Annotated in this window: 184 protein-coding genes, 3 pseudogenes, 3 riboswitches and 1 other annotated feature (1 of these 191 cut by a window edge); of the genes and pseudogenes, 115 read left to right on the top strand and 72 right to left on the bottom strand. The window is 32.6% G+C overall.

What is annotated here, in order from left to right:
• From recF to dnaA, 4 genes are all read right to left on the bottom strand, one after another.
• On the bottom strand, positions 1 to 851 hold the 5' portion of the coding sequence (gene recF / locus BTM19_RS04380) for a DNA replication/repair protein RecF (RefSeq protein ID WP_029378707.1). Its footprint begins 265 nt before the window's first position; only the first 851 of its 1,116 coding nucleotides appear in the window; the start codon lies at positions 849 to 851; the stop codon falls past the left edge of the window.
• Positions 848 to 1,081 carry a S4 domain-containing protein YaaA gene (yaaA, locus tag BTM19_RS04375; RefSeq protein WP_171031830.1) on the bottom strand — a complete coding sequence of 78 codons (234 nt, stop codon included), beginning with the start codon at positions 1,079 to 1,081 and terminating at the stop codon, positions 848 to 850. The genes recF and yaaA overlap by 4 nt, the downstream gene beginning before the upstream one ends.
• Positions 1,082 to 1,736: 655 nt before the next feature.
• Positions 1,737 to 2,870 carry a DNA polymerase III subunit beta gene (dnaN, locus tag BTM19_RS04370; protein ID WP_026113537.1) on the bottom strand — a complete coding sequence of 378 codons (1,134 nt, stop codon included), beginning with the start codon at positions 2,868 to 2,870 and terminating at the stop codon, positions 1,737 to 1,739.
• 242 nt (positions 2,871 to 3,112) lie between these two features.
• Positions 3,113 to 4,480 (bottom strand): chromosomal replication initiator protein DnaA, encoded by a 1,368-nt coding sequence (gene dnaA, locus BTM19_RS04365; protein WP_029378709.1) that lies wholly within the window; start codon positions 4,478 to 4,480, stop codon positions 3,113 to 3,115.
• A gap of 732 nt (positions 4,481 to 5,212) precedes the next feature.
• Here dnaA and rpmH point away from each other — a divergent pair.
• From rpmH to BTM19_RS04315, 10 genes are all read left to right on the top strand, one after another.
• On the top strand, positions 5,213 to 5,350 hold the full coding sequence (rpmH, locus tag BTM19_RS04360; RefSeq protein ID WP_000240855.1) for a 50S ribosomal protein L34: 138 nt from the start codon (positions 5,213 to 5,215) through the stop codon (positions 5,348 to 5,350).
• A gap of 158 nt (positions 5,351 to 5,508) precedes the next feature.
• Positions 5,509 to 5,853 carry a ribonuclease P protein component gene (gene rnpA, locus BTM19_RS04355; protein ID WP_029378710.1) on the top strand — a complete coding sequence of 115 codons (345 nt, stop codon included), beginning with the start codon at positions 5,509 to 5,511 and terminating at the stop codon, positions 5,851 to 5,853.
• 173 nt (positions 5,854 to 6,026) lie between these two features.
• Positions 6,027 to 7,406: a tRNA uridine-5-carboxymethylaminomethyl(34) synthesis GTPase MnmE gene (gene mnmE, locus BTM19_RS04350; RefSeq protein ID WP_029378711.1), complete on the top strand. Its 1,380-nt coding sequence runs from the start codon at positions 6,027 to 6,029 to the stop codon at positions 7,404 to 7,406.
• Between the two features lie 15 nt (positions 7,407 to 7,421).
• Positions 7,422 to 9,299, top strand: coding sequence for a tRNA uridine-5-carboxymethylaminomethyl(34) synthesis enzyme MnmG (gene mnmG / locus BTM19_RS04345; protein WP_029378712.1), 1,878 nt, complete (start codon positions 7,422 to 7,424; stop codon positions 9,297 to 9,299).
• A gap of 1 nt (position 9,300) precedes the next feature.
• Positions 9,301 to 10,020 carry a 16S rRNA (guanine(527)-N(7))-methyltransferase RsmG gene (rsmG, locus tag BTM19_RS04340; RefSeq protein ID WP_099265740.1) on the top strand — a complete coding sequence of 240 codons (720 nt, stop codon included), beginning with the start codon at positions 9,301 to 9,303 and terminating at the stop codon, positions 10,018 to 10,020.
• Positions 10,021 to 10,066: 46 nt separating this feature from the next.
• Positions 10,067 to 10,903 carry a ParB/RepB/Spo0J family partition protein gene (locus BTM19_RS04335; RefSeq protein WP_029378714.1) on the top strand — a complete coding sequence of 279 codons (837 nt, stop codon included), beginning with the start codon at positions 10,067 to 10,069 and terminating at the stop codon, positions 10,901 to 10,903.
• A gap of 414 nt (positions 10,904 to 11,317) precedes the next feature.
• Positions 11,318 to 12,775 (top strand): carbon starvation CstA family protein, encoded by a 1,458-nt coding sequence (locus tag BTM19_RS04330; protein ID WP_029378715.1) that lies wholly within the window; start codon positions 11,318 to 11,320, stop codon positions 12,773 to 12,775.
• 252 nt (positions 12,776 to 13,027) lie between these two features.
• The gene (gene glpT, locus BTM19_RS04325) at positions 13,028 to 14,377 is read left to right on the top strand and encodes a glycerol-3-phosphate transporter (RefSeq protein ID WP_037557259.1); all 1,350 of its coding nucleotides are present in this window, start codon (positions 13,028 to 13,030) and stop codon (positions 14,375 to 14,377) included.
• A gap of 317 nt (positions 14,378 to 14,694) precedes the next feature.
• A complete protein-coding gene (locus BTM19_RS04320; RefSeq protein ID WP_029378716.1) occupies positions 14,695 to 15,255 on the top strand; it encodes a helix-turn-helix domain-containing protein in 561 nt (186 codons plus the stop codon).
• Between the two features lie 226 nt (positions 15,256 to 15,481).
• Positions 15,482 to 17,209: a solute:sodium symporter family transporter gene (locus BTM19_RS04315; RefSeq protein WP_029378717.1), complete on the top strand. Its 1,728-nt coding sequence runs from the start codon at positions 15,482 to 15,484 to the stop codon at positions 17,207 to 17,209.
• Between the two features lie 178 nt (positions 17,210 to 17,387).
• On the opposite strand, the gene BTM19_RS04310 is transcribed toward BTM19_RS04315, so the two are convergent.
• Both BTM19_RS04310 and BTM19_RS04305 read right to left on the bottom strand, forming a co-directional pair.
• Positions 17,388 to 18,095, bottom strand: a complete 708-nt coding sequence (locus BTM19_RS04310; protein WP_029378718.1) for a peroxiredoxin — start codon at positions 18,093 to 18,095, stop codon at positions 17,388 to 17,390.
• 65 nt (positions 18,096 to 18,160) lie between these two features.
• Entirely contained in the window at positions 18,161 to 18,514 is a 354-nt protein-coding gene (locus BTM19_RS04305) for a hypothetical protein (RefSeq protein WP_029378719.1), read from the bottom strand.
• A gap of 661 nt (positions 18,515 to 19,175) precedes the next feature.
• On the opposite strand from BTM19_RS04305, the gene BTM19_RS04300 reads away from it, so the two are divergent.
• Positions 19,176 to 19,937: a MerR family transcriptional regulator gene (locus tag BTM19_RS04300; RefSeq protein ID WP_029378720.1), complete on the top strand. Its 762-nt coding sequence runs from the start codon at positions 19,176 to 19,178 to the stop codon at positions 19,935 to 19,937.
• 81 nt (positions 19,938 to 20,018) lie between these two features.
• Here BTM19_RS04300 and BTM19_RS04295 read toward each other — a convergent pair whose 3' ends face one another.
• From BTM19_RS04295 to BTM19_RS04285, 3 genes are read right to left on the bottom strand one after another with little or no spacing between them, the layout of a single operon-like run.
• The gene (locus tag BTM19_RS04295) at positions 20,019 to 20,168 is read right to left on the bottom strand and encodes a FeoB-associated Cys-rich membrane protein (protein ID WP_080661273.1); all 150 of its coding nucleotides are present in this window, start codon (positions 20,166 to 20,168) and stop codon (positions 20,019 to 20,021) included.
• A 12-nt stretch (positions 20,169 to 20,180) separates the two neighbouring features.
• A complete protein-coding gene (gene feoB, locus BTM19_RS04290) occupies positions 20,181 to 22,175 on the bottom strand; it encodes a ferrous iron transport protein B (protein WP_038679473.1) in 1,995 nt (664 codons plus the stop codon).
• Positions 22,168 to 22,404: a FeoA family protein gene (locus tag BTM19_RS04285; protein WP_029378722.1), complete on the bottom strand. Its 237-nt coding sequence runs from the start codon at positions 22,402 to 22,404 to the stop codon at positions 22,168 to 22,170. The genes feoB and BTM19_RS04285 overlap by 8 nt, the downstream gene beginning before the upstream one ends.
• A 398-nt stretch (positions 22,405 to 22,802) precedes the next feature.
• Here BTM19_RS04285 and BTM19_RS04280 point away from each other — a divergent pair, with 398 nt between their 5' ends.
• Together BTM19_RS04280 and BTM19_RS04275 are read left to right on the top strand one after the other, a co-directional pair.
• Positions 22,803 to 23,099 (top strand): hypothetical protein, encoded by a 297-nt coding sequence (locus tag BTM19_RS04280; RefSeq protein ID WP_029378723.1) that lies wholly within the window; start codon positions 22,803 to 22,805, stop codon positions 23,097 to 23,099.
• A 251-nt stretch (positions 23,100 to 23,350) separates the two neighbouring features.
• Positions 23,351 to 24,250 (top strand): ABC transporter substrate-binding protein, encoded by a 900-nt coding sequence (locus BTM19_RS04275; protein WP_029378724.1) that lies wholly within the window; start codon positions 23,351 to 23,353, stop codon positions 24,248 to 24,250.
• 65 nt (positions 24,251 to 24,315) lie between these two features.
• Here the strand turns inward: BTM19_RS04275 and BTM19_RS04270 are convergent, their stop codons facing one another.
• Complete coding sequence (locus BTM19_RS04270; protein WP_058625790.1) at positions 24,316 to 25,149, bottom strand: aldo/keto reductase; 834 nt, start codon at positions 25,147 to 25,149, stop codon at positions 24,316 to 24,318.
• 217 nt (positions 25,150 to 25,366) lie between these two features.
• Here BTM19_RS04270 and BTM19_RS04265 point away from each other — a divergent pair, with 217 nt between their 5' ends.
• The 5 genes from BTM19_RS04265 to BTM19_RS04245 all read left to right on the top strand — a co-directional run bounded on the left by BTM19_RS04265 (position 25,367) and on the right by BTM19_RS04245 (position 35,691).
• On the top strand, positions 25,367 to 26,788 hold the full coding sequence (locus BTM19_RS04265) for an APC family permease (protein ID WP_029378726.1): 1,422 nt from the start codon (positions 25,367 to 25,369) through the stop codon (positions 26,786 to 26,788).
• A gap of 361 nt (positions 26,789 to 27,149) precedes the next feature.
• Positions 27,150 to 27,896, top strand: a complete 747-nt coding sequence (locus tag BTM19_RS04260) for an SDR family NAD(P)-dependent oxidoreductase (RefSeq protein WP_029378727.1) — start codon at positions 27,150 to 27,152, stop codon at positions 27,894 to 27,896.
• A 253-nt stretch (positions 27,897 to 28,149) separates the two neighbouring features.
• The gene (locus BTM19_RS04255) at positions 28,150 to 32,526 is read left to right on the top strand and encodes a non-ribosomal peptide synthetase (RefSeq protein WP_029378728.1); all 4,377 of its coding nucleotides are present in this window, start codon (positions 28,150 to 28,152) and stop codon (positions 32,524 to 32,526) included.
• Positions 32,527 to 33,147: 621 nt separating this feature from the next.
• Positions 33,148 to 35,067, top strand: a complete 1,920-nt coding sequence (locus BTM19_RS04250; protein ID WP_029378729.1) for a hypothetical protein — start codon at positions 33,148 to 33,150, stop codon at positions 35,065 to 35,067.
• Between the two features lie 105 nt (positions 35,068 to 35,172).
• Entirely contained in the window at positions 35,173 to 35,691 is a 519-nt protein-coding gene (locus BTM19_RS04245; RefSeq protein ID WP_029378730.1) for a hypothetical protein, read from the top strand.
• Positions 35,692 to 36,091: 400 nt separating this feature from the next.
• Here BTM19_RS04245 and BTM19_RS04240 read toward each other — a convergent pair whose 3' ends face one another.
• Together BTM19_RS04240 and BTM19_RS04235 are read right to left on the bottom strand one after the other, a co-directional pair.
• Entirely contained in the window at positions 36,092 to 38,281 is a 2,190-nt protein-coding gene (locus BTM19_RS04240; RefSeq protein WP_029378731.1) for a bifunctional glycosyltransferase family 2 protein/CDP-glycerol:glycerophosphate glycerophosphotransferase, read from the bottom strand.
• Positions 38,282 to 38,382: 101 nt separating this feature from the next.
• A complete protein-coding gene (locus tag BTM19_RS04235) occupies positions 38,383 to 41,571 on the bottom strand; it encodes a CDP-glycerol--glycerophosphate glycerophosphotransferase (protein ID WP_029378732.1) in 3,189 nt (1,062 codons plus the stop codon).
• Between the two features lie 103 nt (positions 41,572 to 41,674).
• Here BTM19_RS04235 and BTM19_RS04230 point away from each other — a divergent pair, with 103 nt between their 5' ends.
• The gene (locus BTM19_RS04230) at positions 41,675 to 43,117 is read left to right on the top strand and encodes a glycosyltransferase family 2 protein (protein WP_029378733.1); all 1,443 of its coding nucleotides are present in this window, start codon (positions 41,675 to 41,677) and stop codon (positions 43,115 to 43,117) included.
• A 218-nt stretch (positions 43,118 to 43,335) separates the two neighbouring features.
• Positions 43,336 to 45,363 carry an acyltransferase family protein gene (locus tag BTM19_RS04225; RefSeq protein WP_099265739.1) on the top strand — a complete coding sequence of 676 codons (2,028 nt, stop codon included), beginning with the start codon at positions 43,336 to 43,338 and terminating at the stop codon, positions 45,361 to 45,363.
• A gap of 487 nt (positions 45,364 to 45,850) precedes the next feature.
• On the opposite strand, the gene BTM19_RS04215 is transcribed toward BTM19_RS04225, so the two are convergent.
• The 3 genes from BTM19_RS04215 to cidR form a co-directional block, all read right to left on the bottom strand.
• Positions 45,851 to 46,225, bottom strand: a complete 375-nt coding sequence (locus BTM19_RS04215; RefSeq protein WP_029378736.1) for a hypothetical protein — start codon at positions 46,223 to 46,225, stop codon at positions 45,851 to 45,853.
• Positions 46,222 to 46,758, bottom strand: coding sequence for an acyl-CoA thioesterase (locus tag BTM19_RS04210; RefSeq protein WP_029378737.1), 537 nt, complete (start codon positions 46,756 to 46,758; stop codon positions 46,222 to 46,224). Before BTM19_RS04210 ends, BTM19_RS04215 begins: the two co-directional genes overlap by 4 nt.
• Positions 46,759 to 46,870: 112 nt before the next feature.
• Entirely contained in the window at positions 46,871 to 47,758 is an 888-nt protein-coding gene (cidR, locus tag BTM19_RS04205; RefSeq protein WP_029378738.1) for a cidABC operon transcriptional activator CidR, read from the bottom strand.
• A 210-nt stretch (positions 47,759 to 47,968) separates the two neighbouring features.
• Here cidR and BTM19_RS04200 point away from each other — a divergent pair, with 210 nt between their 5' ends.
• The 6 genes from BTM19_RS04200 (at position 47,969) to BTM19_RS13035 (ending at position 54,522) form a co-directional block, all read left to right on the top strand.
• Positions 47,969 to 48,769 carry a Cof-type HAD-IIB family hydrolase gene (locus tag BTM19_RS04200; protein WP_038679487.1) on the top strand — a complete coding sequence of 267 codons (801 nt, stop codon included), beginning with the start codon at positions 47,969 to 47,971 and terminating at the stop codon, positions 48,767 to 48,769.
• Between the two features lie 163 nt (positions 48,770 to 48,932).
• Positions 48,933 to 50,312, top strand: a complete 1,380-nt coding sequence (locus tag BTM19_RS04195; protein ID WP_099265738.1) for an MFS transporter — start codon at positions 48,933 to 48,935, stop codon at positions 50,310 to 50,312.
• 303 nt (positions 50,313 to 50,615) lie between these two features.
• The gene (locus BTM19_RS04190; RefSeq protein ID WP_038679489.1) at positions 50,616 to 51,686 is read left to right on the top strand and encodes an acyltransferase; all 1,071 of its coding nucleotides are present in this window, start codon (positions 50,616 to 50,618) and stop codon (positions 51,684 to 51,686) included.
• Positions 51,687 to 51,983: 297 nt separating this feature from the next.
• The gene (locus BTM19_RS04185) at positions 51,984 to 52,721 is read left to right on the top strand and encodes a metal ABC transporter ATP-binding protein (protein ID WP_029378747.1); all 738 of its coding nucleotides are present in this window, start codon (positions 51,984 to 51,986) and stop codon (positions 52,719 to 52,721) included.
• On the top strand, positions 52,714 to 53,553 hold the full coding sequence (locus tag BTM19_RS13040) for a metal ABC transporter permease (RefSeq protein WP_029378748.1): 840 nt from the start codon (positions 52,714 to 52,716) through the stop codon (positions 53,551 to 53,553). Before BTM19_RS04185 ends, BTM19_RS13040 begins: the two co-directional genes overlap by 8 nt.
• Before the next feature lie 15 nt (positions 53,554 to 53,568).
• The gene (locus BTM19_RS13035) at positions 53,569 to 54,522 is read left to right on the top strand and encodes a metal ABC transporter substrate-binding protein (protein WP_103262208.1); all 954 of its coding nucleotides are present in this window, start codon (positions 53,569 to 53,571) and stop codon (positions 54,520 to 54,522) included.
• A 456-nt stretch (positions 54,523 to 54,978) separates the two neighbouring features.
• On the opposite strand, the gene mgtE is transcribed toward BTM19_RS13035, so the two are convergent.
• Positions 54,979 to 56,364 (bottom strand): magnesium transporter, encoded by a 1,386-nt coding sequence (mgtE, locus tag BTM19_RS04175; RefSeq protein WP_029378750.1) that lies wholly within the window; start codon positions 56,362 to 56,364, stop codon positions 54,979 to 54,981.
• 995 nt (positions 56,365 to 57,359) lie between these two features.
• On the opposite strand from mgtE, the gene fadX reads away from it, so the two are divergent.
• The 5 genes from fadX (at position 57,360) to BTM19_RS04150 (ending at position 65,267) form a co-directional block, all read left to right on the top strand.
• Positions 57,360 to 58,934 carry a fatty acid degradation protein FadX gene (fadX, locus tag BTM19_RS04170; protein WP_029378751.1) on the top strand — a complete coding sequence of 525 codons (1,575 nt, stop codon included), beginning with the start codon at positions 57,360 to 57,362 and terminating at the stop codon, positions 58,932 to 58,934.
• A gap of 17 nt (positions 58,935 to 58,951) precedes the next feature.
• Positions 58,952 to 60,478 (top strand): long-chain-fatty-acid--CoA ligase FadD, encoded by a 1,527-nt coding sequence (gene fadD, locus BTM19_RS04165; protein ID WP_029378752.1) that lies wholly within the window; start codon positions 58,952 to 58,954, stop codon positions 60,476 to 60,478.
• A gap of 62 nt (positions 60,479 to 60,540) precedes the next feature.
• The gene (gene fadE, locus BTM19_RS04160) at positions 60,541 to 61,749 is read left to right on the top strand and encodes an acyl-CoA dehydrogenase FadE (RefSeq protein ID WP_029378753.1); all 1,209 of its coding nucleotides are present in this window, start codon (positions 60,541 to 60,543) and stop codon (positions 61,747 to 61,749) included.
• A gap of 42 nt (positions 61,750 to 61,791) precedes the next feature.
• Complete coding sequence (fadB, locus tag BTM19_RS04155; protein WP_029378754.1) at positions 61,792 to 64,050, top strand: 3-hydroxyacyl-CoA dehydrogenase/crotonase FadB; 2,259 nt, start codon at positions 61,792 to 61,794, stop codon at positions 64,048 to 64,050.
• A 32-nt stretch (positions 64,051 to 64,082) separates the two neighbouring features.
• On the top strand, positions 64,083 to 65,267 hold the full coding sequence (locus BTM19_RS04150) for a thiolase family protein (protein WP_038679492.1): 1,185 nt from the start codon (positions 64,083 to 64,085) through the stop codon (positions 65,265 to 65,267).
• A gap of 96 nt (positions 65,268 to 65,363) precedes the next feature.
• Here the strand turns inward: BTM19_RS04150 and BTM19_RS04145 are convergent, their stop codons facing one another.
• The 10 genes from BTM19_RS04145 to BTM19_RS04100 all read right to left on the bottom strand — a co-directional run bounded on the left by BTM19_RS04145 (position 65,364) and on the right by BTM19_RS04100 (position 77,480).
• A complete protein-coding gene (locus BTM19_RS04145; RefSeq protein WP_029378756.1) occupies positions 65,364 to 65,834 on the bottom strand; it encodes a DUF4188 domain-containing protein in 471 nt (156 codons plus the stop codon).
• Complete coding sequence (locus tag BTM19_RS04140) at positions 65,821 to 66,297, bottom strand: DUF3021 domain-containing protein (protein ID WP_029378757.1); 477 nt, start codon at positions 66,295 to 66,297, stop codon at positions 65,821 to 65,823. Before BTM19_RS04140 ends, BTM19_RS04145 begins: the two co-directional genes overlap by 14 nt.
• Entirely contained in the window at positions 66,294 to 66,734 is a 441-nt protein-coding gene (locus BTM19_RS04135; protein WP_038679494.1) for a LytTR family DNA-binding domain-containing protein, read from the bottom strand. Before BTM19_RS04135 ends, BTM19_RS04140 begins: the two co-directional genes overlap by 4 nt.
• 185 nt (positions 66,735 to 66,919) lie before the next feature.
• A complete protein-coding gene (locus tag BTM19_RS04130; protein WP_038679496.1) occupies positions 66,920 to 67,987 on the bottom strand; it encodes a WD40/YVTN/BNR-like repeat-containing protein in 1,068 nt (355 codons plus the stop codon).
• 132 nt (positions 67,988 to 68,119) lie between these two features.
• The gene (locus BTM19_RS04125; protein WP_029378760.1) at positions 68,120 to 69,976 is read right to left on the bottom strand and encodes a diflavin oxidoreductase; all 1,857 of its coding nucleotides are present in this window, start codon (positions 69,974 to 69,976) and stop codon (positions 68,120 to 68,122) included.
• Between the two features lie 428 nt (positions 69,977 to 70,404).
• The gene (locus BTM19_RS04120; protein ID WP_029378761.1) at positions 70,405 to 71,145 is read right to left on the bottom strand and encodes a cyclase family protein; all 741 of its coding nucleotides are present in this window, start codon (positions 71,143 to 71,145) and stop codon (positions 70,405 to 70,407) included.
• A 24-nt stretch (positions 71,146 to 71,169) separates the two neighbouring features.
• Positions 71,170 to 73,416 carry a 5-methyltetrahydropteroyltriglutamate--homocysteine S-methyltransferase gene (gene metE, locus BTM19_RS04115; protein WP_029378762.1) on the bottom strand — a complete coding sequence of 749 codons (2,247 nt, stop codon included), beginning with the start codon at positions 73,414 to 73,416 and terminating at the stop codon, positions 71,170 to 71,172.
• Positions 73,410 to 75,251, bottom strand: coding sequence for a bifunctional homocysteine S-methyltransferase/methylenetetrahydrofolate reductase (locus BTM19_RS04110; protein WP_029378763.1), 1,842 nt, complete (start codon positions 75,249 to 75,251; stop codon positions 73,410 to 73,412). The genes metE and BTM19_RS04110 overlap by 7 nt, the downstream gene beginning before the upstream one ends.
• Positions 75,205 to 76,380, bottom strand: a complete 1,176-nt coding sequence (gene metC / locus BTM19_RS04105; RefSeq protein WP_029378764.1) for a cystathionine beta-lyase MetC — start codon at positions 76,378 to 76,380, stop codon at positions 75,205 to 75,207. The genes BTM19_RS04110 and metC overlap by 47 nt, the downstream gene beginning before the upstream one ends.
• Positions 76,377 to 77,480, bottom strand: coding sequence for a PLP-dependent transferase (locus BTM19_RS04100; RefSeq protein WP_029378765.1), 1,104 nt, complete (start codon positions 77,478 to 77,480; stop codon positions 76,377 to 76,379). The genes metC and BTM19_RS04100 overlap by 4 nt, the downstream gene beginning before the upstream one ends.
• Before the next feature lie 62 nt (positions 77,481 to 77,542).
• Positions 77,543 to 77,921: a binding site (T-box leader), on the bottom strand.
• 188 nt (positions 77,922 to 78,109) lie between these two features.
• Here BTM19_RS04100 and BTM19_RS04095 point away from each other — a divergent pair.
• From BTM19_RS04095 to add, 12 genes are all read left to right on the top strand, one after another.
• Positions 78,110 to 78,949, top strand: a complete 840-nt coding sequence (locus BTM19_RS04095) for a ParB/RepB/Spo0J family partition protein (RefSeq protein WP_029378766.1) — start codon at positions 78,110 to 78,112, stop codon at positions 78,947 to 78,949.
• A gap of 606 nt (positions 78,950 to 79,555) precedes the next feature.
• Complete coding sequence (locus BTM19_RS04090) at positions 79,556 to 80,284, top strand: phosphoadenylyl-sulfate reductase (RefSeq protein ID WP_029378767.1); 729 nt, start codon at positions 79,556 to 79,558, stop codon at positions 80,282 to 80,284.
• 186 nt (positions 80,285 to 80,470) lie between these two features.
• Positions 80,471 to 82,297: an assimilatory sulfite reductase (NADPH) flavoprotein subunit gene (locus tag BTM19_RS04085; protein WP_029378768.1), complete on the top strand. Its 1,827-nt coding sequence runs from the start codon at positions 80,471 to 80,473 to the stop codon at positions 82,295 to 82,297.
• A gap of 15 nt (positions 82,298 to 82,312) precedes the next feature.
• Entirely contained in the window at positions 82,313 to 84,022 is a 1,710-nt protein-coding gene (locus tag BTM19_RS04080; protein WP_029378769.1) for an NADPH-dependent assimilatory sulfite reductase hemoprotein subunit, read from the top strand.
• 22 nt (positions 84,023 to 84,044) lie between these two features.
• Positions 84,045 to 84,818, top strand: coding sequence for a uroporphyrinogen-III C-methyltransferase (gene cobA / locus BTM19_RS04075; RefSeq protein ID WP_029378770.1), 774 nt, complete (start codon positions 84,045 to 84,047; stop codon positions 84,816 to 84,818).
• Positions 84,819 to 84,863: 45 nt separating this feature from the next.
• Positions 84,864 to 85,604 carry a sirohydrochlorin chelatase gene (locus BTM19_RS04070; RefSeq protein WP_029378771.1) on the top strand — a complete coding sequence of 247 codons (741 nt, stop codon included), beginning with the start codon at positions 84,864 to 84,866 and terminating at the stop codon, positions 85,602 to 85,604.
• A 25-nt stretch (positions 85,605 to 85,629) separates the two neighbouring features.
• A complete protein-coding gene (locus BTM19_RS04065; RefSeq protein WP_029378772.1) occupies positions 85,630 to 86,241 on the top strand; it encodes an NAD(P)-binding protein in 612 nt (203 codons plus the stop codon).
• Positions 86,242 to 86,261: 20 nt separating this feature from the next.
• On the top strand, positions 86,262 to 87,173 hold the full coding sequence (locus tag BTM19_RS04060; protein ID WP_029378773.1) for a sulfite exporter TauE/SafE family protein: 912 nt from the start codon (positions 86,262 to 86,264) through the stop codon (positions 87,171 to 87,173).
• 16 nt (positions 87,174 to 87,189) lie between these two features.
• Positions 87,190 to 88,368 (top strand): sulfate adenylyltransferase, encoded by a 1,179-nt coding sequence (gene sat / locus BTM19_RS04055; RefSeq protein ID WP_029378774.1) that lies wholly within the window; start codon positions 87,190 to 87,192, stop codon positions 88,366 to 88,368.
• Positions 88,369 to 88,386: 18 nt separating this feature from the next.
• Positions 88,387 to 88,986 carry an adenylyl-sulfate kinase gene (cysC, locus tag BTM19_RS04050; protein WP_029378775.1) on the top strand — a complete coding sequence of 200 codons (600 nt, stop codon included), beginning with the start codon at positions 88,387 to 88,389 and terminating at the stop codon, positions 88,984 to 88,986.
• Between the two features lie 128 nt (positions 88,987 to 89,114).
• Entirely contained in the window at positions 89,115 to 89,315 is a 201-nt protein-coding gene (locus BTM19_RS04045; RefSeq protein ID WP_029378776.1) for a hypothetical protein, read from the top strand.
• Positions 89,316 to 89,604: 289 nt separating this feature from the next.
• Positions 89,605 to 90,585: an adenosine deaminase gene (gene add / locus BTM19_RS04040; protein ID WP_038679500.1), complete on the top strand. Its 981-nt coding sequence runs from the start codon at positions 89,605 to 89,607 to the stop codon at positions 90,583 to 90,585.
• Positions 90,586 to 90,736: 151 nt separating this feature from the next.
• Here the strand turns inward: add and BTM19_RS04035 are convergent, their stop codons facing one another.
• Positions 90,737 to 91,345 carry a class I SAM-dependent methyltransferase gene (locus BTM19_RS04035; RefSeq protein WP_038679502.1) on the bottom strand — a complete coding sequence of 203 codons (609 nt, stop codon included), beginning with the start codon at positions 91,343 to 91,345 and terminating at the stop codon, positions 90,737 to 90,739.
• Between the two features lie 324 nt (positions 91,346 to 91,669).
• On the opposite strand from BTM19_RS04035, the gene BTM19_RS04030 reads away from it, so the two are divergent.
• Positions 91,670 to 92,854: an FtsW/RodA/SpoVE family cell cycle protein gene (locus BTM19_RS04030; RefSeq protein ID WP_029378779.1), complete on the top strand. Its 1,185-nt coding sequence runs from the start codon at positions 91,670 to 91,672 to the stop codon at positions 92,852 to 92,854.
• Entirely contained in the window at positions 92,851 to 93,432 is a 582-nt protein-coding gene (locus BTM19_RS04025) for a phosphatase PAP2 family protein (protein WP_029378780.1), read from the top strand. The genes BTM19_RS04030 and BTM19_RS04025 overlap by 4 nt, the downstream gene beginning before the upstream one ends.
• Before the next feature lie 137 nt (positions 93,433 to 93,569).
• Here the strand turns inward: BTM19_RS04025 and BTM19_RS04020 are convergent, their stop codons facing one another.
• On the bottom strand, positions 93,570 to 94,355 hold the full coding sequence (locus tag BTM19_RS04020; protein ID WP_029378781.1) for a VLRF1 family aeRF1-type release factor: 786 nt from the start codon (positions 94,353 to 94,355) through the stop codon (positions 93,570 to 93,572).
• Between the two features lie 192 nt (positions 94,356 to 94,547).
• Between BTM19_RS04020 and glcP the strand changes: the two genes are divergently transcribed.
• Positions 94,548 to 95,909 (top strand): glucose transporter GlcP, encoded by a 1,362-nt coding sequence (gene glcP, locus BTM19_RS04015; protein ID WP_029378782.1) that lies wholly within the window; start codon positions 94,548 to 94,550, stop codon positions 95,907 to 95,909.
• Positions 95,910 to 96,063: 154 nt separating this feature from the next.
• On the opposite strand, the gene BTM19_RS04010 is transcribed toward glcP, so the two are convergent.
• The 3 genes from BTM19_RS04010 to BTM19_RS04000 all read right to left on the bottom strand — a co-directional run bounded on the left by BTM19_RS04010 (position 96,064) and on the right by BTM19_RS04000 (position 97,589).
• Positions 96,064 to 96,423, bottom strand: a complete 360-nt coding sequence (locus BTM19_RS04010) for a DUF1304 domain-containing protein (protein ID WP_029378783.1) — start codon at positions 96,421 to 96,423, stop codon at positions 96,064 to 96,066.
• Between the two features lie 251 nt (positions 96,424 to 96,674).
• On the bottom strand, positions 96,675 to 97,100 hold the full coding sequence (locus tag BTM19_RS04005; protein ID WP_029378784.1) for a MaoC family dehydratase: 426 nt from the start codon (positions 97,098 to 97,100) through the stop codon (positions 96,675 to 96,677).
• Positions 97,101 to 97,211: 111 nt separating this feature from the next.
• Complete coding sequence (locus BTM19_RS04000) at positions 97,212 to 97,589, bottom strand: winged helix-turn-helix transcriptional regulator (RefSeq protein WP_029378785.1); 378 nt, start codon at positions 97,587 to 97,589, stop codon at positions 97,212 to 97,214.
• Between the two features lie 120 nt (positions 97,590 to 97,709).
• Between BTM19_RS04000 and BTM19_RS03995 the strand changes: the two genes are divergently transcribed.
• Together BTM19_RS03995 and BTM19_RS03990 are read left to right on the top strand one after the other, a co-directional pair.
• A complete protein-coding gene (locus tag BTM19_RS03995; RefSeq protein ID WP_038679505.1) occupies positions 97,710 to 98,891 on the top strand; it encodes an MFS transporter in 1,182 nt (393 codons plus the stop codon).
• 188 nt (positions 98,892 to 99,079) lie between these two features.
• Positions 99,080 to 100,276 carry an amidohydrolase gene (locus tag BTM19_RS03990; protein ID WP_029378787.1) on the top strand — a complete coding sequence of 399 codons (1,197 nt, stop codon included), beginning with the start codon at positions 99,080 to 99,082 and terminating at the stop codon, positions 100,274 to 100,276.
• A gap of 153 nt (positions 100,277 to 100,429) precedes the next feature.
• Here BTM19_RS03990 and BTM19_RS03985 read toward each other — a convergent pair whose 3' ends face one another.
• A complete protein-coding gene (locus BTM19_RS03985; RefSeq protein WP_069796738.1) occupies positions 100,430 to 101,851 on the bottom strand; it encodes an MDR family MFS transporter in 1,422 nt (473 codons plus the stop codon).
• 523 nt (positions 101,852 to 102,374) lie between these two features.
• Between BTM19_RS03985 and mbcS the strand changes: the two genes are divergently transcribed.
• Positions 102,375 to 103,946 (top strand): acyl-CoA synthetase MbcS, encoded by a 1,572-nt coding sequence (gene mbcS / locus BTM19_RS03980; protein WP_038679507.1) that lies wholly within the window; start codon positions 102,375 to 102,377, stop codon positions 103,944 to 103,946.
• 540 nt (positions 103,947 to 104,486) lie between these two features.
• Here mbcS and BTM19_RS03970 read toward each other — a convergent pair.
• The 3 genes from BTM19_RS03970 to BTM19_RS03960 all read right to left on the bottom strand — a co-directional run bounded on the left by BTM19_RS03970 (position 104,487) and on the right by BTM19_RS03960 (position 107,857).
• Positions 104,487 to 105,098: a YIP1 family protein gene (locus BTM19_RS03970; RefSeq protein WP_038679508.1), complete on the bottom strand. Its 612-nt coding sequence runs from the start codon at positions 105,096 to 105,098 to the stop codon at positions 104,487 to 104,489.
• 580 nt (positions 105,099 to 105,678) lie between these two features.
• On the bottom strand, positions 105,679 to 107,106 hold the full coding sequence (locus tag BTM19_RS03965) for an aldehyde dehydrogenase family protein (RefSeq protein WP_029378792.1): 1,428 nt from the start codon (positions 107,104 to 107,106) through the stop codon (positions 105,679 to 105,681).
• A gap of 166 nt (positions 107,107 to 107,272) precedes the next feature.
• Positions 107,273 to 107,857: a TetR/AcrR family transcriptional regulator gene (locus BTM19_RS03960; protein ID WP_029378793.1), complete on the bottom strand. Its 585-nt coding sequence runs from the start codon at positions 107,855 to 107,857 to the stop codon at positions 107,273 to 107,275.
• A 114-nt stretch (positions 107,858 to 107,971) separates the two neighbouring features.
• Between BTM19_RS03960 and BTM19_RS03955 the strand changes: the two genes are divergently transcribed.
• The gene (locus BTM19_RS03955; protein ID WP_029378794.1) at positions 107,972 to 109,477 is read left to right on the top strand and encodes a CoA transferase; all 1,506 of its coding nucleotides are present in this window, start codon (positions 107,972 to 107,974) and stop codon (positions 109,475 to 109,477) included.
• 133 nt (positions 109,478 to 109,610) lie between these two features.
• Here BTM19_RS03955 and BTM19_RS03950 read toward each other — a convergent pair whose 3' ends face one another.
• Both BTM19_RS03950 and BTM19_RS03945 read right to left on the bottom strand, forming a co-directional pair.
• A complete protein-coding gene (locus BTM19_RS03950) occupies positions 109,611 to 111,098 on the bottom strand; it encodes an MFS transporter (protein ID WP_038679510.1) in 1,488 nt (495 codons plus the stop codon).
• Between the two features lie 95 nt (positions 111,099 to 111,193).
• Entirely contained in the window at positions 111,194 to 112,015 is an 822-nt protein-coding gene (locus BTM19_RS03945) for a MerR family transcriptional regulator (protein WP_029378796.1), read from the bottom strand.
• 255 nt (positions 112,016 to 112,270) lie between these two features.
• Here BTM19_RS03945 and bioB point away from each other — a divergent pair, with 255 nt between their 5' ends.
• Entirely contained in the window at positions 112,271 to 113,239 is a 969-nt protein-coding gene (gene bioB / locus BTM19_RS03940; protein WP_037557266.1) for a biotin synthase BioB, read from the top strand.
• A gap of 277 nt (positions 113,240 to 113,516) precedes the next feature.
• Here the strand turns inward: bioB and BTM19_RS03935 are convergent, their stop codons facing one another.
• Positions 113,517 to 114,947, bottom strand: a complete 1,431-nt coding sequence (locus BTM19_RS03935) for a YfcC family protein (RefSeq protein ID WP_029378797.1) — start codon at positions 114,945 to 114,947, stop codon at positions 113,517 to 113,519.
• 372 nt (positions 114,948 to 115,319) lie between these two features.
• Here BTM19_RS03935 and BTM19_RS03930 point away from each other — a divergent pair, with 372 nt between their 5' ends.
• From BTM19_RS03930 to BTM19_RS03890, 9 genes are all read left to right on the top strand, one after another.
• The gene (locus BTM19_RS03930) at positions 115,320 to 116,435 is read left to right on the top strand and encodes an efflux RND transporter periplasmic adaptor subunit (protein ID WP_058625799.1); all 1,116 of its coding nucleotides are present in this window, start codon (positions 115,320 to 115,322) and stop codon (positions 116,433 to 116,435) included.
• Complete coding sequence (locus BTM19_RS03925; RefSeq protein WP_038679513.1) at positions 116,432 to 117,112, top strand: ABC transporter ATP-binding protein; 681 nt, start codon at positions 116,432 to 116,434, stop codon at positions 117,110 to 117,112. Before BTM19_RS03930 ends, BTM19_RS03925 begins: the two co-directional genes overlap by 4 nt.
• Positions 117,109 to 118,284, top strand: coding sequence for an ABC transporter permease (locus BTM19_RS03920; RefSeq protein WP_058625800.1), 1,176 nt, complete (start codon positions 117,109 to 117,111; stop codon positions 118,282 to 118,284). Before BTM19_RS03925 ends, BTM19_RS03920 begins: the two co-directional genes overlap by 4 nt.
• A 131-nt stretch (positions 118,285 to 118,415) precedes the next feature.
• Positions 118,416 to 118,517, top strand: coding sequence for a type I toxin-antitoxin system Fst family toxin (locus tag BTM19_RS03915; RefSeq protein ID WP_002495781.1), 102 nt, complete (start codon positions 118,416 to 118,418; stop codon positions 118,515 to 118,517).
• 267 nt (positions 118,518 to 118,784) lie between these two features.
• On the top strand, positions 118,785 to 119,003 hold the full coding sequence (locus BTM19_RS03910; RefSeq protein WP_038679516.1) for a hypothetical protein: 219 nt from the start codon (positions 118,785 to 118,787) through the stop codon (positions 119,001 to 119,003).
• A gap of 769 nt (positions 119,004 to 119,772) precedes the next feature.
• Positions 119,773 to 120,276: a DUF805 domain-containing protein gene (locus tag BTM19_RS03905; protein WP_029378801.1), complete on the top strand. Its 504-nt coding sequence runs from the start codon at positions 119,773 to 119,775 to the stop codon at positions 120,274 to 120,276.
• A gap of 513 nt (positions 120,277 to 120,789) precedes the next feature.
• Positions 120,790 to 121,944, top strand: coding sequence for an iron-containing alcohol dehydrogenase (locus tag BTM19_RS03900; RefSeq protein ID WP_058625801.1), 1,155 nt, complete (start codon positions 120,790 to 120,792; stop codon positions 121,942 to 121,944).
• Positions 121,945 to 122,254: 310 nt separating this feature from the next.
• A riboswitch (TPP riboswitch) is annotated at positions 122,255 to 122,355 on the top strand.
• A 105-nt stretch (positions 122,356 to 122,460) separates the two neighbouring features.
• The gene (thiC, locus tag BTM19_RS03895) at positions 122,461 to 124,197 is read left to right on the top strand and encodes a phosphomethylpyrimidine synthase ThiC (protein WP_058625802.1); all 1,737 of its coding nucleotides are present in this window, start codon (positions 122,461 to 122,463) and stop codon (positions 124,195 to 124,197) included.
• Between the two features lie 342 nt (positions 124,198 to 124,539).
• Positions 124,540 to 125,580, top strand: coding sequence for an NAD(P)-dependent alcohol dehydrogenase (locus BTM19_RS03890; RefSeq protein WP_029378804.1), 1,041 nt, complete (start codon positions 124,540 to 124,542; stop codon positions 125,578 to 125,580).
• 702 nt (positions 125,581 to 126,282) lie between these two features.
• Here BTM19_RS03890 and BTM19_RS03885 read toward each other — a convergent pair.
• Both BTM19_RS03885 and BTM19_RS03880 read right to left on the bottom strand, forming a co-directional pair.
• Positions 126,283 to 127,176: a 2-hydroxy-3-oxopropionate reductase gene (locus tag BTM19_RS03885; protein ID WP_080704798.1), complete on the bottom strand. Its 894-nt coding sequence runs from the start codon at positions 127,174 to 127,176 to the stop codon at positions 126,283 to 126,285.
• A 73-nt stretch (positions 127,177 to 127,249) separates the two neighbouring features.
• The gene (locus BTM19_RS03880; RefSeq protein ID WP_058625803.1) at positions 127,250 to 128,074 is read right to left on the bottom strand and encodes a sugar phosphate isomerase/epimerase family protein; all 825 of its coding nucleotides are present in this window, start codon (positions 128,072 to 128,074) and stop codon (positions 127,250 to 127,252) included.
• A gap of 287 nt (positions 128,075 to 128,361) precedes the next feature.
• Between BTM19_RS03880 and BTM19_RS03875 the strand changes: the two genes are divergently transcribed.
• Complete coding sequence (locus BTM19_RS03875) at positions 128,362 to 129,723, top strand: gluconate:H+ symporter (RefSeq protein WP_038679524.1); 1,362 nt, start codon at positions 128,362 to 128,364, stop codon at positions 129,721 to 129,723.
• 220 nt (positions 129,724 to 129,943) lie between these two features.
• Here BTM19_RS03875 and melB read toward each other — a convergent pair whose 3' ends face one another.
• The 3 genes from melB to BTM19_RS03860 all read right to left on the bottom strand — a co-directional run bounded on the left by melB (position 129,944) and on the right by BTM19_RS03860 (position 133,821).
• Positions 129,944 to 131,314: a melibiose:sodium transporter MelB gene (melB, locus tag BTM19_RS03870; RefSeq protein ID WP_038679526.1), complete on the bottom strand. Its 1,371-nt coding sequence runs from the start codon at positions 131,312 to 131,314 to the stop codon at positions 129,944 to 129,946.
• Between the two features lie 151 nt (positions 131,315 to 131,465).
• A complete protein-coding gene (gene melA / locus BTM19_RS03865) occupies positions 131,466 to 132,764 on the bottom strand; it encodes an alpha-glucosidase/alpha-galactosidase (RefSeq protein WP_038679528.1) in 1,299 nt (432 codons plus the stop codon).
• 172 nt (positions 132,765 to 132,936) lie between these two features.
• Entirely contained in the window at positions 132,937 to 133,821 is an 885-nt protein-coding gene (locus BTM19_RS03860; protein WP_029378808.1) for an AraC family transcriptional regulator, read from the bottom strand.
• A gap of 520 nt (positions 133,822 to 134,341) precedes the next feature.
• Here BTM19_RS03860 and BTM19_RS03855 point away from each other — a divergent pair.
• From BTM19_RS03855 to ychF, 6 genes are all read left to right on the top strand, one after another.
• The gene (locus BTM19_RS03855) at positions 134,342 to 135,871 is read left to right on the top strand and encodes an NADH dehydrogenase subunit 5 (RefSeq protein WP_029378809.1); all 1,530 of its coding nucleotides are present in this window, start codon (positions 134,342 to 134,344) and stop codon (positions 135,869 to 135,871) included.
• Position 135,872: 1 nt separating this feature from the next.
• Complete coding sequence (locus BTM19_RS03850) at positions 135,873 to 138,521, top strand: DUF2309 domain-containing protein (RefSeq protein ID WP_058625804.1); 2,649 nt, start codon at positions 135,873 to 135,875, stop codon at positions 138,519 to 138,521.
• A gap of 165 nt (positions 138,522 to 138,686) precedes the next feature.
• Positions 138,687 to 139,064: a Na-translocating system protein MpsC family protein gene (locus tag BTM19_RS03845; RefSeq protein WP_029378811.1), complete on the top strand. Its 378-nt coding sequence runs from the start codon at positions 138,687 to 138,689 to the stop codon at positions 139,062 to 139,064.
• Positions 139,065 to 140,093: 1,029 nt separating this feature from the next.
• On the top strand, positions 140,094 to 140,978 hold the full coding sequence (locus BTM19_RS03840; RefSeq protein ID WP_029378812.1) for a mechanosensitive ion channel family protein: 885 nt from the start codon (positions 140,094 to 140,096) through the stop codon (positions 140,976 to 140,978).
• Positions 140,979 to 140,999: 21 nt separating this feature from the next.
• The gene (locus tag BTM19_RS03835; RefSeq protein ID WP_029378813.1) at positions 141,000 to 141,215 is read left to right on the top strand and encodes a DUF951 domain-containing protein; all 216 of its coding nucleotides are present in this window, start codon (positions 141,000 to 141,002) and stop codon (positions 141,213 to 141,215) included.
• Complete coding sequence (gene ychF / locus BTM19_RS03830; protein WP_029378814.1) at positions 141,215 to 142,312, top strand: redox-regulated ATPase YchF; 1,098 nt, start codon at positions 141,215 to 141,217, stop codon at positions 142,310 to 142,312. The genes BTM19_RS03835 and ychF overlap by 1 nt, the downstream gene beginning before the upstream one ends.
• Positions 142,313 to 142,462: 150 nt before the next feature.
• Here ychF and BTM19_RS03825 read toward each other — a convergent pair whose 3' ends face one another.
• Positions 142,463 to 143,269: a GH25 family lysozyme gene (locus tag BTM19_RS03825; protein ID WP_029378815.1), complete on the bottom strand. Its 807-nt coding sequence runs from the start codon at positions 143,267 to 143,269 to the stop codon at positions 142,463 to 142,465.
• Between the two features lie 428 nt (positions 143,270 to 143,697).
• Here BTM19_RS03825 and rpsF point away from each other — a divergent pair, with 428 nt between their 5' ends.
• The 7 genes from rpsF to BTM19_RS03790 all read left to right on the top strand — a co-directional run bounded on the left by rpsF (position 143,698) and on the right by BTM19_RS03790 (position 164,614).
• Entirely contained in the window at positions 143,698 to 144,003 is a 306-nt protein-coding gene (gene rpsF / locus BTM19_RS03820; protein ID WP_017723387.1) for a 30S ribosomal protein S6, read from the top strand.
• Between the two features lie 18 nt (positions 144,004 to 144,021).
• The gene (gene ssb / locus BTM19_RS03815; RefSeq protein WP_029378816.1) at positions 144,022 to 144,537 is read left to right on the top strand and encodes a single-stranded DNA-binding protein; all 516 of its coding nucleotides are present in this window, start codon (positions 144,022 to 144,024) and stop codon (positions 144,535 to 144,537) included.
• A 507-nt stretch (positions 144,538 to 145,044) separates the two neighbouring features.
• Complete coding sequence (locus tag BTM19_RS03810; RefSeq protein ID WP_099265737.1) at positions 145,045 to 161,841, top strand: non-ribosomal peptide synthetase; 16,797 nt, start codon at positions 145,045 to 145,047, stop codon at positions 161,839 to 161,841.
• Between the two features lie 77 nt (positions 161,842 to 161,918).
• Entirely contained in the window at positions 161,919 to 162,551 is a 633-nt protein-coding gene (locus tag BTM19_RS03805; protein ID WP_051664362.1) for a 4'-phosphopantetheinyl transferase family protein, read from the top strand.
• Between the two features lie 11 nt (positions 162,552 to 162,562).
• Positions 162,563 to 163,258: a thioesterase II family protein gene (locus BTM19_RS03800; protein WP_029378819.1), complete on the top strand. Its 696-nt coding sequence runs from the start codon at positions 162,563 to 162,565 to the stop codon at positions 163,256 to 163,258.
• 240 nt (positions 163,259 to 163,498) lie between these two features.
• On the top strand, positions 163,499 to 163,741 hold the full coding sequence (rpsR, locus tag BTM19_RS03795) for a 30S ribosomal protein S18 (protein WP_002484306.1): 243 nt from the start codon (positions 163,499 to 163,501) through the stop codon (positions 163,739 to 163,741).
• A 630-nt stretch (positions 163,742 to 164,371) separates the two neighbouring features.
• Entirely contained in the window at positions 164,372 to 164,614 is a 243-nt protein-coding gene (locus BTM19_RS03790) for a hypothetical protein (RefSeq protein WP_029378820.1), read from the top strand.
• 159 nt (positions 164,615 to 164,773) lie between these two features.
• On the opposite strand, the gene BTM19_RS03785 is transcribed toward BTM19_RS03790, so the two are convergent.
• Together BTM19_RS03785 and cstR are read right to left on the bottom strand one after the other, a co-directional pair.
• Positions 164,774 to 165,529, bottom strand: coding sequence for a sulfite exporter TauE/SafE family protein (locus tag BTM19_RS03785; RefSeq protein WP_029378821.1), 756 nt, complete (start codon positions 165,527 to 165,529; stop codon positions 164,774 to 164,776).
• A complete protein-coding gene (cstR, locus tag BTM19_RS03780) occupies positions 165,529 to 165,789 on the bottom strand; it encodes a persulfide-sensing transcriptional repressor CstR (RefSeq protein ID WP_019468539.1) in 261 nt (86 codons plus the stop codon). Before cstR ends, BTM19_RS03785 begins: the two co-directional genes overlap by 1 nt.
• A gap of 137 nt (positions 165,790 to 165,926) precedes the next feature.
• On the opposite strand from cstR, the gene BTM19_RS03775 reads away from it, so the two are divergent.
• From BTM19_RS03775 to BTM19_RS03750, 6 genes and pseudogenes are all read left to right on the top strand, one after another.
• Positions 165,927 to 166,994 carry a DsrE/DsrF/DrsH-like family protein gene (locus tag BTM19_RS03775; RefSeq protein ID WP_029378822.1) on the top strand — a complete coding sequence of 356 codons (1,068 nt, stop codon included), beginning with the start codon at positions 165,927 to 165,929 and terminating at the stop codon, positions 166,992 to 166,994.
• A 30-nt stretch (positions 166,995 to 167,024) separates the two neighbouring features.
• Entirely contained in the window at positions 167,025 to 168,359 is a 1,335-nt protein-coding gene (cstB, locus tag BTM19_RS03770; protein ID WP_029378823.1) for a persulfide dioxygenase-sulfurtransferase CstB, read from the top strand.
• A gap of 16 nt (positions 168,360 to 168,375) precedes the next feature.
• A pseudogene (locus BTM19_RS03765) lies at positions 168,376 to 168,608 on the top strand (pyridine nucleotide-disulfide oxidoreductase); the annotation flags it as partial.
• Positions 168,596 to 169,188 (top strand): annotated as a pseudogene (locus BTM19_RS03760) (AAA family ATPase); the annotation flags it as partial. The pseudogenes BTM19_RS03765 and BTM19_RS03760, both read left to right, overlap by 13 nt.
• A 323-nt stretch (positions 169,189 to 169,511) precedes the next feature.
• Positions 169,512 to 169,700: a hypothetical protein gene (locus BTM19_RS03755; protein ID WP_029378825.1), complete on the top strand. Its 189-nt coding sequence runs from the start codon at positions 169,512 to 169,514 to the stop codon at positions 169,698 to 169,700.
• 323 nt (positions 169,701 to 170,023) lie between these two features.
• Entirely contained in the window at positions 170,024 to 171,331 is a 1,308-nt protein-coding gene (locus BTM19_RS03750) for a peptidoglycan recognition protein family protein (protein ID WP_058626010.1), read from the top strand.
• A gap of 144 nt (positions 171,332 to 171,475) precedes the next feature.
• Here the strand turns inward: BTM19_RS03750 and BTM19_RS03745 are convergent, their stop codons facing one another.
• A complete protein-coding gene (locus tag BTM19_RS03745; RefSeq protein WP_058626011.1) occupies positions 171,476 to 171,979 on the bottom strand; it encodes a hypothetical protein in 504 nt (167 codons plus the stop codon).
• A gap of 220 nt (positions 171,980 to 172,199) precedes the next feature.
• The gene (locus tag BTM19_RS03740; RefSeq protein WP_029378828.1) at positions 172,200 to 173,066 is read right to left on the bottom strand and encodes a LysR family transcriptional regulator; all 867 of its coding nucleotides are present in this window, start codon (positions 173,064 to 173,066) and stop codon (positions 172,200 to 172,202) included.
• Positions 173,067 to 173,209: 143 nt separating this feature from the next.
• On the opposite strand from BTM19_RS03740, the gene BTM19_RS03735 reads away from it, so the two are divergent.
• Genes BTM19_RS03735 through BTM19_RS03720 form a run of 4 tightly spaced genes read left to right on the top strand, consistent with a single transcriptional unit; the run spans position 173,210 to position 177,388 of the window.
• Entirely contained in the window at positions 173,210 to 174,364 is a 1,155-nt protein-coding gene (locus tag BTM19_RS03735; protein ID WP_029378829.1) for a PrpF domain-containing protein, read from the top strand.
• 4 nt (positions 174,365 to 174,368) lie between these two features.
• On the top strand, positions 174,369 to 175,367 hold the full coding sequence (locus tag BTM19_RS03730; RefSeq protein WP_042363423.1) for a Bug family tripartite tricarboxylate transporter substrate binding protein: 999 nt from the start codon (positions 174,369 to 174,371) through the stop codon (positions 175,365 to 175,367).
• A 20-nt stretch (positions 175,368 to 175,387) separates the two neighbouring features.
• Positions 175,388 to 175,873, top strand: coding sequence for a tripartite tricarboxylate transporter TctB family protein (locus tag BTM19_RS03725; RefSeq protein WP_029378831.1), 486 nt, complete (start codon positions 175,388 to 175,390; stop codon positions 175,871 to 175,873).
• An 18-nt stretch (positions 175,874 to 175,891) separates the two neighbouring features.
• A complete protein-coding gene (locus BTM19_RS03720; protein WP_029378832.1) occupies positions 175,892 to 177,388 on the top strand; it encodes a tripartite tricarboxylate transporter permease in 1,497 nt (498 codons plus the stop codon).
• Positions 177,389 to 177,568: 180 nt separating this feature from the next.
• On the opposite strand, the gene BTM19_RS03715 is transcribed toward BTM19_RS03720, so the two are convergent.
• Entirely contained in the window at positions 177,569 to 178,873 is a 1,305-nt protein-coding gene (locus BTM19_RS03715; protein WP_029378833.1) for a TrkH family potassium uptake protein, read from the bottom strand.
• 151 nt (positions 178,874 to 179,024) lie between these two features.
• Positions 179,025 to 179,765, bottom strand: a complete 741-nt coding sequence (locus BTM19_RS03710) for a poly-gamma-glutamate hydrolase family protein (RefSeq protein ID WP_037557271.1) — start codon at positions 179,763 to 179,765, stop codon at positions 179,025 to 179,027.
• Between the two features lie 263 nt (positions 179,766 to 180,028).
• On the opposite strand from BTM19_RS03710, the gene BTM19_RS03705 reads away from it, so the two are divergent.
• The 3 genes from BTM19_RS03705 (at position 180,029) to merA (ending at position 182,399) form a co-directional block, all read left to right on the top strand.
• Positions 180,029 to 180,433, top strand: coding sequence for an SRPBCC domain-containing protein (locus BTM19_RS03705; protein ID WP_029378834.1), 405 nt, complete (start codon positions 180,029 to 180,031; stop codon positions 180,431 to 180,433).
• A gap of 222 nt (positions 180,434 to 180,655) precedes the next feature.
• Positions 180,656 to 181,090, top strand: coding sequence for a redox-sensitive transcriptional regulator HypR (gene hypR, locus BTM19_RS03700; RefSeq protein WP_029378835.1), 435 nt, complete (start codon positions 180,656 to 180,658; stop codon positions 181,088 to 181,090).
• The gene (merA, locus tag BTM19_RS03695; RefSeq protein ID WP_099265736.1) at positions 181,077 to 182,399 is read left to right on the top strand and encodes a hypothiocyanous acid reductase MerA; all 1,323 of its coding nucleotides are present in this window, start codon (positions 181,077 to 181,079) and stop codon (positions 182,397 to 182,399) included. Before hypR ends, merA begins: the two co-directional genes overlap by 14 nt.
• 386 nt (positions 182,400 to 182,785) lie before the next feature.
• Here merA and BTM19_RS03690 read toward each other — a convergent pair whose 3' ends face one another.
• On the bottom strand, positions 182,786 to 182,965 hold the full coding sequence (locus BTM19_RS03690; RefSeq protein ID WP_029378837.1) for a hypothetical protein: 180 nt from the start codon (positions 182,963 to 182,965) through the stop codon (positions 182,786 to 182,788).
• 258 nt (positions 182,966 to 183,223) lie between these two features.
• Here BTM19_RS03690 and BTM19_RS03685 point away from each other — a divergent pair, with 258 nt between their 5' ends.
• A complete protein-coding gene (locus BTM19_RS03685) occupies positions 183,224 to 183,649 on the top strand; it encodes a GNAT family N-acetyltransferase (RefSeq protein ID WP_225489324.1) in 426 nt (141 codons plus the stop codon).
• Positions 183,650 to 183,690: 41 nt separating this feature from the next.
• On the opposite strand, the gene BTM19_RS03680 is transcribed toward BTM19_RS03685, so the two are convergent.
• Complete coding sequence (locus BTM19_RS03680) at positions 183,691 to 183,915, bottom strand: hypothetical protein (protein WP_029378839.1); 225 nt, start codon at positions 183,913 to 183,915, stop codon at positions 183,691 to 183,693.
• 289 nt (positions 183,916 to 184,204) lie between these two features.
• A riboswitch (guanidine-I (ykkC/yxkD leader) is annotated at positions 184,205 to 184,303 on the top strand.
• Positions 184,304 to 184,353: 50 nt separating this feature from the next.
• Here BTM19_RS03680 and BTM19_RS03675 point away from each other — a divergent pair.
• The 4 genes from BTM19_RS03675 to BTM19_RS03660 all read left to right on the top strand — a co-directional run bounded on the left by BTM19_RS03675 (position 184,354) and on the right by BTM19_RS03660 (position 187,588).
• Positions 184,354 to 184,680: a DMT family transporter gene (locus BTM19_RS03675; protein WP_029378840.1), complete on the top strand. Its 327-nt coding sequence runs from the start codon at positions 184,354 to 184,356 to the stop codon at positions 184,678 to 184,680.
• A complete protein-coding gene (locus tag BTM19_RS03670) occupies positions 184,680 to 184,994 on the top strand; it encodes a DMT family transporter (protein ID WP_058625896.1) in 315 nt (104 codons plus the stop codon). The genes BTM19_RS03675 and BTM19_RS03670 overlap by 1 nt, the downstream gene beginning before the upstream one ends.
• A 315-nt stretch (positions 184,995 to 185,309) precedes the next feature.
• Positions 185,310 to 185,936, top strand: coding sequence for a LysE family translocator (locus tag BTM19_RS03665; protein ID WP_058625897.1), 627 nt, complete (start codon positions 185,310 to 185,312; stop codon positions 185,934 to 185,936).
• A gap of 311 nt (positions 185,937 to 186,247) precedes the next feature.
• The gene (locus BTM19_RS03660) at positions 186,248 to 187,588 is read left to right on the top strand and encodes a PepSY-associated TM helix domain-containing protein (protein WP_029378843.1); all 1,341 of its coding nucleotides are present in this window, start codon (positions 186,248 to 186,250) and stop codon (positions 187,586 to 187,588) included.
• Between the two features lie 107 nt (positions 187,589 to 187,695).
• On the opposite strand, the gene BTM19_RS03655 is transcribed toward BTM19_RS03660, so the two are convergent.
• Positions 187,696 to 188,031, bottom strand: a complete 336-nt coding sequence (locus BTM19_RS03655; RefSeq protein WP_017723363.1) for a DUF4889 domain-containing protein — start codon at positions 188,029 to 188,031, stop codon at positions 187,696 to 187,698.
• A gap of 156 nt (positions 188,032 to 188,187) precedes the next feature.
• A complete protein-coding gene (locus BTM19_RS03650; protein ID WP_029378844.1) occupies positions 188,188 to 188,553 on the bottom strand; it encodes a DUF4870 domain-containing protein in 366 nt (121 codons plus the stop codon).
• A gap of 123 nt (positions 188,554 to 188,676) precedes the next feature.
• Here BTM19_RS03650 and BTM19_RS03645 point away from each other — a divergent pair, with 123 nt between their 5' ends.
• Complete coding sequence (locus tag BTM19_RS03645) at positions 188,677 to 189,255, top strand: histidine phosphatase family protein (RefSeq protein WP_029378845.1); 579 nt, start codon at positions 188,677 to 188,679, stop codon at positions 189,253 to 189,255.
• Between the two features lie 41 nt (positions 189,256 to 189,296).
• Here the strand turns inward: BTM19_RS03645 and BTM19_RS03640 are convergent, their stop codons facing one another.
• From BTM19_RS03640 to BTM19_RS03620, 5 genes are all read right to left on the bottom strand, one after another.
• Complete coding sequence (locus BTM19_RS03640; RefSeq protein WP_017723360.1) at positions 189,297 to 189,512, bottom strand: hypothetical protein; 216 nt, start codon at positions 189,510 to 189,512, stop codon at positions 189,297 to 189,299.
• Positions 189,513 to 189,819: 307 nt separating this feature from the next.
• Positions 189,820 to 190,440, bottom strand: coding sequence for an NDxxF motif lipoprotein (locus BTM19_RS03635; RefSeq protein ID WP_029378846.1), 621 nt, complete (start codon positions 190,438 to 190,440; stop codon positions 189,820 to 189,822).
• Positions 190,441 to 190,994: 554 nt separating this feature from the next.
• Positions 190,995 to 192,518, bottom strand: a complete 1,524-nt coding sequence (gene ahpF, locus BTM19_RS03630; protein WP_042363407.1) for an alkyl hydroperoxide reductase subunit F — start codon at positions 192,516 to 192,518, stop codon at positions 190,995 to 190,997.
• 16 nt (positions 192,519 to 192,534) lie between these two features.
• The gene (gene ahpC / locus BTM19_RS03625; RefSeq protein WP_017723357.1) at positions 192,535 to 193,104 is read right to left on the bottom strand and encodes an alkyl hydroperoxide reductase subunit C; all 570 of its coding nucleotides are present in this window, start codon (positions 193,102 to 193,104) and stop codon (positions 192,535 to 192,537) included.
• A 785-nt stretch (positions 193,105 to 193,889) separates the two neighbouring features.
• Positions 193,890 to 195,884: a catalase gene (locus BTM19_RS03620; RefSeq protein ID WP_099265735.1), complete on the bottom strand. Its 1,995-nt coding sequence runs from the start codon at positions 195,882 to 195,884 to the stop codon at positions 193,890 to 193,892.
• 300 nt (positions 195,885 to 196,184) lie between these two features.
• On the opposite strand from BTM19_RS03620, the gene nfsA reads away from it, so the two are divergent.
• From nfsA to BTM19_RS13105, 6 genes are all read left to right on the top strand, one after another.
• Positions 196,185 to 196,940: an oxygen-insensitive NADPH nitroreductase gene (gene nfsA / locus BTM19_RS03615; protein WP_029378849.1), complete on the top strand. Its 756-nt coding sequence runs from the start codon at positions 196,185 to 196,187 to the stop codon at positions 196,938 to 196,940.
• An 80-nt stretch (positions 196,941 to 197,020) separates the two neighbouring features.
• Positions 197,021 to 197,596 carry a hypothetical protein gene (locus BTM19_RS03610; protein ID WP_037557299.1) on the top strand — a complete coding sequence of 192 codons (576 nt, stop codon included), beginning with the start codon at positions 197,021 to 197,023 and terminating at the stop codon, positions 197,594 to 197,596.
• 273 nt (positions 197,597 to 197,869) lie between these two features.
• The gene (locus BTM19_RS03605) at positions 197,870 to 198,904 is read left to right on the top strand and encodes a PTS sugar transporter subunit IIC (protein ID WP_069796759.1); all 1,035 of its coding nucleotides are present in this window, start codon (positions 197,870 to 197,872) and stop codon (positions 198,902 to 198,904) included.
• Positions 198,905 to 198,916: 12 nt separating this feature from the next.
• Positions 198,917 to 199,594, top strand: coding sequence for an L-serine ammonia-lyase, iron-sulfur-dependent subunit beta (sdaAB, locus tag BTM19_RS03600; protein ID WP_069796762.1), 678 nt, complete (start codon positions 198,917 to 198,919; stop codon positions 199,592 to 199,594).
• A gap of 12 nt (positions 199,595 to 199,606) precedes the next feature.
• Complete coding sequence (gene sdaAA / locus BTM19_RS03595; RefSeq protein ID WP_038679574.1) at positions 199,607 to 200,497, top strand: L-serine ammonia-lyase, iron-sulfur-dependent, subunit alpha; 891 nt, start codon at positions 199,607 to 199,609, stop codon at positions 200,495 to 200,497.
• Positions 200,498 to 200,593: 96 nt separating this feature from the next.
• Entirely contained in the window at positions 200,594 to 200,773 is a 180-nt protein-coding gene (locus BTM19_RS13105; RefSeq protein ID WP_081225234.1) for a hypothetical protein, read from the top strand.
• A 112-nt stretch (positions 200,774 to 200,885) separates the two neighbouring features.
• On the opposite strand, the gene BTM19_RS03585 is transcribed toward BTM19_RS13105, so the two are convergent.
• The 4 genes from BTM19_RS03585 to BTM19_RS03570 form a co-directional block, all read right to left on the bottom strand.
• Positions 200,886 to 202,265, bottom strand: a complete 1,380-nt coding sequence (locus BTM19_RS03585; protein ID WP_029378851.1) for an L-cystine transporter — start codon at positions 202,263 to 202,265, stop codon at positions 200,886 to 200,888.
• Between the two features lie 350 nt (positions 202,266 to 202,615).
• The gene (locus BTM19_RS03580; protein WP_069796764.1) at positions 202,616 to 203,674 is read right to left on the bottom strand and encodes a hypothetical protein; all 1,059 of its coding nucleotides are present in this window, start codon (positions 203,672 to 203,674) and stop codon (positions 202,616 to 202,618) included.
• Between the two features lie 120 nt (positions 203,675 to 203,794).
• Positions 203,795 to 204,460: a hypothetical protein gene (locus tag BTM19_RS03575; protein ID WP_029378853.1), complete on the bottom strand. Its 666-nt coding sequence runs from the start codon at positions 204,458 to 204,460 to the stop codon at positions 203,795 to 203,797.
• Between the two features lie 273 nt (positions 204,461 to 204,733).
• Entirely contained in the window at positions 204,734 to 205,147 is a 414-nt protein-coding gene (locus BTM19_RS03570) for a general stress protein (RefSeq protein WP_029378854.1), read from the bottom strand.
• 227 nt (positions 205,148 to 205,374) lie between these two features.
• A riboswitch (purine riboswitch) is annotated at positions 205,375 to 205,477 on the top strand.
• Positions 205,478 to 205,729: 252 nt separating this feature from the next.
• On the opposite strand from BTM19_RS03570, the gene xpt reads away from it, so the two are divergent.
• The 5 genes from xpt to BTM19_RS03545 all read left to right on the top strand — a co-directional run bounded on the left by xpt (position 205,730) and on the right by BTM19_RS03545 (position 211,595).
• Positions 205,730 to 206,311, top strand: coding sequence for a xanthine phosphoribosyltransferase (gene xpt / locus BTM19_RS03565; protein WP_029378855.1), 582 nt, complete (start codon positions 205,730 to 205,732; stop codon positions 206,309 to 206,311).
• Positions 206,308 to 207,576, top strand: a complete 1,269-nt coding sequence (pbuX, locus tag BTM19_RS03560) for a xanthine permease PbuX (RefSeq protein WP_038679582.1) — start codon at positions 206,308 to 206,310, stop codon at positions 207,574 to 207,576. Before xpt ends, pbuX begins: the two co-directional genes overlap by 4 nt.
• Positions 207,577 to 207,614: 38 nt before the next feature.
• Positions 207,615 to 209,081, top strand: coding sequence for an IMP dehydrogenase (gene guaB, locus BTM19_RS03555; protein WP_099265734.1), 1,467 nt, complete (start codon positions 207,615 to 207,617; stop codon positions 209,079 to 209,081).
• A gap of 21 nt (positions 209,082 to 209,102) precedes the next feature.
• Entirely contained in the window at positions 209,103 to 210,644 is a 1,542-nt protein-coding gene (gene guaA, locus BTM19_RS03550) for a glutamine-hydrolyzing GMP synthase (RefSeq protein ID WP_029378858.1), read from the top strand.
• Positions 210,645 to 211,031: 387 nt separating this feature from the next.
• Positions 211,032 to 211,595 carry an LPXTG cell wall anchor domain-containing protein gene (locus BTM19_RS03545; protein ID WP_058625857.1) on the top strand — a complete coding sequence of 188 codons (564 nt, stop codon included), beginning with the start codon at positions 211,032 to 211,034 and terminating at the stop codon, positions 211,593 to 211,595.
• 105 nt (positions 211,596 to 211,700) lie between these two features.
• Here BTM19_RS03545 and BTM19_RS03540 read toward each other — a convergent pair whose 3' ends face one another.
• Both BTM19_RS03540 and BTM19_RS03535 read right to left on the bottom strand, forming a co-directional pair.
• Positions 211,701 to 212,039 (bottom strand): hypothetical protein, encoded by a 339-nt coding sequence (locus BTM19_RS03540; protein ID WP_058625858.1) that lies wholly within the window; start codon positions 212,037 to 212,039, stop codon positions 211,701 to 211,703.
• A 284-nt stretch (positions 212,040 to 212,323) separates the two neighbouring features.
• Positions 212,324 to 212,530 carry a hypothetical protein gene (locus tag BTM19_RS03535; RefSeq protein WP_029378882.1) on the bottom strand — a complete coding sequence of 69 codons (207 nt, stop codon included), beginning with the start codon at positions 212,528 to 212,530 and terminating at the stop codon, positions 212,324 to 212,326.
• A 397-nt stretch (positions 212,531 to 212,927) separates the two neighbouring features.
• Here BTM19_RS03535 and BTM19_RS03530 point away from each other — a divergent pair, with 397 nt between their 5' ends.
• From BTM19_RS03530 to BTM19_RS03520, 3 genes are all read left to right on the top strand, one after another.
• Positions 212,928 to 213,194: a hypothetical protein gene (locus tag BTM19_RS03530; protein ID WP_029378883.1), complete on the top strand. Its 267-nt coding sequence runs from the start codon at positions 212,928 to 212,930 to the stop codon at positions 213,192 to 213,194.
• A gap of 41 nt (positions 213,195 to 213,235) precedes the next feature.
• Complete coding sequence (locus BTM19_RS03525; protein WP_029378884.1) at positions 213,236 to 213,580, top strand: DUF4260 domain-containing protein; 345 nt, start codon at positions 213,236 to 213,238, stop codon at positions 213,578 to 213,580.
• A gap of 412 nt (positions 213,581 to 213,992) precedes the next feature.
• Positions 213,993 to 214,304: a hypothetical protein gene (locus BTM19_RS03520; protein ID WP_029378885.1), complete on the top strand. Its 312-nt coding sequence runs from the start codon at positions 213,993 to 213,995 to the stop codon at positions 214,302 to 214,304.
• Between the two features lie 179 nt (positions 214,305 to 214,483).
• Here the strand turns inward: BTM19_RS03520 and BTM19_RS13030 are convergent, their stop codons facing one another.
• Both BTM19_RS13030 and BTM19_RS03515 read right to left on the bottom strand, forming a co-directional pair.
• A complete protein-coding gene (locus BTM19_RS13030) occupies positions 214,484 to 214,648 on the bottom strand; it encodes a hypothetical protein (protein WP_167330414.1) in 165 nt (54 codons plus the stop codon).
• Between the two features lie 95 nt (positions 214,649 to 214,743).
• Complete coding sequence (locus BTM19_RS03515; RefSeq protein ID WP_029378886.1) at positions 214,744 to 214,950, bottom strand: hypothetical protein; 207 nt, start codon at positions 214,948 to 214,950, stop codon at positions 214,744 to 214,746.
• 542 nt (positions 214,951 to 215,492) lie between these two features.
• On the opposite strand from BTM19_RS03515, the gene BTM19_RS03510 reads away from it, so the two are divergent.
• The 3 genes from BTM19_RS03510 to cspD all read left to right on the top strand — a co-directional run bounded on the left by BTM19_RS03510 (position 215,493) and on the right by cspD (position 218,135).
• A complete protein-coding gene (locus BTM19_RS03510) occupies positions 215,493 to 216,767 on the top strand; it encodes a dicarboxylate/amino acid:cation symporter (protein WP_029378887.1) in 1,275 nt (424 codons plus the stop codon).
• A gap of 404 nt (positions 216,768 to 217,171) precedes the next feature.
• Positions 217,172 to 217,366 carry a hypothetical protein gene (locus BTM19_RS03505; protein ID WP_029378889.1) on the top strand — a complete coding sequence of 65 codons (195 nt, stop codon included), beginning with the start codon at positions 217,172 to 217,174 and terminating at the stop codon, positions 217,364 to 217,366.
• 568 nt (positions 217,367 to 217,934) lie between these two features.
• The gene (cspD, locus tag BTM19_RS03495) at positions 217,935 to 218,135 is read left to right on the top strand and encodes a cold-shock protein CspD (RefSeq protein WP_011303913.1); all 201 of its coding nucleotides are present in this window, start codon (positions 217,935 to 217,937) and stop codon (positions 218,133 to 218,135) included.
• A 258-nt stretch (positions 218,136 to 218,393) separates the two neighbouring features.
• On the opposite strand, the gene BTM19_RS03490 is transcribed toward cspD, so the two are convergent.
• Positions 218,394 to 219,833 (bottom strand): MDR family MFS transporter, encoded by a 1,440-nt coding sequence (locus tag BTM19_RS03490; protein WP_069796776.1) that lies wholly within the window; start codon positions 219,831 to 219,833, stop codon positions 218,394 to 218,396.
• 378 nt (positions 219,834 to 220,211) lie between these two features.
• Here BTM19_RS03490 and BTM19_RS03485 point away from each other — a divergent pair, with 378 nt between their 5' ends.
• A complete protein-coding gene (locus BTM19_RS03485; RefSeq protein WP_306822985.1) occupies positions 220,212 to 220,727 on the top strand; it encodes a GrpB family protein in 516 nt (171 codons plus the stop codon).
• 168 nt (positions 220,728 to 220,895) lie between these two features.
• Here the strand turns inward: BTM19_RS03485 and BTM19_RS03480 are convergent, their stop codons facing one another.
• Entirely contained in the window at positions 220,896 to 222,515 is a 1,620-nt protein-coding gene (locus tag BTM19_RS03480; RefSeq protein ID WP_081225235.1) for a PucR family transcriptional regulator, read from the bottom strand.
• A gap of 316 nt (positions 222,516 to 222,831) precedes the next feature.
• Between BTM19_RS03480 and allW the strand changes: the two genes are divergently transcribed.
• Positions 222,832 to 224,322: an allantoin permease gene (gene allW / locus BTM19_RS03475; RefSeq protein ID WP_099265733.1), complete on the top strand. Its 1,491-nt coding sequence runs from the start codon at positions 222,832 to 222,834 to the stop codon at positions 224,320 to 224,322.
• Positions 224,312 to 225,673 (top strand): allantoinase AllB, encoded by a 1,362-nt coding sequence (allB, locus tag BTM19_RS03470; RefSeq protein WP_029378894.1) that lies wholly within the window; start codon positions 224,312 to 224,314, stop codon positions 225,671 to 225,673. Before allW ends, allB begins: the two co-directional genes overlap by 11 nt.
• A 57-nt stretch (positions 225,674 to 225,730) precedes the next feature.
• Here allB and BTM19_RS03465 read toward each other — a convergent pair whose 3' ends face one another.
• Together BTM19_RS03465 and BTM19_RS03460 are read right to left on the bottom strand one after the other, a co-directional pair.
• Positions 225,731 to 226,057: a PH domain-containing protein gene (locus BTM19_RS03465; RefSeq protein WP_069796780.1), complete on the bottom strand. Its 327-nt coding sequence runs from the start codon at positions 226,055 to 226,057 to the stop codon at positions 225,731 to 225,733.
• 22 nt (positions 226,058 to 226,079) lie between these two features.
• A complete protein-coding gene (locus BTM19_RS03460; protein ID WP_029378896.1) occupies positions 226,080 to 227,561 on the bottom strand; it encodes a catalase in 1,482 nt (493 codons plus the stop codon).
• A gap of 583 nt (positions 227,562 to 228,144) precedes the next feature.
• Between BTM19_RS03460 and BTM19_RS03455 the strand changes: the two genes are divergently transcribed.
• Together BTM19_RS03455 and isaB are read left to right on the top strand one after the other, a co-directional pair.
• Positions 228,145 to 228,765 (top strand): M15 family metallopeptidase, encoded by a 621-nt coding sequence (locus BTM19_RS03455; protein ID WP_099265732.1) that lies wholly within the window; start codon positions 228,145 to 228,147, stop codon positions 228,763 to 228,765.
• 187 nt (positions 228,766 to 228,952) lie between these two features.
• On the top strand, positions 228,953 to 229,597 hold the full coding sequence (gene isaB / locus BTM19_RS03450; RefSeq protein ID WP_099265731.1) for an immunodominant staphylococcal antigen IsaB family protein: 645 nt from the start codon (positions 228,953 to 228,955) through the stop codon (positions 229,595 to 229,597).
• A 134-nt stretch (positions 229,598 to 229,731) separates the two neighbouring features.
• Here isaB and BTM19_RS13225 read toward each other — a convergent pair.
• Positions 229,732 to 230,686: pseudogene (locus tag BTM19_RS13225) on the bottom strand (IS1182 family transposase); the annotation flags it as partial.

Here is a 230,686-nt window from a genome sequence, read left to right as displayed (position 1 = left end):
CCATACGTTTGAGCGTCCATACCATTTACATTAAAACCTAAATCATCTCTGTGAGGGCCATATAAACATACGCCTCTATCTTTCTCACGTTCCATATTGTCATTAAGTAAAGTTAAGACTCCCTCTAGTCGTTCCGTCTCACTTTGTTCTTCATCTGCCAATTTAATACTTGGCAAGTACTCTAACGACAATGTTTCACGTTCATTGGTAATACCAGAATGGATAGGTTTAGCTAGTGATTCAAGTTCTTTAATAAAATGTTCACGTCTTTGTGTAATTTTGAGCGCATACTCTGCAAATTGTTGATTTAAGACTTCTAGCATTGTACTATCCGTCTTTTGACCATATTGCAGTTGCTTCAAATAATTATTTTTTTGTTTTAAAATCCTCTGATATTGTGATAAATCATTTAAATATACCGCAGATATTTGGCCGAGTTCCATATCTATAAATCTGCGTCTAACTTGTGGCGATCCTTTGACAATGTTTAAATCTTCAGGCGCAAACAATACGACATTTAAATGACCTATATATTGTGTCAGTCTACTTTGCTCTAAGTGATTGATTTTAACTTGCTTACCTTTTTTGGTAATATACATCGTTAAAGGCATGTCACCATATCTATAACTAAGTTCACCCTCTATTTTAGCATAATCGCTATTAAAACGTATCAGTTCTTTGTCATTAGAAGTTCTATGGCTTTTTGCTAATGCTAAGGTATATATTGATTCAAGTAAGTTTGTCTTCCCTTGAGCATTTTCACCAATCAAAATATTTACGTCAGGATGACAATTTAAACTGATTGACTCATAATTTCGATAATGCTCGAGTTGGAGTTTCTTTAATTTCATTCTTCACCTTGATGTAAAATCAAAAATGAACCGACTTCTGGTATAACAATATTATCTCGATGATTTAATTTTTTACCACGACGTGTTTCACGTTCGTCATTAATCATGACGTCAAAATCTTGTAAGAACCATTTTGCTTGTCCGCCGGATTCGATAATACCTTCTGTCTTTAGAAATTGTCCTAAAGTAATATCCCCATCAACGATTACCTCTTCAACCAAATCAATCACTCCATTTCTTTTAAGCTCACTTATATATTATACCTTTTTTTACAAAAAATTTCATGTAAAATACAGTGAGTAAGCGATTTCTTCCAACTTATTTTAACTATTTTTTAATATTTAGTTTCAAAGTTATTTATAATAGCTCTTTACTAGTAATATTATATCAAAAATTAATCATTAATAATCCATTTCCTTAAAATTAATATCAATCCATTCATAAATCATTATTTAAAAACAAATTAAAAGTATTGCTATAAAATCCAAAATTTTTATATGCTTAACTAAAATTTGCGTTTTAAGCTATTTTTCAGCGTATTTTTTGAGTTACGATGTTTTGGTCCACTAATGTCTAATTTTTGCTTATATTGCCCCTCTATACGCCTCTAATCATTAAAATTTATTTCACCATTCGTACTCTACTCACTTTTTTAGCATTATCTCTTTCTTGTATACACGTTTTTATGTGTCACATTACTTTTAATCTGTTGAAATTCCATAAAAAAAAGGAACGGACAGAAACCAATATACAAATTGATTTCATAGTCTCGCTCCTGCAAAGTTGATCAGTCAGTAAATAATATTTTTTTAATATATAATAGTTAACTATTATATGCTACTTAATTTAGTTGCTATGACTTACTTATTAACCCTTCACACTAACTTAGTATGTTCTAATTGGTAAAATAAGTTGTGTAACTGAGTCATCATCTTTTGGTTTTAAAATAAATGGTTTCATAGTTCCGAAAAATTCTATTTCTACCTCATCGTTATCAATGGCTTTAAGTGCATCCATCATATATTTTGAGTTGAAAGAAATTTTTAAGTTACCACCATCTACATTACTTGCTTTAACTTCTTCATTCACTGTACCAATCTCTGGAGATGTTGAAGATAATTCTACTAATTCATTACCTGTGCTTAATTTTATTACATTATTTCCGCCTTCACGTGCTAATAATGATGCACGATCAATTGCGTGGTAAAATTCACCGTTATCGATGCCTAATTTAATTTCGTAATTTTCCGGGAATAAACGAGATGTATCAGGATAGTGACCTTCTAATAAACGTGAGATAAAGTTTACGTTACCCACTTTGAAAAGTACTTGATTAGATGCAAAGAAAATGTCGATATCATCTTCATTGTCAGACATAATTTTATTTAATTCAGATAATGCCTTACCTGGAATGATGACATTTTTATTTTCAGAATCGTCTTCTAAAGCTACTTTCCTTACAGCCAAGCGGTGTGAATCTGTAGCTGTGCATATTAATTCATTATCTTGTATAAGCCAGTTAACACCTGTTAGTACTGGGCGTGTTTCTGAGGTGGACACTGCGAAATTCGTTTGTGCTATCACGTTTTTAAGTACTTTAACTGATAATTGAATTGCATCATCACGAGAAACTTGTGGTAATAAAGGATATTGATCAGGATCTAAACCACTTAAGTTAAATTCAGAATGACCAGATGTTATTAATGTTTGGAATTGTTCGTTGGTAGATAATTTAACTTCTTTACCTGGTAATTTTTTAATAATATCTACAAAGAAACGACCAGGAAGTACTACTGAGCCAGTTTCTGCAATTTCAATAATAGTTTCACCATCAACTTGTTTAGGAATAGTGATTTCTATTGATATTTCTGAATCAGATCCAGTAAGTATTACTTCGTTATTTTTAACTTCAATTTTTATACCAGTTAAGATTGGTAATGTTGTTCTTGGTGAGATGGCTTTTAATGTGTCGTTTAATTGATTAATAAAATAATCTCTTCTAATTGTAAATTCCATCATAGTAAACTCCTTCCAGTCGTTTATATATTAAATTATATAGGTTTTAAAACAGTAGTAATAGTAGTAGGGCTTGTGGATTAGGGGATAACTCAAATTTAAGTGATAAGGTCGTCCTTTAGAGACTGTGGATAACTTGTGCACACTGTGTATGACTTTTGCACATTATCCACAATTCACAAAAATAGTTACATCTCGTTATTCCTCAAATAAACTACAATAAAACTGTTATAATACAGATTGTTTTACTGATTTCTTATTTCTTTTTCTAAATTTTCAACTTCTTGTTTAAAAGTTGGATCATTTTGTATATCTTTTACGATTTTTTCATGCGCATGAATAACAGTCGTATGGTCACGTCCACCAAATTCTTCACCAATTTTAGGAAGTGAAAAATCTGTTAGCTCACGAGAAAGATACATTGCAATTTGTCTAGGATAAGCAATTGATTTTGTGCGTTTTTTGGCACTAAAGTCTTCAATTTTCACACTATAGTATTGGCCGACAATTTTTTGAATATCTTGTATAGTGATCTTTTTGGATCTAGGCGCTTGGATAATATCTTTCAACGCTGCGGCTGTTAATTCAGTTGTAATAGGTTGACCTTGTAATTTCGAAAATGCTAATACACGAGTTAATGCACCCTCAAGTTCACGAATGTTTGACTGAATCTGATTTGCGATATAGGTAAGTGCTTCAGTCGGAATATCTAAGTTTTCTTCGCCAATTTTTTTCTGTAAAATGGCCATCCTTGTTTCATAATCAGGAGGTGTAATGTCAACAATGAGTCCCCATTCAAAACGTGAACGTAGTCGATCTTCAAGTTTAGCAATTTCTTTAGGAGGTCTATCACTAGAAATAACAATTTGTTTATTTGCTTGATGCAATTCATTAAACGTATGGAAGAATTCTTCCTGAGTTTGTTCTTTATTTTGAATAAATTGAATATCATCAATGAGAAGTACATCAATATTACGATATTTTTCTCTAAAACGTTCAGTCTTATTATCTCGAATAGATTTAATAAATTCATTAGTAAATTTTTCACTTGAAGTATAAATAACCTTAGCATCAGGATTATTTGCTAATACATAATGTCCAATTGCGTGCATCAAATGGGTTTTACCTAAACCCACGCCACCATATATAAATAACGGATTATATGCTTGTGCGGGTGCTTCAGCAACAGCAAGACTTGCTGCATGAGGAAACCTGTTGCCAGGTCCAATAACAAATGTTTCGAATGTATTATGAGTATTGAACTGTTCTCCGCCAATAACAGCTTCATCTACACCAGGTGTATATTCTTTTTTGAATTGTTCTGCCTCATTAGTTTCTTTATTTTTACTCGGTTTTAAGTTTTCCAATTCATCTTCAGTATAGAAAACAGGCATAATTTCATGACCAATCGCTTCGTATAAGGCACTTTGAACAATTTCAACGTAATTCGATTTTAACCAATTAGCTACAAAAGGATCATCTATAACTACAATGGCTTCATTGTTCTGTAGTTGATAAAGTTTTGTATCTTTAAGAAAAGTTTGATAGCTAGGATAACTAACTTTTTCTTGAGCTAAGGTTAGAACTCTTTCCCAAATTTCTTTTTCTGACATAATAACTAACTCCAACTTTCGTAAATTTTAAAAGTTATACACAAAAGTAACAAGTGTAATTAAAAAGAATCACAGCCTGTTGATAATTATCCACAACTTACTAACAATCGGTGGATAACTAATTTAGCACTATGATTTATACACAGACTTTTACTATATAATTTAATAAACTAAACCCTGTATCTATCAATATCTACACGACTTATCCACACAATTATACTTTTTAACAGTAACCTCTGTCAAATAGGTGTGAATATGTTGTTAAACCATGTGAAATCCTGTGAATAACATATAATTTATCCACAAATATGTAATGTTCTACTGTGTATAAGTGGATAACTTTAAGGAGTATTAAGTATAGCAAATTTTTAGCATAATGTGGCGTGGGAAATAATTTATAAAACATGTATGAAAAATGTATATAAGGAATTATTTATAAAAGGTTATGTTCAAAAAGAGGAGTATGATACAATTTAACGACAATATTGAGTGATAGTTGCTACGTTTCTTCAATATAAATAGTTAAAGAAATAGTATTATTGCTCTGCAACCATTTTAGAAGCTCTGCTTAAATTGATACTTGCTTTATAAAATATATTTTGTTATATTGTAGTAGTTGCTTGAATTATGACTAGAAATTAATAACAGTTAAATCAAGACTTAAGGCAGAAACGTATATTAATTTATCTATTATAATAGTATAGAACCGAATAAAGATGGAGGTGTTTTTGCATGGTAAAACGTACTTATCAACCAAATAAACGTAAACATAGTAAAGTTCATGGTTTCAGAAAACGCATGAGCACAAAAAATGGTCGTAAAGTCTTGGCGCGTCGTCGTCGTAAAGGCCGTAAAGTATTATCAGCATAAGATCACTGACTCATCAGTGGTCTTTTTTTTGGTTTTAATTTAGCAAAATGATTAGTGAGAATGCTGATTTTAGTTGTTGTTTTAGGACAATGATAGATATAGATATAACATATATAGTTGTAAATATATGTAATGAATAGATAAGTGAGTGATGTTTGGTGGAGAAAGCGTACCGAATTAAAAAGAATAGTGATTTTCAATTCATTTATAAAAAAGGGAAATCAGTAGCTAATAAGCAGTTTGTGGTATACACAAAAGCTAATAAAAATCTGGAACATTTTCGATTAGGTATTAGTGTTTCTAAAAAGTTGGGAAATGCGGTTGTTAGAAATCGAATTAAGAGAGCTATTAGAGAAAATTTTAAAGTTCATAAGGAAGATATTATACCAATAGAAATTGTTGTAATTGCAAGGCAACCAGCAAAACATATGAATACTTTACAAATACAAGCTAGTTTGGAACATGTCTTGAAAATAGCAAAAGTTTTTAACAAGCGTATTTAAGTAGGGTAGGGGAGGCTGAAATAAGACGTAAGTGAGCCTAACCTCAGACAAACCTCAGACTTACTTGTGTGTATTTTTAAAGTTTTCGAAACAATATGTTCGCATTTTAATGGGAAAGTCTTTAAAATATTATAATGATAAAAAATGAGATTAAAAAGGAGGCGAGATGGATGATGGATTTAGATACGATAACGAGTATATCCACGCCAATGGGTGAAGGTGCGATAGGTATCGTGCGTTTATCTGGTGTTGGTTCAGTAGAAATTGCAGATAAGTTATTTAAAGGTAAAGAAAAACTTGAAGATGTGGCATCTCATACTATTAATTATGGTCATATAATTGATCCTGAATCAAATGAAGTAGTAGAAGAAGTTATGGTTAGTGTATTAAGAGCGCCTAAAACTTTTACAAGAGAAGATATTGTTGAAATAAACTGTCATGGCGGTATTTTGACAATAAATAGGATATTAGAACTAACAATGACACATGGTGCTCGTATGGCAGAACCGGGTGAATATACAAAGCGTGCGTTTTTAAATGGTCGTATTGATTTATCTCAAGCTGAAGCAGTTATGGATTTTATTCGTTCTAAGACCGATCGTGCATCTAAAGTTGCAATGAATCAAATAGAAGGTCGTTTAAGTGATATGATCAAACGACAGCGACAATCCATTCTCGAAATCCTCGCACAAGTTGAAGTTAACATAGATTATCCAGAATATGATGATGTAGAAGATGCTACAACAGAAGTCTTATTGGATAAATCTAATAAAATTAAAACTGAAATTAATAAATTACTTGATACAGGTACGCAAGGTAAGATTATGAGAGAAGGCTTAGCTACAGTAATAGTTGGTAAACCAAATGTTGGTAAATCATCTATGCTCAATAATCTTATTCAAGATAATAAGGCTATAGTGACTGAAGTACCCGGAACAACAAGAGATACATTAGAGGAATACGTTAATGTAAGAGGCGTACCATTAAGACTTGTAGATACAGCTGGTATACGTGAGACAGAAGATATTGTAGAGCGCATCGGCGTAGAGCGTTCTAGAAAAGCACTTGGCGAAGCAGATTTAATCTTATTTGTACTTAATTATAATGAGCGATTAACTGAAGAAGACCGCAAATTATATGAAGTTATTAAAAATGAAGATGCCATTGTCATCGTAAATAAGATGGATTTGGATAAACAATTAGATTTAGATGAAGTTAAAGAAATGATTGGTGATATGCCATTGATACAAACGTCTATGTTAAAGCAAGAAGGTATCGATCAATTAGAGATTCAAATCAGAGATTTATTCTTTGGTGGCGATGTTCAAAACCAAGATATGACTTATGTATCCAATTCAAGACATATCTCATTACTGAAACAGGCAAGAAATACAATTCAAGATGCTATAGACGCAGCAGAAACAGGCATACCAATGGATATGATTCAGATAGACTTAACTAGAACTTGGGAAATTTTAGGTGAAATTATCGGAGAATCCGCAAGTGATGAATTGATTGATCAGTTATTTAGTCAATTCTGCTTAGGAAAATAATAAGGAGGAAAAATTATGGCTCAAGAATATGATGTAATAGTAATAGGAGCCGGGCATGCTGGTATTGAAGCAGGACTTGCTTCAGCGAGACGTGGTGCAAAAACGTTAATGTTAACAATTAACCTAGATAACATCGCGTTTATGCCATGTAACCCATCAGTTGGTGGCCCAGCCAAAGGTATTGTTGTACGTGAAATTGACGCATTAGGCGGTCAAATGGCTAAGACAATTGATAAAACACACATTCAAATGCGCATGTTAAATACTGGTAAAGGACCAGCAGTTAGAGCTTTACGTGCTCAAGCTGATAAAGTGTTATACCAACAAGAAATGAAGAAAGTAATTGAAGATGAAGACAACCTTGATATTATGCAAGGTATGGTAGACGATTTAATCATTGAAGATAATGTGATTAAAGGTGTACGTACTAATATTGGAACAGAATACTGGGCAGAGGCAGTAATCATCACAACAGGTACGTTCTTACGCGGAGAGATTATACTAGGAAACATGAAGTATTCTAGTGGTCCGAACCATCAATTACCGTCTGTTTCACTTGCTGATAACTTAAGAGGTCTTGGATTTGATGTAGTTAGATTCAAAACAGGAACACCACCACGTGTTAATGCAAAAACAATTGATTACTCTAAAACAGAAATTCAACCAGGCGATGATGTTGGTAGAGCATTCAGTTTTGAAACAACAGAGTATATTTTAGATCAATTACCATGTTGGTTAACATATACGAATGGCGATACACACCAAGTAATTGATGATAATTTACATTTATCAGCTATGTACTCAGGTATGATTAAAGGTACTGGTCCAAGATACTGTCCTTCAATTGAAGATAAGTTTGTTCGTTTCAATGATAAACCACGTCACCAGTTATTCTTAGAACCAGAGGGTAGAAATACAAATGAAGTTTATGTTCAAGGTCTATCAACAAGTTTACCAGAACATGTACAACGTCAGATGTTAGAAACAATTCCTGGTTTAGAAAAAGCAGACATGATGCGCGCAGGTTACGCAATCGAATACGATGCACTAGTACCTACACAGTTATGGCCAACGCTTGAAACTAAGAAAATTAAAAACTTATATACAGCTGGTCAAATTAATGGGACTTCTGGTTATGAAGAAGCGGCCGGCCAAGGTATTATGGCAGGTATTAATGCAGCAGCTAGAGTTCAAGGTAAAGAAGAAGTCATTTTAAGTCGCTCTGATGCTTATATCGGCGTGCTTATAGACGATCTTATTACTAAAGGTACGAACGAACCTTATCGTTTATTAACTTCTCGTGCAGAATATCGTTTATTATTAAGACATGACAACGCTGATTTGCGTTTAACAGACTTAGGTTACGAGTTAGGTATGATTTCTGAAGAACGTTATGCACGCTTCAATGAAAAACGAGACATGATTACAGCAGAACAAGAACGACTACAAGGTATTCGTGTTAAACCAAATGAACGCGTACAAGCAATTATAGAAGCACAAGGTGGTTCACGCCTAAAAGATGGTATATTAGCTTTAGAATTACTACGCCGTCCAGAAATGACTTATGATTTAATACTTGAAATCTTGGATGAAACACATCAATTACCTTCAGATGTTGAAGAACAAGTTGAAATCCAAACAAAATATGAAGGTTATATTAATAAGTCATTACAACAAGTTGAAAAAGTTAAACGTATGGAAGAGAAGAAAATTCCAGAGGATTTAGACTATAGCAAAGTAGATAGTTTAGCTACGGAAGCAAGAGAAAAATTAGCAGAAGTGAAGCCTTTAAATATTGCACAAGCTTCTCGTATTTCTGGTGTGAATCCAGCCGATATTTCAATCTTACTTGTATTTCTTGAACAAGGTAAAATTCAAAGGGTGAATAATTAAAATGAGTGTAACATGGTTAACTAAGCAACTCAGTACACATGGAATTGAACTTTCAGATAAACAACAACAACAGTTTCAAACGTATTATCAAATGCTTGTAGAGTGGAATGAAAAAATGAATCTGACAAGTATTACAGATGAACATGAAGTATATTTGAAACATTTTTATGATTCAATTGCGGCTAGTTTTTATACGGATTTAACTAAAGAATTAACAATATGTGACATAGGTGCTGGTGCTGGTTTTCCTAGCATTCCTTTAAAAATTATTTTTCCCAATTTAAAAGTTACGATTGTAGATTCATTGAATAAGCGGATACATTTTTTAAACCAATTAGCAGATGCTTTAGATATAGAGAATGTTAGTTTTGTACATGATCGTGCTGAAACATATGGTAAGGGAGACTACAGGGAGTCTTATGATATTGTGACTGCACGTGCAGTTGCAAGACTTTCAGTATTAAGCGAATTGTGTATTCCATTAGTTAAAAAAGGCGGACAATTTATTGCTTTAAAATCTTCTAAAGGTGAAGAAGAATTGAAAGAAGCAAGTTTTGGTATAGGTGTCCTAGGTGGTAAAGTTGTGGATACCATTTCATACGAATTGCCTGAAAACGCAGGTGAAAGACAGATGATTATCGTTGATAAGAGAAGTCAAACACCTAAGAAATATCCAAGAAAACCGGGAACGCCGAATAAGTCACCGTTACTTGAAAAATAGAAATAATTCAATTCAATACAATTAATTTAGAGGGAGCGCATAATAAATGAAGAAACCTTTTTCTAAATTATTTGGTTTAAAGAACAAAGATGACATTGTTGGTTATATTGAAGAGGATCATAATAACGTTGAATCTATTCATACCGAACGCATTGTGCCAAACCGTTATCAACCGAGACAAGTATTTGAGCCAAATAAGATTAAAGAACTCGCAGAATCTATAGAAGAACATGGTTTGCTACAACCGATTGTAGTACGTCCAATTGAAGAAGATATGTTTGAAATTATCGCTGGTGAGCGTAGATTTAGAGCTTTACAAACACTTAATAAAACACATGCTGATGTGATTATTAGATATTTAGACGATGAAGAAACAGCAGTAGTAGCTTTAATTGAAAATATTCAACGTGAAAATCTATCTGTCATAGAAGAAGCGGAAGCATATAAGAAATTATTAGATATTGGCGATACTACGCAGAGTGAATTGGCTAAAAGTGTTGGTAAAAGCCAAAGTTTTATAGCAAATAAATTAAGACTATTGAAACTAGATCCTAAAGTGATAGGACGTCTACGTGAAGGTAAGATTACAGAACGTCATGCACGTGCGATGTTAAGCTTATCAGAAGAAGATCAAGTTGACTTGGTTGAAACAGTGATTAGCCAAAAACTAAATGTTAAACAGACAGAAGCACGAGTTAAACAAAAACTTGGCCCTGAAAAAGTTAAAGCCCGTAGATTTGAGTTTGAAAAAGACTTAACTGATGCTCGTGAAGCAGTTGGTCAAAGCTTAGAGTCTATTGAAAAAAGTGGTATTAAATTCGAACACCAAGCTAAAGATCACGATGATTACTATGAAATTAAAATTAAATTATATAAATATTAGTGTTATAAAGGTCGAGACATCTATTTGTCTCGATCTCAGGCTGTCGACAAAGTCTCCGACTTTGTTGGCAGTTTTTTTTGTGCGTGCTTTCCTTTGGAACTAATACCTTAGCCTGTAGTCTTCGGTTAGTGATCTTCCCGTAGGAGACGTCCCAAATCACCGCCAATATTAAACTCAAGATCTTATAGATTGTTTTTATATTAATAGGTGACATGGCTATCTGTTGTCTGATTTACAGTAAAGCATTTTACAATAATCGAAAAACAAGTGTATAGGGATTGTGCTTTATATAATAATATTACCAATTTCTATGAAACAAACTAGAATAAAATATTAACGAAACATTGTGGAAAATTACTATTTGTGATTAAATTAAGAAAACGCTTTCACGTTATCTTAAGGGGGAATGGTAACATGATTACATTTATAGTTTCTATTATTATACTTATTATTGGGTATTTTACTTATGGGAAATATATCGATAAAATGTTCGGAACAAAAGAAGAGCGACCTACGCCTGCTTATCATCAAAGGGATAATGTAGATTATTTACCTATGAAAACATCATCTAATTCACTCATCCAATTATTAAATATTGCAGGAGTTGGTCCTATATTTGGTCCAATTATGGGGGCTTTATACGGGCCAGTAGCATTTATTTGGATTGTTTTTGGCTGTATATTTGCAGGTGCTGTGCATGATTATTTAACTGGAATGATTTCTATAAGAAACAAAGGAGCACATTTACCTGAACTTGCAGGTAAATTTTTGGGACAAGTTATGAAACATTTCGTTAATATATTTTCAATCTTATTATTGTTGTTAACGGGTACAGTTTTTGTAACAAGTCCAGCCTTACTTTTACATAATTTAATGGATGGTCGTATTGCTCTAGGTATAATCATATTTGTTATTTTTGTATATTATATACTTTCTACAATTTTACCAATAGATAAAATAATTGGTCGTATATATCCAATATTTGGTGCCTTACTTTTAGTAAGTGCGGTAGGTATTGGTTTCCGTCTCATTCAAACAGGCGCTCCTATACCTGAGTTAAATTTAAAGAATATGCATCCTGATGGCGCGTCTATTTTTCCATTATTATTCTTTACTATCACTTGTGGTGCCTTATCTGGTTTTCATGCGACACAGACACCTATTATTTCTAGAACAACGAATAAGGAAAAGAATGCTCGTTTCATTTTTTACGGTATGATGATTGCAGAAGGTATTATTGCAATGATATGGGCTGCAGCTGGAATGAGTCTATTTAATGGCTATAATGGCTTAAATGATGTCTTAGCGCGTGGTGAAGCAGCGCTAGTAGTTAGTCAAGCTTCGCATCTATTATTAGGTTCTGTCTTCGGTACAATTGCTGTATTAGGCGTTATCATATTACCGATAACAAGTGGTGATACATCCTTCCGTAGTGCAAGAATGATTATTGCAGATTATTTAAATTATGGTCAACGTAGTATTGTAAAAAGAATTATAGTTGCTGCGCCATTATTTATTATAAGTTTTGGGTTAACACAAGTTGACTTCACAGTTTTATGGCGTTATTTTTCATGGGCTAACCAGACAACTGCTGTAGTGGCATTATGGGTAGGTGCCATGTATCTATTAATTGCGAAAAAGAATTTCTGGGTTGCAGCTATACCAGCTGTATTTATGACTTGGAATATATTCACCTATATTTTAAGCCAAAAAATTGGTTTAGGTTTAGACCTTAATTTGAGCTATATACTCGCATTCGTATTGACGATATTATGGGTTGCTTACTTTGGTTATCAATATAAGAAGATTACTACCGGTGCTCAATTTGAATTAGATCATCCTATTCCACATCAACGACAACAGGTAATGTAATATTATTAATATAGAGTTTTCAGTTTATCAAAAACGATAATAACAAAATAATATAATTATTAATAGAAAAAGCGAGCATATGAATTTTTAATTTATCATTCTCGTTTTTTCTAATATATAACGATTTATAAATAATAACCTATTTTATGAAAAATCTGCAAAACGCCTTGCTATATTTCACTTTTAAATATAATATAATAATGATATTTTATAAATCATATATCGAAAGTATATTAAGTCAGGAGTGATTCAATGCTTCAATTTTTGAAACCGGCAAAACATATAGAACCTTTGCCTAAGGAGCAAGTGGATGATACATATAAGAAATTACGCTTTCAAGTATTCTTAGGTATCTTCATTGGTTATGCAGGTTATTATTTATTGCGTAAAAACTTTTCATTAGCAATGCCATCATTAATCGAGGATGGCTTTAGTAAAGGTGAACTTGGTATTGCACTTTCAGCAATTTCGATTGCTTATGGCTTTAGTAAGTTTATAATGGGAACCATTAGTGACCGTAGTAATGCCCGAATATTTTTAACTTTAGGCTTAATACTAACGGCAATTGTAAATTTATTACTTGGTTTTGTGCCTTTCTTTACATCAAGTATTACAATTATGTTCGTGTTACTATTTTTAAATGGGTGGTTCCAAGGTATGGGGTGGCCACCTTCAGGACGTGTTCTTGTCCATTGGTATAGTGTCAGTGAACGTGGTAGTAAGACTTCAATATGGAATGTAGCTCATAATGTAGGTGGCGGTTTAATGGCGCCTATAGCGACATGGGGTATTTCCATGACAGCAATGTATAATTTTGGTTACTTAAAAGGCTTTGAAGGTGTATTCATTTATCCAGCAATATTAGCCATCGTTATTGCGATTATTTCATACTGTTTAGTTAGAGATACACCTCAATCACAGGGGTTACCACCAATTGAACATTATAATAATGACTATTCTACATCATCTAAACAGACATTAGAGACAGAACTGACTACGAAAGAAATTTTATTTAAATATGTTCTGAATAATAAATGGGTTTGGGCAATTGCCTTTGCCAATATATTTGTTTATTTTGTACGTTATGGTGTGTTAGATTGGGCACCTACATACTTAAGTGAAGAGAAGCAATTCAATCTAAGTGAGTCGGGTTGGGCGTACTTCCTATATGAATGGGCAGGTATCCCAGGTACATTATTATGCGGTTACCTATCTGATAAATTATTTAAGGGACGTCGTGGCCCAGCAGGATTTTTCTTCATGCTAGGTGTAACAATATTTGTACTTATATATTGGCTGAATCCTCCTGGTAATGCTTGGTTAGATAATGTATCACTCATTGCTATTGGGTTCCTTATCTATGGACCGGTAATGTTAATTGGCTTACAAGCGTTAGATTATGTTCCTAAGAAAGCAGCTGGAACTGCAGCAGGATTAACTGGGTTGTTCGGTTATTTATTCGGAGCTGTAATGGCTAATATCGTATTAGGATTTGTAGTGCAACATTTTGGTTGGGATATTGGCTTTGTATTATTAACTGTTATTAGTATTTTAGCAATGCTTAGCTTCTTACTAACTTGGAACAAACGTGGTCAAGAATAAATACATTAATTGAGCTAATCACGTCAATTAATGAATTATATGGGTATGAATGAAGTTTTAACTACTGAATCTATGTAGTTATCAAAATTTAGTAACTAAATAAATATCAAAATATATGATTATCATGAGGGCGAAGATATGAAACTTTATTAGTTTCAATCTCGCCTTTTTTTTCGTTCTGTCTAAAGTCAGTCTTAAAATACTGTCATTATAGTATGTAAAAGCATTTAGACAAAGAAAATTGTGCAGATGTTAAAAAACTTTGATAGTCTAATAATATATTTTATCTTAATCTCTATTCGAAGGAGCAAAAAGCAATGAACCTAGGTCATCAAATCAAATATTTTCGCCAACGTGATCAACTTTCTCAAGAAGATTTAGCTAACAAACTATATGTTTCACGACAAACAATATCAAACTGGGAAAATGATAAGAGTTATCCTGACGTGCATAATTTGTTAATGCTTAGTTCATTGTTCGATGTTTCTTTAGATGATTTAGTCAAAGGAGATGTAGAGATTATGGAGCAAAAATTAAGAAAAGCTCGGTTTAACTTGTGGACGCATTTAATGATATGGCCAATGCTAATGGCTGCAATTTTAATTGGACCAGCAATGTATTATTGGGGAACAGTTGGTACTATAATCGAAGTTATATTATTAGGTATTGGTATAATGGCTTCTATTAAAGTGGATAGCATTAAGAAATCATACAATATACAAACTTATGACCGCATCGTTGCGTTTATGAAAGGTAACGACCCAAATGAGGTCAAGACTACTAAATTAAGAAATGTAGCTACATTTTGGTACAGCTTTATATTATTTGTAGGTACATTTTTAATAATCGCACTAATAAGTACTTTTATTTTTAAATGATAAAAATAGTGAATATGGTGTTTTAAAAGGATTGAGTGAATAGAGGACATTATTCAAAAGTAATAATAATCATAATATTTTTGTGTAATTTTATATTTTTCAAATAATTTTTCTGTGATAGGGAAGAGATGTAAAAAGATAAAATATTGTGGGAATTCAAAAGTATATTAATCAATATTAATTATTGATTTTAGACGTTAAGTTTTTCCAATATAGGGGGACAATTATGGGAGAAACTTTTTTTACACTTCTTTCTTGTGCAGGTTTTATGGCATTTGTTGCTTGGTATTCTTACCACAAAACTAAAAATAAAGTTAATGATTCAACGGGATATTTCTTAGCAGGAAGAGGATTAACAGGTGGCTTTATAGCAGGCTCTTTAGTATTGACAAACTTATCTGCAGAACAATTAATTGGATTAAATGGTCAAGCCTATAATGCTAATTTAACTAATATGGCTTGGGAAGTCACAGCGGGCTTTTCTGTTATTATTTTAGCACTTGTACTATTACCACGTTATTTAAAAGGTGCATTTACAACATTACCAGAGTTTTTAAATGCTAGGTTTGATCAAGGAACAAGATTGCTAGTTGTATTATTATTTATGCTTGGCTATGGCCTTATTACAATACCGTCAGTTTTATATTCAGGAGCGATAGCCGTATTACAGGTTTTTGATATACCTAATATGTTAGGTATTACATTTGAACAAGCTATGTGGTTGTCAGTTTGGACGATAGGCATTATAGGTTCTATTTACGCTATATTTGGAGGATTACGTGCGGTTGCTATCTCAGACACCATCAATGGCATTGGTTTATTGCTTGTTGGTCTGATTGTACCTATATTAGGTTTTATAGCATTAGGAAACGGTGATTTTTTTATAGGTATAAAAACAGTAGTGACAGAACATCCAGAAAAACTGAATTCTATTGGCTCTAGCAGTGATGGTGTACCTTTTGGAACTATATTTACTGGTATGCTATTCGCTAATTTATTTTACTGGGGGACTAACCAATATGTTATTCAACGTACGTTAGGTGCCAAAAGTCTTGCTGAAGGTCAAAAAGGAGCCTTGCTTACAGGTTTTTTAAAAATATTAGTTCCATTTTTGATGATGATTCCTGGTATAATAGCCTATCATCTCTATGGTCCTAAGTTAAAAAACATGGATTTAGCCTACCCAACACTAATAAATGATGTTTTTCCTACGTTTTTAAATGGTTTCTTTTTAGCTGTATTATTAGGGGCAGTTTTTTCAAGTTTTAATTCTTTGTTAAACAGTGCTGCAACCATGTTTTGTTACGATATTTATAAAGTTGTGCTGAATAAAAAAGCAAATGACCAAGAAATGATAAGAGTGAGCCAATGGTTTGGCGTTATATTATCATTATTAACCTTCTTTATTTCGCCGTTATTACTGTATGCTCCAGACGGCTTATGGACGATTATTAGGGAATTTACAGGTTTTTTTAATATACCAATTATAGTAATCGTATTAGTGGGTATATTTTCAAAAACTGTTCCAGCAATTGGAGCTAAAATTGTTATTATATCGCATGTAGTGATTTATTATATGTTAATGTGGGGTTTACCAACAATTTTCAATGTAACGATACCCATTAACTTTATTCATATTCAAGGACTACTTTTCTTAATAGAATTACTGTTTTTATTAATTTTAGGAAAAATAATGCCATTACAGGTTCCATTTACATTTCAGAACAAAGCTGTTGTTAATTTAACACCATGGAAATATGCTTTGCCAGTTTCAATTTGCTTATTAGGGAGTATTGTTTTTACATTTGGGTTATTTTCTAAAATTGGTTTAGCAATAGAAGGCAGTATTGTATCTATATGGTTTTGGCCATTTACTATAATATTAACTATTTGTACGATGGCATTATCATTTATTTCTATAAAAAATTGGAAGAAAAAGTATTTACATGAATAGAAGCGATATCCAATTAAAAATTATAAATTTGTGTGTCTAATGTGTTATTGATAACAAAGCAACTCTCATTATTTACCCATAATAAAAAAGGAAGGCTTTTACTACAATATATAGTAAAAGCCTTCCTTTTATTTTTTAGATACTTGCTGGTCAAGTCTGTCTGATTACTATTTATATGTTATTCATCTTGTAAAAAAGCATTATAAATTTTTTTAGTTTTATGTTCAATATCTTTTTCGCAGTAATACCAAGTTTTACAGTTATAGTTAGTATCATTTATATGGCCATTGGCATCTTTAAAGTTAGCGGGAGGTATGGATAGTACTTTGTCTCCTGGTTGCCAATTCTCGGGTGTTATTGAATCATTTTCGTCAGTAGTTTTCAATGCTTTTACTATGCGTATAATTTCGTCCACATTGCGTCCAATAGCAATAGGGTAATACATAATCGAACGCACAATTAAATTATCATCGATAATCAGAACTGCACGTGTAACTGATTCATTGTTATCCTCTTTAGACAATACACCATAGTCTATTGAAATTTGTTTACTTGAGTCAGAGATAAGTGGAAACTCTATATTAATATTAAAAGATGACTCTATATTTTTTAACCAAGATATATGAGAAGCGATACTATCCATACTTAAACCTAAGACAGATATTTGTAAATCTTTAAGTTCTTCATAATTTTCTTGTAACGTTATAAACTCAGAAGTAGATACTGGAGAAAAGTCAGATGGATATGCAAATAATAGCGTCCATTGTCCTTTAAAGTTGTCTAAAGTTACTTCCCCATGGGTTGATAATCCTTTGAAATGCGGGGCTTGCTGACCAATGTAGAGTGAATTGTTCATATCATAACCTGTTTCATTTTCAAAACTCATAACACTAACCTCACTTCGCTTCAAATTGTGAAAACATGCGTGTCTACTAAAGGTCCTTTAAAGTTTTATATTTTAGCCTGTATTTTAGTAATATTTAAACTAATCAAGGATCCACCTTCATTTTCTGAAACATTAAATTCTGTTATAAAATAAGACTGATTTTTGGTGAATTTATATTTGACAATATACTTATTGCCTCTCTTAAAATATTCATAGGAATATAGAGGAGATACTAAACGAGATAGTTTCTCTAAATATCGTTCTTTGACATATCTGTTAATACTTATATAATTTCTACTAATATATAACTTTTTTCTTAATTTGGAGAGTTCCCTAGGCCCTAATAAATTACAAAAAAGCTGGGAATTTTTTTCATTTATACTGAGAATAAAATTTTCGATGCAATCTTCTATTTTCATAGAATCACCTCTATCTATTTATTAAAAGTTAAACTCTCGAAAAATGGTCTATAATACTTTAGTTAAAAATTTAATTGTAAGCATGTGTCATAACTAATAAATACTGTGTTGTTTCTAACGATAAATAAAAAGTATTTGTATGAAAATGAATTGGGAATTTTCGTATTAATACTAAGGCGTTGGGGTAGTATATTGTACGTTATTACTTAATAGGCGGCTTCATTGTCGAAAAGTGAAAGTAAAATTTTTAGTAATGTTTTACTGTGATTTTAGATAACTTAATCTATAAGCTAAATTAATTAGTAAGTTAGTTAATTTAGAGCATCTATGTCTGAACTTTTCTACGTGTTCTATAGAGATTATTGGTCATTTTAAGCTACCTCCTTTAATATTTTTTGAAAATGTAATATTTCACCACTATATTAATATTCCCAGCAATTATTTTATCAAACATTTAAAAGTGTATTTAAAATAAGTTTTATTTTAGTTATATTCAAATATTATTAGTGTGGCAAATCAAAATAATAAATAATTTTAATGGTGAACTATGTTTTTTAAGTTATACGAATATGAGGTTAATTATAGCGAAATATATAATAAATTCACCCTTGAGGTTTACGTTACGTAAAGGTGTAAAGTGAAATTTGAAAGGAGGTAAATGATGACATATACAGTAAGTCAATTAGCTGAAATATCAGGCGTAAGTAATCGGACTTTACGTTATTATGATCAAATAGGTTTACTTAAGCCAGCTAGAATTAACGAATCTGGATATCGTATATATGAGCAAGAAGAAGTGGATATACTTCAACAAATCGTATTTTACCGTGAATTAGATGTCAGTTTAGATGAAATTAAAGATATTATTCAACAACCAACTTTTAATAAAATGAAAGCTTTAGAAAATCATTGTCATAACTTGAAACAACAACGTGAACGCCTCGATAAAATCATTCAAACAGTTGAAAAAACGATTGCTAACAATAAAGGAGAAATTACCATGCAAGATAAAGAAAAATTTGAAGGATTCAAGGAAAAAGTTATTAAAGAAAATGAAACACACTATGGAAGAGAGATAAGAACGCAATATGGAGATAATCTTATAGATCAAAGTAATAAAAAATTTAAGAATATGACACAGATAGTTTACGATGCTTGGAAGAATTTGGAAAAAGAAATTATTGATTTATTACCTAAAGCATATCAAACAGGCAATCCAACTTCTGAACTTGCACAATTATTGGCAGCAAAACACAAAGCTTGGCTCATGTATACGTGGCCTGAATACTCTAAAGATGCTCATGCGGGACTAGCAGAAATGTATGTTAACGATACTGCTTTTACTAATTATTATGATAGACACGTTGAAGGTGGTACACAATTTCTTAAGGATGCGATTTTAGTATTCGTTGGTGAAGTATAAGCACATCATGATGTTAATTAGCATTAAATATATAAGATGCCGCACTCTATATGATTTTGATATATAGAGCGCGGCGTTATTTTAGTTGTTTTTACGTTCAGTTATACAGCCGTCCTTTGAACCACATGAGCTACACTTTCCAGATTTGGATTTTCTAATAAATCTAGTGAGTGTATATACGGTATAACTAAATATTGCAGCAAACACAATAATATTTATTAAAATAGTCATAAAATCACTCCCTCATATAAATAGATGGCCAATCTGATAGAAAATGAATGATAACACATAGGCAGCAATTAAAGGATATGCAACCGCTAGTACAGTCCATTTAAGAGAATAAGTTTCTTTTCGAATAGTTGCTACGGTTGATAAACATGGTATATATAATAATATAAATATCATAAATGCATATGCAGATAACGGTGTGAATTGCTCTTGGATAATATTGACTAAACCTGACTCATCGGAAGCATAAATAATTGCCATTGAACTGACAATGACCTCTTTTGCAAGGAAGCCAGGAATTAAAGTTGCACCAGCTTGCCACGTGCCAAAACCTAATGGGGCTATAAAAATGGCAAAGAAGCTACCAATTGCATGTAAAAAGCTATCATTGACGTCTACATTAAATCCACTAGGTCCAGTGTAATTTAATAACCAAATTACAACTGAGCCACCAAAAATAAATGTACCTGCTTTTTTTACAAATCCTTTAGCTTTTTCCCATGTGCTTCGCCACAGTGTCTTGATAGATGGCATACGGTATGTTGGTAATTCTACTATGAATACAGAGTCATCATCTTTCAATACAGTCTTAGTCAGAATTATACTCGTAGCCAATGCTACAATGATGCCAAGGATATAAAGACTTAATACAATCAGCGCTTGCTGCTGTGCAAAGAATACACTAACAAATAAAGCATAGACCGGTAGACGTGCAGAACAGGACATAAAAGGTGCAATTAAGATTGTTGTAAGTCGTTCTTTTTCACTTTCGATACTACGAGCAGCCATAATACTAGGCACATTACAGCCAAATCCTATAATCATGGGAATAAATGATTTTCCACTTAATCCAAAAATTTCCATAATTCTGTCCATGAGTACAGCAATACGAGCCATATACCCAGAGTCTTCTAATAATGAAATAAAGAAGAAAAGTACCATGATTTGAGGTACAAATACTATGACTGCACCTACGCCGGCGATAATACCATCAGTGATTAAATCCTGTAAAAATGGTACTAAACTAATGCTTTCCATGACGGATTTAACAGTGTCGGTTAGTCTTCCTCCAATAAATTCATCAAGTTGATCTGATAGTGGTGTGCCTAACCAAGTAAATGTTATTTGAAATATCAACCACATAATACCTAGGAATATAGGAATACCTAGAAATTTGTGCGTTAATAATTTATCTAAACGTGAAGAGAAGTATTGATGTTCTTCATCAGGGTATTCGACAACGTCAGATAACAAAGCATCTATATAATCGCTTCGTTTTTGTTGTATTACTGCTCGAATATCAATGGATTGGGAAGCGGCTAAATGTTGACGTAAAGGTTCAATTCGATTAATTAAATTTTTATCAAGAAGTTCATGGATTTTTGGATTATCTAACAAAAATTGTATGGCGATAAAACGTAATAAGTGCTTTTCGAAATTACTGTGCTTCAGTAGTTGATTTGATATGTTTTGGATTGTATTTTCTATAATTTCACCATAATTAATTTGTAATGGTGAATTTCTAGTCAAATGTGTATCGTTTAGTGCTTCTAATAATTTTTTAGTACCTTTCCCATTTCTAGCGATAATAGGAAGTAAAGGAGTTTTTAATTTTTTCATGAGTGCGTCTTGATTAATATGGATACCCCGTTTCGCAGCAACATCAATCATGTTTAAGCCTATAATTATTGGTGCACCGAGTTCCATTAATTGAACGGTTAGTTGTAAATTTCTTTTTAATTGGCTAGCATCAACGATATTAATCATGCCAGAAAACTCATTTTTTAATAAGTAGTCGGTAACTACAGTCTCATCTTTTGAAATAGGTGATAATTCATATATTCCAGGTAAATCAATGAGCTCACCAGCATTAGATTTAAGACGTCCTACCTTCTTCTCTACAGTGACCCCACTCCAGTTACCTACATATTCGTATGTGCCAGTTAAAGCGTTAAATAATGAGGTTTTTCCTACATTAGGATTTCCTAAAATACAGAAACTATTAGTCATGAGATTCCTCAAGTAAAATATGACATGCATCACAACCACGGATACTTAAGTTTTGGCCATTTATTTCCAAAATACAAGGGCCTCTAAATAAGCATTTTTGTTTAATTTTTACATTCGATCCAGGGGTTACACCTAAAGCGTTAAGACGCTGAATCATGTGTGTGTTTTTGATTTTCATACCTTTAATTTTATAATTTTTTTCTAAAATACCAGTCTTTAAATTCAACATACTCATCACTCTTTCATAATAATAATCATTATCAATTATATAGTTATATTTTGAGCAATAGAAGTCGTTGGCATATTGTATTTATGAAAACTTTGTTAAACATTTTTGAGCAAGACATACATTATTTGAAGTAGTAAAAAAGATATTATTTAGTAATCCATAATTAATTATGTAAACGGGTATAGTATAGTGAGCAAAGATGTTGTAATTATTATTGTGTAATAATACACTACAGTAAACATCAATTTTATTAATTAACTAACTTGAGGTTTGTGAAGATAAAGAGATACATAATGATTAAAGACAACTAGATTATTTGAAATCAATCTAATTCTTGAAGCAATGTGATGTTTATAAGCAGCAACTTTAAAATACGCATTAAATTAGGAGGGATTCAAATGACTATCCGTGAAAACAAAAGCATTAAAGTGAAAAGACTGAATGAAGCGCGATCAAGTGGTATATCTGTCATGATTGAAGAAGGCGGCTTAGGAGCAGATCAATATTATCAAATAGAAAAACAAAATGCTAAAACATCTGAAGAACACTTACATCAGTTTGAACACGAAGTTAGCGAAAAAAGTGACTTAGAACTTGTTGAACTATTAATCGTTAATGCCCAAGAAAGTACTAACAGAGAATATAGCGAAGCATTAAAAGTAATTAAATTAGAAATATTAAAACGTATGGAATAAATTTAATGTGAAAGTGGTTGGGAGTTACATCCCAGCCACTTATTTTTATCTCATGAGTTAATCAACTTATCTCATCCCTTCAGAACATTGTAAGTAAACTATTTAATAGGTGAATCAAGCAAAAATATAAAGTGTTAAAACTAATAATATTTATTATTAATTTTAAAATACAAATAAATATATTGCTTATTATTAATGCTAGGCATAAAATATAATTAATAGTGATAATCATTATCAATAGGAGGGGCCAAATGAAACAATTATTAAGTTTTATTATTTTAGTAGTACTGTTGCTCTCAGCATGTAGTAATGAGTCAAAATCTAATGAAAAAGAAAGCACGAAAAGTTATACATTGGGTAGTGGTAAAAAGGTTGATATTCCAAAGCATCCAAAGCGTATTGCAGTTGTGGCTAATACATATGCAGGTGGCATAAAATATTTAGGTGGTAATATAATCGGTGTTACTAAAGATATAGAAAAGAGTAATGTTCTAAAAGATAAATTTAAAAATACTGCAAAGCTAAATGAAAACGATGTGGAAAAAGTTGTAAAACTTAAGCCAGATTTAATTATTGTTGATACTACTGACAAAAATATTAAAAAGTATGAAAAAATTGCGGCAACATTACCAATCGAATACGGTAATAAAGATTATTTAGACACGCAAATTGAATTAGGTAAGATACTTGGTAAGGAGAAAGAAGCTAAAGATTGGGTGGAAAAATGGAAAGCTCAAACTGCTAAGGATTCTAAAGAAATCAAAGGGCATATAGGAGAAAACGCAACAGTTTCAATTTTTGATGATTTTAGCAAAAACATCTATGCATTTGGTCCAGAGTGGGGACGTGGCGGAGAAGTGTTATATCAAGCATTTGATTTAAATATGCCTCAACCGTTAGAAAAAGAAGTCAAAAAAGATGGTTGGAAAGAATTATCACAAGAACAACTGCCGAAGTTTGCTGGAGATTACGTTATCACGATGAGTGAAGGCAAAGCTCAATCAGAATTTGAAAAAACAAATATGTGGCAACAAATACCTGCTGTTAAAAATAATCATATTATTAAAGTGAAAGCCGAGACATATTGGTACAATGACCCGTATTCATTAGCATTTCAAAGAAAAGAACTTAAAAATAATTTAATGAAATAAGCAAAAAAAGAGTGGGACAGCAATCATATATTATAAAATGATTGTCGTTCCACTCTATTAATTATTTATCCATTAAATTCTTCAGGGTTTGGCCCAATTCTTTTATCTTGATTTAAAGCATCAATACGATTAATTTGAGCTTCAGTTAATGAAAAATCAAAAACATTTATATTTTCTTCAATTCTATGTGGTGTTACAGACTTAGGAATTGTAACAACACCATGTTCAATGTTCCATCTGATCACAATTTGTGCAGGAGATTTTCCAGTTTCATCGGCTATAGCATTTATTGTCTCATCTGTAAGGATTTCAGCATTCATTAAAGGTGACCAAGATTCCATTTGAATAGATGCTTGAGCTAAATAGTTTCTTAATGGTTCTTGTGTAAAGTATGGGTGGAATTCTACTTGGTTAATAACTGGTTTAATAGTCGTTTTCGCTTCTAGCAACTCTAATTGTTCAATTGTAAAGTTACTAACACCAATATTTTTAACTTTGCCTTCATTATATAGTGTTTCCATGCCTTCCCAAGTTTCTAGCATAAGTGATTCATTTGTGCCTGGCCAGTGAATGAGGTATAGGTCTAAGTAATCTAATCCAAGATTGCTTAATGACTTTTCATAGCCATCTTTCACGTTATCTTTACCATAGTGATTTAACCATAATTTAGATGTAATAAATAAATCTTCTCTTTGTATACCTGCTGCTGCTATACCTTCTTGTATACCTTGTCCAACCATTTCTTCATTAGCATAAACTAATGCCGCGTCGATACTACGATATCCGTTAATGATTGCATGCTTAACTGCATTTTTTGCTGTATCATCATTTTCTACTCTAAAGACGCCTAAGCCAAGTTGTGGCATTGAGTTGCCATTATTAAAAGTTATATTTTGCATCATTATGCTCCTTTTCATTAAATAAAATTTAGTAAATTATTACCTATGAACGCCATTTTAAACCTCTTAATAGGAGAATGTAAGTACGCACTTTAAAGTAACCTAGGTAAAATTACTTAAAAATAATAATTCTTTTTGAAAATGGCATGTACAATAGTTTCAAATATCATTATACTTAAAAACATGTTTGTTTTAAAAAAAGCTAGGAGATATAAAAATGAATCTAATACATAGAATACTACGTAAAGAAGATGTATCGCGCTATCAAAATAAAGATGCGCACTTAGAGCGTACACTTCGCGTTAAGGACTTTTTAGCATTAGGTGTTGGGACAATCGTTTCAACTGCTATTTTTACATTGCCAGGGGTTGTGGCTGCGGATCATACGGGACCTTCCGTCAGTCTATCCTTTTTAGTTGCAGCAATTGTGGCAGCTATGGTTGCATTTGTATATGCTGAAATGGCAACAGTAATGCCGTTTGCAGGCTCTGCATATACTTGGATTAGTATATTATTTGGAGAGTTTTTTGGTTGGATTGTTGGCTGGGCATTAATCGCTGAATATTTAATTGCAGTTTCCTTTGTAGCATCTGGTTTTTCTGCAAATTTAAGAGGGCTGTTAGACCCCTTCCATATTTCTCTACCTAATTCACTTTCAAATTCATTAGGTACTGATGGTGGGGTAATAGACTTGATAGCAGCAATTGTAGTTGTTATTACTGCTTTATTATTGTCTAGAGGTACTTCAGAAACAGCACGAGTACAGAATATATTAGTTGTGTTAAAAGTACTAGCAATTTTCCTATTTATAATAGTAGGTTTATCTGTAATAGACATTGGACATTATGTACCGTTTATTCCTGAATATAAAGAAACGGCAGCAGGTGCTTTTGGTGGCTGGCAAGGCATTTATGCAGGCAGTTCTGTTATATTTGTTGCTTACATTGGTTTTGATTCTATCGCTGCCAATTCTGGTGAAGCTATTAATCCACAAAAGACGATGCCTAGAGGGATTTTAGGCTCATTGCTAATTGCCGTGACGTTATTCGTCATTGTAGCATTAGTACTAGTGGGTATGTTTGATTATAGTGAATATAAAAATAATGCTGAACCAGTTGGTTGGGCATTACGTACAAGCGGTCATGGCACGATTGCCATTATTGTACAAGCCATTTCTGTCATTGGTATGTTTACTGCATTAATTGGAATGATGCTAGCTGGTTCACGCTTACTTTACTCATTTGGTAGAGATGGCATCCTTCCGTCTTGGTTAGGTAAATTGAACAATAAGAACTTACCGAATCGCGCCTTAGTCGTATTATCTATCGTTGCGGTAATTGTTGGATCTGTATTCCCATTTGGATTCTTAGCTCAATTAATTACTGCAGGAACATTAGTAGCCTTTATGTTTGTAACAGTGGGTATTTTCGCTTTACGTAAGCGAGAAGGTAAAGATTTACCATTACCAGCATTTAAATTACCTTTGTATCCAGTTATGCCAATACTTATCTTTATTTGTGTGTTTGCAGTATTTTGGGGATTAAGTGGACAAGCTAAATTCTATACATTGATTTGGTTTGTCATTGGTATAGTATACTACCTGTTCTATATCATTAAGACGAATGGTCAACAAAAATAGTTAGATGTAAATGTTAAAATATAATATTAAAATGTACACTTCAAACTGCCATCAAGTCTTTGACTTGATGGCAGTTTTTTTCATATCCCTCCTTATGGTAGGAGTTTATGAAGGTATAGTGTGTTTGTGATTCTTATTTTCTTCTATAAACATTCTCTTTGTAATAGTACTATATACAAAATTTTCTTTTATTAAACTTTGAATAGCTTCCTATTGTTTTTGATTATTTTAATAGTATATAAAAACATGTTTTTTATTGATTGATAAATATATAAAAAATGATTTATAACTGATTTTTATGTTATTATCGTGATTGTCATTGATATTTCGTTTTTAAAATATAATTAAAAGGAGTGTTAGTGTGGATAATAAGCATTACATTATTACTGGGGGAACCAGTGGTTTAGGTTACTCTATCGTTAAAGCATTACTTAATAAAGGATGTAAAGTTACTATTCTATCGCGAGATTTATATAAATATAATCAAATTGAATTATTTAAAAATAACAAGAATGTTCAGGTTATAGAATGTGACCTATTAAATATTGAAGATTTAACATTGTTGGAGAGTAAATTAAGCAATGATATAGACGGTTTTATTCATTGTGCAGGTTTGAGTTATATAGTAAATATGTCTTCCATCTCTATAGAGCAAATGAATGAAATTTATAAAATTAATACAATTAATTTTTCTATTTTATTGAATGTTTTGCGAAAATTTTTTGTTGAAGAACCAACAATTGTAGGGGTTTCCAGCTTTGCTTCATTAATAACAGATAAAGGTACTGGTCATTACGGAGCTTCTAAAGCGGCATTTTCTCAAATATTAAATACTTTAAGAATGGAAGAGCCAAAGTACCATGTTCTTGTAGTAAATCCAGGACCAATAGATACTCCTTTTTTAAAGAAAGCAGATCTGCATGGACTATATAAAAACATGAATAAAACATTTATATTAAATCCTGATAAATTAGCAGAAACTATAGTAAAAGGTATTCAAAAGCAAAAAGAAGAAATAAACAAGCCCCAACTTGTTTATTATCTTTTAAAAATATATCAAATATCACCATTATATTTGAAGAAAAAATTACACAAATACTTGGCTTAAAAAGAAATAAATAGCACATCCTGGGATCTAGTAATCCAAAGTAAATAAAACTTGCTACTTTTTAGTTGATGAAATGTATTTATGTTTCAGAATCTATTAATATAAATACTTTTCTGTTTTATTGAACTATACTTATTTGAATATATAATTGTAATAAAAATTACAAAGAATATCGTCATAAAATAATGTGCAAATGAATATAACGTGTAATTATATGTTGTATTCATTTATTAAAATTATGGAGGTAAAATTAGTGAGAGAGTATAGATTATCTGAAGCGCAACGTGAAATTATTCAGTTAGAAGAATATTATGAAAACACTAGTATTAATAATATAGCAGCAATGGTTACTATTAAAGATAATGTTAAAATAGAAGAAATTGATAAATCACTAAACAATTTAATAAAAAGACATGAGAGTTATAGGATTAAAGTTAGAAAATTGAACTCTGAATATAAACAATATATTGATGAATATAAGAGAAAAGACTTTGAGTATATTGATTTTTATAATAATAAAAAGGGTTATGATGAATGGATTACTACACAGATAGAATCAAATATATTTGCCTTCAATAGCGAATTATTTAAGTTTGTAATTTTAACTCAACCTAGTGGAGATATTGGAATATTACTGTTACAACATCATATTATTTCAGATGGGTGGAGTATGACCATAGCTGGGAATACGTTATGTGAGTCATTAATTTACGGAAAAAAAGAAGAGCGTTTTGAATTTACGTATTTAGACCACGTGGAAGAAGAAATAAATTATAAAAATTCATCTAGATTTGAAAAAGATAAACAATTTTGGATTGAAAAAGTAGAAAATTTAGAAAATAACGAGTTATTTGAAAATAAAAGGAATAATAGTGCCCAGGGGAATAGGCTAAATTATAGTCTTTCAGAAATATATACACATAAAATTATGGAATTTTGTAAAAGTAACCAATTAAGTATTAGCAATTTGTTTTCTGCTGCTATGTTGATTTTAAAGTATAAAAAAAATTCAGTAACTAAGAATTCGATTGGATTAATATTACACAATAGAAATACGCAATTTGAAAAGCAAGTGACAGGAGTCTATTCAAGAGTTTTACCTATAATTGTGGAAATAGATAAAAAATTATCTATTAATGAATTTTTAAAGTTAATGAAAAAAGAAACATTCAAGTTGTTGAAACATAGAAAATATCCAAATAGTTATATAGTTGAACATAGCAAAAATGCAAAAGGTTTATTAGACTTTGTAGTATCATTTCAAAACACTCAGCATAACCCAGATTTTATTAAAAAGGGATACTCAGAAGAATGGTTAGACCCTGGTACAACAAATGTCCCATTAGGTCTAAATATAAGTAATAGAGATGGAGAAGACACCCTTGAAATAGATTATGAGTACCAGCTAGACCTGGTTAGCGAAAAAGAAGTTATAAATTTACACTCAAATATTATAAAAATTTTAAATGTAATTCTAGAGAATCCAGAACAAAAAATTAGTGAAATTGAGACTATTACTGAAGAAGAAAAGACGCTTATTTTACATGACTTTAATAATACACAAGTAAGCATGGGTAACACGAAACCCTTTGTAGAGATTTTTGAAAGCCAAGTGAAAAAAACGCCAAATAATAAGGCAGTTACTTACGAAGGTGAAAGTCTTACTTACCAAACATTAAACACTAAAGCAAATCAAGTCGCGCATCAATTACGACGCAATGGCGTCAAACCGAATAGCTTAGTAGGTGTAATGACAAACCGTAATTTGGAAATGATAGTTGGGATATATGGTGTTTTAAAAGCGGGTGGCGCCTATGTTCCAATTGATCCAGAATATCCGAGCGAGCGTATCAATTATATTTTAAGAGACAGTAAACCCAATACACTATTAACAGATAGAGCTTTAAGCACTTCTATTGAATTTAATCAATCGGTTATAAATTTGGTGGAGAATAAAAGTATATCAATACAACCCACAAAGAATTTATCGCATGTTACAAGTATATCTGACTTGATGTGTATTATTTATACTTCTGGCACTACAGGTAAACCTAAGGGTGTTAAGATAACTTTTAAAGGTGTTATGAATAATCTTAATAGAAGAATTAAGAGATTTGGTATTAGTAGTAAAGATAATATATTATTTAAAATGCCATTTACATTTGACCCGTCAATTTGGGAATTATTTGGATGGGCTATGGTTGGGGCACAAGCTACATTGTTACCTTCGGGTAAAGAAGGTAACTCAGAAGTAATCACATCATTAATTCACACATCTAAAGTGTCGTTAGCTGTCTTTGTACCTTCTATGTTCAACCCATTTATTCATTATATTCAGTTAACTAAACAACCGAACTTACTTTCCAGCTTAAGGTATGTCTTAGTTGGAGGCGAAGCAGTGAAGCCAGAGTTAGTTAATCAATTTAATAAATGGATTGGTAAGGTGAATAATACACAATTAATCAATGTTTATGGCCCTACTGAAACTACTATTGATGTGACGAACTTTAGTTTTAAAAATAATGTTATCTATGAAACTATACCTATTGGTCAACCTATTGCGAATACGCAAGCGTATATTATGGATGAAGATAATAACCTCGTGGGTATTGATAATCAAGGAGAGCTTTGTATCGGAGGAGCAGGTGTGGCTGATGGTTATTTAAACCGACCTCAATTAACAGAAGAAAGATTTATTGATAACCCGTTTGGTAAAGGAAAGTTATACCGTACAGGTGATTTAGCGAAATGGCAAGAAGATGGAAATATTATTTGTTTAGGGCGTATCGATGATCAAGTAAAAATACGTGGTTATCGCATTGAACTCGGTGAAATAGAAAGTGCTTTACGTAAAAATGAAAAACTCACAGATGTCGCTGTCATTGCCAAATCAATGGGAGAAGGAAATATAGCTCTTTGCGCTTACCTAGTCTCAGAAGAAGATCTAGACTATGAATATATCAAAAGAGATTTAAGCGAAAGCTTGCCAAATTATATGATTCCAACATATATAACTCAAATTGAAAAAATACCAGTTACAGATAATGGTAAATTAAATAAAAGGCAGCTGCCTGAAATTAAGATTGAAAGTAAAGTATATGTTGCACCTAAAGATGATACAGAAGTAATGATCACTCAAATATTTGAGAATATATTGCATATTGAAAGTGTTGGCACGAATGATAATTTCTTTGAAATTGGTGGCCACTCACTTAATGCTTTGGGAATTATAAATGAAATAGAACATAAAAGCGGTGTCCGTATACCAGTTACTGATATTTTTGAAAAACCAACAGTTATACAATTGGCTAAAATTATAAAGGAAAGTAATAAATACACAAATTTACGAAAAATACCAAAAGCTGAAGATAAATTATTTTATTCTATATCTCCGATGCAAAAGCATATATATATATTGAATAAAATTGCTGGTAAACAAACAACTTCATATAACATGCCTGGAGCTTTTGAAATAAAAGGTGATATAGATATAAAAAGCATACAGAATGCTTTTCAAACTTTAGTTAATCGACATGAAGCATTAAGAACGCGTTTTGAAACAATTGATGGAGAAACTGTTCAAATAATTGAAGATGACATACAAATTAGTGTAGATTATGAAGAAAAACCAAATATTGATTATGATGCACTTTTACAAGATTTTGTAAAACCATTCAATTTAAAAATTGCACCGTTGTTAAGAGTTAAAATAGTGAAATTTGATAAACAGCGTTATATATTGTTATTCGATATTCATCATATCATTTCAGACGGTGCTTCCATTTATCATATTATTGGCGAATTTTCAAAATTATATCAAGGGCATACTTTAGCTGAGATGAAGTTACAGTATAAAGACTATAGTGAATGGATTAAAAATTATGATTTAAGCAAGCAACGTACATTTTGGTTGTCACAGTTTGAAGATAAACTTCCAATTTTAGATTTACCTTTGGACTATCCAAGACCTAAACAACAAACTTTTGAAGGTAAAACAATTACTGTGAACATGCCTAATGAAACAAAAAAAGCAATAGATAAACTTGCACAAGCGACTGGTAGCACTGATTATACAATCCTATTAACATCATTAATGATATTGATGAATAAGTATACTAATCAAGAAGATGTAGTAATCGGTAGCCCCGTTTCAGGACGTACACAAAAAGATACTGAAGAAGTTGTCGGTGCATTTTTTAATAGACTTGCATTACGTGGTTTTCCGGAAGATAATAAATCATTTAATCAATTATTAACAGAAATTACTGAGCTATCGTTGAAAGCTTTAGATAACCAAGATTATCCTATTGAATACTTGAAAGAAGAAATTGTAGAAAAATATAATTTAACTCGTAATACATTACATGATGTAACTTTTGCATTCCAAAATATTAATGAGCAATTATTGAACGTAGATGGTTGGGAAATTGAACCTAAAGAAACTATCGATACAAATATAAAATTTGATTTACACATGATGATAGAAGGGGACGAATTTTACAAAGTCTCTTTAAAATATGCGAGTGAATTATTTTCTTCATCAACAATTCAACGTATGTTGGATAGATTTATAAACATATTGGATAGTGTTACAAAATATCCAGAACAAAAAATAAGTGAAATAGAGTAAAAGATTAATTAAATAAAACTTATCAGAACTGTGTTTGATACCAATTCCTAATTAAGAAAAGTTGATGTAAAACGCTAAAAGTCCGGGACATAAAGTAATGTCTCGGACTTTCTATTTTTATGTTTTAGAATAAGGCTTCACTTATTATTGTAAAATCAAACTAAATTGTATTAGCTAATATTTCCTGGAAATGCTGCACAACATAAATATTTCTATAATCAATGAAGTATTTGGATGGAGTTCATGTAAAAAATTTTATACTGGTAAATTTCTACACATTACTGTTACTACTTCCTTTTATACTAAAAAAACATTTATATTTCGGAAATTGTAAAAAAATAATTACAAAATTAGGAAACTCATAATTAAAATACGTGTTTTTATTCAAAATATTAATATTATATATTTAATTAATATGTTATCATCTAAATATGATAGATGATTATAATTTATTATAGAAGATATTAAAAAATACATAAGTTCTTTTTTTGATATTATTCCGTTGTACAGGCAAGAATATTAGTTTATGATTCTTGACCATCGATTAAGTATAAAGTGAAGTCATTTAAGTATTATTAAAATACTTTTTAAACAATAACTCGAATGGAAGGATGACATGTAATGAGCAATAATGTTTTAGATATTAGTTCTTTAGAAATAGACCATGTACTTGCAGGAGAAACAGAAATATATATTGTTCCAATCGTTGCCCCAGTATTAAGAAAAGGAGATTCTAAAGGGAATGCTGTTGATTGTTTTAAACAAATCTTAGGTTCCTCTAAAATTGTCCAATCTTTTGATGTGACAATAGATCATAATGATGAAAATGAGCCATTCAAAATATTCGAAGATCGAGAATACTGTATTACAGACCTAACTTCCTTACATAATATTAAAGAGGTTAAACGTCCTGACTGTAATTTTGGTTTAAGGCTTTATATGCCTCATAAAAATAAATCCAAATTAAAAGTTATAAATAATGATATTTTAAAAGAAATCAATTTCACTGGTTTTGATATTTCTGATTTAAGTAAAGGATTAAACTTTGAAACATTACAACCACTAAAAGACGCAATAATAGAACAAATTCAAAATAAAAATGGAGCTAAGCAAAAATTGTTTAATGAGAAACAGAATAAACAAGTTATAGCTATTAATAAAACCGAAGATTCTTCAGATATTCAGTTTTTAAAAAGTAATCTATATAACACATTAGATTCGCTTATAGATAAAGTATATTTAGATGACGAAAATTTAGAGTTTAGAAGTATTGTCGATGACAAAGGTTATAATGAAGAAATATTACCTACTTATCGAAAGCTTGAGCAATTAACTGAAGACGACTTTAACAAAGCCAAAAATGATAAATTAGCAGTTTTAGAAAAAAAGAGAGAAGATATTATTAATACCATATTTAATCAACTTGTTAATGATTTGTGGAGTAAAAGTATTGAAGCAGATAAAATGCGTAATTATAAATCAAATGATTCTCAATATCATAGAACATACACACAAATTGAAAGTAAATTACAAGAAGATTTAGGAGTTATTCCAAAGAAAGTTGAAGAACAAACTAAAAAATTAGAAAAAGAATTTGAAACAAGTAAAAATGAGCGTAGTGAAAAAGCACGTAGAGATATGGAAGAAAGAATAGAAAGAGAAGAAAGACCGATTTTAACAAATCGTATTCGTGAATTTGAGAAGACATTATCAGATAAAGCCAAAAATGCTTATAATAACCAAATTAAAGTATTAGATGCTAATGTCAAAAATGACTATGACTTGCATATTACTAAAATTGTCGATGACATCGTTCAACATCATCAAGAGACGATAGCTAGTAAAAAGTCGGAACTTCAAAATATTATGGAAAAAGACGTGGAAACATTAGTCCAAAAAAGAAGTGAAGACGTCGACAAACTTAGAGGAGAAATTAGTAAGTTAGAACAAGATTTAATTTATAATGAAGCAACATTTAATGAACGTTTAGATTTAGCAGTGAATCAAAAAGTAACTGATTATGAATTAAAAGACTCACAAATGACAGATGAAATTAATTGGTTAAGAGTAGAATTAGAAAAATCAAAAAGAGAAAGCGCAGATAAAGATGAATCGATCCGTTCTAAAGAAATGGAACTTCAAAATAATAGAAGTCATCTAGATCGATTAAATCAACAACTAGAACAAAGTAATCAAACAAGTTTAAGTATCTCGGCGCGTGCTATGGAAATTAAACAACAGGCCCTAAGTTTTTCAAATATTGAGTCAAATCAATCAAATTTCAGTAAGGTAGCTGGGCCGCAGAATATCGATGTCGGTAACTTACTAGATGATGATGCTGAAAAAGCAAAACGATATGAACGAAGAAAAAAACCAACGTTCTTTACTTGGTTAGGTGGACTCTTTTTATGTGCCGTGCTAGGTTCAGGTACTTTATTTGGTAGTCATGTAGCCAATAGCCAAGAAAAACAAGATAATAATACAGAGACGCAAACTCATGTTCAAAATTCACAAAAAACAGAATTATCAAAAAATAAATGATGATGTTTAGAAGCACCTATTGTTAACAAAATAGCGGTCTCAATGGATAAGTGAGCGCTAGCTTAATAACACGGATCAATATTAAACAATACGGGAGTGGAAACAATGAACCAACAAAAACTAGAAGAATTGAACCGGCTGGCAAAGGGCACAGTAAAAGAGAAAAAAATTGCACTTACATTTGGTTATCAACCAATCATCGAAGCATTAAAAAAGGATGAAAATAAAGAAGTTTCAGATTTTGCACAAACGATGGATGCAAACAGAGATTTGAAATTATACAAAAATAACCTCTACTATAGGCGTTCCAAAGAACAATTTCAAAAAGATTTGAAACAAGCAACGCAATATATGTATGCTACATTAATATTAATCGGTATCGCTATAGTGTCTATACTTATAGCTGTGATTATCTTTTTTGTGAATCCAACTGCGAACGTGTCATTATTTATCACAATTACAGTGTTAGCAATATTAGGGTCACTTGTCACAGTTTTACTTTCCAAGCGAATTGGAGTTTCCTATAATGATAGTAAACAATCATTGGCAAGATCCAAGTATTTACTCAATATTTCACAATCTAATTCACAATCATTACAAGCACAAATCAATAATAATGAATAAAGCCAATCTATATAGTTAGAAAACTATATCTAGTTTGATGTTAACCTAAACCGCAGAATTACTGATGAGTATTAGCTACAATGAATTCTCTAACTGTTTAAACTAACTTAGTGAAATTGAATAATAAAAATAAAGTTCCTAAACATTTATCGATGTCTAGGAACTTTATTTTTATATAGGTAATAGATTCTTGAATTGAAAAGATAAAGTGGGGTTATCTAATTTATTAAATAGCACTACTCTAGATGATACTCTAGTTAGATAGAACTTTTTAAAAATATTACTCTTTTTGTCATAATATAGGATTAATATAACAAATATTAACTTAAAAAGTGATTTCCTGTTATATAGCAATCTTCAGTCCGAATGTTTACTAATGGCTATTTATATTATTATCTTATTAAATTTTATTATCTGTATTTTGTATTCTATTTGCGATCAAATCTCCGAGGTGTTGCGATGCTTTACCGTTCTCGATTACGCAGAAACGATTATAAAATTGATTGATTTTTTGCTGATACTGTTGCTCAATTTGTTTAATATTTTCCAACCCTGCAATTAAATCTTCTGTATTTGTATAAATAGGGCCTGGTAAGTCATTAAGATAATCAAAGTAAAAGCCTCTCAAGTCAGTACTGTATTTCTCCATATCATAGGCATAGAAAATCTGAGGACGCTTTAATATACCAAAATCAAACATGACCGAAGAATAATCTGTGATTAAGCAATCAGAAATCAGATATAATTCTGAAATATCGTCATACTTTGAAACATCAATCGCAAAATTTGTATATTGGCTAAGGTCTAGCTCATTAGAAATTAAATAATGCATTCGGAATAAAACTACATATGTGTCTCCTAAGCGATTTTGAAGTTTATTGATATCTAGTTTTAAATTCGAAATATATTTATTTTCTGTACTGTATTCATCATCTCTCCAAGTTGGTGCGTATAAAATCACTTTTTTATCGGACGGGATTCCTAATTTATCTTTAATTTTACGATGTAGCTCTTGATCATGTTGATGATTGATGAGTAAGTCGTTTCTAGGGTAACCAATTTCCAAAATTTGATTACGTGCCATCCAAAAAGCTGATTGGAATATAGTAGTAGAATAAGTATTCGGGGATACTAAATAATCCCAACGTCGTGTAGATTCATAAAAATGCTTCTTATATGTGGCAGTTGTTGTATTAGGCATGCGAACTACTGTCATATCATTTGCTAGAAATTTTAAAGGTGTACCGTGCCAAACTTGAATATAGAGTTGGTTACTTTTCTTTTTAATAAATAATGGTAATCGTGCATTAGAAACCCAAACTTGTGCTTTTTTATAAATATCGTAATATGCAGCACTTTGTTTTTGTATAGGCTTAATACCTTCTGGGATATCTATGTTTTTAGTATCTCTAAACACCCAGTAATAATGAAAGTTTGGGTAGTGTGATTTCATATACTCATAAATATATTTAGGGCTATCATTATAACTACTACCACCGAACGATTCGAACACTACTGTTTGCTGTGACACATCAGAATTTTTATTAAACAAGACATATTTAGCATAATGTTTATTCGGTTTGTTTAGCAAAATGGCTTTATAAAAGCGTAAACGATACCTTTTATAATTAAGTTTGATGGCAAGTTGCGTAAAGCCAAATTGAATAAATCGTAATTCTAAATTAAATAAAGGTGATTCTGATTTTAATGCTGGTTTGATCATCGGTATGATACCAGCTAACATTTTGCTAGCGAATTGATAATGAGCAGCATTATTTTGATTATTTGGTTCAAACCAAATATGTAGTTTATCTACCATGTGTTGTAGTATAAAAATTTTTAATGATTTTTTATTATTAAGTTTATTAACGCGTTGAATAGCATCTTTAAAGGCATCTATATAGTCAGGAAATATAGATTCAAACGGTTGGGCTCTCAGCTTTTCAGTTTTAAAAGGATCATAAATCTCCCCACAAAAGTAAAAAGGTACGCCTTCAATATGAATAAATGTTTCTGCATAATTGTTATATTCTAAAATGAACGACCAATCTGCGTAAATATTAAGATTTTCATTAAGCTTTATACAATGATTTTGTACAATGCTTGTTTTGAATATAATATTACTGATTGAATCTTGCTTTAGTAAGGCGTCTGGATATTTATTAATCTTTTTGTAATGAACAGTTAAATCTTCATCAAGATAACAATTAGGTATATTTAAAGAGAAGTCATGTATTTTCGAAATAACTGCATCTTGCTGTTTGAGATGTTTTAAGTATACTTCAATGGTATAAGGCGAGATGATATCATCAGCATCTACAAACATAAAATAGGGTGTCTCAACATGAGCGATTCCTTTATTTCGTGCATAGGCATGACCATGATTTTTATTTAATTTAATATATTTAGGTTGTTTTGAATAATTTTCTAGTTTTTCAAATAAGTAATTTTCAGATAGATCTTGTGCACCATCATTAACTAATATTAATTCAAATTGTTGATTTGACTGATTAATAAGGCTTTCTAGGCATTGTTTGAGGTGTGTTTCGTTGTTATAAAAAGGTACGATGATTGTAAGTTGATTATACATATGTAAACCTCCGTCATGCTGTTTTATAAAATAGAGAAGAGGGAGTAGGACAGAAACGCTGTTTGTAGAATGAGTTTTCTGTTCTACTCCCTTATATGTTTTTAAAAGAAGCGTTGAACTATACTTTTAGCAGCAGTGCCAGTTTCAAAAGTACAGAAACGATTATAGAATGCTTCATATTTATCTTTATAAGTTTCTTGAACTTGATCAATGTTTTCTATTGATTGAATTAAGTCCTCGTTTGTTTTTAAAAGAGGTCCAGGTGCTTGATCTTCAAAATCAAAATAAAATCCTCTAAGACTGTTTTTATAGTGTTCAAGATCATAAGTAAAGAACAATAATGGTTTTTTTGTGTTAGCGTAATCAAACATAACTGACGAATAGTCAGTAATACAGATATCAGCAATGAGGTATAAATCACTTATTTCATTATAATTACTGCCATTAATCACAAAATCATTTAGACTACTGTCTAAATGTAAAGCATTACTGATAATAATATGTGGGCGCAAAATTAAAATATAATCATCACTTAAGCGTTTTTGCATTTCATATAAATCTATTTGCAGATTAATGATATGTTTTTTTGCTTTTGTAAGTTCGTCGTCACGGAATGTCGGAGCGTATAAAATTACTTTACGGTCATCATGAATACCTAATTTTTGTTTAATATGAATGCGTTCATTTTCTAATATAGTTTCGTCTTGATAAAATACGTCATTTCTTGGGTACCCAACTTCTAGTATCTCTTTATGAAAATCAAAAGCAGATTTAAAGCATTCTGTTGCATAAGGACTTGGTGATACAAGATAGTCCCAATATTTTATTGCATGATTGACACGATTTTTATAACCATCATCACGGCCGGCAAAAGTTTCAATATCATTCAACATTTTTTTGAGTGGAGTTCCATGCCAAGTTTGAATATAAAGCGTATCTTTCGGCTTGTTAATATAGTAAGGGAAATTCTGATTGTTAATCCAATACTTAGCGCGTGATAAATAATGATAATATTCTGGTGATAAACGTTTTATTGATTTAACGTTCGCATCATTAAATGGATATTGTGTGTTGCTGACCCATACAATTTGGTATTGGTCACTGTGTTGTTTTAAAGCATCATAAATCACTTTTGGACTATCGCTAACTGACTTACCAACATTACTTTCGAATACTACCAAATCTTTTTTAACAGGAACGACTTTAGATATTGCACTATTATACTTATCCATAACTTTAAAATAACGCTTATCTCTTCTAAAACGTTTAAATAAATGTTGAGATAAAATATCGTATTTTATCTTACTTTTAAATTGATTCTTTGTTTTAAAATTATTAACTTCTGTATAGATTCGTTCGCTATTATGACGGTCATTAAAGTTATAGAAACGTTGCGCTTTTATGCTAACGCTTTCATCTGTTATATAGTCGTTTGCTATTATTCTAGTAAGTTGTGCTTCTAAATCTTTTTGATTATTTACGATTAATCCAGGTAGTTCTTCCTCAATATTAATATGAGAGGGTTCTTTCCCTAAAAATTGATCTTTATCAAATTGATAATAAATCACAGGTTTAGCTAAAAAACTAAAATCAAAGGCGACACTAGAATAATCTGTAATCATCAATTTACTTTCTTGTATGAGTTGTTGAACGTCCACATCGCCTTGCTTAATACTTGTAACATGCTGTGGTACATCAAATAAATCAATAAATGGTTGCATGTTAGGATGTAAACAGAAAATGACTTTTGTGCCTTGTTCTGCAATATTTTTGACTTTATCGCTGTTAATTAAAGTATTCATACGTTCTAGGTATTCAGAGGATTCTAACTGTTCATAGTTAGTTAACCAATCTCTCCATGTAGGCATAATTAAGATTTGATTTTTTGTCTGAATGTCTTTATTGAACAGTTCGTCAAATCTAGCTAAGCCTGTAACTTTAACTTGTGCTTCATCAAATTTTAAATCTCTAACTACAATCTCTTTTTCGCGCTCTGAACTTGTTATAAAGATGTCTACATTGAAGTCTTTTAATTGATTACCATTAATCTGAGTTAAATTTTTAGTTCCTAAGACACCATGTTGTAAAAACACTCTAGTGGCAGTAATTTTTCTTGTATAGGCTGCACTGTTAGTTGGGAACAATAATTCTGGATGATGTGTTGAACAAATATAATCTGCTTGCAACATTACTGAAAAATGTTCAGGAGATTGATAGTAAATGACATTACCAAGTGGTAATACATTTTTTGCTTCATTTGAGTGTTCATCAATAATGTAATAAACAGGTAATTCTGGATGATACGTTCTCATATATTTAAAGAAATGATATCCATTATCTTGAGCTTTATAAGATTTTTCTCCGATAATCCAAACTTTATTCTTAGATTTTAGAGATAGGTTTTTTAATGAAGGTGTTTTTAGACTTTGAAGATAAGTCAGGTAACTTTCAATGCTATAGCGATTTATGCGAAAAGATAAGTTACGACCTTTCATTGTGAAATAAGGTGTGATAGAGACAATTTCCTCTTTATAATCTGTAATAATTTCCCCTTTAAGGAACCGTTCTGTAATAATTCTAGGATTACCAAGTTTGATTAGAAGTGGTTCAGCTGATTCTTGTACATCAACTTTCAAATAAATATCTATAACATCTTCTGTTTCAAAAGGATATTTCATAAAGTCGATTAATTCATTATAAATATCTACTGAAAATTTAAAATTATTAGTATGTCTCCGTTTATTTTCACTTTTCAAAGTGATTGGTAAAGGTATTTCAGTTTCGCGTTCCGTAAAGCGCGTACGTATTACGATACTAGATTTTTGAACAACAGCATTTAATGTTGAAAATTCTCCTGTAATATAAGCTTCACTATTGTTAAATTTAAGTGCATCAATATGACGTCTTGAAAAGAATACTTTTTGTGGTACATAACTCTCCATAGAAAGATGTAAAAAACCATTTTTGGTGATATACGGATGAATAACATCCGAGCCATCTGAAATCTCTGATAAATTAAAAACAGAAGATCGCTCACCTGTTACCTTAATATTTTTTTGGGTCGTAATAATTGCATCGGATTCTTCCATAATTAAAAAAATTTTACTTCTATTATAAGATTTAAACGCTTTCAAAATTTCGTTTAAATCAATTTCAAAATTACAAAATTCATCTACTGGATTATACGAAATAGAATGGAATTCATTTTTCACATATAATTTCCTAATACTATTATTTTGTTGATTGAAAGAAATATAAAGTATAGAACCTTCTTGATTAATATGTCGCAAGCTACTGGCCTCCAATAAATTTAATAAGTTGTAACAATTATAACGTATAAATTGTTATAATAATATTTAAATTAACATAATGTATTAATATAAATATGAAAAGGTGATTATAATCGAAGATAAAAATATTATTTTTTCTATTGTTATTACTACTTTTAATAATAAAAATACAATAGAAAAAACTTTGGACTCAGTAATGGAACAAAGTTTAGACTCAGATTTATATGAGATAGTTATTGTTGATGATTGTTCAAACGATGGTACATGGGAAATATTGAAAGGATATAATAATTTTAATATTAAAAAGTATAGATTAGCCCGAAATAGTGGTGGACCATCTATACCTAGAAATACTGGTATTGAACATAGTATTGGTAAGTATTTATACTTTTTGGATGGTGATGATTGGTTAGAACAGAATATTTTGGAAACGATTTCAATTAATAAAAAATGGCATAAAAGTGATTTGATTATTTCAAAAGTCATTAAACATACAGAGAAAAATCAATCTGTTCATGCGAGATTTATGACAGCTAAGACATACATTAATGAGCAAAGTTACAAAATCCCCTATTTATATTATTATTTAGGTCCTGGTGGAAAGTTTATTAAGCGTGAGTTAATAGAAAAACATGATATAAAATTTCCAATAAATTTACACTTTGGAGAAGATAAACTATTTTTTGTGAAAGTATATGAAAAAGCGCAAAAAGTAACAACTACAACGTGCATTGGAGTGCATATCAATCGCTATTCAGATAATATTTCAATTGTTAGAAGAACTCATTTTATTAAAAAGAGAGAAAGTGATCTAGCTATATTTGATTATGTATTGGATATGAAAGACAAAAAACGTCGAGATAAGTTGTTATTGCGAAATTTAGAATATGATTTATTAACAAGTTGTAATTCTCATATCTTTTTAGATTCATCAAAAGAAACTAAAGTAAATGTTTTTGAAATGATTAAAACAGTATTTGAAAATGTATATGTCAAAAAACGCATTGTGCCACAAATTGATGCTAAGTTTAATGATGCCGTAATAGCAATTTATAGCAATGATTTTAATAAATTTGAAGCCTACTTTGAATGGTTGAAGAGAGGTCATAAGTTATTAGAAAAACTATCTGATAACCATTATGAATTCAAAGATACTGATGACAATGATTTTAGAATAATAACGCCATTTGCAAACTTAAAAAATTTACAAGTAATGCAAAAAGCTATGTACCTTCAAATAGAAGTTAATAATTTGAAAGATAGTAGAATAAAAGAAATTCAATTAGAAAGTCGTACGTATTATAAACAAAATATAACTTATGAAGAAACGACATTGAAAGATGGTTTTTTTACAATCAAGTTAAATCAAGAACTATTAGAGTCACTAGCTACAGGTATTTATAACATTATAATTATTTATGATGAGTATAAAACATTAAATGTTAAGTACGGATATACTAAAAAAATAAAAAACACTTCAACAACAGCTACTATCTATCCAACTATCAATGGTAATTTAGCGCTTAAGATTCAACGAAATGAATGATGTGAAGTAACTATGTGTATGTTTTTTTCTTTGAAAAGAATTATGTGATTTTAATATTTGTTTCAGCAATGTTTAAACATTTGTATCGTGTCATATGATTTAAGCGTAGACAGAGGGAAGACAGAAAGCTATTGTCAAACTTCTGTCACGCGCTTATGTGTTTTCTATCATCAATAAGTCATGGGAAGTAATGAGTATATTTTATTAAGGGGATTAAAATGAATCAAAATAAAAATTTAATTGATATTGAACGCAAATTTCGTCCTGAAATTGAAGGACTAAGAATAGTAGCAGCACTACTTGTCGCTATTTATCATATATGGTTTGGAAGAGTGTCGGGAGGCGTGGACGTCTTCTTTGTTATATCTGGTTTTTTAATAACAACATCTATTATCTCAACCATAAATAAAACTGGAGAATATAAGTTTTGGCCATACATATCTAAATTATTGAAGCGTCTCTTACCATCAGCATTATTTATAGTTTTGGTGACATTGGTGTTAAGTTTCTTCTTTTTACCGCTTACGATTTTAACGAAAACGATTAAAGAAGCACTAGCTTCAATATTTTATTATCAAAACTGGCAGCTTGCATTTAGTAGTACAGATTACTTAGATGCTAACCAAATGAAGAGTCCACTTGAACATTTTTGGGCCATGTCTATCCAAGGCCAATTTTATCTTATTTGGTTTTTATTATTTACATTTGTTTTATATTTAGTACGAAAATATGCGCTATCGAATGGCAAAAAACTTGTTAACTTTTTACTAACGACTATATTCATAGTGTCATTTATTTATTCCATATATCTTACCCAAGTTAATCAACCTTTTGCATACTTCATTACATTTACAAGGGTATGGGAATTCGCTTTAGGTGGTTTATTATGTGTTAATTTAGGACGAATCAAAATTAATCGTTTAGCAGCTGCTATTATTGGCTGGATAGGTTTAGTAGGATTGATATTAACAGGTGCTTTATTTGATGTGTCTAAACTATTCCCTGGATATATTGCCTTATGGCCAATGACATGTGCATTACTTATTGTTCTTTCTGGTAATGTGGATACAAAATATGGTGTGAAAAGATTTTTAGCATTACCTATTATGACAAAACTAGGGGGTATATCCTTTGGTATTTATTTATGGCACTGGGTATTACTTTCTTTCTATAAGTTTAAAATTGCAGAAGAGCCAGGACTAATATCAGGTGTAATGATTATTTTGTTATCAATTGGTTTATCTTTCTTTATGACGAGGTTTATTGAAGCACCTATTAGAAACGGTCAAAATAATAAAAAAGCTTTTTCAAAGTTAGGTAAAGTATTATCAGTGAATTTAATTTTAATTGTGTCATTATTTGTGATGGGTGTAATGAAAAACAGCGGTTCTGATAAGGAAGTAAGCCATAAATATTATCCGGGTGTAGATGCAGTCGCCAAAAGTGAAGAAATTGAAGAGCAAAACCCTATGCCAAATTTTGCAAAAGTGTTTGATGATTTACCTCAATCTCATCTTGATAATAGTAACCAAAACCTTAAAGAAACAGATGTAAAAGTAGGTGAATATGGTAAAACAAAGAACTATAAAGCGACTATTGCTTTAGTTGGAAGTTCTCACTCTGAGCATTGGCTTGGTGGATTTATTAAAGCGGCAGATAAAAATGGTTATAGAATATTGAATATTACACGTTCTGGCACACGTTTTTCTACTGGCTATGAAGATGATAGCCCTAAAGGAAAATGGGTTAAAAATGTTAACGACTATTTACAGCATCATAAAGATATAGACTTAGTTGTATCACATGCAACTTCAGCTGCTAGCGATAGCAAATGGGTTCAAAATCAAATGATTAATCAATTGAATATTGTGAAGGATGAGTATGATATGGATGTTCTTGCTATACGAGATATTCCAACTTATGATTTTAGTGTTCCTGAAGAATTTGAAAAGTTTGGCGAAGAGAAAACTATCAAAAAAATGAACGATTTTGAAAGCCAAAAAGACATATCATATTGGCAAGATTTTGCTGAAAATGATGAGAGACTATACAAATTTGACCCTACTGAATTTTTTAAAGTAGATAATCAATATGCGCCAGTAATTGGAAATATTAATATTTATAGAGACATGGATCATATGACAAATACGTATTCAGAGTCTTTCGGTAATGTACTGGCCGAAAAGTTAAAATACATTATTGAAAACAAGGAAGAGAATAAAGAAGTAAACTTAAACAATATATAAAATTGTAGATAATGATAGATACTGTCAATACAATGATTACGGCCGAGACATCAAAATTATGTCTCGGCCATTTTAATCTATGTCAATTCTTACATTATCCAATAAACTATTATGTTTAGATTCACAATCAAAACGCTAGGATAAGGGAATCAGAGTTTTGGTCTTTGATTTTAATTACTATTGGGTAGTGGTTTAGGGAACAGGAGTGATGTTGTATTATCGGTTTAATGATATTACGAATGCTTTATACTAACAACTCTGACTCGCTAAATTTTTGGCTTTTATAAAATGATTTGTTTTATACGACTCTGTTAATAGTTGGCCATCATTGGAAACGTAAGAATAATTTTCATCTAAAGTTGTAACTTCTGTTGGAAATAACCAATATAGCTTACCTACTATAAAGGTTTGGTTGCTTTTGACGCATACATATCTACACTCGGATATGCTCATTAAGTACACCTCATTTTTTAAAAGCTTGCTCTAACTATTTAATAATCGTATTCTGAAATACGAAGCTAGGTTCAGCGCCTAAAATAATGAGAAATACTTGTGAATAAGCTATATCTTGAAATTTTTGAATCATACCATAGAAATCATTAAATGAATCATTACTTTTTACTTTTTCAACTTCTTGTTCGTATAAACTTAAAACAGAATCTCTAATTAAAGAGGGTCTGTTTTCTTGAATAACATATGAGTCTTCTGAAAACATAAGTAATCCTAAATATTTATAATGTATGCTCAGTTGTCTAGTTAAACTGGCAATATATTCTAATTTTAAGTAGAGTTCTGGTGAATGAACTTGTAATTGAGACAGATTTGTTTTAATTTGTTGTAGTTTTTCCATTTCGTTTATCATTTGTTTACAACCTCCAATGCCCAGGGCTTAACTGTATTAAGTGACTGAATAAGGTGTTTACTTTGTTGACGTCTATGCTTTCGCATGTTTGCTCTATCTTCTCCATGCATATACAATAATTTTTCTTCTTGGGTTTGAGGTGTGATATTTGCTACTTTGATTGGTTTTTTATGTTCATCTAGAGCAACAAATGTTAAAAAGGCAACTGCAGCTATTTTTCGCTCAGCAGTTATCATGTCTTCTGCAATTACTTTACAAAATATTTCCATTGATTTTTCTCCTGTATAAGCTACATAAGATTCAATACAAACAGAGTCTAATTGGGTAATAGGATGTAAAAATTCTATAGAATCAGTGGATGCAGTCACACATTCTTTAACTCGTGCATGTCTTCGTGCTGATAAAGTAGCGTTATTATCAATTTTTTTCATTAATACGCCACCAAATAAGGTATTATAATTGTTTAAATCATTAATTAATACTTGATCAGTACTAATAATTTTACTGTCGTTCGGATACTTATAATTTTCCATAACTTATCTCCCGTTTATATTATTTATTACACATTAAATTATAGGAGGAGCAGTTATAACTATAAAATATCTATAATTTATAAAGGTATAAAATTTACAAATACCTTGTTCTTTAATCATTCAATAAAAAGTTTTCTTGTATAAATTTAATCCAATTTTTAGTAAGTGAATCGACTATTGTATCTTTTCTCCAAATAAGTGCTAACTCCCATTTCATCGATGCTTCATTGATGTTTATTGCTGTTAAATCAGAGTCTAATAATTCTAAAATTCCTTCTGGTAGCACACAAACGCCCATATTATTTAAAAGCATTTCTCCAATAAAACTCCATTGTGTTGTTTCAAAAATAACATTTGGATTAAATCCATGATTTCTACAAATATTAATAATTTTATCGTTTAGATAAAAGTCAGAGTTAAATAAAATAAATTCCTCATTTACTAAATCTTCTATATCTATCATCTGTTTATTAGCGAGGTGATGGTTTTTATGCACGACGAGCTTTAGAGACTCCTCTAAAAATGCAAAAGTACTAAAAATTTTAGTATCAGTTGGTAAAACGGTGATGCCCATGTCTAAATCTCCATAATAAATATCATTTTCAATTTTTTTGCTTCCATTTTCAAAAAGTTGGAAAGTCACATTTGGATAAGACTCATGAAACTGAGAAATTAAATTAATCAGTTTTCGTATATTAATGATAGTGGGTATGCCTATTTTTAAATGACCGGACTTCATTTCTAGTAAATTGCTTAAATCGTTAGGAATGTTGTCATACATTTTTAGCATCTCTTTACATTGGAAGAAAAATGCCTCACCAGCGTCTGTTAAATAAATTTGGTTTTTAAATCTGTGAAATAAAGTAACATCTAATTCATCTTCTAATAATTTGATTGTATTGCTAATAGTAGGCTGTGTAATAAATAGTTTTGACGCTGCCTTAGTCATGCTTTTTAAATTAACCACTTCCACGAAGTACTTCATATGTCTGAGCTCCATTATATTTTGCTCTCCTTAAATAAAAGCGTTATTTATATGCTTATTGTATATTGAATTTATATATTTATTATATATCAACTATTAATGTGGTAAAAGTTATATATTTTTTCACTGAAGAATAGAATACTCAGTTTATTGAATGTAAATATTGTTTTTTCTATTAGCAAATAGATACAATTAGTATAAATATTAATCATAGGGGGCATAAAAGTGAATATTAAGCTTATTGTTGCAGATATGGATGGTACTTTTTTGAATAGTGACAGTCAATTTAATAGCGAATCTTTTCAATTATTAAAAGAAAATTGTGAAGAACATCAAATTCGCTTTGTCTTTTGTACTGGAAAACAATGTGAGCGTGTTGAAAGTATTATTGGAGAGTTGTCCAAAGATACATTTATTGTTGGAGATAGTGCAACGAGGATTAAATATAATGGAGAGTTTATTTATAATGCCAAAATTAAAAATACAAAAGGGAAAGAAATTATACAGACGATTCAAGATATTGATCAAACACAAACCATATTAGGTTGTACTGAAAAGGGCGCTTATGTATTAAATCACATACCAGAAATTGAAAAGAAAATTGTGCATGGCTCATTTCAAAACGTAACATATATCAATGATTTTGCTGAAGTTGAAGATGATTTCTTAAAAATTTCAGCTCATGATGCTATGGGAAATTGTAAGACTACTGCTAATCAAATAAAGCATTATGAGTCAGAGGTTTATATTATAGCTTCTGATGATGAGTGGATTGATATCGCAGATTTAGGTGTTAATAAGGGGACAACGATTCGGCGAATACAAAGATTACTGCAAATAAGTCCCACAGATACAATAGCATTTGGGGACGGGTTAAATGACATTGATTTGTTTAAAGCAGCTAAATATAAAGTTGCGATGGACAATGCATACCCAGAATTAAAGAAAGAAGCTAATTTAATAGCAAAAAATAATGATGAAGATGGTGTGGTACAAACACTTAATTTATTATTAGGCTTTAAATAAGTTGTGAATATGAAAAACTACTAAAAAATAACTAAAAACATTATAATGCTCACAATAATTCAATGTTTCTGTGATATTATCAGTTAGGAGTAGAATGAGGAGAGTTTTTAAGAAACTTTCATTATTCTAGCTTTATTATTGATATTAGGAGGCGTTTTACATCATGAGCACAAGCGAACATTCACGCTCTGGCAATAAATTGATTTTAGCAATTGTTTTAAGTATATTAACGTATTGGCTATTTGCCCAATCGTTTATAAATATATCAACACCAGTCCAACAGACTTATCATACTACTCCAGGAATTTTGAATTTGTCTGTTAGTATTACTTCTTTTGCAACGGGTATTTTTATGGTGGGTGCCGGTGATATATCAGATAAAATTGGTCGCTTAAAAATGACTTATATTGGCATTATTTTAAGTATTATAGGTTCACTATTAATTATTATTTCTGATATTACAGCGCTACTACTTATTGGTAGAATTTTGCAAGGGATTTCTGCAGCTATATTATTACCTTCAACAGTTGGTGTGTTCAACGATCAATTTAATGGTAAAGCATTACGAAGAGCTTTCAGTTATTTAATGATTGGTAGTGTAGGTGGTATAGGTTTAGCCTCTATGGTGGGAGGATTGATTGCTACATATATTAATTGGCAATCTAACTTTATACTATCCATTATTATAGCAATTATTGCATTTCTATTATTACTTGGTACAAAAGAAGAAGCTAAGGAAGTTATAGACAAACGACCTTTCGATTATGCAGGTATGTTAATATTTGCGGTACTTATAGGAAGTATTACTTTATTTACAACACAAGGCTTTGAACAAGGTTGGACAAGTCCTTTTTCAATGATTTGTTTAAGTATCTTTGTTATTTCGACAATTATATTTTACTTCTTTGAGCGTCGTAAACACCTACCATTTATAGATTTTGAGTTATTTCGCAATCGTGGTTTAATGGGATCATCTGTGATAAATTTTGTTTTAAACTCAGCTGTAGGTATTACAACGGTGTTTAATATGTATGCCCAGGTTGAATTAGGGTTGAGTTCATTTCAATCTGGATTAGTAACAGTACCTTATGTAATTATGGCAATTTTAATGATTCGTTTAGGTGAGAAAATATCGATGAAGCATGGTGGAAAACCAATGTTACTATTAGGACCAGCCTTTCCTGCAATTGGTATTATATTTATCAGTTTAACTATTTTACCATCTGAATGGTATATTGCAGCTGTCACGTTTGGTTTTGTCATTTGTGCCATTGGTAATGGTTTGTGTGCAACGCCTGGTTTAACTGTTGCAATATTAACTATTCCTGATGAAAAGGTGGGTCTAGCATCAGGACTTTATAAAATGAGTGCTACTTTAGGCGGTGCTTTTGGTATAGCAATGTACACGACTATTTTCGCGACATTACAAGTATCGAATAGTGCTAGTGTAGCAGCTGCTTGGTCAATGATTACAGGCGTATCCTTGATGATTATAGGTATCATTGTAGCGCAAATCATTATTCCTAAAAATATAAAAGCATAATTTATTTCGAGCAAATAAATAATATTATAGCTATCTAATCAATACTGTGAGGGCAGGATTAAGAAACTAATTTGAAAATTTTAGTTTCCATCCTACCCTCTTTTTATTAAAAAATTTCATTACATTAATATTAAGAAAAGATAACGTGCATCTCTTTCTTGAAAACTTGTGAACAAATTATATGCGTGTTGAATTATAATTATGTATTAGTTGTATTTTAAATTTATAATACATGTTATCATCAATTAGTTGCAATTTTATTAAATTTAAAAAATGCTTATAACAAATTTAGAGGTGCAGTTTATGAAATACTATGGAGAAATACCAGTCATAAGAGCTATAGCAACGATGTTAGTGCTTTGTATACATTTAACGGCACAATTATATAATTCAAATGGTGTTATCGTAGACCCAGTTTTATCTTATTTTAATCAAATAGCGAGGTTAGGGACACCTATTTTTGCAGTGATTAGTGCTTTTTTACTTACAAGTTCGACACTAAAGCGTGAGTTCGAACTACCTTATTTTATTAAATCTAGATTCACAAAAATTTTAATCCCTTATATACTTTGGACTACTTTATATCTTATATTGAGAATACTTTTATCGAATACGTATTATCCAGCAGGAACACCAATAATTAAGTACTATCTTTTAGGGACTGCAGAAATTCATTTGTACTTTATTTTAGTAGTGATTCAATTTTATGTGTTATTTCCTTTTGTGCATAAACTGAAAAAAGGAGCACCACTGATTATTGCGTATGTAATAGGAACGCTGATTAATGCGCTTTGGTTAAGCTATGGTAGTGGTGCAGTTACTTTGTATAGTGAAATGTTAAATACGTTCGTTAATAGTAAAGCATTTATCTTAAATTGGATATCTTTCTTTTTCCTCGGTATCTGTTATGCGAAGTATTATAAAGAAATTAATGATATTGTTTTAAAGTATAAAATATATTTCAAAATCATTGGAATCCTTCTATTTATCGATTTAATTATTAAAATTGACACTACAAACTTATATGGTTCGACGAACGTTGCTAATATTATATATATACCAATTTTTCTTGCTTTATTAATTATATTTTATAGCCATGTTAAGAATCATACGTTGTTAACTCAAACTTTAACAGTTATAGGTAATTATTCTATGGGAATTTATTTAATTCACGTTTTTATAATTATGGTATATAGACAAACTCCATATGTTGATATTGTAAATAATCCTTCTACATTTGTTGCTTCATATATCATTGTATTATGTATTTCAGTATTAGTGATTTATTTAATAAGTAAATTACCTTTCTCCAGTTTTATTGTTCCTATTCCATCTAAAAAAGCAATCGTAAATAAAAATTTAGAAAATAAATAGCCATTCAAACTTTCTGCCTTAGGTGGGAAGTTTTTTATTTATATTTAAGAAATATTAGCTGTTATTTTTTATTTCTTTAAGTATAAGGAAAAATTGAATTTTAACATTTTAGGTTTTAAGCGATAACATTAATTTGATCTGCCAATCGTTTTAAAATCAAAAATAACTGCAAAGTTAAACATATAATTATTGTTTTAATAACATCTTGAATAAAATTATTTTATTGACTAAATATCTAAATTAGGTTAGCCTAATATTATTGTTTTTATATCATAAAAGAAGGGAAGGAGTAATTTCATGTTAGATATAAAAAATTTATCTGTAACGTATGAAAATAAAACAGAAGCGTTACAAGATGTTTCTTTCCAACTTATAAAAGGACAAATTGTAGGCATTGTCGGGCCTAATGGGGCAGGCAAAACAACGTTAATTAAGTCTATAGTTAATTTGATGCCGCATAAAGGCATAGTACGCTTCAACGATTTGCCAATAGCTAAGCAACCTAAAAATATTTCATATGTCGAACAAAAAAGTAATATTGATTCAACATTTCCAATGAAAGTTTTAGATTGTGTGATGTTAGGGTTTTATCCGATATTAAAACCGTGGCAATTACCAAGTAAAAAACAAAAACATGAGGCTGAATTGGCACTTAAAAAAGTAAATATGCTTGAGTATAAAGATAATCAAATTGGAGAGCTATCAGGTGGACAATTTCAACGTGTACTTATTGCGAGAACACTCGTTCAACAAACAGATCTTATTTTATTAGATGAACCTTTTGTTGGTATCGATATTACAAGTGAAGAAATTATAGTCAAATTGTTAAAAGAGTTATCTCAAAAAGGTAAAACAATTATAATTGTTCATCATGACTTATCTAAAGTAGAGAAATACTTTGATAGTTTAATTATTTTAAATAAACGATTAATTGATTTTGGTTCGGTAGGGACAGTATTTAATAGCAGTAATTTAAAAGCTGCCTACGGTACTGATATTTTAATCGCTTCAGAAAGTGGGGCGCATCATGGTTAGTCAGTTTATACACGATGTATTTGAATTTAGTTTTCTACAACGAGCGCTCATTACTTCAATTGTAATAGGGATGATTTGTGGTGTGATAGGGTGCTTTATTGTACTTAGAAGTCTTGCTTTAATGGGAGACGCGATTTCACATGCTGTCCTACCTGGTGTGGCAATTTCTTATATGATGGGGATTAATTTCTTTTATGGGGCTGTGGTATTTGGTGTACTAGCGGCATTAGGCATTGGTTTTGTTAACCAAAACAGTAAGATTAAGAGTGATTCCTCAATAGGTATTGTATTTTCTTCATTTTTAGCGCTGGGTGTATTACTCATTACTAAAGCACAGTCATCCATAGATTTGACAGAAATTTTATTTGGTAACGTGTTAACTGTGAAGCCAGAAGATAGAACTATCACATTTATTGTAGTAGCGATTGTCTTGATAGTCATTATTGTATTTTATAAAGAATTTTTACTATCCAGTTTTGATCCCACAATGGCAGCTGCGTCTGGCTTACCAGTAAAATTCATCCACTATACGCTTATGGTTTTATTAACGTTAGTAACTGTAGCTTCACTACAAACAGTAGGTGTGATTTTAGTTGTTTCATTATTAATTACGCCAGCATCTACGGCTTATTTATTGACCAAAAGGTTATCAACGATGATCTTAACTTCTGCGTTGATAGGTATGGTGTCATCTGTGATTGGACTGTTCTTTAGCGTGACATTTAATTTACCATCAGGCGTAGTCATCGTGTTGGTAATTACAATCATATTCATCATTACATTCTTCTTAGCACCGAAAAATGGATTGCTATGGAAAATGATTAAATCATAGATAGGAGGTCTCACAATGAAAAAAATAATATTAATTTTAGCTACAGCGTTATTAACGATAATATTATCAGCATGTGGCAATAATCAAAAAGACACCGATTCTGACAATCAGCTGAAAGCTGTTGATAAAGATAAAGTTAAAGTCGTTACAAGTTTTTCAATGATTGAGGATATGGCCAAAGAAATAGGTGGGAAACATGTGGAAGTAACCAATCTTGTTCCGACTGGTACAGATCCACACGATTACGAGCCGCAACCAAGCGACATTAAACATTTATCTCAAGCTGATTTAGTTTTTTATAATGGGTTGAATTTAGAAGGTGGAGATCAAGGTTGGCTCTCTAAAGCTTTAAGTTCTACCGATTTTTCTAAAAAGAATGCTATTAAAGTATCAGAAGGGGTTTCACCTAAATACATTAAAGACGAAGATGGTAATAAAGAAGTAAATCCACATGCTTTCATCGACCCAAATGTTGGAGAAAAAATGATTAAAAATATTACAAAATCATTATCAGAAAGAAATCCCAAATATAAAAGTTATTATGAAGCTAATGAAAAAGAATACTTAAAGAAATTAAATAACATTGAGGATGACTATAACCAACAACTCGGTAGTATCCCTGAAGAAGACCGTGTATTTGTAGCTAGTGAGCAAGCCTTTCAATATCTGACTGACCGTTATGATCTAAAAGAAGGTTATATTTGGCCAATTGATACGGATGAGAATGGCACTCCAAATCAAATCAAAGATTTAACTAAATTTATAAAAAGTAATAAACCTGCTACTTTATTTGTAGAATCTAACGTCGATACACGTCCAATGAAAACAGTATCTAACGAAACCGGTGTACCTATTTATAAAAAACCAATCTATTCAGATGAAATAGGTAAAAAAGGTGAGCAAGCAGATACTTATTTGAAATACCTTGAATATAATTTAGATGTGCTTACAGATGGATTGAAAAAATAAAGAAAATTAATAGCACTAGAGGGACATTTATACTATAAGTAAAAACTTCAATAAACTAAAAATGGTAAGGCCAAGACGGCGATATCTAATGAGTAAAATTAGATTCTTGTCTAGCCTTGCCGTTTTTTTGTTTATAAGGATGGGACGTCTGCATGAGCCTTTGTTCAGGTCGTCTACTTGTGCATATTAGTAGTGATTACATAAGAATTTCATCTCAGGTAAATCTTTTATGCCTACCAATCCTAGTCATTTTGACTTGGTAGTGGGGCGATAAAATCTTTTTACCTAAATTAGATTATTATCTCATTCTAATACTATTTTAAATGTTCAGTGACTGACTAATGCCTAACCAGACGGTGTTTAAATTAATAAGTATATCGAGTGAGTTAAAGGAAGTTAACAAAAAACGCCACATACTCAAATAATTGAGTAGTGACGTTTTAAATGGAACATATTTTAAGTGAGAGAACTTATAAATGTTGTAGCAAGGCTGAAGTATACTAGCATGCTTACGATATCGTTAATCGTTGTGATGAAGGGACCACTAGCGACAGCTGGGTCAATACCTATCTTAGTCATTAAGAATGGTATTAATGAACCAATTGTAGTACCTACTGTCATAGCAATTGTTAAACTGATAGCTACAATCAAACCTAATAAAGGTTGGCTATAAATAATTAATATAACTAAAAAGAGGATAAAGCCACATACACTACTAGTGATTAAGCCGCTCGTTGATTCTTTTAGGGCGTGCTTAAATTTATTTTTCTTTTTCATTTCTCCTGTAGATATCCCTCTTACTGATACTGCTAATGATTGTGTACCTGTATTACCGGACATACCACTAATAATAGGAATAAACGCTGCGAGCAGTGACACTTTAGCTAAAGTATCTTCAAAAGAACTTAGTATAGTGGCAGTAATCATCCCTAAAAAGGTAAGTAATATTAACCAAGGTAAACGTTTAGTTGCTCTATTAATGACTGTGCCCTCTGCATCGCTCACATGGTCAAGAGCGGCCATTTTTAGATAGTCTTCATTTGCTTCTTTATCGATTACATCAATGATGTCATCTACAGTAATCATTCCTACTAGATGATTATAATTGTCAACTACTGGGATGGCTAAGAAATCATATTTACGCATCACATGTGCAATTTCTTCTTGATCTATAAAACTCTCAATTTTAATAACATCTGAATTCATCACATCGCTAATACGTTGGGTAGGATCTGAATTAATAATGTTTCTGAGAGAAAGCACGCCAATAAGTTCATTATCGTTATTTACTACATAGACTACATAAATCGTTTGTACTTTGCCGGAACGTGTCTTAATATGCTTCAATGCATCTCCAGCTGTCATTGTTGGTGAAATTGATATATATTCGGTTGTCATGATACTGCCAGCAGTTTCGTGGTGGTAACTCATTAAATTTTTAAGCTCATATGCTTTCTGATCTGGTAAGGAGTTGAAAATTTCTAATCTTTGATCATTATCTAATAAATTTAATACATAAGTTGCATCGTCATCTGACATTTTTAATATTGCTTCTCTAGAAAAATCATTAGGCATTTCTTTAAAGATAATTGACATATCTTGTCTTAGGCTTTCGGTATTACTTAAAATTTGTGCCATTTCTTCCGAATTTAGACAGTGATACATATATAACCTTTCTTCTTCATCCACTAGCAAGAAAAATTCACTTTTTTCATATGGATGTAAACAAGAAAAACTATATATAAATTGACTATCTTCTCCTTGTTGAATCATTTTCAATAACGCTTCATATTTATTGAATAACGCGTTATTTCTTTCTAGAATATTATTGTTTACTTTCATTTTATCATCTCCAATCACTAGGGTGTCTTATTTAAGGGAAGGTGATAGACATCATATTCATACAAAGTATTTCATAATTATTTACTTGTTCACTTAAAAAACATGTGTGCAATTATGACATATTTTCATCTTCTTAACAATATATTTAGGCTAACCTAATGTATAAATTAGATATTTATAATTATATGATGCGCGATATATACATAATTGTTAAGTTTCGCTTTTATTTATTTTAAAAAAGCAGACGATCGTAGCTGTCCAGATATAAAAAACACTTTCGCTTAATAAATTCGGCGAAAGTGTTTTAGTTTGATGTTTATAACAATGCACTGATTGTGTTTAATTAAAGTCCTAAAGCAGCAATTAAATCAACGATTGGTCCTAATAGTCCAGATAACATAATCAAGCGCCCCCTTGTTTAAATTGATATCATCAACATTCCTATGAAATGAGAATATGAAGTATTGTCTATGAATTCTGAGTCAAAGAAATTAAAGTCCTAAAGCAGCAATAAAATCAACGATTGGTCCTAATAATCCAGATAACATAATCAAGCGCCCCCTTGTTTTGAATTTATATTACATTTACATATTATTATAAAAGTTTTTGTATTCAAAATTTGTGTAAAAAAACATAACTTAAAACGTTAACTTTCTTCACAAAAATAAAATTCTTATGATTTATAGAACTTGAATAATAGTAGACTATTAACCAATCATCACAAGCACTCTCAGGTATTATTGCCTCTATATTATTACCAGATAACATTAAGTATATTAGATGAAAATATTAGTTTGCAGATGATGTTTAGTTGATAAATACCTTGATTATAAGTTGTGAAAAAGGAATTTAATTGTAATTTTTGAAATTTTTGCATAATTTTCAAAAATAATGGTATATTACATGTAAGGGCTTACATTTATAAAAAAGGAGAGGCTTTAAAAGGGGAAATTATGTATAACAGTTTGGATTAAATAAAGATAGGAGACACCTATATGAAAATTATTCCATTTTCAGATTTAACAAGCATCATTAAAAAAGGTGATGTTATAGCTCTGGCAGCCTTATCAACGGCTAATTTACCAGCTGAGATATTGAAAACGTTAGTCGAACATAATGATGAAGATCAATCTTTTAAGGATTTTACTTTTATGCTAGCGAATGACATTAGTGATTATCGTGGAGATAGTTATGATTTAGATTCTTTTACAACAAGGGGTATGATTAAGCGATTAATTACAAGCATCATTACTGGTTCACCAGAAACCATCAATGCAATGCGCAATAATGACATTGAAGCATATTATTTACCACAAGGTGTGATTACGACACACTATAGAAATAAAACACACGCTTCACCAGGCATAATATCTAAAATCGGCCTAAATACCAATGTAGATCCTCGTTATTCAGGAGGTAAAGTCAATACATGTACAACAGAGGATTTAGTGTCATTGATAGAAATTAATGATCAAAAGTATTTACAGTATCATTTTCCTGATATTGATATAGCACTATTAAGAGGTACATATGCCGACACAGATGGAAATATTTATATGACTCATGAGGCCCATTTAGGCGAAGGTTATAGTTTGGCGGCTGCAACGCATAGGAATAAAGGAAAAGTGATTGTTCAAGTTAAAGATGTTGTAGAAAAAGGCAGCTTTAACCCAAGCGATGTATTTATTCCAGGAAAGCTAGTGGATTATGTAGTGATTAATACGAATCCAAAGCTTCATAGACAGGTCGTACAAACACATTATGATCCAGCACTCTCTGGTCATTATCAAATTGTTAAGATGCGAGAACCATATATAGCTTTAGGTACCCGTAAAGTAATCTTGAGACGTGCAGCTCAATTTCTACTCGAGGGAGACGTAATCAGTATTGGTTTTGGCATAAATAATGAATTATCCAATGTGTTAATTGAAGAACAAGTGAATCATCTAGTACAACCAAATATTGATACAGGTGTTTTCGGTGGTTTAATCAGTAGTGGATCGCGATTTGGTATGAATTATAATTTGAGTGCTCGTATGAGACACGACATGACATGGGATTTCATTTATAACGATGGGTTAGATGTAGCGTATCTCAGTTTTGCCGAAGTTGATCAATATGGAAATGTAAATGTTTCAAAGTTTGGAGATAAAATGAATGGCTGTGGCGGCTTTATAGACATCAGCCAAACAGTGCACACCATTGTTTTTTCAGGTTCGATGGTTGTCGGGGGTCAACTATCGTATGAAAATAACAAAGTAACTGTGAAGCAAGAGGGTCATACTTCAAAATTTGTAAATAATATTGGTAATACGGATTTTAACGCCCACAACGCTTTGGAACTAAAGCAAGAAGTTTATTTTGTAACGGAACGCGCAGTTTTTGTATTAACGTCTAAGGGGTTAAAACTTCTTGAGATAGCACCTGGCTTGGATCTAGAAAAAGACATTTTAGCACATATGGCATTTAAACCTATCATTGCAGATGATATCAAAGTGACCGATAGCGATATTTATCAAGATGAATGGGGAGGATTGTCTCAAGCAATTAAGTCGGAACATCGTATTTAAATAAGGGGGAGAAAAATATGAACTACGACTGGATTAAAACAAGAGCAACGTTTGACGATAATAAAGCCGCAGTGATTGATCCATTCAAAGGCACTGAATGGTCCTATAAAGATTTGAATATTCGTGCAGAAAACTTAGCCAATTATTTACAAGATCAAGGTATTAAACGTGGTGATGTCGTCGGTATATTCACACCTAATGATGTAGCGCTATTAGATTTGATGTTTGCTTCATTTAAATTAGGTGCAGTATACTTGCCGATTAATTGGCGTTTAAAAACGCAGGAGATTGAGAGTGTTATCACTGATTCAAATGTGAAACTCATTTTCTACGCTGAAAAGCATGTTTCAAGTTTAGAAGGCGTTGCAGATGAATTACTACACATGGATATAGACTCAAAAGTATATGATGACATTGTAGACCCAACACAACATCGCCCTTTCAATACTGTAAGTGTTGAAGGAAGTGATTTAGCTTCTTTAATGTATACAAGTGGTACGACGGGATTGCCTAAAGGAGTTATGTTTTCATATGATTCTTTTGTCAATAATCCAATTAATATAGCGCTAACTTATAAAATTAATTCGACGTACACAACTATTATTTCAACACCTATGTTTCATGTATTAGGGTTTAACGATTTGACACTACCTTTATTAATGGCTGGTGGCACGCTTATACTGCAACGTTACTTTAATGGCGAATCTTTAAATGATTTAATGGCTCAGTACCAGCCAAATTATTTAATTCAGATTCCAACGATGTATTATGCAATGTTAGTAGCTGAAAATTTTGACCTGAAAAACTTTGAAAGTATCGATTTCTTAATTCAAGGTGGCTCAGCCCCATTACCAATGGTTCAAAAGAAATTTAATAGTATGGGATATTCTATTATTAACGGTTATGGTTTAACTGAAGCACCACTCGTCATGGTTAATACACCAGAGAATGGGGCGCAGAAGCCCGGTAGTATTGGACAACCAGTAATGTTCATGGATATATGCATATTTGATAATAATTTAGAAGAAGTAGAAGTTGGAGAAATTGGTGAACTTGGGGTTCGTGGGAATAACGTGACACCAGGTTATTGGAATAAACCAGAAGAAACTGCAAAAACGTTTCATGGTGAATATTTCTTAACTGGTGATTTAGCCAAAGTAGATGAAGATGGTGATGTCTATATCGTTGATCGCCGCAAAGAAATGATTATTACTGGTGGCGAGAATGTATTACCTTCCGAAGTTGAAGCGGTATTATCAGAACATCCACTTGTAGCTCAAGGTGTGGTTGTCGGATATGATAGCCCTAAATATGGTGAATCAGTTTCTGCAGCGGTTGTACTTACTGAAGATGACCCAGACTTTGAACAGAAATTAGATAAACATATGCGAGAGAACATTGCAGGTTATAAAATACCGAGATTATATCTAAAACTGACACATATGCCTTTAAATTCTACTTCAAAAGCAGACAAGTTGGAACTTAAGAAATACATGAATGATAAAGCTCAGAAGTTAGCTCAAGGTAAAGATGAATTAAATTAATTAATAAGCAAATTTTTTTCTATAAAAATGTAAGCGCAAACATTACAATGGAGGTTTTAATTATGCCAACAAAAGAAGAAACAATCAAAGCACTATACCCAGAGGATATCTTAAGCATTGCGAAAGATTTAACGGAAGGCGAAGTTAAACTGCTAAAACAGTTGAATGACATGTTAGAAGAAAAATACCGAGATTCAGTCAATGAGCATTGGTTAAATGCTACTGAACCAGAAGGTTATTTCGAAGAGTTAGGTAAATTAAATTATTTCAGAAACCCATTACTTTTTGAAGGTCGTGAAGGTGCGCAAACACCAAGCCAAATGTTCCAATTCTTTATGTCATATACAATAGCAAGATTTGATGTCTCTTTAGCGACATTGTTAGGTGTCCATCAAGGATTAGGACATAATTCATTTTGGTTTGGTGGTAGTAAAGAACAACAAGCTTACTACTTACCCAAATTACAATCTCATGAATTGCGTACATGTTTTGCATTAACTGAACCAGAGCATGGATCTGATGTTGCAGGTGGATTAGAAACGACGGCTAAAAGAGAAGGCGATGAATGGATTATCAATGGTGAGAAGAAATGGATTGGCGGAGCAAATGTAGCTGATGTTATGCCTGTATATGCGGTTGATGTCGATACAGGTAAGCCAAAAGGTTTCATCATTGAACCAAGTCAAGAAGGTGTGGAAATTGAACTGTTAGAACATAAAATAGCATTAAGAATTGTTCCTAACGCAAAAATTCGATTGAAAAATGTAGTCGTCAAAGAGGATAAACGTTTGCAAAATATTAATTCCTTTAAAGATATTGCGAAAGTCTTGTACTCTACACGTGCTGGTGTTGCATATATGGCTACAGGCGCTATGGCTGGTGCTTTGAGAGCAACGACAGACTATGTAACAAAACGTAAACAGTTTGGTAAAGAGATTAGTAAGTTCCAGTTAATTCAAGAAAAATTAGCCATGATGCAAGGTAATTTAGCGCAAGCAATGGCTACATGTGCACAGCTTGCTCGCATGCAGGCTAATGGAGAGTACGACGAAGTAGCGACCTCAACTGCGAAAATGATGAACTCATTAAGATTAAGAGAATCTGTAGCTATGGGACGTGGTGTACATGGAGGTAATGGTATTTTAGCTGGAGAATATGATATCGCTAGATTCTTTGCAGATGCTGAAGCTATTTACACTTATGAAGGCACACATGAAGTTAACGCCTTAGTAATTGGAAGAGCAATCACGGGTGATTCGGCATTTATTTAGCACACATATATGTAATTCAAGAAAAAATTTGGAGGGTTTAGTATGACGATAAGAAAAGCAACAGTATTAGGCGCAGGTACAATGGGCAGTCAAATCGCAGCACTGCTTGTTAATGCAGGACTAAAAGTAAAACTGCTAGATATTGTGATTGATGAAAATGATCCTAATAAAATTTCAAGAAAAGCATATGAGATTATAACAAATCCTAAACGTCCACAATTATTTGATTTAGCATTTGCATCCAATTTATCTTACGGAAATTTCAATGAAGATTTAGTAGGACAAGATGATGCAGATATTTATATAGAAGCAGTTAAAGAAGAAGTAGATATTAAGCATCAAGTTTGGACTAAAGTGAAAGACGTTGCCAAAAAAGAAGCGATATTTGCGACGAATACTTCAGGAATACCAATCGAATCAATCGCAAATGTATTTGATACACAAGACAAAGAAAGATTCTTTGGAATGCATTTCTTCAACCCACCACGTATTATGAAATTAGTGGAGGTTATTCCAAATAGCAATACTTCTGAAAAAGTTATTGCACGTGTGCAGGCATTTGCTGAAGACGTACTTGGTAAAGGTGTCATTGTTGCAAATGACGTGCCAGGATTTGTTGCTAACCGCGTCGGTACTCAAACGATGAATGACATTATGTATAGAGCTGAACAACAAGGATTTTCTATAACAGAAGTAGATGCATTAACGGGTCGAAGTATTGGGCGTCCTAAGATGGGGACATATGGCTTGTCTGATTTAGTAGGATTAGATATCGCTATAGCAGTTATCAAAGGATTACAAAGTATACCTGAAGAACAGCCCTTCTTCCACGATATTAAACTGTCTGAAAAATTAGTGGAAAATGGCGCGTTAGGTAATAAAACTAAACAAGGGTTTTATAAAAAAGTAGATAAAAAGCGTTATGTGTTTGACCCAGAACAGAATGATTATGTAGCGCCTGAACAACCACAATTAGAAATTTTAGGTAAATTCAGTAAAGACTTAGTTAATAATTTAGACGTTATCTTTAACGCACAAGATGATGCAGGCGTGTTCTTATGGGAAACGTTAAGAAATAATTTCTATTATTCAGCAGTTAATGTGCCGAAAGCTGCAGAATCCTTCAAAGATATTGATCGTGCATTAGTATGGGGATTCAATTGGAAGCTAGGAGCATTTCAACTATGGGATTTAATGGGATTCGAACGTGTGAAATCACGTATGAAAGAAGAGTTAGGTCAGCTACCAGATTGGATAGAACAACGTACTGCGCCATTCTATAGTGAAGGTGAATCAATCGAGCGAATTACACCGGTAGCAGAATATATTGATGAAGAAATTTGGGATAAAGAGGACTCAAATTTATCAGTAGCCAATAAAGACCAACTTTTATTAAAACTACAAAGTAAAAATAATGTTATCTCTAATGGTTTTCTTGATGATTTATTAGATGCAATTAATAAATTAGAAAGCGAAGATTATACGAGCATGGTCATTTATGGCGGTGGAAATAACTTTAGTGTTGGCGCGAACTTATTCCAAATGAAAAAAGCACATGAAGAAGGTCGTGTAGTAGAAGAAGTTGGCGCAGCAGTTGAACAACTACACCACGTATTCTCTAGATTGAAATATTCATTGAAACCAGTAGTGACAGCAGTTCACGGTAGAGCCTTAGGTGGTGGTTGTGAGTTAGTTTTACATTCACCAATTGTAGTTGCTGCAAGTGAATCTTATATAGGTCTTGTTGAAACAGGAGTTGGCTTATTACCTGCTGGTGGTGGGCTCGCTGAATTAACAGATAGAGTGCTACGTACGAATCATAAAAATGATGATAAACAAAAATCAATTACGGATATATTAATGCAAATTGGTTTTGCTAAAGTTTCAACTAATGCCTATGAAGCTATCCAATTTGGTTATTTAAGAAATACAGATACAGTAATTTTAAATACTGAAAGACGTGTAGAGGTAGCCTTAAACAGAGCGCGTTATGAAGCGGAAACAAATTATGTGCCAACGCCAAAAACACAATATATAGCGTTAGGAAAAGACTTTAAAGCATTAGCTGAAGGCCAGTTAGACGCACAACGTATGGGTCATTTTATCAGTGACTATGATTATGAAATTACGTTGAAAGTGGCAGAAGTATTATCGGGTGGAGATATTCCGCGTAACACTTACGTTAATCAAAGATACTTGCAAAAACTTGAAAAAGAGAGATTTTTAGAACTTTTACAAAACAAAAAAACGTATGACAGAATTTCACATATGTTAGAAAAAGGTAAACCACTACGTAACTAATCATTAATCAGGATAAGAAAGGGTGAACTTAAATGCGAGATGCATATATTGTTGCTTATGGACGTTCAGCAGCTGGTAAAGCAAAAAATGGTGCGATGGCTCATGAAAGACCAGATGAGGTGGCCGCTAAAGTATTAAAAGGTGTATTAGAAAGAGTTGGAGGTTCATTTGAGCCAAGCATGGTAGAAGATGTGATTGTCGGTAACTCATTCCCAGAAGGTTTGCAAGGTCAAAATATTGCACGAACGATTGCATTACTTGCAGGTATGCCTAATGAAGTTCCAGGACAAACGGTGAATCGCTATTGTTCTTCAGGGCTTCAAACGATTGCACATGCGGCAAATCAAATTATTGCTGACCAAGCAGATGTCCTTGTCGCTGGTGGTATTGAATTGATGAGTGCAGTACCAATGGGAGGCAATGAACCAACGAATAATCCAATACTTCAAGATGAAGATTCTGGTGTTTCTTATCCTATGGGATTGACTGCAGAAATGGTTGCTGAAACATATAATGTTTCGAGAGAAGACCAAGATGCATACGCTGTGCAAAGTCATCAACGAGCAGCAGAAGCGCAGCAGTCCGGAAAATTTGAAGATGAAATTATTCCTATAGAGGTCAATAAGGTGACTTATGATCAAAATGGTCCGGTTATTAGCAAAGAAGTGTTTAAAGATGACGAATTGATTAGACCCGACACAAATAAAGAAGCACTTGCTAAGCTACGTACAGTATTTAAGGCTGACGGCACAGTGACCGCTGGACAATCTGCACCATTAACAGATGGTTCCGGATTCGTAGTTGTGATGTCTGGAGAAAAAGTAAAGGAATTAGGTGTTAAACCAATTGCACGCTTTGTAGGATTTAAAGCTGTTGGTGTAGATCCTAAATTAATGGGTATCGGACCCGCTTACGCGATTCCTGAAGTGTTAAAACAAGCTGACTTAGATGTTAGCGATATAGATTTAGTAGAATTAAATGAAGCTTTTGCATCTCAAACATTAGCATCTATGAGAGAAGTTGGATTAGATACTGAGAAGACGAATGTCAATGGTGGTGCAATTGCATTAGGACATCCACTAGGTGCGACCGGTGCTATGTTGGTGGGGAGATTATTATCGGAAATGAAGAAAAGACCAGATACAAAATATGGCATGGTAACAATGTGTATCGGTGTCGGCATGGGCGCTGCAGGCATCTTCGAATATATAAGGTAATATATAATGAATATAATAATGGCCGGGACACCAAACATGATGTCTCGGCCTTATTATGTTTAACATGCATTTACTTTTAAAACACTGAAGCTGAGGTTATTTTTGAGCACGTAGTCTTTGCTTTGCAGACTGTGTTGCATTATTTACCATTTGATTATCATATGCACGTGCTTTACCTAGACCAAAGTCTGGCATATTGAGATAAATATTTTCATATTGCTTTGATTCTGAATTATAAGTCTCATGATAGAATCCGACAGCGTCATTTTGCCTTAACGCCTTTGAAAATTTGCGCCACGCTTTTAAGTGTTTTGGCATTTTTGAATAATTTAAAAGTTGTTCATTCGACTCCCAATATTGAACTATCATCACGCCACGATATTTAAAAAACATTTCATAAGATAGGCACCCGAGTGACTTATTATTTAATAACTCCTTGAGCATAGGCGGCATAGCTAAAAGAACGGGTAACCATTTATGAATTTTATACCACTTGTTCACACGAAGGCCAATTAAGAATAGAGTAATCGGTTTGCTTGGTAACACAGTATATCTACCTTGGTTCATTTTTATCATTCCTTCTGCTAGAAAGCATAGCGTTAATTTCATTGATATCGTTTTGATTGCGTCTCGTTTCTATGATCCAAATTATAAAATAAGTAATTGTATAGATGATGATGAAAAACAAAATTGCTGATAATTTAAGTGGAAACCATCCTGCTAGTATAGCTAAAGGCAACATAAGCATAAACATAAGGCTAAAATGAAGTGATGTTTTAAACAAGAGCGATTTTCTAGAACTTGAAAATATGAGTTCGCCAAAACTGAAACTAACACCAATTAAGGCCCAGATAACAACTGAAATAAGCATAATTTGTAATTCGTTTAAATGTTGAAAATAGAAGTGTCCCATGGTTGATACCGGTGAGACAGGATGAAAAGCTGTGCGAGCAAAAATAGATGAAAAGATTAAAGCAATGATGACACCAATGGCAATACCAATGGTTGCCCCGCGAAATAAACGTTTCATAATTTTAAAGCCTCCTTGATTAATGGCAAATATCTCCTTGAAGAGTATGTGAAGTCATTATTAGTAAAACGAATCTCGATAGTGCCATTTTTATTTAATTTCAAATGATCGATATAGTTGATATTAATTATTTCAGATTTTGAAATCTGTAGAAATTGCATGCTAATTTGTAATTTAACTTCATATAAGCGTTGAGTACTGGTGTATAGATGGTCTGACGTTATAATCGTTAGAACTTTATTTTCTATACGAAAACTAATAATATCTTGATGTTTGATATAGTAAATATCGTTATTATATTTTCCGGGAAATAATTTGTTTTGAGATAGTTGCTTCATAAAAGCGATAATTTCTGGTAATTGTTCAGTATGTTTGTGACTTTGAATGATAACCTTGCCCTTGGGTAAATTATTATCGTGTATTATTTCTAAATCCATAAAGACACACCTCCTATTGCCATAAGTAAAACAAATTTTAACTATAAATACTATATAAATTATATAAGTGGCATGTATTTACGGTTAAGTGGTATATATTCCGCTAAATATTGTTATGTTTGCGCAAAAAATAACCTTAAATTTTGGTCAACAACCAAGATCTAAGGTTATGCGTTTAACAATTTCTAATTTAAATTAATAAATTGATGTGCGTGTTGAGATGTGAGTGAATCTGGCCATGTGATATCAAATGCTGTCCAATTGATACCACCATCATCTGAATAATAGACTCCATTATTATTGGCAATATAAAAGGTGCCATCTAGCTCGGTAATAGATGAAACCAATGTGCCATTTGGGGAAGGGAGTCCTGTAGTTACTTCAGTCCACTCACTATCTTGTACTTTATTAATAGTGTAAATGGTTGAAAAGGTGTTGTCTCCATAGTTATGTGCGTTATATGGAGAGTTTGAAGTAGCGATGACAATATTATCTGGGTTTTGAGAATTTATCGCTAAACCATAGCCGTATCTGTGTTCAATTCCTTTAATAAACGTTGTCCAAGTCTTACCATAATCATCACTTTCAATAAATGTATCACGTCCACCATTTAAGAAAGCATCACCTAATACTCCGTACAATTTATTCGGATAATCTGGATGGCTTTTTAACACGTGAATATCAATAGGTGTATCTTGTGTTTGTGGTGCTAACCAATGTTGGCCTAAATCTGTAGATTGTATAAAGCCACCAGCTTCAATTGTAAGGTTAATGACATTTGATGATTTAGTATTTGTATCAAACCATTTCACATGATGAGTATGTGGTCTAGGTGGGAAGAACCAGTGTTCTTTACCAGCAATATGACTAAAATCAGTGAGTAATTCAAATGAATCTCCCTGATCATCTGATATGAATAAAGCGCTAGGTTCAGTACCTACGAGCACAGAACTATGATGATTGCCTGTATCTATAACTGTAACTGCAGTGATAGAAGTCATGTGAATGTCATCATGTTTGAAGGGGCTATTGTATGTGAAACGTGTACCAATAGGGAACCAATTTTGACCTTTGTCCACACTTTTCCATAAACCACGATCAAACGTGCCGCAATAAAGAATGTCTTTAGCGTTAGGGTCTTGAGCTATTGAAATGATATTCATACCTTCCAGTTTTCTTTCGAGTTGGATTTCGTTATGTTCCTTATTAATTAGTATTAATGCATTGTCATAAGTGATTGCAAATTGTGTCATATAATAGCCACCTTTTAAAATTTAAGTGTAATTTAATCATGGATTCAGCTTACGTTTGTCTGTGCATGCATAACACTTTTATAGTTAATGATAATTAAAACATTATTGAAATTAAGTTACTGGCTCCACAGATTAATATACGTCACGTTGGTAACGTTGATGTTTTATCATTTCTGTCAAATAGTTCTCAGCGTCTACTTGGTTGTAATTACCTTCTCTCTTAAGAACGTTGATCAGTGATTGATGGACGCCACTTGCCATCTCGTCTTTATTACCACAAAGATAAATAATAGCGCCTTGAGTAATCCATTGGTAAAATTCAGCACTATTTTCCTCAATGCGATGTTGAACATAAATTTTATTTTCTGTTTCTCTTGAAAAAGCTAAATCTAATTTACTTAATACACCTTCATTAAGCCAACTCTCTAAATCATTTTGATAGAGGAAGTCGTGGTAATAATTTTGATTACCAAATATGAGCCATTGTGACCCTTTTAGACCTAAGTGAGCTCTCTCTTGAAGGTAAGCCCGGTATGGCGCTATTCCAGTTCCAGCTCCAATCATAATCACTGGTGTATCAGCTTCATAAGGAAATTTGAAATTTGGATTCTTTTTAAGGTATACGGGTAATTTGTCTCCTATAGGCGTCCGTTCTGCTAGTTGTACAGAACAAACGCCAAAACGCTCGCGACGATGAGCTTCGTACTTAACAACACGAACTGTAATATCGACACTGGAAGGATTGACCTGATTACTACTCGCTATAGAATACTCTCTTGGTGGTAACTTTCTTAATAGTTGTGGCAGCATTTGAGGTTCTAAGGATACGGGTGTGAAGTCTTGAATTAAATCAATCACATCTCTACCATATATATAATTCTGAATCCATTCTGATTTTTGGACATTTGCATTTAACATTGGGTTGCCAAACAATTCTGCCGCATTGTGCAAGAGCGCGGGTGTTAATTTAGAAATTTCAAAGTCATATAACAATACATCTTTAAGTGAGCGTGGCGCATCATTGTCGCTTAGTTGAATATTAGTATCAGCTTCCCAACCTAATGCTGAGATTAAACTTGAAACTAATGTTAAGTCATTGTGCGGCATAACGACTAGGCTATCTCCAGGTTCGTATGTTTCAGAGTAACCTTCAAGTGATAATTCTAAGTGACGTACTTCACGAGAAGCTTCTGGTTGTGTGAGTACTGTATTTGTTAACACTTCTGCTTGAAAAGGGTTTGATCGGGAAAATGGCACTTCAGGTTCATCTATAATGACAGGTTCATCATCTTCATCAATCGTATCTATATTCGTTGATGTTTGAGAAAGCAATTCAAGCATATTTGAAATCCATTGCTCGGCAGTTTCTTCAAAGTCAAAATCACAATCCACACGGTCAGCTATTCTATTTGCACCAAGTTCACCTAGAATATGATCGAAGTCTTTGCCGGCCTGACAAAAATCTGGAAAGTCTTGGTCACCAAGAGCTAAAACTGCAAAGTTAACACTTTCTAGTTGAGGCGCCTCATCGCTATGAAGGTAGTCATATAAATCTAAAGCATTAATAGGGGGTTCACCCACACCTTGTGTTGAACAAATGATAAAGAGATGTTCAACATCGCTTAATGATTCTTTAGGGAAATCATCCATATCCCATAAATGTGCATTAAAATTATGTTCTTTCAACTTACCTTCAAATGTTTCGGCAATTTCTTCAGCGTTACCTGTTTCTGTACCATATAATATATTAACATCTATAGGTTCTGCTGAATTAACTATAGAAGTTGTATTATCTGTTTCATACTCTGGGTTGTCTGCGGTGTTTGGTTCTTGTGTTGCTGAAGTATCGTGCTCAGACTGATGTGCATTTGGGTTGATAAGGTAACCACTTAACCAATGTTGCTGTTCTGTCGAAAGCATTGGTAGTAGTTGATTTATGAGCGCCAATTGCTCCTCGTTAAAAGGGGTGTTGGTTTGATTAAGTTGCAAAAAAGTCACCTCTATTTATAGTGTTTATATAGAAAATAGGTGGAAAACACCCAAAATAAACTATATTGAATTTTCTTGAATTATAACATTGATTAAATTATTTTAAATGATATGGATTATCATTTATGGAAAATCAAACTAATGACCTATATATTTTGTACTATGAAATAAATAAAAAGAACCCAAAACTTTATTGTTCTAAAGAGATTTCTGACTCACAATCAGGTAAAGATAACTAGGAACGCAAATGTTTGGTTCAAAATGTTTACTAGGCTAAAGACAATACATAATGAGCATGAAAATCAATAAGAGCACCTTTGATTTTATGTGTAGGAATAATTTGCTTCAGGTTGATGTATTAATAAAGGTCCGAGACATATATGTATGCCTCGACTTTATATGGATGGTACTAATCTTATGTTTTAAGTTTAAGGTTTTATCGCGAATGCACGAACAGGGAACCCTGGTGCATCTTTCGGTTTGGGGCTAATGGCATAAATGATTGCGCCTCGATTAGGCAATTGATCTAAATTGGTTAGTAGCTCAACTTGGTAGGTGTCTTGACCTAACACGTAACGTTCACCTATGATGTCACCGTTTTTTGCAATATCTACTGAGGCATCTGTATCGAAAGTTTCATGACCAATCGCTTTAACTTTACGTTCTTCAAGTAAATACTTCAAAGCGTCTAGCCCCCAACCTGGTAAATGTTGGTTACCATCGGAGTCTTTATTTTCAAATGCTTCGATATTTGGCCAACGTTTTGACCAATCACTGCGAAAGGCAACAAATGTCTCAGGTTCAATTGTGCCATGCTCAGCTTCCCATTGTTCAATATGACTACGCGTTAAAATAAAATCGGCATCTTCCGCTACATTTTGTGAAAAATCTAAAACTACAAGTGGTAGGGCTAATTCTTTTAAATTTAATTCATGTAAGTAACGTGTATTTTCTACAAAGTGAATAGGGGCGTCAATATGAGTACCATACTGACTTACAATATTCCAATTTTGAACATAAAAGCCATCGTCTGGAACATTGAAAAGTGTTGAAACTTTGGCACGTTCAAATTCACTGAAACAGGGAATAGTTTCATCAAAGGTGTGGGTCAGGTCGACCCACGTTGATGATTTTAATTGTTCTAATTGCTTCCATAAAGGATAACTCATTGGCATCACCTACAAGATTGATAATTAAACAGTTGCAGTATTTGTTGATTTACGTAATTTATCTACGGAATTTACTAACACGCTAAGTGCTTCTTTAACTTCATCTTCTTTACGTGTTTTCAAACCACAGTCAGGGTTTACCCAGAATAGTGAACGATCAATTTCTTGTAAAGCACGGTTAATTGCTTCTGTAATTTCTGATTCAGTTGGAATACGTGGACTATGAATATCATATACACCTAAACCGATACCTAAATCGTATGTGATGTCTTCAAAGTCTTGAATTAAATCACCATGGCTACGTGATGTTTCAATAGAAATGACGTCTGCATCTAAGTCGTAAATTGCATGAATGATTTGACCAAACTGAGAATAACACATATGTGTATGAATTTGTGTTTCATCAGCGACTGAAGATGTTGATAGTTTGAATGAACGAACTGCTTTATCTAAATAGTCTGCATGATACTCTGAACGAAGCGGTAAGCCTTCTCTTAAAGCAGGTTCATCAACTTGGATGATTTGAATACCTTCGTTTTCAAGTGCTAATACTTCTTCATTAATTGCTAATGCGATTTGATCTTGGACATCTTCACGTGGCAAATCAACACGTTCAAATGACCAGTTTAAAATAGTGACAGGGCCAGTTAACATACCTTTAACTGGTTTGTCAGTTAAACTTTGCGCATATAGTGTTTCTTTGACAGTAAGTGGTTCTGTCCATTTTACATCTCCATAAATAACTGGTGGCTTAACCGCACGTGAACCGTATGATTGTACCCAACCGTATTTCGTTACTAGGAAACCTTGTAGTTTTTCACCAAAGAATTCTACCATATCGTTACGTTCGAATTCACCATGTACAAGAACATCTAGACCAATGTCTTCTTGAATTTTAATCCAACGAGCAATCTCATTTTTTAAGAAGTCTTTATATGCTGCATCTGTGATACGACTATTTTTCCAATCTGCGCGATACTTACGAACCTCTTGAGATTGTGGGAAAGAACCAATCGTCGTTGTTGGTAAATCTGGTAAATTTAGGCGTGCGTCTTGTGCTTTTTTACGTTCTTTAAAAGCTGATTGTCTTGAAGTACGTACACTATCAAAATCGTATTCAAGATTTTTAAATGATTGGTTTTGGAAACGTTCATAACGTGCCTTCAACTCATTATATTTTGAATCATCGCTATCATTGAATAAGCGTCTGAGTGCATCTAATTCATCTAATTTTTCGGTAGCGAAACTCAAACCTTCAGCGATTGAAGTATCTAGTGTTTCATCATCTAGTGACACAGGAACGTGTAATAGTGAAGATGAAGGCTGGATGACAAGGTCATTTGAATATGCTTGTAACGTTTCAATTAGTTCTTTTTTAGCTTCAATATCAGCAGCCCAAACGTTACGGCCGTCGATAATTCCTGCATGAAGTGTTTTAGAGCTGTCTAAATCGCCTGCTTTAATTTGTTGTAGATTAAATCCATTGTCATGTACGAAATCTAAACCTAACCCTTTAACAGGGAGACCATTTAAGAATTTCAAGTTAACACGTTCGAAATAAGTTTGTAGTACTAAGTGTTCACCTAAACCAGCCTCAGAGAAATAATCATAGGCAGCTTGTGTGATAGTTTCATATTCCGAGCTATCGTCGGTAACTAATGCTGGCTCATCGATTTGAATATATTCAGCACCTGCGTCAACTAATGATTGTAGAACTTCTTTATATAATGGTAAAAGTGTATTTATTTTTTCTTCAAATGACTGCGTGCCACCTTTAGATAATTTAACAAATGTAATTGGGCCTACAATAACTGGATGCGCATTTATATTAAGTGATTGTGCATAGTTGAAACGCTCAAGTAACACGTTTTTATTTAATTTAGGTTCAGCATGATCCCATTCTGGAACGATATAGTGATAGTTTGTGTTGAACCATTTGATTAATGCACTTGCAACATGTTCTTTATTACCTCTGGCAATATCGAATAATAAATCATCATCTACGTCTTTACCTTGAAAGCGTTCAGGGATGATATTAAAGAGTAACGATGTATCAAGGATATGGTCATATAATGAGAAATCTCCAACCGGAATACTAGATAAATTGTAATTTTTTTGGAGTAATAAGTTCTCTTTGTGTAAATCTGTTAATTGTTGGTGAAGCGTTTCTAAATCATATTTGTTTGACCAGTATCCTTCGATTGCTTTCTTCCATTCTCTTTTTCTACCTAACCTTGGAAAACCTAAATTTGATGTTTTAATTGTCATAATATTGCCTCCTGTTTAGTTAAAGTAATTGTTTTTGAATAGTTTGCAAGTTCTAATGTGTAATCGACTTTTTGAAATGGTGTAATTAAATACAAACCATTGAAATACTCGTGTACGGTGTCAATCAATTCTTTTGAAAGTTTGAGACTTAAAGCCTTTGTTTTGGCTTTATCATCTTTGACTGCTTCAAATTGTTCTAATATTGTTTCTGATAATTTAATGCCAGGTACTTCGTTGTGTAAGAATAATGCGTTGTTATAGCTTGTAACGGGCATTATACCTATAAAGAAGGGGACGTCTAAGTGTTTCGTCGCTTCGTAAACTTCTTTAATTTTTTCTTTGCTATAGACTGGCTGAGTTATGAAGTAGTGCATGCCGCTCTCTAACTTTTTCTCTAAGCGTCTAACTGCACCGTCTAACTTTCTTACGTTTGGATCAAAAGCACCTGCGATGTTGAAGTTTGTCTTTGTCTTCAGCGCATCACCATCAGTGTTAATACCTTGGTTAAAACGTAAGGCAATTTCGGTTAGCCCTTTAGAATTAACATCATAAACATTGGTTGCCCCCGGTAAATGACCAATCTTTGAAGGATCACCAGTAATTGTTAAAATTTCGTTGATATCTAGTAACGACAACCCTAATAGGTGAGATTGCAATCCGATGAGATTTCTGTCGCGACAAGTGATATGGACCAATGGTTCGATATCATAGCGCTGTTTAATAATGCTTGCAGCAGCCACATTGCTAATGCGGACCGTTGCTAATGAATTATCTGCTAAAGTGACGGCATCAATCTTTGCATCATCAAGTTTTTTGATATTTCTGAAAAATGTTTCTGTGTCAAGGTGCTTTGGCGTATCCAACTCCACAATGATAGTAGGACGATTTTCAACTTTTGATTTAAGGTTCTGTTTTTTGGGTTCTTTTTCTGTGTTATTGATATATTTTGTAATCGGTATAACATCTTTTTTAGTAACAGGGTTTAAACCGGCTACGGATGATTTAATATATTGGATATGTTCAGGTGTTGTACCACAACAACCACCAATAAGTCTTACGCCTTCGTTAATTAATTGTTCAGCGACTTTACCAAAATAAGATGCATTATCGCTATATTTAAATTGGCTATTTTCAATATCTAATAGGCTTGCATTTGGGTAACAAGATAAATATGCACCTTCTGGTAATTCGATGTGTGAAAAGGATTGCTGCATATGGTGTGGACCATGGTGACAGTTTAATCCGACCACATCTGCACCGCTTGCAGTTACTTGTTGTAGTGCTTGATTGATTTCAGTACCATCTCTTAAATAATTTGTATTTAATGCGGTTAGTTGAGCGATAATTGGAATATCGTATTTACTCTTTGTAGCCTTAATAATATTAGTAAGTTCTTGCAAATCATAGTAGGTTTCAAAGAGAATGCCATCTACACCAGCATTGACTAAGGTTTCTACTTGAATTTCAGTGTGATATTGAATAGAAGATAGCTCTAAATCTTCTTGTTTAATACCTCTAAAACCACCGACTGTTCCTAAGATGAAAGTATCACCATTTGCTGCTTTTTTGGCAATTTGAACTGCTGCTTGGTGAATGTCTTTCACTCTATGTTCTAAACCAAAAACTTTTAACTTTTCAAAATTTGCACCATACGTATTGGTTTGAATAATATCTGCACCAGCTTCAATATATGTGCGGTGAATGCGTTCAACTTTATCTGGATGATTTAAGTTATATGCTTCAGGGCAAGTGTCTAGACCTTCAGAGTAAAGGATCGTACCGATAGCGCCATCAGCTACTAATATGTTGGATTTTAGTTTGTCGAGTAGTTGACTCATTGAAGGCCTCCTTAAATGCGTAATTTAAATCTGAAATCAATTCGTCGGCTGATTCTAATCCGACACTCAATCTAAATAACCCAAATGTGATATTACGTTCTTCACGTACTGCTTTAGGTACAGCTGCATGTGACATCGTAGCTGGATGAGAGAGAATTGTTTCAACGCCTCCTAAACTTACTGAAACTAAAGGTAATGATAAGGCATCGACAAATGCTTGTGCTTTTGTCTCATCTTTCAATCTGAAACCTAAGACAGCACCACCATGATGTGATTGAGACAAGTGTAGCTCGCTATTTCCTGGGTAATAGACTTCTGAGATTTGCTCACATTGTGCTAAGAATTCATAGATTTGTTTGGCATTTTCAACAGATTGTTGAAAACGAACAGGTAAAGTTTTTAAATGTTTAGCCAATGTCCAACTATCTTGTGCAGATAACGCATTACCAGTACCATTTTGTAATAGGTAAAGCGCGTCAGCGAGTGCTTGATTGTTAGTAACAGCTACGCCAGCAATAATGTCACTGTGGCCACCTAGGAATTTAGTGGCGCTATGTACAACAACATCTGCGCCGAGTGCTAATGGTGATTGGCCTAGTGGCGTCATAAAGGTATTGTCGACAGCGAGTAAAAGATTGTTGTTTCTGGCAATATCTGCTGCTCCTCGAATATCTGTAATTTTAAATAATGGATTTGATGGCGTTTCAATATATATTAATTTCGTATTGTCTTGGATCGCATTTTCAATTTCTTTTAAGTGCGTTGTATCTACAGTAGAAAATTGAATGTTAAAGCGTGTTAATATTTGTTCGGTCAATCTGAATGTACCACCATAAACATCATCTGGCAGAATGACATGATCACCAGCATTTAACGTGAGTAACACTGCTGAAATTGCTGCAATGCCAGAAGCGTAGGCAAAGGCATGACTGCCACCTTCCAGTTTAGCTAGCTTTTCTTCTAAAAGAGCACGGTTTGGATTGCCACTTCTAGCATAATCATATTGAGCATCTCCACCTAGAACTTGTTGGTGAAATGTTGAAGAATCGTATAAGGGAGGATTTGCTGAATTATAGTCAATCCCTCTATGCGCATCGAATATTACTTCTGTTTCTTTTGATAAACTCATAAAATCACTCCTTGTTTAGATTTTTCTAATGCTTGAATAATATCTTGTTCAATATCTTCGTAGTTTTCAATGCCAATCGATAATCTTAATAGATATTCATCTATACCGCGCTTATCCTTTTCTTCATCTGGCATATCTACGTGTGTTTGTGTATATGGGAAAGTAATAAATGTTTCAGTGCCACCTAAGCTTTCAGCGAAAATGCAAACCTCTAAGTGTTCTAAAAATTTATCAGCTTTATAATCTTTGTTCAGCCTTAAACTCAACATACCAGTACGTCCACTGTAGAGCACTTGGTCAATGGCTTCTAATTGATTACATCGTTCGGCAAGTAATTTAGCATTATATTCAGAACGATCCATTCTTAAATGCAGCGTTTTTAATCCACGTTGCAATAGATAACTATCAAAAGGTGACAGCGTTGCGCCTATCATGTTGTGTAATTGCCCTAGTTGTTCTGCAAGTTGTTCATCTTTTACAGTTACGACACCTGCGAGTACATCGTTATGGCCTCCGATATATTTTGTAGCCGAATGTAAAACGATATCTGCACCTTCTTCAAGTGGTGTTGAAAGATATGGTGTTAAAAATGTGTTATCTATGATAGATAGTAGATTGAATTTTTTACTTAAAATGTAATATGGGTCAATATCTACTTCTATCATTTGTGGATTAGAAATTGGTTCGATAAAAAGTGCTTTTGTGTTTTCTGTAATACTTTGCTCTACTTCTTCATAATTTAGGAAGTCAACATATTTGAAATGTATACCGTATTGCTGCTCATAAAAATCAAAAAGTCTAAAAGTACCACCATATAAGTCGAAAGAAACTAGAATTTCATCGCCAGATTTGAATAAGTTACAAATTAATTGAATGGCAGACATGCCACTGGATGTTGCAAATGAAGCAGCACCTCTTTCAAGTTTTGCAAATGCTTCTTCAAAAGCCGAACGTGTAGGGTTTTTAGTTCTTGTATAGTCATATCCTGTTGACGCTCCGAGCTTAGGGTGTTGATAGGCTGTAGATAAGTATATTGGATTAGCGATTGCTCCTGTATGATCTTGTGAAAGTGCGATCTGTGCGAATTCAGTATTTTTCATAATTGTTAACCTCCTTGTTAAAATAAAAAAGCTTCCGTCCTTTAAACCCGAATTATTCGGATGTAAAGGACGAAAGCTTAGCTCGCGGTACCACCTTTGTTTGCTACTTTATCACTAAAGTAACCTTATCCAGTACGCCAAATTGTTGAATGATTAGCGTTGTCTGAATCGTGATATCGTATTTTCGATAAAAAATAAAAACTCATCTTATGTTGGGATAAAATGAGTATTAACGAAATATACGACGTGTGGAAAAATCCAGTACGCCATTTAACAAAATGTTAATACTGTATCGCTATAACGGGCGATCCCGTTGATACCTCATATTGGCATCAACACTCAAAGGCCATTTTCAAACTTTCTTTCCGTGTCTTCTTTCAGCGTATCAAAGACTCTCTGTGTCAGTAGTGTAAGTTTTACTTTCCTTGTTACTGTGTGTGAAATATGTGATTTACGAATTTGATATACCCAAGGTTACACATTAAAATTACATTTGTCAATAACTTTTCTGAAAATTTAGATTAAACTAAATATTGCTTGTTGTCTTTTATGGTTTTGTAGTGATGATATAATGAGCGTATGAGCACATACATCATTCTGATGATGATAAGGGAAGTAGGTGTTTAAAAATCGAAAATGAACTAGATCAAAGGTTAACTTTAGAAGCAGATGCACAAGTTCAAAATATAAAAATTCAAGATATTAAAGCTAATCCATATCAACCGCGTAAAACATTTGATGAGGAACGTTTAAAAGATCTTGCTGAATCTATTAAATTACATGGTATCCTTCAACCAATCGTGTTAAGAAAAACAATTGCTGGTTATCATATCGTTGTAGGTGAAAGACGTTTTAGAGCTGCTAGTATTGCCGGTTTAAGAGAAGTTCCTGCAATCATAAAATCACTAACAGACGAAGATATGATGGAACTAGCTATTATAGAAAATTTACAACGTGAAGATTTAAATGCAATTGAAGAAGCAGAAAGTTACCGTAAACTGATGGATGATTTAAACCTAACACAACAAGCAGTTGCACAGCGTCTAAGTAAATCAAGACCTTATATAGCAAATATGTTGCGCTTGTTGCACTTGCCTAAATCAGTCTCTGATATGGTGAAAAATGGTACGCTATCTGGTGCACATGGACGCACTTTATTGATTGTCAAAGATACGCAAAAAATGCAACAAATCGCTAATAAAGCTCATAAGGAGTCATGGAGTGTAAGAGAATTAGAGCAATATGTAACTACACGCTTCAGTAGCAAAAAAGAACAAGAAATTGAAAATCCGAAGGCTACGAAACCAAAATTTATTCGCCAACAAGAGAGACAACTAAAAGAACAGTACGGGTCAAATGTAGCGATATCTACAAACAAGACTAAAGGACAAATTACGTTTGAATTTAAATCTGAAGCAGAATTCAAACGCTTAATACATCAATTGAATAACAAATATAACAATGACTAATTATCAGATCAGACATGTAGACCATAAATATCAAATTTGCACTTAGGATCTTTAGTTTAGAAATGATTTTAGAAGCAGATGATTTCTGTCTTATTCTATTTTCAGTAATACAATTTTAAACACGACAGATATAGTTACTGAATATTTGAATTGATGGTATCCGTTTTGAAACATGCATATGAAATTGACCTGCTCTGTTTAATAAACATGTATATAATAAAATAATTACTAAATACCAACAAACATTTAAATGTTTGTTGGTATTTTTTGTATTTAAATTAGAATCATTATAAAAATTTAAAAATTTTTCAAAAAATATAGAAATGCTATAAAAACGCATGTTTGAGCGATATTACAATCATTAGATTATTATAATTATTTTTTTAAAATAATTATCGAAAAGCTTTTAAAACAAGCGTTTGTAGCGCTTTCATTGGAAGGTATTAGTGTAAGTTTAATATTTTTAATTATTAAAAGATGAACTTGACATAAAAAATTTCAGTGAGTAAAGTGTTTAACATAATTATTTTCGAATAATTCTAAAAAAATAAATATAACGTGAACTTTTAATCAAAGCACATTAAAAGAAAAGGGGATGACCCATTCATGTCAGAAGCAAAAATTACGTATGAGAACTTTAAGCCAAACGCTTTTGATACATTAGATATCACAGACGAAACAAAAGGCGCTCGTGAAGTAATTACATGGGCGTATGAAACATATGGCGATTCTATTATATATTCATGTAGCTTTGGTGCTGAAGGTATGATTTTAATTGATCTAATTTACAGTGTGAAAAAAGATGCTGAAATTGTATTCTTAGATACAAACCTTCATTTCCAAGAAACATATGATTTAATAGATCGTGTTAAAGCACGTTATCCAGAATTGAATATAAAACTTAAACAGCCAGATCTTACTTTAGAAGAACAGGCCGATCAATTTAATCCAGCGCTCTGGAAGAACGATCCAAATCAATGTTGTTACATTCGTAAAATCAAACCTCTTGAAGAAGTATTGTCTGGTGCGACTGCTTGGGTTTCAGGATTAAGAAGAGAGCAATCACCAAGTCGTCAGTCTACTAATTTTATTAATAAAGATGAGCGATTTAAGTCTGTTAAAGTGTGTCCATTGATTCATTGGACATGGGATGACGTATGGGCATATATCAAAAAATATGATTTGCATTATAATGAATTACATGATTTTAATTATCCGAGTATTGGTTGTATTCCATGTACAGCAGCTGTTTCGGGCTCAGGAGATTCAAGAGAAGGTAGATGGAGTAATTCTACTAAAACAGAATGTGGTCTTCATACAACTAATAAACCATAACTTAGGTTATAAAATTTTTTAACCTAATACCTTAGTATTCGTATCGGGTATATAATGAATTTAGTCATCGTATATTGTGCCATTTTAAAATATTTCCCAATCAATTAATCTATAGATATTAATTGATACCAAATATAAAAATTAAAAAATAATAAGTTTTAAAAATAAAATTGAGGTGAACGCATTGTGAATTTATCAGTATCAAATAGTCCTTTTGACGCCGAGCAGGCAAAGCAGTTAAATCAAATTTTTCAAACATTAACAACAGAGCAACAAATTTGGCTAAGTGGCTATCTCACAGCACAACAAACAACACAAGAATCAGCCTCTGAAGTGCCACAAGAAGTAGCAGCATATGTATTAAATTCTGAAGCAGATACAGAAAAAAATAACCGTCACATCACTGTCGTTTATGGTTCTGAAACAGGTAATGCACAGAGTTTAGCTGAAATATTTGCAGACCGTCTTGTTGAACAAAATCATACCGTGAAATTAACAGCGATGGACGAATTTAAACCAAAAGAATTGAAAAAAGTAGAGGATTTATTTGTCATTACTGCTACACATGGTGAAGGTGACCCTCCAGATAATGCACTTACATTCCACGAATTTATACATAGTCGTAAGGCACCGAAATTAGAAAATGTAAGGTACTCAGTATTAGCTTTAGGTGACGAATCGTATGAATATTTCTGCCAAACTGGTAAGGATTTTGATGCGAGGTTACAAGAGTTAGGCGCTGAACAATTAGCTGAAAGACAAGATTGTGATTTAGATTTTGATGAATTAGCAGAAAAATGGATGAACACAAATATTGAAATAATCAACCAATCTTCTGGTAATGAGCCAACAGTGACATCCACTGAAACTGTGCAATCAGCAAAAGAAAAACGTTATACCAAAGCGAATCCATATCAAGCAGAAGTGCTAGAAAATATTAACCTCAACGGTAGAGGATCTAACAAAGAAGTTAGACACGTTGAGTTATTGCTAGACAATTATGGAGAATCATTTGAACCTGGAGACTGTGTCGTAGTCTTACCTCAAAATGATCCCGAAATAGTGTCATCATTAATAGAGACATTAGACTGGGATAAAGAGACAAAAGTAAATATTAATGACGACGGTGATACATTAACTTTAGAAAAAGCATTAACAGAACACTTTGAAGTTACAAAATTAACGAAACCATTATTACAAAAAGCAGCTGAGTTATTTGGTAATACCGAATTACTTGCACATGTAGAAGATGCTGAGTGGATACAACAATACATTGATGGCCGCGATGTTATCGACCTATTAAATGCATTCCCAGCAGCAAACTTAAGTCCTGACAATTTATATAAATTCTTAAGAAAATTACCACCAAGAGAATATTCTATAGCAAGTAGTTACAAAGCAACACCTGATGAGGTTCACATAACTGTTGGTGCAGTGAGATATGAAGCACATGAACGAGCTCGTAATGGTGTGTGTTCTGTACAATTAGCTGAACGCGTACAACCGGGAGATACAATTCCAATATATTTAAAGAAAAATCCAAATTTCAAATTCCCATTTGACGAAACAACACCTGTAATTATGATTGGCCCTGGTACAGGCGTAGCACCGTTTAGATCATATCTACAAGAACGAGAAGAGTTGGGATTATCTGGTAATACATGGCTATTCTTTGGTGAACAATATTTCACAACCGATTTTTTATATCAAACGGAATGGCAAGCATGGTTAAAAGACGAAACATTATCCAAATTAGACGTGGCATTTTCACGTGATACTGATGAAAAAGTATATGTTCAACACCGCATTGCAGAGAAAAGTGAAGAGTTTTATCAATGGTTGATAGATGGCGCTGCATTATATGTTTGTGGTGATGAAAAAAACATGGCAAAAGATGTACACGAAACCATACGCTATGTTTTAGAACAAGAAGGTGGCATGTCTGAAACAGATGCAGAAGCGTATCTTACTCAAATGAAAAAAGACAAACGTTATCAAAGAGATGTTTATTAAGAGAGGGATGATGATATGGCTGAAACAAAAGTGAATTTTTCAGACAAACTCGATGAAATGGAACGCATTAAAACAGACAGTGATTATCTTCGTGGCTCGATTGTCGAAGGTTTAGCAGACAGAGTGACAGGTGCAATCGCTGAAGAAGATACGAAATTATTGAAATTCCATGGTAGTTATATGCAAGACGATAGAGATATTCGTGATGAACGTAGAAAACAAAAGTTAGAACCTGCTTATAGTTTTATGATTAGAGTACGTGCGCCAGGTGGTGCTTCGACAGCAGCTCAATGGATTGCGATGGACGATATCGCAAACACATATGCAAATAACACAATAAAATTAACAACAAGACAAGCATTTCAATTTCATGGCGTCTTAAAACATAACCTAAAACAAACGATGAAAGACATCAATCAATCGTTACTAGATACACTCGCAGCATGTGGAGATGTAAATCGTAACGTGATGTGCAACCCTAATCCTTACCAATCTGATGTGCATAGTGAAGTTAATCAAATCGCAAGTGACATTAGTCGACACCTTTCACCAAAGACACAGGCATATCATGAGATTTGGTTAGATGGTGAAAAAGTATTGGATACAAGTGATGAAGAGCCAGAGCCAATCTACGGTAAAACTTATCTTCCACGTAAATTTAAGATTGGTATCGCGGTGCCACCATCAAATGATATAGATGTGTACTCTCAAGATATTGGATTGATTGCCATTTTAGAAAACGATGAACTTATTGGATTCAATATCACTGTAGGCGGTGGTATGGGTATGAAACATGGTGATACAGCCACATATCCACAAGTTGGACGTCTTATCGGATACTTCCCGAAAGAAGAAGTCGTAGATGTCTGTGAAAAAATCTTAACTGTTCAAAGAGATTATGGTAATCGTGAAGTACGTACAAACGCCCGCTTTAAATATACAGTAGATAGACTTGGTGTTGATTGGATTAAAAATGAAATCAACAACCGTTTAGGTTGGAAATTAGAAGAGGCACGTCCGTATTACTTTGATGACAATGGTGACCGCTATGGTTGGACAGAGGGTAGTGGGCAATGGCACTATACATTATTTGTTCAAAATGGACGCGTCAAAGACACTGAAGAATATAAATTAAAAACTGCATTAAGAAATATAGCAGAAATTCATACAGGTGATTTTAGGTTAACACCTAACCAGAATTTAGTAATTGCTAATGTGTCTGCAGATAAAAAACCCGAAATCGAAAAAATTATCGCTGAGTATGGCATTACAGATGGTGAAAATTATACAGGTCTGAGACGAAATTCTATGGCTTGTGTGGCATTCCCAACATGTGGTCTAGCCATGGCAGAATCAGAAAGATATCTACCTTCACTCATAAGTAAAATTGAAAATTTACTTGATGAAGCGGGATTAAACGAAGAAGAAATTACGATTAGAATGACTGGATGTCCAAATGGTTGTGCGAGACCGGCATTAGCAGAAATTGCTTTTATTGGTAAAGGTCCAGGCAAATACAATATGTATTTGGGTGGCGGATTTACAGGCGATAGATTAAATAAAATCTACAAAGAAAATATCGGTGAAGCAGAAATATTAGAAAGCTTAAAACCAATACTAATCCAATATGCTAAAGAAAGAAATGAAGGAGAGCATTTCGGAGATTTCGTTGTACGTGCAGGAATTGTTGAAGAAGTAAGAGATGGACAGACGTTCCATAGTTAAAATTTGAGAAAGTGGTGACAGGATGGGCAAAGTATTTTTAGTAGGCGCAGGGCCTGGAGATCCTGATCTGATTACAGTTAAAGGATTAAAAGCAATTGAACAAGCAGATGTAATCTTGTATGACCGATTGGTGAATAAAGAATTGTTAAATCATGCATCACCCACAGCAAAATTTATGTACTGTGGTAAAGATCCTAATCGCCATTCGTTGCCGCAAGAAGACACAAATAAATTACTAGTGAATTTAGCCAAAAAAGGACAAGTAGTAACAAGATTAAAAGGTGGCGATCCTTTTATCTTTGGTAGAGGTGGAGAAGAAGCGGAAATATTAGCTGAGCACCATGTGCCATTTGAAATTGTCCCTGGCATAACTTCTGGCGTAGCAGCACCAGCATACGCAGGTATTCCAGTAACACATCGTGACTATAGTTCATCCGTAGCATTTGTTACAGGTGTTATTAATAAAAATATAGATAAAGATAGTTATTGGAAGCACCTTGCCTTAGGGCCAGAAACACTATGTATTTATATGGGTGTTAAAAAATTACCTGAAATTAGTGAGTTATTAATCAAACATGGCCGCGCTACTGATACCCCTGTTGCACTAGTACGTCTAGGAACGTCCGAATATCAAAAAACTGTGGTAGGGACGTTATCAAATATTGTCGAAGTTGCAAAAGACATTGAAAATCCTGCAATGATTGTTGTCGGTGAAGTAGTCAAACTAAGAGAGCGCATTAGCTGGTTTGAAGAGATGCCAGTTGAATCAGCAGTAGCGAAACTAACATATCAATAACATGCAATCAGTGTTATTGAGAACGCTAGAAACGGAGGGGTAAGTATGCGAGGCGTTTTATATGTAAGTCACGGTAGTAGAGTGCCCGATGCTGTCAATGAAGCTAAAGCATTTATTGATTTAGTAAAAGTACAAGTTGATGTGGCCCTGCAGGAGACCTGTTTTTTAGAATTAACAAGCCCAGACTTATCGCAAGGGTTCCAAAGCTTAGTGGATAAAGGTGCAACTGAAATTTCAGTGATACCAGTATTGTTATTAAGTGCTGGTCACTATTTCAAGGACATTCCATCAGAAATTGAACGTAATCAACAAAAACATCCCAACGTCCATGTTACTTATGGTGAACCTTTAGGGGTACAACCAAGATTGACTGAGATTTTAAAACAGAGGATAGAAACATCAGGTGTTACGCCAAACAGTGATGCTAAAGTGCTCATCATTGGACGAGGCAGTTATAACCCACAAACTCAAATAGATGTAGAGACAATTAAGTCCCAATTGCAAGAACAAACGGGATTTAAAGACATTGAAACATGTTATTTGGCAGCTTGTAAGCCTTCCTTTGAAGAAGCTTTGCATAATGCTATTCATTCAGAATGTTCACAAATCTACGTTGTACCTTATATATGGTTTACTGGCATACTAGATCAACAGATTTCTAAGAAAATTGTTGAATACGAGCATGACAAAGAAATCATACTCTGTAAACGATTAGGTAATCATAAGCATTTACAAGATGCGTTAAAAGACCGTGTTGAAGAGACTTTTGAATATGTGACTCAGTAATTCAATCTAAGAAGGAAGTGATGTTATGCCGTTTATACCACTTATGATAGATATTTCCAAAAAGCAAATTGTTGTCATTGGTGGTGGTAAAGTTGCTGAACGTAGAGTTAGTACTTTAGTACATTATGCAACAGACATCCACATCATTAGCCCTACGATTTCTGAGCATTTACGCCATATGGTTGAACAAGATGGTATACATTGGCATGCAAAATCATTCGAAGCAAAGGATATAAAACAGGCGGATTTAATCATTGCTGCAACCAATAGTAGCGAAGTTAACCAACAAATTCTAGCTTCAAAACCTCAACATGCATTTATCAATATGACATCCGTTGCTGAGGAAGGTGACATTGTATTTCCGAGTATATTGCGTCGAGGAAAGTTGACGCTGAGTATTTCTACCAATGGTGCTAGCCCTAAGCTAACAGCACAAATTTTATCAGAATTCAAAGAACGTTTTGATAGTAGTTATGAAGACTATGTTGATTTTTTATATGAATGTAGGCAACACATTAAGCAAACACAATTGTCTAAAAGCCAAAAAGAAGATTTTTTGAAAATGGTTTTAACTCGACCATATAGAGAGAAAAATAAGCAACTTGAAATGATAAAAAGGCTTGAATCAATGAAGTAGAGTCGGAAGGAGTACGATGCATGAATAAACTATTTATATTTGCACTTGCAGGCTTTCTTGCACAATTAATTGATGGCTCACTTGGAATGGGCTTTGGCGCCTCTTCGTCATCTATATTATTAACGTTTGGTGTAGCACCAGCTATCGTTTCTGCGACTATACATTTTTCAGAAATTGCGACAACAGCTGCTTCAGGTACATCACATTGGAAGTTTGATAATGTACACAAGCCAACGATGATTAAATTAGCGCTTCCAGGTGCTGTTTCAGCTTTTATAGGCGCAGCATTTTTGAGTCATATTCACAGTGGATTTATCAAACCATTTATCGCGATATTTTTATTAATAATGGGCTTTTATATTTTATATCAGTTTTTATATAAACGAAACAAACAAGAAATTAAAGAACCTTCAAGTATTGGTAAATATTCAATGATTCCACAAGGTGCAGTTGCAGGTTTTCTAGATTCTGTTGGTGGTGGCGGCTGGGGACCAGTTAATACGCCATTGCTATTAGCTCAGAAAAAATTAGAACCAAGATATGCAATAGGTACAGTTTCAGCGAGTGAATTTTTTGTAACTGTTTCAGCTTCTATTAGTTTTATTATCTTTTTAGGGTGGAGCCAAATTAACTGGGGATTAGTAATTGCCTTAAGTGTTGGTGGTTTAATAGCAGCACCGTTTGCAGCTTATTTAGTTAAGATTTTACCTATGAATATTTTAGCTGTTTGTGTCAGTGGATTAATAATTTTCACAAATAGTAGTTCTTTATTAAGTGTATTTGAAGTAAGTCCAACATTTTCAATCTCTGTAAAAATAGCGTTAATCGTTATTTGGATTGGTTTATTATTCTTCACTCTATATCAAAATAAGAAATTACCATTTATATTCAATAAAAATAATGCCAAAGTCAACGCGCATGAAGTAGATTAAAAAAGGAGTTTTACAATTGCCATTAACTAAAGAAATTAAAGAAAATACAATTCAACCACATGGTGGAACATTGATTAATAGAGAAGCAGATACAATTTTAAAAGAAGAGTTACTAGCAGTAGTAGATTCATTACCAGCTATTACATTAAATCCATGGAGTTTATCAGATTTAGAACTTATTGGTATCGGTGGTTTTAGTCCGTTAACAGGATTTATGAATGAAGCGGACTATAATGAGGTAGTAGAGAACTTACATTTGAGTAATGGTTTAGTATGGAGTATCCCAATCACTTTACCAGTGACTGAGGATAAAGCTAATGAACTTGAAATTGGTTCTCGCATTGCTTTATATGGCGAAGACAATCATTTATATGGTGTTCTTGAACTAGAAGAAAAGTATACTTATGACAAAGAGAAAGAAGCGCAATTTGTATACGGTACGACAGATGTAGAGCATCCAGGTGTAGCAAAAGTCTATGAAAAAGGCAGCGTATATTTAGCTGGACCGATTCATTTATTAGATAGACCCAAACATGATGACTTTGTAGATTATCATTTAGATCCGGCAGAAACGAGACAACTATTCTACGATTTAAATTGGAAGACAATTGTTGGTTTCCAAACGCGTAATCCAGTACATCGTGCACATGAATATATTCAAAAAGCTGCATTAGAGTCGGTTGATGGACTTTTATTAAATCCTTTAGTAGGAGAAACGAAATCTGATGATATTCCAGCTGAAGTAAGAATGGAAAGTTACGAAGTTATTCTTAAAAATTATTACCCGGAAAATAGAACACGCTTAGTTATATATCCAGCAGCAATGCGCTATGCGGGACCAAGAGAAGCGATATTACATGCGACAGTGCGCAAAAACTATGGCTGTACCCACTTTATTGTCGGTCGTGATCATGCAGGTGTGGGTGATTACTATGGTACATATGAAGCACAAGAATTAATAGAACAATATGAAGATGAGTTAGGAATACAAATTTTGAAGTTTGAGCACGCTTTCTATTGCAAATCTTGTGAAAACATGGCAACAGCGAAAACATGTCCACATGATGCTTCTTCACACTTACATCTAAGTGGTACAAAAGTTCGAGAAAAATTGAAAAAAGGTGAACCATTACCTAAAGAATTCTCAAGACCTGAAGTAGCAGCAGTACTTATTAAAGGATTACAAGAAAAATAACTTTAAAGGAGCTTTATTATGACTACTTCCAAAAATATTACTTGGCATGCGTCAGAAGTAACTAAAGAAGAAAGACAACAACGTAAAAACCATAAAAGTGCAGTTATTTGGTTTACTGGATTATCAGGATCAGGTAAATCTACAATTTCTGTAGCATTAGAAAAAGCTTTATATGATCAACAAGTTCATACGTATCGTTTAGATGGAGATAATGTGAGACATGGTCTTAATAAAAATCTTGGATTTAGTCCAGAAGATCGTACGGAAAATATTCGTCGTATTGGTGAAGTGAGTAAACTTATGGTCGACGCTGGATTAGTTACAGTGACGGCATTTATTTCACCTTATCAAGCAGATAGAGACGTTGTTCGTGAACTATTAGCAGAAGATGAATTTATAGAAGTTTACACTTCTTGTAGTCTGGATGAATGTGAAGCAAGAGACCCTAAAGGATTATATCAAAAAGCACGTAGCGGAGAAATTCAAGGATTTACAGGTATAAACGCACCGTATGAAGAACCACAAAATCCAGAAATTGTAATAGATACAGAGCAATATAGTGTGGAAGAAGCGGTTACTCAAATCATTGAGTATCTAAAAACACATCAATATATTTAATTTGTATAGCACAGAAGTTTCAGTCTTATAAGTTAAGTATAGACATGATTATATGTGCTCAGCAGTTTAGTAATATAATAATAGTTTTATCATAAGACTTATGTATAACGTTAAAAGGGGAAGATGGAATGGCCATACTAAATATCATTGCTTACACTTTAATGACACTCTTTATTTTAGTTATTATTATAGGTATATTGCTTGTTAATAAAGGACAAAGTAGAAAACATTTCATGACTGAATTGAAAATTATCGTAATCTTACTTTGTGTTTGCTTTTTAGGTTTAGGCATTTCATTAGTTACTATAGGCTATTTAGGAGGCATGTAGTAACGCTAACGTTACATATGGACTTAATACAATTTGTTTTTTGATCAATAATGATACTGTCAACTCAGTCTGAAGACTTGGTGGCAGTATTTTTATATTGAATTATTTTATTTAATATCAGGTTGGATTGTGTGAATTTATTCAAAATAAAATACCCTTTATTATATGCGTTTATAGTATTGTGTTTAACGTCGTGATATAGTATATAGATAAAATTTTTAAAAATTCTTTTTGTTTCCGTATTAAAAATGAATGGTGACATTTGAGAGGTAAGGCAGGTAAGTCATATATGAATAAAACGCTACAAGATATCCCGAAAGTTGAATTACATTGTCATTTAGATGGTTCTACTAGCGTTGAATTAATTAGACAATTAGCGGTGGAGCAAGGCGTGAATTTAAATGAAGAGCATCTATTTGTGAGTAGTAATTGTGAGAGTTTAGATGAATACTTGCAATGTTTTGATGAAATATTAAAGGTTTTACAGACGCCTGATGCTTTAAAAAGAGCGGTTGTCGATGTTGCACAACAGGCACAACGCGATAATGTGAAATACATTGAAATTCGCTTCGCACCACGATTTCATATGGAGCTAGGATTGACGTTAACCGAAGTGTTAGAAGCGGTTGAAGAAGGTGTACAAGAAGCTATTCATACATTGGATATTCAAGTTAACTTGTTAGTTTGTGCAATGCGACAACATGAGACTGAAGATAATAAAGCACTTTTCGATTTTGTTCAAAAATACGATAGTAAAGTCATCAGGGGCGTTGATTTTGCTGGTCCTGAGGCGGCAGTGCCTCCTAATGATATAGCATCCCCTATTCAATATGCCTTAGATCAAGGTTTCAACCTCACGTTGCATGCGGGCGAGTGTGGTTGTAAACAGAATGTGATAGAATCTATCAAATTAGGAGCAAAGCGTATTGGGCATGGTGTGGCTATCAATCAAGATGAGATAGCCTTACAGTTTGTAAAAGCGCAGGATGTTCTATTAGAAATGTGTCCTAAAAGTAATATTCAGACAAAAGCAATTGCAGATTTAAAAGAATTGAATCTTCCTTATTTGTTAGAACAAGATATTCCTTTTCTTATAAATACTGACAATCGAACGGTTACTCAAACTTCCTTGACTGAAGAGTATGAATTATTAGTGGATAACCAAATGATTACGTTTGAGCAAATTGAATACATTAATCAACGTGCGATTAATTATACTTTCTTATCAGATTTAGAAAAAATGTCATTAAAAGCAAAGTTTCAGTCTTAAATAAATGGCAAAATACTTGAATAATTGCAAAGGTATTTGAAGCTATTGATGACAGAGGTAAGGGCATCGATATTGGTGCCTACTAACTAAATAATTAAAAAACCGTGACCTCAATTTGTGTCACGGTTTCTCTCTATATAAATATAAGAATTTATAGTTTAGTGCCTGTAGCAATGAACAAGCTTGCATCTTGCTTCATAAATATTTTCTTACCACTGTAAAAAGTATTAATCTGTGGGTTTATCAGGCCTAATTTGTTAAAAACATGGATGATATCCATTTGTTCAAAGCCATTATATACTTTTGGATGATAAATATTTTCGTTTTTATCAAAATCAACAAGTATTATCATCCCTCCACTATTTAGCTGATTATACAGCTTTTGTAATAATAATTGATAGTTACCACTGTGGAGTAAGACTAAAGATAACACAATAACATCATAATTTTTGTGGTTGAGTATTGTATCGTCTAAAAGTACGTCACCCACTAAGGTTTTAATGGAAGTTTGATTTAAATTTGATACCTTGTGTTCAAAAATATCTACCATTTGCGGAGAGGCATCCATGAGCGTAACTGCTTCAAAATACTCTGCGATATTTAAAGTTACAAGGCCAGTCCCACCACCATAGTCTAGCAAAGTTTGATAGTTTGTATCTTTAAGTTGTTGCGTTATTGCTTGGGTAATAATATGAGCGAGGTGTATTCTTTCAGGGCCATCGTATTTTTGGGCAATTTGGTCAAAACGATCTTTGTTCAAATAAAAGCTCCTTCATTTATAAGTGGTTTTGAATATACTTACCACTTATAAGGTTATTATAGATACTTTAAGTCTTTAATTGATTTTAGCATAGCACTTTTTATTTTTCAATTTCTTTTACTTGCTGATGTTGAGGATTTTTAACGCAATATCGATAGTATATGTATAGGTGTAAATATTTCGATTATAGATAAATATATAATAATTTAATAAAACTTAAATGCTTAAAAGTTAAGAATTCAAATTAGATAAGTCTAAAGTATGATTGAGCTAATATTAAATTTGTGTTTTACTATATTCTGACAGTCATAATGAGGTGCAGACATGAGAGGATTTTTAACTTACATACGTAAACACATCAAGGAATTAGATTATATTTTAATTATAAGTTTTTTACTACTAGGTATTTTAGGCGTAATAATGGTCTATAGTGCCAGTATGGTGCCAGCTTCTAAAGGCTCACTTACAGGCGGTGTGCCTATTGAGAGTAATCATTTTATGAAAAGGCAATTTCTCTTTATAGTAATTGGATTTTCAGTCATTATATTTATTGGCGCTTTTATCAATATTAATGTATTAAAACAGAGCAATATACAAAAACTTATAATTATAGGTACTTTATGTTTATTACTCATTACAGTTCTGATTGGGAAAGAAATCAATGGTTCGAGAAACTGGATTAACTTAGGCCTGTTCAGCTTACAATCTTCAGAATTTTTAAAATTAGCTTCAATTTTTTATCTATCATACATAATTAACCGACGTATTTCGAGTTCTCGAGACTATCATTTAAAACATATGATTCCTCCATTGGGTGTGTTAGGTGTAGGTTTATTACTTGTGTTGATGCAAGGGGACCTAGGTGGCACATTGCTAACAGTCGCTATAATTGCTTCTATACTTATTTATTCAGATATAAAAAATAAAATTAAACTTCAAATTATAATGATCACAATGATTCCCATTGTTTTTTATATTATTTATACATTGATATTTGATTCTAAAAATTTATATAGATTAAAAAGGATCAAGGTTATGTTAGACCCATTTAAATATGAAAGTGGAGATGGTTACCAATTAACTGGGGCGCTTACCTCTATAGGAAATGGTGGTTTAACGGGTAGGGGCTTAGGTAACGGTATTGCAAAATTAGGATACTTACCAGAGCCACATACAGATTTTATATTTACTGTAATAGCAGAAGAATTGGGTTTAATCGGTGTATTAGCCACATTAATGGTTTATGGCGTTATTTTGTTTAAAGGACTAATTTATGCGAATAAAACAACAAATCAATTTTATAAGTTAATTTGTGTTGGTGTTGTAAGTTATTTATTTATGCAAGTATTTATCAACCTTGCAGGTGTATCAGGCCTTATTCCATTAACAGGTGTCACATTACCGTTATTAAGCTATGGTGGTTCATCGATGTTAAGCATAAGTATTGCATTTGGTGCGTTACTTGCAGTAGCTCGAAATATTAATAAAGAAAGGAAAGCTATTAAATGAAAAATTACGTGAATATGATTTTAGTTAGCATATGTTTTATGCTCTTAGTTTTATGTATACATACAGGCTTAACAAATGGCTTAGATACTTTTGTTTATCATTGGTTACATGAGTTGATAACAGCCGATATACTAGTTCAATATTTGTCTATTATTTCTGCGGTATTTTCTCCTCTGAATTGTTTGATTATGGTGTTATTAATACTACTTGTGTTATTTTTCTTTAATAAAGTTAAATTTTGGTGGTATGGTTTTTGGTGTTTTAGTGTTTTTGCTATAGGAACATTTCTAAAGTACGCTATTCAACGTCCGAGACCGAGCATAGATATAGATGGTTATAGTTTTCCAAGTATGCATGTTTTAAGTGTTTGTTTATTAGTAAGTCTCATCTTATTATTAAAAAATAGCAAAATATTGTCGGTAATTTGTGTATTATTAGTCATTTCTATTATGATTTCTAGAATCTATCTACAAGCACACTATTTTACAGATACGTTGGGTAGCTTGCTTGTGTTATATATTATGCTTCAATCCATATATATCGGTAGAGAACCTAAAGCTGTAAAGTCGAATAATTGAGAAAGTATATTGTAAGTTTTTTAAAATTCAAACCGTAAGTGAAGCATAGAGTTTAATTAAAATATATCAGCAATATAATGGAGGCAATTATAAAAATCATCTTAACACTTTGATTTCTTATATTGCCTCCATTTTTATTATTCTTCATTAACTTTAGTTATAATTTCAGTAGCATTTAAATTTAAGATGTTACTGGTAATTACTTTATCAATATTTCTATTAAATAAAGTACGTAGTTTTTCTATTTCTTCTTTCTCTCCTGCTAAATAAATTTGTTTCCATTCGTTTCTTTTAGCATTTATTTCAACAGTAGAAGCTAAATTTTTGAGCCACCGTTCTTGGTTAGCTTTGACTCTTTCTTTAAACTCGTCTCTTTTTGAGCCACCTTGTGTAAAGTCATCACCTTGAGGGCCTTGATGTTCACGCCAATCATCAGTATCTAAATCTAAAATAAAGTCTTTTTCTTTAACGATGGTACCTATTTCTGTTTCAATTAAACGCGCCTTGTCTTGTTGTAAAACTAATATACCAGTATAAGGATAGTTTCCTTGTAATGATTTCAATTGATCTAATTTAGGCTGATCTCCCCAATTAAACTCAGTATCTAAGGATATATGAGTTAATTTTTTAAATAATAAAGATTCATCTGCAGTTAAAAATAGAATGAGACCTCTTTTTAACTCAGGTTCTACACTTTGAATTTCTGTTTCAACTTTTTTAATGACTTCTTTAGCTTGGTTTTTTTCCTCATGATCATCACTATGTTTAGTTCTATAGGCTAAATCTTTTAGTGCATTTTTTAATTCTATTTTCCATTTTGTGCCTTGGTCAGGATGTGTATTTAAATAAATTGAAAATACTTTTTGGTTCTCTGCTGTACCATCATATTTTTCTAAGTTATTAATTTCTTCTTTTAAAAGCATTACACTTCACCCCTTAAAATTATAATATATTATTTAATTTCCTAAAATATAAGTTTTAAACTTATTGAAATATAGTATGTATATAAAAGGCTACTTTAAAAATAGAAGTTAAGAATATAATAATTTAAAAATATTTGTAACGCTTACATATTAAGAATATAATAGACATAATTTTAAAGGGGTTGGTACAAATTGAAAGCAAATAAGAGTTTAATATTTATCTTAGGAGCACTTGGCGGTTTATTATACGGCTATGATAATGGCGTGATTTCAGGAGCATTGCTCTTTATAAATGACGACATTCCATTAAACAGTTTTACAGAAGGTCTTGTTGTTTCATCCATGCTTATAGGTGCAATCATTGGATCTGGTGGGAGTGGACCTTTATCGGATAGAATCGGAAGAAGACATTTAGTATTAATCATTGCAATTATTTATATCGTCGGATCATTAATATTAGTGGTTGCGCAAAATATGCCAACACTTGTGTTTGGACGTCTTATTATTGGTCTAGCTGTAGGTGGTTCAATGGCAACGGTGCCTGTGTATTTATCAGAAATGGCTCCAACAGCTTATCGTGGTTCGCTTGGCTCATTGAATCAATTAATGATTACAATTGGAATTTTAGTAGCGTATCTCGTTAATTATGCCTTTGCCGACATAGAAGGATGGCGTTGGATGCTAGGTTTAGCAATAGTACCATCTGTTATTTTATTAATTGGTATAGCATTTATGCCTGAGAGTCCAAGGTGGTTATTAGAACATAGGAATGAAAAAGCTGCAAGAGATGTTATGAGAATTACATTTAATGACGATAATGAGATTAATACTGAAATTAAAGAGATGAAAGAACTATCAGCAATTTCAGAATCAACTTGGACTATTTTAAAATCGCCTTGGTTAAGACCGACATTAATAATTGGATGTATATTTGCATTATTCCAACAAATCATAGGTATTAATGCAATTATATTTTATGCACCCACTATTTTCAGTAAAGCAGGATTAGGTGAAGCAACATCCATTTTAGGAACGGTAGGAATTGGGACGATTAATGTACTTGTAACGATTATAGCGGTATTTATAGCGGATAAAGTTAATCGTAAGAAATTGTTAGTAACAGGAAATGTCGGAATGGTAGCTTCATTACTTGTTATGGCAATCTTAATATGGACAATTGGTATAGCATCATCAGCAGGTATTATTATCGTGTGTTTATCACTGTTTATTGTATTCTTTGGTTTAACTTGGGGACCAATCCTTTGGGTTATGTTGCCAGAAATGTTCCCGATGCGTGCACGTGGCGCAGCTACTGGTTTAGCAACGCTTGTATTAAATTTCGGTACATTACTTGTTGCGCAACTGTTTCCAGTGTTAAATAATACACTAAGTACAGAATGGGTATTCTTGATTTTTGCGGTTATTGGTGTATTTGCAATGTGCTTTGTAATAAAATATCTGCCAGAAACGCGAGGACGGAGTTTAGAAGAAATTGAATATGATTTAAGAGAACGTACATCTGGAAACGAAACAATAAAATATAATAATCATTAATATAAAATAATTATTCATAAAAAGTAAAGCGGAGTACGAAATCATTGTTTAGATTTCATACTCCGCTTTTGTATGTGTAGTTTTAGAAGATACACATTTCTAGCTACCAATTCTTTAATTTAAATGATGTTAGCATAGTTTAAAAGATTAAATATTAAAACAGCAATGAAATTAAGGCTAGGATTGGTAAGCCACCTTGTTTTAATAAAATAGATTTTTGACTTGTTACAGCGCCATATATCGCAACGATAATCATGTACACTAATATGCAAACAATTAGTTCTTTGGCATTATTTGAAAAGAGTAAAGCATATAGTAAGAATACGCCTAAAAGGCCATTATAAATGCCTTGGTTTTTCATCAGTGTTTTTAAATTATCTTGTTGTAAGGCTTGTTTAGTCATTTTAAATAAATTGCTCGTTTTGTCAGAAGTTGTAGCAAAAGTCTGCAAAGCCATGATATAGAAAAACTCTGCAGCAACTAATAAAACTAAAATAATTGATATAATACTCATATTAATATCTCCTTTAGTAAATAATTAATTTTTACATCTTTATGATTATATAGAAATAGCAAAGAAAAATAAATATAAATTATGATTGATTTTCACATGAACGCACATGCGCGAAATATATGTGTAGTGTTTGGTTTTATTAGACTATGAATAGACAAGAGAGAGTATCATTATTATTTAGCTTATTGGATATATTGAAGTTAAGTGTATAGTTAGTACGTAGTTAATGCCTCAATATCAATAATACCTCATTAACGTCTCATTAATGCTGTTAGTTCTCCTTCAAATACTTTGTCTTCGTGTTGGTTAAATGTCGATAATAGTACCGTGAGTAAACCTTGATCGCTTTTCGTGGCTTGTTTTTTCAATACTTTTATTTTTGTGTAAAGTTCATCTTCAGGATATACGGGCTTGATAAATTTAATATGGTTCATATGTGTACCTGCGATTACATCTTCACCATACTTACCTGCTTCAATCCATAATTTGAATGAAATAGATAACGTGTGTATACCTGAAGCAATGATACCATTGAATCTACCTTCTGTAGCTTTCTCCTTATCCAAATGCATGTATTGTGGGTCAAATTCTTGAGCGAAGTTAATAATATCTTTCTCACTTATTTTATTAGGTGGTGTAGTAAATACATCATCTATTTCAAATTCATCAAGTTTCATAATTTTTAAATACTCCTCTACTGTAGTAATCCATCATTAATTAGTCCCAACCGTTAAGTATTATCTTTAATAGTCAGTTTGTAGCCATTGAAAGCTGAGTAAATCGTTTGTTTAGGCATTTGGAATATTAATAAAGTCTTGTTGGTTCAGTGTGACAGCTTCGCCTTGTTCATACATTTTTTCTACGTGAAATTCTCCCCAATAACATAAAGAAGATAAAATATTACCAAGTGTTTGACCATATTCAGAAAGGTCATATTCTACTTTCGGTGGAACTTGATCATAAACGATCCGATTAATAATGCCATCTTTCTCTAATTCCCGTAATTGTTGTGTTAACATTTTTTGAGTAATAGTTGGTATCGCTCGCTTTAATGCAGAAGTACGCATTAAGCCATTATTTTGTAAGTGGCATAGGATGACAGGTTTCCATTTACCACCAATGACGTCAATTGTAGCTTCAACTCCTATATTATATGTTTTACTCATATGATTTCCTCCTTATAGGTACTAAAAGGTATCTATATTACTTTAAAGTGTGTACTTCCTCTTCTTACATGTGTGATATATAGTAACATAATCAACAAAATTAAGGAGAGAAAATGAATTATGAAGAAAAACAAGTTTGCTATTTTAGCTTTAGCGATGTCAGCTTTTGCAATTGGGATGACAGAGTTTATTAGTGTTGGTCTATTGCCATTAATTAAAGATTCATTTAATACAAGCATTTCATTAGCTGGTTTAACTGTTTCGTTATATGCGGTAGGTGTAACAATTGGTGCGCCATTACTTACTCCATTAACTAATAAAATGAAACGTAAGCATTTGCTCATCGGTATTATGTTAATATTTATTATCGCAAATACACTTGCAGCTTTTGCTACAACTTTGAGTATGTTGTTGGCTATGCGTATACTGTCTGCGTTAATGCACGGCGTATTTATGTCTATAGCGACTGCTATTGCGAGTGATTTAGTAACAGCAGACAAACGTTCAAGCGCTATTGCAATGATGTTTACGGGATTGACTGTTGCAACTATTACCGGCGTACCTCTAGGGACATGGATTGGCCAGCAATTTGGTTGGGAAGCTTCATTTTTTACAATTGCGCTAATTGGTTTAATCAGTTTAATCGTAAACATATTTACTGTGCCTAAAGATCTTAATGAATATGAACAAGCTTCAATGTTAGAACAATTAACTGTATTTAAAAATAAATCTTTAATGATGATTTATTTAATTACGGCATTAGGTTATGGTGGAACGTTCGTTGTATACACTTATTTGACGACATTGCTTACAGATGTATTAAATTATAGTGACGACGCAGTTGTATTTTTATTAGTTATCTACGGTGTAATGGTTGCAATAGGAAATACATTAGGCGGCAAACTTACAAATAATCAGCCGACTAAAGTGCTTATAGGTATATTTTTAGTACAAGCACTAGTCTTATTGCTTGTAGGTATAACCGTAACGCATCACTTATTAGGTACCGTAATCATATTGCTTATGGGGTTATTTGCTTTTATGAATGTACCAGGATTACAACTAATTGTGGTACTTTTTGCTGAACGTAAAAATAAAGCGACAACGAACTTCGCATCAAGTTTAAACATTGCTTCATTTAATATTGGCATCACATTAGGATCAGTAATTGGCGGGTTTGTGCTAAATCATTTTGGTATTACAATGACACCATATTTTGGTTTTGGAATGGTAATCATTGCTAGCGCTATTATGTATATCATTCATAAAAAAGAAACGGTAGTAGAACTTAAAGTCTCTTAGAATTTAAACTAAGATAATAAAATTTAAAATGAAAATATGTTCGTTTTAGTAATTAATTTCACTAAATTCGATTTAAATAACTAGAAATTTTATAAAATGTTATTTTATATTTGAATTAATACTCTTTGGAATTTAAACTTATTAATGAGTGATATGTTTTAAAATTCAATCGAAAGAAGTGAATGTTCATGAATGTAAAAGAAAAATTATTTGAGAAGTTAGAACAGAAGGAAGCCGACATGATTAAGCACCGTCGCTATTTGCATCAGCACCCTGAGCTGTCTTTCCAAGAAAATGCTACAGCAGAGTATATCAAGGATTTTTATAAGGATAAAGACGTTGTAGTTACACAACCGGTTGCTGAGAGTAATGCTATTATTGTAGAAATCAAAGGGCAACACCCAGGTAATACGATAGGTTTACGTGCAGATTTTGATGCTTTACCTATAAATGAAGAAGCGGATGTCCCTTTTAAATCAACGAACGAAGGTGTAATGCATGCTTGTGGCCATGATGCGCATACGGCTTATTTACTAGGTTTAGCGGACGCATTAATTGATATCAAAGATGAATTGCCAGGTACAATTAAAATTATCCATCAACATGCTGAAGAAATGCCTCCAGGTGGTGCACAGCAAATTATGGCATCGGGTGCGTTAAACGATTTAGATGAAGTATATGGTATTCATGTTGTGCCAGTTGCTGGTCCAGAAGTAATTGGTTACAATACAGGCAATGCTTTTGCTGGAAGCTCAACGTTCACATTAACAATTAAAGGACTCGGTGGTCATGCTGCAAGCCCGCATAAGACACACGATGCCTTAGTAGCTGGAACAAACTTTGTAAATACGCTCCAAACAATTGTGTCTAGACGTATTGATCCTTCAGAAATGGGCGTTATTACTGTAGGTTCTTTCGACGCACCAGGTGGCGCTAATGTCATTCAAGATAAAGTGACAATTAAAGGTACTGCACGTTATCTTAATGATGATTTAGAACAATTTATGTATGAAGAAATTGAGAAAGTTGCAAAAAGTGTCGCAGTAGGATTCGATATTACGTATGACTTAGATTATCAATTTGGTTATCCAGTATTATATAACCACCCTGAACAAACACAAGCGGTAACAGACATTTTATCAACAAGTCAGGGAGACTATTTCAAACATTTAGTTGAAATTCCTGCCGTTTCAGGTTCAGAAGACTTTGCTTATTATTTAAAAGAAATACCAGGTACATTTTTTATTGTAGGTTGTAAGCCAGAACATATGGAAGAACCTTATATGAATCATCATCCTAAGTTTGAAGTTAATGAAAATGCACTCTTGGTATCTGCAAAATCATTAGGAGAGATTGCGATTAATAGACTATCTGCTAAAGCTTAATTAAATTAATGCGTTAAGCAATTGTTGATTATGTAATGCATTGTAATCTATCACTTTGTAAAATAAAACACTTTCAAAAAGTTCAATGTGCAGTGAACTTTTCGAAAGTGTTATTTTTTATATTTTTTTATCCATGTTTTAAATTATTAGATCTTATAAGGTTCTTCGAGCTGGTTTACTATCATCAGAAAGTTTAGCTGATAAGATCAACGCAACTACTGAAATACCAGTTGCAACCATAAATGTGACGTTTACACCATGGATGATGCCTTCTACGCCATCACTTGGATTAGCTGATACAGACATTAATGTAATAAATAATGCTGTACCAATGGCACCAGCCATTTGTCTGAAAGTATTGTTCATTGCAGTACCATGTGCAATGAGATGATTTGGTAACTGGTTAATGGCCAATGTTGTCATAGGCATCATAACCATTGCGATAGAAATCATTCGTAAGGCGTTAGATATTGCAAGGTAAGTAAAACTAGTATGCGCTGTTAGTACAGTAAACGGTACGGATGACGCTACTAATACGAGTAACCCGATACGTGCTAACCACGTTCCACCGAATTTATCGAATAAATAGCCAGTAAGTGGGTTCATAAGGCCCATGACTACTGCACCTGGTAGTAAGACAAGACCAGATTCTAGCGCAGAGAACTGTAACATATTTTGCATATAGAGTGGCAATATAATGTTAGTAGCAATTAATACACCGAATACAAACATACTTAATACTGTACCTAATGTATAGACATTGTAACTAAACACTCTAAATTCGAGCATAGGTTCTTTTAGATTCAATTGACGACGAATGAATACAACTAATGAAATAATACCTATGATTAATGGTGCTATGAATTGTACGCTATTCCAACCTGCTTCACCTACAGAACTGAAACTATATAATAATCCACCAAATCCTAATGTAGATAGAATTACTGATGATATATCTAATTTTGGATGTGAAGTTTCAGTCACATTTTTCAATAAGAAAATTGATGCAATAATAATGATAACTGCGATAGGGAACACAACATAGAAGACACTTCTCCATGATAGATGTTCTACTAGTACACCTGATAAAGTTGGACCTATAGCGGGTGCAAATGCAATAACGAGACCAAAGAGACCCATTGCAGTACCACGTTTTTCTTTAGGAAAAGTTAAAAATAGAATTGTTTGCATCAATGGCATCATAATACCAGCGCCTGCTGCTTGTAAGACGCGTCCGATAAGTAGCATTGAAAAATCTGAGCCTACTGCACAGAGTAATGTACCTGCGGCAAAGATGCTCATGGCAGTTAAGAATAATTGCCTCGATGTATATCTTTCGATTAAAAAGGCTGTTACTGGAATCATTATCCCATTTACAAGCATAAATATAGACTGTAACCATTGTACAGTGCTTTCAGTTACTTGGAGATCTTTCATAATTGGCGGTAATGCCGTACCAAGTAACGTTTGGTTCAAAATCGTAATAAAAGCCCCAGAGAGTAGCACAATAAATAGGGGAATTCTTTTTTCAACATGGAAAGTATCATTTGAACTCAATCGTATCACTTCTTTCATTAAAAATTACACAGTTTTATATTATATCACTAAGAACAAGTTAAAGCTAAATGTTGAACTGTGAAAAATAAATTCCATCGATAAAACTTATGAAAATAGAAAGCTATAGTAGAATATTTGGAAGTGAACATAAATATAATGCGCTGAAATAGGCATCATTTTAGAGGTTACGACAATAATTGTGTTCTAACCTCTATTTTAGATGACATTTTACAACTGTATGCTAGAAATACTACATGAGATATATCCTAAATGTCAAAGTTATTTCGGGATTAGCTATATTTTTACAAATCTAGTATATCGTAAATTTAGTCAGGCTTTAAGTATATCTAGAAGCGTATTATAATAGGAAAATATTGATATTATTAAAGTCATAATTGTATCTTTTTAGATAGAGAAGGATTAGAATTATGGTGTTATTGAGTAATAGGGTTACTTTGTATTAACGAAAGTATGATCTATGGTTTGTGTTTGCATACGTGCATACGATAATTGTAGATTTAGAATTAAAGGAGAGTAAATAATGAACAAAAAAGATTTAGTCGCTCCAGATACTTATAATATCGTTAGCGAAATCGAAAAATATATAGCTGATGAAAATAAAAAAGCTATTATTTTTGAAAATGCTGAGGGCGAAACACATTCAATCACATATAATCAATTGGTGAAAAATGCTAACCAAGTCGGTAATATGTTTTTAAAACATGGCTTACAAAAAGGTGACAAAGTACTTGTGATGATGCCGCGTTCTATTGAAACGTATGAAATTTACATAGCTGCTTTGAAATTGGGCATTGTAGTTATTCCAAGTTCTGAAATGTTACGTACAAAGGATTTACAATATAGAATTTCACATGGAGAGGTCAAAGCTATCGTTGTAACTGCTGATAGCATTGATGAATTTAAAGCAGTTAAAGAATACAACACATTAACAAAATTTATTGTTGGCGGAGAATACGAAGATTGGTATACGGTCGATTCAGAATCAGCCAAGGAAACAGATGAATTACAAATTGTCGAGACATCTAAAGATGATGTTGCCTTATTATCATACACGTCAGGTACAACAGGTAATCCGAAAGCTGTGGTACATTCACATGGATGGGGCTATGCACATATGCAAATGGCGCCTAAACATTGGTTGAGTATCAAAGAAGATGATATTGCGTGGGCTACTGCAGCGCCTGGTTGGCAAAAATGGGTATGGAGTCCATTTTTATCAATTATGGGGTCAGGAGCAACGGCATTTGTTTATAACGGCAAATTTAACGCTGAAAAATACTTAGAATTATTACAAGATTATAAGATTAATGTCCTTTGTTGTACGCCTACTGAATATCGTTTAATGGCAAAACTGCCTAACCTAACGGACTATAACTTAGAACATTTGCATAGTGCAGTCTCTGCAGGTGAACCTTTAAATAGAGAAGTTGTAGAAAAATTCCAAACCAATTTTGATCTTACAGTTAGAGATGGTTATGGACAAACGGAGAGCACTTTATTAATTGGTTTCTTGAAAGATACAGAGAGTCGTCCAGGGTCTATGGGTAAAGCGATTCCTGGTAGTCATGTTACTGTCATCAATGATGATGGTGAGCTAGCAGAAATAGGAGAAGTAGGTAATATAGCAGTGCCGTTAGACTTACCGGCATTATTCAAAGGTTATTATAAAGACCCTGAACGAACTGCTGAACCTAGAATAGGCGATTATTATATCACGGGTGATTTAGCCAAATTAGATGAAGATGGTTATTTCTGGTTTGAAGGACGTAAAGATGACATTATTATTAGTTCTGGGTATACAATTGGACCATTTGAAGTAGAAGACTCCCTTACAAAACATGAGTACGTAAAAGAATGTGCCGTAGTTGCTAGCCCGCATGAAATAAGAGGGAATATCGTTAAAGCGTTTATTATCTTGCAAGAGGGTATACCAGCAACGGATGATACAGTCAAAACACTTCAAGATTATGTGAAACAAGACGTTGCACCATACAAATATCCACGTGCTATAGAATTTGTAGAAGACTTACCTAAAACAAACTCAGGTAAGATCAGACGTATTGAATTAAGAGAAGCAGAAAAGAATAAATAATTCAGTCATTGGATAAAATCGTTTGTCACTTTTATTAAAGGTTTTGTAGTTACTATTATTACAAGTTTCTTTTTCTGGCGTCATCATGTAGAAAATATAAATTTATAAAGGAGATTTTTATTTGAGTATAAATAAAGATTTCAAAATTTATGAGATTATATTTATCATTATTGCAATTATTTTTATTGTTATTAATTGTTTGGGTCTGTTTGAAGTTGTTCATTTTACAAATACTATCCAGAATATCTTTCAAGCGATATTTACAATGTCTATCGGTATAGCTTATATAAGAAAGTCTAAAACGATAGGAATATTATATATAATTGCTAGCATGTTATTTATTACAAGTATTGTATGATTATTTTAAAATTAAAATAATACAAAAAGGAACTCGAAACGTTTATTTACGCCTCGGGTTCCTTTTTGTATAGGTACTATAGAGTTAGTAAGTCCGCATAGGACGCTAGTGTTAATTATGCATGCGTTACAACTCAAATAACACTTGGAAATTTCTAATTTTAAAAGATATTGATTCAATAATTATTGGAAAGAAGCACCAATTAATGCAAAGCCTACGAAGATGACTAAATACACAATTGACCAAATAAGTGCTGATTTTTTAGAAAAACGATTTGTAGCTAAGAGCATTACGCCAAATACGTAAGCGCCGATAAGTGTTTGTAAGTTAAACGCAGCAAGAAAGCTGTTGCCTTTATCAAAGATATTGAGACTTGTTATAACATAGTCTGTTGGTGATAAGCCTGCAATCCATTGAATAACAATTACGATAAGTCCAATTACACTAGTGATAACTGTAAAGCTTAATGTAGCAGAAAAAATAGTTTTAGCACTAGCATCAGATTTCATAATTTTTGAAATTAATAAGAAAATAACGAATGTAATACCGATGCCGATGATGCCACCAACAATGCCACTAATGATTCCGGTGATTTGGCCTATAGTTTTCGTTTGTTCAAGCTCTTGACCGCTTAAACCAGAATCTTTAAACAAGGTATCATAGTCAATTAGACTATTGCTAATTATGGTAGATAGTACCACAACGACTATAGCGATAAGTAGTTTTAATGCCCATTTAGGGTTAGCTCGTAAATTTGAAAAATGTTGAGCTAACGGTAATTTAGATGTTTCCATATGTATATTGCCTCCTAAGTGTATCTTTTTAAAAAGCATAACACGTGATACAATATATTAAAACAACTTAATAAAAATTAATCAAATACAAATTAAAATTTAATAATAATGTAAAATTAGTTTTTTGTTAACATTTTGTCTTTAAGTTTTAATTGTTAATTTATGATATTTCATATATTTATTATTGTGGGTAGTCTTTCGACTTATTGAGTTAAAAAATGCGAAGGGGTGCAAATTGATGTTACATTACTACATGTATTTTGTAGTCTTTGAACAAGGGTGTGAAGTTAATGTGTAATCAAAGAAAAAGGAAGTTAAGTAGAGAGAGTAAAGAAAGTATATTTACTATAATATTAGATATATTCATTAATATAATTGGTGGGATAGTAAAAGTAGTTAAAAATATGTTGACTTAGTATAATGTCAAAGCAATTTTAGCAGTATTTATAATATAAAAACCCCAAAAGCTGAACTTAAAATTCAACTTTTGGGGTTTATTACTTTTTAAATAGGAGTGTATTTAATTAGGGTTTCATTATTAATATTAAGTAGTTAGTTAACGTACATTAATTACTATTATTTATTGAAAGAAGCCAGAAATTGATTTAACTTCTAAGAATTCTTCAATACCATAGTCTCCCCATTCTCTACCGATACCAGATTGTTTATAACCACCAAATGGCATATCAGCACTTCTTGGGTATTCATTAATTTCAATAACGCCTGCTTCAAATGCAGTAGCTACTTTTTGTAAAGTGTCCATATCTGAACCATACACGTATGCAGCTAAACCATATTTTGTATCATTTGCAATTTTGATTGCTTCATCAACATCACTGTAAGTGATAATAGACATTACTGGTCCAAATATTTCTTCTTGAGCGATAGTCATATGATTATCTACATTTGAGAAAATAGTTGGTTTAATGAAATAGCCTGTTTCTAGCCCTTCAGGTTTACCTTCTCCACCTAATTCAATTGTTGCGCCTTCTTGTGCACCAATTTTAATAAATTCTTGGATTTGGTTAAATTGTTTACTGTTAATGACTGGTCCCATCTCTACTGTTGCATCTTGTGGGTCGCCAACTTTGATTGCACTCATTTTTTCTTTTACTTTTTCAATAAATTCATCTTTGATTGATTCTGGAACAAGCGTTCTTGAGCCGGCAATACAAACTTGCCCTGAATTGCCAACTACTTTATGGACTGCTGCATCTGCAGCTTTGTCTAAATCAGCATCTTCTAATATGACATAAGGTGATTTACCACCTAATTCAAGTGATACTTTTTTGAAATCTTTACTAGCTTTTTCCATAATTTTACTACCAGTATTACCAGAACCAGTGAAAGATACCATTCTAATTTTTTCATTTTCAGAGATTGGATTACCTACACCAAGGCCATCGCCATTTACCAAGTTGAATACACCTTTTGGCACGCCTACTTTATCAAAAATTTCCGCTAAGATAATTGCAGCAAATGGTGTTTCTTCTGATGGTTTTAACACTACACTGCTACCTGCTGCAAATGCACCTGCTAATTTTAAGGCAGTTTGATTTGTAGGGAAGTTCCAAGGAGTAATTAATCCTGCTACACCGATTGCTTCTTTTATAACAATATTGTTGCCTCTACGTTCTCTAAAATTAAAGTTATCTAAAGCATCTCTTGCTGCTTTAAAATGTGATAATCCCATTTCGTAGTGGACATTTTCAGATGCTGTAACTGGTGTACCAAGCTCTAAAGTCATTGCTTTGATTAGATCTTCTTTACGATTTTCGTATTCTTTAACGATATCGTTAAGTAAGTTTTGACGGTATTCTACTGAAGTGTTACGGAATTCTAAATAAACGCTATCTGCAGCGTTAACCGCATCTTCAACGTCTTGAGCATTACCTTTAGCAATTTTACCAAAAGCTTCTTCTGTTGCTGGATTAATAACATCCATTGTTTCGTTACTGTGACTTTCTACCCATTCACCGTTGATATATTGTTTTGTGTGATTGAACATATTTACACTCCTCTTAGTCTTTTATATTCATAGTCCAGTTCTTGTGAAGTGAATTTCAAACTGACATTAGGTGATAATACTACCGTTTTAATCGGGTTTCAATATTTTTGCTTAAATAATTAGAAAATATTTTTTACTCGATTATTATTTGAAATTTCAATGAATTTTACTTTTCTAAAACGCTTATTGGACCATTTGAATTTATAAAAATCATACTATGTGTTAAATCAATAGGTGACATTTCAAAATCAGAAAGTACCCATTCATAGATGATGCCGGTATAAGCAGAGGCTATATAAGTACATAAGAATTTATCATTAATTTCTAAGTTGTGATTATTAACAATAGTATTACTTAAAAAGTTAATATAGTTTTCTTTGAAATAGTTATACATTTCTAAATTAAATTTAGTGTCATTCAGTATTAAAGTTTTAAATAAATATCGATGATGAATAATATAATGAAAGACTTGGTTTGCTAAGTACAATTGAGCATCTAAAATATTTTGATGCTTATTAAAGAAGACATAAGGGTTACCAAATAATTCGTTGAGTGTTTGTGTTTTAATGTTTTTGTATAACGTATCCATATTTTTATAATATTTATAGAATGTGGCACGTGTGATATTAGCTCCATTGCATATATCAGATACTGTAATATCAGTTAAAGCGCATTTTTCTAGTAATGATAAAGCCGAAGCTATAATGCTTTTTTGGGTTTTCTTTCGCTTATTTGTATAAATAAAAAACACTCCTTAAAAATAAACAATTACTAACAAAGTGTATATTTTTGAACTTTCGCTTACTTTAATGAGTATAACGAAATAACTATAATGAAATAAAGCTATTGAGAAAGAAGGAAAAAAATGCTAAATGAAGAGTTAAAAACAGTGCTACTACACAATTATCGGAATCGTATAAATAAAGATGATGATTTTGATATTAATTCTGAGTTAGAGAAATTGTTGAATGATATTGGCTATTCAACTGCGGATGCTGGTGGACAAGTTACGTTCTATGGTAAGGATCCAATACAACCAAGTACATTAAGAATTGCTTCATTAGCTGGTATAGGCTTAGCTGCCAAATCCGTTGCGCTTGCCTCCTTGTGGCAAAAAAGGGGAGGTAATGGACAGGATATTTATGTAGATATAAGAAAGGCATTGAAACGTTTATCTCCTTTTTATGAAAGAAAATGGGAAACATTAAATGGATTTCCTGCTAAACAGCAATATTTTCCAAATAATCCAACGCGATTTAGTTTTTACCAAACAAAAGATAATCGATGGGTGATGCCATTAAATCCTTATCCAAGTTCACATAGGCATACGCTTGAACTCATCAAAGCATTACCAAACAAGCAGTCTGTGGCTCATGCAATTAAACAATGGAGTGCCAAAGATTTGGAAGAAGCTGCTGCAGAAAAAGGTGTCGTCATGCCTATGGTAAGAACATTGCCTGAATTTATGGAAGAAGAACAGTTTGAATATATTGCTAAAGAACCACTTGTTACGATAGAGAAAATTGGTGAATCAGAACCCGAGGGCTTCAGTGAAAACCCTCAACAACCGCTCGATGGCATCCGTGCATTAGGCATGGGTCATGTAATTGCTGGTGCAGGTTTAGGAAGAGGATTAGCTTTACATGGTGCAGATGTATTAAATGTTTGGAGACCTTCTGAGCTAGAAGAGGAAACTTTATTATTAACTTCACATATCGGCATGAGATCAACCTATTTAGATATCGACCATTCAACTGAACATCAACAAAAATTTGATGACCTATTAAAATCAGCAGATATCTTTTTCATGAATAAAAGATATGGCTTCATGCAGGAGAGACATTTAACACCTCATGAACTCGCTGAAAAAAGACCTGGAATTATTCATTGTTCTGTTAATTGTTATGGAGATCAAGGCCCTTGGTCAGATAGAAACGGTTTCGATCAAACTGCAGGAAGCGCTGCGGGTGTAATGGCATTAGAAGGTACCGAAGATCAACCTAAGCTACCACCAATCGTGGTTGTAAATGATTATGTCATATCATGGTTGTTAGAAACTGGAGCAATTAAAGCGTTAGAAAGAAGAGCGAAAGAAGGCGGCAGTTATCGAGTTCAGGTTAACTTGAGTCGCGTTTCTCTCTATTTAATGTCACTAGGTATTTTTGAAAAAGCATATGTAAATGAAGTTTTTAATACGACAGATACGCATGCAATTGTCGCTCCTGACCAATTTGAATCTGAGACACCACTCGGACATTATATCGGTGTGACTGATCAAGTTATAATGTCAGAAACACCTGGTCATTACCGTACTACGTTAATTCCTAGAGGATCTAGTAAACCAGAATGGTTATCTTATCGTAAGATTTAAAGTATAGGTATCTTTCTATGCGGATTGTAGTTAGTTTGATAACTAAAATTGTGTTTAACAATGATAGAACAGCATGAATAAAGCAGATGAAGTGTTCATAAATTGAACGTTTCATCTGCTTTTAACTGCTTATTTATTCGGGTAGTCGTTTTTGTTTTAAGTCCATCCATATTAATAAGATAATAGTGAATGCTAGCGACAAAATACTTATAATAATGATGAGTGAAAAGGCATCGTCATATGCTGCTTTGCCAGCCTCGATAAGTTCTTTGCTGATTGAAAAAGGAAGTTGTTCTGCTTGAATCAATGTTTCATCTAAACTGCCCTTTGCCTTAGATAAATCAACAGAATTACTATTAAAATTAAAGAATAAACTGTAGAAAATAGAGAATAATCCACCTAATATAGCGATGCCTAATGATCCACCAAATTCAAATGACACTTCTTCAATGGAAGCGGCCATACCAGAATTCTTATCATCCGCATTTGACATAATAGCGTTAGATGCTAGCGTCATTGCGCCACCTAAACCAAGACCAATGATGATTAAAGTAACAATTTGTATGGCTAAATGCGCATGTAAAACCCAATAAAATGATGATATGCCAATAAAGGCCAGTAGTAATGTTACCCATTGTAGTTTTAATGTACCAAATTTAGTTAAAATAATCCCAATTAAAATTGCGCCTACCAGTGAGGCTAAGGCCATCATCATTATGGTTAATCCAGCATTTAATGGTGTTAAGCCTAAAACAAGTTGTAGCCTTTGAGAAAGAATATATTCAAATCCCATCAATATAAAGGAAGTTGTTATAGCAACAATAGTACCGCCCGTAAAGTATGGGTTTTTAAAGATTGCTAAATTGATTAATGGAAATTTTAATCTGTTTTGTCTTCTAATGAACATCATTATAGCGATGATTCCAATAGCGAAAGCACCGAATAATACTGCGAAATTATTATCTGGTTTAGCTAATTCTTTGATTGCAAATACTACTGTAATCAAGCCTATCATAATTTGAAATGAGCTTATAAAATCCCAAGTACCATCTTTATTTGTAGGATATTGAGGAATTAAAATATAAGAAATAATTAAGACGATCATCACAACAGGTATATTGATAATAAATACAGATGGCCATGAAAATTTCTCTAATAAAAGACCGCCTATTACAGGCCCTAAACCTGCACCAGCTGCAGTAATAGCTGACCAAATACCTAGTGCTAATGCACGTTCTTGGTAATCTTTGAACGTTAATTTTATGATTGATAGTGTTGAGGGCATCATTGTAGCAGCACCTATAGCTAATAACACTCTAGCTAATATTAATACAGTTGGTGTCGTAGCACTTGCTGCTAGCAATGAAGCGCCACCAAAAATAGCCAAACCAAGTAAAAACATTTTTTTATAGCCTACATAATCTCCCAGTGTACCAAGACCAGGTAGTAATCCCGCAACTACTAAAGCATAGGCATTAACAATCCATAATTTTTGTGTAGCTGTCGCTTCTAAATCATGTGTTAGCAATGGCAGAGCAGTATATAAAACTGTCATATCAATCACGATTAAAAATAATGCACTAGAGACCAAACATAAGATTATCCATTTTTTAATATTCATAACGGTCACCTACTTTCCATATATAAAAATATAAACTATACGGTAACCAGATAGTCAAGCATGGTTTTGTAAGTTTTTATACAAAATAGAAGGTGTTAAATTTTTGTCACAGCTATAGAAATTTTTGTGACATATTTATCTGGACCATTAGTGCTGATTTCATCAACCACATATTCTTCAAAGCTATCACCAATCATTTTAAATCCAGTGTTTATTAGATAATCTTTAATTTTTTTATGTGTTTTGTATAACGTTTCATCAGGGCCTTCATGGTAGGCAATAATATATTGTCCTTGGTCCCTAGTAAAATGCGACTGCTCGATATTTTGTTCTACTTGAATATAAAAATTTGTAAACTCAGTGAATTTATCGTTTTGAATGTTATTTTTAGCAAGGATTACACCAATAGGGTAACCAGAGTCTAGATGATTATGCTTTATAAAATTAATAAACGACATGAGTTTATGTGATGAAGATTTAAGGGTTACGTCGCCGATAGTGTCACTTAACAAATAGTATTGTGTCGGCAACGTTACAATATTTATAGAAGAAAAGTCAGCTTTGTAAGACTCAGATAAATAATTCTTTTTATTTTGTATGGTTAGCTTTTGTTGTTTTAATTGTTGGATTTTTAAATCTATTTCTTGTTCTTTGTCAGCTAACAGGTTAATTGTTTTAGGTAGTGAACGAATATCTAAAAATTCTTTTATTTCAGTCAGCGATAAGCCAAGATCCTTCAATATATCAATCACACTAAAAGTTTCTAATTGTTTTAAAGTGTAAAATCGATAGCCTTTGTCATTTCTATATTGAGGTTTTAAAATACCAATTTCATCATAGTGGAAAAGTGTTTGCTTTTTTACACTACATAATTCAGAAAATTCTCCCGTCGTAAATAAAGTTTCAGCTAAACTCATGGTTACCTCCTGCCAGATAATAATATATCAATTACTATAATTATCATTCAGCAATTAAAAACATTCAAATATTTAGTGGGAAAATTGACTTATTACCTTAATAAAGAGAAGGATGTGAAGTATATTGAATGAACATGAGTTTAATGTAAACCAAATTACTTAAAAGGTTTACATTTTATGTTAATTCGTTTTATGATGAATTAAGTAGGAATTTAAAAATAATATTTAATTCATATTTTAAAAGGGGATGTATATATGAAATTAGCTCAAAGTATTTTACAAGGAAAGCAATTGACTAAAGAAATGTTATTGAATGTATATGAAGACGCAAGTGTGGATACATTAGATTTGTTGAATGAGGCATATATTTTGAGAAAGCACTACTATGGAAAAAAAGTGAAATTAAATATGATTTTAAATGCAAAAAGTGGTATATGCCCAGAAAATTGTGGTTATTGTGGGCAGTCTAGAGACATGAAACAAAAACAGAGGTATGCATTGGTTTCCGAAGAACAAATTCTTAAAGGTGCTGAAGTAGCACATCAACATGACATAGGTACATACTGCATTGTAATGAGTGGTAGAGGACCTAGTAACAAAGAAATAGATCATATAAGTAAATCAGTAGAAGAAATTAAGACGAAACATCCTCAACTTAAGATATGTGCGTGTTTAGGGTTAACAAATGATGAACAAGCTAAAAAACTAAAACAAGCTGGCGTGGATAGATATAACCATAATATTAATACGAGTGAAAACTATCATGAGGAAGTTGTAACTACGCATACATACAAAAATAGAACGGATACGATAGAAATCATGAAGAAAAATCATATCTCGCCATGTTCTGGAGTGATTTGCGGTATGGGAGAATCTAATCAAGATATTATAGATATGGCATTTGCATTAAAAGAAATAGATGCGGATAGTATTCCTATTAATTTTCTACATCCTATTAAAGGAACAAAGTTTGGCGAAATGGATGATTTAACACCAATGAAATGTTTGCGGATCATAGCGTTATTTAGAATTATAAACCCATCTAAAGAGATTAGGATTGCTGGAGGTAGAGAAGTTAATTTACGCTCACTACAACCACTAGCTTTAAAAGCTGCGAATTCAATATTTGTAGGAGATTATCTTATTACAGGTGGTCAACCGAATAAATTAGATTATAAAATGATAGAAGACTTAGGTTTTGAAATTGATTTTGGTAACCGTTGATTATCAATGAAGTACCTAATGGTATGAGCTTTTTTGATTTAGTGTGCTTTAACTCATACAGTAATGAAGGGAACAGGAAAAACTAGTAATAAGTTTATCTCTTGCTCCCTAGAAATTTAACATCGTCTCAAAAAGACATATAGCTTGTTAAGTATCGCTTTTATGCAAGGTATTATTTTAAGCTTATTGGATTGCGATAAGTATCATAACATATGTAATTTTTGATTTTAGTTTTGAGTATTATATTTTGAAAATATTATTATGTGATAAAAATTATTTAAGACCATCCACTAAGTTGTGCAATAATCAATGTAATGATAGAAATCACTACCCATATTATAAACAGTGGGAAGAAGAAGCGGATCCATTTAGTATAAGAAACGCCACCTATGGCTAATGCTGCCATAAAGTAACCACTCGTAGGATAAAATATGTGAGTGAAACCATCACCAAGTTGGAAAGCCAAGACAGCAGTTTGTCTAGTAATGCCTAACATATCAGCTAAAGGAGCCATAATCGGCATTGTAACCAATGCTTGCCCGCTACCAGAAGAGATTATGAAGTTAATCAACATTTGTACTGCATACATGCCTATGATTGCAATTGTTGGCGTAGTACCATCAATGATTGAACCAAGTCCATGAACGATAGTGTCCATAATCTTGCCGTCTTCAAGTACTACAGCAATGGAACGTGCCAGACCAACGATGATTGCACCCATGAGCACATCCTTAAAGCCATCATTGAACGCTTCGCAAATAGTTTGCATTGATAGACCAGAAACGATCCCGACGATGACACCCATGAATATAAATAAACCAGCCATTTCTACCATAAACCAACCTTGGGTAGTGACGCCGTAAACCAGGATAATAAAGAAGGCAAAGATAACAGCGATGCCCCACTTTTGTCTTGTTGTAGCTGTAGTTGGTGCATGTTCTGTAATGTGTTGATACAGCTCTCTTTTTTCTGAGTCATCTTCATATACGGAGCTTAAAGTTGGTTGCTTTTGAACTTTTTTAGCGTAACGCATAATGAAAATAATTGTGACTGCTAACACTACGATAAATAAGATGATTCTTAAACCGATACCTGAGAATACAGGGATGCCAGAAAGCTTTTGAGCTAATCCGGTATTGATAGGATTAAGTACACCTACTGTAAAGCCGACAACTGTTCCACATAGAGCAATTGCTGTGGCAGTGATAGAATCATATCCTAAAGCGATGATGAGTGGAATGATGACAGGAATATAAACTAGCGATAATTCTGCGGTACCAATTAAAGTAGCTACAATAGCAAATACCGTAGTTAATACAGGAATAATAAATATACTTTTATAAATAAAGCGACGCGCTAAGTTATCAACAGCAATTTCAATAATTCCGGTTCTTCTAAGTACCATGAACATGCCACCAATAATTAATGTAAAGAATACGATTTCCCCAGCTTCAATAAGTCCTCTGGGAATAATCGATATAAAGTCGACAATGCCTACTGGTGCAGAAGTAATATAGTGGAATGAATCAGCATCCACCATTTCTCTGCCCTCAGGACCCTTAATTCTCTTAAATTCACCTGACGGAACAATATAAGTAGCAATCGTAGCGATTACACCAAAAACAAATAAAATGACATAGATGTGTGGCATTTTAAATTTTTTCTTAGATTTTGGCGTATGATGACGTTCTTTATTGAAGTAACTCAAATAACCTCCCCCTTATATAAATGCTAAATAAATTAAATTTACCATAAAATAATTAAAAGTAATTTGTTAGATTCTGAAAATTTAGAAAAAAATTTGTTAACTTTTACATTTTAATATACAAATGAAATATTAATTTACAATTATAAATAAAAAGTTGAGTAATTACGCAATTGAAATGAGTATTTATATTTAGCCATAGCAGAGGTACTAGATGTAGTAGATTTAATTGAAATAAAATAGTTCAAGTGTCAATATTGTTATATGTATATATTCAAAATAATATTGATTTATTTATTATGAAATGCTTTATTTTTTAAATTGCGTTATTGTGATAATCTTATGGTGAGAATATATATAAGGAGTGTTTGTTAATTGAAGAAAAAATGGATGTGGCTTATAGGGATTGTCGCAGTTATAGGATTGTTAGCCATCGCTTTAGTGTTAAAACAAGTGAATAGCGATGAAAAAGAAAAAGACGGTTACGATACATATAAAGTGGAGAAAGAAAGTCCACTTAATTTAGAAGGGAAAGCTTCCCCTCATTCAGTAAAAACATATAACAACAATAGCCAGTTAGGCACATTTGTAAGTACACAAGTTGACGATGGTCAATCAGTTAAGCAAGGTGACTCACTCATTAACTATAACGTTAACAACAATAAACGCCAACAATTAGTAGATAAAGTGGACGAAACACAGGGTGCTGTTAATGAAGATTATAAAAATATCAATCAAGCGCCCAACAATAGTGATTTACAGAAGAAACTGACACAAGATCAAAGTGCATTAAACGAAGCACAACAACAGTTAAATCAACATGATAAACAAATCAATGACAGTGTTTATGCAGCATTTGATGGTAAAGTAGATATCAAAAATAGCGAAAATCTATCTGATGGTCAAACGATATTGCAATTGGTTTCAAATGAACCACAAATTAAGACAACAGTTTCAGAATTTGATTTAGAAAAAATCAAAGAAGGAGACAAGGTAGACGTTAAAATCACAAGTAACGGTAAAACAGGTAAAGGGACAATTAAAAAGATCTCAGAATTGCCTAAAAGCTATGAAGATCAGTTGAGTGAATCTGGAGCTGCAAATAGTGCGAGTGCTGGAGGAAGTGGTGATGAAGAAGGTGCTGCAATGCAGTCATCCAACCCAATTCAATCAGCGCCAAGTGGAGGTAATGATTCAGAGTCCTCTAAATACACTGTGATTATTAGTGATATAGATATTCCAGTACGTGCAGGTTATTCTATGGAAGTAAAAGTACCATTAGACTCTATTAAATTACCTAAAACAGTATTAACGAAAGATAATAACGTTTTTGTCGTTAATAAAGATAATAAAGTTGAAAAACGTGATATTAAAATCGATAAAGTAAACGGAGAAATCTTCGTTAAAGAAGGATTGAAAAAAGGTGACAAAGTCCTCAAAAATCCTAAAAAAACATTAAATGATGGAGACAAAGTTGAGGTGTCATCATGATAGAACTTGTAGATATCAATCGACACTTTAAAAATGGGGATGAAGAGAACCATATTTTGAAAGACATTAATATCAACATTAACGAAGGTGAATTCATTGCGATTATGGGTCCTTCAGGTTCTGGTAAGAGTACATTAATCAATATACTAGGGTTTATTGACCGTGGATATGAAGGAGATTACCTTTTTAATGGAGAAAATTATAAAAAAACTTCAGATAATCAACTCTCAGATATTAGAAATAAGACCGTAGGATTCGTATTTCAAAACTTTAAACTGATTCAAAATAATACCATTTTAGAGAATGTAAGCATTCCTTTGGTATATGCTGGATTAGGATCACAAGAGCGCAAACAAAGAGTAGTCGACACTTTGCATGATGTGGGCTTGTACGATAAAGAAAATCTTGTCCCTAATAAATTATCAGGTGGGCAACAACAACGTGTGGCGATTGCACGTGCCATTATTAATAAGCCTAAATTTATTATTGCTGATGAACCAACGGGGGCGTTAGATTCGAAGACCTCGAAGGATATTATGGAATTATTTATGAAGTTAAATAAAGAGTATAATACGACGATGATTATGGTCACACACGATCGTAAAGTTGCCGATAAAGCCGATCGTATTATCCATATTTTAGATGGACGCGTTCAGCGAGAAGAGGTGGTAGAATGAAGAATTTATCAAATATTATTGCCATCTCATTCAAATCTATTTTAAAAAACAAACGACGTAATATCTTTACTATGATTGGCATTATTATTGGTATTGCGGCGGTTATAACGATTATGTCATTAGGTAATGGTTTTAAAAAGACTGCAGCAGATGAATTCTCAGATTCAGGCGCTGGTAAAAATTCTGCACTTATTAGCTTTATGACAAGCAGTGGAGAAAGTGCGAAAAATAATCCTTTCAGTCAGCAAGATATAGGCATTGTTAAACAAATTGATGGTGTGTCAGATGCCAAAATTAAAGAAACTGAGGATCAAGGTTATTCAGCAAAAATGACAAATCCACAGAAAAAAGGCGACATCAGTATTTTGAAAAAGGACGAAGTAACGAGTCCGGAAGAAGGAAAAGGCTTTAATTCAGAAGATAATGAATTACGCAAAAAGGTCGTAACGGTTGATGATAAAATTGCTAAAGATGTCTTTAATAAAGATGCGATAGGTAAGACGTTGTATATTGATGGCCAAGGCTTTGAAGTTGTAGGTATCGTTAATGATATGATGAACCCTAAAGCTGTTAGCATGCCGTCTCAAACATTTAATCAATATATGGGCAACTTACAGCAAGATTTTCCATCATTACAACTAACAATTGCCGATAATGCGAATAAAAAAGAAGTAGCTAACAAAGTTGCAGATAAATTGAATAAAAATGGTTCGGGCATATCTGACGGTAGCTATAGTTATAATGATACTGAAGAGATGATGAAAGGCATTAACAAAGTCTTTGATGGCATTACTTACTTTGTGGCAGCAGTAGCAGGGATTTCGTTATTTATTGCAGGTATTGGTGTTATGAATGTAATGTACATCTCAGTTACTGAACGTACGGAGGAAATAGCGATTCGCCGCGCATTTGGGGCGAAAAGTAGAGATATCGAGCTACAATTTTTAGTAGAAAGTGTTGTCCTCTGTGTCCTCGGTGGTCTTATTGGATTGATTCTAGGTATTTTAATTGCTAGTCTAGTTGATGCGGTCACGCCAGATTATATTAAGAGTGTTGTTAGTATCAGTTCTGTCGTCATTGCGGTAGGTGTTTCTATGTTGATCGGTATCGTCTTCGGTTGGATTCCAGCCCGAGCAGCAGCTAAGAAAGAGTTAATAGATATTATTAAATAAATCCTAAAATTATGACATATTAACATCAATTAACTTATCGGAAGCGCATATGTTTACGTAATTACAGATGGTATAATAATGGAGTCGCCTATCTCTCAGGCGTCAAGTTGACGTAGAGAGGAGGTGTAATTATGCTTGATAACTTTGTTCACATCACGACCACGGCAGCGAGTGGTTGTATCGTAGCGTTATTTGCGCATTGGCTACGTAATCGCAACGATAAGAAAAAATAGGCGACCTTTAGCCAACGCCTAAAAAATCCCCTCACTATCGGAAGTAGTGAGGGGATTGGTGTATTATGCTTAATAACTTTGTTAAGTGCATTATAACATCATAATTGGTAGGAATGCAAAACTGTTAAATTAATTAACGTACTATCATTTAAACACGTCACACTATTAACATAAAGTTTAGAGGTTTTGTGTCAAAAATGAAGGTTATTTAAAATTGGTTTGTGGTATCGTTTGATTTGCTTATAATATCATAAAAGGAAGGATTTTATGTCAATAATCTTGTTATTCCTAGGGGTTATATTAATTTCTTTATTAATATTTGGTTTCTTAAAATCTAAGCAGTTTATTGAACATCTTATAAAAATGCTCGAGAAGGTAGTACAAGAATATAAAAATAGTGGCTGGAATAGTACAGAAAAAGGTGCTAATAGTGATGTGAATTTATCAGAAGGCGATGTTTACATAAACGGAAAAAACATGAAATAAATAACCGTTATATTGTTAAAGTAGATAATTTAAAAAATGAAACCAGATTTACTGTTGTTAGTAATAATAGAGAAAAAACCGCAGATGTTGATATAAATACAAACCAAATAATAGATAATATGGATAAAGGGATTAACACAGTAACTCAAGAAGCAGGTTATGGGAAAAGTATAAAAAAGGAGAATGGGTGCATTGTAATAGGTTTAATGGTCCACATAGTGATAATGTACATTAACCAAAAGTAACCCCAAGGCTATTGTGATTTTCCTGGAAGTGACTGTGACAAAGCTTTACTTAGAAGCACAAAATGTTATGGTTATAGTTATTGTAATACGAAAACTAAGGCTGCAGTATGCTCTAGTATTATTGAACACAGTACTAAATACCATCATCATTAAATAAACATATTATTCTTCACAAATGATAATGTGAATTAAAAATTATCTTCTTCTATTTATATGAGTGATTATTATTAGAAAATAGATTAAAAGAGACTCCTTTTTCAAAAAGGAGTCTCTTAATTGTTTGAAAATCTAATATCGTCTTAATAACAATCATTTTTAACAAACTAACCATACATACAGGAATACTGTTTTACTAGCCTCGATAATTGTTCAATTAAGGTAGCTCTAAATTATCATTGTTATAACGTTACTTATATAGTCTTAGCACCGATAATTAAATTATTTTCTGTTTACTTATTCAAAAAATATATCTATTATTTAAATCATATAGTTTTTTTAATATATTTTATAGTCTAGGAGGATATATGAATAAATCATCAAATTTTATTAGCAGTTATTTTAATTTTTGGAAACGTTGCTTAGACATTCATGGGCGATCCACTCGTTCTGAATTTTGGCACCCATTTTGGATTAATTTTTTAATCACTTCTCTTTTAGGGATATTTTCTGTAGGTACTTTAAGTAGTATATTTGCGATTATAACGCTTATACCATACTTTACTGTTATGACTAGACGCCTACATGATTCGAATCGTTCAATGGCTTTTGCGATACTATACTATATTAGTGGTTTCATCACTAAAGCCGCAACAATTCTATTTGTGTTGGGTATTATATTTGCGACTATTAAGTTTGAAGAATTTGGTCTATTAGGTTCTACATTTATTGCTGGTATTTTTGGTGTGGTTATTGCAGGGGGCGTTTCATTGTATATTTTATATTTATTGATTAAGCCTGGGAACATAAAAGTTAATAGATATGGTTCTGGAGGGAGTTGTCAAGACGCTAAGTTACTAGTAGGAGAATAGCCTTTTACAATTTCTATTAGATTAGCAAATAGAACTGGTGTGACAGAAGAGTCACGTATACGTAAAGGGGCCTAGTTGAATGTGAATTTATGATGCTATACAAGTGGGAATTTTAAGAGAAGAATGGCATTTTCATTTTTTAAAAGAAGTAGTCATATAAATTTTTTATGAGCAAATCAAAGGAATGAAGTATAGCTGAAACACCTATAGTTTTTAATGCTGGATTTGGTCATAATGAACCTAAATGTGTAACTTCATATAGTGCTATGGTTGAAATATATATTGTAAATAAAGAATTCAACATTATAAGCAGTACTATTTCATAATGATTTATTATTGAATTGTCACAATTTTCTGAAAATAAACATGTATAGACATAATATAACGAACGCAGTATAGATACTGTATCTAAAGTATATAGAGATTGACTATGATTATGAAGTTATCAAATATCCCCTTGTAATAATAGGATAGAGTTACAAGGAAATTCACAAATTTATTAGGAGGTATTATATGAATTACGAATATCATTGTGATACAAAAATAATAATGGGCCCTGGTAAATCAAAGAATTTACCAGAAATCATCTCGGAGTATATAAATATAGGTGAGACTGTAATGGTGGTAACGGATTCTGGTATTAAAGATGCAGGATTAGTTGACCCAATAGAAATGAATTTGAAAAATTCAGGTTATAAAGTGATATCTTATAATGAAATATCTCCCAATCCAAGAGATACAGAGTGTTTAAAAGGTGCATCACTTTATCAATCAACAAACGCATCAGCTGTAATTGCGGTAGGAGGCGGTAGTCCAATGGATACCGCCAAAGCTATTGCCTTACTGGGTCCAAATGGAGGTTCACCTGAAGAATATAATAATGGTGAGAGAAGCTATGCCAATATATCGCCTGTCATTTGTGTTCCAACAACTGCTGGGACAGGTTCTGAAGTAACACGGTCTTCAGTAATTACATTAGAAGAATCACATACGAAAATTACACTAAAAAGCCCTTTACTTAGACCGACAATTGCTGTTCTTGATCCCGAACTTACCTTAAGTGTGCCAAAATCTATAACCGCAGCAACTGGAGTAGATGCATTAGTTCATGCAATTGAAGGTTATACATGCACTGTGACAAACCCAATCTCACAAGCAATGGGAAAAAGTGCGATGTCTATTATCGTTGGCTATCTACCGAAAGTATATCAAGACGGAAAAAATCTAGATGCCCGGTATAAAATGCAAGAAGGCAGTCTCTTAGCAGGACTATGCTTTGGATCTGCTGATGTTGCAAGCGTCCATTGCTTATCAGAAGCATTAAGTAGCTTATACGACACCCCGCATGGCGTTGCGAATGCAATATTTTTACCCCATGTAGTAAAATTCAATGCTGTTGAAAATAAGACACTTCATGCTGAAATTAGCAAAATCATGCAGTTTGCAAAGCAGAATGATACTGATGAAATAGCAATTGAAAAGTTGATTAAAGGGTTATATACATTAACAAACGATTTAGAAATCCCATCGTTGAAAGATTTAGGATACGTTAAAACAGAACATTTTGAACAAATGGCCAATCTAGCTAAACAAAATAATTCAACATCAAGTAATGTCAGACCAATAACTGAAAAAGATTATTTAACTATTTTAAAAGAAGCCTATTAATAAAGAAGTTTCTTAATCGTTTTAAAATAAAATAATATCTAAATAATGAGGATTATTAGAATTGTAGAGAAAAAGAGAAATGCAAAAGTTATCCATACTATTTTATAGTATAGATAACTTTTTTCTTGCTACCATCATATTTTCTATAAATATAATATTAGATTTTTAAATTAAAATAACGAATGTTTAATTCGATAAACTTAGCTGGTGTATAGTTGTAAATGTTATTAATTTTTTACACGTTTATATAAAATTTCAAATTTATTTGTAATTGTTCTTTATTAGTGTTAAGTTGGAGCAAGAATTTAATAAGAATTGCTAGGGGTGCTTGTAAGCTGAAAGAGGCATTGGTCTCAACCCTTTGAACCTGATCTGGTTAGTACCAGCGTAGGGAAGCAGAAAAGTACAGTACATATGGGAAGTCTGTTTGTTGGGCTTTTATTTACTGTCGCTTCACTAAATATGTGATTTTCTACCAGGTCTCCTAGCAATAATAAATGCTAAGGAGTTTTTTATTTGGAACAAGAAAAAATTGAATTAAAAAAACAATTTCCATCAAGTAAAAGAATATGGATTAGTGGAGAAGATCCAGATATTCGAGTGCCATTTAGAGAAATACAACTTTCTCCAACCGTAACAGAGGAAGGAACAACTGATAATGATCCAGTGTTTGTCTATGATACTGCAGGCCCGTACCACGACGATAATTATAAGATTGACGTTCAAAGAGGTATACCGAAAATGCGAATACCATGGATAAAAGAAAGAAATGATACATTACAATATGAAGGTAGAAGCATAGTATCATTAGATAATGGATTTAAGTCAGATAATCATAAAAAATTTGTCGAAACACCGTTTAAATATCAGCCAAGGAAAGCAGAAACAGGTAAGAATGTCACTCAGATGTATTATGCGAGACAGGGTATTATCACGAAAGAAATGAAATTTGTAGCTATGAGAGAAGATACATCATCTGAGTATGTACGTTCTGAAATTGCGCGCGGACGAGCGATTATTCCTAATAATGTAAATCATCCTGAATCAGAGCCGATGATCATTGGTAAGAACTTTCAGGTGAAAGTAAATGCCAATATAGGAAACTCAGCAGTTAGCTCTTCTATAGAAGATGAGATAGAAAAATTAGTCTGGGGTATTCATTGGGGCGCTGATACTATCATGGATTTATCTACAGGTAAAAATATTCATGCTACGAGAGAATATCTTTTGAGAAATTCGCCTGTCCCAGTTGGCACAGTGCCTATCTATCAAGCACTTGAAAAAGTAGATGGTTCTGCTAAAGATTTGACTTGGGAAGTTTACCGAGACACATTGATTGAACAAGCAGAACAAGGTGTCGATTATTTTACCATACATGCTGGCGTGTTATTGCGATATGTACCTACAACAGTTGATAGATTAACAGGTATTGTCTCTAGGGGTGGATCAATCATGGCACAGTGGTGTTTAGCTCACCATGAAGAAAGCTTTTTATATACACATTTTGAAGAGGTTTGTGAGATTATGAGTCGCTATGATATTGCAATTTCTCTTGGTGATGGATTAAGACCTGGCTCAATCTACGATGCAAATGATGAGAGTCAAATACTAGAATTAAAAACACTGGGCGAATTAACTGTAATAGCATGGGAGCACGATGTGCAAGTGATGATTGAAGGTCCAGGTCATGTACCGATGAACAAGATAAAGGAAAATCAAGACCTCGCTGATTTCCATTGCCAAGAAGCGCCATTCTATACATTGGGGCCATTGACAACTGATATTGCACCAGCCTATGACCATATTACGTCAGCGATTGGCGCCGCACAAATTGCTAGTCATGGCACGGCAATGCTTTGTTACGTTACCCCTAAGGAACATCTAGGGCTGCCTAATAAAGATGATGTAAGAGAGGGCGTTGTTACGTATAAGATTGCTGCACATGCAGCTGATTTGGCCAAAGGAATGAAAGGGGCACAACGCAGAGACGATGAAATTAGTAGAGCGCGATTTGAATTCAGATGGTATGATCAATTTAATCTATCGTTAGACCCAGACAAGGCACGTTCATTTCATGATGAGACTTTACCGGCTGAGTCAGCAAAAGTTGCCCATTTTTGTAGTATGTGTGGACCTAAATTCTGTTCGATGCGTATCTCCCATGATTTGAGAAAACATAAAGATTTAAAATCAGAAGGATTGAAGCAAAAGTCAAAAGAATTTGTTTCGAAAGGTAGTAAAATTTATCGTTAAATAATCAGGATGAAATTACATTTTCAACCTATAATAAATAAAAGAAGTGTCTTAATCTTTTCAAAATAAATATTGTCTAAACAAGAATTTGTTTTAAGAAAAAGATGTACAGAGCAATACAAAACCAGAAAACACGATAATGTAAGCAATAACTCATATAATAACTGGTTTTTAAAATTTTAATTGTATTTTGTAATAAAAACATGAAAAATATACGATACTATATAGGTATATAAATATATATAGGCTGTTTTTTAGACTAGAGTTAACTCTAAGCGCTATGATATTAGGTGAAGAAGTTGGAAAGTCTTCAAATAGGATAAGTACTGGAGGAATTATATTATGGTTAATGCTAAAGCTAGAGCGGTTAACGGGCCGGATTCGAATTTTCATGCTACAGAAATTAAAAGACGTGATCTTGATACACATGATGTATTAATTGAGATTAAATACGCAGGTATATGTCATTCTGATATTCATACTGCACATGGTGAGTGGGGACCAGTTCACTATCCACTAGTCCCAGGTCATGAAATTGCAGGTATTGTTAAAGAAGTTGGATCAGAAGTGAGTAAGTATGAAGTAGATGATCGTGTCGGTGTTGGCTGCATGGTTGATTCTTGTGGCGAATGCGAAAATTGTCAAAACGGTGAAGAACAATATTGTCTAAAAGGCATGGTTGGCACATACGCAGGTACGGATAGATATGGTGAACCGACACAAGGCGGTTATTCAACACATATTGTAGTACATGAAGATTTTGTATTACGTATTCCTGATAATATCGGTTTAGATGCTGCAGCACCATTACTTTGTGCGGGTATTACTACTTATTCACCTTTAAATCATTGGAAAGCAAGTGAAGGTAAAAAAGTAGCAATTATCGGTATGGGCGGTTTAGGACACATGGCTGTTCAAATTGCAAATGCCATGGGCGCAGAAGTTACTGTATTATCACAAACGTTAAATAAAAAAGAAGATGGTTTGAAATTAGGCGCAACACATTACTATGCAACAAGTGATGAATCTACATTTGAGCAGTTGCCAAAAACTTTTGACTTAATTATCAATACAGTAAGTGCAAACTTACCTTTAGATGATTACCTTAAATTGCTTACATTAGACGGTACAATTGTTAACGTTGGGGCGCCAGCGGAACCAATCTCATTAAGAGTTGCAAATTTAATTGGTCACCGTAGATCATTTGCTGGATCAGCTATAGGCGGTATACGTGAAACACAAGAGATGTTAGACTTCTGTGCCGAACACAATATCAAACCTCAAATTGAAATGATTTCAGCTGATCAAATAGATGAAGCTTATGAAAGAGTTTTAGCATCTGATGTTAAATATCGCTTTGTTATCGATACAAGCACAATGTAATTAACTTGCATTTAATGAATATCTAACGTGCTTTTAAATAATTTTAAAGTATATTATAGTAGCCACTTGTTTTAGACAGAGTTCTGAAATAGGTGGCTATTACTATACATATAACTTATACATTGCATGTAATTTAAAATTGTATAATATATATAATTGGTTATATATTCTTAATTATTAAGTAATTTTTATATAAAAAATTTGTGTAAGTTAAAATTTACTATTATACTAACTAATAAGCGTTTAAGTAAACGCTAACATAACGTTACAATAGTTGGGAGTGATTTTCATGCCAGATACAGATACTGCATCAGACTTATTGGAAAAGATCTTAGATTATTTATTTTCACTTAAAAAGTAATTTTTAAAAGTGGGTATTTATACTTAAAATCAATAAAGAATAATTGATTTGCTAAGAAACCTAACTTGAATTATGGATATGTCCCTGCAAAGTAATCAATTAACATTGAGAACTTTGCAGGGTTTTTTAGTTAAAATAGTGTAACAATGTGTGGACATTATGTTGAGGTAATAATCTGAAAATAAAGTGGAAAGCACATGTTGAGTATTAGTAGGTTTATATTGAAAGAAGAGATAAAAAAGTTGAGGCAAATTAATTGTCTCAACATTAATCATTATATAGGTAGTAGCTTCCTTGATTGAAATTTAAAGCATATCTCCAAAAATTTGGATTACGCTATTCTATACGCGATGGTTAGCCATTTTTTCGAAAAAATCAATAATATAGGAGTGGTCTTTTTTACTATTACCATTTGCTACTTCTGAACTGAAAACTTCTTTAACAATATTTGTAACAGGGAGTGGTACTCCTAAAGCGTTGGCAGAGTGTTGAATATTGCCTAAATCTTTAAAGTTTGTTTCAATTTTTCCACCAGGCTCAAAATTCCTTTCTATAATAGATGGCATCTTAGCGTCCATGACCGCACTACCGGCTAATCCACCACTAATTGCTTCAAAGAGTTTGTTCAAATCTATTCCTGATTTACTAGCATAAACACAAGCTTCTGATAAACCTGCTAAATTAATACTGACGATAATCTGGTTAGCCAATTTAGCTGCTGAACCAGTACCGCTTTCTCCAAAGTGAACAATATTTTCTCCCATTGTTTGAAATAAAGGTAGAACTTTTTCGAAATCTTGTTTTTCGCCACCAACCATAATGGATAGACGTCCTTCAAGAGCCATTGGTTCTCCGCCGCTGACAGGAGCATCCATAAATTGAATATTAAATGGTTTCAACTTGGCTGCGAATTCTCTGGAATCTTCAGTTGATACAGAACTCATATCTATCACAATAGTCCCTGGCTTACAATTATTCGCAAGGCCTTCCTCAGAAAATAAGACTTGTGTAACATGTTTAGATGTAGGAAGCATCGTTATAATAACATCGCAATTTTTAGCTATTTCACTATTTGAGCTACAGGCTTTGCCACCTAATGCTTTTAACTCATCAACTGCATTTGTATTTAAATCAAAAATATATGTTTCATAGCCACTTTTAATAATGTGAAGTGCCATAGGTTTTCCCATAATACCTAAGCCAATAAATCCAACTTTCATAAGTATTACCTCCATATACATAAATTTTAGCAATTATTCTAACTGATAATAGCGTGATGAAAATTATTGTTAAGTAAAATTTTCTCTACTATTTATCGTTGATTATAGGTTGAAGATGATTTTGAACATAGTTACCAAGATCTTTAATCACTTGGGTAGTGTTTGCATGTGCTTCTCCTATTTCATCTTCGAGCATTATCCAGCCGTTGTAGTCATTATCTTTCAAAATTTGTGTACATTTTGAAAAATCTATATCTCCAGCGCCCATGTTTTTCCATTCTGACTGATTAGCAACATCTTTATAATGCACATGCTTAATAAGTGAAATTGCATCTTCAAATACTTTTGATGGGTTCATACCGCCCATAGCAATATGTCCAGCATCTGGTGTATAGCCCATATAACCACCATCTAGGCCGTCGAACAGGACTTTATAATCTTCTTCAAATTTCCAATAAGATGTTTCATATGATATTGGGTGTAGTGAGGTTGTAATACCATGCTCTTCATAAGCGTGTTTAGCGAGCTCATTTGCGCCTGTAATAATTTCTTTTTGTCGTTGCAATAAATTATCCCTATTTTTGCCACTTCTTGATGGAACATTCATAATTGCTCCAGGGAAATGCTTGAGATAATTGAAAAAGTAATCATCTATCTCTTTTTCACTATCAGATGCATGCCCATCTACAAAAGCATGTGGCACTGTTAATGCTGCTAACTTTAAATTATTTTTGTCGAGAGCTTCTTTTAAAAGTTGTGGTGATTTCTCATATTTTCCTAACAAATTGATTTGTACATCTACACCAGTAAGTCCGGCATTTGCAATATCGTGTATTACTTGATCCATTTTATCTGCTTTTTCATCGTAGTCTAAAACCCAAGTGGAACCTTGGCAACCAAAATTAATCGTCATTATTTTCCTCCTAACAAGTCACTGTATATTGAATAAAAATATGTTTTTGTTAAATAAAATAATTTTTTGAAAACGCTAACAATATATTTCAACCCTATCACTTATAATACTTTTGTCAATAATAATGTGAAAACAAACGAAAATAAAAATAAACAAATGAAATTAATTGAAAATATAAAATAACTATATTAAAATCACACTTATATTATGTAAGCGCTTACTATAGATAATGTTTTACATCATAGTTAAATAAAATATTAATTTAGTGAAAGAGAGTGGGGATATGGATGCTTGAAGAAATTTGGCCACTTATTGGTGTAGTTATAGGTGTTATAGTTTTACTTATATTAATTATTGGGTTCAAATTAAATACTTTTATATCACTTATAGTGACTTCTATGTTTACAGGGATAATCTTAGGTATTCCAATTGATAACATCGTTGAAACAGTAGAAAAAGGCATGGGGGAGACTCTTGGTAGTATTGCAATCATTTTTGGTTTGGGTTCTATTTTAGGTAAGTTACTATCAGATGGTGGTGGCGCAACCCGAATAGCTGATAAATTAATTGAAACTTTTGGCGAAAAATATGTGAACTGGGCTATGTTAATTGCATCATTTATTATAGGTATTTCATTATTTTTAGAAGTTGCGTTTGTGTTACTTATTCCTCTTGTGTTTACATTAGCAAAACGAATGAATATTTCTAATCTTAAAGTGGGTCTTCCAATGACTATTTCGATAGCTATTACACATGGATTTTTGCCACCACATCCTGGACCAGTAGCTGTCGCACAAGCATTGAATGCTAATATTGGGCATGTATTGATGTATGGTATTATCATAGGTTTACCTTTAGCATTAATTGTAGGTGCTTTTTTCACAAAAATTGTATATAAAATTGTGCCATCAGCATTTGCTAGAGAAGGTAAACAGGTGAGTGTTGAAGAAGATAAGCCGGTAGCAGTAAAAGATAGACCTAGTTTTGGCTTAAGTTTATTAACAGCACTTAGTCCTATTATTTTAATGTTGTTGGCGACAATTATTCAATTAATTACTGGTCATGAGGATGGTAAAGCAGGTGGGTTTGAAGGTTTCATTTATTTCATTGGTTCATCAACAACTGCGATGTTAATTGCTGTTCTTATAGCGATTTATACGATGGGCATAAGAAGGAAAAAATCTACTGACCAAATTATGGCTACTATTTCAAATGCTATTACACCGATAGCGATGCTATTGCTTATCATTGGTGGGGGCGGTGTTTTCAAACAAGTTATTATAGATGGTGGCGTAGGTGATACCATATCTAAAATTTTCCACGGTACTGAGATGTCTCCAATTATATTGGCATGGTTGGCGACAGCTATTTTGAGATTAGCTTTAGGATCATCGACCGTTTCCGCACTATCATCAGTAGGTATTGTATTGCCATTAATACAATCTATGGATGTGAATATTTCTCTTATTGTACTTGCAATTGGCGCTGGGAGTGTCTTCTTTTCACATGTTAATGACGCAGGGTTTTGGATGTTTAAAGAATACTTTGGCTTAACTATGAAAGAAACATTTTTAACTTGGACGTTGCTAGAATCAGTATTATCCGTATTAGGATTAGGATTTATTTTGATTTTAAATGTTGTGATTTAATAAAGACAGATTTAAAAGGATAGAACAAAGCTTAATAATAGAAGTTGTGATTCAACATTTGCAACAACTTTAACATTATTGTTGTAGTGAGCCCATTATATTAATAGCAACACAAAACCCCCGTGCTATTTTGAGTAGAAAGGGGGTTTTTGAATATTAGTGGCTAAGATACTATAGGTGAGTCATTTTGGTTTTATCCATTTTGCAGTGGCTGTTTAGATTATCCTTTTTTACTTTTTCTTAGATTTAATACATTTACTACATCTTTTATATACGCCCCTTTTAATTTGTAACTCCATTTATAAATAATAAAACTAGCTATTATACAAATTATTGGGAGTATAATCATAATGAAACGCAATCCATTTTTTGTGAATTCGTTTTGTTGAACACCCGGTTGATAACCTAAAAGTGTTAAACTCCAACCAGTAATTAAACCGGAAATAGCCATAGCTGTTTTCATTAAGAAGGTCTGAGTAGATGTGATAACACTTTCATTTCTTTGTCCGAACTTCATTTCACTATAATCAATTACGTCTGCGATTGAAACGGTGATGATTCCCATAATGAAGCCAGTACCAATTTTGATAAAGGTAGTACCCAATACGACAGGTGATATGGCTTGTGGTGAAATGTAGCTTGCAGCTAGCAAAATCAATAGTCCGAATATGATACTACAGGTTGCAATAGGAAATATACGCTCTCGTGTAATCCATTTTGCAATTTTCGGAAAAATAATCAGAGCAAGAATTTCTACAAATCCCATACCGTTATAAAGTGCAAATAAAAACTTGGACTCAGCAACATAGCTAAAATAATAAATGAGAACATTTCCAATGATTTGTGTACATAAGAAAAAGGTGATTAAAATACCGATATAATTTAAAAGTTCTTTGTTGGTAAATAATATTCTCCATATATCTTTGAAACGTAATGTAATACCTGTATCAATATTTGTAGGTGCTTCTTTAACATTGTGGACAGTAATTCCCATTGTTGTGATAAAGAAGATAATTATAATGATTGTGAGTATTAAAAAACCAACAGATTGATCACCATTTCCAAATAAATTGTCTAAGAATAGTATAATACTTAAACCGATAGCGCCCAAAATTAAATTAGCTAGGCTTGCAAATATTCTTGGAATTACTGAAACCTCTTCACGTTCGGTTGGATTATTCGTTAAATTTGGTAACCATGACCAATAAGGAACATCCATCATAGTGTAAGTCATGCCCCAAAGCATATACATTATTGTGATAAATACATATAGACTGGTTCCAGACAAATCAAAATTTGTAAACAGTATAATAGTGACAATAGAATTGATAATAGTGCCAATAAATAACCATGGTCTAAATTTTCCCCACTTTGTTTTTGTTTTATCTACAATCATTCCCATAATAGGATCATTGATAGCATCCCAAATTCGAGCTACAAAATATAATGTTCCTACAAAACCAGCTGTAATACCTAAGATGTCTGTTAAATAGTACATAAGATATATACCAATTAGGTTAACAACTAAATCTTTACCAAAAGCACCGATGCCAAATGAATATTTCTCTTTACGTGTTATTTGTCGTTCCAAATAAATCACCTCATAAGAAAACTTAAGTCGTTATATAAACAAATTCCTTAAGTTTTTAGATATATATAACTTTTCAATTATAGTAGTAAAATGTTTTGTAAAAAACCAGACACTGCTTATCTAATTGAATAATGGCAGGTCTGGTGTAAGTTTATTTATATGACGGAAGCCAATCACCGTGGGCTTCAATTAAATCATCACAAAGAGAGATGATATCGTCGATAGATAGCTCAGAAGCTGTATGTGGGTCTAACATAGCAGCTTGATAAATTTTTGACTTATCATTAGTTAATGCAGCTTCTATTGTTAATAATTGAGTGTTTATATTTGTTCTGTTCAGGGCTGCGAGCTGTTCTGGCAAATTACCTATATAAGTAGGTGCTACACCGCTTGCATCAACTAAACATGGGACTTCGACAACTGCATTTTCAGGTAGATTGCTTATTAAGCCTCCTGTGTTTAATACATTGCCACCAATTTTAAATGGTTTATTTGTTTCCATTGCTTCAATAATATAAGAACCGTATTCGTTCGAACGTTGATGAGTTAGGTTTTGGTCGTTGACGATATCATCACGCATTTGTGACCATGCTTCTATTTGTTTTATGCAACGACGAGGGTATTCATCTAACGGAATATTGTAATCGTCAATTAATTCTGGGTACAGATTTTTAATAAAGTAAGGATGATATTCTGCGTTATGTTCAGATGACTCTGTAACATAAAATCCAAATTTATCTAAAATTTCAAAACGAACCATATCGTCATGTTTTGATTTTTGTTTTGCTTTGGCACGCTTTTTGATTTCTGGATATAAGTCCTTGCCATTTTGTTTGATTTCAAGTAACCAAGCCATGTGATTAATTCCAGCAATCTTAGATTGTATATTATCTTTTGGTAAATCTAATGAATCCAATAAGTCATTCGTACATACTTGGACACTATGGCAAAGTCCAACCGTTTTAATACCTTCTTTTAGCATTATATTAGTTAAAACTGCCATTGGATTTGTATAATTTAAAAACCAAGCATTTGGACATACTTCTTTAATATCATCGGCAAAGGCTTGCATTACGGGTATTGTTCTTAGATTACGGAAAATACCTCCAATACCTAATGTATCAGCAATAGTTTGTCTTAATTTATATTTTTTAGGGATTTCAAAATCAGTAATTGTAGCAGGATCATATCCACCCACTTGTATTGCATTTATGATATATTTTGCTCCGGATAATGCCTCTTTACGATTATGGTACGCTTTCACAGTAACGTTTGAATGTAAATTTTTCTTTAAATTATTTAACATCATTTCTGAATCGTGTAAGCGTTGCTCATCTATGTCATATAAAGCAAATTCAAAATCCTGTAACGCCTCCACTGTCATACAATCGCCTAGTACATTTTTGGCGAAAACAGTACTTCCTGCGCCTAGAAATGTAATTTTGTCCATTAAGCATGCCCCCTAGTTTTATTTAAAAACCGAATAATCATTAATACTGTCTATTTTTTAAAATTTAAAACGAAAATTTTCTGATATCACTATAGCTTATGTATAGATTAGACATTATTTTTAGGACAAACAAGCGTAAATAATATTGAAAAGAGTAATATATTGCTCTTTGTTAATCTATAAACAACTTATCAACTGGCATGATTGTAGTATTTTTTCGATAGTTATTAGGAGTTATACCAACAATTTTCTTGAAAACTTTACTAAAGTAATTACTCGAGGCGTAACCTACTTCAAACGCAATAGATTCAATGTTTTGGGAACTTTTAGTTAATAAAATTAATGAATTTTTAATTCTAGTTTTAGTTAAATAATTAATAGGTGTATCATTCACAACTTTATGAAATTGGCGACTAAAATGATATTTTGATAAACCGGTAACTGCTACAATATCGTCCAATGTAATATCTTGTTGATAATGACTTTCTATAAATTTAATTGCTTTTATAGTTGGTAGAGGATAATTATTAGATCTCTGCAAACCATATTCGAGATATTCTAAGCATTTCATCATAAAAGTATAAGCACAGGAAGAAGATTCGTATCCATGTTTAATGCCCACAGCGTCTATTTTTTCCAATGTTTCTATAATGTATTTGATAGGCTCGGAATTTATAGGGAATTTCATGATATTTCCATGTGTAGATACAATTCTGTTAAATAATCTACTAACTTCTTCGCCATAAATTGTAAAATAAATAAATTCCCATTCACTCGATTGATTGGGAAGATAGTAACAGTGATTACTTGGTACACGAACAAAAAATGCATCATCTTTAGCAAGTTGATAAATTTTTTCTCCTATAGAAATTGCACCGCGGCCGCGAGTCGTATATTGAAAAATATATACATCTTGTTCTCCTCTGTGCAAACCATGCCATCGATAATTTGGACTTTGTACGAGTTCGAAGCCAATTGCACTTAAACCAGCAACATTATTTTGATAATCTCCTTTAAATCTAAAACCATAAGCATTATAGTCAATTTTTTTCGTCAACTTCTATCCCTCCATACTTGCTAATTATTTTAGCATTATTTAAGTGAAAAATATTAAATATATATTTATAAAATTTATATTTAATTAATGATTTTTTGCTATTAAAAGTTTCTATTTCTTGACAATGACGAACAATAAGTTTATGTTTGTAATATTAAATAAAAATAAATATAGTCGTTGATGTGCGTTTGAACTAGGTGATTTAGGCTTTAGCAAGATGTTAATAGAAATATTGGCAAATTGAAAAAGTAAACGAATTGAAGTAGAAAGCGAAAATCATACGACATATGTAAACTGATTTAACTTAAACTATAAATTTTAAAAGCAACATACATATATAGGTAGCAAAACAAAACACTGCATAAAGTATTAGCGTGCGTTGTAATGAAGCCGACAGTAGTAATAAATCGTCGAAGATTTATTATATATTGTCGGCTTTTTTTAATAAGTCTTACAACTATATTTTAGAAAAGCTAACTTTATGACCAAAGTCTTCATATCCAATAAAGGAGGATTCGATATGCTTACATCGCCTAATTTATCATCACTTCTCATTCTATTATTTGTCGCGATATTCATCTCAGTAATAAGCAGCGTTATATTTTTAAATAAGCGCATATCACTAGCGTACGTTCGTATACATATTTGTTTAGTGGCATTGCCGCCATTGATAGCGTTCGTTGGCTTAATTTTAGCACCAAAGAACATTAATATTGGCTTATGGTATTCAGATATTTTATCTTGGCTGATGGCATTTTTCGTATTGGTTATTGGTTTAATCATCCAACGTTATTGTGTACGCTATCTGGCTGGAGATAGAAGTTTTAGAAAATACTTTATGTTATTTACTTTAACGACAAGCTTTGCAGCTACAGCATGGTTAACAGGTGATGTTCGTATTATGGTAGTCAGCTGGGGCTTCACATTAGTAGGCCTGACGTTACTGATTAGTTTGACAAGTGCTTGGAGAGTGACGAGAGCAGCAGCAATTGTTACAGGGAAATTATTTTTCTTGAGTTGGCTGGCATTATTGCTAGCTGTTACATGGTTAGGATTTGTAACAGGAGAATGGCATTATACAGGCATGTTTACCGAAGCTAATCTCAATCAGATTAATGCATGGACACGTTTTGGCATTAATATTTTAATAGTATTAGCAGTTATGATTCCAGCGGCACAATGGCCATTCCACAGATGGTTAATAGAGTCTGTTGCAGCACCAACTCCTGTTTCTGCAATAATGCACGCTGGTATTGTGAATGCTGGGGGTATTATGCTTACGCGTTTTTCTCCATTATTTAATGGTGACATCGCAACAATTGTTTTATTAAGTTTTGCGAGTATCTCTGTACTTATAGGCGCAGGTATTAGCTTAGTACATGTAGACTATAAAAGGTTATTAGTGGGTTCAACAATAGGACAAATGGGTTTTATGTTAATTCAATGTGCGCTAGGTGCATATATACCTGCAATTATTCATCTAATATTACATGGTTTATTTAAAGCGACACTCTTTTTACGCTCTGGTTCGGCTGTACGACATTTTAATGTACCGAGTCGTGCAAATGAAAGAATGTCTTACTTATGGATATTAGTAGGACGTGGATTAGCAATTATGATAGGTCTTGGATTTTGGTTATCTGCTCCAGAACAAGGTTACCGTTTAGTTAGTGGTCTTATTTTAGCGTGGTCATTATCTGTATCTTGGACACAACTAGTTGCCTTTGGTGAAGGGAAATTTGGTCGTATCATGGGTTTATTAGTAATGAGTGTAGTTGGCATAGTTTATTATATAGTTCACCACTTCTTTAGTGATGCTTTGCATACCATCGCATTTCATAGCGCACAGCCACCTATGTTCGCAACTGTAATTGTTGCGCTAATTTTATTATTTGGTAGTTTGATGAGTACGTGGGTAGCACGTCATCGTTCATCGGTAGCATTTTCAATTATTTATATGTGGATCGTACGTTTAGGTGATGCGAAAATTGAAACAGTGGAACGTCACCCTAATTACTTGAAAAAATATCTATCCAAAGGAGGGCACTAAAATGGGAGAATCAAACATAAATTCTGTTACGCAATTTAGCTATATTGATGATATTCGTATGACAGTTGACAATGCGAGCAAGGTCATTGTTCCTTTATCACCCATTTCAGTTTTTGCTGCTAGAAGTCCTTGGTCTGGATTAGAAGATAAAACATTTGATGAAGTGGCAAGTTGGTTAAAACAAGAACGTAAAGTTGATATTTATCCAGCGAGAACAACTATTATAGAAGCAAGACAACAAGGTGAAATAAGCGATAAGTATATAGAACGTCGTTTTCAACAATGGATAGAAGAAACAAAGATATCTATTCCGAAAGCGCACGCTATTCAGTATGGTAATCAAGCATTAAAGTTACAGCCATTGGAGATAAACTCAGAAAAACAAGAAGTCGTAGATGAACTCGTGAAAGAGTTGACGGAAAGTTTGAAGGGAAGTAATACTACATCCGGACAATCTTCATCAGTGCCGTTAATTAGTACATACGTCTTTAATGATAAAAAAGAAAGATTAATCGATACTTTGGATTATCACATAATCAAATGGTGTAAGTTATTTATTGATGACGCGCAGTCCGGATGGACGATGCCAGACAGAGATAAAGGCCTCTTTAATGCTTGGCAGAGATTAGTACCATATGACCCAGCGTTAACTAAACAGCAACGTAGACGTTTGCAATCATTGCCAAACGATGCTGAATCATTACTTAAAACCTCATTAAACAATCTAGGTGTTAAGGATATAGAAGTTCAAACATATTTAGAGAATCATTTATTGTCATTACCAGGTTGGGCAGGTATGATGATGTGGCAAGATGACCATCATAAGAAGGTCCATGATTTATTATTTACTTATCTTGCTATACGTGTTGCGATGGAATGGGCAATCGTAGAGCCGCATTTACCGGTTAAGCCACCAAATACTAAAGATGAAAGTGTTTTGGAAACAAGCATTGTTTCATGGTTGCAGTGGGGTGGATTTACCGTAGAAACTTGGCGTGCGTTAAGTATAGAAGAACAAGAACAATATGTGCAGTTTGCGAAAGCTTTTAATGAGCAATTATGCAGGAAATTGTGGTTAGAGGCATGGGAAGCAACCTATAATGAACAATTAAAAGATATGATTGTACCAGAACAACCTCATGAAATAACAGCACAACAAGTAGAAGTTCAAATGTCATTCTGTATTGATGTAAGGTCGGAACCTTTTAGAAGACAAATTGAAGCAGCCGGCCCATTTGAAACTCTTGGCATTGCAGGTTTTTTTGGTTTGCCAATTGAGAAATCTGAGTTAGGTAGCAAATACAGTCATCCGTCATTACCAGTTATGAGTCAGCCACAGCATAAAATTGAAGAATACACACATGAACGTGAGCCCAATGCATTCCAACAACGTAAGCATGCATTAGAATCCGTTACTTATACATTTAAAAAAATGAAGCAGAACGTTTTGCCTAGTTTGCTCTTGCCGGAATTGAGTGGTCCTTGGTTATCGCTACAAATGTTAACGAGAAGTTTTATACCGAAACGTGTGGGTGTAATGATTCGTAAGTTTTATAGCAATTGGTTACAAAAACCACAAGATACTACTTTAACATTGGATCGCAATCAACATCATAATCATCAGCATGTACATTTTGAAGATGGATTACCAATTGGTTTCACCAAAGCAGAAAAAGTAAATTACGCATTGCAAGCACTAAAATTAATGGATTTAACTAAAGACTTTGCGCCGTTAGTTGTGATGTGTGGTCATGGTAGCCAAAGTGCTAATAATCCTTATGCGGCTTCATTAGATTGTGGCGCATGTGGTGGGGCAGCTAGTGGTTTCAATGCTAAAGTATTGGCTCATTTATGTAATATGACTGAGGTAAGAGAAAGTTTGTTACAGGAAGGTATTGAAATACCAGAAAGCACTATTTTCGCAGCTGCAGAACATCAAACTTCTGTAGATGAATTGAAGTGGATATATTTACCTAAATTATCCCAAGAGGCACAAATAGCTTACGATAAAATTGAAGCGGCAATGCCTCGAATAAGCTATGCCGCAAATAAAAAAAGATTGGCGCAGTTACCGAATAATAATATAGTTAAGCCGAACCCAGTCGATGAAGTTCATCGTATAACAAATGATTGGAGCGAGATAAGACCAGAATGGGGATTAGCGAAAAATGCAGCATTTATTATAGGTCAACGTGAATTAACTAAGAATAGTGATTTAGCAGGTAGAGCATTCTTGCATAATTATGATTGGCAAAATGATAAAGATGGTAATATATTAGCAAATATTATTGCCGGCCCAGCACTTGTTGCCCAATGGATTAATCTACAATACTATGCGTCTACAGTAGCACCTCATTTTTATGGTAGTGGAAGTAAAGCAACGCAAACAGTAACGGCGGGTATCGGTGTTATGCAAGGGAACGCCAGTGACTTATTAACAGGATTGCCATGGCAATCTGTTATGGCAGCTGATTACAAAATGTACCATTCGCCAATAAGATTATTGATTGTTATCCAAGCTCCACAGTCATTTATTAAAAACTTATTGGATAATGATTCTGATTTTAACCAAAAAATAGTTAATGGCTGGGTTAGATTGGCCAGTATTGATGAACAAGGATTATGGCATGATTGGACAACAAACCTTTAAAGCGGTTATGGGAAATCTAAGCTTTCCACTTTAGGGCATTTAAAAGAGTAATTTGATATTTCTTAGGTAACACAACGTAGTTATAGAGAAAATTGCTGAAAAATGATACTGTTATCTTTGTTAAAATGAATTTCTAATTTTGATTCTACGGGAGATGTATATTTAATGAAAAAAACCAAAGGTACCTATGAATCTGAAATCAGTAAAGCAATTACACAATGGGAAAAAGACTTCCTTGGTCGTGGTTCTCTTTCAGTTAAAACAGACATATTACGTGATATGATAATAGTCAGTTTACAAGGTGTGTTGACACAAGCAGAGTATAAAGTTTGTGGCACGAATGAAGGGTTATTAACGATTAAACGAACACGTTCTAAACTTGTAGAATCAGGTATAGAAGAACTCAATGAAATTGTGTTATCAATTTCAGGTGAAGAAGTTAAAAGTTTTCATACAGACTTGAGCTCTATAACTGGAGAACGTATAATGATTTTTAAATTATATAATGATTTAGAGAAAAAATTGCTGAGTAGCAATGACTAATTTTCGAAGAAATACACTTAATTTATCAATAAATTAAGTGTATTTCTATGTGTAACGTTGAAAAGTTAGAGAAATAAATTAAGCGCATATTTAAGTGGCCAATAGCATCAAAAAATGCACATACTGTTGTAAGGGACAGTATGTGCACATTACTAGTTATAAATTAGGAATCCGGAAGAGTAAAGCTTGCGTTAAAAACTATCATCATATAAATAATTGGGTGTTAAAGTATCATAATCTTTAATTAAGGTTCTTAGTTAAAGATTCATTGTTCTAAAATTTCTAAAAGTGTAGAACATAAACTAAGTATTACGGGATTAATATTTCAACTTTAACCACTAGCTTGAAAATAATATGTAACTTAGCTATTTAATACCCAACAACGACGAAAAAAGTATTATTTAAATAAAGTAACATGAATTCGTTTAAAAGCTTGTGTAACAGTGGTCAGTCATATTAATATACAAAGTTTACTAAAAGTGAGCTCACCTCCTACATATAAATATTATAATAATTGAATAAATTTTTGGTGTAAATTCCCCAACTGTTTGAAAATAATGCGTAAATGTTAATATATAAAAATTATTTAAAAATTAATTATATGTAATTTTATACTCTGCACCATTAAGTGATTTACATAAAAATGTGATTAATTAAAATCGATTATTTTTATAGATCACGTAATTTGAATTTCTGCTATTCTATAAAAAAATAAAAATACACTTGAATTATTATGAAAGTTTATAGTAATATTGCTAACTGGGTGTTAAAGAATCATAATTTTTAATTATGGTTCTTTTTCTTTTGCCATTTTTTAGCTACAAACGCTAAAAATAACATGAAAATTATGCTTAAATACTTTGCTAACGTTTATATTTTTAATAAACTAGATGAGGTTAACTTTTACTGTGATTAATAAGTAGTATAAATCGTTGATAAGGTTTGAATTTAGAGCGAAAGTTGGATTTGTTTTACCTTTAAAAAGGTTATAATAAAATGAAGTGAAGTTGTGTTAAGGAGGAAATATAGTTGAATCAAGTGAAAAATATTCTTTATTCTATAATAGAACCATTATTGCAACCAGAAACATATCAATCATTACTCTCTAATTTAATAATGATTATAGTTTATGTAGTGGCTGCATGGATTCTTTTACATTTTGTGAATAAAGGTATCGCACAGTTCTTTAAAATTCAAAATAAAGGTAAGAATAGTAATAAAAAACGTTCAAAAACTTTAATATCATTAGTGCAAAATGTAGTCTCATATGTGGTATGGTTCATAGTGTTAACTACGATTTTAAGTAAGTTTGGTATCAGTGTAGGCGGTATTATAGCAAGTGCTGGCGTCGTTGGCTTGGCTGTTGGTTTTGGCGCACAAACTGTAGTTAAAGATATTATTACAGGTTTCTTTATTATTTTTGAAAACCAATTTGACGTAGGAGATTATGTTAAAATTAGTAATGGTGGCGCTCCAGTAGCAGAAGGTACTGTTAAATCAATAGGGCTAAGATCTATGCGTATTAATACTATTTCTGGTGAGCTAACTACATTACCTAATGGTAGTGTGGGGGAAATTACGAATTACTCTGTAATAAATGGAGAAGCAATAGTAGAAATTCCAGTTTCTATAACAGAAGATATTGATAAAGTGGAAGATGAATTAAATGCTTCCTTTGAAGCGATTCGTTCGCAATACTATTTATTTATATCTACGCCAGAGGTGGTTGGTGTAAATTCCATCACAAATAATGAAATCGTATTACGTATTTCTGCAGAGACGATACCTGGAGAAGGCTTTACAGGGGCACGCATTTTAAGAAAAGAAATATTGAAATTATTCAAAATTAAAGAAATTAAAATGCCACAACCAATGATGGTACAATACGAACCAAACCAACAAAATAATGCATAAGACGGTCGGAGGTGTTACAGAATGACATCCAATTACGGTTTGAATGATATTGTAGAAATGAAAAAACAGCATGCATGTGGTACGAATCGTTTTAAAATCATTCGTGTAGGTGCAGACATCCGAATAAAATGTGAAAACTGTCAGCGTAGTATTATGATTCCTAGACAAACATTTAATAAAAAACTAAAAAAAATTGTGGTATCACAAAAAGATACTACCGATAAGGAGAATGAATAATGGCTTTAACAGCAGGTATTGTCGGCTTACCAAACGTAGGAAAGTCTACACTTTTTAACGCAATTACAAAAGCAGGTGCGCTTGCAGCAAACTATCCATTCGCAACAATTGACCCTAACGTAGGTATAGTGGAAGTGCCGGATAGTAGATTAGACGTTTTAACAGAAATGGTAGAACCGAAAAAAACAATTCCAACAACATTCGAATTTACCGATATTGCAGGTATTGTTAAAGGTGCTTCTAAAGGGGAAGGCTTAGGTAATAAATTCTTATCTCATATCCGTGAAGTAGATGCGATTTGCCAAGTTGTGCGTGCTTTTGATGATGACAATGTTACACATGTTTCTGGCCGTGTAGATCCAATTGATGACATTGAAGTTATTAATATGGAGCTCGTATTAGCAGATTTAGAATCTGTAGACAAACGTTTACCAAAATTAGAAAAAATGGCACGTCAAAAAGATAAAGATGCAGTGAACGAAACACGTATTTTATCAAGAATTAAAGAAGCTTTAGAAGAAGGTAATCCTGTAAGAAGCTTGGAATTTACAGAAGAAGATCAAAAATATGTGAACCAAGCTCAATTGTTAACTTCTAAAGAAATGTTATATATCGCTAACGTAGGCGAAGATGAAATTGGCGATGAAGATAATGAAAAAGTAAAAACTATCCGTGAATATGCAGAGAAGGAAGATTCTGAAGTCATCGTAATCAGTGCTAAGATTGAAGAAGAAATTGCTGTACTTGAGGATGAAGACAGAGAAATGTTCCTAGAAGATTTAGGTATTGAAGAACCAGGTCTCGATCGTTTAATTCGTACAACTTATGATTTGCTTGGTTTGGCTACTTACTTTACGGCAGGTGTACAAGAAGTACGTGCATGGACATTCATTAAAGGTATGACTGCTCCGCAATGTGCGGGTATTATCCACACGGATTTTGAACGTGGTTTTATTCGTGCAGAGGTTACTAGTTATGACGACTACGTAGAATTTAATGGTGAAAATGGTGCCAAAGATGCTGGTAAACAGCGTTTAGAAGGTAAAGAATACATTATGAAAGATGGCGACGTTGTACACTTTAGATTTAACGTGTAAAACAGTTAGCCTCCACATGATATATTGGAATATAGTGATATAAAGATCTTAATATTATAAAACAGGCTGGGACAAGTTAACTTGTCCCAGCCTTAATTATTATATTAATAGGAGCTTATAGTCCTACCATCTTTTCTAATGTTTATAAAGTTAAGAGATGAACCAATCGGTACTAACATTTGGTCCTGTATAATTAGCATCTACTTCTTGATTTAATTCAGGGGAAGCGTAGCTATCAGTATACTGCCATAAAACGTGATTGCGAGTAGGCTGACCTGGGTTATAGTTAGCCATCCAGTAGCCATCATAATTTTCTACAGATTGTTCAGCATGTTCTAACATGAAATTTTCGTATGAATAAAATAGTACTTTTTTATTTCCTGCCAAACCCTTCATTTCGTCATACCAAGCATTCGTACTTTCTTCGGTAGTGCCAGAGGTAACTGAGTTTTGTTCAAAATCATTTATATAAAAGCTTGCTTTTGGTGCACGATTATATAAAGTTTGTGCCTCATAACGTGCGTCATCAGGATTTTCATACATACTATATGAATAGACACCAAAGTCTAAGTTATGTTTATCTAATAAATCAGAATTGTGTTCTAAGGACTCGTCTATTTTTTCTGAGCCGTATTGCGCTCTAATAATAATGAAATCGTAGTTTGCTTTTAAGTCCTTTACTTCTTGATCAGTCAAATCGCCTTGCCATTCAGAAATATCTAAAATACGTTCACTATCTTGTGTAGTTCCAGCTTCAGATTGAATGTCATTAGAACGAGTTGTTGTTTCTTGATTTGTACCTTTTTCTGGATGTTTATTTAAATATTGTTGGTATCCATATCCCATTGTTCCTTTTTGGCTTGAGGTATTATCAGCTGCATAAGCAGAGTTAATAGTTGCTGTTGATGCAAATAATACACACATTGTAATGAATCCTTTTTTAATTGTAGAAACCATAACATACTCCTTTGTTTATGTACTTAAAAAATATCACTAAAATAAAGTGGTTAAAAAATATAAAAAGCGAACATAGAGGTTATGCTAGTAGAATTAAAGTGGATTTTCAACCTTAGTTTAAATGGCATTTATTTTTTATTAAAATAATGAATTGTGATTTATAAATTTAAATATATGAAATAGTGTCAATTTATAAAATGAAAAGTAAGCGAATGTCTATATATGAGAAATATCCATTACAAAAGTTAATATTTTCTAATGTTTCATATGAAACATTCATATGAAATTAAGCAATTGCTAAAGATGGATAACCATTGTAAAAAGTAAAGGCTTGTGCTATAATTCTTGATTGTGAGTAATGAAAATTATTCCTTGCTTGTCACAAATGATGATGAGCCGCATAGACCACAAGGAGGTGCAATTATAAAATGAGAACATATGAAGTTATGTACATCGTTCGTCCAAACATTGAAGAAGATGCTAAAAAAGCTGTCGTTGAACGTTTCAACGGAATTTTAGCTTCTCAAGGATCAGAAGTTTTAGAAGCTAAGGATTGGGGCAAACGCCGTTTAGCTTACGAAATCAATGATTTCAGTGAAGGTTACTACAATATCGTACGTATCCAAACTTCTGATAACGAAGCTACTGACGAATTCCAACGTTTAGCTAAAATTTCAGACGATGTAATCCGTTATATCGTAATTCGTGAAGACGAAGATAAGACAAGAAAATAATAGATGGGGGTCGTTTAAATGATAAATAGAGTTGTTTTAGTCGGTCGTTTAACGAAAGATCCAGAATATAGAACAACACCCTCAGGCGTGAGTGTTGCGACTTTTACTCTAGCAGTAAACCGTACGTTTACAAATGCGCAAGGGGAACGCGAAGCAGATTTCATTAATTGTGTCGTTTTTAGAAAACAAGCAGATAATGTAAATAACTACTTATTCAAAGGTAGTTTAGCTGGCGTTGACGGTCGCATTCAATCACGTAGCTATGAAAACCAAGAAGGGCGTCGTGTTTTTGTAACTGAAGTAGTTTGTGATAGCGTTCAATTCCTTGAACCTAAAAATCAAAACCAACGTCATGGCCAAGAAGGGAATAATAATTTCCAAAACTTTGGTGGACAACAATCAGGACAAAATACATCGTCATATCAAAATAACAATAATAACAACAACAATACATCAAATAATAATCAATCAGATAACCCATTTGCAAATGCAAACGGACCTATTGATATTAGTGATGACGACTTACCGTTCTAATCTACAAGCATTGTGTGAATGTTTTGTAGACTGTTTAGAAGTATATTAAAATGTGTGAAATTATATTATACGTGTGTGTAAATGTGTGAAGTATAATATGATAGCTAATACACCTTCAAGTGTTGAAGGTGTATTTTTTTGTTTTTTAAATATGTGGTTACTAAACTGAGAATAATCTATAAGAGTGTGATAGGAATCGAGTTAATTGAAATGCTAAGTCCTAAATTAACTGAAAAATCAGAATAATACAATAAAGTTAAGCGCAATTCAAGAGTGTATTATTACTTTTCGTAACAATAAAGTTTAATGTGAGATTATAATTAATTAAAGTAATTAATAAAATCTAATTTAAAATAAATAACTAAAGATTTATAGATGTTTTAACAATTGATAATTGGGAATTTATTTAACTATGTTGTAAATAAAAAAATATAATATCATTGAAGAATTCTTTAAATAATATTATTATAAGTTATGTACTATATATTTATAGGGGGGCAGCTTTAATTGGCAAATACAAAATTGTTATCATACGCACAAAAGGAAATTTTACAAATAGAACAATTTTATGAGAACACTAGCATTAATAATATTGCTGGTATTGTTCATATGAATAATGGTTTAGGATATGACGAAGTAAATGAAGCCTTCAATAAAATCATAGAGCAACATGACACGTTAAGAATAAGAGTTACTAGAGAAGAAGGAGAATACAAGCAGTATCTAGTGGACTATGAGCATCAAAATTTTGAGTTTATAGACTTTTATCAAGATGAAGTTGGTTATGATAAGTGGGTACGAGAAAGTGCTACTATGAATATCTTTAACTTAGATGAACCGCTTTATAGAGTGATCATAGCGAAAGCGCCTCAGGGACATTATGTAATATTCTTGTTACAACACCATTTGATTAGTGATGCATGGGGTGTAACAATTGTTGTAGACAACCTATCTAAAAAATTAGTGGGTAAAGAAGATATAGAGACAGAAAGTGCTACCTATTTTGAAGCTATTGCTACAGAAATGGATTATGAAACAACTAAACGTTTCACAAAAGATAAAGATTTTTGGTTAGAAAAATTAGAAAATTTCGAAGATAACATTCTTTTTGAGAAGACAACATTGGATAGTGCAGTTGGTAAGAGAATAAGTATTAACTTGTTAGATCAAGAAGCTGAAAATGTTAAACGTTTTTGTGAAGAAAATGATGTGAGTATTAGTAACCTTTTTTCAGCAATAATGCATGTAATTAAACACAAAAAAACATTGTCTAAAATTAATTCTGTTGGATTGCTGATACATAATAGAAATAACCGAAAAGAAAAAACCTCCACAGGAGTATTTTCAAGAGTATTACCCATAATTGTTGAAATGGATAAAGAAGCAACTGTTAAATCTTACTTAAACAAGATTAAGCTAGAAAGTCTTAATGTACTAAAACATAGAAAATACCCATACGAGTATATTGTTGAAAATAGTGGGAATAAAAAAGGTTTAGTAGACTGCTTTGTGTCCTTCCAAAATGCACAATACGATGCTGAATTTATGAATGATGGTTTCCGAGATGAATGGTTAGACAACGGGACAAACAATGCGCCATTAAGTGTTAACATCAGTAATAGAAGTAGTAAGAATGGTTTGGATATAGACTATGATTATCAAATTGATGTATTGGATGAAGCAGGCGTTTATCAATTGCATGAGACGATTTTACATGTCTTGAATAGCATGATTGAAGCACCAGAACGTAAAATTAAAGACATTGAAATTGTTTCAGGTGAAGAAAGAGAAACGATTTTAAATGACTTTAACAATACTGATTTAGCATTGAATAACAGTCAATCATTTATTGAACGATTTGAAGAACAAGTATCTAAATTTCCAAATAAAACAGCGATCAAATATGAAGGAGAAAGTTTAACTTATAAAGCGTTCAATGCCAAGGTCAATCAAATGGCATATCGTTTGCGTTCTGAAGGCGTTGAAGCAGAGTCTCTTGTTGCAGTAATGGCTAATAGAAGCCTAGAAATGTTAGTGGCTATCTATGGAATTATTAAAGCAGGTGGCGCTTATGTTCCAATAGACCCTAATTATCCAGCAGACCGTATTAACTACATTTTAGAAGATAGCAAAGCAACAGTACTCTTGACGGATAATGAATTGAAAGAAACAATCTCATATGATCAGAAAGTGATTGATATCTCTGATAATGAAACATTTGCCTCACTCCCTACTGACAATTTAGAGCATATTACAGACGTAAACAATTTAATGTATGTGATCTATACATCAGGCACAACAGGTAAGCCTAAAGGGGTTCTTGTTTCAGGGGAAAGTTTAATGAATCGTCTGAATTGGCTGATAAATAAGTATGATATTGGCAATGAAGATATTGTCTTCTTCAAAACACCATTTACGTTTGACGTATCTGTATGGGAAGTATTTGGCTTCGGAATGATTGGTGCCCAAGCAGTACTATTACCTTCAGGTGAAGAAGGTAACCCTGAAAAAATCACTTCAGTTATACAAAACGATACGCCTACAATGGTACACTTTGTGCCTTCTATGTTTAACGTGTTTATTAACTTTATTAAAGCGACAAACCAAACCCAAATGATTTCAAGTCTAAGATATATCTTAGCGAGTGGGGAAGCGCTAAAACCGAGTATCGTAAATCAATTTAACGAACTTATTGGTAATAAAAATAATACACAATTAATTAATTTATATGGCCCAACAGAAGCAACAATTGATGTTACGAGTTTTGACTTTGACCATAATGTTAAATATGATGTCGTGCCAATTGGTAAGCCGATTGCAAACACACAAGCTTATATTTTAAATGAAGATAACAATGTAATGGGCATTGGCGTACCAGGTGAATTATGTATCGGGGGTATTAACGTTACAAGAGGTTACCTGAATCGTCCTGAATTAACACAAGAAAAATTCGTTGATAATCCATTTGGAGAGGGCAAAATATACCGTACAGGTGATTTGGCTCAATGGAATAATGACGGCAATATTTCTTATTTAGGCCGTATAGATGAACAAGTTAAAATTCGTGGTTACCGTATCGAATTAGGTGAAATTGAGAGCATTTTGCGTAAGAACGATGACATTTTAAATGTTGCAGTTGTTGCTAAGCCTATTATTGATGATGAGTTATCAATTTGTACTTATATTGTTTCGGACCAATCGGTAGATTTCGAAACGTTAAAAGCTGAATTAAGCCAACAATTACCTGAATACATGGTGCCAAGTTATATGATGCAAGTTGACGAGTTACCTGTATCTTCAAGTGGTAAGTTAAATAAAAAAGCATTGCCAGAAATAAAAGTAGGAAATTTGGAATATGTTGCGCCTAGAAATGATATGGAAGCAATGGTCGTTGATATATTTAGCACTACATTAAATGTAGAACGCGTAAGTATCTTTGACAACTTTTTTGAAATTGGTGGACATTCACTAAAAGCAATTAGTGTAATAAATGAGATCGAAAGTAAAACTAACAAGCGTTTGCCTTTGAAAAAAATATTTGATAATCCAACAGCTGCACTACTTTCAAAAGTGATAGATAACGAAGTGAGCGACGTGATTGAACGTCGTATTCCTTTAGCAGATACTAAACCATATTATCTAACTTCTTCGCCACAAAAACGTTTGTATGTTTTAAATGAAATGGTGGACGGACAAACTGCTTACAATATGGCGAGTATGTTAGAAATTCGTGGTGATGTTGATGTAGAGCGCGTGAGAAATACATTCCAAGCGCTAGTGGATCGTCATGAAGCATTGAGAACGCATTTTGATACTGTTGATGGTGAACCAGTTCAAATCATCGATGACGAAGGTAGTATACAGATTGATTATGAAGAAACGCAAACAGAAGATTACGATACATTATTGAGTGATTTTGTTAAACCGTTTGATTTAACAACAGCACCTTTATTAAGAGTTAAAGTTGTTAAGTGTGCAGAGAAACAATACATTTTATTATTTGATATGCATCATATTATTTCTGATGGATTCTCTATTAATCTCATTATTAAAGAATTCACAGCACTGTATAAAGGTCGTACATTAGATGAATTAACAGTACAATACAAAGATTATAGTGAGTGGATGCGTTCACGTGATTTAGATGAACAACGTCAATTCTGGGTATCTCAATTTGAAGAGGAAGCGCCAGTACTCGACTTGCCATACGATTATGCTAGACCAAATCAACAAAGCTTTACAGGTAGAACCGTAAGTATGGACATGCCAGAAAAGACAAGAAATGCTATTAATCAACTGTCTCAAGAAACTGGCACTACAGATTATATGATTCTATTATCGTCATTTATGGTGCTATTGCATAAATATAGTAGACAAGAGGATATAGTTGTAGGTAGTCCTATTTCTGGTCGTACGCACAAAGATACAGAAAATATGTTGGGTATGTTTGTTAATACGTTAGCAATGCGCTCTAATCCAGAACGTAACAAATCATTTAAACAATTATTAGCAGAAGTTAAAGATACATCATTGCAAGCTTTTGATAACCAAGAATATCCGTTAGAAGCACTTGTAGATGAAATTGTAGAAAAACGTGATTTAACACGTAACCCATTATTTGATGTGCTCTTCACATTACAAAACAACGAAAATGAAACTTTCCAAATTGATGATTGGTCAACAGAACAAAAAGAGGCTTCGTTTACTAATGCAAAATTTGATTTGAGTATGACAGTTTATGACAATAATGGTTATAAAATTGCCCTAGAATATGCTCAAGAACTCTTTGAACAAGATACAATTGAGCGTATGTTAACACACTTTATGGAATTACTTTCAAATATAGCAGATGAACCAACAGCTAAGATTAGTGAAATTGAAATGGTGACACAAAATGAAAGAGACGTCATATTTAATGACTTTAATAATACGACGGTACCATTTAATAATACACAAACATTTGTTGAGCGCTTTGAAAATCAAGTTGCGAAGACACCAGATAAAACTGCAATTTCATATGAAGGTGAAAGCTTAAGTTACCACGCATTAAATGAACGTGCGAACCAATTAGCATATCAATTACGTAATGAAGGCGTGACAGCAAATTCTCTTGTCGCATTAATGACGAATCGCCGTCTAGAAATGATTATTGGCATTTACGGTATTCTTAAAGCGGGTGGTGCATATGTGCCTGTGGATCCAAATTATCCTAAAGATCGTATTAATTATATTTTAGAGGATAGCCAAGCAACTGTATTATTAACTGATAGAACACCAGATAGTGACATTGTTTATGATAATAAAGTGATTGATATTACGAAAAACCAAGTACTGAAAACATTGCCGACAACTAATTTAGAACACATCACAGATGTCTCTAATTTGATGTATGTTATCTATACATCTGGAACTACTGGTCGTCCGAAAGGCGTTTTAGTTGCTGGTGAAAGTGTACTGAATAGATTGAATTGGGTCTATGATAAATATCATATCGATAGCGATGATATTATTTGTTTCAAGACACCATTTACCTTTGATGTATCAGTTTGGGAGATTTTCGGTTTTGCAATGGTTGGTGCACAAGCTGTGCTACTACCTTCAGGTGAAGAAGGTAATCCTGAACAAATCACTTCTCTAATTCAAACATCTGAAGCAACAATGGTTCACTTTGTGCCGTCTATGTTTAATGTATTTATTAATTACATTAAAGGTACAAAGCAAGCACACTTAGTTTCTAGCTTAAGATATGTTTTAGCAAGTGGTGAGGCTCTTAAACCGGAATTAGTAAACCAGTTTAATGAATATATTGGTGGGAAAAATAACACACAATTGATTAACTTGTATGGTCCGACTGAAGCAACGATTGATGTGACAAGTTTTGAAACATACAGTGATGTTCACTATACGAATATTCCAATCGGTAAACCAATTGCCAATACACAAGCTTATATTTTAGATGAAGATAACCATGTGATGGGTATCGGTGTTTCTGGAGAGCTCGTTATAGGTGGAGTGAATGTTACAGAAGGTTATTTAAACCGTCCTGAATTGACACAAGAAAAATTTGTCGACAACCCATTTGGCGAAGGCAAACTATATCGTACAGGAGATTTAGCTCGCTGGAATGCTGATGGTAATATTTCATACTCTGGCCGTATAGATGAACAAGTTAAAATTCGCGGTTACCGTATTGAATTAGGCGAAATTGAAAGTGTCTTACGTCAGAATAACGCTATTTTAGATGTAGCAGTTATCACGAAACCTATGATTGATGACGAATTAGCGATTTGTGTTTATATAGTGTCTGATCAAGTTATTGATTTTGATACAGTGAAAACGGAATTAAATCATAAGTTACCTGACTATATGGTTCCGTCTTATATGACTCAAATAGATGAGTTACCAGTGTCTTCAAGCGGTAAGTTAAACAAACGCGCGCTACCAGAAATTAAAGTTGAAGGTAAGGTTTATGTAGCACCTGAAACAGAAACAGAATCTATGTTAGCTTCTATTTTTGAGACTGTTTTAAATATTGAGAAGGTAAGTACAAATGATAACTTCTTTGAAATTGGTGGTCATTCGTTAAAAGCAATCGGTATTATTAATAAGATTGAGAGTGAAGTTGGCAAACGATTACCATTGAAATTAGTGTTCGAAAGTCCTACTATTGCACAACTTGCAAAAGTGGTAGACACTTATACTGATAATGGCAATAGTCAAAGTATCCCTCAAGCTGAAAGTAAACCGTATTATTTAGCATCTTCACCACAAAAACGTCTATATGTTTTAAATGAAATGGTAGATGGTCAAACAGCGTATAACATGCCGAGCATGTTAGAAATTCAAGGTAATGTTGATGTATCACGTGTAGAAGACGTATTCCAAAAATTAGTGGATCGTCACGAAGCGTTAAGAACACATTTTGAAACGATAAAAGGTGAGCCGGTTCAAGTAATCAATGACTCAGCAACTATCGTTGTAGATTACCAAGAAATTAATGCAGAAGACGAATTTGCTTTATTAAATGAATTTGTCCAACCGTTTGAATTAAGTCAAGCGCCGTTATTAAGAGTTAAAATAGCTAAAATAGCTGAACAACGCTATGTACTACTTTATGACATGCATCATATTATTTCTGATGGTTTCTCAATCAACATCATCATGAAAGAATTCTCAGCTTTATATCATGAACAAGCTTTAGAGCCATTAAGCGTACAATATAAAGATTATAGTGAGTGGATGCAAGCACGTGACTTAAATAAACAACGTGAATTTTGGTTATCACAATTTGAAGATGAAGCGCCAGTCATAGATTTACCTTATGACTACGCTAGACCTAATCAACAAAGTTTTACTGGTAAAACAGTGAGTGTGGAAATGCCTGAGGACGTTCAAAAGGCTATCCATCAATTGTCTCAAACGACAGGCAGCACGGATTATATGATTCTATTGTCATCATTCATGGTGCTATTGCATAAATATAGTAGACAAGAGGATGTTGTCGTAGGTAGTCCAATTTCAGGACGTACACACAGAGATACTGAGGATATGCTAGGTATGTTCGTTAATACTTTAGCAATGCGTTCATATCCAGAAAGAAATAAAACATTTAGCCAATTATTAGATGAAGTTAGAGAACTAGCTTTAAAAGCTTATGATAACCAAGAATATCCTTTAGAAGCATTATTAGATGAAGTTGTAGAAAAACGTGATTTAACACGTAATCCATTATTTGATGTGCTGTTCACGTTACAAAATAATGAAAAACAAGGCTTACAAATAGATGATTGGTTAATACAGGAAAAAGAAACTTCAAATACAAATGCAAAATTTGATTTGAGTATGACTATTCATGAAAACGAAGACTATAAAGTTTCGTTAGAATATGCACAAGAGTTGTTCAGTGAAGACACAGTGGAACGCATGTTAGCGCATTTTGTAGAAATAATTTCTAGTGTGGTGCGTCGTCCTGAACAGAATATTAGTGATATTGAAATTATCACTGATACTGAAAGAGAAATCATTTTAAATCAATTTAATGATACCGAATTAGAATTAACTAATTCTGTGACTTTTGTAGAACGTTTCGAAAAACAAGTCGAACAAACGCCAAATAAAACTGCAATTACATTTGAAGATGAACACTTAACTTATCAAGCGTTAAATGAACGTGCGAATCAAGTAGCATATCAATTGCGCAACGAAGGCGTAAAACCAAATGACTTAGTTGGTATTATGTCTCAACGTCGTTTAGAAATGATGATCGGTATATACGGTATCTTGAAAGCTGGTGGCGCCTATGTGCCATTAGATCCAAATCATCCACATGAACGTACGAACTTCATCTTGAAAGACAGCAATCCACGCGTCTTGCTAACAGATGAAAAAATAGACTATAGCATTAAATTTGATAATGAAATCATTAAATTAACTAATAATACATTTATTAATAATTTACCGACAGAGAATTTACCTCTTGTAACAGATGAAACAAACTTAATGTATATCATCTATACATCAGGTACGACAGGTAAGCCGAAGGGGGTTATGGTACCTTACAGTAGTGTTATGAATCGTTTAAACTGGATGGTTGATTACTTCGGTTTAGGTACAGAAGATAAAGTATTATTTAAAACACCATTTACGTTTGACGTATCTATTTGGGAAGTCTTTGGATGGGCAGTCATGGGTGGCGAAATTATCATGTTGCGTTCAGGAGAAGAAAGCAACCCAGAGAAGATTGCTTCAGTAATCAATCAACACGATATCACAATGACTCATTTTGTCCCATCAATGTTAAGCGTCTTTATCGATTTCATCAAAACAAGTCGTAAAACGTCTGAAATTGCTTCATTAAATCATGTATTTACAAGTGGTGAAGCATTAAAAGCAGATCACGTTAACAACTTTAATGACCTAGTCGGTTCAAGAAATCAAACATTACTTTACAATTTATATGGTCCTACGGAAACGACGGTTGAGGTAACATACTATCCTGTCTTTGCAGGTCAGTCATACTCAGAAGTACCTATTGGTAGACCTATAGCTAATACTCAAGCATACATTATGAATGAGGATAATAATTTATTAGGTATTGGCGTGCCAGGTGAACTTTGTATAGGAGGCGTGGCTGTATCAAATGGCTATTTAAATAGACCAGAATTAACTGCCGAAAAATTTGTAGATAATCCATTCAGTGAAGGAAAAATGTATCGTACTGGAGATTTAGTGAAATGGACGCCAGATGGTCTTCTTGATTACATCGGCCGTATCGATGAGCAAGTTAAAATTCGTGGTTATCGTATTGAACTTGGCGAAATCGAAAGTTCAATTGCTCAAATTGATAACATTTCAGCAGTTGCAGTAGTTACACAATCAGACGAAAATAATGCAGATTTAATGATTGCTGCATATGTAGTCTCAGATGATGTAGTCGATTTTGATACTATTAAAACAAAGCTTGGGAAACAATTACCTGACTATATGATTCCTACATTGATGATGCAAATTGACAATTTACCAGTGACAGCGAACGGTAAATTAGATAAAAAAGGACTGCCAAAAATCAAACTTGAAAACAAAGACTACGTGGAACCAAGGGATGCAACAGAAGCGACGATTGCAGAAGTGTATGGTGATGTATTAAATCTTGATAATGTTAGTGCTTTGGATAATTTCTTTGAAATAGGCGGACATTCATTGAGAGCAATTAGCGTAATTAATGAAATTGAAAGCAAGATGTCTGTACGTCTACCATTGAAAGCTATTTTCGAAAATCCAACAGTATCACAATTGGCTAAGGCAATTGGTAGTCATGCTGACGAATTAAGCAGCCAAACTATTCCATTAGCAGAAACAAAAGCGCACTATTTAGCTTCATCACCACAAAAACGCCTTTATGTTTTAAATGAAATGATGGATGGTCAAATGGCTTATAATATGCCAAGTATGTTAGAAGTGCGCGGAGAAGTAGATGTTGAACGTGTACAAAGTGCATTCCAAAGCTTAGTGAATCGTCATGAAGCATTGAGAACACATTTTGATACAGTAGATAGTGAACCAGTTCAAATTATAGATGAACAGGCAAACATTACGGTTGATTATGAAGAAGTATCAACTGAAGACTATGAACAACTCTTAAATCGCTTTATTAGACCTTTCAATTTAGCGCATGCACCATTACTCAGAGTGAAAGTAGTTAAATGTGCCGAGCAGCGTTACGTATTGCTATTCGATATGCATCATATTATCTCTGATGGTTTTTCAATTAACCTAATCATTAAAGAATTCACTGCTTTATATCACGGACAAGCGTTAGAAGCCTTGACTGCGCAATATAAAGATTATAGTGAATGGATGCATACACGTGATTTAAGTGATCAACGTACCTTCTGGTTATCACAATTTGAAGAAGATGCACCGGTGCTAGATTTACCTTATGATCACGCGCGCTCTATTGAACAAAGTTACACAGGTAAGTCTGTAAGTGTGGAAGTGCCAGAAGAATTGCGTCAAGAGATACAAGAGTTGTCACAAACAACAGGTAGTACGAACTTTATGATTCTATTGGCTGCATTTAATGTACTATTGCATAAGTATAGTCGCCAAGAAGATATTGTTGTCGGTAGTCCTATTTCAGGAAGAACACACAAAGATACAGAAAATATGCTAGGTATGTTTGTAAATACGTTAGCTATGCGTGCATATCCAGAAAGAAGTAAAACGTTTAACGAATTACTCTCTGAAGTGAAAGATACCGCATTGAAAGCATATGATAATCAAGAATATCCATTAGAAGATCTTGTAGATGAAGTAGTTGAAACGCGTGACTTAACACGTAATCCATTATTTGATGTGCTATTCACATTACAAAACAATGAAACAGAAAGCCTTCAAATAGAAGATTGGTCCATTGAACAGAAAGAACCATCAACGACTAACGCCAAATTTGATTTAAGTATGACGATTTTTGATGATGATGGTTATAAAATTTCATTAGAGTTTGCAGAAGAATTGTTTAATCAGGAGACAGTTGTGCGCATGCTAGATCATTACTTAGAAATATTGAAGCATAGTGTTCAACAACCTGAACAAAAAATCAGTGACCTTCAAATGATTACCAAAGAAGAAGAGGCTACAATATTTAATGAATTCAACGATACAGCTGTTCCGTTCAACAACAACAAAACTTTTGTGGAAATCTTTGAAGCACAAGTAGCTAAGACACCTAATGAAATAGCTCTTACCTACGAAGGTGAAAGTTTAACTTATGCAACGTTAAATGCTAGAGCAAACCAACTTGCGAACTATTTACGCATTGAAGGTGTTCAACCTAATACGCTCGTTGGATTGATGACAAATCGTCGTCTAGAAATGATGATTGGTATTTACGGTATTCTCAAAGCTGGTGGTGCTTATGTTCCTATCGATCCAAACTATCCTAGTGATCGTATCAACTACATTTTAGGAGATAGTCAACCAAACGTATTGTTAACTGACCAAACATTAGATGAGACAATTGACTTTAATAAAGCAGTATTGAACTTAACAGACACTTCAATAATAGAGACACAATCAACAGATAATTTATCTAAAGTTACAGATGTCACAGACTTAATGTACGTTATTTATACATCTGGTACAACAGGTAAGCCAAAAGGCGTTATGGTACCGTATAAAGGCGTAATGAACCGTCTGCATTGGATGATTGATAAATACTATATCAGCAATGAAGATACGATTTTATTTAAGACACCATTTACGTTTGATGTTTCTGTTTGGGAGATATTCGGACCAACTATGGTTGGTGGCCAAGCGATACTCTTACCTTCAGGTGAAGAAAGTAATCCTGAAAAAATAACTTCACTTATTGATCATCACAACATTACAATGGTTCACTTTGTACCATCTATGTTAGGTGTGTTTATTGACTTTATTAAATCAACTAATAGAGTAGAAGATATTGCTACAGTTAATTATGTACTTGCTAGTGGTGAAGCGTTAAAAGCAGAACAAGTAAATCAATTTAATACTTTAATTGGTGGACCAAACAATGCATTGTTGATCGATTTATATGGTCCAACAGAGGCTTCGATCGAAGTGATTTATTACCCATGTACACCGGGTGAAACGTATGACAAGATTCCAATTGGTCGTCCAATCGCTAACATTCAAGCTTATATTATGAATGAAGATGAAAGTTTGATGGGTATCGGTGTTCCGGGAGAATTATGTATCGGTGGCGTAGGTGTTACGAATGGTTACTTAAATCGACCTGATTTGACGGACGAGAAATTTATTGATAATCCATTTGGTGAAGGTAAATTATATCGTACAGGCGACTTGGCAAAATGGAGTACGACAGGTAATGTTGAATATCTTGGCCGTATTGATGAGCAAGTTAAGATTCGTGGCTATCGTATTGAGTTAGGTGAAATTGAAAGTTTATTACGTCAGATTGATTTGATTTCCGACGTAGCAGTCGTTGCTAAACCAATGGCTGGCGAAGAATTAGCAATTTGTGCTTATTTAGTTTCAGATGAAAGCGTTGATTTCGATGAGATTAAATCACAACTTAATCAAAACTTACCAGACTATATGGTGCCAACATATATGACTCAAATAGATATTTTACCAGTAACATCAAATGGTAAATTAGATAAAAAACAACTGCCTGAAATCCAGGTTGAAAGTGAAAATTATGTTGCTCCTACAAATGATATTGAAGAAATGCTCACAAATATTTTTGGTGAAGTATTAAATATTGAACGAGTAAGTATATACGATAATTTCTTTGAAGTAGGTGGGCACTCACTAAAAGCCATCAATGTGATTAATAAAATCGAAGGTGAAACTGGTATACGTTTACCATTAAAAGTAATATTTGAAAGTCCTACAGTTGCACAACTTGGAAAAGTGTTAAATGACCAAGAAAGTAGTTTGAATGGACAAAATATTCCTACAGCAGAATCGAAGTCATACTATCTCGCATCTTCACCACAAAAACGTTTATATGTGTTGAATGAAATGGTGCAAGGTCAAACGGCTTACAATATGCCAAGTATGCTAGAAATTAATGGTGTCGTTGATGTAGCGCGTGTTGAAGATGTATTCCAAAGCTTAGTGGAGCGTCACGAAGCATTGAGAACTCATTTTGAAACGATAGATGGTGAGCCTGTACAAATTATAGATGAACAGGCAAACATAACTGTAGATTATGAAGCAACAGATATTGACGATTATGAAACATTATTAAATGACTTCGTAAGACCGTTTAATTTAAGACAATCACCACTGTTAAGAGTGAAAATCGTTAAATTGGCTGAGCAACGTCATATCTTACTCTTTGATATTCACCACATTATTTCGGATGGTTTCTCTATTAATCTAATCATTAAAGAATTTATCGCACTATATCACGAAAGAACTTTAGATAAGCTGAAAGTACAGTACAAAGATTATAGTGAATGGATGCATAACCGTGATTTAAGCGGTCAACGTACATTCTGGTTATCTCAATTCGAAGATGAAGCACCAGTATTGGATTTACCTTATGATCATTCAAGACCTAAACAACAAAGCTTTACAGGTAAAACTGTATCAGCTGAAATGCCTAAAGAGACAAGAGACGCATTACATGAATTAGCTCAAAAAACTAATAGTACAGATTATATGATTCTACTATCTTCATTTATGATTTTATTGCATAAATATAGTAGACAAGAAGACGTAGTTATAGGTAGTCCAATCTCAGGGCGTACGCACCAAGATACAGATAATTTATTAGGTATGTTTGTTAATACGTTGCCAATGCGTGCTTATCCTGAAAATAACAAAGCGTTTGAACAATTTTTAGATGAAGTGAGAGATACTGCATTAAAAGCATATGACAACCAAGAGTATCCATTAGAAGAATTAGTGGATGAGGTTGTAGAAAGACGTGACTTAACACGTAATCCACTCTTTGACGTGCTCTTCACGTTACAAAATAATGAAACACAAGATCTTCAAATTGAAGATTGGGACATTAAAGAAAAACGAGCAACTAACACAAAAGCTAAGTTTGACTTAAATATGATGATTGAAGATGACGAAGCATACAAAGTGTCATTAGAATACGCTGCAGAATTGTTTGAACCACAAACAGTTGAACGTATGTTGAATCACTATCTGAAAATATTAAGCGAAGTAGTAAAACATCCGGCCCAAAATATCAGTGATATTGATATGACAACAGAAGAAGAGAGAACACAAATTCTCGGTGCATTTAACGATACGTATGCCGAATTACCTAATAAGCAAACATTTGTTGAGCGTTTTGAAAAGCAAGTTGCGAATACACCAGATCAAACAGCTATCACATTTGAAGGCGAAAGTTTAACTTACAAAGAACTGAATGTACGTGTTAACCAGCTAGCCCATAAATTACGTACAGAAGGAGTAGAAGCTAATTCACTTGTAGGTTTAATGACAAATCGTAGTATAGAAATGATGGTAAGTATATACGGAATATTAAAAGCTGGTGGTGCTTATGTACCAATGGATCCTAGTCAACCTAGTGACCGTATTAACTATATTTTGAATGATAGTCAACCAACATTGTTGATTACAGATCGCCCATTAGATACAAGTATTGAATTTGATAGAAAGGTAATTGACGTAACTAAGAAAGATGCGCTTGCTAATCTATCAACGGACAATTTAAACCACATTACAGATGTATCTGATTTAATGTATGTAATATATACGTCAGGTACGACAGGTAATCCTAAAGGGGTAGTTGTCCCTTATGAAGGCGTGATGAACCGTCTGAATTGGATGATTGATGAATATGACTTTAATGAAGAAGAGATCATCATGTTTAAAACACCATATACATTTGATGTATCAGTTTGGGAGATTTTCGGATTCGCTATGGTAGGTGCACAAGCGGTGTTACTACCATCTGGGGAAGAAGGAAACCCAAGTAAAATTACGTCACTAATTCAACAACATGCAATCACTATGATTCATTTTGTACCTTCGATGTTAGGCGTGTTTGTTGATTATATTAAATCGACAAATGAAGTGGCTGAAATAGCATCTATTAATACAGTACTTGCAACAGGTGAAGCGCTCAAATCTGAACAAGCAAACCGCTTTAATTCAGTAATTGGTCAACCAAATGATACATTGCTTATTGATTTATATGGTCCGACAGAAGCATCAATTGAGGTAACTTATAATCCGTTACCACCAACTCAGGAGTACGATATTATAACAATTGGTCGACCAATTGCTAATGTGCAAATGTATGTTCTAAATAATAATAATCAACATACAGGTATAGGCGTTCCAGGGGAGCTTTGTATAGCAGGTGTTGCAGTAACAGATGGTTATCTCAATCGTCCAGAATTAACACAACAACAGTTTATTGATAATCCGTTTGGTACAGGAAAAGTATACCGTACAGGTGACTTAGCAAAATGGACAACGGATGGAGAAATAGAATATTTAGGTCGTATAGACGAACAAGTTAAGATTCGTGGTTATCGTATTGAACTTGGTGAAATTTCTAGCCACTTACTACGTATTGAAAATATTTCTGATGCAGGTGTCATTGCTAAACCGATGGCTGGCGAAGAACTAGCAATTTGTGCATACCTTGTAGCTGATCAACCAATTTCATTTGCTGATATTAAAATTGAACTTGCACGCAAAGTACCAGACTATATGGTGCCAGCTTATATGACGCAAATAGAACAGTTGCCGGTTACATCTAATGGTAAGTTAAACAAGCGCGCATTACCTGAAATTGAAGTTGAAAGACAGGAGTTTGTTGAACCTAGAAATGAAATCGAAGCAGATGTTGTTCAAGCAATGGAAGAAGTATTAAATACCGATAGTATAAGTATTTATGACAACTTCTTTGAAATTGGTGGCGATTCTATCATAGCGATTAAACTGACATCGTTATTATCAAAATCATATAACATTTCAATTAAAGATATTTTCGAACTACAAACGATTGACCGTATCAGTGAGTCTATAGCTGCAAAAGATCAAACAAATATTCTAACTAAGTTAGAAACACTTAAAAATATAGATACTGCACAAGGACATCAATTCAGTAGTGAATTTATTCAAGAAATTAATGAATATAAAGAAGAAAGTGTAGAAAATTATGAAGTTATTAGTTCCGGAGCAGTCAAAAAAGGTAAAAATGTGTTGCTCACTGGTGCTACTGGATTCTTTGGTATATACATGTTGAACAATTTATTAGAAGATACAGATTTCAATATTTATGTCATGGTAAGAAGTAATAATGAGGTTAACGGAGAAACGAAATTGAAGCGTAACTGGATTTATTACTTTGAATCTCAAATTGGTGCTGAATATGCAGAAAGAATCCATATCATTGAAGGTAATATCGAACTAGAAAAACTAGGCATGGCATCAGAAACTTACGAGTCTTTATCTCAAAATATCGATATGATTGTAAACGCTGCGGCGAATGTGAGTCACTTTGCGACGACAGATGCTTCATACGGCGCAAACGTAGGCGGCATTGAACAACTCATTCAATTTGCTAAATACAATCAACCGAAAGAGATTCACCACATGTCTACAATTTCTATTGCTTCAGGTAAGGTAGACGACAAAGCACAGTTAACATTCTCAGAACATGACTTAGATTTAGGTCAGGTAATGAATAATGTTTACTTAGATACTAAGATAGAAGCTGAAAAAGTATTGATTGCTAGTAGAGAGCAAGGTGTAGAAACAAATATTTACAGATTGGGTAATTTACAATGTGATTCTCGTACAGGAGTATTCCAGAAAAATGAAGAAAACAATGCTTTCTATAGTATTATAAAATCATTTAGAAACCTAGAAATATTCCCAGATTTAGAAAATGATGACTTAGAATTTACACCTGTTGATCAGGCAGCTAAAGCATGTAGCCAATTGATTAAAAATAATCAATTAAATAACGAGATTCATCATATATATAATAACCATCACCTTTCACTTAAACAATTGATGCATGTGTATAATCAAAATAATTATCATATTGAAGATGTACAATGGAATGAATTTGTCGATTACTTAATGTATTGTATTAAAGAAAATATAATGAGTGATCAAATCAATGATTTCCTATTGCATACAGGTGTACTAGATAACAATATTTTCAACAAATCTCATTTTGAAGTATTAGATTTTAAAACTAATTTCATACTCGAAAAATTAAACTTCAAGTGGCAACCTACTGAAGATGTAACATTATCTAAAATGATTAGCCATCCAAAAAATAATTTCTAATTACAACTATGAAGTAGCAAAATAACAACTTGCTACTTCATTTGTTTTGATTGATTAAGTGATGTGGAAGTGTGAACGTGAAAAAAACGATATATGTATTAAATACACAGGGTTATGATTATCAGAATCTTAAGAGGCATCCTCAATACTCTAAATGGTTTAAGTATTATTGTGTACGAGCGCATTCAGGAATGCAATTTGAGCATATTCAATTTGGTGAAAATGCACATGGTAAACCAATCTTAAATTCACCTAAAGAGACACATATCAATGTGTCTCATACAGATGGTTGTTCAGTATGTGTTGTGAGTGACACGAATGTGGGCGTAGATGTGGAAAAAATTGAAACTATAGATTTAGATATTGCAAAAAAATACTTTGCATTATTAGAGTATCGATACATTAATGATGCACAAAGTTCAATTTCTCGATTTAATCGCTTTTTTGAAGTGTGGACAATGAAAGAGTGCTATTTAAAATTACTTGGTATAGGCATGTATAAAGCATTAGATTCTTTTTCTATTACACCAGTTCAAGGACGTTATCAACTTGTTGAAACTGAAGATGAAATGATGCATCGGTGTTCATTTTTTCATGATATTGTGTATGGGAAGTATGCATTATCAGTGATTTTAGATATAGATAACCATGATTTAGATGTAGAATTATTAGATATAACAAAGAATTTTAATACAGAATTTATACTTTAAGGGGCGAGTATATGGTTAAAACGACATTATTTTGTATACCATTTGCAGGTGGAAATAAAGCATTATATTATCCAATGAAGAACAATTTACCAAGTTATATTCAATTTAAGCCATTAGAATTACCAGGACGTGGTGAAAGATTAGTTGAAGAGGCGTTAGATAGCATTGATGATATGGTAGATGACTTAGTAAAGCAAATTATTAATGAAAAACCTGAAGAATTTATTCTATTAGGGTACAGTTTAGGAACAATATTAGCATATGAACTTTATTATAAATTGGATCAATTAGGTTATCGACCAAAGCATATGTTCCTTTGTGCGAGTGAACCAATTGGGTATTTGGATAAATATAATGATATAGAAGCCATGAATGATGAAGAATTCAAACAGTTTATAAGAGATAAAGGTGGCACATCGGAAGAAGTATTAAATCATGAAGAGTTATGGCAACTAGTGAAACCAGCATTGAAGAACGACTTTCTAGCAATTGATTATTATTGCGATAAGCCTAAGGAAAGACAAGTAGATATTAATTTGTCAGTATTTGTAGGGAAAGAAGATTCCATTTGTGCTCATACTTTATATAAATGGTCAGATCTGACAAAAGGTAAAGTAGATTATCGATTCTTTGAAGGTGATCATTTCTTTATAAATAATCATTATAAAGATATAAGTGAAGAAGTAAAATTAGTACTTAATGGTTAAATATTTAATTTATTTCAAGTTTAGTGAGTTTATTTATTCTGAACGTGTTGACAAATAGTCCATAATTTTATAAGATTAATATTACACATGCACACACACGCAAAGATTTAATACAATGTTTCACACGCATTCTAAATCTTTTACTAATAGAAAATAAAAACACATGAATCATAATAAATGATTAATAAACATTAAAACTAGACGGTATTTAAAAAAATAAATTAAAGGGAGGCAGTTACCATGGCAGGTGGACCAAGAAGAGGCGGACGTCGTCGTAAAAAAGTTTGTTATTTCACAGCAAACGGTATTACACACATCGACTATAAAGATACAGAATTATTAAAACGTTTTATCTCAGAACGCGGTAAAATTTTACCACGTCGTGTAACAGGTACTTCAGCTAAATATCAACGTATGTTGACATTAGCTATTAAACGTTCTCGTCATATGGCATTATTACCATATGTTAAAGAAGAACAATAATAGATATTGTATCTGAAAACCCCGTAGGCATATACCTACGGGGTTATTTTTGTTTTATTAGTATTAATACATATAAAGCTTAGTATTTTAATAACGAATAATAGTGAAAAGACAAGCGATTTTTATCGATTGTTAAAGATGAATAAGCTAGAAAACTATAATTGTAATGGTTTATAATATTAAATAATACATAAAAGATGAATAAAAAAATGGATTAAATAATATAGGCGTGGCAAAACTAATTTTTATATGTTACGCTATACACACGAAGTACCTCCAGTACTTCATCCGTGATAAACCACCTTTCGAGGTGGTTTATTTTTGGATTTTGGTCGTGGTATTTACGTCGTTTAACATCTTTTCTGTGTCTTGCATACTAAAGATGTTTGAGCTTTTGAGATAATTTATATTTTACTTATACAAGTATTTAACTTATAATAATTTTGCACGTCTTAGGGCGTGAGTGATTAAATGGGTCAATCTCTTATGCGTCCTATGACGTGTAGGGGAACGCAACTCCTTTAATCCTGTGGTCCTCTTAATAGAGGGCCTTTTTTTAAAATTAAGCTTTATTTAATATAGCCAACATATTATAATGGATACAATATAATATGTTAGGGGGAAAAGTTTATGACAATGCAAAAATTCACTGATATACAAAAAGAACGTATCATAAACATTATTGAGTTAAAGACTACAAACAAAGGTATTTGCAATTGCGATAACCCTAACATGAGAGTATTGGATGGCCAATACTATTTACCATTATTATCTGCTACTTATGGCAATGAACCCATTACGTTGATCAATGTTTTGTGTGAAAATTGTGGTAGATTAAGAACATATTCAAAAGATTTCTTTGAAAATAACTAACTTTTTACAATGTTTAAACTATTACACATAAATATAGATAATAAACGGACGACAAACCATTTGCTAATTTTAGCGTCAATATACTTGCTATATGAGAAGGTTTTAACTTTATAAATAAGAAAGAGAAGTACAAATATTAGTTGTACTTCTCTTTCTTATTTATAAAGCAATTTGAATAATTGCAATAATAATTAAAGTACTGATAATCCACTTTTGTACAAAACTAGGGACTCTTTTGCCTAATTTTAACCCTAATGGAGCAAAGATAATACTTCCTATTATTAAAAATAACGCGTCTTCTAAAGGAATGTAACCTTGTATAAGTTTAATGATAAAGGCGCCAATTGAAGATATAAAAGCAATTACTATACTATTAGCAGCCACCGTATTCATTGGTAATTTGAATAAAACTAACAATATAGGAATAATAATAAAAGCGCCGCCTGCTCCAACTATACCTGAAATGATACCAATGAAAAGACCAACCATAACTAATAATGGTTTGTTAAAGGAAGACTGATTTAAATTCGGTTTTACGTTAATAAACATTAAAATTAATGCGAGTAAAGCAATGATGATATATATCGTATTTACAAATGCAGCATTAAATAAATTTGCTAGGAGTGCGCCTAACATGCTCCCTGTAATCATACCTCCACTCATATAAATAACTAATGACGGGGAGAATTCTGTTTTTTTTCGCGCTTTTAATGACCCACTTAAAGTACTGAAAAAGACTTGACTGGAAGTAAGTCCTGAAGCGATGTATGCACTGTATGCAGGAACACCAAATAGTGGCGGTAATAATAAAATAGCTGGATAAATAATGATAGCACCACCGATACCTACTAGACCCGAAATAAAGCCTCCGAACACCCCAATAAGTAACATCATAATAACAGTTGAAATATCCATTATTTACTTTTTACCAATAAGTTAACGGCTTCATTAATCAATTCTTCTGAATTTTCACCATTATCCTCTGCTGCTTTTACACATTCTATTAAATTTTCACTAATGATAATTCCCATCAAACGTTGGATTGAACTTTTTGATGCACTGATTTGAGTAATGACATCTTTACAATCTTTTTCTTCTTCCATCATTTTAATAACGCCATTGAGTTGCCCTTGTATTCTATTAATACGATTAATCATTTTTTTATCATAATGCATAGTTATTTCCTCCACTTTTAATTGATTAAAATCATAATAATAGATAGAATCGAAAATGTCAAATACCCCATACGGTATTTGACAAGGTGTAAACAAACAGTTAATATACCCCTATAGGTATTTATTAGGAGGATATTATGAAACAATATAACGAAAACCATATCAACAATTTCAGTAAACAAGAATTAGAAAAATTGGGTGCACAAGGTCAACTGATTGACGTAAGAACACAAGAAGAATATGAGCTAGCACACATAAATGGTGCGACATTACATCCTGTAGATAAGATTAAATCGTTTAATAAAGGTAAAAACACAACCTATTTTGTACACTGTAAAAGTGGTACTAGAAGTACTAAAGCGAGCGAATATTTAGCTGAACAAGGCTACGATATCGTTAATTTAGACGGTGGCTATAAAGCATATGAAGCAAAAAACGAAGATAATAATACATTAGAAGAAAATACAAATGTAGAAATTAAAGCAGAGCGTAAACAACTTAACTATAGTGGTCTTCAATGTCCAGGTCCAATTGTAAACATCAGTAAAGAAATGAAAAATATTGAAGTAGGCGAGCAAATTGAAGTTACAGTGACTGACCCTGGTTTCCTTAGCGACATTAAAAGCTGGGTGAAACAAACAGGACATACGTTAGTTGAATTGGATGAAAGTAATAATGGAATTAATGCTATCATTCAAAAAGAAAAACCAAAAGACTTACAAGTGAATCATACTGCTAAAGGTACGACAATTGTACTATTTAGTGGAGAGTTAGATAAAGCAGTGGCAGCAATGATTATTGCGAATGGTGCTAAAGCTGCAGGAAGAGATGTAACCATCTTCTTTACTTTCTGGGGACTTAACGCGTTGAAAAAAGAGCAAACAGTTAACGTTAAAAAGAAAGGTGTCGCAAAAATGTTTGATTTTATGTTGCCAAAAACACCTTTGAAAATGCCACTCTCTAAAATGAATATGTTCGGTTTAGGTAATATCATGATGCGCTACGTAATGAAAAAGAAAAACGTTGATTCATTAACATCACTCATTAATCAGGCGATAGCTCAAGATATTAAATTAATCGCATGTACCATGAGCATGGATGTCATGGGCATTACAAAAGAAGAATTAAAAGATGAAGTTGAGTACGGCGGTGTAGGCACTTATATAGGTGATACCGAAAATGCGAATCATAATTTGTTCATCTAATTAAATCTATTAATAAAAGGAGTTTTTATTATGTTTTTTAAACAATTTTACGATAATCATTTATCTCAAGCATCTTATTTAGTTGGCTGTCAACGTACAGGGGAAGCAATGATAATTGACCCTGTACGTGACTTAACAAAATATATGGAAGTTGCAGATAACGAAGGTTTTAAAATTACACAAGCTGCAGAAACACATATTCACGCTGATTTTGCTTCTGGTATTCGAGATGTGGCAGAACGTTTAAACGCCAAAATATATGTATCTGGAGAAGGAGATGATCAATTAAGTTATAAAAATATGTCTGAACAAACACATTTTGTTAAACATCAAGATATTATTCATGTAGGTAACATTAAATTAGAAGTATTGCATACACCTGGTCATACTCCTGAGAGTATCAGTTTCTTACTCACTGATGAAGGTGGCGGCTCAAGCGTTCCAATGGGCTTATTTAGTGGTGATTTTATTTTTGTAGGTGATATCGGTAGACCCGATTTACTAGAAAAATCAGTTCAAGTCGAAGGTTCTACAGAAGTTAGTGCGAAACAAATGTATCAATCTATAGAAAGTGTTAAAGGTTTACCAGATTATATTCAAATTTGGCCAGGTCACGGTGCTGGAAGTCCTTGTGGTAAAGCATTAGGCGCCGTACCAATGTCTACGCTAGGTTATGAAAAAATAAATAACTGGGCATTTAGTGAAACTGATGAAACTAAATTCATTGAAACATTAACATCAAATCAACCAGCGCCACCACATCATTTTACACAAATGAAAAAAATTAACCAATTTGGTATGGAATTATATCAACCATACAATGTTTATCCTAGTTTAAGCAATGAAAAAATAGCATTTGATCTTCGTAGCAAAGAAGCCTTTCATGGTGGTCACACTAAAGGGACAATCAATATTCCTTACAACAAAAACTTTATTAACCAAATCGGTTGGTATTTAGATTATGAAAAAAGTATAGATTTGATTGGTGATAAATCTACCGTTGAACAAGCAGCGCATACTTTACAATTAATTGGTTTTAATAATGTAACAGGTTTCCGTTTGCCAAAAGCAGAAGTTAAAACGCAATCCATTCACAGTATGGATATAACCGGTAAAGAAGAACATGTACTGGATGTGCGTAATGATGAAGAGTGGAATAATGGGCATTTAGATCAAGCAGTCAATATTCCCCATGGTAAATTATTAAATGAAAATATTCCACTTAATAAAGAGGATAAAATATACGTACATTGTCAGTCGGGTGTTAGAAGTTCAATCGCAGTGGGTATCTTAGAAAACAAAGGATTTGAAAATGTTGTAAATATTAGAGAAGGCTATCAAGATTTTCCAGAATCATTAAAATAATTTGAGGGTGTGGAAAATCAGTAAGCATTATCAAATTGTTATTGTAGGTGGCCGTACAGCAGGTATTACCGTGGTATCAAGACTATTAAGAAAAAATCAAAGCTTAAAAGGAAAAATAGCACTTATAGGCCCTGATGAATATCATTATTATCAACAGTTATGGGCTTTGGTTGATGCTGGGTATCGAGTTTAAAAAGTTCTCGTAAAGATATGAAAAGTGTTATGCCTGAAGGTAATCAATGGATAAAATATTTTATACTGCACCAGCAGAAAACAGACTAAATTAAGAAATGATTTATAGAGTATCACTGCAAGTATTGATTTGGGTCAAAAAAGCATGTTGTAAATAAGTATGGACATGAACATAGTAAACATTATAGTGATATGTTTAAATATATTGATTTAATTATAGTAGATGAGATTGACCGCATTAAAGTGCAACATTTAGAGCAATTAAGGGCTATTTATGATGAACATAATTTAGCAATGATATTTATTGGTATGCGAGGTATAGAGAAAAAAACTATCTCGTTATCCTCAACTATATTCGCGTATAGGTTTTGTACATGAATTTGATAATCTAAGTAAAGACGAGACGCATCACATATTAGAATATAAGTGGTAAGATTTAGGATTTGATTTAAAACTCGAAGATTTTACTGATTATGAGGCAATAACGACGATTATTAAAATTACAAAAGAGAATTTTAGTCTGATCCATCGCTTATTTTCGCACATAGACAGAATTATGGATATAAATGGTTTAGATAAAATAAGTACAGAAGTCATAGAAACAGCTAGAGACAGTTTAGTTATAGGTATTCGATAATAAAAAAGCAACGTATTTTAATATAGTGCGTTGCTTTTTTTATTTATTAAGTAAAGTCATTATCATATACCAAGTAAAGTGACATTTTAGCGTTTGGTTTGTTTTTTTATCTCTCAAAACTCAATGTATGTTGAAAGTAATGAAATATTACTTTGCGTTTTTGGAGATAATAAAAAGGGTAGCATACTATAAAGACTACGCAAATAACCATTCCCCTATTTAACAGTTTACTGAGTAACTATTTCTAATTTAATTGTTCATGAAGTATTTAAAAAAACAAATAAGTATAATCATAATTTAATAAAGTGTGTGAGGTGATGAAGATGGCTGTATTAGCATTAGTTTTACATTTAGTGTGTCTATTATTAGTCTTAATTGCAGGTTTTGTGGCATTAAAAGAATTTAGAAAATCGTATAAAGAACGTAACCAAAGAAAAATTGATACTTTACTTGTGTTTGTACTTATAGTTGCATTAATAGCAATACTATCAAGTGTAATTATCGATTTATAATTTTTGAGCTTGGTACCAAATGGCAATCGCCAACATGCATCAATGGAAGCTTTATGGCCAATAAACTTATTGATAAACAAATGTAAGATAAGTAAATGTAGTGAGAGTAAGATGATGAAGTCAAAGATATTTGTGATTTCATAATCTTACTCATTTTTATTATATTTAAAACACTTAATATATAGAATGTCTAAAAAATAGTATGAAATAATAAAGCTTTTTGTAAAAATTTGAATAATATTATAAACTGTAAGAATTAAGATGTATTAATTAATATAGACGTTGCGATAAAATAGTGTTCTATAATAAAAGGAGTGTTTTAAATGAAGTATAGGTTAAGTTTATCATTAATAGTAGCGACGAGCTTAGTACTAAGTACTACCGTAGCATATGCACAGGAAGATAATGGAAAGCAAACGGCAGAAAAAGATAAGAAAGAGAATACAAGCAAGCCAATCGATTTTGATAAAGCACAAAAGATGAGTCCTCAAGCTTTAAAAGAACAACTAACACCTGAAGATTTACGATTACATAATAAGGTTGCAGAACATAATTCTAATTCAGTAGAAATGCGTAGTTTTGCAAATAGATCTTACCAAGACGTAAATACATATATTGCAAATAATAATATTAAACCAGCGCAAATCGTTCAAGATTCACGTATTAATAATTTACCAAAATATAATTATAAATCAGGAAAATTTATAGGAGTCGTTATACATGAAACAGCTAACCCTAATAGTACGATTGAAGGCGAAGTAAACTATATGTATAACAATTATCAGAGTGCTTTTGTACATGCTTATGCTAGTAGTGATAAAATTATCCAAACAGCACCAAGTGATTATTTAGCTTGGGGTGCAGGCGCAAATGCAAATCCATATTTCTATCAAATAGAGTTGACGAGATCAAATACATTTGATGGTTTTGCTAAATCTGTAAATAACCAAGCTTATTTAGCAGCTAAAATGTTGAAACAAAATGGACTAGCGCCATCATTGGCAGATAATAATCAAGGTACAGGTACAATTATTAGTCACAACGCTATTAGTCAATATTGGGGTGGCACGAATCATACAGACCCAGTAGGTTATTTCAACCAGTGGGGATACAACATGGACCAATTTTATAGTTTAGTTCAAAAACATTATAAAGAACTAAACGGTGGTGGTAATGATGACGCAATAACTGGCTTAACTTACAAAGTGGCTAAAGGCGATACATTATACAGTATTTCAAGACGAAGCGGCGTAGCAATTGATGACATTAAGAAATGGAATAATTTAAGCAACAATACATTATCAGTAGGACAAACATTAAAATTAAAAGCACCAAGTAATAGTGGTGAGATAACCGGAGATACGCATAAAGTAGTCTCTGGCGATACGTTGTATAATATTTCTAAAAGAAGTAATGTAAGTGTTGAAAATATCAAAAAATGGAATAACTTGAAAAATGATAGTATTAGCAAGGGGCAAACACTGTATTTAGTGAAGACATATACTGTGAAGAAAGGCGATACGCTGTATAGTATAGCTAAAAATCAAAAGACAACAGTAGACAAAATTAAATCCGACAATAAGTTGGATTCAAATAGTATTAAAGTAGGACAAATATTAAAAATTAAATAAGAAATGAAGCAGATTAGTAAGCAAAAAGACACTCCACCATTAGTTGATATTAGCAATGGTGAAGTGTCTTTTTTGATTATTTTTCGTTTATTATACCATCGTTATCTCTATCTTTAGATGAATCATAACCTCGCATATCTTTTGTTATTTCGCCAGGCTTAGGTACGTCGACATCTCGAGTATTTGGTAAATCATTTTTTTCTGGAGCATCAACTTCTGGTGCATTAGTATCAGGTGTGTCGATATCTGTGTTTGAGTTGTTTTGTTGATTTGTGCTGTCATTATAGTTGCTAGATGGTTGGCTTTGATTATTATTATAAGTATTGCCATTATCATTAGCGTTACTATTTTCGCTATTTTCAGAAGCATTACTTGGCTCTTCGTAATTATTGTCATTTGATTCTTGAGGCCATTTTCTTGAGTATTAATATCTTCGTTTTTGCTATTATTAGTGTCGTGATTTTTATTCACTTTCTCTTTATCTTTCTTTTTAGCATCAGAATTTTTTTGAGTTTCTTTTTTGATACTATCGTTATTATTTTCTGTATAGAAGAAAGCACTGCACCCACCAATCAATAATATAATAAGTAAAATTACAACTAAACATCCTAAGCAACCGATACATCCATTCTTTTTATTATCGTTCATCTCATTCTCCCTTAATTTTAATTCACATTTTATTGAACACAAAAATATAAATTATTAAATATATTGTACTGCATTTTAGTTCTGAGTGTAAATTTATACTTTTATGTGTAAGAGTAGAGCATATTTGATTAAGTTAGATAGAAGTGAGTAACAACATATAATTGAATTAAAGTATAATATTTATATGAAATGCATCGTTGTTCTATAATCATAGAGTACATTAAAATTCTAAATTAACATCCTTCATGAAATTGTAAAATGCTCTCACTACGGTATTATTAAGATATTGTTCTTTTAAAATCATATCTGTATTTCTAATGATATAGTTATTTTGTTGGTCTAAGCATGGTATTTTAGACAACTTATCATCATCTCGTAATAAAATGCCAGGCAAAATAGAAAAGCCTAAACCATTTTGGACAAATTCCTTACTTGTTTCCATATTGTCTACATTTATTGTAATAGAAGGTGGCTCTATAAATTTTCCAATCCACCAATCATCTATTAACTTATTTAGAGATGTATCGGTGTTATAATATATTCTGGGTAAATGAGGTAAATCAGTTATATCAATTGGATGTTTTGAGACGACATAAATCTTTTCTTTCATTAAACGAATTTTCTCTGACGAAAAGCTATAATCTCCTCTTAGTATGCCTACTTGAGAATAGTCATTATGGACAGATTTAAAAACCTCTTCGCTCCAACCAGTATTAACATCAAATTCTACTGCTGGGTATTTTTGACTAAACTCCGACAAAATTTTAGGAAGTTGATATCTTGAAAATATACTAGAAGCACTTAATCTTAATATACCTTGAACGGTATTTTCTTGACTTATTAGATCTTCTTTAAGTTTTTGATTATCTTTTAACATGGAAATTGCATAGTTTACAATCATTTCTCCTTGAGAAGTGAATACGACTCCTTTTTTATTTCTATGGATAATCTTCACATTAAATTCTTGTTCAATCTTATTAATTCTGTACGATACTGCAGGTTGTGATGTTCTCAGTGTTTTGCTTGTTTGTGTGATGTTTTTGCATTTAAATAATTCTCTTAAAATCTCCCAATCCATACTATCCATATATAATCCTCCTACAATTTTTTTGCATTATAAAATATTTTGATGACGAAACATAAAAAAGTAATATTTTATTTATCGAATATATATATATATACTTTATATAAGTTGACTGAATATTTCAATAATTAACAAGGGGGCATACTATGAATACTACAAGTTTAAAAATCCCATGTGTTCTAATGAGGGGAGGAACTAGCAGAGGTTTGATTTTTAAAGATACTGACTTACCTATAGATGAAAAATTGAAGGAAGAAGTGATTTTAAAAATTTATGGCAGCTCTGCTAACGGGCAGATTGATGGTATTGGCGGAGGTACTTCCGTTACTAGTAAAGTAGCAATTGTAGGTATGACGGATACAAATGATAGTGATATTTACTATAATTTCGGGCAAGTTGGAATTAATCAAAAAAGCATAGATTACAATGTTACTTGTGGTAATATGGCGTCGGCTGTAGGTTTATATGCAGTTGAGGAAGGTCTCGTAAAGAGAGAAGATGGTGAAACAACTGTTAGAATTTTAAATACAAATACAAATAAAATTATGGAAGTACGTGTTCCTGTATATCAAGGTGAAATCAAAAGTGTAGGTGATTTTTCAATTTCAGGTGTTGAAGGCACAGGAGCAAAAATTACGGTAAGTTTTATTGACTCATCTGGTGCATTTACTGGAAAATTATTGCCAACTGGAAATTTAGTTGACTATATTAAAATGGATGAAACTACATATAAAGTTAGTATATTGGATACTGGCAATATTGTTGCTTTCGTCAAAGCTAGCGATTTTTCTCTTGAAGGATTTGAATTAGCAAAGGACATCAATGAGCGACAGACTTCAACAGCAATTGAAAAGCTTCGGGTTAAGGTAGGTATTTTATTAGGATTATTTAGCGATGAAGATAATGTAAATCATGAATTGGAAGCATTACCAAAAATAACATTAGTCAGCGAACCAAAAGACTATATAACAGAACAAGGCAGTTTAATTAAAAAGGAAGATATTAATATAATAGGAAGATATATTTCTATGGGCAATTTACATCCAGCTTTTGCTGTTAGTGGCTCTATATGTTTGGCAACCGCTTGTAAAATTCCGGGGACAGTTCCCGCTGATGTTTGTCAAAAAAACGCACTAAACACAATAGAGATAGGACATCCTAGTGGTACCATTTCGTCTGAAGTTTTCATACAAAAAAATGAAAGTGCTTACAAACTGATTAAAGGAGGCACTGGTCGTACTGCTAGAAGAATCATGGAAGGAAATGCAGTTATTCCAATATCTTTAATGGATGGGAAGTGAAAATATGAGTAAAAAAAAGGGGTTACTCATCATTACATTGTCAATATTATTAGCAAGCTGCAGTGCAAAAGGAAATACTGGTAGTCATATAGATAAAGAGGCAATTAAAGCGTATCCGAATCAAACAATCAATATGATTATACCTTTTGGTGAAGGGAGTGCTAGTGACGCTTTTGTAAGGCAATATTCTCAGATTCTTTCCGAACGCTCTAATGTCAATTTCCAACCGATTAATAAGGATGGAAGTAGTGGTTTGTTAGGGATGCTATACACGTTTCAACAAAAAAATGATGGCTATAATGTGTTAGAGATTACACCATCTCAAGTAATTGCTGATAATTTAGATAAAAGTGAAAAGGTTAAGTTACTAGATGATTTTGAACCACTAGTACAAATTCAAAGCGATATCTATGTATTATCTGTTGCTGAAGATAGCCCAATCAAAAATTATGATGATTTAATTGAAAAGGGCAAGAAGGATAAACTTACGATTGGCGGGACAAGTTCGACAGGTTTAGATGACTTCGCAACTAGCAAATTTAAAAGCGAAGCCAATATAAATAGTGAATTTATTCCTTATAAATCAGGATCTGAAGTGAAAGCAGCAGCATTAGGTGGAGAAGTAGATGTATATCTAGATAAAGTTGTGAATGTTGTAGACTATGTTAAATCTAATAAAGTTAGGCCATTAGTTATTTTTAATGATGACAGAATTAATAAAATAGAAGAATTTAAAAGTGTACCTACTACAAAAGAAAAAGGTTTAGATGTAGATATTGGTTCATGGAGAGGTTTTGTTATCAAAAAAGGCACACCAGAAGCAGTCAAGAAACAGCTGACGAAACAATTAAAAGAGGCTTATGAAACTAAAGAATATAAAGAATATGCTAAAAATAATTTGGTTGATATAGGTGAGGGCTATTTAGGTCCTGATGAATTTGAGAAAAAGTTAGAAAAGGAGTATGAAAAATTCGATGAAATTTCAGATGATTTAGGCATTTAATCATGTAACGGGGGGATTATATGGGAAGTATATTATTTTGTTTCATTTTACTAATTATATTTATATATTTTTTGATTAACTCAATAAATATGGAGAATTTAAGAGACGTTGACCCAATTGGCGCGTCGGGTTTACCAACTTTTATACTTTTTATTCTAGTTGCATTACTTATTTATACATTAATTAAAGAGATTGTTAAATATAAGAAAAATAAAGAAAAAACAAAGCATAATGCGCTATTTACTAAACCAGCGCTCATTATAATGATTATAACTGTAGGCATAGCGATATTTATTTTAGTGTTAAATAAGATGGGATTTTTCTTATCATGTTTATTTTTAACGCCTCTATTATTAGTATTATTAGGCTCAAAAAATAAGATTCAAATTATTAGTTTCTCTGTAGGTATTCCAATACTTTTTACGTTCTTATTTGGAAACATACTAAGTATACCACTACCAAAAGGGATAGGAATTTTTTCTGAAATTAGTAATTTTATATATTGAGATATGGAGGTGTAATGAATGAATATAAGCTTATTGAAAGATTCTTTTTTAACGATAATTGAACCTACTAATATCATGTTAGTTGTATTAGGTTTGTTAGTTGGAATATTTTTAGGTGCATTGCCAGGGATAGGAGCTTCTATGGCGATTGTATTAGCACTACCTTTTACTTATTTCTTAGATGTGTTGCCTGCTATTGCATTATTATCAACAATTTATGTTGGGTCAGCTTATGGAGGGTCTATTACCGCTATTCTATTTAATACGCCTGGGACACCAGAAGCGGTAGCTACGACTTTCGATGGTTATCCTATGTCTCAGCAAGGAAAGTCGAAAAAAGCTTTGGGTTTAGCAATTAGTAGTTCAGCATTCGGTGGTATCTTTGCAGTAATTTTAATGTTTTCGCTGGCTTCTATACTTTCAGAGGTCGCGTTTAAGATACACGCTTCAGAATATTTTGCTTTAGCCATTTTAGGTATGACCGTCATTTCTGCTTTAGGCACCAGTAATATGGTTAAAGCTATTATATCAGGGCTTATTGGTATTTTTATTTCTACTATAGGTTTAGATCCATTAACAGCTACAGATAGATTTACGTTTAATACTTTAGAGTTGATGAATGGGATTGACTATATCCCGATTATGATTGGGGCATTTGCGTTAGGAGAAGTATTTTCACAAATTACTAATAATAGTCCACAAAATCTAAATACATCCTCAAAATTATCGCAAGGTATGTTCAAGTTTAAAGACTTTTTTGTATATAAATGGACTGCTTTAAAATCAGCAACAATAGGTAGTCTACTTGGTGTGCTGCCAGGAACAGGAGGGTCTATAGCCTCATTTGTGAGTTATGGAGTAGCTATGAAAACAGATAAAAATCCAGAAGAATTTGGAAAAGGGAAAGCAGAAGGTGTAGTTGCACCTGAAACATCTAATAATGCGGCAGCCGGAGTTTCAATGATTCCTACACTAATTCTTGGAATACCAGGTAGTCCAACAACTGCGGTAATATTAGCAGCTTTAGTACTTCAAGGTGTACAGCCAGGACCACAACTTATATCAGATCAACCTATACTTTTATATTCAATATTTTTAGCAATGTTATTCGCAAGTGTCACGACATTGGTTGCTGGTAGAGCAGGTGTTCAAGTATTTACATTATTGTTAAAAGCGCCCTATAGCATTATAGCAACGTTCATTATTATACTTTCTCTACTTGGTGCCTATGCTACAAACAATGACTTATTGAACGTTTGGATTATGTTATTATTTGGTGTTGTAGGATATTTAATGAAAATATATCATTTTTCAATTGCTTCACTAATTTTAGGAATTGTACTGGGGCCTTTGATGGAAACATCATTAAGAAGACATTTGTTAATTAACAACGGAGACTTTTTATCATTATTCCATTCTCCAATTACAGTTATTTTATTAGTTATTAGTATTCTAATCATTGTAGTACCAATTATTATGGATAAGAGAAAAGCAAAATCATCGAACTCTAATTAAGTTCTTTGAATAAAAATAATAGTTTTAAATGACTATTCTAAGCACTAAAAAAACAAAAATGATGATTTCCATCTAAATAAGTTGGAAATCATCATTTTTGTTTTTGGCTATATAATTATTATGCAGTTTATTAAAATTGTAAAATTAGCTTTCAATAACCGTTTGAGTTTGTTGCATTAACTATAAATGTACATTGCCTTTAGCGTAATAGAATAATGATTTCTTTTCAGTAATGAACAATTGAACAAACGTGAGAATACCAATTTTTCCAATTAGCATCGTGGCAATAATGATGATTTTCGTGGCTGTATGATAATCCAATGTAAAATTCATGCTCAGTCCTACAGTGCCAAAAGCTGAAATAACCTCAAATAATACAGTTGTGTATGGCGTGTGTGGGTTGAGCATACTGACTATCAGAGAGACGCTTAAGACAAATATAGTAGCACAGAGTGTAATTGTAACGGCTATATTTAAAGTTCTATTTGAAATGGATCGTTTAAATATGGAAGGATGCGTTTCATTTTTTAGTGTACTGGTAATGAACAATAGAGTTAAAACTAAGCTTGTTACTTTAATACCACCAGCAGCACTAATAGGAGCCCCACCAATAAACATTAACAGCATCATCATCATTGAAGTCGGTGCAGTGATTTGTCCAATGTCTACAGTGTTAAATCCAGCAGTACGTGTTGTGACAGATTGGAAGAATGAAGCTCCAATTTTTTCAGGAAGCGATAAATGATTTAATGTAGCATGATACTCTAAAATGAAAAATATTATAGAACCTAAAATAATTAATATAAGTGATGTGCTTAGCACAATCTTAGAATGTAATTTTAAGTTTACTAATTTTTGAGACATGATTAAATCAAAGAACACTAAAGGGCCGATGCCTCCCATAATAATGAGTAACGGGATAGTAATTGTAATAATTGGATCGTTAATCGTATTCATTAAATTATCTTTGAAAAGAGCAAAACCTGCATTATTAAATGCAGAAATTGATGTAAACATACTTAAAAATAAGCCTTGTCCAAAACCGTATTTAGGAACGAATGAGAGGGCAATAAATACTGCTCCTAAGATCTCTGTTGCGACACTGTATAGTACAAATTGAAGAATAAGGCGTATAATTCCTCCTGGTTTATCAATATTCCACATGGCCATCGCTAAATAACGATTTTTTATACTAATTTTTTTATTAATTAATATGAAGGTTAATAATGTGACTGTCACAATACCAAGGCCACCGATTTGAATTAAGAGCATAATAATAAGGTCGCCCAACCAATTGAATTGTGTTGAAACATCAACAGTTGTTAGTCCTGTTACTGTAAAGGCACTTGAAGCTATGAAGAATGCATCTATAAAATCAATGGGCTTTTTGCCGGTAACAGGTAAGTATAAAAGTACTGCGCCAACTAATGTTGTAATTATAAAAAGTAAAAGGTAAAAATACAAAGGCTTATTTAATATTTTCATTAGGTCATTTCCTTTACTGATTTTAATAAACAGTATTTTATACCTATTGTTTTAAAAAGCAAGTAAATGTAAAAGAAAATCTTTTGAAAAAACAAGTATGCAGAAATGCCTTCATAAATAAAAGGGGTTCTGGATACTATTGTAATTAACTTTAATTTGTTTGTTGCTTGATACCTTTAGTAACGGCTTCAGCAAAATCATAAATAGATTGTCTGTAGTTATTAGTGTTTTCACGTGTTTTTCTGTTGAAATCTCCATTATCAAAGAAAGATTTACGATATTTTGTTGAAATTTCTAATTGTACGCCAGATCCTGTGTCATTTTTATTGATGATGTTGTTATTAGAATCACCATTTACATAATTGGGACTTTGTTCAACATTAAATCCTTCCTTTTCTAATTCTTTTTGGATGGATTGAGACATATCTTTATCTTTTCCACCAATATAGACTACTTTTTTCTCGTCTCTAATTCCGTGAATAGAAATAGACTCGTTAGACTTATAAATCATATCTTTAAGTTTAGGATCGTCAAAACTAGTTGAAGTAATATGCAGCTTGGCGTTGTTAGATTTTAATAATCCTTCAAAACTATATAAATTAAAATTCCCTTTTTTAGAAATGATTTTTGCTAATTCAGAGGTCCCCGGTTCAATTCCACCGCCATGAATAGCAGTAATCAATATATCTTTATTGTTTGTTGTCTTTGTATTAATCTGCCAATCACGGCCTTCTGTTGTATCGGCTGTAAGATCTGAAAAATTTTTATAGTAATCCTGATTTTGTGGTTGATCATTTTTCCAGACATATAAAATATATAAGGAAGTTAAAATTACACCTACTATAAGTAACATGATCAAATAATATAAATAAGAATGGATTATATTTTTCATAGAAATCTCCCTTGATTTTATAGTTGCGATGTTGAAATTATAACAGAAATTAGCATAACACCGACTAATAGGTTTTTTACAATTGTATTACTATTTGAGTATTTAACATTTACAATCTTAATAAATATAATTTTATAATTCATAATATTTAGTGTGTAATTTTCTGAATTTCATAATGACATGTGCTTTGTGACATTAGTTCAAAATGAATATAATGGAAGTGGAAATTTTAGTATCTAACTTGAAGAGAGGGTGTGTGTAACTTGGATATCGTTACAAAAATGCAAGTAAACGTACCGAAAGAAAATGTGTTTGAAGCTTTTGTAAACCCAAATCAAATTGGAGGTTTTTGGTTTTCTTCAAGTTCAGAAAGATGGGAACAAGGTAAAACCATTACCCTATGTTATGAAGAATATAACGCAGAATTAGAGGTTCAGATAAACAGCATAGAGGACAATAAAAGTATTGAATTTATATGGGGAAATCATCCTGTAACAATTGAATTTGAAGGTATTGGTGAAAGTACTGTAGTAACTACAATTGAAAAAGATTTTGATACACAAGATGTAGAGCAATTATTAGGACAAAAAGAGGGATGGGTTTATATGCTTAGTTGCTTAAAAGCATATTTAGAACACAATGTAAGTATTCGAGCTGCAATATTATAATAATTGTAAAGTTTTAAAAAATTAATATAGAGTAATAAACTCCCATATTTATTAAAGATTTGGAAGCAGGATAGAAATCTAATTATTTTTTGATTTTTATCCTGCTTTATTTAATAACATAAAGTTATTTGGGAATATAGTAATTGTAAGCAAATAACTTTGCTGTTAAATTGAGAGAAGTTATAATGTAATTATTAAAGTTACAATTAAAAGGTGATGATTATGAATTTAGAGTTTAATATTGCGGTACATCTTTTGACCTTTTTAGTGAAACATCCGGGAGAACGATACTCAAGTGGTGAATTAGCAGAACGCATTTGTGTTAATCCAGTGCAATTACGACGTGTTACTAGAAAGTTAAATGAACAGCGATATTTGGATGCTACCCGTGGTAAGTTCGGTGGTTACCAATCAAATCAATCAACGAATGATGTAAATCTTGCAGATTTATTTGTATTATTCAATGAAGAAAAATCAGAAGGTAGATTATTTACTGGAGATGAGGATAGTGATTGTGAAATTTCCAAGGAAATAGGCCACACAATGTCTCTATTTCATCAAAGAGAGCAAGACTTATTAGTGACATATTATAAAAATATTACGATAAAAGATGTATTAAAAGATATATTAAAGGGGGATTCTCATGAAACAGTTTGACTTAATCATTGTAGGATTTGGTAAAGGTGGAAAAACGCTAGCGAAATTTGCTTCTGCACAAGGTCGAAAAGTAGCAGTTATTGAAAAATCGAAAAAAATGTATGGAGGTACATGTATCAATATAGGTTGTATTCCATCCAAAACACTAGTACATGAAGGACTGGAACATGGTTCTTTTGAGCAAGCATTTTCAAGAAAAACAGATGTTGTCAATGCATTAAATAGTAAGAATTATCATAACTTAGCTGATGATGACAATATAGAGGTGTTAGATTATACTGCTAAATTTAAATCTAATCATGAATTAAATTTATTAAATGATCAAGATGAAATTGTAGGAACTATTGGTGCAGAACAAATCGTCATTAATACAGGGGCTAAATCTATGATTCCAGCAATCGAAGGTATTGATTCTTCGCAATATTTATATGATTCAGAAGGTATCATGAATTTAAAATCCCAACCTAATCATTTAGTAATCGTTGGTGGGGGGTATATCGCATTAGAATTTGCCGCAATGTTTGCGAATTTTGGTACACAAGTAACTGTGTTAGAGCGTGGTAATGATATTATGACTAAAGAAGATAAAGATATTGTTGCTGAGGTCAAAAAAGACTTAGCAGACAAAAATGTGAATATCGTCTTAAATGCAGATACTAAGAAATTTGAGGATACAGATAAGGGGACGATTGTGCATACAACGAATGGTGAGTATGCTGCTGATGCTGTACTGATAGCAACAGGACGTAAACCTAATACCGACTTAGACCTTCAAAATACTGATGTGAAAATTGGTGACCATGGTGAAATTATAGTGAATGAATATTTACAAACAGATGCATCCAATGTTTATGCTTTAGGTGATGTCAAAGGTGGCATGCAATTCACATATATTTCATTAGATGACTTCAGAATTGTAAAAGAGCAATTGTTCGGGGAAGGCAAACGTTCTACGGAAAACCGTGGGGCTGTACCTTATACAGTATTTATAGATCCACCATTAGCACGTGTTGGATTAACAGGAAAAGAAGCGAAAGAACAAGGGTATGATATTATAGAAAGTGCTATACCTGTTAATTCAATCCCTAGACATAAAATAAACAATGACGGTAGAGGATTATTTAAAGCAGTAGTTAATAAAGATAATGAAGAAATTTTAGGTGCATCTCTATATGGTTTACAATCAGAAGAAATTATAAACTTAATTAAATTAGCAATAGATCAAAAATTATCTTATAAAGTATTAAAAGATAATATATACACACATCCTACAATGGTAGAATCGTTTAATGATTTATTTAATATGTAGGAGATAAAAGGAATGTCTGTACTACGATATAGATATAAGTGAGCTAACTCGTAATGGGTCAACTCAGACTTTGGTAGCAGTTTTTTGTGCACGCTTTCCGCGGTCATTGCCTTAGCCTGTAGTCTTCGGCTAGTGGTCTTTCCGCAGGAGTCGGCCCAAATCACTGCCAATATTACACTGAAAAGATTGTAATATGTAAGTCTAACAGTGGCGGTGTTTATTATGTTGAATAAATCGATTGATAAATGAGCCAGCCTTGATCTAAAAAATCATTACTATTTTGAAAAGCAATTATAGAAATATAAAGAGAGCTAACCTTATGGGTTAGCTCTCTTTATATTTTTTGACATGTGGATTAAACATTTTAGTAGGATTAATTTCAATCGTTATGCAACAATCACTCTAATGATTTGTCCTACGAAATAGAAAGCGCCAACGATAATACATACAACCCCGATACTAATATAACTTTGTTTTTTAGAAACACCTTCTTTTTTAGAAGTACGTTTATTCAAAATGAGTAACACAATACCAACAATAATAAGAACAATTGAAGCTATCCACATGATGTGTCCCTCCTTGATTTATATTTATTAAAAGTTGTTTATTATGTATTTACCCATCAATTACTAAGTAGTAACCTTATCAATCAAAGCAATTTTAGCATGAATATTTTGAGAAGTAGTAAACTAGATATTTGAATGAAATTATTAAAGATAAATTAATCATGTTAAAATGAAGATAAAGAAAATAAGAAATTAATAGTGCCGAAATTAGATTATAATATAAAGTAGATAATTGTACGGTAGAATTGATTGGATGGTGTGGTAGTGAATATTGATTATGAATATGAGTTAGATATAAAAGATGTAGATGAACTTATTCAAATTTATCATGATAACGATTGGGCAGGGCATGATCAGGAAAAAGTGATTACAATTTTTAATACGGCAACACATGTAATTATTGCAAAATATCAAGGAAAAGTTATTGGGTTTGCAAGGGCGATGTCGGATGGTGTTTTTAACGCGGCAATTTATGATGTAATGGTAGATGTAGCACATCAAAACCAAGGTATCGGTCAAGAAATTATACGAAACATATTGGTGTATTTAGGAGAGTTGTCTTGCGTTCATCTAGTTGCAACGACAGGATATGAGGGCTTTTACAGGCAGTTAGGTTTCAAGAATTTAAAAACAGGTATGGCTGTATATACTAATGAGAAATTAAAAGATGAGTATACTGTTTAGTAATTAACAGCTATACTCATCTTTTTGGTGTGTAATCTAGATTATAAAATATTGTGACTCACGTCCTCATAAGAATAGTTTTTAAGTAAAGAACAGCCTAATGGATGCTGACCATTGTCTACGTAATCATTAATTTCTTCGAGAACATCTAAGATTTCATATTCAGGTGTTGTAACATCAAATGTGTATTTGAATACTTGTTTCTTATCTGATAACACTGTGGCAATGAGTTCGTCATTGTGCATCTTGTAATTAAGAAGTTGCATAAAAATCCCTCGCTTTTAATAAATTTTTGAACCTAGTAACAAAGTGAATTAATTGAGAATAAATTTCAGTAATTTCGCTCTAGATTGTAATTGTTATTATCTAATACATAGTATACATTAAAATTAATCAAATGTAGAGGGTTTAGGCTTAAAAAATCGTAAAATTTAAGTGAAAAGTACATGTAAGCGTGTACTTTAGCACTTTGTAAATTATAATAATTTTAAATTAGGGTCTTAGAAAGTAATTGTTGAAAAATATAGTGTAATTTGATAAGATTTACTGAATTAAATAAATACTTTCTAGGGTTCCGCAATGATATAACTTGGTCTGGTCCGAGAGAAAGCCGCATTTTTATATGTGACACGGAAGGATAAAAGCCTGGGAGATAGTAGTTAACGCTATCTCTCGGGCTTTTTTATTTTTAAGGAGGGTTTGTTATGAATTGGTTGAAAATAATTATTGCTTCGGTATTTGAGGTTGGATGGGTCATCGGATTAACGCATGCAACATCAGTAATTGAATGGTTACTTACAATTATTGCTATATTTCTAAGTTTCTATTTATTAATTAAAGCATCAAAGTGGTTACCTGTGGGAAGTGCTTATGCAGTTTTTGTAGGATTAGGAACTACTGGTGTGACAGTATTTGATTTTTTATTTTTCGATGCCTCTTTAAACATGATTAAAGTTATTTTGATATTTATGTTATTAGGTGGAGTAATCAGTCTGAAATTAGTGACATCAAGTAAAGGAGAAGAAGTATAATGGCTTGGATATTATTAGTAGTTGCTGGTCTTTTTGAAATGATTGGCATTACTTTTTTAAACGCATATGTAAATAGTGGCAAATATAGTGCATTAATAGGCTTAGTTAGTTTCTTTAGCCTTAGTTTTTTTGCATTATCAATAGCAATGTTTGAATTACCTATGAGTACAGCATATGCAGTGTGGACTGGCATAGGTGCTGTGGGTGGCGCATTAGTAGGGATGATCTTTTATAAAGAATCGAAAGATATCAAGAGAGTGATATGTATTTTAGTGATTTTAGGCAGCACTGTAGGTTTGAAATTAGTAAGTTGAAATGATTTGAGGTGAAGAAGTGGGTGTTATTATGTGTAAACAAATTTGTGAAAGTGAAAGGAGTGATTTTGTGTATATGCCCTATGTTAAGAGGTGAGAATTCTAAAAATAAAAAAATAGACGACACATTAGTGTCGCCTTAAGAGTAATATGTTCATGAATATAAAAGACTAGTAGTCGGTTTCCAACTACAATCTTAATATATCATAGTTAAGACTATATCTTCAATAAAAAAGACGGTTAAAATATGAGATTATTCATGTTGCAGGCACACATTGTAATTGATACGATAAAGCATGGAAGTGGGTGTTTGATATGGAAGGACTTGCAGCTTTTATTACAATTACTTTGATGATTATTATTGTACCTGGTCCAGATTTCTTTGTAGTAATGAAAAATTCCATTACTTCTGGAAAAGGCAATGGCGCTATGACAGCTTTAGGTATTACATCTGGACATGTACTGTTCTCATTATTAGCAGTATTCGGTATCATATTTATTTTGGCAAATATGTACTATGTTTTCGTGACTATTAAAATATTAGGTGCATTCTATCTGATTTATTTAGGGATCAGAAGTATTATTAGCGCACGACAGGGTATGAACTTTTCTACGTCTCAAATGAAAGCTCAAAAAATTAGTTATTTGAGTTCTTATAGGCAAGGTTTATTAAGTACGATGTTGAACCCTAAAGCATTACTTTATTACATAAGTATTTTACCTCAATTTTTAACTACAGGAGAAGGAGTAACGTCTCAGGTTGCCATATTATCAACAATTGTTACAACTGTTATTCTGTTGTGGTTTGTATTTTGTGTCTATATTTTCCAATATATTAAATTATTATTTGCTAATAGAACTGTAAAGGCAATTTTTGACTATACAGTTGGTGCAATATTGATTGGTTTATCACTTAATTTATTATTCAGTAAAAGTAGTTAAGTATTAAATCAAAATGATCTGATTCTCTAGAAGTTAATGCAAATAACATCATGTTATGTTCGTAAATATAAAAGTATACATGCAAAAAAGGAACGGAAATGTGAAGTCAAATCACAAAATTTGATTTCAATTCCGTTCCTTTTTTAATTATTTGAAACTCAATAAAACAAAGACATGGGCTATTAGTGTAATGCAATTAACTTTAAAAGAGATTAACTAATTAAATGCTATTTTTTATAAAATATTCACAAATTATCTACATAATAATTTTGTTATTTATTTATAATGTTAAGGGAGAAGGGGGAAAAATTTTGAAAAATATATTTAATCCGTTACAAAGATTACATTTTTATGCTGCCTTATTTATAACGCCGTTATTAATTACATTAACCATTTCGGGAATAGGTTATCTCTTTTTTCAGGAAGTAGAAAATAATATATATAAAACAGAGTTTTTCGGAGATAGTTCCGTCAAATCGCATCAAACATTGAATGAAGCTGTAGATGAAGTAGAAGATAAGTTTGATGGATTTTATATCAGTAAAGTAAGTATGATGGATGAACCATATAATAATCGTATAACATTGGATGACATGGCAGGCAATCAACGTTATGTATTTTTAGACCAAAATAATCAAATCGTAGCAGATCAAAATGCTAAACATACATACGCAAATATTGTAAGAAATATACATAGTTCATTATTTACCGAAAATACATTCATAAATTATCTTGTAGAATTAACTGCATGTTGGACAATTTTTATGATTCTTTCTGGAACATATATGCTTATTAAGAAAAAACTAATATCAAATAAAAATAAAAAACTAAGATTCCAAAAATGGCATGGTATTTTAGGTGTAGTTATAGCAATACCAGTATTTGTATTAGTGCTTACTGGTTTACCTTGGTCAGGCTATATGGGGGCTAAGATAGCAAATGTGATGGACAATTCTGGAGAATTGGGACAATCAGAATTAGCTATTAATCCTCCAAAATCGGATGTGAATGAAATTCCTTGGGCAACACGTGAAAACAAACAACCTACTTCAGAAGGTCATGCTGCTCACCATGGTGGTGGCGAAATGCCGAGGACAGATATTAAAAATCAAATTTCGATTGATAAGGTAGCTACTGAAGCCAAAAAGAACGGCATAGATAAACCATATTCTATTGTTTATCCATCCAATGAATCAGCAGCTTTTACTGTTTCTAAGGGCAGTAATACAGGTGTCACTGGGTTAGATGTTTCGCCATATGACGAGCAAACGTTATATCTAGATCAATATAATGGGAAAGATTTAGGTAAAGTGAAGTATGAAGAATACGGCATTATCGGAAAATGGTTTACGTGGGGTATACCATTACACGAAGGTCATCTCTTTGGCGTAGCTAATAAAGTGATTAATTTACTTGTATGTATCGCTTTACTAACAGCAGTTGGATTAGGATTAACATCATGGATTAAAAAAATGAGGGATAGTAATGTAAAGGTACCTCCAAGAATTAAAAAACCAATGTCAATCCCGTTGGCTATCGTACTTATTGTACTTGGTATCTTGATGCCGTTATTTGGTTTCTCATTGATTGTTGTATTTATTATCGAGGCCTTATTATATTATAAAGATCGAAGAAATAAACAGAAGAAATAAAGGCATAGTTAAGGGGTGTGACACAGAATCAAATTAGTTAATTTGATCTTGTGTTACACCCCGTTTTAATTAGGATTGTTATGTTTGAAACACTTGTTGTTATAAAATTAGTGATTCATATCCATTTCATGGATTTTCATCATTAATCCGTGAGGGATATCATCATGTTTTACTACTTCTTTTTTGTAGAATGATTTACCGTCATCTTTAGATACTAACTTTACAAAATCACCTTTTTTAGGTTTGAAATCATCGTCATGTTCAAGTTTGACGTCTTTCGTTACGATGCCATCTTTTTCGCTGACAACTTTTTCTGCAGTTGTACTTTCAGACATATAGCCATAATAAGTATCTTTTTGACCAGAAAATATCATGAATATCGTGAAAGCTAAACCAATAATAACTAAAATACTAATTAAAGATATTGTTAATTTTTTACTCATATTCTCAGTCTCCTTTAACATTAAGCATAAAAGATATTACGGTTTAAGTATACAAAATTTTAAATTGTTTTGAACTTTGTCATATTTTAATTACGATTTGATAAGAAAATGTCCAATTCGTAATGGGTTTTAAACCTATAGCAATTAAATATAAAATTATGGATTATAAAGTGTTGAATCTGAAATGAGCACTTTAATGCCACGGTAAATATTTTTTATCGTATACCAAATAGTTATGGAAAATAGTAATATACCTAATGCAAGCGCGACTAAACTAACAGTTGTATTTTGTGAATCAATCACAATACCGCCCATAGCAGCACTAATGATTAAAAAGATAGGTCCGATGTAAGTTATAATATGATAAATTAGTGATTTCGCTGCATGTGTGGACGTTGGCTTGTCAGCTAAAATCCAAATTATTATAGGTACAATAACAGGTGCGAAAAATATGCTGAAATAGCTAATAGATGCAAGTATGCGCTCGCTTTGTGTATTGTTTTGCGTAACTTGTTCGTTCATTTATATCACCTCAGATAGGATGTTAACAATAAATTAGATATAAATATAGTGGAGATATTTAATATTACATTTTTGTTAGGTACAATTGTGGAACAACGATTATAAAAGAGAAGAGGAAGACATATGAAAATATATTTAGTGCGGCATGGTGAATCGCAATCAAATTATGATAAAAAAGAAGGCAAAAATTATTTTTGTGGGCAATTAGATGTGCCGTTAACAGAGAAGGGAACACGTTCTGCGCAGTTGTTGCAAAGTTATTTTAATAAAAAGGACATAGATCATGTGTATCTATCAGATTTACTGCGTACTAGGCAGACGTATAATGCGATATTCGATAATGCTATCCCTGCAAGTGTGACCTCTTCGTTAAGAGAACGTTCGCTTGGTGAGTTTGAAGGAGAAATGGTGGACAAAATTGAACAAAAACCTGAATATGCACGTTATTTTAATGATGAGGATTATCTATCATTTCGTCATAGCTTTAGCCAAAAAGCACCAGGCGGGGAGAGTTATGCAGACGTGTTACAACGTGTAACGCAATTTTTTGAACATGAAGTAGATAATAGTTTAGAAACTATTGTAATTGTTGCCCATCAGGTCGTGCTTCGTTGTTGCTTTGTCTATCTGAGATACGATACGCAAGCAACAGTAATCGAGCGTAAAATCGAAAACTGTGTGCCATACGAAGTAGAAAAATAAATACAAACAAAAAACCTGAACCACGACTTTGTCGGTTCAGGTTAATATCTTTTAGCTGCTGTTAAGCTATCATGAAATCCTTGGAATATTGTATTGATATTGTCTAAAAAACTTCCTACAACAACGGCAAGTATAACGTAAGTTACACTAAGGGCGATTGTTTTAAATGAAACAACACCATATTTTTCTTTCTTCTCAAAGAGATTAAAAGCTATGAAGATAGCAGCCATTGCACCTATTAAAATAGTTAAAACCATAAAGGTGTGCCTCCTTAGAATTATTACTGAGTGGCTGTGCTTCTATTCATTTGTTTATTAACTTAAATTAATCTTAACAAATGTTACTTTGAGAAAAAAAGGGATTTTGTGTTAAAAAACCTTACAATTAAGTAAGGTTTTTTACAGAAATAAGTCAGTAAAACTGAGTACTATATATAAAAATGACCTTCAAGCCTTTGTTATCAAGAAAAATTGTTCTGTAATCATATTGTAATTTAATAAAAAACTTACAGCATAATCGTATAATTACATGTTCCGGATTTCAATTAATTAAGAAGTGTCTATGTTATTTATCTACAGCGTCAGATTCAATACCCTTATCTTTTAGGAATTTTTTGATTTTATCTTGTTGTTTTCCATTAACATCTCCAGCATATTTAGTAGATACATCTACAACATTAAGTTCATTTTGTGGTTGGTAGTCTAATTGTTCTAAATCTTCATCTGCATTTTTAATTGTGGTATTTAAAGCAGTGAAATATTTGATAATACGGTCTACATTTTCTTGATAACCTTGTGGTAGTTTGTTTTCTTCTACAAATTTCTTGAATCGCACATCATTTTTAACTGCATTATGTGATAGATCAGATAAACGTTCAGCCTGTTCATCAGTGATTTTTTTATCTGTACCAATTTGCTTATCTATTTTATATTGAAGTAGATATTTATTATCAATAATATCGGAGTTTACATCTAGGTATTTTTTGATAGCTTTATTTGCTTCAGATTCACTTAAAGTAGCACCTTTTTTATCTGAGTTAAAGATGTCCTTTTCAGTAATTTTCTTCACATTTTTAGGCGCATGTCTTTCGCTATGACTATTGTCGTCTTTAGGTTTATCGTTTGAACATGCTGCGAGCATAACAGTTAGTACTAGTACTAACGATAATAATATACTTTTTTTCATAAATTTTAATTGCTCCTTTAATAATAATCGTACGAGTATAACAATACAGTGAATGTTTAAACGCGCTTTATAAAAATTATAACTTAAGCGTATCATTTAGAGCTATTGATTTGAATAAGGGATTAAATGATAAACGCACAATCTTTTGAACAAATTGAGAAAACAATAAATTTATTATAATTAATTTTAAAATATTCATTAGATTTTCACTTTGAAATGTTATTGAAGGTGGTCATTTAGCGTTATGCAGTTTGTAATAAAACTCAGTTGTATAAATCTGAAAATGGTAATGAGAAATAGGTGAATAAACATATGCAAGTAAGGGGACGCTTGAACAACTGGATACATGCATAAATAGGCTGAGACAATTTTAATTGTCCCAGCCTAAATTATTATATTGAGCTTAGTATAGTTATATATGAGTTCTAGCTCAGCTAAACATTTTTATCCCTTATAATCTTAGTCATCTTAATTATATGTATGTGAGTGACACGACAATCATGTTTTATACTGATTTCGTTAGCCACTCACATGGTATAACGTTGATAGAAGAATTAATGTCTAATGATATAATCAAAGGCATTTAATGCAGCATTTGCACCAGAGCCCATTGAGATAATAATTTGTTTATTACGATCGTCAGTAACATCACCAGCTGCAAAAATACCAGGGATGCTTGTAGCGTTCTTACGATCAATCATAATCTCATTAGCTTCATTTAGTTCAACATAATTATTAAGCCATTCAGTATTTGGTAATAGTCCGATTTGAACGAAAATACCTTCAAGTTCTAGTGTATGTTCTTCGCCTAGAGATTTGTCTTGGTATTTAATACCAGTTACAGCATTTTCACCAAGTACTTCAGTTGTTTGTGCATTTTTAATAACAGTTACGTTAGGTAAGCTGTTTAAACGTTCTTGTAAAACGTTGTCTGCTTTAAGGCTAGCATTACGTTCTAATAGTGTGACGTGTTCAACGATACCTGCTAAATCAATTGCTGCTTCGACACCTGAATTACCGCCACCGACTACGGCTACGTTTTTATTTTCAAATAAAGGTCCGTCACAATGTGGACAGAATGCAACGCCTTTGTTAATCAATGCCTCTTCGCCAGGTACTTCAAGCTTGCGCCAACGTGCACCTGTTGAAATGATAACTGTTTTACTTGTTAATTTTGCGCCATTTTCAAGCGAAACAACGATACCACTATCAGTTTTTTCAATTTCATTAGCACGAATGCCTGTCATTACATCGATGTCATATTGCTTTATATGATCTTCTAATGCTGAGGCAAATTTTGGACCATCTGTTTCTTTAACAGTGACAAAGTTTTCAATAGTTGCTGTATCATTAACTTGTCCGCCAATACGATCAGCAACAATCCCTGTACGCAGACCTTTACGTGCTGTATAAACAGCAGCACTACCACTTGCAGGTCCACCACCAACGATTAACACGTCATATGGATCTTTATCATTGAACTCTGCTGGGTCTGCTTGGCTGCCTAAATTTGCAAGGATATCTTGAACTGTCATACGCCCATTACCAAATTCTTCGCCATCTAAGAATACTGCAGGTACTGCCATAATATTTTCAGATTCTTCTCTAAAGATAGCACCGTCAATCATTGAATGCGTGATATTAGGATTTAATAAACTCATTAAGTTTAATGCTTGAACAACGTCAGGGCATTTTTGACAAGTTAAACTAATATACGTTTCAAAGTGTAGTGGTTTATCTAATGCTTTGATTTGGTCTATTACGGCTTGTTCTTCTTTAGGTGCGCGTCCACTTACTTGTAATAATGCAAGTACAAGTGAATTGAATTCGTGACCCATAGGTAAACCGGCAAAAGTAATGCCGGTTTCTTCTCCAGGTCTATTTACTGAGAAACTTGGTGTGCGTTTTAAGTCAGTTTCTTCTATAGTAATGTGAGAAGAAGCTGCAGAGACTTCGTCTAATAACTCTTTAAGTTCGTTAGACTTGTCATCAGCACCAAGACTTGCTTTTAATACAACATCGCCTTCCATTAATTGAAGTAATTGTTGTAATTGTGATTTAAGCTGATCATTTAGCATTTAAATCAATGCCTCCTTAGATTTTACCTACTAAGTCAAGACCAGGTTGTAATGTTTCTGAACCTTCTTCCCATTTTGCTGGGCAAACTTCGCCTGGGTGTTGACGTACATATTGTGCTGCTTTGATTTTGTGTACTAACGTGCTTGCGTCACGGCCGATACCGTCAGCGTTTACTTCAGCTGCTTGTACAATGCCGTCAGGGTCAACGATGAAAGTACCACGTTGAGCAAGACCTAAATCTTCGTCTAATACATCAAAGTTACGAGTGATTGTTTGAGATGGGTCGCCAATCATTGTATATTGAATTTTGTTGATTGCTTCTGAGTGGTCATGCCAAGCTTTGTGTACAAAGTGAGTATCTGTTGATACTGAGTATACATTGACACCTAATTCTTGTAATTTGTCATATTGACCTTGTAAATCTTCTAATTCAGTTGGGCAAACGAATGAGAAGTCTGCTGGGTAGAAACAAACTACACTCCAAGAACCTTTTAAAATTTCTTCTGATACTTCTAAAAACTCATCCTTTTGTGGATCATAAGCGTTAGCTGTGAATGGTAAAACTTCTTTATTTATTAAAGACATAAAAACATCCTCCTATTTTTTGAACTGAATTTTAATTAGAATTATGGTGTTAAATTGTTATTATTTCTTAATTATAATAATTCTAATCTTCGTATACTATTATTGCATTTCCCATTATTTTCGTCAACAAAGAAAGCTCACTAAGGTGAGTAGTAGATAGGTGCCTTGTAATCGAGTGACTGACTGGGTTTCTAAGTGAAAAATTACACCTTAAAAGTAGAGGTGTCTATTTTTGGGAAAACTACCTACATATTAAAAATAGCCTTTTTATTCTCAACTAAACCATGAAAATGAGAAAAAAGGCTACTTTAAATGACTATACATTTGCTTAGTGTTGATTTGATAGGTCTAAATAGAATTATTACGAATTTATGAATGTTTTATCTTTTACGGAATTTATAATCGTAAATATTTCGTCAATTAAGCCTCGCTTAAGACTACTCGTGTTATATATAACTGATTATTAAATAAGTTTTTGGGTAGTGCGTCAAATAATAATTACACTAGCTCGATGATAAACTTCTATAATTGTCTTTTTTAAATCTTTATCCCCTTTTAATCAAAAGTAAAATGATTAGTTGAAAAATATTACTTACTAAATAGCTTAATACGGAGACAAATGGAGTTTGCATTACTATAATACGAAAGGTATTGTAACCAATTCATTTACTTCATTGATGATTAATTTATTAACGAAAAGGGACGAGAAAGGCATCAATTAGTGAAAATTTGATGTCTTTCTCGTCCTATATTATAGAGTGCTCGTCGAATAGTCGCTATTTTAATTATTTTCTGTTCCAATATCTTTTGCGATCAAATGCTTGCACAATTGTTTGAGGGTCGTCTGAAACAAAGACGCCAGGAGATTCTAAATTCAATTTAGCATTTGCTAATCCTTGTGCTGCGGACTGATTTACCACAATAGGTTTGTTGTGTTTATACGTAAGTTCTGCAAATTCTTCAGCAGCTGGGAGTAGATTACTATCATCCGATAGTAATATCAGACTGTCAAATAGTGTTGGATGGGCAGTATCAAATGTTTCTGTAATACCAAACGTTTCAGATATATCTTTAGGGTGTTGACCGACAAATGCATAATTAAGCTTGTTTTCCGTAAATATTTTGGCGTAAGATTTCAATGTTTCGGCACTGATATCGCCATTTACTACTACTGCTACAGAATGACCTGCTAATGGAATGTCGAATTTTTCCATTGTTAATTTACTGTCTTGTGCGTCTGATTTAACTTCTTCATTTACATCAGGCACTTCAACGCCAACATTCTCAGCAACCCGCTCTGCTAATGTACGGTCAACTTTATTCAGTTGATTCACTGCGTTTTGTTTTACCATAATTGAATTGCACATACCTATTTCGAAAGAGAAGCCATCTACAGTATGGTCAAATTCAGGTTGCGTTAAACTATTTAAATATAGCTTAGCCTGACTATAATAATCTTTGAAACTTTCACTACGTTTTTGGATTTTACGTCCTTCAACTTTTTCTTGATAGTGTTCATAGCCACCTTCTTCTTTAGGTGTTGTATGTGGATCGTTGTTATTAAGCGCATTTTTATGATAAGCCACTTGCCCCTTATTGATATTCATTTGGTGCATGGCATCTCTTTGATTATTGTGAACCTCGTTAACTGGACGGTTGATTGGGATTTGATTAAAGTTTGGACCACCTAATCTAGAAATTTGAGTGTCGGTGTATGAGAATAGGCGTCCTTGTAGTAACGGATCGTTTGAAAAATCTATGCCAGGTACAATATGGCCAGGGTGGAAGGCAGCTTGTTCAGTTTCATCAAAAACATTGGTTACATTTTGATTTAATGTCATTTTACCAACGATTTTAATAGGTACCTGATCTTCTGGCCAAATTTTAGTTGGGTCTAAAATATCAAAATCGAAGTCAAATTCTTGTTCAGGACGAATGATTTGTAAACCTAATTCCCATTCTGGGTAATCGCCTTTTTCAATAGATTCATATAAATCTTTACGGTGAAAGTCTACATCTTTACCATGAAGCATTTGAGCCTCGTCCCAAACTAGGGATTCTAAACCTTGTAGTGGTTTCCAATGAAATTTTACAAAATATGACTCTCCTTCGCTATTAACGAGACGGAAGGTATGGATGCCAAACCCTTCAATTTGTCTAAAATTCTTAGGGATACCGCGGTCGCTCATTGCCCATACAGTTGTATGTGTTGATTCAGGATTTTGAGCGAAGAAATCATAAAATGTATCATGGGCTGTGCCACCTTGTGGCATTTCGTTATGGGGTTCTGGTTTTACTGCGTGGATAAGGTCAGGGAATTTGATAGCATCTTGAATAAAGAATACAGGAATATCATTACCTACTAGGTCGAAAATACCTTCGTCTGTATAGAATTTAGTAGCAAAGCCTCTTACATCTCTAACAGTGTCTGGCGAACCTTTAGAACCTTGTACAGTTGAAAATCTAACAAATACAGGCGTAGTTTTATCGGGATTAGTTAAAAAGTCTGCTGAAGTATATTTAGATAAATCTTCATATACTTTGAACTCACCATGTGCACCGAAGCCTCTAGCATGTACGATACGTTCTGGTATACGTTCATGATCGAAGTGCATAATTTTTTCTCTAAAATGAAAGTCTTCTAATAGGCTAGGGCCACGTTCTCCGACTGTTAAAGTATTTTCGTCTTCACTTACTTTAACACCATTATTTGTAGTCATTGATTTCTCATCATTGCTTTTTTCTACGTCATTTAATTGTTTTTGTTTTTTATTAACCAAATGAAACCCTCCTTAAATAAAACTTACATAATTTGTTTTCCACTAAAAACAAAAGGAAAACATGTATCTATAATTATTAACATACACATATATTTTAAAATTGCACTTAAGCATAATTGTTCATATTATCAAATTAAAGAAGTTATTTATTGATGATGTTTTAAAATTTTATAAAACTTAAAGATAATTACATTTATAGCTTTTAACTATCATGAAAATCGGGTAAACAGAATGTAAGCAATGGAAATGTGTGTTTGTTATGATATGGCTATATATTTTATAGAAATGAGGAGTGGAAAGATGTCCGAACACGTGTATAACCTGCTGAAGAAACATCATTCAGTTAGAAAATTCAAGAAAGAACCTATTTCAGAATCGCATATCAAACAACTTGTAGAAGCTGGGCAAAGTGCTTCAACTTCAAGTTACTTACAAGCATACTCAATTATTGGTATCAACGATCCCAAAGTGAAAGAAGATTTAAAAGAAGTATCTGGGCAACCTTATGTGGTTGAAAATGGCTATTTATTTGTATTTGTAATGGATTATTATAGACATTCGATCATTAACCAAGAATCAAATCACGACATGGAAACGTCATTTGAATCAGCAGAAGGATTGCTTGTCGGTACCATTGATGCCACATTAGTAGCTCAAAATATTGCTGCTACAGCTGAAGACATGGGCTATGGTATTGTTTATTTAGGATCTCTAAGAAATGATATTGAGCGTGTAAGAGAAGTATTAAACTTGCCTAAACACACATTCCCACTATTTGGAATGGCACTTGGTATTCCAGAAGATGATGAAGATGGTAGCCCTAAACCTCGTTTACCATTTGAACATGTTTTCCATCAAAACCAATATGATAGTGATGTGGAATCTCAAAAAACTCAATTAAAAGCTTATGACCAAACAGTTAATGATTACTATAGCGCTCGCACAAACGGAGAACGCTCAGAAACATGGTCTAATCAAATTGCAAGCTTTATGAGCTCAAAACAAAGGCTAGATATGTTAGAACAGTTAAATAAATCAGGATTTATAAGAAAATAATGCATTTTCAAACAGCCTAAGTATTTAAGGCGTATTTAATGTGCCATTCATTCTCTGGAAAGGGGGTAGTGAAGTTGAACATGTTCGATAGAATTTTTAGAAAACAGTCGAAGGATTCGGAAGTTCAGGATGACCAAGATAAATGTGTTTACTCATCGAAAATTCAGCTCACTCCTCAAGAGGCTCAAGAATATTGGGCGAAGGTGGCACAAAAGCTTGTCGTCGGCGCAATTAATTCTGTAGATTACACAGCTGAACGTATCTTCATCTTAGTTTCTTTTGATGAAAAAGAACCTACAATTGATATGTTTTTCCAAATGGACGGCCAATTGAGAATGTGGAATGACTTAGATAATGAAGATCACAAAAAAGTTATTTCTCAAAGTTTAGTATCACAAGCACCCATTATAGCGAAACAAGTAAACTGTTTGTATGATAGTGTTAGTATGACTCGGCTCGCCTATGCGCAAGTTCAATATGAATTTGAAAGTAAAGCATGGTATTTACATGACGTATCACTGGATAGTGCGGAGGCGAAATTAGATAAATATCCCGCATTCTTAAAATGGTTTGATGATGTATCTAAATCCATTGATAAGATTCCCTTGGACGGTAAGCACCGAATAACATGGGGGCCTTTCAAACCAGTATATTAATTAGAAAAAGCTTTTCAATTCATCATAGCTAAATGGTGGATTGAAAAGCTTTTTTAATTTGTAAAGAATAATTTATTGGTTTTGATTTAAGATTGCCATACAATCGCGTAAGTTCAAAAGCGAAAAAATTATCTAGTTATTTTTGTGAATTTATTCACAAAAAGTTCAGAAAAATCGATTTCTAGATATTGTAAGTGCTTACACGAAGCAATATTATTGAATTGTGAAATATTTAAAAATGCAATTAAAAATTTTAGGAAGAGGTTTTGGACGATGGATATTATTTTAGGTGTAGGTACTTTGTTAATTGTCTTACTAGCAATGACTCTGTTTTTAAATTTTGCACCTTACGGTAAAAAGGGACTACAGGCACTTTCGGGAGCCGCCTGTGCAACGTTTTTACCACAAGCATTTTTGAGTTATGCGATTGGTGGCGTGTTTGATATTAAATTTTTGCAAGAAATAGGAGATTTAGCAGGAGGATTAAGCGGGGTTGCTGTAGGTTTTCTAACATGTTTGAAATTGGGAGTTTCCCCAGTATTTGCGGTAATAGTTGGATTGGTACTACATGATTTCAAACTTTTACCTGCATTTTTGGCAGCTTACATGATAGCTTTTGTAATTAAATTTATCGAGAAGAAAGTGCCAGAAGGCTTGGATTTAATTACGGTTATTTTGTTTGCGCCAGCAACAGCTTTCTTATTAGCCAGTATTATGAGTCCTGGTGTTATTGCGCTTTTACACCAAATAGGTAGTGCCGTTACTGCTGTTGGTGATAATAATCCGTACATCCTTGCGGCGATACTAGGTTTAATTATACCTGTGACTGGCATGACACCTTTAAGTTCAATGGTGTTGACGAGTTTATTAGGACTTACTGGTTTGCCAATGGCGATAGGAGCATTGACTTGTACTGGAAGTTCATTTGTTAATTTTATTATGTTTAAACAATTGAAAATTGGTAACAGCTCTAAAGCTTTTGCGGTAGCAATTGAACCATTGACGCAAATAGATATTATAGCTAAATATCCGCTACAATTATATGGAACGAACGCGATTATTGGTGTGGTTAACGCATGTATAGTGACTTTTAGCGGTTTGGTCATAAATGTGACTGGTATGGCAACACCGATTGCGGGAGCTATTGTACTATTTGGTTTTAACGACCCAATTCGCGCGACGATAACTATTATTACTGTTTCAATAACAAGTATTCTTTTAAGCCTTGTTATAGGTAAAACGATAAATAAATTCAATATGACAAGTCTAAATTTCAATTTACCTCGAATGAAAAAACATGCTAATTAAGGAGATGTAATGATGGCTAGAAAGCAAGATTATCAAAGTGCATTTGATGTGATTGGACCGATTATGATGGGGCCGTCGAGTTCTCATACAGCAGGCGCAGTTAAAATTGGTAATGCTGCCCGCACCTTATTACAACATGAGCCACAAAAAATTACGATTCACTATTACGAGTCGTTTGCTTCCACGCATAAGGGGCATGGAACAGATTTGGCTATAGTTGGAGGTGCTCTAGGTTTTGGGACTTTCGATGAGCGCATTAAACAATCCACGGAAATCGCAAAAGAGCGTGATATAGAAGTGGAAATTATTGAGCAGTCTGGAGCAAGTTTGGGAGAACATCCTAATTGTGCGCTTGTGAAATTAGATTGTTGTGGTAGACATGTAGAGATTAATGGTATTTCGATTGGTGGCGGCGCTATTAAGATAAAAAGTATACACGTGGATGGTGCGTGCATATTAATGAATCATGGCTTGCCTATTTTAGTAGTAGAGGGCGTTGCGAATATATCTATGATCAATCATATAATTAATGATTTGATAGAACGTGATATAGATATTAATGAAGAAATAAAGACAATTAATGAAGGGAAATGTCTACTTGCGTTGCATTTGAATAAAGAGTTATCAATTGAAACAATAGATGAATTGCGGGAAAGATACGATGCTTTAAGCTTTTCATATATAAATTAGAGGAGTGACAATATGCTAAATTCGATGCAAGAAATCATTGATTATGCAGTAGAAAACGAAACAACTTTTGCGGAAATTATGATTAGTGAGGAAATGTCTTTAAAAGGTATTTCAAGAGATGAAGTTAGAGCGCTTATGAAACAAAATATAGATGTTATGAGGGAAGCCGTAGAAAAAGGTATAACTGGTGAAGGCGTGAAAAGCGTTACTGGCTATACAGGACAAGATGCTGTTAAATTGGCAACTTATAATGAGCGAGAGCATGCACTGTCTGGATATGAAATGGTCGAAGCATTAAAAGGTGCTATTGCTACTAATGAGGTAAATGCGGCAATGGGAATTATTTGTGCAACTCCTACGGCCGGATCCTCGGGGACGATACCTGGAATTCTGTTTAAATTAGAAAAATCACACCACTTAACAACAGATCAAATGATTGATTTCCTATTTGCTGCGGCATTATGCGGTAAGGTAATTGCAAATAATGCTAGCGTGGCAGGTGCTATAGGAGGTTGTCAGGCTGAAGTTGGTTCAGCATCTGCGATTGCAGCAGCGGCAGCTGTTGAGATATTTGGAGGTTCACCACAAGCAAGTGGTCATGCAATGGCGCTAGCTATCAGCAATTTATTAGGTCTTGTATGTGATCCTGTTGCTGGCTTGGTAGAAATTCCTTGTGTTATGAGAAATGCTATAGGATCAGGAAACGGATTGATTTCAGCAGATCTTGCGTTAGCAGGAGTTGAAAGTAAAATTCCTGTTGATGAAGTCATTGAAGCTATGGATAAAGTAGGGCGTAATTTGCCGGCTTCATTACGTGAAACAGGTATTGGTGGTTTAGCTGGTACGCCTACTGGAGAAGCTATTAAGAGAAAAATATTCGGACAATCAACGGTTAATTCATAGTCTATTGTTCGATTATTGATAATTTTATTAATAGATAAAAATTAAATTGAAAAAATACATGTTTCCCACTAAACTATATTAAAAGAGGTGGGAGACATGTTATTTAAATTGGGGCTCATATTTTTAGCATTTATTATATGTAGCATAATAACACATTACTTTACGGCAGACGGTACTTGGGTCAACCTACTGTTAAAGTCGTTATCTTTAAGTTTAATTCTTGTTTTTTTGTTTAATTATATGAAATTAATGATAGATCTTAAGCGAAATAAATAATGTTAAGTAAGTATAATAAAAAAGGTCGGTATACATTACGTGTATACCGACCTTTTCAATGTTTCATAAATAGTTCAAATATATGAAATGAGGAGCAGGAAGTAATTTTGTATTAATTTGTAATTTCAGTATATTCTTTTTGATTGTAAGTGTCTTGATCTAGGTTGTTTGTGAGTTTTGCTGTACCTGTACCAGCAAGCATAGAATCATTAACATTTAATGCAGTACGTCCCATATCGATTAATGGTTCGACAGAGATTAAGACACCTGCTAGTGCAACTGGTAAATTCAATGTAGATAATACAATGATAGAAGCGAATGTAGCACCGCCCCCAACACCAGCTACACCAAATGAACTAATGATTACTACGCCAATTACAGCTAATATAAATTGTAAGTTAACTTCCACGCCAGCAGCGGGTGCTACCATGACTGCAAGCATAGCAGGGTATATACCGGCGCAACCATTTTGTCCAATTGACAGACCGAAGGATGCAGAGAAATTCGCAATTCCATCTGGCACGCCTAGGCGATTTTTTTGTGTTTGAACATTAAGAGGTAATGAACCAGCACTAGAACGAGATGTGAAGGCAAATAATAGTACTTCGCCAGTTTTTTTAACGAATGTCACTGGGTTCAAACCTATACCTGAGATAATAATTAAATGAATAATATACATTACGATAAGTGCTACATAAGACGCAATTACAAACTTACCTAAAGTCCAAATTGCGGCAAAATCACTTGTAGCAATTGTAGAAGTCATAATCGCTAAAATACCATAAGGTGTTAAGCGCAATACGAACGTTACGATTGCCATAACTAAGCTATATAATGCATCGATACCACGTTTAAGTAGGTTGCCACTCTCTGGTTGTTTACGCATAACACGTAAGAATGCAAAACCGATAAACGCTGCAAATATAACTACGGCGATTGTAGAAGTTGTACGCTGACCAGTAAAGTCTAAGAATGGATTACTAGGTAATAATTGTAAAATTTGCTGCGGTAATGTATTGGCTGTCATATCTTTAGCCTGACTTGCCAGTTCGCTACCTCTTGAACTTTCGGCGCCGCCTAAATCAATAGAAGAAGCGTCTAAACCGAAGGCAAGTGCTGAGATAATACCAATAATTGCAGATATTGCGACAGTACCTATAAGAAATACAAAGATATAAATACCAATCTTAGCAAACTTATCTCCAATTTTAATTTTCGTGAATGCTGAAACGATTGAAATGAATATTAGAGGCATTACAATCATTTGTAATAAAGAAATGTAGCCATCACCAACGATACTAAACCAATCCATAGTTTGTTTAGTAACTTTAGAGTCCACACCATAGATTAAGTGTATTACGATACCAAAAACGATACCGATACCTAAAGCAGAGAAAACACGTTTTGGAAAAGAAACGTGTTTTCTAGCCATTATATATAATCCGATGAGGAAGGCCACAAAAATAATGATGTTAAGAATAGTCAATAACATAAAAAAAGGACCTACACTTTCTTATTTAATTTTTTAATCCGATACGTATACTAAGGATATTAGTAAAATCAACATTATTCAAGTTAATTACTCGAGAAATTTGCAAAATCAAAATGTCTTTATTTTCTGACAATATAACTTTGTTTTATATAGGTCGTATAATTATATTATTACAGAGAATGGGGGTGTTTTTTTTGAATGGCTATCGAGGGTTTACATTTAAAAAAAGCGAAAAAATACAATCCAGTTTTAGAACTGGATTGTATTTTTTCGCTCTTATAATGAATGATGTTTTATTCTGTGGTAACTATATTTTATTCATACTATACTTTAAATCAAAAATGATAGTTTTATAAATTAAATAAACGGGCAAAGAAACCTTTACGCTCTTCTTTTGGCGCTTCGTCAACTGAAGTTGATGTGTAAGAAGTTGTATTGGCAGCCGTTTCATCTTGAATGCTTATTTCAGTTACTTCATCTTTGATTGTTGCATCATCAGTGGCTGACGTTGATAATTCATTTCCTTCGTCAGTAGCGGTAGTAGCATCTGCAGCTTTATCAGCTGACTTCGTTTCAGTTGAATTTGCTTCTTCTACCTTATCATTACTACCACTAGTAGTAGATTGTTCGCTTACTGGTGTAATTTCAGGTTCGTCTGTATGTGCCTTTGCTTCAGTAGCATCTGGTTTACTGTCTGAAGTAACTTCGTCTGATGTTTCGTTTTCGACTTTGTCGTTAACGTCTTTGTTCGCTTCTGGTTGAGATTCAGTAGATGATTTTGTAACTACTGATTCAGTTGAAGTTTCAGTTAAAGCATCATCTTTCTGAGCATTTGTAGATTGTGAAGCGGCAATATGCGCAGTTTCAACGTTTGATTTAGCTAATTCAGATTGCTCTTTTTGTGAATCTTGAATAGCGCTTTGAGTTGATTTAATCTCATTAGTAGAAGATTGGATGGCCTGTAATGATTCAGTATTGGCATCCAATTTAGACGTGATTTGATTTTGCATCTCATGTAATTCTTGTTGTTGCTGGTGTACTTGATTAATCATTTGACCAAGCATATGACGTTCGTCACGCATTTTTTGAATTTCAGAACGTAAATCATCTACAAGTTTAGATACATTTTGATCTGTAGGTAAATTACTACTATCGTCTTTAACTAATACTTGTAAAAAGTCTTTTTCTTTTTCTAACTCTTCAAAAGCTAAATCATAACTATTTGTCTGTTTTACTTTTTCAGCAATATCTTGGAATAATTCAATATCCTCTTCTTGGAAATCTGTAGCTTCACGGCCACGATATTCTGTTTTACTAAGTTGGTAACCGCGTTCTTCTAAATGTTGAACGATTTTACGGACTTGTTTTTCACTTAGCTCAACACGTTGTGCAAATTCTTTGGTTAACATAGAAATAAGTCCTTTCATTAATGGATTATGTATACGGACGTTTGTCTTCGGTTAGTGAAACGTCAGTCTTACCTCTATGCTAGTTTAAACTGTTTTAATAGTGATTTCAAGTAGTGGTTCCTATGATTTACGTAAATCCATTTCTTCGAGTAATGGATAAATAATATTTCTAGAGATTCTGTTAGCAAAGACATATTTGAGGATATAGTTTGATTTTATACTAGGGCCATAAATATCTTTGGTTAGTTCAATATTAGATTTTATAAATAAATCCATGGGTTTACCTTCGCTATATCCTTCAAGATTTGGTGCTAAATAATTAATGTCATATTGTTTTTCGAATCCATGTTGATATAGAAATTGGCGCCTATTATCCAAAATAGCTATAACTTCCTCAGAAATTTCTTCAGGTTCTTTTTCTACTTCTAACATGATGAAGTTAACATCGTGTTCATGTAGTTGGTTCGATAGGATATTGATTTCTTTCTGGATACGCGCAAGCGTTTCAGTAATTAGCTCATCGTGGTTTGGTTGATCATTAGCAATTAAATAAATTAAAAATGCTGAGTTAGTTGTTGCCTCATAATGCGCAGTTGCTAAACTCACGACAGTGTCTGACTCGATGCCAACTAAAAAAATATAATCATCTTTAGTATGCTCGTTTTTAAGTGATTGTTTAAATATTGGCTCGTATTCAGATAATCCGATATCAAATTTAGCGTCATACAAATTCATGGCTGATTTGAAGAAGGGATCATCAATTGATGTGATAATTTTGAATTGCATATATACACCCCCGAAATTATTGCGTTCATTATAACATAGTAGCAAAACTTGTAATGTAATTTATAGGTAGAAGTATGGCTTGGTAATAAAAAGGGAGCGACACAGAAATCAAAAGTTACAATTGATTTTCTTGGTTCGCTCCATCAATATAAATTAGTCATTTGAAATGTTTGTTACAAGTACATTTTAGATAACTGCCAATGTTGGTATATGTCATATTATAATTGGTGAATGGTATTAAGTGCCCAAATTCTAAATTTATGAGATTTGAGTTTAGGATTTAGGTCCTTTAGATTCTTCAGCATAATGATGTTGAACTACCGTTTCATTTTCATAAGCTGCATTTGCATTTTCTACTTCTTCATGTGAAGATTCATCTTTCGTAGCAACGACAAGATAGTTGCCGTCTAAGATTTCTTTCTTATAGCGTTCCATTTCAGCGTCTGACAATTTATAATAGGCTAAGACAACCTCTTCACCGTCTTCGCCAGTTAAGATTTTGGCCATTTTATCACTGAAAGAACCGCTTGTAGCTGTTAAATTTACTTCGGAATCATGCAACTCGTCGATATGAAGTTTTGTTTTACTGATAACAGAAATCTCTGATTCCTTATAACCTTCTGCAATCTTGTTTTTGACTGCATCAATTAACTCTTCGCTTTTTTGAATAATAGTGAATTCTGACATTTTGTGATCCTCCATCCGTTGTTCTATTAATTATTATGTGTTTACCCAGTAACTTAAATAACGAAACGAATACAATTTAATTATATTACGAAGTTTTACACCTGGCAAACAACATTTTAACGCAAATGGTACCGTTTACTTTATGTTAGTGAATATACTAAGTTACCCTTCGAAAAGCGCTTACAATCAATAAGTATATTGAAAAATGTGCCGAAATTTGCTATCATCAGTTAATAATTTATCTAACTCATATAATCTAAAGGATACGGCTTTAGAAGTTTCTACCATGTTGCCATTAACGACATGACTATGGGTAACCTATACAATGCTTTAGCAATTAAAAGCGATTTAAAAAGTTGTACATATCGGACTATACTTTTTAAACCGTTTCCTCTTAATCGATGTTATAAACTTATTTTTTACATATTTAATTAGGGAAATGAATGTAGAATCTTAGCGCTTTAGACATCATTTGAAAATTAGGATAATAGCTGCTTACAGTATTGCACGTTCACTCATAGATCCTGAAACTAAGTTAGTTTAGGGTTTTTTTTGTACACAAAATGAGGAGGTTTTTTACGAGTGGATTTGTTGAAGCAGAAAGTCGAAGCAGATGGTGTCGTCATTGACGAAAAGATTTTAAAGGTAGATGGTTTTTTAAATCATCAAATCGATGCCAAGCTGATGCATGATGTAGGGCGAACTTTTTACGAGCAGTTTAAGGACAAGGGCATCACAAAAATATTAACGATTGAAGCGTCTGGTATTGCACCGGCGATTATGGCAGCTATGCACTTTGATGTGCCATGCCTCTTCGCTAAAAAAGCAAAACCAAGCACATTAAAAAAAGATGTGTATCAAGCAGATATACATTCTTTTACTAAAAATACGACAAGTACGGTGATTGTATCTAAAGAGTTTTTAGATGAAAATGACAAAGTGCTTATCGTAGACGACTTTTTAGCTAATGGAGATGCATCTTTAGGTTTAAATGAAATTGTGCAACAAGCCAATGGTACAACAGTTGGTATAGGCATTGTAGTAGAAAAAAGTTTTCAACCTGGTAGAGAACGTTTGGAACAAGCTGGTTTAACAGTTTCATCATTATGTAAAGTGGCTTCACTAAGTGGAAATAAAGTTACTTTCGTTGGCGAAGAAGCATGAAAACCTTCATTTTAAGTTTACAGCATTTATTAGCAATGTATGCGGGAGCGATACTCGTACCTATTATTGTAGGAACTAGTTTAGACTTCACACCTGAACAAATTGCTTTCTTAGTTACAGTGGACATCTTTATGTGCGGTGTAGCGACGTTCTTGCAAGTATGGAAAGGTACAGGCATTGGTTTGCCAATTGTATTAGGCTGTACATTTACTGCTGTGGCACCAATGATTTTAATTGGTCAAACTAAAGGTATTGGTGACTTATATGGCTCACTCTTCTTGTCGGGTATTCTAGTTGTAATCATTGCGCCATTCTTTTCCTATTTGGTGAAGTTCTTCCCTCCAGTTGTTACTGGAAGTGTGGTAACAATTATTGGAATTAACCTAATGCCAGTTGCAATGAATTATTTGGCAGGAGGGGAAGGTGCTAAAGACTACGGGGATCCTAAAAATATCCTCTTAGGTGTTATTACTTTGGTTGTTATTTTGCTCGTACAGCGTTTTACTGTAGGATTTTTAAAATCTATCGCTATACTTATCGGACTCATTGTGGGGACGCTACTAGCCGGATTCCTTGGAATCGTAGATGTAAATCAAATTGGTACGGCGCATTGGTTTGCGTTACCCCAACCGTTTAGATTTTCAACTTTTAGCTTTGACTTCGGGGCGACACTCGTATTCTTTATAGTTGCATTAGTAAGTTTAATAGAATCAACAGGTGTATACCATGCATTAAGTGAAATAACAGGTAAACCATTGGAACGCAAAGATTTCCGTAAAGGTTATACAGCAGAAGGTATCGCTATCATCTTAGGCTCTATCTTCAATGCATTCCCTTATACTGCATATTCACAGAATGTAGGTTTAGTATCATTGTCAGGTGCGAAAAAGAATAAAGTGATATACGGTATGGTCATATTGCTAGTTATTTGTGGGTGTATTCCTAAATTAGGTGCATTAGCAAATATGATCCCTCTGCCAGTATTAGGTGGAGCGATGATAGCTATGTTTGGCATGGTCATGGCATATGGTGTTAGTATATTAGGTAATATTAATTTTAGGAATCAAAATAATTTGTTAGTTATTGCTGTATCTGTAGGACTAGGAACGGGTATAAGTGCAGTACCTCAAGCGTTTGACGCCTTAGGTGAACAATTTGCATGGTTAACTCAAAACGGTATTGTACTAGGTGCAATTTCAGCAATTGTTTTGAATTTCTTTTTTAATGGCATTAAGCATCAACAAGACACGGAAATTATGAAATAATAGAACTATAAAACAATTATTTAGGAGGCTGTACAAGTATGTGGGAAAATAAATTTGAAAAAGAATCTTTAACTTTTGACGATGTGTTATTGTTACCAGCAGAATCAGATGTATTACCGAAAGAAGTGGACTTAAGTGTTCAATTATCAGAAGGTATTAAACTGAATATTCCAATCGTATCAGCAGGTATGGACACAGTTACAGAATCAAAAATGGCAATTTCAATGGCTAGACAAGGTGGACTTGGTGTTATTCATAAAAATATGAACATTGAAGATCAAGCCGACGAAGTTCAAAAAGTAAAACGTTCTGAAAATGGTGTCATCTCGAATCCATTTTATTTAACTCCAGAAGAGAGTGTTTTTGAAGCAGAAGCATTGATGGGTAAATACCGCATTTCAGGTGTGCCAATTGTTGATAGTAAAGAAACTAGACAATTTGTTGGTATTATTACAAACCGTGATTTACGTTTTATCGAAGACTTTTCAATTAAAATTTCAGACGTAATGACAAAAAATAATCTTGTTACAGCTCCTGTAGGTACGACATTAGAGGAAGCAGAGAAGTTATTACAACAACATAAAATTGAAAAACTTCCATTAGTTAAAGAAGGTCGTTTAGAAGGATTAATCACAATTAAAGACATTGAAAAAGTTCTTGAATTCCCTAATTCTGCTAAAGATGCACATGGTAGATTATTAGTAGGTGCAGCAATTGGTATTGCGAAAGACACTGGTATCCGTGCGCAAAAACTTGTTGAAGCTGGTGTAGACGCATTAGTTATCGATACAGCACATGGCCACTCTAAAGGTGTATTAGAACAAGTTGAACATATTAAGAAAACATTCCCACAAGTTACTTTAATAGCAGGTAATGTGGCTACAGCTGAAGGTACAAAAGCTTTATATGAAGCGGGAGCTGACGTAGTTAAAGTTGGTATTGGCCCTGGTTCAATTTGTACAACTCGTGTCGTTGCAGGTGTTGGTGTCCCACAAATTACAGCTGTTTATGATTGTGCTACAGAAGCGCGTAAACACGGTAAAGCAATTATTGCAGATGGTGGTATTAAATTCTCAGGAGATATCATTAAAGCATTAGCTGCAGGTGGACACGCAGTTATGTTAGGTAGCTTACTTGCAGGTACTGAAGAAAGCCCTGGCGCAACTGAAGTGTTCCAAGGTAGACAGTACAAAGTATATAGAGGTATGGGTTCATTAGGCGCAATGGAAAGTGGTTCGAATGACCGTTATTTCCAAGAAGACAAAGCACCTAAAAAATTCGTTCCAGAAGGTATTGAAGGCCGTATCGCTTATAAAGGTGCTCTACAAGACACTATTTATCAACTTATGGGCGGCGTAAGATCTGGTATGGGTTATACTGGTTCTAAAAACTTAGAAGCATTAAGAGAAGAAGCTCAATTTACACGCATGGGACCTGCTGGTTTAGCAGAAAGCCATCCACATGATGTTCAAATTACAAAAGAATCACCAAATTATTCATTCTAAGTTAAAAGGAGATTTAAAGTTATGGAAATGGCGAAAGAGCAAGAGCTCATACTTGTTTTAGACTTTGGTAGCCAATACAATCAGTTAATTACACGACGTATTCGTGAAATGGGCGTATATAGTGAGTTACACGACCATGAGATTAGTATGGAAGAAATAAAAAAATTGAACCCTAAAGGTATTATCCTTTCGGGTGGACCAAACTCAGTTTATGAGGAAGATTCGTTCACAATTGATCCAGAAATATACAATTTAGGAGTGCCGATTTTAGGTATTTGTTATGGTATGCAATTGACGACTAAATTATTAGGCGGAAAAGTTGAACGTGCCAATGAACGTGAATATGGTAAAGCAATCATCAATGCTAAAACTGACGAATTATTCTTCGGTTTACCGGAAGAACAAAACGTTTGGATGAGTCATTCAGATAAAGTTATCGAGATTCCTGAAGGCTTTGAAGTTATTGCTGATAGCCCAAGCACAAATTATGCAGCGATTGAAGATAAATCACGTCGTATTTACGGTGTGCAATTCCATCCAGAAGTACGTCATACTGAATATGGTAATGACTTATTACGTAACTTTGTACGTCGCGTATGTGAATGTACAGGCGAATGGTCAATGGAGAACTTCATTGAAATCGAAGTTGAAAAAATCCGTAATCAAGTTGGAGACCGTAGAGTGTTATGTGCTATGAGCGGTGGTGTTGATTCATCTGTAGTAGCAGTATTGTTACACAAAGCAATTGGTGATCAACTTACATGTATCTTTGTAGATCATGGATTATTACGTAAAGGTGAAGGCGACATGGTTATGGAGCAGTTCGGTGAAGGATTCAATATGAATATTATTCGTGTTGATGCACAAGAACGTTTCATGAGTAAACTACAAGGCGTGTCGGACCCAGAACAAAAACGCAAAATCATCGGTAATGAGTTTATCTATGTCTTTGATGATGAAGCATCTAAATTAAAAGGTGTAGATTTCTTAGCGCAAGGTACACTTTATACAGATGTTATCGAGTCAGGTACAAAAACTGCTCAAACGATTAAATCACACCACAATGTGGGTGGCTTACCTGAAGATATGGAATTCCAATTAATTGAACCTATCAATACACTATTCAAAGATGAAGTGCGTGAACTAGGTATCGAATTAGGTATTCCAGAGCACTTAGTATGGAGACAACCATTCCCAGGCCCAGGTTTAGGTATCCGTGTCCTTGGAGAAATTACTGAAGACAAACTTGAAATTGTACGTGAATCAGATGCGATTTTAAGACAGGTTATCCGTGAGGAAGGTCTTGAACGTGAGATTTGGCAATACTTCACAGTGTTACCAGGTATCCAATCAGTAGGTGTTATGGGAGATTACCGTACGTATGACCATACAGTTGGTATTCGTGCCGTAACATCAATTGATGGCATGACAAGTGACTTTGCACGCATCGACTGGGAAGTCTTACAAAAGATTTCAAGCCGTATCGTAAATGAAGTAGATCACGTTAACCGCGTTGTCTATGATATTACATCTAAACCACCAAGTACAATCGAGTGGGAATAATAGTATAGAATGACGAAACCCCTTAGGCATAGGCTTAAGGGGTTATTTTTGTGGGTTTGAAATAGTTTTTTATCAGAAAAAGAGAATTACTTGTAAATAACAAATCTTTTTAATCTGTCGTTTCTTAGCTATAATATTAACGATTTTTCTGTGTTAAATTTCCTGCTTTTACGAGAGGGAATGTGAAAAATTCAATGCTAATTTCATTTTGACAAAATTAAAAGCAATAAATCTGCATAACTATGAATAAAATTTTACTCACATAGTGCTATATTTTACTCATTTAAAAATATTATGTCCATTCAACTCATTTTATCTTAAGATAATTATAGATAAAGCTATTTTAAACTTTTATTTAAACATAATTTTGTAAAAGGTGGAATGAGAATGGGGAAGACTTTTATAAAAGTAGTATTTAATAGCGTGTTATCAACATTTTTAATATCATTAGTAACTCTATCGAATATTCCAGAAACACAGGCAGAAGTATTAGATCACAGTATATTACATAAGGATGGTAGTTTTACGCCTGCAAATGTGACACCTCATAAAGATATAACAGAAGTAGAGCAACCTAAGGAATTTCAGGATGCTACAAAATCAGACGGAATTATAAACAATAACAAATCAGAGGGAACAATACTGAATAAACATGCAGATAAAGTAAAAAATGAATTTGATTCAAATGAGCTAAAAAGTGAAAAACCAAGTAGTGCTTTAAATGATGGAGAGACAAAAAATAGTTTGTTGAATCCTGATGAGAGCAAGTATAGTAAAGTACCAAATAGAAATAAAGTAACAAAAAATCAACAAGAAGAAAAAATAGAATTACCTTCAACTGGTGTGAAAGGAAACCTAAATTCTACATTAGTAGCTACTGTGTTATTAAGTATTGGCAGCTTGTTTTTATTTAAAGGTATATGTTCTATTTTAATTCGTAAGGTTAATTAAGTTTTCGAATTAAATATTGTTACAAAAGCAGTATAGGACCGTTATAAAAAACGAAACTACACTGCTTTTGTTTTTATGGACTTTTTGATTATAAAATAATCTACATTATCCTTTAGAGTTATATTTTCTTTTTACATAAAAATAGTTCATAACGCCCAACAAAATGATGGCTAAAAGATATACTAATTCGGAGTAATCTTTTGCCAAGCTATTGTCATTATTCCAGTAACCAAAGTATTTTATGATTATATTTAAAAGTAAGAAATATACAAACCATACAAAAGTCCTTGCAAAAATTTCAATAATCATTGATTGTTGCTGTGTATTAAATGAACTTTTATTATTTTTATGCCCGGTAGTTTCGGAAGGCAAGTAGCGAATAGTCAAAGATGTCCAAAAAGCACTAAATATAAAAATGATAGTAAAAAATGCAAAAGTCTTCAAAAAAATACCCTCCAGTGAGTCGTCATTGATTTAATAATTATCTTCACTATTTTGTAATTTTTAGTTCGGTTTAAACTAATTGAAGCGAATATGTATTAATTTACTACTTAATTTCTCTATTAATGTCGTTCTTCAAAACCACAGAAAATGCATACAAGAAATGCAATAAAAGTGGCTGGTACAAAGATTGAACAAATTAGTAAAGGTATAGCCATGAGTATATAGTTATAGTCATATTTGTATTTACTGAAGTTCACGATTTCACTCTCCAAGATAGAAGTAATCTATTTTTTATTATGTTCTTCTATAGTAACTCCTTCATTTTTTACCTTTTTACTATTTTCTCTTATTAGTAATGCAATATTAGTAATAAATACGATTCCCAATATGATTGATAAAGTTAATCCTCCTACATCTGTGTTATTAAAGACGATTAATGTAATCATAAGTACAATGTTAATAATGTGATGTACATACATAGCTTTTGTCATTTATAATTCTCCTTAATTTAGGTTATAGTTTTAAGATTTTTTCTTCTAATGTAAGGTTAGCAAAAATAAATATGGATTAACAGTCTTGTTACGAGCAATATATTGTTTTTAAAAATATGATAATATGAAAACATCATCTAAAATATATGAATAAAGGATTATAGACGGTATGAAATAGATACTACTTGTGATCCAAGTTGTTTTGTCTATTTTCTTGATGATTTTTACATATAAACAAATAAACCAAGATTATTTAAATACATTATTTATAGCCTAGGTAATATTTATGTATATTATATGTATTTAGGTTTCATAACAGGAAAGCACTGTAATGTAGTTTTTAAATTTTTAATTTAAGTAGTGATGATTTACATATAACAGAAAGGGGATTAGATTTATGAGTAGACGTGTAATAAGTGGATTGAAAGACGGATTATTTGTTCTGATTAGTGTGGTTTTAATTGCGTTTCTCTTAAATTATTTGGGATGGGATTTTGGAAAAAATAGGATTTGGAATGGTTTAGGAAATTTAAATTTAATTCAATTTTTTAATAACAATGAACTAAATGGTTTGCTTGTTTTAGGGATGATTCTAGGAGTGGTCGCATTTATATTAGGATTTACTATGTCTGATAAAAAGTCACATGGAGCGAAAGAAAAGTAATGTTTCAACTATAGTTATAATATAAATTAGGGGATGGGTATTTGAGTAACTTTATTAAGTTAGAAAATATATTTGTATTCCTTGTAACGGTGATTGTGTATTTAATGTTTGGCTTTTCAATTTGGATGTTTTTATTATTTTTATTAGTACCAGATATATTTATGGTGGGTTATATGATCAATAAGGAAATTGGGAGTAAAGTGTACAATGTTGGGCACACATATATAGTGCCTATATTATTCGCTTTATTATATTTAATATTTAACGAGGGATTATTACTTCAAATAGCTTTGATCTGGTTTGCACATATAAGTATGGATAGGTCTTTTGGATTTGGTCTTAAATATGCATCTGGATTTAATGAAACCACTATTCAAAAAATTTAGCCACAGCTAATATTACTTTAATAGAATATTATATCTCGTGTAGAATGGAGTGATATTATTCTAAAATCTCAACAAATATTAGTAGGAATCACGTTGTTCCTATTATAGTAGAAACTTTAAGTATTAATATATTAGGTTTCAGCTCAACTTTAATCAGAAGTACACAGGGAATATTTATTGGCATGTTTATCATTTTTACTTACAGACAAATTAAACGCAAAGGTTTTTAAAATTTCCTAGAAGCGTCTTATTTTCTAAAATCTAATATTTTGTGTTTAAAATATTTATCATTTACTACTAAATAATGATACCTTTTTTATAAATTCAATCATATTGTACGATGCTTCTATGGACTGATTTAATATTTTTAACACCATATTAAAATAATATTATCTTAATATGGAGGCTATTTATGAAAAACGTACTATTATTAACAAGTGTCATTTTATTATTGATGGTAGCGTATTTCGTTTATGCTGTTTACAGTTTAAATAAAGAAGAATATTACTTTGGTATTGTTAATGAACAAGGAAAAGTTGATAAGTTAGTTGATAAGGATAATGACACTGTTTTAAATTATCAACTAGCTAAAGAAGACAATAATATTAAAAAAGGTCGTTGGATAAAGGTTACTTATACAGAAAATAAAGGGACGATAGTAGAGCAAAAAAATGTTGATGAGAAAGATGTTCCTAAATCAGTTAAAGATAATTTTAAGCAATGATACAATTTTATTGTGAAATATTGTGTGTAAATACTAGCGATGAACGAATGTATTAGAAAAAATGTTACTGCAATATATAATTAAAAGGCATGGATACGGAATCAAACTAGCAATTTATTTCCGTATTCATGCCTTTTATGTAGTTGAGTTTTAGCAATATGATAAAAAAATGATTTAAATTACATTTTCACTTTGTCTTGATATAAAATCCCCACACCATAACTACTAGAGCCGATAGCATAATCAAATTTAATGATTTCAATATATGGATTTTCCTCTAAAAATGCATTGACCTTTTTATTTAATCCTTTTTCTGTTACTGCACTGATATTTATAAATTTCATCATAACACGCTCCTTTTAAAATGGTTGATTGTTATACTACATTATCGATAAGTAGCTATTTGATTTCTGTGAAAATGAGATACGTTCAATTATTTTTATGCTTTTAAGAAAGTGTAGAAAAGCAAAGTATAGAAAGACGAGAAAATCATTAAGCCAATTATAGATAATATGACAGCTGTAGTACTGTCGTTTGTTAATATATTGTTAATATTTGCATAGGTAAATAACACCATAACAGGTGAATTAGCCACTATAACAAAATATTTGTTTTGAGGACGGTCTCTAAGTATGTGTCTTGCCATTATTCTTTCTCCTTACTTATAAAAACTTATATGAAGCATTAATATTTTTGGTGCACAATATATTGAATGTGTAATTTTATATTATCAAAGAATGCAATGGTTGTGAACGTAGATTTTCATAAAAGGAAAAGAGGCTTTAGCGTATGGCTATAATATTAGATTATTGATAAAACGATCTAGTGCAATTTAGAGTATATAAAAATAATGAAGGTGTATTGTAAAATGACGTATATTAATATAAATAACACTAATTTTGTATGTAAAAAGCTATTTTTGACAAATTTGTGTATAATGCAGAAAGCGCTTTCTTATTATGCTTTGATGACCTTTGAACTCCTATAGGTATAAGGCTGAGAGCGAATTCTTTTTTTAACTAAAATGTACAAAATTCTGATATAATAGCTTAGTTGTACAAAAATCATAAATAATTTTTAGAATCATGTAAATTTAATATATGAGTGGAATTTTCTTTGTGATAAACTGTATTTTGTAGAAAACTAGCATTTATGCAAATGCTAGCTTAGATAAGGGGATGAACAAGAGTGAGAGTAATTAAAAGAATAAACCTACCGACGCAAATTATCATAGCATTGGTATTAGGGATAATTTTAGGTAGTATCTTACATGGAAATAAAGATGTAATTAACTATATACAACCATTCGGTGATGTATTTATAAATTTAATTAAAATGTTAGTAGTACCTATTGTATTTTGTTCTTTAGCACTATCTATTTCAAATGTTGGAGACACAAAAACTATTGGGCGCTATGGCGGTAAAACATTATTATACTTTGTTATTATGACAAGTTTTGCAATTTTTATGGGACTAATATTCGGTAATTTATTTAAACCGGGTCAAGGACTGAATCCTGATTTATTACCTAAAGGTGATATTTCAAAATATGAATCAACTGCAAAGGCTGCAGAAGGCACTACATATGGAAATCATTTAATCGATACAATTGTTAATATTATACCGACTAACATAGTTGAAGCATTTGGATCTGGAGAACTTTTACCGGTCATATTCTTCTCAGTATTTTTCGGTTTGGCATTAGCTGCTATTGGACAAAAAGCTCAACCTGTTAAAGACTTTTTAGGTGGCGCATTAGAAGCTGTATTCTGGATGATTGGCAAAGTATTATTATTAGCACCAGTTGCAGTATTTGCGTTTATTACGACAACGATTATTACTTTTGGATTATCAGCATTAATTCCACTGTTCAAACTATGTTTAACAGTAGTCATTGCAATGTTTTTCTTTATTTTCGTTGTATTAGGCATTGTTTCAAGAATCTGTGGAGTGAAAATTACGCAAATCATCAAGTTGTTGAAAAATGATTTAATGCTTGCATTCTCGACTGCAAGTTCAGAAGCTGTATTACCAACAGTTATGAAAAAAATGGAAAGATTTGGTGTGCCTAGGGATATCGCATCCTTCGTATTACCAACTGGTTATTCGTTTAACCTTGATGGTGCGGCCATGTATCAATCTATTGCAGCGTTGTTTGTCGCACAATTATACGGTGTTGACTTAAGTATTACTGAACAAATTATCTTAATGGTTACGCTAATGCTTACTTCAAAAGGTATGGCTGGTGTGCCAGGGGCTTCAATCGTAGTGTTATTAACAACATTAGGATCGGTTGGATTAAATCCACAAGGTTTAGCACTTATTATAGGTGTAGACAGAATCTTAGAAATGCTTAGAACATGTGTTAACGTATTAGGAAACTCAGTAGCTACAATCTTTATTGCTAAAACAGAAGGTGTTTACGATAAAAAAGAAGGCGAAGAGTATCTGAAGACAATATAGAAAATCCCCCTCCTTTACCAATTGTAAGGGAGGGGCTTTTTATTGTGATTTTTGAAATTAGATAAATTTTCATATTAAAAATAAGTGTGCATTAGAAGCAAATAAAAAAGTGTAACTATAACGATATTTAACAAAAGCATGAATCGAAATTGCTTTCCGTTCATAGGCTGAGTCTGATTTTTATATGCTTTTTTATTTACATTTTGACGCGTTTGTATCGCGTTATTCCAAGACATTATACTAACAAAGAGAATACCTATCAAAATTTTAAGGGTAAGATTCAATGCATGTCTCTGCTTAAGTTGATTTTATATTTTTATAAAAAATAAATTGTGTTATGATTTCTTATAAGATAACACAAATTTAGTTTTTCAAAAATATACTTAAGTAAAAGATGCGATAATATGCAACAGAAAAATAAATTAGGTACTGGCTTTCTAATTTCTAGTTTTATCAATATTGTCTTAGCGCTGATAGTTGCTTTTGGTATATCTATATTTAGCCAGACTATACTTATAGTACTTGCATTGCTTACGATGATAAATGTTGTTTATTTGCTATATAAGGTATTCTATATATTTAGAGAAGAAAGAAGTTAACATTTCTGCAATCACATTATTGATTATTATATTTTTAATAAATATGCTTGGGGCATTATATTTATTAATAAAACTTTTGAAATTAAAAAAAGAGCAGGCTCCTGATCGTGAATATAAAAGAATGATAAATCATATGTCTCCATACTTGTGGACATCACTCATCATCTCTGTTATTTTATTCATTATCGCATTAATTGTTGGTGGATTTTAAAGTTTTGAAAAAGGGAATAATGTGATTCTGGAATTTAAAGAATAGATTATTTTAAAAATAGAATATTATTATTTAAGTTTATGTGAGCTATGAAAAACAAGCGTTATATAGGGATTTTTAGCTATATACAAGAATAAAAATAAATAGAACAATACACTATATCGTTACTAAAAATTAAATTAATAAACTAATTTACGTTTTAGGGTGTACAAATGAACGATTACTCGTTATAATAGGTATTAAGTAATTTAGTTCGTGAAATTGATTTGTAGAGTTATTCTTTTGAATTTACTCCTTTTGATTTTTTAAGACAGATTACAAATATTCGTGCAAAAGCACATATGGAGGAATTTAATTATGAATAACGGTACAGTTAAATGGTTTAATGCAGAAAAAGGTTTCGGTTTCATCGAAGTTGAAGGCGGAAACGACGTATTCGTACACTTCTCAGCAATCGCTCAAGAAGGTTACAAATCATTAGAAGAAGGACAAGCTGTTGAATTCGAAATCGTTGAAGGCGACCGCGGTCCTCAAGCAGCTAACGTTGTTAAATTATAATAACGGCTGAAAGACGAGTATAACTCGTCTTTTTTTTATGCAAATTTAAATAAGAAATACGACATTTACACCCCTAACGCAACAATGTATGCGTTAGGGGTGTTTTTTTATGATAAATTATTTTCAAAGGCAGCTCAAACATTCTTAGAAAGAGCGATAGAAGCTTGTCGTTAAATATAAATTAATAAAATGCAAAAAAGGATCAAGTATATGACATTAAATGTTAATATCATATGCTTGATCCTTTGTTTATCGAGGTTATAATTCTCGACTATTGATAGTTTCTTTTTTAGTACGAATCATCAACATTAGGACGAAACCAATAATCATGAGAATTGTTGTGAAAGCAAATGCAGCGTCAACACCAAGTACGGTAGCGTGTTGCATTACTTCAGTTTTTGTTTGACTACCATTAGCATTTTCTACGTAGTTTGTTCTAACTATAGTTAAAATTGTAATCATAATAGCAGTACCTATCGCGCCAGCTATAATTCTTAATGAATTAATAATAGCAGTACCGTGCGAAATGTTTTTAGTTTCTAATGCATTAATACCAATTGTGTTTAACGGCATTATAATCAATGCAACAGCAAACATTCTGACCGCATAGATGACAACAATGTACCAATAAGGTGTTTCTGTAGTTAAGAAACAATGTAGAATTGTCATAATAATTAATAAGATAAATCCAGGGACCGCCAATATCTTCAGCCCATATTTATCATAAATTTTACCCGTATATACAGACATAAATGCATTAACTACAGCCCCAGGTAAGATGACTAAACCTGAAAGTATTGCTGATAAGCCTAGTCCTGATTGAATATACATAGGTATCAACAACGCAGGGCCAACAATCCCAATAAATAGAACCATTGAAGCGAATGCAGATAATGAAAATGTTCTGTTAGCAAACACACGCATATTTAATAATGGATTGTCTATTCTAATTTGTCTTAAGACAAAGATGCCGACAATGATAAGTCCAACTATTAATGAAATGATAACGATTGGTGAAGTAAATCCAAGGTTACCAGCACTACTAAAGCCGTAAAGCATTAGTCCGAAACCAAATGTAGAATATATCACTGAAGTCTTATCTAATTCAGTGTGTTTAGTTTCATTGTTACTTTCTACAAAAATGATACCAATAATAAATGCGATTATAGCGATTACTGCTACTACGATAAACGGTGCTCTCCAACTAAATGTATCAATTAGAAAACCAGTTAAAGTAGGGCCAATCGCTGGTGCTGATTGCGCAACAATTCCTGTAAGCCCCATGGCAAATCCACGCTTTTCAGCTGGAAAGAGGGTGAAGACAGTGAATTGCATTAATGGTAACAAGATACCTGCACCGATAGCTTGAATCACTCGTGCTAACATTAGTAAACCGAATGTCGGCGAAAGTGCCGCTATGATAGAGCCAAGTAAGAATGCACTCATTGAAAAAATATAGAGTGATCTGGTGTGGAATCGGTCCATAAGGAAAGCTGTCGTAGGAATCATGATTCCGTTAACAAGCATAAATCCTGTGATGAGCCACTGGGCAGTCGTTTCAGTTATTTCTAAGCCATTAATGATGGCTGGAAGTGCGGTGTTGAGCAATGTTTGGTTAAGCATTGCAACAAAGGCACTACTGAGCATAACTAAAATGATTGTGTTTCTTTTTTTGTTCGATATTCCATTCTCCGACATTTCAATTACATCTCCTTTTATAACATCCCAACGATAGATTTTAATCCTTTTAAGTTAGCAAAGCAAACCATTCGGTTTAAAAATCTAATATTAAAAGCAATAACTTTAAAAAAATAATAATGTAAATATAAAGTTGATTGAATGTAATGAGTATAATGAATAGAAACAAAATGCATATATAGAATTAAATTGAATTTAAGATAGAACGAATAGAGGTATCATTGAGGGTAATTTGGCAGTGACTTTATTTATTGAATTGAAAATATATTTGTAAATATTAATTATAAAGATATAATTTAGTTTAAAATAATAGGGAGATTTTAAAGAGTGTTGTAATTTTTGTAATTTGCTCTTTAAATATATCGGGGAAAGGTGACTATGATGGAAATTGAAGTACAGCATTATCAAAAACAGTGGCCGGTTTTATTTGAAATTGAGCAATCAAACATCAAAGCTATTTTAAATGAGGAAGTTATAAAAATTCATCACATTGGGAGTACTGCTGTTGAAAACTTAAAAGCTAAACCTATTATTGATATGTTAGTAGTAGTAACTAATATAGAAAAAATAGATGAATATAATAAATTATTTATGAAGCTGGGTTACATATCATTGGGTGAAAATGGAATTACAGGGAGAAGGTTTTTTAAAAAAGGTGAAAATCCACGTACACATCATATGCATATATTTCAACAGGATAAAATATATGAAATTAATCGTCACATAGCAGTAAGGGATTATTTACGTGAACATGAAGTGATTGCACGTGAATATGAACAATTAAAAGAACAATTAGCTCAACAATTTCCTGATGATAGGCAAGGTTATTGTGATGGGAAAGATAGTTTTATGAAAAAATTAGAACAAGCTGCATTAACTTGGTATTTGAAATAATTATAAAGTCCCACTTTTTAATTTGTAAAGTAGTGGCTCATACACATGATTGTATATGCAGGTGTTCCAATTTTAAGAGTTAGTGGGACTTATGCATGAACGGAAGCTCAGGTAAACCTTTAAAAAATAGATTTTCACTCTATTTTTTAAAGATAATCTTATAGGTGTTTAATCGAATTGAGTAATATCAGAAACGTATAAAGCGATACGAATGTTTAATGAATGCATTGGATCTTCAATATTCACGCCTATTAAATTGCTACATTTATTAATTCTATACTTAACTGTATTACGGTGAATATATATCTTTTCTGCAGTTTTAGTTATATCACACTGATTATCCATATAAACTCGTAATGTTTGCTTTAATTCTAAGTCTTTTTTAGTTTTAGGATAACTCAATGGTCCTAAAGTATGTTTTATAAAAGGACGTAATTTCTCTTTTGGTATTAACTGTAAAAGTTCTTTAATATCTTTGGAATGATAATACGAAATGAAGCTTTGCTTATCATTCAGCAATCCATTTTCAAAGGCTTCATTAGCCTCAAAATATGACGAAGAAATTTGTGTGAACTCTGTAACTTCATTGCCGATACCAAAAGAAATCGTGCCTTCAAAATGATCTCCGTAACTATTTTGTATACGTTTAAGGTAGTCATAGTAATAGTCGTGACGATTTTGTAATAAAATAGCGAAACGATTCGTACTTGGTATTTTATAAATACTAATATAATCATCAAGATCGGTAAACATATATTGAAGCCAGTGGAATGTTAGTTGATACCTTTCGTTAAGGTAATAACTATTCTCTAAGGTATTCGGTGAGTCAATGTCACAAATGATGATTTGATAATAATCAGAATCGAAAATATTATAGCGTTTCAGTAAATCGTTATGCTTTTTGATTGAAAGTGTTTGATCGCTTTGATTATTAACAAGTGCTTCAAAAAAGCGGTTAATATCATTTTGTTCGGCTTCTTTAATTTTTGTGTTTTTGTATAATGCAAAACTCAATACGCTAACCACTTGCTCAATAGTTAACAAACTGAAGGGATATGACAATTTATTGACTTGTGAAACCATTAAATAATAAGGAAAGTACGTATATCCTAGAACTTTGAAAATGACATGGTCTTTGTTTTCAAACACTTGTTTATTTTTATCATAAATAGTCGATTGTTGGTAATGATTAAGGAAATAACTAATATGTTCATTAGTTAAATGTTTATTTTGGTCGTAATGATGGCTTAACGCTTCTGGTGCTTTGAAAGGATCGAAAAGGATGATCGGCACACCAAGTAATTTACTCATTCTTTGAATCATTGTATTAATGCTATAACCTTTGATAAGAAGCTGATTTAATTCTTGTTGAATGTGTAATGCGTAGTTTAATTTTCCAGTTTCTGAGTCTGAAATGTAAGATGAAATTTGATGTGTAATTTCCCCTAAGTTCCAACTTTCTGGTATCTCTATTAAGGGGAACCCCAATTTATCTGCAAAGTCTATAACCTCTTTATCTAGCTCATGTAAAAACCTCGAAATTTTTATGCCGAGACCTGCCGTATTAATATCATGCAAATCTTTAATTAACCTTTTTAAATCTTCTTGGTTGTCTTGAAATAATACGCCAGTTGTTAAGATAAAAGCATTTTGAGAAGTGAAATGCTTAATATCATTGTTTTCAGTAATATCTAAGCTTGAAACTTCTGATGATAAATCTCCGTTTTTGTTAATCAGTTCTAACTCTTTAAACTGAGGAACGGACAAAATTTCATTAAGTGTAGTCATGTTTTAATCCTCCGTTTCCGTCTTCTTATATTGTGAATCATACTAATATATTTTACGAATAAATATAGGTTTATTTGTATATTTATTAATAAGATGGTATATTTATAAACATTCCAAATCCGTTTTTAATTTTATAAATCTTATCAAAAATAATGTTATATAAAAATTATTATACACATATTTTGTTCGAAATATATAACTTTCTAATTAATATATGTCATTACTAACAAAGAAAAACGCTTACATACGTAATAAAATGTAAATTAAAGATTAATTAAGATAGTTATTAGTCTATTGAAGCAAAGGAGACAAACAGATGGGAACACAGGGGAATGAAACGGCTTATAATCAAGCTTTATTTGAAAAGCGTGGTTATAATAAAGATATAATGCCTAAGACATCAGATCAACGAAATAATTCGGCATTCAACTTTTTCACTTTATGGATGGGTGCTGTTCATAATATACCTAACTATACAGCGGTAGGTGGTTTTCTATTAATAGGTCTATCGCCATTGCAAGTCATATTTGCCTTGATTTTAAGTTCATTTGTTATTGCATTATTACTCGTTTCAAATGGATATGCTGGTTCTAAATACGGGATACCTTTCGCAATGCAGTTGCGTGATACATATGGAGATATTGGCGCTAAATTGCCTGGTGTTTTACGTGGCGTTGTAGCCGGTATCGCATGGTTTGGATTACAAACATTTGCTGGTTCTCAAGCATTACTGATATTACTAAATAAGATTTTTCCAGGATTTGAAAATATTGGAAGTGGCATTTCAATTCTAGGTATATCGATACCGGGGTTAATTGCATTTTTAATTTTCTGGGCAATTAGTTTTGCGATTGGATTTGGTGGTGGTGATATATTGAATAAATTCACTGCTATTTTAAATCCACTCATTTATATAGTATTTGGTGGTATGGCAATATGGGGTGTGACTGTTGCTGGCGGTTTCAGCAATATCATGAACTATGAAATATCAACAAAAACAGACGGTATTATATATCCAGCCATTTTGTCATTTATTTTAATCTTTAACTCCTTATTAGGTGTGTGGGCTGGACCAGGTTCAAGTGTTTCTGATTTTACACAAAATGCAAAATCTACTAAAACACAAATTATTGGTCAGGTTTCCGGTATAGTAGTTGCTCATGTTTTATTTGCGATTGCTAGTGTGTTTATTATCATTGGTGGTTCTATTTACTTAGGTCATCAAGAGTGGAATATTTTAACGATTATTAATGAATGGAGTAACTTCTGGGCGATCTTGATATCGACAGGGGTACTATTAATGACAACCATTTCTACGAATGCGACGAGCAATATTATACCTGCTGCATATCAATTAAGTGCGTTATTACCTAAATGGATTAATTATAAACGTGGCGTAGTTATTGCTTCTGTATTAAGTGTTGTTATTATGCCATGGAAAATGATGGAAAATGAGGATAGTATCTTTTTATTCTTAAATGCTATTGGTGCAATACTTGGGCCAGTTGCAGGTGTAATGATAGTGCATTTCTACTTAGTATCTAAATGTCGCATTAATATCGATAAATTGTATTTTGATTTACATGATAAAGATATAAAAATACAAAGAGTTAATATTTCTGCTTATATTGCAACGGTAGTAGGTGTGGTCATTTCATTGCTCGGATTCTTACCAATATTTAAAGTGATTTCTGATTTTTCATGGTTTATTGGATTCTTTATATCCAGTTTAGTTTATATCGTTTTACACCATTCAGTTAAATTATTTTCAAAAAAACAAGAAGGAGTGAACTATAATGAAATATGATTTAATTTTAAAAAATGGCTTAGTCATTTTAGAAGATAGTCAGCAAAATGTAGAAATCGGTGTTAAAGATGGCAAGATTGCCGCTATTGGTCAAGATTTAGGTGAAGCTGAACAAGTTATTGACGCTCAGAACCAAATCGTATCTCCAGGTATGGTAGACGCACATGTGCATATTACTGAACCAGGTGGCGGTTATCGTGATAGCTGGGAAGGTTATGTTACTGGAACGCGAGCAGCAGCCAAAGGTGGCGTAACGTCATTTATTGAAATGCCTTTAAACCAAGTGCCTGCAACAACTGATCAAGCTTCTATCCAAGCAAAATTTGATGCTGGTAAAGGTGAATTGTCAGTTGATGTTGCGAGTTATGGCGGTTTAGTGCCATATAATTTAAACGGTGGTATTCAAGAGTTGGATGAAGCGGGTGTCGTAGCGTATAAAGCATTTTTAGCAACATGTGGTGACCGTTCAATAGAAGGTGACTTTGAAAATGTGGATGATTATTCATTATACGAAGGTATGAAGCAAATTGCTAAAACTGGTAAATTACTTTCTATTCATGCAGAAAATGCAACAATCACTGACCGTTTAGGTGAAATTGCTAAGGCTAACGGTGAAACAACTTTAAGTGCATATGTCGATAGCAGACCAGTATTTACGGAAGTTGAGCCAATTCGTAAGATTATCTTATTCGCAAAAGAAACTGGTTGTCGTGTGCATATTGTGCATGTTGCTTGTGAAGAAGGTGTAGATGAAATTATCAAAGCTCAACAAGAAGGTGTAGATATTTCATGTGAAACATGTACCCACTATCTTTACTTCTACAAGGAAGAATTAGATGACATTGGCCCAGTTGTAAAATGTTCTCCACCAATCAGAGAAAAATCGCGTTTAGAAGGTATGTGGAAACGCGTGTTAAATGGTGATATTGGATTTGTTACTTCCGATCACTCTCCATGTACACCCGACTTAAAAGATACAGATAATGCTTTCGAAGCATGGGGCGGCATCGCTGGATTACAAAATAATGTCGATATTTTATTTGATGAAGGTGTTCAAAAACGTAATATGTCATTAAATAAATTTGCAGATATTATTGCTACAGCACCTGCAAAACGTTTTGGATTAGAAGCAAAAGGTAGCATTGCCGTTGGAAAAGATGCAGATTTTGTTTTAATTAAACCGAATGCGCCGTATACTCTAGCAGCAGAAGATTTAGCATATCGTAATAAGATGAGTCCTTATATTGGTCGTGAAATTGGTGCGCAAGTGACGCAAACTATTTTAAGAGGCGAAGAAATTTATAATCAAGAAACTGGTATTTCAGAAAAACGTATCGGACAATTTATATAATTTTTAATAAAAAGGATGACTTCTACGCAATCATTGGTAGAAGTCATCCTTTTTAGTTTAAGTACGTTTAGTTTCGATATAACTTATGAATTGTTCGGCGGCATTTTTATTTAAATTTGTAATTGGAAATGTACCAATACTAAAACTCATGGTTAGCGTATGGTTATCTAATTGAACATCTTCTATTTCATCATAACGGATATTTCTATAGTAAAATTGGCCATCCATATCTACGTTTAAGATAAGGCGTTCATTTGTTGCAATATATGCAGCGTCATATGTTCTTACATCACCATTGAGAGGGTATTCCATCTTCCCTAAAATGGCAGGCCCTTTTTTCTCAGTTGGAAACAAATCTTCTGGATTTACGTTATCTAATATCATATAATCACCTTTTTCTTGTATGTTAGTCTGCGACATCTAAGTCTACTTCATTAATATCAATTCCCATAGCTTCGGCTACACCTTGACCGTATGCAGGGTCGGCTTTATAGCAATGTCTGATATGGCGATGTTTTAATGCATCGGTGACGGGACTCATTTCATTCGCAGTATTATTAAATAATATTTGTTGCTCTTCAGATGACAATAAACGGAATAATTTACCAGGTTGTTCAAAATAATTGTCGTCATCCTCACGAAAGTCATATTCATATGCTTGCCCTTGAATATCTAAAGCTGGCTTCTTGTATTGTGGTTGATCTTCAAATGCCCCGTTACTATTTGGATAATAATGTGTACTAGCGCCTTGATTGTTATCTAAGATGCGCATTTGCCCATCTCTACTAAATGGACATATATTTTCCATACCGACACCTTTAGGTTGATTAACTGGAATTTGCCAGTGGTTAACACCCAAACGGTATCTTTGAGTATCTCCATATGAAAATAGTCGACCTTGTAACATTTTATCTGGTGAGAAATCTAAACCTGGAACAATATTTGTAGGTGCAAATGCAGCTTGTTCAACATCTTGGAAATAGTTTTCAGGGTTTCGGTTTAATTCAAACTCACCAACTTCAATTAATGGATATTCATCTTTATACCAAACTTTAGTTAAATCAAAAGGATTATCTTTATGATTACGAGCTTGTTCTTCTGTCATTACTTGAATGTACATTTTCCATTTTGGGAAATTGCCTTGTTCAATATTATTAAATAAATCTCTTTGAGAAGAATCTCTATCTTTAGCCATCACTTGTTCGGCTTCTTCTGCAGAATAGTTCTCTATACCTTGTTGAGTTCTATGATGGAACTTAACCCAAAAACGTTCGCCTTTGTCGTTATACATAGAGTATGTATGGGAACCAAAACCATGCATATTTCTAAAACCTTTAGGAATACCACGATCTGTCATTAATATTGTAATTTGGTGTAGCGCTTCTGGTAATAATGTCCAGAAATCCCAGTTCGCTTGTGGGTCTTTCATATTTGTTTTTGGATTACGTTTAACCACGTGGTTTAAACTTGGGAATAATTTAGGGTCTCTAAAGAAGAATACGGGCGTATTATTACCAACTAAATCCCAGTTACCTTCGTCTGTATAAAACTTCAAAGCAAATCCTCTAATATCTCGCTCTGCATCTCCTGCACCACGTTCGCCTGCTACAGTTGAAAATCGTGCGAACATTTCTGTCTGTTTACCGACTTCAGCAAAAATACTTGCGCATGTATATTTTGTTATATCATTTGTTACTGTGAAGGTACCAAATGCACCTGATCCTTTAGCATGCATTCGACGCTCTGGGATTACTTCTCTATCAAAGTGTGCCATTTGTTCAAGGAAATAAATGTCTTGCATTAATAAAGGTCCTCTTGGACCTGCAGTCATACTATTTTCTCTATCTGATACGGGAGCTCCAAATAGACCTGTTAACTTTCTTTTCATAATTTAATCTCCTTTATTTTAATCATCAAATAAATGAATTTGAATCCTTTACAGTGAATATTTGTTGGAAACAGAGATTCACATTTATATTAAGTAATAGTTTATGTAGAGTTTTCGACACTGAAAGTCGTATAAACATAGTTAGCGTTGTTTTTGCGATTCTAATATAAAACTTGATACTTATTTTTTTACATAATTATTTAACCTCCCAATTCACGATGATAATTATAATTAATATCTTTTTATAATTATTATAATCTATTATAGCTAAAAATCGACTTAAGTACAGAGTTTTTTTCTCAAAAAACCATTTTAATTGATAATAATTATCTATAATTGAAATTTATAGATTATAATATCAAGCTCAATTTTTATCTCTGTTTTTATGTTTTGTATTTCTAATTGATTTATCATTTTATTAAATGTAATGTTGTTGAAAAAAAGAAGGTTAATTATTTGGAGTCGATTAGAGTGTCGATATAATGAGGCAGATGTTGGAAAGGTTGTAAGTGCATAACCATGGATTGAAATAACGTTAGATTTAAAATTAATTTAATAAAAACGTGATGATAAGGATGAGTATATGAAAAAATTAATCTCGGGTATAGCTATAATTTTAACTGCAATAATTTATTTCATGAATAAAAAGCAAAAGCACTATGAAAATAATATTATAAAAAAAAACGGGGCATATTACTGTAATAATCATATTATTGTAAATAAAGACTATAAAGTTTCTCCATTTTATACGCCGTTTCCCAAATTAGAAGCATTAAACGCTTTAAAGTTAATGATTAATGAGGCAGATAAGCAAGGATTCCAATTAATTATTATAAGTGGTTTTCGTTCATATCTTAAACAGATGCGATTGTTTAAGATGTACGTGCAACGTGATGGTTTGAAAAAAGCGCAACTCTATAGTGCTAAACCAGGATTCTCGGAACATCAGACTGGTCTTGCATTTGATGTTGCTATTCGAGGATTACAAGAGTCAGCTAAAGAGTTGTTTCAATATACAGAAGAAAGTAAATGGTTGAAGGATAATGCTCATAATTATGGCTTTATTATTCGGTATCCAGAAGGTAAAGCGCATATTACACAATTTATGTACGAACCATGGCATTTAAGGTATTTAGGAAAAAAAGATGCAAAAGAAATAAAAAATTCTAACCTCACATTAGAAGAATATTTTCAGTTAATTTAAATAATTGTTATAAAAGTGAACTTATAATAGTGAAAATACGTATGTCTTAGTAAGTAGAATAAAAAGGAGGCATTACTCAAAGTAATCAGTTTTATCTTAAGTAAAACAGTCATTTGTTTTTAAGCGTAAGACTAAGAAACAAGGTACCAGCAAATATTAATAAAACGTTAAAAAGGGGTGGAGATTTATGAATAATAAAACATTAATGATTTCATCATCAGTATTAGCAGCAAGTTTATTTTTAGGTGCAGGATCAGCTCAAGCTCACACGACAAATAACAACATGGGTCAACAGGACATGGCAATGAACGAAGAAATGGGACACATGAATAACAACATGGGTCAACAGGACATGGCAATGAACGAAGAAATGGAACATATGAATAACAACATGGGTCAACAAGGCATGGAAGTGGACGAACAAATGGTACAAACAACAATGATGCCATATTATAATTATAAAGGGTATACAACATATGATGGACAATTTACTAAAGACTATGATTTTGTAAGAGCATTACAACATGATAACGTTATGATTGATAGTTATAAAGTTAATACAGCTGCATCTGATAAAGATGTTGCATCAAGTAAAGCAGTTTATGACTCTATGATCGATATGAATAAAGATGGGCAAGTTATTCATATAACTTTTGAAACGAAACCGGACACGATAAGTAAAGAGATGTTTGAAAAAGCACATATGACAAGTAATATGGTGGATGAAGGCAAAACGACTAATGGCACATATCTGACTTACGAAACTAATAATGGTATGTATAAAGCTTTCTTCGATAAGCATGGCTATTTAATGAAAATGATGATTAGTTAATTTGTATATAAATTAAAGTATAAAAAAAGCCTTGATTAGGGGGCTTTCAGAACGTAGACAAACCTTGCGCAAATTAATGCGTAAGGTTTGTTTATTTTTATTTATATAGTTATTTTTCAAAAAGCAGTGGTCTTTCAGACCATTATTGGCCCTTTTACTAACCACATTGCTATTTTTTTAGATTCATGGCAGCACAAATTAGCGTGGTATCCATGGAAACTTTGTCATGCCCTCTATATCTTGTCCATCGCATACCATGCTGTTCTTTTGCATCGCCAAATCTTCTCTCTATTGTTTGACTTCGCAATTTATATTGTTTTTTTACAGTATCAATAAACCTTAAATCTTCAACTATATCTAAATCGTCTTGCCAAACATGTCTTCTAATTTGTTTTATGGCATCTTTATTTTCGGTACATTTACTTAATACAGGACAGTCTCGACATATTGAACCATCTGATACATATAACCTGTGTCCTGTCGGCATCGTTCTTTTGTATGATAAAATTTCATCATTAGGACAAATATAAGTATCATAATATTCATCGTAGATGAAATCTTTTGTTCTGAAAAATCCAGGTTTCCCCTTAGGTCTTGTATAGGGCATTGCTGGTACAATTGCTTTTTCAAGTAAAAAGTGGGCATTAAAAGGTGTTTTATAACCTGAGTCAATTGCTAATGTAATAGGCAACATCTGCTTTGCTTTTAGTCTTTCAATCATTGGTTTGAGTTGTGTACTATCATGAATATTACCGGGCGTCATTTTTATCCACACATGCATGTAAACTATAAGCAAATTGCTTTTCTCGTTCTCCTTTTACATAGTATCCAGCTTCTGGATCAATTGTACTTACCTTTTTTGTTTTATATTCCTCCTTCTTTTTATTTTTTAATGGCTTTTTTCCTTGTGCTAACCTTTGTTCATTTATTTCATTGTCCAATTCTTCTTGAAAGTGGAGTGTATCTTTTTTAACAATTTCTGTAATATACTTATTTTTATTTGCATTTGCTTTAATATGGGTGGAATCAATAAATAAAGATGAGTGATCGATTAAGTTATTTTTGATAGCTATTTCGAGTATTTTCTCA

It is taken from the genome of Staphylococcus xylosus, assembly GCF_002732165.1.
GTDB classification, from domain to species: Bacteria; Bacillota; Bacilli; order Staphylococcales; family Staphylococcaceae; genus Staphylococcus; species Staphylococcus xylosus.
The sequence above is the reverse complement of the archived record's forward strand: the minus strand, read 5'-3'. Positions and strand labels throughout refer to the sequence as shown.

Bases quoted from the DNA above. Each gene is read 5' to 3' on its own strand.
- dnaN (WP_026113537.1), bottom strand. From the start codon at position 2,870: ATGATGGAATTTACAATTAGAAGAGATTATTTTATTAATCAATTAAAC.
- dnaA (WP_029378709.1), bottom strand. From the start codon at position 4,480: ATGTCAGAAAAAGAAATTTGGGAAAGAGTTCTAACCTTAGCTCAAGAA.
- rpmH (WP_000240855.1), top strand. From the start codon at position 5,213: ATGGTAAAACGTACTTATCAACCAAATAAACGTAAACATAGTAAAGTT.
- mnmE (WP_029378711.1), top strand. From the start codon at position 6,027: ATGGATTTAGATACGATAACGAGTATATCCACGCCAATGGGTGAAGGT.
- mnmG (WP_029378712.1), top strand. From the start codon at position 7,422: ATGGCTCAAGAATATGATGTAATAGTAATAGGAGCCGGGCATGCTGGT.
- rsmG (WP_099265740.1), top strand. From the start codon at position 9,301: ATGAGTGTAACATGGTTAACTAAGCAACTCAGTACACATGGAATTGAA.
- BTM19_RS04335 (WP_029378714.1), top strand. From the start codon at position 10,067: ATGAAGAAACCTTTTTCTAAATTATTTGGTTTAAAGAACAAAGATGAC.
- BTM19_RS04330 (WP_029378715.1), top strand. From the start codon at position 11,318: ATGATTACATTTATAGTTTCTATTATTATACTTATTATTGGGTATTTT.
- glpT (WP_037557259.1), top strand. From the start codon at position 13,028: ATGCTTCAATTTTTGAAACCGGCAAAACATATAGAACCTTTGCCTAAG.
- BTM19_RS04320 (WP_029378716.1), top strand. From the start codon at position 14,695: ATGAACCTAGGTCATCAAATCAAATATTTTCGCCAACGTGATCAACTT.
- BTM19_RS04315 (WP_029378717.1), top strand. From the start codon at position 15,482: ATGGGAGAAACTTTTTTTACACTTCTTTCTTGTGCAGGTTTTATGGCA.
- BTM19_RS04310 (WP_029378718.1), bottom strand. From the start codon at position 18,095: ATGAGTTTTGAAAATGAAACAGGTTATGATATGAACAATTCACTCTAC.
- BTM19_RS04305 (WP_029378719.1), bottom strand. From the start codon at position 18,514: ATGAAAATAGAAGATTGCATCGAAAATTTTATTCTCAGTATAAATGAA.
- BTM19_RS04300 (WP_029378720.1), top strand. From the start codon at position 19,176: ATGACATATACAGTAAGTCAATTAGCTGAAATATCAGGCGTAAGTAAT.
- BTM19_RS04295 (WP_080661273.1), bottom strand. From the start codon at position 20,168: ATGACTATTTTAATAAATATTATTGTGTTTGCTGCAATATTTAGTTAT.
- feoB (WP_038679473.1), bottom strand. From the start codon at position 22,175: ATGACTAATAGTTTCTGTATTTTAGGAAATCCTAATGTAGGAAAAACC.
- BTM19_RS04285 (WP_029378722.1), bottom strand. From the start codon at position 22,404: ATGTTGAATTTAAAGACTGGTATTTTAGAAAAAAATTATAAAATTAAA.
- BTM19_RS04280 (WP_029378723.1), top strand. From the start codon at position 22,803: ATGACTATCCGTGAAAACAAAAGCATTAAAGTGAAAAGACTGAATGAA.
- BTM19_RS04275 (WP_029378724.1), top strand. From the start codon at position 23,351: ATGAAACAATTATTAAGTTTTATTATTTTAGTAGTACTGTTGCTCTCA.
- BTM19_RS04270 (WP_058625790.1), bottom strand. From the start codon at position 25,149: ATGCAAAATATAACTTTTAATAATGGCAACTCAATGCCACAACTTGGC.
- BTM19_RS04265 (WP_029378726.1), top strand. From the start codon at position 25,367: ATGAATCTAATACATAGAATACTACGTAAAGAAGATGTATCGCGCTAT.
- BTM19_RS04250 (WP_029378729.1), top strand. From the start codon at position 33,148: ATGAGCAATAATGTTTTAGATATTAGTTCTTTAGAAATAGACCATGTA.
- BTM19_RS04245 (WP_029378730.1), top strand. From the start codon at position 35,173: ATGAACCAACAAAAACTAGAAGAATTGAACCGGCTGGCAAAGGGCACA.
- BTM19_RS04240 (WP_029378731.1), bottom strand. From the start codon at position 38,281: ATGTATAATCAACTTACAATCATCGTACCTTTTTATAACAACGAAACA.
- BTM19_RS04225 (WP_099265739.1), top strand. From the start codon at position 43,336: ATGAATCAAAATAAAAATTTAATTGATATTGAACGCAAATTTCGTCCT.
- BTM19_RS04215 (WP_029378736.1), bottom strand. From the start codon at position 46,225: ATGATAAACGAAATGGAAAAACTACAACAAATTAAAACAAATCTGTCT.
- BTM19_RS04210 (WP_029378737.1), bottom strand. From the start codon at position 46,758: ATGGAAAATTATAAGTATCCGAACGACAGTAAAATTATTAGTACTGAT.
- cidR (WP_029378738.1), bottom strand. From the start codon at position 47,758: ATGGAGCTCAGACATATGAAGTACTTCGTGGAAGTGGTTAATTTAAAA.
- BTM19_RS04195 (WP_099265738.1), top strand. From the start codon at position 48,933: ATGAGCACAAGCGAACATTCACGCTCTGGCAATAAATTGATTTTAGCA.
- BTM19_RS04190 (WP_038679489.1), top strand. From the start codon at position 50,616: ATGAAATACTATGGAGAAATACCAGTCATAAGAGCTATAGCAACGATG.
- BTM19_RS04185 (WP_029378747.1), top strand. From the start codon at position 51,984: ATGTTAGATATAAAAAATTTATCTGTAACGTATGAAAATAAAACAGAA.
- BTM19_RS13040 (WP_029378748.1), top strand. From the start codon at position 52,714: ATGGTTAGTCAGTTTATACACGATGTATTTGAATTTAGTTTTCTACAA.
- BTM19_RS13035 (WP_103262208.1), top strand. From the start codon at position 53,569: ATGAAAAAAATAATATTAATTTTAGCTACAGCGTTATTAACGATAATA.
- mgtE (WP_029378750.1), bottom strand. From the start codon at position 56,364: ATGAAAGTAAACAATAATATTCTAGAAAGAAATAACGCGTTATTCAAT.
- fadX (WP_029378751.1), top strand. From the start codon at position 57,360: ATGAAAATTATTCCATTTTCAGATTTAACAAGCATCATTAAAAAAGGT.
- fadD (WP_029378752.1), top strand. From the start codon at position 58,952: ATGAACTACGACTGGATTAAAACAAGAGCAACGTTTGACGATAATAAA.
- fadE (WP_029378753.1), top strand. From the start codon at position 60,541: ATGCCAACAAAAGAAGAAACAATCAAAGCACTATACCCAGAGGATATC.
- fadB (WP_029378754.1), top strand. From the start codon at position 61,792: ATGACGATAAGAAAAGCAACAGTATTAGGCGCAGGTACAATGGGCAGT.
- BTM19_RS04150 (WP_038679492.1), top strand. From the start codon at position 64,083: ATGCGAGATGCATATATTGTTGCTTATGGACGTTCAGCAGCTGGTAAA.
- BTM19_RS04145 (WP_029378756.1), bottom strand. From the start codon at position 65,834: ATGAACCAAGGTAGATATACTGTGTTACCAAGCAAACCGATTACTCTA.
- BTM19_RS04140 (WP_029378757.1), bottom strand. From the start codon at position 66,297: ATGAAACGTTTATTTCGCGGGGCAACCATTGGTATTGCCATTGGTGTC.
- BTM19_RS04135 (WP_038679494.1), bottom strand. From the start codon at position 66,734: ATGGATTTAGAAATAATACACGATAATAATTTACCCAAGGGCAAGGTT.
- BTM19_RS04130 (WP_038679496.1), bottom strand. From the start codon at position 67,987: ATGACACAATTTGCAATCACTTATGACAATGCATTAATACTAATTAAT.
- BTM19_RS04120 (WP_029378761.1), bottom strand. From the start codon at position 71,145: ATGAGTTATCCTTTATGGAAGCAATTAGAACAATTAAAATCATCAACG.
- BTM19_RS04110 (WP_029378763.1), bottom strand. From the start codon at position 75,251: ATGAGTCAACTACTCGACAAACTAAAATCCAACATATTAGTAGCTGAT.
- metC (WP_029378764.1), bottom strand. From the start codon at position 76,380: ATGAGTTTATCAAAAGAAACAGAAGTAATATTCGATGCGCATAGAGGG.
- BTM19_RS04100 (WP_029378765.1), bottom strand. From the start codon at position 77,480: ATGAAAAATACTGAATTCGCACAGATCGCACTTTCACAAGATCATACA.
- BTM19_RS04090 (WP_029378767.1), top strand. From the start codon at position 79,556: ATGTCAGAAGCAAAAATTACGTATGAGAACTTTAAGCCAAACGCTTTT.
- BTM19_RS04080 (WP_029378769.1), top strand. From the start codon at position 82,313: ATGGCTGAAACAAAAGTGAATTTTTCAGACAAACTCGATGAAATGGAA.
- cobA (WP_029378770.1), top strand. From the start codon at position 84,045: ATGGGCAAAGTATTTTTAGTAGGCGCAGGGCCTGGAGATCCTGATCTG.
- BTM19_RS04070 (WP_029378771.1), top strand. From the start codon at position 84,864: ATGCGAGGCGTTTTATATGTAAGTCACGGTAGTAGAGTGCCCGATGCT.
- BTM19_RS04065 (WP_029378772.1), top strand. From the start codon at position 85,630: ATGCCGTTTATACCACTTATGATAGATATTTCCAAAAAGCAAATTGTT.
- BTM19_RS04060 (WP_029378773.1), top strand. From the start codon at position 86,262: ATGAATAAACTATTTATATTTGCACTTGCAGGCTTTCTTGCACAATTA.
- cysC (WP_029378775.1), top strand. From the start codon at position 88,387: ATGACTACTTCCAAAAATATTACTTGGCATGCGTCAGAAGTAACTAAA.
- BTM19_RS04045 (WP_029378776.1), top strand. From the start codon at position 89,115: ATGGCCATACTAAATATCATTGCTTACACTTTAATGACACTCTTTATT.
- add (WP_038679500.1), top strand. From the start codon at position 89,605: ATGAATAAAACGCTACAAGATATCCCGAAAGTTGAATTACATTGTCAT.
- BTM19_RS04030 (WP_029378779.1), top strand. From the start codon at position 91,670: ATGAGAGGATTTTTAACTTACATACGTAAACACATCAAGGAATTAGAT.
- BTM19_RS04025 (WP_029378780.1), top strand. From the start codon at position 92,851: ATGAAAAATTACGTGAATATGATTTTAGTTAGCATATGTTTTATGCTC.
- BTM19_RS04020 (WP_029378781.1), bottom strand. From the start codon at position 94,355: ATGCTTTTAAAAGAAGAAATTAATAACTTAGAAAAATATGATGGTACA.
- BTM19_RS04010 (WP_029378783.1), bottom strand. From the start codon at position 96,423: ATGAGTATTATATCAATTATTTTAGTTTTATTAGTTGCTGCAGAGTTT.
- BTM19_RS04005 (WP_029378784.1), bottom strand. From the start codon at position 97,100: ATGAAACTTGATGAATTTGAAATAGATGATGTATTTACTACACCACCT.
- BTM19_RS04000 (WP_029378785.1), bottom strand. From the start codon at position 97,589: ATGAGTAAAACATATAATATAGGAGTTGAAGCTACAATTGACGTCATT.
- BTM19_RS03995 (WP_038679505.1), top strand. From the start codon at position 97,710: ATGAAGAAAAACAAGTTTGCTATTTTAGCTTTAGCGATGTCAGCTTTT.
- BTM19_RS03990 (WP_029378787.1), top strand. From the start codon at position 99,080: ATGAATGTAAAAGAAAAATTATTTGAGAAGTTAGAACAGAAGGAAGCC.
- BTM19_RS03985 (WP_069796738.1), bottom strand. From the start codon at position 101,851: ATGAAAGAAGTGATACGATTGAGTTCAAATGATACTTTCCATGTTGAA.
- mbcS (WP_038679507.1), top strand. From the start codon at position 102,375: ATGAACAAAAAAGATTTAGTCGCTCCAGATACTTATAATATCGTTAGC.
- BTM19_RS03970 (WP_038679508.1), bottom strand. From the start codon at position 105,098: ATGGAAACATCTAAATTACCGTTAGCTCAACATTTTTCAAATTTACGA.
- BTM19_RS03965 (WP_029378792.1), bottom strand. From the start codon at position 107,106: ATGTTCAATCACACAAAACAATATATCAACGGTGAATGGGTAGAAAGT.
- BTM19_RS03955 (WP_029378794.1), top strand. From the start codon at position 107,972: ATGCTAAATGAAGAGTTAAAAACAGTGCTACTACACAATTATCGGAAT.
- BTM19_RS03950 (WP_038679510.1), bottom strand. From the start codon at position 111,098: ATGAATATTAAAAAATGGATAATCTTATGTTTGGTCTCTAGTGCATTA.
- BTM19_RS03945 (WP_029378796.1), bottom strand. From the start codon at position 112,015: ATGAGTTTAGCTGAAACTTTATTTACGACGGGAGAATTTTCTGAATTA.
- bioB (WP_037557266.1), top strand. From the start codon at position 112,271: ATGAAATTAGCTCAAAGTATTTTACAAGGAAAGCAATTGACTAAAGAA.
- BTM19_RS03925 (WP_038679513.1), top strand. From the start codon at position 116,432: ATGATAGAACTTGTAGATATCAATCGACACTTTAAAAATGGGGATGAA.
- BTM19_RS03920 (WP_058625800.1), top strand. From the start codon at position 117,109: ATGAAGAATTTATCAAATATTATTGCCATCTCATTCAAATCTATTTTA.
- BTM19_RS03915 (WP_002495781.1), top strand. From the start codon at position 118,416: ATGCTTGATAACTTTGTTCACATCACGACCACGGCAGCGAGTGGTTGT.
- BTM19_RS03910 (WP_038679516.1), top strand. From the start codon at position 118,785: ATGTCAATAATCTTGTTATTCCTAGGGGTTATATTAATTTCTTTATTA.
- BTM19_RS03905 (WP_029378801.1), top strand. From the start codon at position 119,773: ATGAATAAATCATCAAATTTTATTAGCAGTTATTTTAATTTTTGGAAA.
- BTM19_RS03900 (WP_058625801.1), top strand. From the start codon at position 120,790: ATGAATTACGAATATCATTGTGATACAAAAATAATAATGGGCCCTGGT.
- BTM19_RS03890 (WP_029378804.1), top strand. From the start codon at position 124,540: ATGGTTAATGCTAAAGCTAGAGCGGTTAACGGGCCGGATTCGAATTTT.
- BTM19_RS03885 (WP_080704798.1), bottom strand. From the start codon at position 127,176: ATGGAGGTAATACTTATGAAAGTTGGATTTATTGGCTTAGGTATTATG.
- BTM19_RS03880 (WP_058625803.1), bottom strand. From the start codon at position 128,074: ATGACGATTAATTTTGGTTGCCAAGGTTCCACTTGGGTTTTAGACTAC.
- BTM19_RS03875 (WP_038679524.1), top strand. From the start codon at position 128,362: ATGCTTGAAGAAATTTGGCCACTTATTGGTGTAGTTATAGGTGTTATA.
- melA (WP_038679528.1), bottom strand. From the start codon at position 132,764: ATGGACAAAATTACATTTCTAGGCGCAGGAAGTACTGTTTTCGCCAAA.
- BTM19_RS03855 (WP_029378809.1), top strand. From the start codon at position 134,342: ATGCTTACATCGCCTAATTTATCATCACTTCTCATTCTATTATTTGTC.
- BTM19_RS03850 (WP_058625804.1), top strand. From the start codon at position 135,873: ATGGGAGAATCAAACATAAATTCTGTTACGCAATTTAGCTATATTGAT.
- BTM19_RS03845 (WP_029378811.1), top strand. From the start codon at position 138,687: ATGAAAAAAACCAAAGGTACCTATGAATCTGAAATCAGTAAAGCAATT.
- BTM19_RS03835 (WP_029378813.1), top strand. From the start codon at position 141,000: ATGACATCCAATTACGGTTTGAATGATATTGTAGAAATGAAAAAACAG.
- ychF (WP_029378814.1), top strand. From the start codon at position 141,215: ATGGCTTTAACAGCAGGTATTGTCGGCTTACCAAACGTAGGAAAGTCT.
- BTM19_RS03825 (WP_029378815.1), bottom strand. From the start codon at position 143,269: ATGGTTTCTACAATTAAAAAAGGATTCATTACAATGTGTGTATTATTT.
- rpsF (WP_017723387.1), top strand. From the start codon at position 143,698: ATGAGAACATATGAAGTTATGTACATCGTTCGTCCAAACATTGAAGAA.
- ssb (WP_029378816.1), top strand. From the start codon at position 144,022: ATGATAAATAGAGTTGTTTTAGTCGGTCGTTTAACGAAAGATCCAGAA.
- BTM19_RS03800 (WP_029378819.1), top strand. From the start codon at position 162,563: ATGGTTAAAACGACATTATTTTGTATACCATTTGCAGGTGGAAATAAA.
- rpsR (WP_002484306.1), top strand. From the start codon at position 163,499: ATGGCAGGTGGACCAAGAAGAGGCGGACGTCGTCGTAAAAAAGTTTGT.
- BTM19_RS03790 (WP_029378820.1), top strand. From the start codon at position 164,372: ATGACAATGCAAAAATTCACTGATATACAAAAAGAACGTATCATAAAC.
- BTM19_RS03785 (WP_029378821.1), bottom strand. From the start codon at position 165,529: ATGGATATTTCAACTGTTATTATGATGTTACTTATTGGGGTGTTCGGA.
- cstR (WP_019468539.1), bottom strand. From the start codon at position 165,789: ATGCATTATGATAAAAAAATGATTAATCGTATTAATAGAATACAAGGG.
- BTM19_RS03775 (WP_029378822.1), top strand. From the start codon at position 165,927: ATGAAACAATATAACGAAAACCATATCAACAATTTCAGTAAACAAGAA.
- cstB (WP_029378823.1), top strand. From the start codon at position 167,025: ATGTTTTTTAAACAATTTTACGATAATCATTTATCTCAAGCATCTTAT.
- BTM19_RS03755 (WP_029378825.1), top strand. From the start codon at position 169,512: ATGGCTGTATTAGCATTAGTTTTACATTTAGTGTGTCTATTATTAGTC.
- BTM19_RS03750 (WP_058626010.1), top strand. From the start codon at position 170,024: ATGAAGTATAGGTTAAGTTTATCATTAATAGTAGCGACGAGCTTAGTA.
- BTM19_RS03745 (WP_058626011.1), bottom strand. From the start codon at position 171,979: ATGAACGATAATAAAAAGAATGGATGTATCGGTTGCTTAGGATGTTTA.
- BTM19_RS03740 (WP_029378828.1), bottom strand. From the start codon at position 173,066: ATGGATAGTATGGATTGGGAGATTTTAAGAGAATTATTTAAATGCAAA.
- BTM19_RS03735 (WP_029378829.1), top strand. From the start codon at position 173,210: ATGAATACTACAAGTTTAAAAATCCCATGTGTTCTAATGAGGGGAGGA.
- BTM19_RS03730 (WP_042363423.1), top strand. From the start codon at position 174,369: ATGAGTAAAAAAAAGGGGTTACTCATCATTACATTGTCAATATTATTA.
- BTM19_RS03725 (WP_029378831.1), top strand. From the start codon at position 175,388: ATGGGAAGTATATTATTTTGTTTCATTTTACTAATTATATTTATATAT.
- BTM19_RS03720 (WP_029378832.1), top strand. From the start codon at position 175,892: ATGAATATAAGCTTATTGAAAGATTCTTTTTTAACGATAATTGAACCT.
- BTM19_RS03715 (WP_029378833.1), bottom strand. From the start codon at position 178,873: ATGAAAATATTAAATAAGCCTTTGTATTTTTACCTTTTACTTTTTATA.
- BTM19_RS03710 (WP_037557271.1), bottom strand. From the start codon at position 179,765: ATGAAAAATATAATCCATTCTTATTTATATTATTTGATCATGTTACTT.
- hypR (WP_029378835.1), top strand. From the start codon at position 180,656: ATGAATTTAGAGTTTAATATTGCGGTACATCTTTTGACCTTTTTAGTG.
- merA (WP_099265736.1), top strand. From the start codon at position 181,077: ATGAAACAGTTTGACTTAATCATTGTAGGATTTGGTAAAGGTGGAAAA.
- BTM19_RS03690 (WP_029378837.1), bottom strand. From the start codon at position 182,965: ATGTGGATAGCTTCAATTGTTCTTATTATTGTTGGTATTGTGTTACTC.
- BTM19_RS03680 (WP_029378839.1), bottom strand. From the start codon at position 183,915: ATGCAACTTCTTAATTACAAGATGCACAATGACGAACTCATTGCCACA.
- BTM19_RS03675 (WP_029378840.1), top strand. From the start codon at position 184,354: ATGAATTGGTTGAAAATAATTATTGCTTCGGTATTTGAGGTTGGATGG.
- BTM19_RS03670 (WP_058625896.1), top strand. From the start codon at position 184,680: ATGGCTTGGATATTATTAGTAGTTGCTGGTCTTTTTGAAATGATTGGC.
- BTM19_RS03665 (WP_058625897.1), top strand. From the start codon at position 185,310: ATGGAAGGACTTGCAGCTTTTATTACAATTACTTTGATGATTATTATT.
- BTM19_RS03655 (WP_017723363.1), bottom strand. From the start codon at position 188,031: ATGAGTAAAAAATTAACAATATCTTTAATTAGTATTTTAGTTATTATT.
- BTM19_RS03650 (WP_029378844.1), bottom strand. From the start codon at position 188,553: ATGAACGAACAAGTTACGCAAAACAATACACAAAGCGAGCGCATACTT.
- BTM19_RS03645 (WP_029378845.1), top strand. From the start codon at position 188,677: ATGAAAATATATTTAGTGCGGCATGGTGAATCGCAATCAAATTATGAT.
- BTM19_RS03640 (WP_017723360.1), bottom strand. From the start codon at position 189,512: ATGGTTTTAACTATTTTAATAGGTGCAATGGCTGCTATCTTCATAGCT.
- BTM19_RS03635 (WP_029378846.1), bottom strand. From the start codon at position 190,440: ATGAAAAAAAGTATATTATTATCGTTAGTACTAGTACTAACTGTTATG.
- ahpF (WP_042363407.1), bottom strand. From the start codon at position 192,518: ATGCTAAATGATCAGCTTAAATCACAATTACAACAATTACTTCAATTA.
- ahpC (WP_017723357.1), bottom strand. From the start codon at position 193,104: ATGTCTTTAATAAATAAAGAAGTTTTACCATTCACAGCTAACGCTTAT.
- nfsA (WP_029378849.1), top strand. From the start codon at position 196,185: ATGTCCGAACACGTGTATAACCTGCTGAAGAAACATCATTCAGTTAGA.
- BTM19_RS03610 (WP_037557299.1), top strand. From the start codon at position 197,021: ATGTTCGATAGAATTTTTAGAAAACAGTCGAAGGATTCGGAAGTTCAG.
- BTM19_RS03605 (WP_069796759.1), top strand. From the start codon at position 197,870: ATGGATATTATTTTAGGTGTAGGTACTTTGTTAATTGTCTTACTAGCA.
- sdaAB (WP_069796762.1), top strand. From the start codon at position 198,917: ATGGCTAGAAAGCAAGATTATCAAAGTGCATTTGATGTGATTGGACCG.
- sdaAA (WP_038679574.1), top strand. From the start codon at position 199,607: ATGCTAAATTCGATGCAAGAAATCATTGATTATGCAGTAGAAAACGAA.
- BTM19_RS13105 (WP_081225234.1), top strand. From the start codon at position 200,594: ATGTTATTTAAATTGGGGCTCATATTTTTAGCATTTATTATATGTAGC.
- BTM19_RS03585 (WP_029378851.1), bottom strand. From the start codon at position 202,265: ATGTTATTGACTATTCTTAACATCATTATTTTTGTGGCCTTCCTCATC.
- BTM19_RS03580 (WP_069796764.1), bottom strand. From the start codon at position 203,674: ATGTTAACCAAAGAATTTGCACAACGTGTTGAGCTAAGTGAAAAACAA.
- BTM19_RS03575 (WP_029378853.1), bottom strand. From the start codon at position 204,460: ATGCAATTCAAAATTATCACATCAATTGATGATCCCTTCTTCAAATCA.
- BTM19_RS03570 (WP_029378854.1), bottom strand. From the start codon at position 205,147: ATGTCAGAATTCACTATTATTCAAAAAAGCGAAGAGTTAATTGATGCA.
- pbuX (WP_038679582.1), top strand. From the start codon at position 206,308: ATGAAAACCTTCATTTTAAGTTTACAGCATTTATTAGCAATGTATGCG.
- guaB (WP_099265734.1), top strand. From the start codon at position 207,615: ATGTGGGAAAATAAATTTGAAAAAGAATCTTTAACTTTTGACGATGTG.
- guaA (WP_029378858.1), top strand. From the start codon at position 209,103: ATGGAAATGGCGAAAGAGCAAGAGCTCATACTTGTTTTAGACTTTGGT.
- BTM19_RS03545 (WP_058625857.1), top strand. From the start codon at position 211,032: ATGGGGAAGACTTTTATAAAAGTAGTATTTAATAGCGTGTTATCAACA.
- BTM19_RS03535 (WP_029378882.1), bottom strand. From the start codon at position 212,530: ATGACAAAAGCTATGTATGTACATCACATTATTAACATTGTACTTATG.
- BTM19_RS03530 (WP_029378883.1), top strand. From the start codon at position 212,928: ATGAGTAGACGTGTAATAAGTGGATTGAAAGACGGATTATTTGTTCTG.
- BTM19_RS03520 (WP_029378885.1), top strand. From the start codon at position 213,993: ATGAAAAACGTACTATTATTAACAAGTGTCATTTTATTATTGATGGTA.
- BTM19_RS13030 (WP_167330414.1), bottom strand. From the start codon at position 214,648: ATGAAATTTATAAATATCAGTGCAGTAACAGAAAAAGGATTAAATAAA.
- BTM19_RS03515 (WP_029378886.1), bottom strand. From the start codon at position 214,950: ATGGCAAGACACATACTTAGAGACCGTCCTCAAAACAAATATTTTGTT.
- BTM19_RS03505 (WP_029378889.1), top strand. From the start codon at position 217,172: ATGCAACAGAAAAATAAATTAGGTACTGGCTTTCTAATTTCTAGTTTT.
- cspD (WP_011303913.1), top strand. From the start codon at position 217,935: ATGAATAACGGTACAGTTAAATGGTTTAATGCAGAAAAAGGTTTCGGT.
- BTM19_RS03490 (WP_069796776.1), bottom strand. From the start codon at position 219,833: ATGTCGGAGAATGGAATATCGAACAAAAAAAGAAACACAATCATTTTA.
- BTM19_RS03485 (WP_306822985.1), top strand. From the start codon at position 220,212: ATGATGGAAATTGAAGTACAGCATTATCAAAAACAGTGGCCGGTTTTA.
- BTM19_RS03480 (WP_081225235.1), bottom strand. From the start codon at position 222,515: ATGACTACACTTAATGAAATTTTGTCCGTTCCTCAGTTTAAAGAGTTA.
- allW (WP_099265733.1), top strand. From the start codon at position 222,832: ATGGGAACACAGGGGAATGAAACGGCTTATAATCAAGCTTTATTTGAA.
- allB (WP_029378894.1), top strand. From the start codon at position 224,312: ATGAAATATGATTTAATTTTAAAAAATGGCTTAGTCATTTTAGAAGAT.
- BTM19_RS03465 (WP_069796780.1), bottom strand. From the start codon at position 226,057: ATGATATTAGATAACGTAAATCCAGAAGATTTGTTTCCAACTGAGAAA.
- BTM19_RS03460 (WP_029378896.1), bottom strand. From the start codon at position 227,561: ATGAAAAGAAAGTTAACAGGTCTATTTGGAGCTCCCGTATCAGATAGA.
- BTM19_RS03455 (WP_099265732.1), top strand. From the start codon at position 228,145: ATGAAAAAATTAATCTCGGGTATAGCTATAATTTTAACTGCAATAATT.
- isaB (WP_099265731.1), top strand. From the start codon at position 228,953: ATGAATAATAAAACATTAATGATTTCATCATCAGTATTAGCAGCAAGT.